This window comes from Ursidibacter maritimus (assembly GCF_009761395.1).
Taxonomy (GTDB): Bacteria; Pseudomonadota; Gammaproteobacteria; order Enterobacterales; family Pasteurellaceae; genus Ursidibacter; species Ursidibacter maritimus.
The window spans coordinates 173,015-403,700 of record NZ_LEKN01000013.1 but is presented as its reverse complement, the minus strand read 5'-3'; the positions used below and the strand labels follow the sequence as shown (position 1 = coordinate 403,700).

Here is a 230,686-nt window from a genome sequence, read left to right as displayed (position 1 = left end):
CTGCGATTTTAGCTGCAATTGAAGATGAAGCTCAAAAACCAAAGAGTTCGCCAGAAAAAGCACGCAAAGAGGCTGAAAAGATTCTTGATGAAATTGCGGCAAATGTTCGCCACGAAAGTTTAAGAACTGCAGATCGTTTATTAAGTTGGCTTTGGAATAAGCTCTATCAAGGCATCAATGTGCAATACGCAGAGCGTGTGCGTAAATTGGCATTGGAAGGACACGAATTAGTTTATGTGCCTTGCCACCGTAGCCATATGGATTATTTATTACTCTCCTATATCCTTTATCATCAAGGTTTAGTTCCGCCACATATTGCTGCTGGGATCAACCTTAACTTCTGGCCAGCAGGCCCAATTTTTCGTAGCTGGGGCGCATTCTTTATCCGCCGAACCTTCAAAGGAAATCGTCTCTATTCCACGATTTTTAGAGAATATCTAGCGGAATTATTTTATCGGGGCTATTCAGTCGAATACTTTATCGAAGGCGGGCGTTCTCGTACAGGGCGTTTACTTGACCCGAAAACAGGAATGATGTCGATGACTTTACAAGCCTTGCAGCGTGGACTTTCACGTCCAATTAGCATTGTGCCTGTTTATATCGGTTATGAACACGTTTTAGAAGTGGATACCTATGCCAAAGAGCTACGAGGTGCAGAAAAAGAGAAAGAAAATGCAGGTCTAGTGCTGCGAGTTATCAAAAAATTACGTAACCTTGGGCAAGGTTTTGTGAACTTTGGTGAACCTATCCAATTGAATAATTACTTGAATTTGCATTTTCCAGAGTGGAAAGCACCGCTTGAGGAAGACGCTCGTCCGAAATGGTTGAATAATGCTGTTGAGTCAGTGTCAAAACAAGTGATGGTGAACATCAATAATGCGGCAGCGGTAAATGCGAAAAACTTGATCGGTTCAATTTTGTTAGGCTCACGCCAGCGTTCTTTAACCAAAGAACAGCTTATTGAACAAGTTGAAAGCTGTGTCCTGTTGTTTAAAAATGTGCCGTATAACAAAGATATTACTATTCCAACGGAAACGGCTAATGAAATGCTAGAACACGTGCTCACACTACCACGTTCGGGTGTGATTGTAGAGAAAGATAACTTTGGTGAAATTATTCGTTTAGATCGTCAATCAGCAATTCTGATGACTTATTACCGTAATAATATCCAACATCTATTTGTTTTACCTTCTTTAGTGGCAAGCATTGTATTGCATCACGAAGCGGTATCGAAAGATCTGATTATGCAAAGCGTTCAGCGTATTTATCCGTTCTTACAAGCTGAACTCTTTTTACACTTTGCGGAAGATCAAGTTCGAGCTCATATTGAAGATATTTTAGCAGAATTTAGTCACCAAAATATTATTAAGAGCGAAAGCGAAATGTTTATGATCAACCGCCATCGTATTCGCTCGTTACAGTTACACGCAGCGACAATTCGTGAATTATTACAGCGCTATTACATCAGCTTGAGTATTTTAATTGAGCAACCTGACATTAGCCGCAATGAATTAGAGAAAGAGAGTTGTTCTATTGCACAGCGTTTATCTGTCTTACATGGCATCAATGCACCAGAATTTTTCGATAAATCCTTATTCTCAACCTTTAGTGGAACACTGAAAGAGCAAGGATATTTTGATGACGAAGGAAATACTGTAGTGAATAAAGTGAGGGATATCGAAACTTTATTGCGAGGCTTAATTTCTTTAGAAATTCAGCAAACTATTCAAGGTGCTATGGTTAAAATGGAAGAAATTCACTCCACTGATGAAAGCAAGATTGAAGACAGTAAAGTAACCAAAGAACTAGAAGAAACAGTACAATAAACAGTTTTGTTGAAATAATAGGCTTATGTTTTATATAAGCGGTAACAAAAGCGGGATTTTTTGCAAATTCCGCTTTTTTATTGGGCAAAGAAAAGGGTAGAATTTCGCTTATGTTTTGGAGTTGGGAATGTTCAATGACTTTCTTGATAAACTGCAATATACTTACACAGAATGACTTTAAAAATGATCTGAGGAAATACTATGCAACCTAAAGCCAAATTTAGAAAAGATTATCGCCAACCAGATTTTACTATCACCGATATTTATCTTGATTTTCAACTTGACCCTGAAGAAACATTGGTGACATCACGTTTAAGCGTACAACGTAAAAATCCAGAAGCAACGAGTTTACGTTTAGATGGGCATAGTTTTGAGTTGGTTTCCGTTAAACTCAATGGCGAAACCTTTTCAAACTACCAACAAGATAATGAATCTTTAACCCTAGCTTTAGAAAATTTCCCATCAGATCAATTTGAATTAGAAATTAAAACATTATTACAACCGTCTAAAAATACTTCTTTACAAGGGCTGTATCAATCAGGCGATGGTATTTGTACTCAGTGTGAAGCAGAAGGTTTCCGTCAAATCACCTATATGTTAGATCGCCCAGATGTCCTTGCAAAATATCGCACGAAACTCACCGCTTGCAAGAGCAAATATCCATATTTGCTTTCAAATGGTAACCGCATTGCACAAGGTGATTTAGATGATGGTCGTCATTGGGTAGAATGGGAAGATCCATTCTTAAAACCAAGCTATTTATTTGCGGTGGTTGCAGGTGATTTTGACCTGTTACAAGATAAATTTACCACAATGAGCGGACGTGAAGTTGATTTAGAAATTTACGTTGATCGTGGCAATTTAGATCGTGCAAGTTGGGCAATGGCAAGTTTAAAACGTTCGATGAAATGGGACGAAGAACGTTTTGGCTTAGAGTACGATTTAGATATTTATATGATCGTAGCAGTAGACTTCTTCAATATGGGGGCGATGGAAAACAAAGGTTTAAACATTTTTAACTCGAAATTTGTTTTAGCTAACCCACAAACAGCAACCGATGAAGATTATATGAATGTGGAGAGCGTGATTGCTCACGAATATTTCCACAACTGGACGGGTAACCGCATTACTTGTCGTGATTGGTTCCAACTAAGCTTAAAAGAAGGTTTAACCGTATTCCGCGATCAAGAATTTACATCAGACTTATGGTCTCGTTCTGCAAAACGAATTGAAGATGTCCGTTTCTTGCGTGCTTTCCAGTTTGCTGAAGATGCAAGTCCGATGGCTCACCCAATTCGCCCTGAAAAAGTGATTGAAATGAATAACTTCTATACAGTAACCGTTTATGAAAAAGGGGCGGAAGTCATTCGTATGATTCACACTTTACTAGGCGAAGAGAAATTCCAAAAAGGAATGAAACTTTATGTGGCAGAAAATGATGGTAAAGCCGCAACCTGTGAAGATTTTGTTTCAGCGATGGAGCGTGCATCTGGCATTGATTTACAGCAGTTCCGCCGTTGGTATAGCCAATCAGGTACGCCAGAGCTGACAGTCGCAGACGAATATGATGAGAAACGCCAAACCTATCGTTTACACGTTGCACAAATGACGCCTGCAACGGCAGATCAAGTAGAAAAAGTGAATTTGCATATTCCATTGAAAATTGCACTCTACGGACAAAATGGCGAAAAACTGAAATTACAGCACGAGCTATTAACGGTAAGTGATGTGTTAGATGTGATTCACGATAATCAGACTTTTGAGTTCCATAATGTACCGCAACGCCCAGTGCCTGCGCTACTTTGTGATTTCTCTGCTCCTGTACGTATTGATTATAATTACACCACAGAGCAACTTAACACACTGTTGAAATATGCTGAGAATGACTTTGTTCGTTGGGACGCAGCTCAAACACTGTTTATCAACGAATTAAAAGCCAACTTAACTCGTCATCAACAAGGCGAAACGATGACCTTCTCGCCTGAATTATTAGATGGTTTAACCTTAGTGCTCGAAAATGCAAATCAAGATCCTGAATTGGCGGCACTTACGCTAACATTGCCAAAAGAAACTGAATTTGCAGAATCTTTTAAAGTGATTGACCCTGCAGGCATTGCCGTTGTACGTGATTTTATGCAGCATCAAATTGCAGAAGCATTAAAAGATCGTTTCTTAGTGACTTATAATCAAAATAAACTAACAGGTTATCGCGTCGAAGCGGAAGATATGGCAAAACGAGCATTACGCAATGTGTGCTTATCCTATCTAGCGTTTACAGATGTAGGAAATACCTTAGTTCACAAACATTATCATCAAGCCGATAATATGACAGATACGCTAGCAGCACTCTCTGCAGCAACAAAAGCACAGCTTCCTTGTCGTGATCAATTATTAACAGATTTTGAAGAAAAATGGCACCACGATGGTTTAGTAATGGATAAATGGTTTGCTTTACAAGCTACTCGCCCTGATGACAATGTATTAGAGCTAGTGCAAGGCTTATTAAGCCACCGTAGCTTTAACTTGAAAAACCCTAACCGCCTACGTGCTTTAATTGGTAGCTTTGCATCGCAAAACTCAAGAGCTTTCCACGCTATTGATGGTTCTGGATATCGCTTCTTAGTAGATATGTTGATCAAACTAAATGAAACCAACCCACAAGTTGCTGCTCGCTTAATTGAACCGTTGATCAAGCTCTCACGTTATGATGCACAACGTCAAACCTTAATGCGTCGTGGTTTAGAACGCTTGAAAGGGTTAGATAATTTGGCTCGTGATCTGTTTGAGAAAATTGAAAAGGCATTGCAGTAATGCCTTGGTACACTGCGTTATTTTCATTCCAAGGTCGTCTTAACCGTCAAGGGTTTTGGATCGGCTTTGGAATTAACTTCGCATTTTTGTTTATATTTGCAAATTTTATCTTAAATCCGACCGCTTTTAGTTGGATTAGCATACTGCCATTGCTGTTATCAGCATATAGCTTGGCGGCTGTCATCACAAAACGCTTACACGACAGAAATCGTTCTGGAAAAGCGTTATTGATGGTTCTCGTCCCTATCTTATGCTACTTATGTTCATCGGGAACAGATGGAACAATGGCGTGGTTACTCGGTATTTTTATGCCCGTATTCATTGGCACAATGTTGTTATTAGAATGGGGCGTATTTGCGGGTAACCCTGAAGCAAACCAGTATGGCAGCAACGGGAAACCTGTTCGGTTTAGATAAATTAACCGAAATTATTTCGACATTGCACAAAGCCAATTTGTGTAGCAGCTGTATCTCTAAAAAATTTGGTTTAATGGGCAAAAAATGTGAAAAAAGTTTCTGCAATCTAATCCCCATCTTTAGCAAAGAGGGGCTAGGGGAGATTTGGCAGGCGTGAATTACAAAACGAAAGATAAATAAGCGGTAAGATTTCTAACGGTTTTTGCAAATTTTTTCGCTTGTATAGATTAGAATAGCACTCGTGTGAACACGAGTGCTATTGGGAATGTGCATACTAATTTACGTAACCTGCTCGAATATGATCGAAGACGATCTAAACCCCCAACCTAAAACGTTAGGGCACGAAGTGCCCAGAATTTTATGGTTTAATATAAGAAACAATGAGTGGACGGAACATCAACACCCTAAATTACTTATTATCCAGTACAAATTATTTACTAAATAGCTTTTACTAGATAGCTAAATCAATAAGCACGAGCTTTTAGGATACAATAAAAATGAAAGATAGAATAGAAAAAATTATAACTATTTCTAAAAATAATGGAAAATTTAGAAAGGTTTTTGTTCCCACCCCCTCATATGCTGAGCAACTGAATAAAAACCTTAAATACCTTAATGAGATTCTTTTAGAGCGAGATAAGTGTAAAGTTAATCATGCGTTTTTAACTGGGAGAAATAGTGTTACAAATGCAATGCAACACATAGGTTATCGTTATTGCTTACAACTAGATATTGAAGATTTTTTTGATAGTATTACTAGTGAAAGTGTAAAAGGACTCATTAATGATGAAGTTATCAATCTTGTTTTTATTGATGGCTTTCTCAAACAAGGTTTGCCAACAAGCCCTATGATTTCTAATATTGCATTTATTCCAGTTGATCAAGCTATTCTAAACTTTGTTAAAAATTTAGATGAAAATATTGTTTATACCCGATATGCTGATGATCTTACCTTTAGTTTTAATGATATAAGATGTAAAGGAGTTATTCATAAAAGAATTATAAAAATTTTAGATGAGTTTGGGTTTAAAATAAACAATAAGAAAACAAAATTTCAAAAAGCAGTTAATGGGAATTTTATTATAACTGGTATATCTGTTAATGAAAAAGGTGTTTTTTCAACAAGAAAAACCAAAAAGAAACTAAGAGCTTTAGAGCATCAATATCAAAAAAACATTAAATTTATAATTAATATTATAGAAGACATCTCCTTTATGGAAAAAGATATTCTAAAGTTAGTTAATGTTCTTAAATTATTAAACACTTACTATAAAAACAAAGATAATATATTAAATTGGAATCTAAAATTTCTTGATGGGTTTTTAAATGAAGCTTGTAATATTTTTGTTTCTTTTTCAGGAAATATATATATTTCTGACGTCAAGGAAATAGGAAGATATCATAAGTATTTAAAATATAATTCTGAATATAATCATATAATAAATAATCATACTGATTTTAAATGGATTAAGTATAGAAAATATAAAATAAAACTAGAAGATATTATAAAAAAATGTGATGAATGTAGGTATAATTTTCATTCAGTAATAGGTTTTAGAGGTTGGGCAAGTTGTGCTCTTCCTAAAAAAGAGAAAAAGGACGCCAAAGTTAATCAAAGTTCATCAAATATATTTTTTGATGATGATAATATTCCCTTTTAAATTGTATAACTAAGAGAAAATCAATGACCAAACAAATCCAAATGGCAGACCGTTTCGACGCTTCTGCAGTAGAACAAGCACTTTATAAACACTGGGAAGAACAGGGCTATTTTAAGCCGACTGAAAACCCGAACTTTCCAAGTTACTGTATAGCAATTCCACCGCCGAATGTGACGGGCTCATTGCATATGGGACACGCTTTCCAACAAACCTTAATGGATACGTTAATCCGTTTCAACCGTATGGAAAGGCATAACACCTTATGGCAAGCGGGTACAGACCACGCAGGGATCGCCACGCAAATGGTGGTAGAGCGTAAAATCGCAGCGGAAGAGGGCAAAACTCGCCACGACTACGGGCGTGAGGCTTTCATCAACAAAATTTGGGACTGGAAAGCCTATTCAGGCGGTACAATCAGCCAACAAATGCGCCGTTTAGGCAACTCAATCGACTGGGATCGCGAGCGTTTTACAATGGACGAAGGCTTATCCAATGCGGTAAAAGAAGTGTTCGTTCGTTTACACGAAGAGGGCTTGATTTATCGTGGTAAACGCTTAGTAAACTGGGATCCGAAACTTCACACCGCTATTTCCGATTTAGAAGTGGAAAACAAAGATAGCAAAGGCTCGCTGTGGCATTTCCGCTATCCATTGGCAAACGGTGCAAAAACCGCAGACGGTAAAGATTATTTAGTGGTAGCGACCACTCGTCCTGAAACGATGTTAGGCGATACAGCGGTGGCGGTTCACCCAGAAGATGAACGCTATCAATCCTTGATTGGTAAAACGGTTATCCTACCGCTTGCTAATCGTGAAATCCCAATTATTGCCGATGATTATGTCGATCGTGAATTTGGAACAGGAGTGGTAAAAATTACCCCTGCTCACGATTTTAACGACTACGAAGTCGGTAAACGCCATAGTTTGCCAATGGTAAACGTTCTGACCTTAAATGCGGATATTCGTGCGGAAGCGGAAATTATCGGTACAGACGGCAAACCGCTAACAACTTACGAAGCGAAAATCCCTGCTGATTATCAAGGTTTAGAGCGTTTTGTGGCGCGTAAAAAAATCGTAGCGGATTTTGAAGCACTCGGCTTGTTAGATGAAATTAAACCACACGATTTGAAAGTGCCTTACGGCGACCGCGGTGGCGTGCCAATCGAACCAATGCTGACAGACCAATGGTATGTGTCGGTAAAACCACTTGCAGAAGTAGCGACTAAAGCAGTGGAAGACGGCGAAATCCAATTCGTACCAAAACAGTATGAAAACCTCTATTTCTCTTGGATGCGTGATATTCAAGATTGGTGTATTTCTCGCCAGCTATGGTGGGGACACCGTATTCCTGCGTGGTATGACGAGCAAGGCAATGTGTATGTTGCTCGTGATGAAGCAGAAGTGCGGTCAAAATATCAGTTAAATTCTGATGTTGTACTACGCCAAGATGAAGATGTGTTGGACACGTGGTTCTCATCAGGTTTATGGACGTTCTCCACTTTAGGTTGGCCAGAGCAAACCAAAGAATTGAAAATGTTCCATCCAACCGATGTGTTAATTACAGGGTTCGACATCATCTTCTTCTGGGTGGCGCGTATGATAATGTTTACGATGCACTTTATCAAAGATGAAAATGGCAAACCGCAAGTACCGTTTAAAACGGTGTATGTAACAGGCTTAATTCGTGATGAACAAGGGCAGAAAATGTCGAAATCGAAAGGGAACGTATTAGACCCAATTGATATGATTGACGGCATTTCCCTTGAAGATCTTCTCGAAAAACGAACAGGCAATATGATGCAGCCACAGCTTGCAGAAAAAATTGCCAAAGCAACGCGTAAAGAGTTTGAGAATGGTATTTCTGCTCACGGTACGGACGCATTGCGTTTCACCCTTGCTGCATTAGCAAGTAATGGTCGTGATATTAACTGGGATATGAAACGCCTTGAAGGCTACCGCAATTTCTGTAACAAATTATGGAATGCTAGCCGTTTTGTACTCACAAACGACAAACTGGATTTAAGCAGTGGCGAAGTGGAATACAGTTTAGCGGATCGTTGGATTGAATCGACTTTCAACCGCACTGTTGAAGAATTCCGTTCAGCATTAGCACAATACCGTTTTGACTTAGCCGCAAATACCATTTACGAATTTACTTGGAACCAATTCTGCGACTGGTATTTAGAACTAACTAAACCTATTTTTGCTAACGGTACGGACGCTCAAAAACGTGGTGCAAGCCAAACGTTAGTGAAAGTGTTGGAAAAATTATTGCGTTTAGCTCACCCGATTATTCCATTTATTACCGAAGAAATTTGGCAAAAAGTGAAAGGATTTGCAGGTGTTGAAGGCGATACCATTATGTTACAGTCATTCCCACAAGTAGATGCCGAAGCAATCGACAACCAAGCAGAACAACAAATTGCGTGGTTAAAAGAGGTGATTATTGCCGTGCGTAATATTCGTGCGGAATCGAACATCGCCCCAAGCAAAGGACTTGACCTATTGCTACGCAATATCAGCGAAACAGATTGCAAAATTCTTGCTGAAAACGACCGCTTGTTAAAAGCCATTGCGAAGTTAGACGATGTTAAAGTCCTTAACGCTAGTGAAGAAGCACCGCTTTCAGTGACCAAACTGATCGGCAATGCGGAGTTATTCGTGCCAATGGCAGGCTTTATTAATAAAGAGGCAGAACTAGCACGTTTGAATAAAGAGATCGAAAAACTGAATAACGAAGTCGCTCGTATCGAAAACAAACTCAGCAACGAAGCCTTTGTTGCCAAAGCCCCAGAGCAAGTGATCGCCAAAGAGCGTGAAAAAATGGCAGAATACGCTGAGGGTTTAGAAAAACTCAAACAGCAGTATAAAGCGATTGAAACTTTGTAATTGGTGAAGTTGAATGAAAAGTGCGGTCAATTTTGACCGCATTTTAATAGAGGATGAACATAATGTGGAAAAAACTACCTGAAGCTAACAAACTGAAATACAAAACACTAATTTCTAATTTTGCTAGTTTAAGTGAAGCTTTTTCTCAAAAATCAGAAAGTGTAGAGGAAACAGAAGGAAAATACATCGTCGCTCCTATTGTGAATTCTAAATTCCAGGAAACAGTCTTTCAAAAATCCTTTAACGCAACAAGTGAAGATATTGCTAATACATCCTATGATGCTTCTATAAAACTAGATACTGGAGAAAAATATCTAGTTGGAATAAAAGCATTCGGGATTGATGCCAAAGATCAAAAAATAGCTCAATTCAAATCAGCTAGTTCTGATTGGGTTAATATTATTGGGAAAATAAGAGAGAACGCAGAAAGTTGTTCATGCAAAGAAGAAATTAATAAAATTAATGAGCCACTATATCGAGCATTAGCTCTAAAAATAGCCGAGTTACGCAATAAAAGGCTTAATTCATCTAAAGCTCAAATAAAAGGATTTCAAGGAGATGAATCTGAAATTCAAGCTGTTTATCATGTCCTGATGACAACTAAAAAGAATGAGTTACCTAAGATTTTTGTGGGGGAAATACCTTATGAACCTGTGGATATTGATAATATAGTCATTGAGGGGACAACAGGTAAAGTTGAAAACTTCAAGTTTAATGATGGAAAACATATTTATAAATACACTACTGCAGATAGTCAGTTATTTATGAATTTTGATAATAAGAATATTATTCTTGAAGAGTGGGATGTTAATTATATTCAGAATCCATTTGATTTTTTTGAAAATTTATCCAAGGATTTCCCAAAAAATGAAAGTAAAGAAATACTAGAATCAGTTTCTTGGATGATCGAAATTGAAGAAGCTTCGGGGTTTAATGCTTTTAATGGCGGTAGTAAACTTTCTCATAAAAGTAGAAAATCTGCATTAAATAAATTTATTAATAAGCATACTAAATATCATAACAGTAATGATTTTAATAAAGTCATTACTGAATTATCTAAATTATTATTAGAGAAAATAGCAAATAATAAGAATGCTTTATCTAAAAGAAGAAAGGATAGAGAAAGTTTATTGTCTTTTATTAAAGAGAAGTATCCCTATACGGATTTATATGAAGATATTGAGAAGTTAGTATGTCGTTCTGCAACGGAGGTTTATATCCCAATTCCTAATTCATTTAAATTTCACAGGAATAACCCTCATTTTTTTGGAGAAAATTTTGGAACATTTAAAGAGGGAACTAATCAATTAGTACTTAATCCTGAAGATCGAGTTTTTAATCTCGAATTTATTCCTTCAGGAAATATAATACAAGCATATATAAACCAAGATAATGGCAAAGCTATCCAATCTAAAGATAGTCAAGATATCTTAGGGGGATGGTTATTATACAATGTATTTCAGCTTAAATATCGAGAGCTATTAACATATAGAAAATTAAACGACTTAGGTATAAATGGTATTAGGCTTGTTAAATTTGCTGATAGTAATAGGGGTATTGGATTAGAGTTTATTTGGATAGATCCAGAAAACCCTCCAAAAGATTTTATAGGAACTTAATTAGGAATTATAACAAATGAGATGTGCTTCATTTTTTGCGGGTGTTGGTGGTATTGATCTAGGCTTCCAGCAAGCTGGATTTGATATTATTTATGCAAATGAAATAGATAAAAATGCTGTAGAAACTTTTATATCTAACCATAATATTTTTATGGATCACCGTAGTATTGTCGATGTTAAAGCACATGAAATACCTGATTTTGATGTTATGTTAGCAGGATTTCCATGTCAGGCATTTTCTATTGCAGGTTATAGAAAAGGATTTGAAGATAAAGGAAGAGGTGATTTATTTTTTGAACTAGAAAGAATTTTTATTGCAAAGCAACCATCAATAATTTTTCTTGAAAATGTTAAAAATTTAGTCACTCATGATCATGGTAGGACATTTGCGATTATACAAGATTCTCTAAAAAGGAATGGCTATTTTATTAAATATAAAATATTAAATGCTTGCGAGTACGGAAATATACCACAAAACAGGGAGAGAATTTACATAGTTTGTTTCAAAAATAAGAAATTTGCAGAAAAATTTGAGTTTCCTATAAAAATAGAATTAGAAAAAACAATAAAAGACATGTTAGAAAATGAATTAGATATTGATAAAAAGTTTTTTTATACAAATAAAACTCCATTCTTTAACGAGTTAGTTAAAAATGTCACAGGATATGAAACTTTATATCAATGGAGAAGGAAATATGTCAGAGAAAATAAAAATAATCTATGTCCAACACTTACTGCAAATATGGGTACTGGTGGGCATAATGTTCCTTTATTGAATGTTCAAGGACTACCTGAAACTATTAGAAAATTAACCCCTAGAGAATGTTTTAATTTCCAAGGGTATCCTAAAGATTTTAAATTGCCAAATTTGACTAATTCTCACTTATATAAACAAGCAGGAAATAGTGTAGTTGTTCCAGTAATTAAACGTATTGCAGAGAATATACGCCAAGTAATATCAAATTAATTGAAATATAGTAAATTTCTACATTTACTATATTTCTCTACTAAACTCGGTTAATTTTCAGGTTATTTTAACAAGGCTACTTTTTGTGTAGTCTATCTTCTTTGAAAATAGTCGTTATGATTTCAAATTTTTCTTTCATGATGATGTAAAAAAGTACGCTTAGCTCATAATCTGAACATGATGTAGAAGATCAGACTTACTTTGACAAATCATTATAAAAATGAGAGCTTCTCTATCAAACTAACTAAGTTAAAACGAGTATAAAATGTCTATTGCTGTTGAATTACAAAGTATCAATATTCACGATGCCAAAACGCATTTATCACGCATTGTGGAAGAAGTTAAGCGTCAACAAACACCAGTGATCATTGCAAAAGCAGGCAAACCACAAGTAAAAATCGTACCAATTGATAATGATTTACCTACTACAAGATTTGGCTTTATGCAGAAGCAAATTGTACCTGATAATTTTGATCGTTTATACGAAGAGGAAATTCTAATAATGTTTAATGGAGAAGCAAAATGAAAGTATTGCTAGATACTCATATTTTGCTTTGCCTTTGATCGAACATTACTAGCTCAATCTGAATATAAGGCATATAGGACAAAATATTTAAAATCACACCAATTACATCAAAAAAACGAGGGAAAGAAATCCCTCTTTACTATTTGCAAATTAATCATCAAAAGCAACCGCTTGAACAGCCCATCTTCTTTGAAAATAGTCGTTATGACTTTGAATTTTTCTTTCATAACGATGTAAAAAATGTGCGGTTAATGCACAAGTTAAATAGTGTAAATGACGCTTTTCGGTTTAATTCTCAGCGAAAATTATTGATAGGTTCATTGGATACAGGAAATGATGTTGGTTGGTTTCATTTGCCTTTAAGCTATGAGTTAGCTGATGGATCAACGCATACTTTTGATTTTGCTTTTGAGGTTCTACCAAGCAAAATGGATTTACATTCCGACTTACCTCAAATGTATGCCGATATTGACGAACATTACCCGCTATGGCGGTTTAATTTGATTGAAAAAGCGGAGCAATCTGTTCAAGATAGTCGCAAGCGAGTGGATTTTTCATTGCTCTGGTTTGCTCAATTTCAACGTTTACAAGCTGATTTTGCAGCAGCCTTAAAGGTGATAGCTAATAGTCCACATAACCGACTACAAGCGGTAGAAAAATATCAAAGAGCGGATAAAATCAAAGGGAAATTGCCAGAACGTGCAGCAATAAAAATCCGCAATGATATACAAAATGGTTTATGGCATAAGCGTTATGCAATTACGGAGAAAACATTATCCGTAGATACACCAGAAAACCGTTTTGTCAAAATGGCAGTAGCCCATTCTTTCAAAATCTTGACAAATTTCAACCGCACTTTAACCAAAGAAAATGCTAAAACTAACCGATTATCTAAGGCTTTTTTTCAGCGATTAGAGGAATGGCAAAAGCCTTTACGCTTATTTCAACATCAACCCTTTTTACAACAAGTTGGTGATTTTCAGGGGCTAAGTAAAGAAAGTTTAGTGTTACAACAGCGTTCAGGCTATCAGCGAGTTTCCCAAATTTGGCAAGAATTAAAGCATTATCTTGATATTTTTGAGCAAAATAATGCTGAAATTTCGCAAAAATCTGTGGCAGAGCTTTATGAAGTATGGTGCTTTTTAGCATTACGCCGTTGCTTGCTTAAACTCGGTTTCAATGAAAAACATCGGAAAAAGGAGTTGTTAGCTCAAGCTGATGATTTTAGTTTAATGATGAAAGATGGCATTCGAGGTGCATTTCATTTTGAGAAAGATGGTGTAAAAATTCGGTTAGCCCACGAACCTAAATTTGGTAAAAATAATCAAACAATCAAATCCTTTGTAACACCACAAAAGCCAGATATTTTCTTAGAAGTGATCTTTCCAAATAAGCTACGTTATATTTGGCTGTTTGATGCGAAATACCGTATAAAAACAGAGCAAGCTAAAGACGAAAATGATGATATTGAGCGTATTGATTATGTACCAGATGATGCGATTAACCAAATGCATCGCTATCGTGATGCGTTGATTTTATTGGATAATTCTCAGCTTACACCCAAATCTCGCCCTGTGTTTGGTGCTTTTGCTTTGTATCCCGGTTTTTTCGATCAAAAAGCGGTGGAAAATCCCTATCAAAATGCAATTGATGAAGTGGGTATCGGTGCATTTGCTTTATTGCCAACAGAAAATGGTGATTATTGGCTTACTGAATTTTTGAAATCTAAATTACAGCTTCAACAGGCTCACGACAATTTGTGGCTACAGCATGAGGCGCGTATTGCTGATCATGGTATGCAGCAGACCTATTACAATAATTTAGTCTTTATTATTGGAGTCGGGAAAGATCGTTCTGCGTACTATTATACTCAATTGGAACAAGGAAAATTAGCTTGGTACCACACGCCAGTGACCACTTTTGAGCTGAAATATCCTGATTATCTGGCGAGTGAAATCCGCTTTTTAGCCTTGGCATATCAAGGTGAAGTTCATCGAATTTATCCTGTAAAATCAGTACAAAAATTACCACGTTCACACATTACTGTTGAACAAGCTGGAGCAGAAAGTGAAAGTTCAGCGGAGTACTATTTATTTGAATTGGCAATGCCTTTGCGATTAGAACAACCAATTATTGAAGTCCCACTACTAAATGAACAAGGGAAGGGGTTTAGACATACGATGAAACTAACTACATTGGAAAAATTGGGTAATGTGAAGTCTTTCACTGAGTTGGATGGATTAGCAATTTATTCATAATATATTGATGTAGAAGATCAGACTTACTTTGGCAAATCATTATAAAAATCAGAGTTTCTCTATCACTCCAATTTCTCACTAATAACATTAGTTATAACAAAAACCGCTTAGCTAATCAGTTAAACTGGCTAACCAAGCGGTTATTTTATTGTGGTTTTTTGCAAATATTAAAGCACTTAAGCTTTAATTTGTGAGCGTAAGAAATCTAATAATTGCTCTTTATTAATCATCTGTTTTTCACCTGTACGGCGATTTTTATATTCAATTTCACCGTTTTCTAGGTTTTTCTCACCAATAACCACCATATGCGGTACGCCAATCAATTCCATATCCGCAAACATCACCCCTGGGCGTTCTTTACGATCATCAAAAATAACATCAACACCTTGTGTGCGTAGTGTTTTATAAAGATCTTCCGCAAAAGCTTGGACTTTTTCTGATTTATGCATATTCATCGGAACAACCGCTACGGTGAAAGGGGCAATTGCATCTGTTGGCCAAATAATACCGCGTTCATCGTGATGTTGTTCAATAGCAGCCGCCACAACACGAGTTACCCCAATACCATAGCAACCCATAATCATCGTTTGTGGGCGTCCATCCTCGCCTTGTACAGTGGCTTTCATCGCTTCTGAATATTTTGTGCCAAGTTGGAAGATATGTCCGACTTCAATACCACGTTTGATGAGCAAGGTTCCTTTGCCATCTGGACTTGGATCACCTTCTACAACATTGCGTAAATCGGCTACTTTTGGTAAAGCAACATCACGTTCCCAATTGATGTTGAAATAGTGTTTTCCGTCAATATTCGCCCCAGCACTAAAATCATTCATAATGGCAACGCTTCTATCAATAATCACTGGAATAGTAAGATTGACAGGGCCTAATGAGCCAACGCCAGCACCGATTTTCGCTTTGATGTCTGCTTCGTCAGCAAACTCAAATGGCTCTGCAACTTCTGCTAATTTTTCTGCTTTAATTTCATTCAAATCGTGATCGCCACGAATGACTAATGCAACTAATGGATTTTCTTCACTTGCCCCTTTTACAATCAGGGTTTTCACTGTTTTTTCGATAGGTAAATTAAACTGTTCCACTAATTCATTGATCGTTTTTGCATTTGGTGTATCAACCAATTGTAGTTCAGCAGTTGGAGCTTGACGTTCACCAACTGCAATCGCTTCTGCCAGTTCAATGTTAGCTGCATAATCAGATTCTGTTGAGAATACTACATCATCTTCACCGCTTGCCGCTAAGACTTGGAATTCGTGAGATGCCGATCCACCGATTGAACCTGTATCCGCCGCAACAGGACGGAAATCTAAGCCTAAACGCGTAAAAATGTTGCTATATGTTTGGTGCATTACATCATAGGTTTCTTGTAATGATTCTTTGGTTGTGTGGAAAGAATAAGCATCTTTCATCAAAAATTCACGTCCACGCATTACACCAAAACGAGGGCGAACTTCATCACGGAATTTGGTTTGGATTTGATATAAATTGAGTGGTAACTGTTTATAAGAACTCACTTCACGGCGAACTAAATCGGTAATAACTTCTTCATGTGTTGGACCTAATACAAACGGGCGATCGCCACGATCTTTAAAACGTAGTAATTCAGGGCCATAATCTTCCCAACGTTCTGATTCGATCCACAAATCTGCAGGTTGCACAACAGGCATTTCCACTTCTAATGCCCCACTTTTATTCATCTCTTCACGAATAATATTTTCAACTTTCTTTAATACACGCAAACCCGTTGGAAGCCAGTTATATAAACCTGATGCAAGCGGTCGGATCATTCCTGCTCGAAGCATTAGCTGATGGCTAACGACTTGAGCATCATTTGGAGTTTCTTTGAGTGTAGAAAATAAATATTGACTGGTACGCATTGTTTTATCCTATCTTTATAATTTTTAAATGTGAAAATTTTGCTATTGTAGAGATCAACAGTCATTCAGGAAAGCATAAGCGGTAAGATTTTGCAAAAATTTGCAAAATTTCTTAAAAATTCGACCGCTTGTTTGATGAAATTCAATCTCAGGCTAAAATCGGCTATGGATAAACCCTATTCATAATGTTAAAATCCGTCTCGCTTTTTGCTTTATAAAAGCAAAACAATCGGTTCAAGTGTATAAGAAAACTCAAGGCTGGTTTGACTTCTCATAAAAAGGTTGAATTTATGCAAATTTTCTTTACACTATATAACTCTCGCACTTAAGCGAATTCACAAATAGGAAACACAAAATGAGCATTGAAGAACGCGTAAAAAAAATCATCGTTGATCAACTTGGCGCAAAAGCAGAAGATGTTAAACCTGAAGCTTCTTTCATCGAAGATTTAGGCGCAGACTCTCTTGATACAGTAGAGTTAGTGATGGCTTTAGAAGAAGAATTCGATATCGAAATTCCTGATGAAGAAGCAGAAAAAATCACAACTGTACAATCTGCGATTGATTACGTTCAAAACAATCAATAAGATTTGTTCTTGAGAGGCGACATTTAGTCGCCTTTTTATTTAGTTAGCTGACTATCACGCCCTTCTCTCCGTTATATCCTATCTAGCTTTAACTTAACCTTTGTAATTTTACATAAATCATTGAACCTGAATAAGTTTTGCCTTATTCATAAATTTAATTATAAACAACATAAAAACAAGGCAAATGCCTTCCTAAAAAATATAAGAGAAAATATAGAAAATGAAACAAGATCCAAATTATCAACAAGAATTAGAAAAATATGAAAACCCTGTGCCAAGCAGGGAGTTTATTTTACAAACAATCCGAAATTATGATGCACCAATGAGTAAAGAAGAGCTACTTGCCACCTTTAACATTGATGATGAAGACCGCCAAGAAGCCATTCGCCGTCGATTACGAGCAATGGAGAATGATGGGCAGTTAGTCTTTACCAAACGTCGCCGTTATGCCTTACCTGAAAAGATGGATTTATTAAAAGGGACAGTTATCGGGCATCGTGATGGTTATGGCTTTTTACAAGTTGAAGATGATGACGATTGGTTTATCCCGAATAACCAAATGGTGCGTGTGTTACACGGGGATTTCGTCCTAGCTCAACCTAATGGAACAGATCGCCGTGGTCGCAAAGAAATCCGTATTGTACGCGTATTGGAAGCTCGCAAAAAACAAATTGTCGGACGATTTTTCACTGAGTCAGGAATCAATTATGTTGTCCCTGATGATAGTCGTATTCAGCACGATATTCTTATTCCTGAAGATCAGCGTCTTGGAGCAAGAATGGGGCAAGTAGTAGTTGTTGAATTACAACCACGCAAAGCAGATTTTAAACGCCCTGTTGGTTTTATTACTGAAATTTTGGGCGACAACCTTGCGCCCGGTATGGAAATTGAGATTGCTTTACGCAATCACGAAATTCCACATATTTGGAGCGAGGGTGTTGAAAAACAGATCCGCCAATTTAGTGAAGAAGTACCCGAAGAAGCCAAACAAGGCAGAGTGGATTTACGCCATCTCCCCCTTGTCACGATTGATGGTGAAAGCGCTAGAGATTTTGACGATGCTGTTTTCTGCCAACGAGAAGAAAATGGTTGGCGTTTGTGGGTAGCGATTGCTGATGTCAGTTACTATGTTCGCCCAAAAACAGCGCTTGATTTAGACGCTCAACAACGGGGGAACTCTGTTTATTTTCCAAATAGAGTGATCCCAATGTTACCTGAAGTATTATCGAATGGGTTGTGTTCACTTAATCCACAGGTGGATCGTTTATGCTTGGTGGCAGAAATGCAAGTGTCCGAGGCAGGACAATTAGGTAATTTCCAATTTTATGAAGCGGTGATGAATTCTCACGCTCGCCTAACTTATACGAAAGTATGGCATATTTTAGAAGGAAATGAGACATTAAGAGAACGTTATTCTGCTCTTGTTCCCCATTTGGAAGAGTTACATAAAATGTACCAAGTGCTTGTTGATGCTCGCCAAAAACGTGGTGCAATTGAATTTGAAACCATTGAAAATCAGTTTATTTTCAATCCACAAGGGCGTATTGAACGCATTGAGCCTGTGATTCGTAATGATGCTCATAAAATTATTGAAGAGTGTATGATCCTTGCCAATATTGCAGCAGCTCGTTTTGTCGAGAAAGCCGATGAGCCTTCGCTCTATCGTATTCACGCTCAACCAAGTGAAGAAAAATTGACAAGTTTCCGTACATTCTTAAAAGAATGTGGGCTATTTTTAGATGGTGGGTTAAATCCAACGCCAAAAGACTACGCTAAATTACTGGATACAGTTAAAGAGCGTCCAGATAAAGAGCTGATCCAAACAATGCTATTACGTTCATTAAAACAGGCAATTTATTCCCCTGATAACGAAGGGCATTTTGGCTTAGCTTTAACGGAATATGCTCACTTTACTTCACCAATTCGCCGTTATCCTGATTTATTGCTACATCGTGCGATTAAGTATTTAATCGAAAAACAGCAGGGCAATACTCGCCATTACACCAATGGCGGTGGATATCACTATAAGCTGGACGATATGGATCAATTCGGGGAAAAATGCTCTGCCACTGAGCGTAGAGCAGATGATGCAACCCGAGAAGTTGCAGATTGGCTGAAATGTGAATATATGCAAGATCATATTGGCGAAGAGTTTATGGGCGTTATTTCAAGCGTAACGGGCTTTGGCTTATTTGTTAAGCTCAATGAATTGCTGATTGATGGTCTGGTACATATTTCAAGCCTAGATAATGGGTACTATCACTTTGATAGCGACCGCCAACGTCTTGTAGGTGCTAATGGCGTAATGTATCGTTTAGGCGATCCTGTAAAAGTAAGAGTGATCGGCGTGAACTTAGATGACAAAAAAATAGATTTTGCTTTGACGACCAGTTTACGCAAACCCAAAGCAGCAGGTAAAACTGCAAAACAAAAAGCGAAAACAGGAGAGCCTATCTTTAAAGAGATCGCTACGATAAAAAAGGTTTCTAAAAAGAAAGCGGATAAAAAGAAAACGTCTAGAAAGAAAAAAGCCCCAACCAGTAAAGCGAAAAGAAGATAATAAGCCGGTTGCTTTTCACACAAAATTTACAAAAGTGAATCCTTTACTTGTTTTTTTGAAAATGAGCCAGTACACTGGCTCTGTTTTTACACTCATATAGGAGCATTTTATGAAAAAATTCGTTTTAGCAACTCTTGCTAGCTTAGTATCAGTATCTGCATTTGCAGCGCCTGTAGGTCAGACTTTTACAGGTTTTGGCGCAGGTGTTGATTTAACTTCAACTAAATATAAAGGTGCTAAACGCGCAACTGGCGTAGGTATCATTGCAGATTATGGTATTGATTATGGCAATAATTTGGTTGGTGTGATTGAAGGCAAAGTAAAATTAAATAGTTCTAAATTAGTTGACGTTACAGAAACTGACGGTTCATACACGAAAGTTGACGAGAAATGGCGAGCAAGCGTAAGCTATTTACAAGGTTACCGTGTCTCTGCTGATTTATTACCTTACGTAAAAGTAGGTTATGTAGCTGCTAAATTTGAAGCTAAAGATCGTGAAGTATATGGTAATAACGTTGAATATACATCGGTAGCAAAAACTAAAGGTGGTATTGGATTTGGTGTGGGTGCTAAATACGCCGTATCTTCAAACTTTGAAGTTGGAGCAGAATATTTAAGAACTAACATCAAATTCGATGGCGAGAGCTTAAAAGGCAACACTTTGGGTGCTAACGCAACTTATCGTTTCTAATTTTTAGTTAAAATATTATTAGATTTAAGGCATAATAGACGGGTTCTATTATGCCTTTTTATTATAAAAATGAAAATTAACACAAATCTACTCTCAGGGCTCACTTTAGTTGCTTTCTTAACAGCCCTTTCCTTCTATATTTCACACGCTACAATTGCCATAAATTTACAACTTAGTGCACTAACCATTGCAATTCTAATCGGGCTGTTATTAGGCAATACATTTTATGTTTATATCGAAAAAGAAACCGCACAAGGTATTCAATTTGCTAAAACTATCCTATTAAGAACAGGTATTGTGCTATATGGTTTTAGGATTACTTTACAAGATATTCATTCTGTGGGTGCGAACGCGGTAATCAGCGATGCTATTTTATTGGTAACCACATTTTTTCTGACTTGTTGGATTGGTATTCGGCTGCTGAAAATAGATAAACAGATTGTGCAACTTACTGCGGCAGGTTGTAGCATTTGTGGTGCAGCTGCCATTATGGCAACAACATCTATTGTTAAAGCAGAATCGCATAAAGTGTCGGTAGCGGTTGCTCTTATTGTGATTTTTGGCACGCTTTGTATGTTCTTATACCCAATGTTCTATCCTTACTTGAGTAATGTGTTAACAGAACATCAGTTTGGAATTTATATCGGCTCAACGGTTCACGAAGTCGCTCAAGTGTATGCAGCTGGTGGGAATATCAGTAGTACGGTTGCTGATACTGCAGTAATTACCAAAATGATTCGGGTAATGATGCTCGCTCCCTTTTTAATTTGCTTAGCTTACTATTTGCAGCAGGGAGATAACCAACAGCAGAAAATTACGATTCCTTGGTTCGCCGTACTGTTTATTGCCGTTGCGGTATTTAATTCGTTCAATTTAATACCCGAAAAAGTGGTGAATACACTGATCCAAATTGATACATTCTTGCTAATGATGGCAATGTCAGCATTGGGCCTAACCACTCGCATTAGCTCTATTAAACAAGCGGGTATAAAACCTTTGTTATTAGGGGGTATTATCTGCTTATGGCTTATTGTGGGAGGATTTTTTATTCACCTAATAATGCAATCTCTGTTTAGATAATAGATGACATGTTAATTGATTATAGTATGTAAAATATTTATTTACCTTCGGAAAGAATCTCGGGTTAAATATAGAAAAAATGAAAAATAGGCTAGAAGGATTATTTCGTGAGCTGAAACGAAAATTAAATAATCATAATGGATCAAGTAAAAAGCGTAAGATATTGTTTATACAGGATTTTTTAGATAAAAATAGTTCCTAAAAATATTATTAGCAACTATTTTTTTCATTACACTGAATTACTAAATAAAAAGCGGTAGGATTTGCAAAATCATTTACAAATCCTACCGCTATTATTTTATCTTAGTCGTTTAAGTGGGCGACTAATTAGTGCGTGCTAGTGCTTGTCGTTGTACGGCTTGCACGTTTACGTTCTACCTCTGTTAGTAATTTTTTACGAATACGCACCGAAGTTGGCGTTACTTCCACTAATTCGTCATCATCAATAAACTCAAGTGCTTGCTCAAGCGTGAATTTTACTGGCGTAGTTAAAGTAAGTGCATCATCTTTTCCTGAAGCACGCATATTGGTCAGTTTTTTACCTTCCAGTGGATTTACAGTTAAGTCATTTGAGCGGCTATGGATACCGATAACTTGGCCTTCATAAATTTCAACACCGTGATCGATCATCAATTTACCACGATCTTGTAAAGCATAAAGCGAATAAGCTAGGGCTTTACCTGTACCGTTTGAAATTAATACACCGTTAATACGCTGACCGATTTCACCTGGTTTCACATCATCGTAATGGCTGAAACTTGAGTAAAGTAAACCTGTACCTGAAGTCATTGTCATAAATTCATTACGGAAACCAATTAGACCGCGGCTTGGAATGATATATTCTAAACGGGTACGACCTTTACCATCTGGCACCATATCACGTACTTCACCTTTACGAATACCTAATGCTTCCATTACTGAACCTTGGTGCTGTTCTTCAATATCAATCGTTACTTGCTCAAACGGCTCCTGTTTACGACCATCAATTTCTTTGAAAATAACTTTTGGACGAGATACCGCTAACTCATAGCCTTCTCGACGCATATTTTCAATAAGTACAGATAAATGTAACTCACCACGACCAGATACGCTGAAAATATCAGAATCATCAGTTTCTTCTACACGTAATGCCACGTTATGCACTAACTCTTTTTTCAAACGCTCTAAAATCTGACGAGAAGTAACGAATTTACCTTCTTGTCCACAGAATGGTGAAGTATTTACACAGAAGAACATAGTTACAGTTGGTTCATCAACTGATAACGCAGGTAACGCTTCTACATTGTTAATATCGCATAATGTATCTGAAATATTTAACTCACCTAAACCTGTGATGGCAATAATATCACCAGCATAGGCTTCTGTTGCTTCATAACGCTGTAAGCCTAAATGCCCTAATACTTGACCAACACGACCATTACGCGTTTTTCCTTCAGCATCGATCACAGTGATAGGTTGGTTTGGTTTTACTGTACCACGCTTAATGCGTCCAATACCGATAACACCTAAGTATTTACTATAATCTAACTGAGAAATTTGCATTTGGAATGGTGCATCTAATTGCACATCTGGTGGTGAAACGTGCTTAATAATCGCTTCAAATAATGGATCCATATTCGGAGCAAGATCTTCGTGTTCTAAACCAGCCACACCATTTAGTGCTGATGCGTAAATAATAGGGAAATCTAACTGCTCATCCGTTGCCCCTAAGTTCACAAACAAGTCAAACACCTGATCCACAACCCAATCAGGACGAGCACCAGGACGGTCCACTTTATTGATAACTACAATCGGTTTTAAACCGTGAGCAAAGGCTTTTTGTGTCACGAAACGAGTTTGCGGCATAGGGCCATCAAAAGCATCAACAACCAATAACACCGAATCAACCATTGAAAGTACACGCTCAACTTCACCACCAAAATCGGCGTGCCCTGGGGTATCTACGATATTGATACGATAATCGTTCCAGTTAATCGCTGTATTTTTCGCTAAAATTGTAATGCCACGCTCTTTTTCAAGATCGTTTGAGTCCATAACACGCTCATCAGTATCACCACGAGAAGTATCTAATGTGCCTGAAAGTTTAAGAAGTTTATCAACTAAAGTGGTTTTGCCGTGGTCAACGTGGGCAATAATTGCGATATTACGCAGTTTGTTTGTATCTAAATGTTGCATTGAAATTACTTTATTTAAAGGTGGAGTGATCCACGCATCTAACTTAACTAAGCGAGTAATAAAACATTACTCACTGACGAATTCTTGGAAATGTGATCTACCTCACAATTTGCAAAGGGGAGCGATTATACCTTTTTTTAATGAAATCGGCTAGGAAACAAGCGGTAAGATTGCAGTAAAATTTTGCAAATTTGATGTGCTGATCAACACGCACAAAAAAACCGAGCATTTATCTGCTCGGCTTTCTCGATCTGAAATTAGCGACGTAAACCTAAACGTGCGATAGTTTCTGAATATTTAGCAAGATCAGTACGTTTTAAGTAGTCTAATAATTTACGACGACGTGAAACCATACGTAATAAACCACGACGACCATGGTGATCTTTTTTATGCTCAGCAAAGTGGCCTTGTAAGTGGTTGATTTGTGCAGTTAAAAGTGCGATTTGCACTTCTGAAGAACCAGTATCTTTTGCATCACGACCAAATTCAGCAACGATTTTTGCTTTTGCTTCTACGCTTAGAGACATTTTTTACTCCTAAAAAGTAGTTAAGTTTATATTCATCAATAGCCGATCTCTAATTCAGCTACGACACGAGGTTGCAAATTCTAAAGGGAATTTGCTTGAAAAGCAATCTTCCCTCATAAAAATTTAGTGATGTGTATTCTGATTGCTTGGTTGTAAGTACTCTTCTTTATTTGGATCAACCGCCTTTGATTTACGAATCATCGGCTCAACAGTTGAACCCTGAACCAAAATCGAGAACATCACCACCGAATAAGTCATTACCAAAATAATATCTTTCACATCAATGCCATCGCCGACAAAAGCAGTTTTAGCCGGAATAGATAACGCCATCGCCAAAGCTAAACCACCACGTAATCCCCCCCACGTCATAATTTTTAACGTATAAGGGTTGTAAGTACGGAATTTTTTAAGCACTTGCAATGGCAACCATAGACTCGCATAACGAGCAGCTAAACAAACAGGTACTGCAACAATCATCAAAATAATACCATAAATGCTGAAGTCGATAAGCAACAACGCAAAGCCTATTAGGAAGAATAACAATGCATTTAGGAAATGGTCAATCATCTCCCAGAAGTGATCTAAATAACGTTGGCTCTGTTCCGAAAAGCCTGAATGGCGAGTCCAGTTACCAATCATAATTCCAGACACTACCATCGCCAAGGCTCCTGAAACATGCAAGAAATTATTCGCAAACATAAAGCCTGCAGTTGGAATAGTTAAAGTAAGAAGGATTTCCAAGCTACCATCATCAGTAGATGAAATTAAAATATGAGCAATAAATCCGAGCACAAAGCCAAATAAGATTCCGCCAATAGCCTCGTGTAAAAATAGCCCCATAATACCACTAAAAGTCGCTTCTTGTCCGCCAAATGCAACAGCGAAAACGGTAACGAAAATCACTAAGCCAACACCATCATTGAATAAAGATTCCCCTTCAACTTGGATAGCAATACGCTTTGGTGCACGCAGGTTCTTAATAATTGCAATAACCGCTATTGGGTCATTTGGAGAAATCAACGCACCAAATAACAAGCAGTAAATAAAATCCATCGGTAAACCAATAAGATTACTGATGAAATAAATAAAACCGCCGACAATGAAGGTAGATGCGACCGTTGAGAAAAGCGCAAAAATTGCAATTTCCCATTTTTGATCTTTTAACAGTGGCAATTTAATCCCTAATGAACCTGCAAATAACAGGAATCCCAATATCCCATTAAGTAAGAAACTCTTAAAATCAATTTGCTCCATTACTTCAATGGCTATGTGATCCAGATTAAACCAACCTAAAAAACCGAGTAATAAAAGTAACAATGACCCTACCATCGCTGCAGCGGTAATTGCAATGGTAGATTGTACTTGAGCACTAATTTTACTCGTAATAAAACCGAGTAAAATAGACAAGGCGGAAAGAAAACAAATATATGCGTAAATACCCATACGCTATCCTTAGATAAGAGTGATGAAAAATGAAACTAAAATGAGATGCGAATTAAAGCAAATTTTGCTTTCAAATGCAAAAAATCCTAATAAAACAGATCGACAAGCGGTCTTATTTGAACAACTTTTTGCAAAAATTCGAATTTGAGAATTAGTTGCTTTACAGTATAATCAGCCAAATTTTTATTTATAGGAATTTCATAATGATTGAAAAAATGCACGATAAGACAAATAGTCTGACGTTTAAAATCATCTTTGCCGCCATATCAATTTCCTTTGTTCTAGGTGGTATCGGTACTGTTGGTTTATTCCAAAACGACACATCAGCGGTAAAAGTAAACGGACAAGAAATTTCTCAACAGCTATTTAGCCACCAAAAAAGCCAAAGAGAAAACGCACTCTATACCCAATTAGGTGGACAAGCTGGAGATTTACTTGATAATCCTGAGTATGCAAAACAGTTCCGTCAAACGATTTTAGATGGATTGGTAAATGAAGAACTTATTCGCCAATATATCCAAGAATTAAAGCTAGGTATTACTGCAGACCAAATTAAATCAGAGATTGTTAATAGCGGTGCTTTTAACACCAATGGTAAATTCGACAACGCCCTTTACCAACAATCCTTACAACATAGCCGCATTACCCCAGATCAATATGCCGCAACAGTGCGTGATGGAATGTTAATATCTCAGTTGAATGAAGGCATTATCAATAGTGATTTCAGTGTACCTGCAGAAAAAGAGCTATTAGCTAAATTATTATTACAAAAACGTGTTGTGCGTTTATCCACAATGCCTATTGCGAAAGAAATGGCAAATCAAACCGCTTCTGAAGATGAGCTAAAAAGCTATTATGATGCTCATCAAAAAGAATTTGTTAATCCGGAGCAAGTAGCCGTTGAATACCTAATCGCTACCCCGAAAGATTTTGAAAACAAGGTTCAAATCACTCCTGAACAAATTGAAACTTATTATCAAACCAACAAATCTCAATTTGGAAATATAGAGAAACAAGCTGCACATATTCAGGTGGCTGATGAAGCAAAAGCAAATACGATTTATGAACAGCTTAAAAATGGTTCTGAATTTGCAACGTTAGCAAAAGAACACTCAACTGACAGTATTACAGCGAAAAATGGTGGTGATTTAGGTTGGGTAAAAAATGGCTCTTTCCCTACCGCTTTTGAAAACACTTTAAATAGTCTAAAAGTGGGTGAATTTAGTAAGCCTGTGAAAATTGATGGTGCTTACCACATCGTAAAAGCAGTTGCTCAGCGTGGTAGTGAAAAACCACTTTCTGAAGTGAAAGATAGTATTGCAAGTATTATCAAAAGTGAATTGGTTGCACCAGAATACTCAAATGCAATCAATGAGTTAAAAAATAAAGCCTTTGAAAATAGTAGCTCATTACAGGCTGCTGCTGATGCAGTTGGTCTCACATTAAAGAAAGCTGAAAGCTTTACTCATCAACAAATTCCAGCTGAATTAAACAATGAGAAAGTCGTCAAAGCAATCTTCAATAGTGAGCTGAAACAAAGCAAACAAAACTCTGAAGCTATTGATATTACTAATGGTGATCAAGCTGCAACGCTTTTCTTGCGAGTGACTGATTATCAAGCTGAAAGCACTCAAACCTTTGAGCAAGCTAAAGCTAAGATCGAACAATTAGTTAAGCAAGAAAAAGCAGAGAAAGCGTTACTCGCTAAAGCAGAGCAAGAAGTTAAATCACTCAATGCCGGCAATAGTGCAACAGTAGAGTTTGGTAAAGCGGAAGAGCTTGTATTTATCCAAGCACAAGCAACACACCCAGTGTTATCAAAAACATTATTCTCAATGGCAAAACCAAGTGATAAACCTAACTATCAAGTTGCTAAAGATAAAAATGGTGATGTGTTAATTATTGCTTTGGATAAAGTGATTGATGGTAGTAGCGAACAAGAAGGTTTTGCAATGTTATCGAATGCTATTGCACAACAAGATCAAGTTTCACTTTATTTAACATTATTAAATGATTTGCGTGAAAAAGCTAAAATTGAAATAAATCAAGATTTTATGGACGAGCTTGAGGCTCAATCACAAAAATAATTGATCACAATATCAAATAAACTAAGGGCGTATTTAATACGCCCTTTTTATTGGTCATTATGATGGGATTATTTGTATTGGCACTACTGGCTACAAACAGGTACCCTAGTAATGTTTGGTGTATTCACTACCGAAAATATTGAACAAGCTATTGAACGAGCTGGCACTAAAGCGGGCAATAAAGGTGCAGAATGTGCTTTAGGTGCAATCGAAATGGCAAATCTATTAAAACAGATTTAATTTCACTTACCTTTAATATATCGGGAATTATTGCTATGCCGTCAGTAATTCCCGTTTTTCTTGATGAACACCTAATTTTATTCCCCTTCCAAAACCAACAAATCAGGTAAAGTAGCGAAACTTTCTGCCTTAACAGTGTTATGGAAATCAATGATATAAGCCATTTCAGCATCCGATTCACGAATTGCACCGTATAAATTACTATAGAGCCCTTTCTGAGTAATTTTACGAGCCACCACATAGCCACGCTCTAAATAAGGTTTTACTGCCCAATAAGGCAAAGCCGCAACGCCCCGTTTACTCGCCACAAGCTGAATAATCGCAATGGTAAGCTCACTGGTGCGTCTTGTTGGGTTAATTCCTTTTGGATGTAATACCTTACGCAAAAGGTCTAACATATCGTCAGGAACAGGGTAAGTAATTAAGGTTTCAGTAGCAAAATCTTCGGCGTCCCAAATTTCTTTACTCGCCAAATGATGATCTTTAGAGCAAATTGCCACCATCTCATAAGAAAATAGCGGCATATAACTCACCCCAGTCACATCTTCCATCTCCGATACCACCGCCCAGTCAGCACGATGAGAAAGCAGTAGCCCGACAGTATCTGTATGGAAGCCAGACACAATATCCAACTCAACTAATGACCAACTCTGACGAAATCTGTCCATTGCAGGCATCAGCCAATCAAAACAGGTATGACATTCCACTGCAATGCGTAATTCACCAACTTCCCCTTGCTTTACACGTGCAAGATCTAATTCAGCCTCAACCACTTGTGGCAAAATTTTATAAGCCAATTGAATTAAGCGTTCGCCTGCAGGCGTGAAATGAATAGGTTGAGTTTTTCGTTCAAATAAAGTTAATTCATATTGATCTTCTAATAATTTGATTTGGTGCGACAACGCAGATTGAGTGAGATGAATGCGTTTAGCGGCTAAAGAGACACTACCACTTTCTTTTAAGGCAAGTAGCGTTTTTAAGTGACGAAGCTCAAGGAAGATCGGTTTCATTATTAAAATTTCTATTCATAAAACAATTTTGGATGAAAATTATAACAATATCAAAGCAACAAAAGAACAGATGAGCTTGATATTTACATAAGCGGAGCATTTTGCAAAACATATTTCAAATCTCTCCGCTTGATGATTTAGCGAATAGGCTGATATTCTGCTTGTAAGCCTTTTTGCACTGCTGGGCGATTATAAATAGCATTTGCCCAGCGTAGTAAGTTCGGATAACTTTCTACCGCTAGAAACTCCTTGGCATCATAAACTAAGCCAAGAGCAAGCTGCCCATACCAGCTCCAAATGGCAATATCGGCAATCGTATATTCTCCACCGCAAATATATTCCTGTTTGGCTAAATGTTTATCCAGCAAATCTAATTGACGCTTGGTTTCCATTGTAAAACGGTTGATTGGGTACTCAAATTTCTCTGGTGCATATTTATAAAAATGCCCAAATCCGCCCCCAACATAAGGGGCACTTGCCATTTGCCAAAATAGCCAAGAAAGGCACTCTGTACGTTTTGAAAAATCACTTGGGATAAAAGCCTGAAATTTTTCAGACAAATAGAGCAAAATAGCCCCAGATTCAAAGACTTTTTGTGGTTGTTCAGCAGTTAAATCAAGTAACGCAGGTATTTTGGAATTAGGGTTAATTTCAACAAAGCCACTGCCAAATTGATCTCCCTCGCGAATATCTATTTTGAATAGATCATAATCAGCTTGAGTGATACCTTTAGCCAATAATTCTTCTAGCATTATGGTAATTTTTACCCCGTTTGGCGTTCCCAATGAGTAAAGCTGTAAGCCTTTATTTCCTTGTGGGAGTGTTAAATCAAAGGTTGCCCCTGATGTAGGGCGGTTGATTGCCGCAAAAGCTCCGCCATTTTGCTCTTCCCAACGCCATACTTTCGGTGGAATATAATTTGTCATTGTTGCTCCTTAGTTTAGATAAACCATTGAATGTGAATAGAGGCGGTAAGATGTGTAAGATTTTTTGCAAATCATACCGCTTTGTGTAAATTTTTCTTGATATTTCGTGAAATATCCCCAAACTATCCGACACTTTTACTTCATTATGATTAAAGGAAATCAGTATGTCGAATCCTCTTTTAAATGCAACAGGTTTACCACAATTTTCAGCAATTAAACCTGAGCATATTCAACCTGCTATTGAGCAGCTCATTCAACAGTGTCGAGAAACCATTGAGCAAGTTTCTCAAATAGCACAGCCGACTTGGGAAAATTTCTATATGCCACAAGCGATGACGGGGGATAAATTATCTCGTGCTTGGTCGCCTGTAGGGCATTTAAACTCAGTCAAAAACAGCCCAGAATTGCGTGATGCTTATCAAGCTTGTTTACCATTATTATCAGAATACAGCACTTGGGTTGGGCAACATCAAGGGTTATATCAAGGCTATGTAAAATTAAAAAATGGCGCTGAGTTTGCAAATTACTCTTTAGCACAGAAAAAAGCGATCGAAAATAGCTTGCGTGATTTTGAACTATCAGGCATTTCATTACCTGCGGAACAACAAAAACGCTACGGTGAGATCTCAATGCGTTTATCCGAACTTAGCTCAAAATTTAGCAATAACGTATTAGATGCCACAATGGGTTGGGAAGTTTTAATCGAAAGTGAGGCTGAATTAACAGGCTTACCTGAATCTGCCCTTGAAGCCGCTAAATTAGATGCTGAAAGTAAAGGTAAAAAAGGTTATCGCTTTACCCTTGAATTCCCAAGCTATCTACCAGTAATGACCTACTGTGAAAATCGTGAGTTACGCCAAAAAATGTATGAAGCCTTTAATACGAGAGCGTCGGATCAAGGCCCGAATGCAGGTAAATGGGACAACAGCGCAATTATTGATGAAACACTCAAATTACGTTTAGAGTTGGCGAATTTGTTAGGTTTTGAAACCTATGCAGATTATTCATTAGCCACCAAAATGGCGGAAAATCCAAAACAAGTGGTGGATTTTTTAGAAGGGTTAGCCAACCGCTCAAAAGCACAGGGGCAAAAAGAGTTAGCAGAACTAAAAGCCTTTGCAAAACAAGAATATGGAATGGACGATCTTCAACCTTGGGATTTTGCTTTTTATAGTGAAAAACAAAAACAAGCACTTTATGCGATTAACGATGAAGAACTTCGCCCATATTTCCCAGAAGAACGTGTACTTTCAGGATTATTTGAATTGGTAAAACGCATCTTCGGAATGAAAGTCGTTGAGCAAAAAGAGTTTGATAGCTATCACGAAAGCGTACGTTTTTTCAATATTTTTGATGAAACTGACCGCTTGCGTGGTTCATTCTACCTTGATCTGTATGCAAGAGAACATAAACGTGGTGGTGCGTGGATGGATGATTGTATCAACCAAAAACGTTTAGCAGACGGTTCATTACAAAAACCAGTGGCGTATTTGACTTGTAACTTTAATAAGCCGATTGGTAATAAACCTGCACTCTTCACTCACGATGAAGTCACCACACTCTTCCACGAATTTGGTCACGGTATTCACCATATGCTGACTGAAATTGATGTCGGTGATGTTGCGGGAATCAACGGTGTGCCTTGGGACGCAGTAGAATTACCAAGCCAATTCTTAGAAAACTGGTGTTGGGAAGAAGAGGCGTTGGCATTTATTTCAGGGCATTATGAAACGGGAGAACCATTGCCGAAAGATAAACTAACGCAGCTACTTAAAGCGAAAAACTTCCAAGCAGCGATGTTTGTTTTACGTCAGCTAGAATTTGGCATCTTTGATTTCCGTTTACATTTAGCTAAACCGAGGGAGAATTTATTATTAGATACGTTAAGAGAAGTAAAAGCACAGGTTGCAGTGGTAGAAATTCCAACTTTCGTGCGTACTCCGCACAGTTTCGGACATATCTTCGCAGGTGGATATGCAGCAGGTTATTACAGCTATTTATGGGCAGAAGTGCTTTCGGCTGATGCTTTTTCTCGCTTTGAAGAAGAAGGGATTTTTAGCCGAGAAGTCGGGGAATCTTTCTTACAAAATATCTTAACGCGTGGTGGTTCAGAAGAGCCAATGGTGCTGTTTGAACGTTTCCGTGGACGCAAACCAACCTTAGATGCGTTATTGCGTCATAAAGGAATTGCTTAAATAATAAAACCGCCACTGCACTTATAAAAGGCAGTGGCGGTTTTCTATGCGGTAATAGAAAGGAAATTACACATTAAAACGGAAGTGCATTACATCGCCGTCTTGAACGATATAATCTTTACCTTCTAAACGCCATTTTCCAGCGTCTTTTGCTCCATTTTCACCTTTATACTGAACGAAATCATCATAGGCAATCACTTCTGCACGAATAAAGCCCTTCTCAAAATCAGTATGAATAACCGCTGCCGCTTTTGGTGCAGTTGCCCCAACTGAAACAGTCCAAGCTCTCACTTCTTTTACACCTGCGGTGAAGTAAGTTTGTAAGTTTAATAATGCGTAGCCTGCACGAATAACACGATTTAACCCAGGTTCTTCAATACCAAGATCTTGTAAAAACTCTGTTTTTTCTTCATCTTCTAGTTCTGCAATTTCTGCTTCAATAGCAGCACAGACAGGCACAACCACAGAACCTTCTTTTGCAGCAAATTCTCTTACTTTTTCAAGATAAGGGTTGTTTTCAAAGCCGTCTTCATTCACATTGGCGATATACATTGTTGGTTTTAAGGTTAAGAAGTTATACCCTTTGATCGCGTGTAGTTCGTCTTTATCTAAATCAACAGAGCGGATCATTCCTGCATTTTCAAGGACAGGTAAGATTTTCTCCATAATCGAAAGCTCAAACTTAGCCTCTTTATCGCCACCTTTAGCACGCTTTTGTAAACGCTGAATAGCACGTTCACAACTATCTAAATCAGCAAGGGCTAACTCTGTATTGATCGTTTCGATATCATCAAGTGGATCAATTTTCCCTGCAACGTGAACAATATCATCATTTTCAAAACAACGAACAACGTGTCCGATAGCATCTGTTTCACGAATATTAGCTAAGAACTTATTGCCTAAGCCTTCGCCTTTACTTGCACCTGCCACTAAACCCGCAATATCAACAAATTCCATTGTGGTTGGTAATACACGTTCTGGTTTAACAATTTCTGCCAATGCGTCAAGACGTGGATCAGGCATTGGTACAACACCAGTATTCGGTTCAATCGTACAGAACGGATAATTTGCTGCTTCAATTCCTGCTTTAGTTAAAGCGTTAAAAAGTGTTGATTTACCGACATTTGGTAAACCGACAATACCACATTTAAATCCCATAATTTTTCCTATTTTTTCATTACTGATGGGCTACCTAAGCGGTAGTTTTTACTCATCTTTTTACAAATTCTTATGCTTTAAAAGCATTTAAACGGTTGGTTGCTTTCACAATGCCATCTTTAAATAATAAATCCACACAACGACTTGCTTCATCAATCGCTGCATCAATCAACGGTTTATCCGTTGGTGATGGTTTACCTAAAACATAACTTGCGACTAAATCTTTATGGCCTGGGTGCCCAATGCCAATTCGAACACGATAAAAGTTATTGTTATTGCCTAAACTTGCCACGATATCTTTTAAACCGTTGTGTCCACCATGTCCGCCACCTTGTTTAATTTTAGCAATGCCTGGTGGTAAATCTAGCTCATCGTGAGCCACTAAAATTTCTTCAGGTTTAATACGATAGAAGTTAGCCAATGCCCCTACTGCTTTACCACTTAAATTCATAAAGGTAGTAGGAACAAGTAAACGAACTTCCCCTTGAGCTGTATTGATTTTAGCCACTTTGCCAAAGTATTTAGCTTCTTCTTTTAAGCTTACATTATGCATTCGGGCAATTTCGTTAATTAACCATTCCCCTGCATTATGACGAGTTTCTTCATACTTCGCCCCAGGGTTAGCGAGCCCTACAATTAACTTAATTTGCGACATTGCAATCAATTTCCTATTTGTACAGAGTTAGACAATACTTATTTTTACTAATCTTAGGGAGTTTTAATAATCCGACACCGCCTGATAAGCGGTGTCTCTTTAGTTAAAATTTACGAATTACTCTTCACCCAACAACTTCAACTCACGTTGTCTAACTTGGTTTTTGAGTAGCTCAGTAAATTCTGCGATAGTAAATGTGCCTAAATCTGCACCTTTACGTGTACGCACTGCAACTTTACCTGCTTCGATTTCTTTATCGCCACATACGAGCATATAAGGAACACGACGTAGAGTATGTTCGCGAATTTTAAAGCCCACTTTTTCATTACGCAGATCCGCTTTTACACGAATACCCGCATCTGATAAAGCGTTCACGACTTGTTGAACGTAATCTGCTTGACTGTCTGTAATGTTCATTACCACTGCTTGAGTTGGGGCTAACCAAGATGGGAAGAATCCTGCATATTCTTCAGTAATAATCCCGATAAAACGCTCAAGAGATCCCAAAATAGCACGGTGGATCATCACAGGTGTTCTGCGATCATTATCTTCTGCAACATAAGTCGCATTTAAACGCTCAGGTAAGAAGAAATCTAACTGGATCGTACCGCATTGCCACGCACGATCTAAGCAATCGTGTAGTGTAAATTCAATTTTCGGCCCATAGAATGCCCCTTCGCCTTCTTGAATTTCATATTCAAGCCCGTTTGTAACGAGTGCCGCGGCTAAATCTGCTTCCGCTTTCGCCCACATTTCATCAGTTCCGATACTATTTTCTGGGCGTGTTGAAAGTTTCACTTTAATATTTTGGAAACCGAAAGTGCTATAAATGTCATAAACCATTTTAATACACGAAGTTACTTCACTTTCAACTTGTTCTGGCATACAGAAGATATGTGCATCATCTTGGGTAAAGCCACGCACACGCATAATACCGTGTAGTGAACCTGATGGCTCATTACGATGGCAAGAGCCAAACTCAGCCATACGCAATGGTAAATCACGATAAGATTTCAAACCTTGATTGAAAATTTGAATGTGTCCTGGGCAGTTCATTGGCTTAATTGCATATTCACGATTTTCAGATGACGTTGTGAACATTAAATCACCATAGTTTTGCCAGTGACCTGTTTTCTCCCACAAGACTCTGTCCATCATAAATGGACCTTTTACTTCCTGATAATCGTATTGTTTAAGTTTAGTACGCACAAAAGTTTCTAACTCGCGGAAAATCGTCCAACCGTCATTATGCCAGAACACCATACCCGGTGCTTCTTCTTGCATATGGAATAAATCTAACGCTTTACCAATTTTACGGTGATCACGTTTAGCCGCTTCTTCTAAGCGATGCAAGTAATCGGCAAGCTGTTTTTTATCCGCCCAAGCTGTACCATAAACACGTTGTAGCATTTTATTTTTGCTATCACCACGCCAGTAAGCTCCAGCAACTTTCATCAATTTAAAGTGGTGGCAGAAACGCATATTTGGCACGTGTGGGCCACGACACATATCAATATATTCTTCGTGATGATATAACGCTGGTGTATCTGTTTTTGCAATATTTTCATCTAAAATTGCCATTTTATATGGCTCGCCACGACGCTCAAAAGTATCTCGTGCTTCTTGCCAACTTACTGGCTTTTTCACTACATCGTAGTTTGTTTTCGCTAACTCAAGCATACGTTTTTCTAACGCATCAATATCTTCTTGCGTTAAAGAGCGATCTAAATCAATGTCATAATAAAAACCGTTGTCGATCGTTGGACCAATCGCCATTTTAACATTTGGGAAAAGCTGTTTAATCGCGTGACCAAGCAAGTGAGCTGTTGAGTGACGAATAATTTCTAAACCATCTTCATCTTTTGCGGTAATAATTTCTAGCGTTGCATCTTCGTGGATAATGTCTGATGCATCACGACGTTCACCGTTTACACGCCCTGCGATAGTTGCTTTCGCAAGACCTGCACCGATACTTTGGGCAACGTCCATTACAGAAACGGGGTGATCAAATTGGCGTTGAGAGCCATCTGGTAAAGTAATAATTGGCATTTTAAATCCTTATACAGTGGTAACCCATACGAAAGGTTACTTGTTGAGATTGAACATTTTGCAAAAATGGAAAACAAAAAACCGCTTGCAAGCGGTTAGATTCCGATAATTTTTTGCGATTTCTTAATTGATTATTGTATATAAAAATGAGCTTTACTCGCCCTCACAAATGGGCGGACGAAAAAGCGGTTAGATTTTAGCAAATTTTTGCAAATCTTGCTACCTATCCACCCGCTTATAGTTACGTTCTTGTTGGTTAATAATTTGTTGATGATATTTTTCATTATACTAAAATCCAGTTATTCCATATCACTGTAAAATCCCCTTAAAATCGAAACGTTTAAAGGGGATTATATACAGTGACAAAAGATTATCTGTATTCCTATTCCATTAAGGTTTTGAAATCAGCATATCCTAAACCTAGAGAACTTCTCGCATAACCAGCCTGTCTACAAGGATAATTGGAAGTTATGCTTTCTCTTTCTTCCGCTTTGATAGCATATGATTTGCTCTCATCATTATCAATATTTTGAATTGACGCCACGCATTGATTATAGTCTTTTTTCAGTAACTCATAGTTCTTAACATAATTATCAACTATGTTTTTCTCGCTTACTCTAAAACTTTCTCTCCACGTTGCACAAAGGAAGTAATTTGATGAATTGTAATCACAATAATTCTTTTCTTGTTGGCTCAATGCGGAAAAGTCCTTTTTATCAAACTCTTGTTTTGCCACTGACAATGTTGCCTTTTGCCAAATATCACAAGCAGATAAAACTCTTCTATCTTTAGTGCAATATGTTTTCTGTTCAGATAATAATTGCTCTAAACTTAATTTACTCAACTCCATTTTTCCTTGTTCTTCTTTCTCATTATAAAGTTTACCCAAAACTTCACATTGCTCCCAACTCGAACTAGATCTAGCATTGTTACAGTCGTGATTGACATATTCAGCTGCCATTTCTTGCCAACTCAAATTACCATATTGCTTATCCAAGTCTTTACGAATTTTTTCTAATAATTCCTTACGAGCATTCTCTTTTTCGAGACGTTGCTTTTCTAATTCCTGTTTCCGATGCTCTTTTAACGCAGAATCAGCCGCATTACATTCTTTATTTGCTGCCAGTTCCACTAGTTTTTCTTTATTTTTTTCCTTTAAAAGCTTTTGGACTTCAGCTTTACATTCTTTAACTTTTTCTTGTGCTTTATCTACATTTTCCAAGTAGTATTGATGATCTTTCTCACCGCAACCAACCAGTAATAATGCCCCAATTGATAATAAACCAAGCTGTTTTTTCATATTTTCTCCCAAATATAGTAAATGAAATATTGTTTCTATTTTGAACTATTCTTATAGCCAAATCAAATTTTTAGCAGTTTCTTGACGCAGACTCTTTGACGTCCCTTGAAGAATTGCTAAAATTCGGCACGCTTTTTTAGTAAAAAAGACGTTCGGATGAAGATAGCTGGAGAGTGGGGGAGCCCCACACCGACGAGGTAAACTCTTTCAGGTGCGACAGCGAGGACAGCTATTGGACGAACCCTTGGAGAGATCCAGTCCGTAAAGAAATAGAAACGGAAAATGGACGCCGAAGGCGCAAGTGGCACAAGCCGTGAAACGCTCAGGCAAAAGGACAGGGGAGAAAAGTAACCTATCAGATACCTAACGTGATAATATCGCGTATAGTGATATATCAATAAGCGGTACGATTTTGCAAATTTTTTGCGAAATGTTACCGCTTGTTGCTTTCATTGCTTTTCTTTCCTTGTAAATCGTTTTACGAGGAACTTTCAATGTCAATCGACCAAATTCTTAATACAATCAATAGCTTCGTTTGGGGTATTCCCTTACTTTTACTGATTTCTGGGGTGGGAATTTACTTCACTCTGAAACTCAGATTTTTACAATTTATTCATCTACCTAAAGCCTTTGCCTATATGTTCACTCGAGAAAAAGGGAACAATCAGTCAGGGGATATTTCTGCTTTTGCAGCACTCTCAACTGCCCTTGCTGCAACCATCGGCACAGGTAACATTGTGGGCGTTGCGACTGCCATTCAAACTGGTGGACCTGGGGCAATTTTTTGGATGTGGCTAATCGCCTTATTTGGAATGGCGACAAAATATGCGGAATGTTTGTTAGCGGTAAAATTCCGAACCAAAGATAAAGATGGATTTATCGCTGGGGGCCCAATGTATTACATTGAGCTAGGAATGGGCAAGCAGTGGAAATGGTTAGCAAAAACCTTCGCATTTTTTGGGGTAATGGTGGCACTCTTTGGTATTGGAACATTCCCACAAGTAAACGGTATTACAACGGCTTTGCACGATACTTTTGATTTTCCGATTTTGCTCACAACTGTTGTTTTGACACTTATTGTGGCAGCAATTACGTTGGGCGGTGTACAACGCATCTCTAAAATCGCAAGTGTGATTGTGCCTTTTATGGCAATTGCTTATGTGGCGGCATCAATACTTGTTCTCTCCATCAATGCGGATAAAATTCCTGACACACTGATTTTTATTGTTCATTCGGCTTTCAACCCTGAATCCGCTATCGGTGGCGTAGTCGGTTTTAGCGTAATGCAAGCTATTCAAGCAGGTGTTGCTCGTGGCATCTTCTCCAATGAAGCAGGGCTTGGCAGCGCCCCCATTGCCGCTGCTGCTGCACAAACCAAAGAGCCAGTACGACAAGGGCTTATCTCTATGACGGGTACATTCTTAGATACCATCATCGTCTGTACAATGACAGGCCTCGTTATCGTGCTAACAGGAGCGTGGAAAGGGGCAGCTCAAGGTGCTGAATTAACTAATCTAGCATTTTCCCAAGGGCTATTTAGTTCTGTCGGTGCGATTATTGTAACTATTGGTTTGATTTTCTTTGCTTTTACCACCATTTTGGGATGGTGCTATTATGGCGAACGTTGTTTTGTCTATCTTGTTGGAGGACGAACCAAAGGGATTAAATTCTATCGGATTGCTTTTATCGCATTGATAGCCGTTGCACCTTTTATTCACCTGAATACGATTTGGACAATTGCTGATATTGTAAATGGTCTAATGGCATTTCCGAATTTGATTGCGTTAATTAGCTTACGCCATATCGTTATCGCAGAAACTCGAAACTATTTTGAGAGAATGAAGGTTGAACTCAACTTAGCCTAAAATAGTGAAAATAAGCGGTAGGATTTGCAAATTTTTTTGCATTTCCTACCGCTTTTCTTGAGTAATTTGTTAGCTCTTATAGAATATGACTCTGATACCACTGTGCGAGAAGAATCCCCGTATTTACCGCAACATTTAACCCACTGTTTAACGGGTTCGCAAATGAGAGTTGCACATTAGTATCTTCTGGATACTCCATATCATTTGCCACAACTTCACTCAGCACAAATACAATTTTTTCATTCAAAACTGTTTTAGATAACGATTGAGCTTGTTTTTGACGAGTTAAATGGACAATTTGATAACCTGCATTGCGTAATTGTGCTAAAGCAATTTGCCTATGTTTAGTTTCTAATGGGTGGACAAACTCTAATCCGCCTTCTGCAACTCGTGCTGCATTACTTGAATTAAGAATATCATTTTGTTCCACAATAATGCCTTTTACGCCATAAAATGCACAGGTTCGCATAATGCCACCCACATTTTGTGCATTATTCACCCCGTCTAATAAGACTAAGCAATCACGCTGACGAGCGATTTGTAGGTAACCTTCCAACGAAAATGGCGTAGATTTTTTTGCCAGTAAACAAATGCCGCCGTGATGTTCAGTCCCTGTTACACGTTCCATTTCTTCACTATCAACAACGTGATAAGCCTTTTTCTGTTCCGCTAAGTAACTCAGTAGTTCTCCAGCTTTCTTTGCACCTTCAACAGTCGCCCATAAACGAACAATTGCATCTGGACGTTGTTGAAATAAAGTGTGGCACGCATTTTCGCCATAAACTTTCATTTCTGTGGCTCGATTATTACGAATTTTCTCAGGGGCTCTAGGTGAAAGTGGGCCTGTTTTTTTCTCCGTAGAACGACTTCCTCCTTTTACGCTGATTTTTACTGAACCTTCCCCGCTGGCTCTTTTACCTTCTGTTGGGTAAATGTCGTAATTGGGAGTAACACTACGTTCAAACTTAGGCTTTCTGTCATCGCCACGTTCATTCCTGCGAAACTCCTCATTACGTCTTTCTCTTTTTTCTTGAGTGTTACGAGTATCTCGATGAGTATTTTTATCTGTTCTTGTCGATTTGAAAGTCGGTTCGCGACGCTCTTCAATACTTTTGAAACGCGGTGATTTAGTTTGAAATTTGTTATTCATAAAACTGTTCCGTATAGGCAATAAAATTAAACTCAGTATAACAGATTAGCGACTTGTCATTATAGGCTTTTTTATTTGCCCAATTGTTTAACTTTCACTATAATTCAACTCTTTTTATATATGTTCTTTAAAATCTGGTGGAATTATGAATCCAATGTTAAATATCGCTATTCGTGCAGCACGAAAAGCAGGCAATATTATTGCTAAAGGCTATGAGTTAGCCCCTCAAGATACTCAAGTTTCTAATAAAGGCACAAATGATTATGTGACTTCTGTGGATAAAGCCGCAGAAGAAGCCATTATTGAAGTTATCCGAAAATCTTACCCTGAACACGCTATTGTGGGCGAAGAATCAGGCGTTATTGCTGGCGAAAATAACGATATTCAATGGGTGATTGATCCATTAGATGGCACAACCAATTTTGTTAAACGTTTCCCACATTTCTCCGTTTCAATTGCTATTCGTGTGAATGGTCGTACCGAAGTGGGTGTTGTTTACGATCCTATCCGCAATGAATTATTTACAGCTGTGCGTGGTGAAGGTGCAAAATTAAATGAATTCCGTTTACGCATTGATAATGAGCGTCGTGATCTAAACGGTAGCGTATTAGCCACAGGTTTCCCATTTAAAGTTGCAAAACATCGTAATGCTCATTTGAATATGATTGAAGCATTAATGAATAACGGTGTAGCGGATTTCCGCCGTACAGGTTCAGCTGCGTTAGACCTTGCCTATGTTGCATCAGGTAGAATTGATGGTTATTTTGAAATTGGTTTGAAACCTTGGGACTCTGCCGCTGGAGACTTAATTGCTCGTGAAGCGGGTGCTTTAGTCACAAACTTTGTTGGTGGTACAGATTACTTGAAATCAGGCAATATCGTTGCAGGAAACGGACGTGTTGTAAAAGAGATTTTAAACAGCATTCAGCCAACCCTAACTGATGAGCTAAAAGCCTAAATTTATACCTATTATTGATGATTATTTTGATAGCATAACCATCAGACTAACTATAAAGATAAATTATGCAGAAAAACTATCCTTTACTTACGCAAATTAACTCACCTGAAGATTTGCGTTTATTACCCAAAGAAAAACTTCACGCACTATGCGATGAACTCAGAGCTTATTTACTTGAATCTGTCAGTCAAACAAGTGGTCATTTAGCGTCTGGTTTAGGTGTTGTTGAATTGACAGTGGCTCTGCATTATGTTTATCAGACCCCATTTGACCAACTGATTTGGGACGTTGGTCATCAAGCCTACCCACATAAAATTTTAACTGGTCGCCGAGATCAAATGCACACTATTCGCCAAAAAGACGGCTTACACCCATTCCCTTGGCGTGAAGAAAGTCTTTATGACGTATTAAGTGTTGGCCATTCATCAACATCTATCAGTGCAGGCTTAGGGATTGCCGTTGCTGCTGAAAAAGAAAATGCAGGGCGTAAAACCGTTTGTGTTATCGGAGATGGTGCGATTACTGCTGGAATGGCATTTGAAGCAATTAACCACGCAGGCTCATTACATACCGATATGTTGGTTATTCTCAACGATAACGAAATGTCTATTTCTGAGAATGTTGGGGCGTTAAATAACCATCTTGCTCGCTTATTTACTGGTTCGCTCTATGGGACTTTACGTGAAGGTGGTAAAAAATTATTATCAGGCTTACCACCAATCAAAGAATTTGTGCGCAAAACCGAAGAACATATGAAAGGCTTTGTTTCGCCTGTCGGTACGATGTTTGAAACCTTAGGTTTTAACTATATCGGCCCTATTGACGGACACGATATTGATGAGCTAATCAGTACGCTAAAAAATATGCGTAATATGTCTGGTCCACAATTCCTACATATTAAAACCAAAAAAGGAAAAGGCTATACGCCTGCAGAACAAGATCCTATTGGCTTTCACGGTGTGCCTAAATTTGACCACACAAGCGGTAAGTTACCTCAAGTAAAATCCGCACCAACCTATTCGAACATTTTCGGAAATTGGTTATGTGAAATGGCAGAACAAGATCCAAAACTGATTGGCATTACCCCTGCAATGCGTGAAGGTTCTGGAATGGTGGAATTTTCTAAGCGTTTTCCTGAACAATATTTTGATGTCGCTATTGCAGAACAACACGCCGTTACGTTTGCAGCTGGTTTAGCGATTGCAGGTTATAAACCTGTTGTAGCAATCTATTCGAGTTTCCTACAACGTGCTTACGATCAACTTATTCACGATGTTTCGATCCAAAATCTTCCTGTTATTTTTGCGATTGACCGAGCTGGTATTGTCGGTGCAGATGGTCAAACCCATCAAGGTGCATTTGATTTAAGTTTTATGCGTTGTATTCCAAATATGACCATTATGACGCCAAGTGATGAAAATGAGATGCGTCAGATGCTCTATACTGCTTATAAAATGAATACGCCAAGTGCCATTCGCTATCCTCGTGGTAATGCTCAAGGCGTGGAATTACAACCACTACAGTCCTTGGAAATTGGTAAAGCTAACCTATTAAGACAAGGGGAAAAAGTGGCTATCCTGAATTTTGGCACACTACTCAACGAAGCCAAACAAGTCGCAGAACAGCAGAATTATACGCTTGTCGATATGCGTTTCGTTAAGCCATTCGATGAAAAGATAATTGCAGAACTTGCCGATAGCCACCAGTTACTTGTTACGCTTGAAGAAAATGCAATTCAAGGCGGTGCTGGTAGTGCAGTTAATGAATATTTGCAAAAAATTGGTAAAATCAAACCGCTTATGATGTTAGGTATTCCGGATTTCTTTATCCCACAAGCCACCCAAGCTGAAGCCTATGCAGAGTTAGGTTTAACGGCGGAAGAAATTGCAAGTAAGATTCAAAATTCACTGAATCAATAATAAAAAGAGCTTAAAACAGATCCACTGGGTTCCGTATTAGATTTGGAGAGAAAGCCTTTCTCAGATAAGTATTGATGTTGAAATATTTTCGTCATTTGCCAGCAAACCGCCAACAAGCAATTTTGGCATTAATGCACGAATTTCATAAATAGATAAATCACTAGCATTAAATCAATGAAAACAGCATAATTCCAAGATTGATTTAGTGAGATTAAAATATGGAACTCAAACTCCCTCCGCCATTAGTTGCATTTATTTGTGCAGTGATTATCTATTTTTTACCAAACTATGCAGAGCCTAATTCTGTGTATCTCTGTTTGGCGGTGATCTGCTTTAGTTTTGGGGTTGTGGTTGATCTCTGTGCTTTGTGGGCTTTTTGGAAAAATAAAACCACAATTAACCCGCTTGATCCCAACAAAACATCAACTTTAACAAGAGAAGGCATTTATCGCTTTACCCGAAATCCGATGTATTTAGGGTTAGTCTGTTTATTATTGGCTTGGACATTTTGGTTGGAAAATGTGCTTGCATTGCTTGTCGTATGGGGATTTATCACCTACATCACTCGTTTTCAGATTAAGCCAGAAGAGCGAATTTTGGCACAGAAATTTGGGAAAATTTATCAAGAATATAGCCAAAAAGTTCCACGTTGGCTGTGGTAATCAATACAAGCGGTTAGATGTGCAGAAAACTTTGCAAATTTTGCAAAAAAGTTGGAAAATTCTACCGCTTACAACATCGATATAAGGAAACATTATGCTAACCAACTACGAAGAAACTATTTTCAGTAAAATTATCCGTAAAGAAATTCCAGCTGCCATTGTTTATCAAGATGAATTAGTGACTGCATTTCGTGATATTGCTCCGCAAGCACCAACGCATATTTTGATTGTGCCAAATAAATTTATCCCAACAGTGAATCATTTAACGACCGATGATGAAATTACAATGGGGCGTTTATTTACTGTTGCGGCTAAAATCGCTAAGGAAGAAGGGATTGCGGAAAACGGCTATCGCTTGATTATGAATTGTAACCAACATGGTGGGCAAGAAGTATTCCATATCCATTTACACCTTGTTGGTGGTGAACCGTTAGGCAAAATGTTGGCAAAATAAGATGAAAAAATTGAGATCGTTTTGGCTACCTTGTCTATTTGCATTGGTTTTAACGGCTTGTGCAAATAATCCGCCGAGTTATCTTCCAAAGGGTACAACGCCCATTGTGAATGTAGAAGCTCAAATTGCACAACATATTCGTGTTGAGGCTAAACCGAAGTTGCTCACTGTAACCAATCAAACACCAAATAATATAAACGTATGGTACAAATTATTTTGGTATGACAAAGATGGCGTAACGCAAACGTTTGATGCTAATGATAAAACACAATGGCTCAACTTTTGGTTAGCACCGCAAGCTAAAACCGAGTGGCATCTAACACCACCAACGGTTGAAAGTGTTAATTATCGGGTTTACTTGCGTGGAAATCGCTAATTCATTAGCTTGGCTCACAAGAAATCGACAACAAGCGGTGAGATCCTTACAATCTTTAGCAGGACTTACCGCTTGTAGCCAAATGATAACCCTTGAAAATAATGAACGCTATGTACTTCGTACCCAAAGCCAGCGTGCAACGAATTATGGCGTTAATTATCAGCAAGAATCCGATTTGCTAAACTGGATCGCACCACTAAATCTCTCCCCTAAACCCCTTTATTGTGATGAACACGCATTGATTTTAGAATGGATTGATGGCTCAACCCCACCGCAATTTTCGAGCAATGTGTTAAATAAATTGGCGCAGCAGCTCGCAAAACTACACCAGTTTGACTTACAAGCGGTCAGATATTATCCAAAATCTGCAAGATTATCGTTATCTGAACGTTGTCAATTTTTGTGGGAGCAACTATCGACCACCGAACAAAAACAGCTTTCTTTTAAACCGCCTTTTCCAAATATTGAACCGCTAGCGTTGGCAATTTGCCACCACGATATTCACTTGGCAAACCTGATTGAGCAAGAAGATCAGCTCTGGTTAATTGATTGGGAATACAGTGCAATATCTGATCCTGCATTGGAATTAGCGTTATTTTTAAATGCCAATCCGCTTTCAGAACAGCAACAAGCGGTCTTTTTTAACGCTTATTTTGCAAACTCTGAGCTTGATCCAACCGCTTGTATGGCAAAGATTAATCAATATTTACCTGAAGTCGTGAAATTAAACCAACTTTGGTTTATAATCCACCTCAATGATAAGAATAATTCTCACTTGTAAAGATTTGTAAAGATGATTGCTTAGTTTTTTGAGAATCATTATCATTTAATCACTTCAAAAATAATAGGTAATCACTCCAACTCTTACGCCGTATTCCCCCACAAAGTACGGCGTTTTTTTTCGCCTTTTCTCTATGATTTTCTTCGCTTGTCGCTATAATACAAAGATTTGATACTAGATTTATAAGGAAAGATAATGACTCAATCTATCGAAAACATTGTTGCCGAACTAAAACGTGGTGTAGAAGATATTTATTCAGAAGCGGATTTAATTGAAAAACTAAAAGAAAACCGTCCACTACGCATTAAATTAGGGGCAGACCCAACTGCACCTGATATTCACTTAGGCCATACCGTTGTATTAAATAAATTACGTCAATTCCAACTACTTGGACACGAAGTCATCTTTTTAATCGGTGATTTCACCGGAATGGTAGGCGATCCATCTGGCAAAAACAGCACACGTCCACCACTTACTCGTGAAGACGTATTGCGTAATGCAGAAACCTATAAACAACAGATTTTTAAAATTTTAGATCCACAAAAAACGCGTATTGTATTTAACTCTGAGTGGCTAGGGCAGTTAGGTACGGAAGGAATGATCCGCCTTGCGTCAAATTATACCGTTGCACGAATGTTAGAGCGTGATGATTTCAAAAAACGTTTTGGTAATAATCAGCCGATTGCTATTCACGAGTTTATTTATCCTCTATTGCAAGGGCACGACTCCGTCGCATTACAAGCAGATGTGGAGTTAGGGGGAACGGACCAAACCTTTAACCTACTTATCGGACGTGAGTTACAAAAATCAGCAGGACAAAAACCACAAGTCGCAATGACATTACCCCTATTAGTTGGGTTAGACGGCGAGAAAAAAATGTCTAAATCACTTGGTAACTATATTGGCGTAACGGAAGCTGCAAATGAGATGTTTGGTAAAGTAATGTCTATTTCAGATGAATTGATGTGGGATTGGTATAATTTACTCTCTTTCCGTCCGTTAGATGAAATCGCACAGCTTAAAGCTGATGTTGCACAAGGTAAAAACCCAAGAGATGTGAAAATTCTGCTTGCTAAAGAAATCATCGCACGTTTCCATTCAGAAGCGGATGCCGATGCAGCTGAGCAAGAGTTTATTAACCGTTTCCAAAAAGGTGCAATGCCAGATGAAATGCCAGAATTTACCTTTGAAGGCGAAATTGGTTTAGCTACGTTATTAAAAGAAGCTGGCCTAGTTTCTTCTACCTCAGAAGCCATTCGTTCTGCTCAACAAGGTGGTGTAAAAATTGATGGTGAAAAAGTTGAAGATGTCCGCCAAAATGCTCAACAAGGCACTTTTGTGTACCAAGTCGGTAAACGCAAATTTGCTCGTGTAACGGTAAAATAATTTTCTAAATGTTTTATTAGTCAGAAAAAATAGTTGGTAGTGTTTCATCACTTTACCAACTATTTTTCTATGCTCTTCTCGTTATGTCTTACTTTTTAGCTTAATCTATTCTTCAATCACTTCTGGTAATTGCCAATCTATGGCTGTTAATCCTTGTTGGCGTAAATAGTGATTGGTTTGAGAGAAATGTTTACAACCTAAAAAACCACGATGAGCCGATAATGGCGATGGATGTGGTGCAGCTAGGACACAATGGCGAGTGCGATCGATAAATTGCCCTTTCTTCTGTGCGTGGCTTCCCCAAAGTAAGAATACAAGATGTTCTCTATGTCGGTTTAATTGTGCAATAACTTTATCGGTAAAGCGTTCCCAGCCGATATTTGCGTGGGAATGTGCTTTTCCTTGTTCTACGGTTAATACAGTGTTTAACAATAACACACCTTGTTTTGCCCAATCGACTAAATACCCGTGTTTAGGAATCTGAAAAGCAACATCTTGTGCTAATTCTTTATATATATTTACTAATGAGGGTGGAGGAATAATACCAGGCTTAACCGAGAAAGAAAGACCATGAGCTTGATTGACATTGTGGTAAGGGTCTTGTCCCAGAATAACGACTTTAACATCTGAAAATTCAGTCAAGGCAAAAGCACTAAACACTTCATTTTGAGGAGGATAAATTACCTTCCCTGACACTCGTTCTTGATAGACGTACTGTAAAATATGCTGAAAGTAATCTTGTTTTTTTTCTTCGCCAAGGGCTTCTTTCCACGTTTTCATCGTTATTCCTTGTTAATGAATAGTTAATAATCAATTTTAGTTGTTAAAACATGCTTGTTATTTGAGCTTTAAATTCGATTTTATCAAAAAATAGACAAAAAATTCTCGCTTTTTGTTGAATAGTAGTTAGAATATTCAAAATTTTTTGAAATGTTCAATTTTTTTTATAATTTCATTGTTCAACATTATTTAATTTAGATTAGGAGTCTCAAATGATCAAAGGTGTACAAATTACCGAATCTGCAAATAGCAACTTATTAAACTCTTTCTGGTTATTAGACGAAGAAAAAAATGAAGCTCGTTGCTTAGTTGCTAAAGGTGATTTCAAAGAAGACCAAATCGTTGCAATCAGCGAATTAGGTCAAATCGCATATCGTGAAGTGCCAGTAAATGTTGCACCAACTATCAAAGTAGAAGGTGGTCAGCACTTAAACGTGAACGTATTACGTCGTGAAACATTAGAAGATGCGGTTAAAAACCCTGAAAAATACCCACAATTAACTATTCGTGTTTCAGGTTATGCTGTTCGTTTCAATTCATTAACGCCTGAACAACAACGTGATGTAATCACTCGTACTTTCACAGAAAGCCTATAATTTATATTTGAATGATAAAAGCACTCGCAAGGGTGCTTTTATTTTTTACGAGCCACTCCCTTTTCTTTTTCAGCCTTATCTACCGTTTTTATGACTGCTCGGGATTTTTCATCCATTGAAACTTCAATTTTATGATCAACAATAACATTCATATTGATAGTAATCCCTTCTGCTGGTGTTTCTAGCTGAACTTTTGGGGTACAAGCGGTGAGATAATAGCAAGATATTACAAAAAATAAGGTTCGTATCATTTTCTTTCCATTAGCGTTTATCTAATTGTTGATAAATTGAGTGCTCAATATTTTGTTCGACTTGTGAACCATAATTGATTAGTTTCCAGAGATCAAACAGATTTTCTTGATGCTGATAATTTAGGTTTATTTTCGCCTTTTGATGTTCTGCCAAGTGCATTTTTAATGCGGTTTTTAAGTGCATATGACCTTCGCTAGAGAGATTGATTTTAGCGTGCAGTTCGTCAATATGGCTATCATTGACCAAGTAAGTTAGGATTTGTTCGGTATAACCGCTTTGTTTCATTGCATCTAAAAGTTCTGGAGTCAATTTTAAGTGAGAAGTTGCAACTTGTGTGAAACTTCCATCGCAAATGTAGCAAGGTTTTCCACTCAGCCAAAAAGGTAATACGGCATTGACTTTGCCTTGTAAATCAAGCTGATGATATTGGGCAAGGGATAATACTTCAGCAAAATCAATGCCTGTTAATTTTACATAAGCGACCTTGCTTTGAGGCAGTGCAAAACGCTCAATATGTAAATTTCCGCCCAAGAGATTAAATGAAAGTTCGCGTAAGAAAAGCGGACGTTTTTTAGTGTACGGGTAATGTCCTTTTACTTTCATTTTTGCATTAGTAAGCGGAATACCGATATTGATTTCTGCAATACTGACATCTAATGCTCGTTTTACACCGATATTCACTTGATTGTTTTGATATTGATAAGGAAGAGAAAATTCAATCCCTTTTAATTCACCATCAGGCAATGACACTGCACCATTACGAATCGCAAAATGCCCACCTGCAATAAGCCCTTTATCCGCAGTTGCACTAAAAGCAGTTTCACCACGAACCGTGCCGTTGGTAATTACCCAGTTAGAACGAAATGGCAACAGCGTTTGGAATACATTAGCAGGTTGTTCTGACCAATATAATCGACCAATCAATTCACTTGATTTTTCGGTTAATTGGCGACGAGCAAAAAGACGAATAGGTCCAAGTTTACCCGCACTGACTTCGCCTTTTAAACGTAAATTTTCTACTTCGCCATCGACACTTAATATCGCACTCAGTTTTTCTAATTCCCCCCCGTAGCTAAATTGTGCTTTAGGTGCAATCAATTTTACGCCTCCATTTAAATGAGATTGCTCATAGGCAAATTTGATGGGCTCAGTTAAATTGAGCGCTAAATCGGGAATGAAAACGCCATTTTGCTGAATTTTACCGAGCGTGCTATTAAATTCGGATAATTCCACTAAATTGCGATGCCAGTTTCCACGACCTACAATGTTTAACGGTGTTTGAAATACATTGAGCTGTGATGTTCCCCACAATTTCCATTGCCAGCGATCAATGATTGCATCAGGCTCGCTCGGATCTTGGAAAAACTGTAAAGCTCCCATTTTAAAATTGCGAGCGAAACCATCTAAATGGAGTTCGATATTGTTAAAATCAGGACTTTCTCCACGAAAAATAGCATGTAATCGCCCTGTTAAACCGTATTTATTGAGTTGTAGTCCTGCCAATGGAAAACGCAAATCTCGGATAGTAAGAAAGCGTTCTGTTCCTGTTAAACGCAATAGTGCCGATGGTAAAAAACGCAACGTTAAATCTGAATATTCGCCGTTAATTTCCAGTGGCACCGCACTATATAAAATGAAATTGCCTTGCTTAACATTTCCTGTGATTTGAAGCGGTAGTTTGAGGCTATTTTTTTGCCATTCGCCTTCAGGGCTACTGATCACCACATTGCCTTTTCCTTTAGCATTTTCTGACAATAAGCTAATTCTTATGGCAGTTTTGATCGGGAAAAGGTTTTCTATATTCAGCTCATTTGGGCTAATTCGGGTGGTAAGAAAACCACGCAAGGGAAAATCTTCACTCATTGCCCAATCAAAACGCCCTTGCTCAATCCCAAGGCTACCGTTTTCTATTCGAAATGGAAAAGCGAGTTTATTTTCAGAGAAATTGGTTGATTGCAACTTGAATAAACCAAGCAACTGGCTGTTTTCTTTCTGCCATTCCAACTGGCTAGAACCCTGTTGCAAGGCTTTATCTGTAATCACATTATCAGGGAATTGCCATTGATAATTCAGTGATAAACGAGATGGCAGCTCTGCTAAATCTTGAATTTGTGTCGAGAAATTGAGTTGGTGTTGTTCCTCGTTACTGGGAGAATAATGAAGATCGCCTGTTAATTCGCCTTTTGCAAATTGTGCCGATAATCTTACCGCTTGATTATGAATAGAAGCGGTGAGTTGCTGCTCATTTTTTGTAAATTGTACTGCTGTAGGTTGGATCAACAACGTATTGACTCGATGTGGCAGATCCTCAGGCAAATTTTTCCAAATTAACTGTTGAATATCTGCTGTGCCATTCGGTAGTAAAGCGAGCAGTTCAGTTGGTGGAAATTCATCTGATGTAGGATTTTCTTCTTTGGGTAAAAGCGATAAACAGTGATAGTCGATTATCGCTTTCTCAAATTGAATACGTTGTTGCTCAGCCCATTGAAGTTTAAATCCGTTAGTCGTCAGAATTGGACATTGCTGATAAGAAAGGGAAAAATCGGCGAGTGATGTACTCTGCCAATCGGTACTCAATCCTTGTGGAATTTCAACTTTCCAATCTGCTGGCAATACCCAATTTATCGTTTGTGCTAAACGACTACCACTCATTAAAGCGGCACCGCTTGCGAGCAGAATCGCAAAAAGTGTCGCTAAAATCAGTAGGGTTCGGCGGATCATTGGTAAATGATATTCGTAAAGGGATATAAAATCGCTAAAAAGGTGGCAACTGTCCAAGCGGTCGGATTTTTAATGTTTTTTGCAAGCAACAACCAAGCTAACATTGCAAAAATCACAAATTGCACCCCAAAGAAAATAAAATAAGGGTAGATAACCATTTCAGGAATAGCGGCTAACAGTTGGTAAAGGACAAACGCGGTCCAAACATAGTTTAGTACTAAGACGATCAAGGCAGCTAACACTAACAGTTTCAAAAAACCTTCTAAACGACTTTTGGCTAACACTAAATACCAGCCCGCTAATAAAATACCGAGTAGCAGTTGGGCAAAATTGTTCGCGCGAATACCATTAAATAAGGACGGAATTTCATACCAATAGATTGCGAGGTATTGCACAATACCAATGCCAGCAATCGCAAAACCACAGAACAGGATTGTGTTATACAATTTCTCATCATCGGGTAATTTCCAGTAAATAAAAGGTAAAAATAGAGATGCTGCGATTGGAATTAACGTCGGTGAATGTTGAGGTGTAAAGAAGAAAGTGTATAAAAAATTCCCTAACGAAAAAACGAATAAAAAGGGTAAAACAAAGGTTAAACGCCCTTTCTGCCCAGGGCAGATTTGTCCTTTCCAGAGTACAACAAAACTGATGATGACACACGCAAAAAAAGCTAACAAATAAGGGGACACAAAAAGAGCATTTTGGGGCGTAAAGAAATGGTTAAGGTACATTTCAATAAAGACCATTAACAGTACAGGCAATAAGGCATAAGTTGCTGTTTCAAATTTGGCGGTGTTGTGATCGTGCGACATAATATCTTTAAGAAATAGATTGATGAAAAATGATTTTAGTTGGAGATTATGCCATAATAGTCGCCCTTTTTTCTATTTTTACGAGATGTTATATGCGAATTTTACATACAATGTTACGCGTGGGGAATTTAGAACGTTCAATTAAGTTCTATACTGAGGTGCTTGGAATGCGTTTACTTCGCACAAGCGAGAATGAACAATATAAATATACCTTAGCTTTTTTAGGTTATGCCGATGAAAGTGAAAGTGCGGTAATTGAATTAACGTATAACTGGGGTGTAGAAAGCTACGAATTAGGCACAGCTTATGGGCATATTGCTTTAGGTGTTGATGATATTTATGCAACGGTTGAAGCCGTTCGCCAAGCAGGTGGAAAAATCACTCGCGAAGCAGGTGCTGTTTTAGGCGGAAAAACCATCATCGCCTTTGTTGAAGATCCCGATGGCTATAAAATCGAATTTATTGAAAATAAAAATGCTCAAAAAGCGTTAGGTTAATTATATTTCCATTTAATTTAGGTGGGAAAGCCCACCTTATCTATTTTTACCACAATGACAACACAAACTGATAACCAAGCACAAGATTATCGATTATTAAAAAACCGCTTTCGTGGTTATTTACCAGTCGTAATTGATGTTGAAACCGCAGGGCTAAATGCACAAACAGATGCCTTACTTGAAATTGCTGCCATTACCTTAAAGATGGACGAACAAGGCTATCTACAACTTGATGAAAAATTTCATTGTCATATTCAGCCTTTTGAAGGGGCAAACATTAACCCTGAGTCATTGAAAGTAAATGGCATTGATATTGATAACCCAGAACGTGGTGCGATTCCCGAGGTTATTGCTATTCCTGAAATGTTTAAAATGATTAGAAAAGCCGTAAAGGACAATGGCTGTCAGCGAGCAGTTATCGTGGCACATAATGCAACTTTTGACCAAGCATTTTTACAAGCAGCAGTGAAACGGATCAATGCAAAACGCGATCCATTTCACCCTTTTGCAATGTTTGATACCGCAACCCTTGCAGGTTTTATGTATGGGCAAACGGTTTTAGTAAAAGCCTGCCAAATGGCACAAATTCCTTTTGACGGTAAACAGGCTCATTCCGCTTTATATGATACGGAACGCACTGCCGAGCTTTTCTGTACAATGGTTAATAAACTAAAAGATTTAGGTGGATTTCCACCAGTAGATAATAGTTAGCTTCAAGTTGAATAAGCGGTAAGTTTTGCAAAATTTTTTGCTGTTCATACCGCTTTGCTGACGCAGATGCTAACAGACAATTTCCGTAAAATCGCAATTTTTACTTTCATTCCCTCCTTATTCGCTATATCATTAAAGACTATTTTTAGGGCGTTATGGCGACGCTATTCACGCTGAATTTTTATTCAGATTTTTGCATTTTCTCAACAATACCCTAGGGGGAAAACAAAAATAAATGGAAAAGTTAGATCAAAAACCAATTATTGAGCTTCGTTCTATAACGAAACGTTATGGTGATAAAACAATTATTGATAACTTAAATCTTACCATTAACGATGGTGAATTCTTAACAATTTTAGGTCCATCTGGTTGTGGTAAAACCACTGCATTACGTCTGATTGCGGGTTTTGAAGAATTAACGGAAGGTTCAATTATTTTGGATGGACAAGATGTGTCTAACATTCCTGCTGAACAGCGCCCTGTCAATACAGTATTCCAAAGTTATGCTCTTTTCCCACATATGACAATTTTTGAAAATGTGGCATTTGGGTTAAGAATGCAGAAAGTACCTGAAAGTGAAATTACGCCACGTGTAATGGATGCTTTACGAATGGTGCGTCTTGAAGAAATGGCAGGACGTAAACCTTCTCAACTTTCTGGTGGTCAGCAACAACGTATTGCGATTGCACGCGCGGTAGTGAATAAGCCAAAAGTACTTCTATTAGATGAATCGCTTTCTGCACTTGACTACAAATTGCGTAAAGAGATGCAAAATGAGCTAAAAGCTTTACAACGTCAATTAGGTATTACTTTTATTTTCGTTACTCACGATCAAGAAGAAGCATTAACGATGTCAGATCGTATCATCGTAATGAATAAAGGAAACATTGAACAAGACGGTTCACCACGTGAAATTTATGAAGATCCGAGCAATTTATTCGTTGCACGCTTTATCGGTGAAATTAACGTCTTCGATGCAACAGTGATTGAACGGGTGAGCGAAAAAACCGTAAAAGCAAATGTGGAAGGACGTATTTGTGAAATTTATACAGATATGGCAGTTCATCCAAATCAAAAACTTAAAGTATTACTTCGCCCAGAAGATATCGTGATTGAAGAACTTGATGAAAATGAGAGCTCAAAAGCGATTATTGGGCATATCAGCGACCGTACTTACAAAGGTATGACGTTAGAATCTAACGTTATTCTTGATCATAATCAGATGAAGGTATTGGTTAGCGAATTCTTTAATGAAGACGATCCACATATGGATCACTCAGTAGGTCAGAAAGTGGCACTAACATGGCACGAAGGCTGGGAGGTTGTACTCAACGATGAAGGTCGCTAGTAATAAATTCCAAAATGTTACTGTTGGGGTTATTTTCGGTTGGTTGATTTTTTTCGTCTTAATTCCAAATTTACTGGTGCTATTTACCAGTTTTATGACGAAAGACAGTAGCAACCTAATTGAATTTACGTTTTCAGTAGATAGCTATACCCGTTTAATTGATCCGCTATATTCACAAGTGTTGTGGAACTCACTTTATATGGCTGGGATCTCAACGATTATTTGTTTAATTATTGGTTATCCTTTTGCCTTTATGATTGCAAAATTGCCAGCGAAATATCGCCCATTTTTGCTCTTTCTTGTGGTATTACCATTCTGGACAAACTCGTTGATCCGAATTTATGGAATGAAAATTTTCCTCGGGGTAAAGGGGATTTTAAACGAAACATTACTCAGTTTAGGGATTATTGATACGCCAATCCGTATTTTAAATACGGAAATTGCTGTGATTATTGGTTTAGTTTATATCCTGTTGCCGTTTATGATTTTACCACTTTACTCTTCCATCGAGAAAATCGATGGTCGTTTACTTGAAGCGGCAAAAGATTTAGGGGCAAATGCATTCCAGCGCTTTATTCGAGTGATTATTCCACTGACGATGCCAGGTATTGTAGCAGGCTGCTTATTAGTATTACTTCCTGCGATGGGAATGTTCTATGTGGCAGATTTATTAGGCGGTGCGAAAGTATTATTAGTTGGTAACATCATTAAGAGTGAGTTCTTAGTAACACGTAACTGGCCGTTTGGTTCAGCAATCAGTATTGCCTTAACTATCTTAATGGCATTGATGCTTTATGTGTACTACCGAGCAAACAAACTAATGAATAAGAAAGTGGAGTTAGAATAATGAGACGCGTATTTAATAGCCTCTTTATGTTTGTGGTGTACGCGTATTTGTACATTCCAATTATTATTTTAATCGTAAACTCTTTTAATGCTGACCGATACGGATTAACGTGGAAAGGTTTTAGTTGGAACTGGTATGAGCGTTTATTTAATAACGATACCTTAATCCAAGCAGCAATGAACTCTATTACTGTTGCTTTTGTTTCTGCAACCTTTGCAACCTTAATCGGCGCATTAACTTCTATCGCACTTTACCGCTACAAATTCCGTGGTAAACAAGCGGTAGGTGGAATGCTTTTCGTGGTAATGATGTCACCTGATATTGTAATGGCTGTATCTTTACTGGCTTTATTTATGTTGGTTGGCGTATCACTAGGGTTTTGGTCACTGTTGTTTGCACATATCACATTCTGTTTACCGTATGTGGTAATCACGGTATCTTCACGCTTAAAAGATTTTGATGGAAAAATGCTTGAAGCAGCGAAAGATTTAGGTGCAAGTGAAATGGTAATTTTGCGTAAGATCTTACTTCCGCTACTATTACCAGCAATTGTGTCAGGTTGGTTATTAAGCTTTACGATTTCACTAGATGATGTGGTAGTTTCATCTTTCGTAACCAGTGCGAGCTACGAAGTATTACCATTGAAGATCTTTTCATTAGTAAAAACAGGGGTAACGCCAGAAGTAAATGCTCTTGCGACTATAATGATTATCTTCTCACTCGCGTTAGTGATTTTAAGCCAAATTATCGGACGTAAAAAAGATTAGCCTCATTTCTAAATAACCCGCATAAGCGGGTTATTTTTTGCAAAAATTTGCAACAATCTCACCGCTTGATCTGTTATTTTATCCAGTTTTCCGCTATGCTAACGGCTTTTAAATTCAATAGCAAAGACAATGATCGGCAGACTTTACGGCAAAATTCTCGAAAAATCCCCACCTGAAATGGTGCTTGATGTACAAGGCGTAGGTTATGAAATCTTGCTACCAATGACGAGTTTTTATAATCTTGGTCAAGTAGGCGAAGATGCCACTATTTTTACTCACCTCGTTGTGCGAGAAGACGCTCACTTACTTTTTGGTTTTGCTCAAAAGCAAGATCGTACGCTCTTTCGGGAGCTAATTAAAACCAATGGCGTTGGTCCTAAACTTGCTCTTGCTATTCTCTCAGCAATGTCTGTATCACAATTTGCTACAGCCGTAGAACAAGAAGAACTAGCAAAATTAACCAAAATCCCTGGTATTGGGCGTAAAACTGCAGAACGTTTATTGGTTGAGCTGAAAGGCAAATTTAAAGGTATGGAACAGAGCGACTTCTTTGCTGAACAGCCAACTCATCAAATTATCGCAAGTGATAAAGCCGACCCTGCCGATGAGGCTCGTGATGCGTTAATTGCATTAGGCTACAAACCGCAAGATGCAGAGAAAATGATTAAGAAAGTCAATAAAGCTGATGCCTCAAGTGAACAGCTTATTCGAGAAGCCTTGAAAAATTCATTATGATAGAAGCCGATAGAATTATTAGTGCCACGCCAAAGCGTGAAGATGAAGCCATTGATCGTGCTATTCGACCGAAAATGCTGACAGATTATGTCGGGCAGCCTTCAGTGCGTGAGCAAATGGAAATTTTTATTAAAGCGGCTAAATTGCGTAATGATGCGTTAGATCATCTATTAATTTTCGGCCCACCGGGGTTAGGTAAAACGACACTAGCTAACATTGTCGCTAATGAAATGGGCGTAAACATTCGTACGACATCAGGTCCTGTACTTGAAAAAGCAGGTGATCTCGCCGCAATGCTAACCAATTTAGAGCCTTATGATGTGCTATTTATTGACGAAATTCACCGCTTATCACCTGCGATAGAAGAAGTTTTATATCCCGCAATGGAAGATTACCAACTGGATATTATGATTGGCGAAGGCCCTGCTGCACGCTCAATTAAATTAGATCTTCCGCCTTTTACCCTTGTTGGAGCAACTACTCGAGCAGGATCTCTCACTTCGCCATTACGAGATCGCTTTGGGATCGTACAACGTTTAGAATTTTATTCGGTTGAAGATCTGACGTCTATTGTTAGCCGTAGTGCAAACTGTTTAAACCTTAATTTATCGCAAGATGGAGCTTTTGAGATAGCTAGACGTTCTCGTGGTACACCAAGGATAGCAAACCGTTTACTTCGCCGAGTCCGAGATTTTGCGGATGTTCGGAATAACGGTATTATTTCATCCGAAATTGCGAAACAAGCCTTAACGATGTTAGATGTTGATCCGGAAGGGTTTGATTTTATGGATAGAAAATTATTATCCGCCGTATTGGAACGCTTTGATGGTGGGCCTGTCGGGCTAGATAATCTCGCAGCTGCCATTGGCGAAGAACGGGATACTATCGAAGATGTGTTGGAGCCTTACCTTATTCAACAAGGATTTTTACAACGCACACCAAGGGGAAGAATAGCAACATCACGCACTTATGCTCACTTTGGAATGACCAAATTTGAGTAGCGATAAGCGGTCTGTTTAACAAAATCTTTTGCAAGATTTTTAGAAAAAAGACCGCTTGTTTTTTACACTTGTGTGATTAAATTTCGTGATGTAATTCGCATAACCCCAAATTACTTAACTTTAAGATCAACAAAAACTTTACAAAAGTCATTTTTTAAGATACTAATTATAGGAATTAGTTAAATTAATCTAATCAGGAGAATTTTTATGCAAACAACATTCGCTCGTTCTTTACTTGCTTCAGCCGTTGCGTTGGGGATTTCAGTTTCTGCCTTTGCTGCAAAAATACCAGAGGGTACACAACTTGCAGAAAAACAAGAAATTGTGATTAACAATGGTTCTGAACCACAAAGTTTTGACCCACATAAAACAGAAGGTGTTCCTGAATCTCAAGTCCTTTATCAATTACTTGAAGCTTTAGTAACAAAAGATAGCGAAGGTAACCTTATTCCTGGTGTTGCTGTTTCTTGGGAAAATACCCCGGATTTTAAAATGTGGACATTTAAACTTCGTCCAGAAGCAAAATGGTCAAATGGCGAACCTGTTACTGCACACGATTTTGTGTTCTCTTGGCAACGTCTTGCTAACCCGAATACCGGTTCACCTTATGCAAGTTACTTAAACTACTTACAAGTTGAAAATGCACAAGATGTCATTGAAGGTAAGAAAAAACCTGAAGAGCTAGGTTTAAAAGCTGTTGATGATTATACTTTCCAAGTGACATTAAGTAATCCGGTTCCGTATTTTGTTGGAATGACGACTCACCAATCAATGTTACCTGTACCACAAAAAGTGGTTGAAAAATTAGGTGATGAGTGGGTGAAAAAAGAGAACTATGTAGGTAACGGCGCGTATAAACTGGCTGAACACGTTATCAATGAAAAAATCGTGTTCGAACGTAACCCTACTTATTGGAACGATAAAGAAACTGTTATCAATAAAGCCACTTTCTTAGCGGTTGTGAGCTCAAATACCGATGTTCAACGTTATCGTGCGGGCGAAATTGATATTACAAACTATGGTTTACCACCGGAGCAATTCCCGAAATTGAAAGCTGAGTTGCCTAATGAGGTGTTTGTTACAAAAACGCTTTCTACTTATATGTATGAAATCAACAATAAAAAAGCACCTTTTGATAACGTAAAAATTCGTGAAGCATTGAACCTTGCTTTAGATCGTAACGTGATTACTGATAAAGTATTAGGACAAGGTCAAGAAGCGACTTATGTGTTTACTCCAACTTATGTTTCTGAAGGTGGGAAAATTCAACAACCTGAATATTCTAAACAGCCAATGAATGAACGTAATGAAAAGGCGATTAAATTATTAGAAGAAGCAGGCTATAGTAAATCAAATCCACTTAAATTTACTGTTCTCTATAACACAAATGAAAACCACAAGAAAATCGCAATTGCTGCAGCTTCTATTTGGAAATCAAATACGAAGGGTTTAATTGATGTGAAATTAGAGAACCAAGAATGGAAAAGCTATTTAGATAGCCGCCGTCAAGGTAAATACGATATTGCTCGTGCAGGTTGGAGTGCGGACTATGACCAAGCAACTACATTCATAAACTACTTCTTATCAACATCAAGTAACAATACTGGTTTCTATAAGAATGAAGACTATGATAATGCGGTAGCAGACTCTTATAAAGCGACAGATGCAGCGGGTCGTGAAGCGGCTTATGCTAAAGCAGAAGCGATCTTAGCTAAAGATGCAGCAGTTATTCCTGTTTATAACTATGTTAATACACGTTTAGTGAAACCTTATGTGAAAGGTTATTCAGGTAAAGATGCACAAGATCATATCTATTTAAGAAACCTCTATCTCATTAAGCAATAATTGATGTAAAGCGGTAGGATTACTTTTAAAATTTGTAATTTTTTAAGTAATCTTACCGCTTATTTTATTTTTCCGAACGGATTGGAGTATTTACCAATGTTGAAATTTATCTTGAAAAGGATTATGGAAGCGATTCCAACGCTTTTTCTCCTTATTACCCTTTCTTTCTTTTTAATGCGATTAGCACCAGGCAGTCCATTTACTTCTGAGCGTGCTTATCCACCTGAAGTGATGGCAAATATTGAAGCCAAATATCATCTAAATGAGCCATTATATAAACAGTATTTCATTTACTTAAAAGATCTGTCTCAAGGTGATTTTGGGCCTTCATTCAAATATAAAGATCAAACGGTGAATGATCTGATTGCATCGGCTTTCCCTGTATCATTTAAATTAGGTATCGTTGCATTCTGTTTTGCGGTAACCATTGGGTTATTAGCAGGTACAGTGGCAGCTTTAAAACAAAATAGCAGGTGGGATTACATCATAATGTCCTTTGCGATGACAGGGGTTATTATGCCAAGCTTTGTATTCGCTCCATTACTTGTGCTTTTCTTTGCCATTTATTTAAAATGGCTACCAGCAGGTGGTTGGAATGGCGGACAGCTTTATTATATGGTATTGCCAGTTCTCTCTTTAACAATCGGTTATGTGGCAGGTATTGCGCGTATTACTCGTGGCTCAATGATTGAAGTTCTTCACTCAAACTTTATTCGTACCGCAATCGCTAAAGGTTTGCCGATGAATAAAATCATTTTCAAACACGCATTACGCCCAGCACTATTACCTGTTATTACTTATTTAGGCCCAGCCTTTGTGGGAATTATTACAGGCTCAATGGTAATTGAAAGCGTGTTCGGTTTACCGGGTATTGGGCAACTTTTCGTAAACGGTGCATTAAACCGTGACTACTCACTAGTATTAAGTTTAACCATTATGGTTGGCTCATTAACTATCTTATTTAATGCTATTGTCGATATTCTCTATGCAGTTATCGATCCGAAGATTCGCTATTCATAAGGAGTGTGAGATGTTAGCAAATAAAAAGAATCAAGAACTTGCAGATACATTAGTTCAACAATCTACTGAAGCGGTTATTGAAGGTCGTAGCTTATGGCAAGATGCTCGTCGCCGTTTCTTCCGCAATAAAGCAGCGGTAGCCAGTCTTATTATTTTATTTTTCATTGTGCTATTTATTACTTTTGCGCCAATGCTAATGCCGTTCTCTTTTGATGAAACAGACTGGAATATGATGAGTGCACCGCCAAGTATTGAATCTCAGCACTATTTAGGGACTGATGCATCAGGGCGTGATTTACTCGTTCGTATTGCAATGGGTGGACGAATTTCCTTAATGGTTGGAATTGCAGGTGCATTTATTGCCGTTATTATCGGTACCATTTATGGTGCAATTTCTGGCTATGTAGGCGGCAAAGTCGATATGGTAATGATGCGTTTACTTGAAATCTTAGGCTCTTTCCCATTTATGTTCTTCGTTATTTTGTTGGTTACGTTCTTCGGTCAAAATATTTTGTTAATTTTCGTGGCTATCGGAATGATTGCGTGGCTTAGCCTTGCTCGTATTGTTCGTGGGCAAACGCTCAGTTTAAAAAATAAAGAGTTTATCGAAGCAGCTATTGTTTGTGGCGTACCAAAACGTCAAATTATTTGGAAACATATTATTCCAAACGTATTAGGTATTGTTGTGGTTTATGCCTCTCTAGAAGTGCCATCATTGATTTTATTTGAGTCATTTTTGAGTTTCTTAGGGTTGGGAACACAAGAGCCAATGAGTAGTTGGGGAGCATTGTTGAGTGATGGTGCAGCTCAAATGGAAACATCCCCTTGGTTATTAGCTTTCCCTGCATTTTTCCTTTGCTTAACGCTGTTCTGCTTTAACTTTATTGGTGATGGCTTGCGTGATGCATTCGATCCGAAAGACAAATAGGATGTAACGAAATGAAATTATTAGAAGTAAAAAATTTAGACGTATATCTTAAAACCGATGAAGAATTAGTTCACGCGGTTCGTAATATTTCTTTTGGTATCGAAAAAGGGCAAACACTCGCTATCGTGGGCGAGTCAGGTTCAGGTAAATCGGTAACATCAATGTCGATTATGCAGTTGTTACCAAAAAATATCGTTACCTATGGTGACAATTCATCAATCGTTTTTGAAGATCAAGAAATTCTACGTCTCTCTGAAAAAGAGATGAGGACATTGCGTGGTGATCGTATTGGTATGATCTTCCAAGAACCAATGACTTCTCTAAACCCTTATTTACCTATTGGTGAACAAGTTGCTGAAGCAATGAGTACCCACCATCAAGGAATGAGTAAAGATGAAGCACATAAACACGCATTAGAAATGCTTGAAAAAGTAAAAATTCCTGATGCAGCGAAAAAAATGAAATGCTACCCGCACGAATTTTCAGGCGGGCAATTGCAACGTATTATGATTGCAATGGCAATTATCAATAAGCCAGATTTATTGATTGCTGACGAGCCAACTACTGCACTAGATGTTACTACCCAAGCTGAAATTCTTGATTTGATGCACGATCTACAAGCAGATATGGGAATGGCGATTATTCTGATCTCGCACGATCTACGTCTAGTCCAAAGATACAGTGATTATGTGTGTGTAATGCAGAATGGTGAAATTATTGAGCGTGGAGATACGCAACAAGTGTTCAATAATCCACAGCATCCTTATACTGTTGAATTATTAACGCCAATCCCAGCAAATCTCAAACAGCCACTTGATGAAAATACTAAAGTGTTGATCAACGCTGAAAATGTTTTTGTTGATTACATTTTAAAACGTTCTCTATTTGGTCAACCGAAAAAAGTTTTTACTGCTGTTAAAGATATTTCGCTTAACCTAAAAGTCGGTGAAACATTAGGGATTGTTGGTGAATCGGGGTCAGGTAAATCAACACTTGGGCGAGCGATTATGCAAATTTTAGGATATCGTGGCAAAATCGCTTTTGCAGACCAAGATATTGCAGCGCTATCAGCGGAAGAACGTAAAGCATTAAAGAAAGATATGCAAATGGTATTCCAAGACCCGTTTAACTCGCTTTCCCCACGTTTAACCGTTGGTGAAATTGTTGGCGAAGGTTTGTCGGTGCATTATCCACAAATGACCAAAGAGCAACGTCGTGAAAAAGTAATGAAAACCCTTGAAGAAGTAAACTTATCTCCTTCAATGATTAACCGTTACCCACACGAATTTTCAGGTGGACAACGCCAGCGTATTGCCATTGCTCGTGCTATTATTTTAGAGCCAAAGTTTGTATTGTTAGATGAACCAACGTCAGCTCTTGACCGTTCAACACAAATTACGGTGGTGGAGCTTCTCAACAATTTACAGAAGAAATACGGTTTAAGTTATATCTTCATTAGCCACGATTTATCAGTGGTAAGAGCATTAAGCGATCGTGTGATTGTAATGAGCAAAGGTAACGTGGTAGAAGCGGGTGATTCAAAACAAATTTTTGAACAACCACAAGACGCTTATACTAAACGTTTAATTGAAGCATCTAATTTATAAACTCAATAAATAAAAAGAGTTGGTATGATTATTTTAATTCTACCAACTCTTTATTTTATCTTGAGCAGTTAATTGTCAGAGATCTTCTTAGCTAACATTGTCGCAAATTGAAGTTGTATGCGATTGCCGTTAGCATCTGTTTTATGAAGATGACCAAGATCTTCGTTATATTTAACTAACTCCCAACCTTGATAGTAATTTTTCAATTCTCCCTCTTTAAAGGTAAATGAGAAAGGCATAGAACAAGGGTGATTTTCTGTATCCATTGCACAAACAATCAGGTTATATCCGCCAATTTTAGTATTTCGTTGCATATTCTCAATAATTACAGGAATACGTTCACGATTTAGAAACATCATTACCACAGTAGAAATAATAAGATCATATTCACCTTGAATATCAGCTTGGTTAATATCGTAAACACCTGTTTGGATCTGAGTTGCCCCTTCTTTCTCGATCATATAATTTAGGAAATCAATACTTTCTTGATTGTGATCGACAGCAGTAACATTGAAACCTAATAAATTCAAGTAAAGAGCATTTCTACCACGCCCACAGCCTAAATCTAAGGCTTTACCTTGTTGAATATAGTTAATGGCATTTAATACTTCGGAATGGGTTGTGGTTAAATTATATTTTTTTGCAAAATAATCTTCAGGCTTACAATAAAAGGCGAGTTGGCATTCTAAGTCATCGGTTAGTGCCTCAACTTTGTGCCATACTTGTGGTTCGACAAAAGGACGTTGATGATTAACATCAAAAACTTCTTCGCTGACTATTGCACCTTGTTCGGTTAATTCATAATACTTGATAGCCCCTTTTAAAATGGTTAGTTTTGCCCAAGTTCCTACTTTAGTATTGTGCTTTTCTTGGAACATTTGCGGTAGGCTTTCTTTTGTCCAAACAGGCATTTGTTTGTAGCAGATGAGTTCTTGCATAGTATTCTCCGTTTGATGAATAATCGAATGAGAATATCTTATACCTTTGTTTTTTTTCAGCAATAAAAAACCGACTATTTCAGTCGGTCTTTTCAGTGTTATTGATTTCTATCAATGAAGCCTAGAGCTCAACAGTTTTAAATTGTCTAGCAAAATAGACAAGGCTATGGTTGGGCTGGCATTCAATTTCAGCTAAACGCACAATAAAAATAGAGTGGGTTCCTACAGTATGAGTTTCGATAATTTCACCTTGCAGTGCAGAAATGGCATCACGCAGAACAGGCTGATTCTGCCAGCCATTATCCCAAATGTCCCATTCAAAGCGCTCTTCCATTGTACTTTCTAGCATGCAGGCAAAATGTTTAGCGAGATCTTGTTGTTGATGATTAAGCACATTGATGCAGACTTTTCCGTTTTGTTTAATTACATCGTGTAATGCACTGCTTTGATTTACACAAAATAACACTGTTGCAGGATTATCGCTCACTGAGCTAACGGAAGAAACGGTTATACCCACTTTTCCAGCTTCACCATTACTGGTTACCACGTGAACCGCAGCGGATAAATGAGCCATTGCATCTCGGAATTTTTGTGAAAATGCATTGATTGGGGAATTTGCCATTATTTGCTCCTATTCTTTCCAAATGACGTGGTATTCACGATTTTCGGCTTCGTGAGAAATTAAGAAACGAGCGAATACATCGTCCATTTCATCTTGTTCATTGATTAAGCCAACCCAGACTTCCGCAAAGGCATCGGGGTCGATCAATGTACCAATTTCTTCTGCCCAGTTATCGCTTGTTTCGACCATTTCAACGGCACCACGTTCTTCAAACTGTAAATTGAAAAGTAGAATATCGGCAGGATCAAGATTTTCGCCTGCCATTTCTAAGAAAATATCGTAAGCAATGTCTATTGCTTCATCGGGTGTTAGCTTTGTGGTCATTTTATATTCTCATTAAAATTTAAGATTTTATCCGCTTCTATCATCCAATCTGCCAATTCAACTAAAGTAGCAATTTCTAAGCGTTCAGCTAATTGGTAATTTAGTAATACCAAACAGTAATGTACTGTACTGATAATAAAGAGCAACTTTTGCATAAATTGCTCCTCATTGGATGACTTTTAAGCGGTTAGATTGTTGAAAAATATTGCAAGTTAATGCATTAACCTACCCAAACAAATTTCGCAATAAAGAGTAAAGAAACCACTGCAACAGGAGCATTTATCTCTTTTAGTCTGCCAGTGCAGATTTTCATTACACAATAGCTAATAAAACCAAATGCAATACCTTCTGTAATCGAGTAGGTAAATGGCATCATTGCTGTGGTAATAAATGCGGGGGTGGCTTCAGTGAGATCGTCCCATTTAACTTCAATTAGGCTAGATGCCATTAAGATCCCTACAAAGACTAATGCACCAGCCGTAGCATAAGCAGGCACAAGGCTTGCTAAAGGTGAAAAGAAAATAGTGAGTAAGAATAAAACACCCACAACCACAGCGGTTAAACCTGTGCGTCCTCCCACTGAAACACCTGAGCCACTTTCAATATAAGTACTGATTGCAGATGTTCCCATATATGAACCAGCCATCGCACTGACACTATCAACATAAAGTGCTTGTTTCATTTTCGGGAAACGACCTTGTGCATCCGCAAAGCCCGCTTTGTTGGTTACCGCAATCAACGTACCTGATGAGTCAAATAGGTTCACTAACATAAATGAGAAAATAATACCAAGTAATGCGGTATCTAACGCACCTGCAACATCAACTTGTCCAACAACCGCTTCAAGACTTGGTGGGAATGAGATAACACCATTGAATGTAACCGCTGGGTCAAAAATCAGTGCTAATCCTGTAATTACCGCAATCGACACTAACACCCCAGAATAAACACCACGGGCGGCTAGAATCACGATAATGAAGAAACCTAAAATTCCCATTAGCACTTTGGGATCATGTAATTCCCCTAAGGCCACTAGAGTTGCTGGATTTGCCACGACTAAGCCCATATTTTTAAAGCCGATAAGTGCAATAAATAGCCCGATACCTGCACCAATACCGACACGTAATCCAAGCGGAATTGCAGACATAAACCAGTAGCGAACTTGCAGTACAGTTAAAAGGAATAAACCAACAGATCCCCAGAAGATTGCTCCCATACCTGTTTGCCAAGAGAAACCTAATTTCTGTACCACCACAAAGGCAAAGAAGGCATTTAGCCCCATTGCAGGTGCAAGAGCAATCGGTAGATTACTAAACAAGCCCATTGCGATAGTGCCGAAAGCTGCAATCAGACAGGTAGTCACGAATACGACTTGGGTATCCATTCCTGCTACACCCAGAATAGATGGGTTTACAAAAACAATATAAACCATTGTGAAAAAAGTAGTGATCCCTGCAATGATCTCTGTTTTTACAGAGCTACCTTTTTGCTTAATTTGGAAAAGTTTTTCAAACATAATAATCCCAGAAAAGTGAAATAAAAACGGTGCATTTTAAAGAACTGAAGGAGAAAAAACAAACAATAGTCCCTTCATTATCTTTGTATAGTCAGGTTATGTGTAATCCAAAACACCTTTAAGTAATTCGACACTTAAAAATGCTAGGCTAAAACGTTGTTCATCAGCCACGCTCCAAAATTGTAAACTATGCTCATTTTTCGAGAGTAACTGACTGATTTGCAAAATGTTTTCTTCGTTTTCATCGCTTTTCTCACCATTTTTAACAGGGGTAATAACATTTTCTTGATTGAAATTTACCCAAGATTGTTGTTGCCATTCTTGACTAAGTTCATCGGCATTTAATGGATAGTTAGACTGAATGCTCACCATTTGCGAAATACCGTAAAAGACAGGTACTTGAACAGAATGGAAAGTAACAGAAGCGGTGAGATTCGGTAATACTTTTGCAAGTTGCAATTCAAAAGCTCTTGAAAAAGGTAATTTGCTCTCATCACCTTGTACATTTGCTGGCACAGCGTCAAAAGCAACTCTTGGTTTTTCATCATCAAGAGGAATGCCATTCAGTAATTGTGCGGTTTGTCCGGCTAATTCTCGTACTTTCTCATCGCCAAAGTAGGCAGACGGTAGTAATGAACTCACAAAAATATGCTGGATAGGTTGCTGTAACAACGGCTTGATTGCAAGTGCTAACTGTGTGATTTGCGGATTTGCCAAAGCAACAATATTCCGTTCACGCACATTCGGTATCATCTCATCATTTACGCTTGGCACAATAACCGGCACATTACCAATTAACGCGGTAATACCGTATAAATCCAGTACAGTACAACCTGCTTGTACAGCTTGAGCTAATAGCTCTGCTTGTGCCATTTTACCGGCAAATAAAACGTGGCTGAATTGTGACCAATCAACTTCTTCTAATGCGATCTGCTCAACAGCTTTACTGCCTAAGCGTAATGAATGTTCTTCGCCGAAACTTTCTAGTTCAACTGCACTAATACGCTCAATAGCAAGCTCACTCTGTTCTAAAATCTCTAATAATTTTTCCGCCAATAAAAAATCTGCTGCAATTGCTAACTGAATATTTGCCATTCTAGCTATCTCCCTTCAAAATAAAGGCTAATTCTACCTTGATTTCGCCTTTTTGCGAACGGAAAACAAAACATTCAGGAATAAGAAAATGACGCCAGCAATCAATTTACTCAAAAAACAAAAAATCCCTTTTACGCTTCACCCTTACGAACACGACCCAAATAACACGAATTTTGGACAAGAAGTCGTGGAAAAATTAGGACTTAACCCCGATCAAGTCTTTAAAACCTTATTGGTGGCAGAAAATGGAGATCAGAAAAAACTCGCCGTAATGGTTGTGCCAGTATCAAAAATGCTCAATCTCAAGCGTGCAGCTCAAGCACTTGGTGTGAAAAAAGTGGAAATGGCAGATAAAGATATTGCCCAGAAAACAACAGGATATTTACTGGGCGGCATTAGTCCATTAGGGCAGAAAAAACGTTTAGCAACGGTGATTGACGAGTCTGCGAATAATTATCCAACCATTTTTGTGTCAGGTGGCAAACGAGGCTTAGATGTAGAGCTTGCTCCGCAAGATCTTGCTTTGTTACTCTCTGCAAATTTTGCAGACATTAAAGAATAGCAAGCGGGTAGATTATTGGAAAATTTTGCAAAATAGTTTGTAAAGATTGTGAATCTTTCAGCAAATTTCAGCCCAGCATTTCAAACTTTTTGAGATTATGGTATATTTCTCATTTTAGTAATTAGCGTATCATTCTCATCTACAAATGAGAATAAACCGCCCAGAAGTGTAAGATGGCAAAGCAAGATTCAGATTGTATTACGCTTGATCTGTTCGATTCACTACCAAAAGTTGGGCGACCACGCTCAAATCCATTAAGTCGAGAGCAACAGTTACGCGTTAACAAACGCAATCAATTAAAACGAGATCGCTCTTCAGGGTTAAGGCGAATTGAGTTGAAACTTCATTCTGACTTAATTCAATCTTTAGAAGAACAAGCTCTGCTAAGGGGCATTTCTCGTGGGCAGTTAATTGAACAGATTTTAAGTGAACATATCAATGGATAATCCATTCATTAAATATAGGTAAATTAAATGGCAGTTGTTGGTTTATTTTACGGTTCAGATACCGGAAACACAGAAAATATTTCAAAAATGATCCAAAAACAAATTGGAGCAGAGCTGATTGATATTCGTGATATTGCAAAAAGCACGAAAGAAGATATAGAAGCCTATGACTTCTTATTGATTGGTATTCCGACTTGGTATTATGGCGAATCTCAAGCAGATTGGGACGATTTTATGCCAACCTTAAAAGAAATTGATTTTACAGGTAAAGTTGTGGGTATTTTCGGCTGTGGCGACCAAGAAGATTATGCGGAATATTTCTGTGATGCAATGGGAACTGTCCGTGATGTGATTGAACCAAATGGTGGTGTCATTGTTGGACATTGGCCAACAGAAGGATATAGTTTTGAAGCATCACAAGCCTTAGTGGATGAAAATACATTTGTAGGTTTATGTATTGATGAAGATCGCCAACCTGAATTAACGGAAGATCGTGTGAATCGTTGGTGCAAACAAATTTTTGATGAAATGTATTTAGCGGAATTAGCTTAATTCTCGTAAAGGGAGCATAAAATGTCTGAAGAAAACGTACAATTACTCAAGAAAGTTGGATTAAAAGTGACTGAGCCACGCCTAACTATTCTTGAATTGATGCAAAATACGCGTGAGCAAATGCAACATTTCTCAGCGGAAGATATTTATAAATTGTTGTTAGAAAAGCAATCAGAGATTGGTTTAGCGACCGTTTACCGTGTTTTAAATCAATTTGAAGAAGTTGGGATTTTAACTCGTCATAATTTTGATGCGAATAAAGCAGTATATGAGCTTAACTTTAATCACGAGCACGATCATATTATCTGTATGGATTGTGGCAAAGTTTTCGAGTTTAAAGATCCGGATATGGAACGCCGTCAGCGTGAGATTAGCCAACAACACGGTATGGAGCTTGCAAATCATAGTCTTTACCTTTATGGCAAATGTAGCAATATCCAAACATGTGATGAAAAAGATAAAAGCTAAGCTAACACCTTTGATTTTTGTTAATTAACACCAAGCGGTGAGATTTTGTAAAATTATTGCAAGATCGCACCGCTTACGCATATTTGAATAACGTAGAATTTATGTCTAACAATCTTACAGAAGCTATTCCTGCTAAAGTTCGTCAGCCACGCAAAATCTCACCATTTTGGCTGTTGCCTTTAGTTGCCTTTATTATTGGCTCGCTACTTTTTTTCCAAATTTTAAAAGAACGTGGTGAGCATATTACTATTCGTTTCCACGATGGTGCGGGAATTACCGCAGGTAAAACGACAATTCGTTATCAAGGTTTACAAATTGGTTTAGTGAAGAGAGTGAGTTTTACTGATGACTTAAAAGAGGTTGAAGTTACCGCAGAAATTAACCCAGAGGCAAAATCTGTACTACGTTCCGATACTAAATTCTGGCTTGTCAGACCAACAGCATCGTTAGCGGGTATTTCTGGATTAGATACGCTAGTGTCAGGTAACTACATTACGTTACTTCCTGGTGAAGGCAGTAGCGAAGATGAGTTTATTGCTGAAAATGAGCCGCCATTAGTTCCGTTGAATGAAGGTGATTTAATGGTCAAATTACTCGCTGATGACCTTGGTTCTATTACTGTGGGATCAAGTGTTTACTTCCGTAAAGTACCTGTTGGAACCGTAGCAGATTACCGCTTTACCAAAGATCAGAAGAATGTGGAGATTGAGTTAATTATTGATAAAAAATACGCCAATTTAGTTAAACAAGATAGCCATTTCTGGAATATTAGCGGTATAAAAGCCGATCTTAATATGGCAACGGGGTTGTCTGTTCAAATTGATAGCTTGTTGTCGGTGGTACAAGGTGCGGTAGCATTCGACTCTCCTGAACATTCAGAGCAAGCGCAGCAAGGACGAGAATATACGTTATATAGTGATCTGAAAGCGGCGAAACGTGGTATTGAAGTTGATGTTACTTTACCTGCAATGACGACTGTTCAAGCGAATGAAACGGGTGTGTTTTATCAAGGGATTCAAGTTGGAATTTTATCTCAATTAGATTCACCTTTGGACGTAAAAGAAAAGCATAATGATAGTGCAAGTCTCAAAGGGAAATTATTGATTGACCCTAATTATCAAGAGCTACTGCGTGCTAATTCAGCCATTGTATTGAAACAACCTAAATTTTCGTTTAATAAAGAGCAATTAACTAAAATTGGCGAAGTTTTTCGTGGCAATTATTTTGAGCTAATCTCTGGCGATGGCGAACCGAGCAAACAGTTTGTGGTACAACGTAATGATGATTTTTTATTAAATCGTGCTGATACGACTACGTTTACACTCACAGCACCGCAATCTTATGGTGTCGATCAAGGGCAAGGAATTTATTATCACGATGTTCAAATTGGTGAATTATTAAAACGTGATGTTACCGTTGAGAATGTAAAATTCACGGCGATTATTTTCCCTGAATACCGCCATTTAATTGGCCAGCAAAGTAAATTTGTGGCGATTTCTAATTTGGATGTCTCTATTGGCTTAGATGGAATGCGTGTTCAAGCAGGCTCACCAACTTCTTGGCTACAAGGCGGTATTCGTTTGTTAGATGGAAAACCAAGCGGTAAGATCCAAACGCAATACCCGTTATATAAAGATATTGAAAGTGCCGAGAGCGGTTTAATTGGCAGTGAGAAGAACGCAACACTGAGCTTGAGCGCAATGGAATTATCAGGGATTGATAAAGGCTCGGTGATTCTTTATCGTAAATTTCCGATTGGAGAAGTGTTAGCCATTCGCCCACAAAAGAGCCGTTTTGATGTGGATCTCTTTATTGAGCCGAAATATCGTCATTTAATTAGTGAGCATAGCCGTTTTTGGATTGAACCTGCAGTTAAAGTAGATTTATCTGCAAATGGTTTAAGCCTACAAGCCGATCCGCTACTTCGTACTTTAAAAGGGGCGATTAGTTTTGATAATAACGGTGCTAAAAATAATCGTATATTGTATGCTAGCTTTGATAAAGCCCGTTCAGGTAATACTTATGTGACCTTGGTCGCTAAAGATGCTTCTAAATTGAGTGAAGGCATGCCAATAAAATATATGGGATTAACCATTGGTAAAGTGGAAACGCTCAAACTAGAAAATGCAAAAAAACAAGTAAAAGTCACCGCTTTCATTGACGGGCAATATTTTAATACGGTCGCTAAATCAGGTAGCCAATTTAAAGCGATTTCCCCAGAAATTAGCACAACTGGATTTAAAAATTTAGATGCGGCATTGCAAAATTATATCGCTGTTGAAGTTGGCTCAGGGACGAAAAAGACAGAATTTACTTTGGCAGAGACAGATACATTAGCAACACAATATAGTAATGCTTTCCCAATTATTGTTGAAACGACAGATGCAAATGGTATTACGCCTGATGCACCAGTGTTGTATCGTGGGATGCAAGTTGGTGTTGTAAAACGCTTGAGTTTAAGTGAATTAGGCGATAGAGTGCTTATTCATTTACAAATTAGTTCACAATATAGCCATTTGGTGCGTAAAAACTCGCAGTTTTGGACGGCATCAGGTTACACAATGGATATTAGCTTGAGTGGAGCGAGTATTAACTCAGGTACAATGTCACAATTACTTAACGGTGGCATTGCTTTTTCAACACCATCGGGTAAAGTAGTGCAACCGCAAGCTGAAGCTAATCGCCGTTTCCGCTTACAACGCAAAACGCCAGAAGATGCACTAAGTTGGGATCAAGGCGTTGCAGAATAACAATCAAGAGAATTAAATTAGGAGTAAAAAATGCCATTATTAGATAGTTTCAAAGTTGATCACACGCGAATGAATGCACCAGCAGTGCGTGTTGCCAAAACAATGACAACACCAAAAGGGGATACTATTACGGTTTTCGATTTACGTTTTGTTCGTCCAAACATTGATATTTTAACTGCACACGGTATTCACACGATGGAACATTTATTCGCAGGTTTTATGCGTGATCACCTTAATAGTGACACTGTCGAAATCATTGATATTTCACCAATGGGTTGTCGAACAGGGTTCTATATGTCACTGATTGGGCAGCCAACAGCTGAAGAAGTGGCTAAAGCGTGGACAAATTCAATGCACGATGTCCTAAATAAAGTGCCAGATGAGTCAAAAATTCCTGAATTGAATGAATTTCAATGTGGTTCTTATAAAGAGCATTCACTTGCACAAGCACACGAGATTGCACGCAACGTGTTAAAGCAACCTATTGCTATTAACTGCAATGAAGATTTAGCATTAGATGATGAATTGCTAAATCCATAATTACTTCATTTTGAAAGCGGTCGGTTTTGAGGAGTTTTTTGCAAATTATTCTTCAAAATTGACCGCTTACTTTTTTATTTTAAGGAAAATCAATGTTTGATAAATTATTTACTTGGTTTGAGAGCCGAGTAGATCCTTACCCTGATCAGCAACCTAAAACACCAAAAGGGAAGTTATTGCCTTTTATTCTGGGCACAACTAAAGGGTTTCGCTTATATTTACTGATCGCAATCTTTTTTAGCATCATTTGTGGTGTGATTGATGCACTTCTTTTCCAGTTTGTCGGCGAAATTGTGGATTGGATTGGTAAATATTCCCCAGCAGAATTATTCGCAAAAGAATGGCATTCAATGCTCTTTATGCTGTTCATTTTCTTCATTGGTATGATTGCGACTTTCTTATACTCAAGCGTTCGTTTCCAAACAATGCAAGGTGTTATGCCAATGCGGTTACGTTGGAATTTCCATCGTTCAATGCTTGGGCAAAGTATGGCGTTCTACCAGAATGAATTTGCAGGCAGAGTTTCAGCAAAAGTAATGCAAACGGCATTGGCGGTTCGTGATGTGATAATGACTTTTGTTGAAATGATTACCTATGTGGTCGTTTATTTAATTACTTCAAGCGTTATTTTATTGCAGTTTGATGCATTATTGTTACTGCCATTTACGTTATGGATTGTCATTATGAGTGGTAGTATCTACTACTTCGTTCCTCGTTTAAGTAAGGCTTCGCAAGAACAATCTGACGCTCGTAGCTTAATGACGGGGAGAATCACTGATGCGTATTCCAACATTGCTACCGTTAAGCTCTTTTCTCACGGACAACGTGAGTCTGGCTATGTTAAGGAGTCAATGGAAGAATTTATGGTAACAGTGCATAAACAGATGCGTTTAGTAACCCTCATTGATACTTTAACCTACATCAATTCGATTGCTCTTGTGATTTTTTCGTCTGCAATCGGTATTTGGCTATGGGCGGACAGTATTGTGACCGCAGGGGCAATTGCGACATCATTGGCTTTGGCACTCCGTCTTAAAGGGTTTTCGCAATGGATAATGTGGGAATTTGCTCGCTTATTTGAACATATTGGCACAGTACAAGATGGAATGGAAACGTTATCAAAGCCGCATTCTATTGTGGATGACAAAGATGCTAAACCATTAAAGGTAGAAAGTGGCGACATTCACTTTAAACAAGTTGATTTCGCATATAGTGAAACTAAACCATTACTCAAAGGTTTTGATTTACATATTAAAGCAGGAGAGAAAGTGGGGTTAGTTGGGCGAAGTGGTGCGGGTAAATCAACCTTAACAAATTTGTTATTACGTTTTTATGATGTACAAAATGGCTCGATTGAAATTGATGGCCAAAATGTTCGTCACGTGACACAAGAGAGCTTACGCTCGCAAATTGGGTTAGTTACCCAAGATACTTCACTTTTACATCGTTCTATTCGAGAAAATTTACTTTATGGTCGCCCAACAGCAACGGAAGAAGAGATGATTGATGCCGTTGCTCGTGCATCGGCAACAGATTTTATTCCGCATCTTTCGGATTCTAAAGGACGAACAGGCTATGATGCTCACGTTGGTGAACGTGGTGTGAAATTATCTGGCGGACAGCGTCAGCGTATTGCGATTGCACGAGTAATGCTAAAAGATGCTCCAATTTTATTACTTGATGAAGCAACCAGTGCGTTAGATTCTGAAGTAGAAGTAGCAATTCAAGAAAATCTAACTGATCTAATGGAAGGAAAAACCGTCGTTGCGATTGCTCACCGTCTATCGACTATCATGGAAATGGATAGGCTCATTGTGTTAGACAAAGGGGAAATTGTTGAGCAAGGCACCCATGAAGATTTACTAAAACTGAATGGGGTTTATGCAAAATTATGGGCTCATCAAAGCGGGGGATTTTTGCCTGAATAGGGTCTTTATTTAAGTTAGGTTTCTATTACAAGCGGTAAGATTTGAGCGTTATTTTGCAAAAAATACGGAAAATCTTACCGCTTATTTGTTAAAAATTTGTGAGCTTATTCACAGTTTCATCATTTGCTTGTGTTAATCTTTGACAGTTTTGTTATATTGCCGAGATATTTATTCTGATGTTGTGGGTGATTTATGTCTTCAAACCAAGTTCTAAATGATACGAAAACCTTCAGAAATGGGGTTATTCTTCTCGTTGATATTATCTTATTTTTCGCACTTATTGCTTTTTTACCTTTTGAGCCAATGGCAAATAAAGGTTTAGCTTTATTGGCCTTTGTTGCCGTGTTGTGGCTTACAGAAGCGCTACACGTTACTATCACTGCGTTACTTGTGCCTATTCTATCTATTGGATTAGGGTTGGTCAGTTCTAAAGAAGCCTTAGCAACTTTTGCAGATCCAACAATTTTCTTATTCTTTGGTGGTTTTGCCTTAGCAACGGCATTGCATATTCAGCAATTAGATCGAATGATTGCGAATAAAATTATGGCAATGGCAAGAGGTAAACTTTCATTAGCAGTTATTTATCTCTTTGCAGCTACTGCATTGCTTTCAATGTGGATTAGTAATACTGCAACAGCAGCGATGATGTTACCACTCGCAATGGGAGTATTAAGCAAATTAGATAAAAATGCACATCACAATACTTATGTATTCGTGTTATTAGGAATTGCATATAGTGCAAGTATTGGTGGAATGGGAACATTAGTTGGTAGCCCACCAAATGCGATTGTGGCGTCAAACTTAAATTTAACCTTTGCGGATTGGTTAGGTTATGGCTTACCGATTATGATTATTTTGATGCCATTGATGTTAGCAATTTTATATGTCGTATTTAAACCGAATCTAAATCAAAAATTTGAATTTAATTTTGAAAAAATTGAATTAAATCGTAGTCGTATTACTACGCTTGTTATCTTTGTTACTATTGCACTTTGTTGGGTATTTAGTAGCACGCTAAACCCTCTCATTTCAAGTGTTTTAGGCGTGAAAAGTATCGGTAGTTTTGACAGTATCGTTGCGTTATTCGCAGCAGTATTACTTTGTGTAACTCGTGTCGTAAATTGGGATCAAATCCAAGAAAATACAGAGTGGGGCGTGTTGATGCTTTTTGGTGGAGGTTTAACTTTAAGTGCTGTTTTAGGTAAAACAGGCGCAAGTAAGGTAATGGCAGATGGTATCGTCTTTATGATTGAAGGTGGCCATTTCTACTTGATCGGCTTAATTGTTGCTGCATTTATTATTTTCTTAACCGAATTTACTTCAAATACAGCAAGTGCAGCTTTACTTGTACCAATCTTCATCTCTATTGCTCAAGCACTAAATATGCCACCGGTTGGATTAGCTTTAATTATCGGTTTAGGTGCGTCTTGTGCCTTTATGCTACCAGTGGCAACACCGCCAAATGCGATTGTGTTTGGTACGGGTGAAGTGAAACAAAGTGAAATGGTTAAGGCAGGTTTCTGGCTTAACTTAATCTGTATTTTTGTTATTGCAACTTATGGATATCTATTCTGGCTATAATGGCTAGGTTTTGTTACAAAACGGTCGAATTATCGACCGTTTTTTGTTTTATGAAGTATATTTTATCAGTGCCCGCTTAATACTTTAGCAGGTTCTAATTTTGATGCACGAATAGCGGGGTATAAACTTGCAAGCAAACTCAAGATAATAGTTGCTAGTAGTACCCACACAATATCTAACCAATGGATTTCACTCGGTAGAAAATCAATAAAATAGATGCCGTCAGAGAGCAGTTTTGATCCTATAAGACTCTCGATTCCCTTGATGATAGCGGTGAGATTTAAAGCAACAGATACACCCAACATCACCCCAAATAATGCGCCTTTCATTCCTGAAATTAAGCCATACCAAAGAAATATCTGCTGAATAAAACGGTTATTCGCCCCTAGTGTGCGTTGAATAGCAATATCCCCTTGTTTATCTTTAACCGCCATCACTAAGGTGGAAATGATATTAAAACAAGCGACACCAATCACGAGAACCATTGCAATGTACATCACTGTGCGGATGAGCTGAATATCGTTATACATATAACCAAATTTGTCTATCCAAGTATGTAGATAAAGTGGCTGAGGATAGTTAGTAAGTTCAGGAAAAGTCAAATTTCTGACTTCGAAAGGATGCTTCACTGCCATCTCAATACCAGAGAATTGATCTGTCTCGAGTTCAAGTAATTCTTGTGCTTTGCTTAATGGTAGTAAAGCGTAACTGTGATCTAATTGTCCGTCTAGACGTAAGATCCCTGTAACATCAAGGCTGAAACGTAGCGGTTGCGATAACTTTCCATCTTCGGTTGGCTGAGGTAAGAGTAAGGTTACTTCATCACCGACTTCAACACCAAGATCACGAGCGATACCAGCACCAATAACTAGCCCACCTTGTTGATGAAACTGCTGCCATTGTTCGTTAGGAATAAATTGCCCTAAGGCACTCACTTGATCTTGTTTAACAGGATCGACCCCACGCACTTGAGCAATTTTTAGCTGTGAGCCATTTTCAATTAAGCCCGTAAAACTTACAAAAGGCGATGTAGCGGTAACATTTGGGTTATCTTTTACAATTTTTTCTAGTGTAAAACCATTCTTTAACAAGTTAGTTCCATCATTCGTAACGGTTTTCAGTTCTGCGTGCGGTACAACCGAGAGTACTCGTTGGTTAAGCTCTCGTTCAAAGCCATTCATAGCACTTAACCCAATAATTAAAACGGCAACGCCGAGAGCAATGCCAATACTTGAAAATAGGGAAATTAGCGATACTAAACGGTTTTTTTGTTTGCCACGTTGATAACGCCAGCTGATAAAAAATGGAGTACTCATTATTCCGCCTCTCGTAATACGCCATCTTGCATAATCAAACGGCGGTTAAGTTTATTCGCGAGGTTTAGATCGTGGGTAACTAATAAAAATGCGATTTGTTGTTCTTGGTTAAGACGTTTAATTAACTCAAAAATGCTTTCAGTGGTTTTTTGGTCTAAATTACCTGTTGGCTCATCGGCAAGAACTAATGAAGGGTTATTAACTAACGCACGAGCAATTGCAACACGTTGGCGTTCACCACCTGATAAAGCAGACGGACGATGTGTAATTCGATGAGATAATCCTACCGCTTGTAGCATTTTTTCCGCACGATCTTTGGCTTCATTTTTATTTTGCTGACCAATTAGCATCGGCATCATTACATTTTCTAGTGCAGTAAAATCCGCCATTAAATGATGAAATTGGTAAACGAAACCTAGATGCTGATTGCGTAATTTGGCAAGTGCATTGCTACTCAGTTGTTGTAAGGATTGTCCATTTATAAAAACCTCCCCTTCGCTAGGCTGATCTAAGCCACCTAGCGTGTGGAGAAGGGTACTTTTGCCGGAACCAGAACTGCCAACAATCGCTACAAGCTCACCTCTATCCATTGAAAAGGAGACGTTTTTTAACACTTGAGTTGCATTATCGCCTTCTTGGTAAAATTTATTGATATTGATACATTTTAATAATGATGACTCATTCATAGTACTGTTTTTCTCTTTAAAGTGAATATGTCTATTTTGCCCTAAAATTACCTATTCGGATCAAATTACTTTTACTTTTTGTGCAGTATGGCATTTTTTCGCAAGACAAAATAGCAAAATCCCATTACTATATACAAGTTTTCCATATTAACTCTTAACTATTAACTCTTACATTGAGGATATTAACAATGGCAAAAATCGTTAAAGTAATCGGTCGTGAAATCATCGACTCTCGTGGTAACCCAACTGTTGAAGCTGAAGTTCATCTTGAAGGTGGTTTTGTAGGTCTTGCTGCTGCGCCATCTGGTGCATCAACAGGTTCTCGTGAAGCATTAGAGTTGCGTGATGGCGACAAAGCTCGTTTCTTAGGTAAAGGTGTATTAAAGGCTGTTTCAGCAGTAAACAACGAAATTGCACAAGCAATCTTAGGTAAAGATGCTTCTAACCAAGCTGAAATTGACCAAATTATGATTGACTTAGATGGTACAGAAAATAAATCTAAATTTGGTGCAAACGCAATCTTAGCGGTTTCATTAGCAAACGCAAAAGCAGCGGCAGCATCAAAAGGTTTACCGCTTTATGCGCATATCGCTGAATTAAACGGTACTCCAGGCGTTTACTCTATGCCATTACCAATGATGAACATTATCAATGGTGGTGAGCACGCAGATAACAACGTTGATATCCAAGAATTTATGATTCAACCAGTTGGTGCGAAAACATTGAAAGAAGCACTTCGTATTGGTGCTGAAGTATTCCACAACCTTGCGAAAGTATTAAAAGCAAAAGGCTTAAATACAGCGGTAGGTGATGAAGGTGGTTTTGCTCCAAACTTAGCTTCAAATGCTGACGCTTTAGCGTGTATCAAAGAAGCGGTGGAAAAAGCAGGTTATGTGTTAGGTAAAGATGTTACTTTAGCAATGGACTGTGCATCGTCTGAATTCTACAACAAAGACAACGGCCTATATGAAATGAAAGGTGAAGGTAAATCATTCACTTCTCAAGAATTTACTCATTACTTAGAAGGTTTATGTAAAGAGTACCCAATCGTGTCTATCGAAGATGGTCAAGATGAATCAGACTGGGAAGGTTTCGCATACCAAACTAAAGTATTAGGCGACAAAGTTCAATTAGTGGGTGATGATTTATTCGTAACAAATACTAAGATTTTAAGCCGCGGTATCGAGAACGGTATTGCAAACTCAATCTTAATCAAATTCAACCAAATCGGTTCATTAACTGAAACTTTAGCAGCAATCAAAATGGCTAAAGATGCAGGTTATACAGCGGTTATTTCTCACCGTTCAGGCGAAACTGAAGATGCAACAATCGCAGATTTAGCAGTTGGTACAGCGGCAGGTCAAATCAAAACTGGTTCTATGAGCCGTTCAGATCGCGTTGCAAAATATAACCAATTAATCCGTATTGAAGAAGCATTGGGTGAAAAAGCACCATTTAACGGTTTAAAAGAAGTTAAAGGTCAAGCGTAATTAAAGCTTTAGTTACTTTACTATAAAAAAACCGCTTACTGATAAAGTGAGCGGTTTTTCTTATCTATAAAGTATTCAATTATAAATCCACTTCTAACTTATCATAAGCTCGGCGTGCTTTTTCTAACGCCTTTTCCACACTTTCATCACGAGCAAGAATTACGCCTAAACGGCGGTGTCCATTCACTTCTCCTTTACCGAATAAGCGAATATTCGTATGTGGTTCTGCGAGGACATTCGCTAAATTACCAAAAGTAACCTGTGTTGATTTTCCTTCAACCACAACAGCTTTAGATGCTGATGGGCTAATCAACGAAATTTCAGGAATTGGTAAGCCTAAAATAGCACGAGCGTGAAGGGCAAATTCTGATAATTCTTGTGAAATGAGCGTAACCATTCCAGTATCGTGTGGACGTGGCGAAACTTCATTAAAGATCACCTCATCGCCACAAATAAAGAGTTCCACACCAAAAATACCGCGTCCGCCTAATGCGGTGGTAATTTTTTCTGCCACTTCTTGTGCTCTTTTCAACGCAATCTCTGACATCGCTTGTGGCTGCCAAGACTCACGATAGTCACCATCAATTTGGATATGACCGATTGGTGCAAGGAATGATGTTCCGTGAATATGGCGCACAGTGAGTAAAGAGATTTCATAATCAAATTTAATGAATCCTTCCACAATAACACGTCCACCGCCTGCACGGCCGCCTTGCTGTGCATAATTCCAAGCCTTTTGAATATCAGCGTCTGATTTGATGACACTTTGTCCATGCCCTGATGACGACATAATAGGCTTAACCACACAAGGAATACCAATTTCTGCCACCGCTTGTTTAAACTGTTCAAGGTTATCGACAAAACGATATGGAGAAGTTTTTAGACCTAATTCTTCTGAAGCTAAACGGCGGATGCCTTCTCGGTTCATTGTGAGCTTAGTCGCTTTCGCAGTTGGGATAACGTTATAACCTTCTTGTTCTAATTCCACTAATGTATCCGTTGCAATCGCTTCCACTTCGGGCACGATAAAATCGGGTTTTTCTTTCTCGATCAGGTCACGCAAAGCTTTTCCGTCCAGCATTGAAATGGTGTAAGCTCGATGAGCAACTTGTTGAGCAGGGGCATTTTCATAGCGATCAACCGCAATGACTTCAACGCCTAAACGTTGTAATTCAATCACAACTTCTTTGCCCAGTTCACCAGAACCGAGCATCATTACTTTAGTTGCTTTGGGAGTAAGGGGAGTGCCGATTGTTGTCATATTGTGTTCCTCTGTTAGAAAAATTTGAGCCTATTATAGCAAAGCAAACGTTTGCCTTAAATTAAAATAAAAATGGCGAACTATTTTATTTAGTTCGCCATTAGTTTATCTCACTATTTTTAGCGGTTATTTTTTCCAACCTTTCAACGCATCGGCAAAGGCATTATTTCCAAAAGATTGACTCTCTTTCTGAGCATTAAAGCGGTCTGATTTGTCAAATTTTTTGCGAATCTGACCGCTTGTTTGGTCGGTTTTATCCATCGGTTTATCGTCTAAACGCATTGTTAAGGCGATGCGTTTGCGTGGAGCATCAACTTCTAGCACTTTTACCTTCACGACATCGCCTGTTTTAACTACTTTGTGAGGGTCTTCCACAAAACTGTCAGACAGCATTGAAATATGCACTAAGCCATCTTGATGTACCCCAATATCGACAAATGCCCCGAAGTTAGTGACGTTAGTTACCGTTCCTTCTAAAATCATTCCTACTTTCAAATCGCTGATTTCTTCTACACCGTCCATAAAAGTGGCGGTTTTAAATTCCCCTCGAGGATCTCGCCCTGGTTTTTCAAGTTCTTTGAAAATATCATTGACCGTCGGTAAACCAAATTTTTCATCAACAAAATTTTGGGCATTTAGGCTATGAATTTTAGTTGAATTACCCATCAATTCACTCAGGGTTGATGATGTCGCTTGTAAAATTTTCTCAACCACTGGGTAAGCTTCAGGGTGAACGCTTGAGGCATCAAGCGGGTTCTTTCCACCTAAAATTCGCATAAAGCCTGCACATTGCTCAAAGGCTTTTGGCCCTAAACGAGCTACTTTTTTCAGGTCAGAACGGCTTTCAAAACGTCCATTTTCATCACGATATGCCACAATATTTTGAGCAAGGGTTTTGCTCATTCCTGCCACACGAGCAAGTAGTGGTGCAGAGGCGGTATTCAAATCAACCCCTACCGCATTTACGCAATCTTCAACCACCGCATCTAATTTACGAGCAAGTTGTGATTGATTTACATCGTGTTGATATTGCCCCACCCCAATAGCTTTAGGTTCAATTTTTACTAGCTCAGCCAAAGGGTCTTGCAAGCGGCGAGCAATGGATACCGCCCCACGCAAAGAGACATCTAAATCAGGAAATTCATTTGCTGCCAGCTCAGAAGCAGAATAAACCGATGCCCCCGCTTCACTCACCACAACGGTTTGCGGTTTCCAATCTACTGCTTGCTTAATAATATCTTTGGCAAAACGTTCTGTTTCACGAGAGGCTGTACCATTTCCGATCGCAATTAAATCGACATTATATTTTTTGCCTAAGGCGTAGAGCGTTTGCCCTGCTCTTACAGGATCGGCTGTATGCGGATAAATGGTAGAGGTGTTTAGCAGTTTTCCTGTGTTATCGACAACAGCAACTTTTACCCCTGTACGCAAACCGGGGTCTAACCCCATTGTATTTCTTGCACCTGCTGGAGCCGCCATCAACAAAGCAGAAAGATTACGAGCAAAAACATCAATTGCTTCTTCTTCCGCTTTTTCACGCAATGTAGCCATTAGCTCTGTTTCCAGGTGAAGTAAGGCTTTGATTTTCCAAGTCCAGCTGATCACTTGAGCTCGCCAGTTATCCGCAGGCTGTTGGTGAAGCTGTACCCCGAAATGTTCACGAATAATTTCTTCGCAATAACTTGAGCGAACACCTTCTTCTTGTTCAGGATCGGCATTTAAACTCAGTGATAAAATGCCTTCATTACGCCCACGGAACATTGCTAATGCACGATGTGATGGCACATTTTTAAATGGTTCGCTGTGGGCAAAATAATCACGAAATTTTTCCCCTTCAGTTTCTTTTCCTTCAATCACTTTAGCTTCTAAAGTCGCATTAGCGGTGAGATATTGACGAAGTTTTGCAAGTAGCTCCGCATCTTCCGAGAAACGTTCCATTAAAATATATCTCGCACCATCAAGGGCAGATTTCACATCGGCAACGCCTTTTTCAGCATCAACATATTGTTCTGCAAGGTTTTCAGGTGTTTGTGACGGATCATTCCAAAGGCCATCGGCTAATGGTTCTAACCCAGCTTCAATCGCAATTTGTCCACGAGTACGGCGTTTAGGTTTATAAGGTAAATAGAGATCTTCTAATTCGGTTTTACTTTCTGTTTGTTCAATTTTTTGACGTAACTCATCGGTCAGTTTGCCCTGTTCTTCAATAGATTTGAGAATGGTTTGGCGACGATCATTGAGTTCTCGCAGATAAATTAAACGGGTTTCAAAATGACGAAGTTGGGTGTCGTCTAATCCGCCTGTTACTTCTTTACGATAGCGGGCAATAAAAGGAATGGTATTGCCTTCATCAAGCAATGTGATAGCTGCAAAAATTTGCTCCGAACGCACCGCTAATTCTGTAGCAATAACTTGGCTGATGTGGTGATTGAGTAAATCAGTCATTGAATTTCCTTACTGTATAATGAATTTGAATTATTCTTAAATAGCCCCAACGCCATTCGTGCCTCAATAGCAAACACATAGAGAAAATTTATCACAAGGGGATTTTTCAACATAATCAGTATAGAATAGCGAGAGATGGGCTATTTTAGCGATAACAATATGAATTTGAAAGAAAAAGGGTAAAAATGAAGCAGTATGATGTGATAATTATTGGAGCTGGGGCAGCAGGGCTATTTTGTGCTGCACAACTTGGGCAAAATGGGCTGTCAGTATTACTGCTTGATAACGGCAAGAAAATCGGGCGAAAAATTTTGATGTCGGGCGGGGGATATTGTAATTTCACTAATTTAGACGTATCGCCTAACCATTATCTTTGCCAAAACCGTCATTTTGTCAAATCGGCTCTTTCTCGTTATACCAACTGGGATTTTATCGCCCTTGTAGCAAGCTATGGCATTGCGTATCACGAAAAGGAACTCGGGCAACTTTTCTGCGATGAAAGTTCGCAACAGATTGTTGATCTGTTACAGGCAGAATGTGAGAAAGGCAAGGTGGATATTCAACTTCGACAAGCGGTGCTTTCCATTGAAAAATTTACCAATGATAAATCTGCAAATTTCTTTCAGGTTCAGACCGCTTGTGATAGTTTCCAAACGGAAAATCTAGTCATCGCAACGGGTGGGCTATCAATGCCAGGACTAGGTGCATCACCTTTGGGCTATAAAATTGCCGAACAGTTTGATATTCCCATTGTGCCTATTCGTGCTAGCCTTGTGCCATTTACTTGGAAAGAGTTTGATAAACCTTTTGCAGCTTTATCGGGAATTTCATTGCCTGTGAGTGTGACTAATCGAGAGAAAACCTTTGTTAATCAAATGCTTTTTACTCATCGTGGATTATCTGGCCCTGCCATTTTACAAATTTCAAACTATTGGGATATGGGGGAAACCGTTGAAATTGATTTGTTACCGAGTGAATCTATTTATGACATTCTACAAGAATTGCGTCAATCTTCGCCGAAATTACAGTTAAAAACGGTGTTATCTCGCCATTTTCCTAAAAAATTAGTAGAGCTTTGGTTTGAACAAAAACAGCTCGAAGATAAAGCTATCGCCCAACTTAGCAAGGCAAATATGGATTTTCTTGTCAATTTTATCCACCATTGGCAATTTCTACCTAACGGAACAGAAGGCTACCGCACCGCAGAAGTGACAATGGGTGGCGTTGATACAAATTATATTTCTTCAAAAACAATGGAAGTTAAAAATACTCAAGGGCTTTATTTTATCGGTGAAGTGCTGGATGTAACAGGCTGGCTTGGAGGTTATAACTTCCAATGGGCGTGGTCTTCGGCTTATGCTTGTGCAATGGGAATTGCGGAGCGTAAGCGGTAGGATTAAGAAAATAAATTGTAAAAAGAGTAATCGCAAATGATCTAAAATCAAGGTAGAATTTGCCGCCTTGATAAGTAGAGAGTGTGTAATAAATTGACTGTTTTGTAATAATTTTGAATACTTAGCTTGTCAGGTTATCGGAAATGTCGAAAGACACCATTTTTAAGAAAGGGGTAATTCCCTTTTTAATTTTCTTTAAGCAACCTAAAATGGTTAAGGATTTTTTAATGAAAAATAATAGAATGTTTTCAACAGTTATGAAAACTGCAATGACAGCTGGAATCATGGGTTTAGTTTCAATTGGAAATGTTGCTCAAGCATCTAGCTCAAACATAACTCCACTATATGTTTCTTATGCTTGTCAAAATAAAGTGAAATTGGAAGTTTCTTATGTATTCGTCGGTGGAAAACCGATGACTGCGACAGTAAAATTAAATCGCAAACCTGCTGGTGTTTTGGAATTTAATTCAAAACAGTCAAATGAAGATACTCGTGTTTTATCTTACAAAAAGACCAATCTTTTATTAGACTCAGGTTTTACTCTTGAAAACAGCAAAGAAAATGTTTCAGTGATGCTGACTAAAGATACGAAAAAAACAACTAACATTTTAGCGAAAAACTGCGAAATCAAAGAATATCGTTAATTTGCAAGCGGTAAGATTCCCGAAAAGTTTTACAAATCTATTTACTGTTTAAATAAACAGTTGTACTATATATCCATACAGTTTTCTTGTATGGATATTCTTATGCTAACACAGCTTACTATCAATAATTTTGCGATTGTTCGTCACTTAACCCTAGAATTAAATGAAGGGATGTCTGTTATCACTGGTGAAACAGGGGCAGGGAAATCAATTGGTATTGATGCCCTTGGGCTTTGTTTAGGCTATCGCTCTGAAAGTAGTATGATCCGCAACGGAGCAGATAAAGCAGATATCACGGCCACCTTTTCAATGCAATCCAATAGCCCTGCTTATCTTTGGTTGAAAGAACATGAGTTATTAGATGAAGATACACCAAATGAGTGTATTTTACGTCGTATGATTAACCTTGAAGGACGTTCTAAAGCCTTTGTAAATAATCGCCCGATTCCCGTTTCACAATTACGAGAATTGGGGCAATATCTTATCCATTTGAATGGACAACACGCCCCGCAATTACTACTCAAAAATGAATATCAACTGGAATTAGTCGATAACTATGCAGGAACACATTCGCTATTAACGCAAATGGCGGAGCAATATCAGACTTGGCGGAAATTGCATAAACAAGTGAAAAATTTTCATCAACAGTGCCAAGAAAACGAGGCTCGCAAACAGTTATTGCAATATCAAGTTGATGAACTTGATGAGTTTGCAATTAAAGAAGGCGAATTTGAACAGCTTGAAGAAGAACAAGCCCGTTTAGCAAATTCCGAGCAACTAACCGAATTATCCCAATCTGTTCTCAATCATTTAAGTGAAAGCGAAGTAAATATCGACAGTATGTTATATCGAGCTATTCGTGATTTAGAAGAGTTAGCTGATATTGACGCTCAATATCAATCGGCATTAGAAATGTTGAATGAAGCACTGATTCAAGTGCAAGAAGCGAGTTCAGAAATTAGTCATTTAGCGAATAATATTGAACAAGATCCTGAATTGTTAAGCGAATTAGATAGCCGTATTGGTAAAACAATGCAACTTGCCCGTAAACACCAAGTCGCAAGCCAAGAGTTGTGGAAACATCATCAACATTTACAGCAAGAATTACAACATCTACTGGATTTTGAAGAGAACGAAGAACAGCTAATTATAGACGAACAACAAGCATATCAACAATGTGTTGAATTGGCTGAAAAAATTTATCAAAAACGTGTTGAAGCAGGTCAAAAATTATCTGCACAGGTTACTCAACAAATTAAGCAATTAGCAATGGAAAATGGCGAATTTTTCATTGATATTCAGCATAATTTAGATAAGTTATCACCAAATGGGGCTGATAGTGTTGAATTTAATCTACGCAGTAATTTAGGACAGAACGCTCAGCCATTGGCAAAAATTGCATCAGGTGGTGAGCTATCACGAATTTCTTTAGCAGTGCAAGTGCTAACTGCGAATAAACTTTCTACTCCAACCATTATTTTTGATGAAGTTGATGTAGGAATTAGTGGACCAACCGCAACAGTTGTTGGGCGATTATTGCGTCAATTAGGTAAAAAATGCCAAGTATTATGTGTAACCCATTTACCACAGGTTGCAAGCCACGGAAATCACCATTTCAATGTACAAAAATATGTTGAAAATAACCAAACCGAAACGCAGATGAGCTTATTAACTGCAAAAGAACGAGTAAACGCACTTGCAAGGTTATTAGGCGGTAGCAAAATCACTGATGCAGTGTTAGCGAATGCTCAAGAAATGTTAGATTTGGCGGAAAGTGATTAGTCGCTTAAAATAAGCGGTCTGTTTTCTCTTATTTTTGCAAAGGCACAACGAATGCAGCTCGCAACATTTTCTACCACGGAACAGGAATTATTACAGAAAGCCCAATGGATTGCAGGTTTTACATTAGGTGAGATCGCTCAACAACTTAATATGCCCGTACCAGCGGATCTAACTCGTGATAAAGGCTGGGTAGGCATTTTAATTGAAACTGCATTAGGTGCTAAAGCAGGGAGTAAACCTGAGCAAGATTTTGCTCATTTAGGCATTGAGCTAAAGACAATTCCAGTGAATGCAAAAGGAATGCCATTAGAAACCACTTTTGTTAGCCTTGCTCCCTTGACTCAAAATAGTGGCATTACTTGGCAAACATCCCATGTTAAACATAAATTACAACGTGTTTTATGGGTTCCAGTAGAAGGTGAACGTGCTATTCCACTTGCTCAACGACATATCGGTATGCCGATATTGTGGTCGCCAAGCCCAACGCAAGATCAGCAATTACAGCGAGATTGGGAAGAATTAATGGAACTTATCGTTTTAGGACGCTTAAATGAAATCAATGCGACTTTAGGCGAAGTTTTGCAACTGCGACCTAAAGGAAAAAATCGCCAAGCTTTAACTAATGCGATCAATCAAAAGGGTGAGCCTATTCAATCGCTTCCTTTAGGATTTTATTTACGCAAAAATTTTACTTCAGAAATTTTACAAAACTTTTTGTATTCGACTCTTTAATTTTTAGATTGCTCTCTATATGATGTACAGTTTCAACGATATTGATTAGTTGATAATTGATATTTACTTCCACTTAATTGAAAGGATCTTGTATGTTTGATTGGGTTACAAACCCTGAAGCGTGGGTTGCTTTATTTACCTTGAGTGCATTAGAAATTGTATTAGGTATTGATAACATCATTTTTATTAGTATCTTAGTTTCTCGTTTACCTGAAAAACAACGTCAATCCGCCCGAATTATCGGGTTAGGATTAGCGATGGCGACGCGAATTTTATTATTACTGTCACTCTCTTGGATGATGAGATTGGTTGATCCACTTTTCTCTATTATGGATAAAGCGATTACGGGGCGTGATTTAATTTTAATTCTAGGGGGGTTATTCCTAATAGTAAAAAGTGCAATGGAATTAAAAGAGGCAATTAGTGGTGAAGCTCATGATGAGAACGGGAACAGCGTTAAGAAAGCCAGCTATTTTATGATCTTAGTACAGATTGCGATTTTAGATATTGTGTTCTCATTAGATTCAGTGATTACCGCAGTAGGTATGGCAGATGATGTTCCTGTAATGGTTATTGCAATTATGATTGCAGTTGGGGTAATGATGTTTGCGGCTAAACCTATCGGCAATTTTGTTGATAACAATCCGACTATCAAAAACCTTGCACTTGCATTCTTAATTCTGATTGGAGTGGCGTTGGTTGGTGAAGGCTTTAATGTACATATTCCAAAATCAGCAATTTATACCGCAATGGGCTTTTCTGTGGTGGTTGAGTTACTCAACATTAAAATGCGCAGTAATCAACGTAAACATGAGCAAAATCACATCGAATAATTGAAAAATCAGGATAAAATGCCCTTCTTCGTAAGGGCATTTTCATTGAGAGAAAGAGAGAGAATTTTATGTTGTTAATGGATTTGGTTGGGCAAACACTAACTGTCGAAGAACAAGAAATGCTAGAGCATCCACTTGTTTCAGGGCTTATTTTATTTACTCGTAACTTTCATGATAGAGAGCAAATTCAAGAGCTCATCAAGTCTATTCGCCAAAGGGTGAAAAAGCCATTACTGATCACTGTCGATCAAGAAGGGGGACGAGTACAGCGTTTCCGTCAAGGCTTTACGCAGTTACCTGCAATGCAATCTTTCCAACAATTATTACCAAATCTTGCAGAGCAAACTTATTTAGCCAAAGAGGCTGGCTGGCTAATGTCAGCAGAAATGTTTGCATTGGATATTGATTTGAGTTTTGCACCGGTTTTAGATTTGGGACATTGTTGTAAAGCCATTGGTGATCGCTCATTTGGGCGTGATGCAAATGCTATTTTACCTGTGGCAGAGGCTTTTATTGACGGAATGCGAGAAACAGGAATGGCAGCCACTGGCAAACATTTTCCAGGTCACGGACATGTTTTAGCGGATTCTCACTTAGAAACGCCTTTTGATGACCGCCCGCAAGAACGTATTTTTTCTCACGATATTCAACCGTTCAAACAACTGATTAGTAAACAAAAATTATCGGCAATTATGCCTGCGCACGTTATTTATACCGAGTGCGATAACCAACCAGCTAGTGGCTCAAGTTATTGGCTTAAAAATGTATTACGCCAACAACTTGGTTTCAGTGGTGTGATTTTTTCCGATGATTTAGGAATGAAAGGTGCTGGATTTATGGGTGACTATGTTGAGCGAAGTGAGAAAGCCTTAAACGCAGGTTGCGACTTATTATTACTCTGTAATGAACCTGATGGTGTGGTGCAAGTCTTAGATAACTTGAAGTATCAACCCACACAAGCACAGAAAGAACGCCACCTAAGTTTAATGAAACGTAAGCATATTGAGTGGCGAGAGTTAGAAAAAAGCCCACGTTGGCAACAATCTCATCAAGCATTAAGTACGCTACAAGAACAATGGTTGGAATGGAAAGCAAATAATGGCTAATCTGTTGAACTGTCAGCATTTTTCTCAAAGGAATTGTACTTCGTGTCAATGGCTTGAGAAAGGCTACCCACAACAGCTTGCAGAAAAATCGGACGAGCTTAAGCGGTTACTTTCGCCTTTTATTTTGCAACAAACAGAGTGGTTGCCAGAAGTTCAATCTTCCCTTTCTGCTTTTCGGAATAAAGCAAAAATGGTGGTTTCAGGCAGTGTTGAGCGTCCTATTTTAGGTATTGTAAATGATGAGCAGGGCGTTGATTTAACCGACTGCTCACTTTATCCTACAAGGTTTCATTCACTTTTCCCTATTCTCAAACAGTTTATTGGACGAGCTGGGCTTGTTCCTTATAACATTGCTAAAAAGAAAGGGGAGCTAAAGTATATTTTGCTGACAGAAAGCCAACATAACCACGCTGTAATGGTGCGTTTTGTGTTACGAAGTGAAACAAAATTAGCCCTTATTCAACGAGAATTTCCTGCTTTCTTAGCACAGTTGCCACCAGAATCTGTAGTCACCTTAAACATTCAACCACAACATTCTGCAGTATTGGAAGGTGAGAAAGAAATTTTTCTGACAGAACAACAAGTGCTAACCGAATATTTTAATGGTGTTCCGCTTTTTATTCGTCCGCAAGGTTTCTTCCAAACAAATCCAAATGTGGCGAGCCAGCTTTATGCAACGGCACAACGCTGGAGTGCGGAGTTACCTATTCAGCATCTTTGGGATCTTTTCTGTGGTGTTGGTGGGTTTGGGTTACATTGTGCCTCAGCATTGCAAGCGAAAAATTCAAAGGTTTCTTTAACAGGGATTGAAATTTCGCCCTCTGCGATTGCCAGTGCAACAAAATCAGCTCATCAGCTTGGTTTAGAAAATGTCAAGTTCGCGTCTTTAGATTCTGCTCACTTTGCCTTAAATGAACAAGGTTCTGTACCTGATTTAGTCATTGTTAATCCGCCACGACGTGGTATTGGCAAGGCATTAGCGGAGTTTCTTAACGAATTAGGCTCACCTTATTTAATTTATTCAAGCTGTAATGCTCACTCAATGGCAAAAGATTTTACCAACTTATCTAATTATACTCTCGAAAAAGTCCAACTTTTCGATATGTTCCCCCATACTTCACACTACGAAGTGCTGACTTTTTTAAAACGAATCGCTTAAGTAATCGTTCCCCTGATGTTGCGTGAATTTTACTCATATCAACATCATTACCAGATTTACCAAATGTATCGCAAATTAACGCTTCTATTTAGCTTGATTCTGAGAAGCTACCGTTTTTTCTCCTATTCGTATTTTAGTTTTGATATACTCAATTAAAATCATTTAATATTGACAGCCTTTGGGAGTATTTATGGCAATTTTTAGTTTTTTGAATAAAATTTTGGGAAGTCTAAAATATGCAGTTGCACAACACCCTATCGAGATTTTACTTACCACTATTTTTGCAGTACCACTTTTGTTTATTGATATACTATATCTGCAACACAGAGCTTATTGGATATTTACACCAGTTTTTTTAATTGTAGTGTATTTATTTCGCCAAACTAAATGGTATAACTTTTCGTGGTTAGTACCAGCACTGAGTTGTGTGGCATTGTGGTATTTTAACGATAATGCAGAAATTTATCTTACTAGCCCGAAATTTTGGGGGTTAAATTGTATTATGATAATTATTCTGTTCAGTATGCCATTTCAACGAGAAAATCAGTCTTATATATCCGATGCACTCAGTACAGTATTTAATGTTTTGTTCGCTTCCCTAACAGGTTGGCTGATTAGTGGTATTATCTTTGCTGTGATGGGAAGTATTGAAATACTATTTGGCTCAACTATTGACTGGGAACTACAGAGCCGAATTGTAATTTTCAGTTGTTATTTCTTTATACCACTGTTCTTTTTAACCTACCAACAACGCCAATCAAATAAATTAACTTTAGAGCGCTGGTTAGATATTTTGTTGAGCTTTGTGGCAGCTCCCACATTAATGCTATTTACAGTAATTCTGTATGTTTATGTGGCGAAAATTATTATGGATGGCGAGTTACCACAAGGTATGGTAGCTAATATTGTCTTACCTTATGTCACAATAGGACTTGCGATATATTGTTTACGAACTATCAGTGAAAAGCCACGCTGGAATACTTTTTTCCATTGGTATCCTTATTTAGCCATTGTACCCTTCGTATTGTTGTGGTTTGCAATAAAAAGCCGTATTTCTGCTTATGCTTGGACAGAAGATCGCATTTATTTAGTGGCTTTAGCAAGTGCACTTTCAATTTGCTATATCATTGTGATGTTACCTAAATTACGCCAGTATCGTAATTTAGCACTGATTATAATCGTTGCAATTTTCACTATGACTTTTGTGTTAAATCCAAAACAAATTGCTTATGATTCACAAGTCACTCGTTTTGAGAAAGCCTTGGAAAGACTAGATGTACTTCAGAATGGCAAAATTCGCTCCGATTTTAATGTGAAAAAGGATTTGAGTAAGATCCCTGAATCACAAGTCAAAGATTGGCAAATGATTAGAGAACTTGCTGGATATTTATTTTACAATTTAGAGCGTCCATTAGAAATGGATCAAAATTGGAGTGCAGAAACTATTTTTGTAAATAAATATGGACCACAATTCAGCGAATTAAGAAGAATTTATATTTATAGTGATGGACGTATCACACTAGATGACGAAATGATTAGTAATGAAACAGTTTCTAGCATGGTTTATAAACGAGAAACAAACCTAGATATCAATATAAATGGCTTTAAACGCCTTGTGTACTGGGAGGAATTTATTAACCGAAATGAGAATTTCTGGGATCAATCTAGCCCCTATAAATCTCTTCCATTCTGTTTAGTCACTGATGAAGAAAGTTGCTGGGATTTAGATGAGATGATTAGAGAGGCATTCAGCAAACATAAACTTGATCCAATGGTTCGACATTCGCGTGATATCTTAGAACCATTGAATGCTGACTTACTGAATTTTACCGACAAAAATGGCAATAAACTACTTTTGGGTGATATCAGAATTGTATTTCTTGAAGAGCAAGGATATGTATTAAGTAATATGAGCAGAGTAATGGTGTTGATGAAATAATGCTTAATGGCACAAGTATCCTCTTGTGCCATTACATTAACTACTTAAAGTATGAGCCACTCGGTTGAGATAAGAACCATATTTGGAATGGTAAAGTCACAACATCAAATGCTAAAGTGAGTGGCGTTAATGCTACGGCACCAAGCGTAGAACCAACACCATTTACTTGATATTTTTCTTTCTCCAATGTTACAGGAATAACTTTTCTTAACTTATCTGACTCCGTGATTTTAATATCTGCTTTTTGATAGATTTGTCCTTGTAATTGATATGAACGAATGTATTGATTGTATGTTTTGTCGCACTCAGGGCAACGAGAGACAAAGCCTAATTGTTTTAACTTGGTAATTTCAGATTGAGTATCTGCACTAATATATGAAATGGCATAATCGAAAGTTTTCCAGTTCTTTGTATCTTTATCTAATACTACTCTTACCATATTGGTATTAAAGGTTTCAGGAAGTTTAGCATCAATTAACGATTTAATTTGTCGAGAGCTTTCTGTATCTGCAACAAACCAATATTTTTCGCCTATCATTACAAGCTGTTGTGTTGATTTCAGCATACCAAATGCGGTAAGTTTATCATTATCTACTTCTACTAATTCATTACCCGCAGAAACAGTATCAATCTCAGCCCAATTAAGAGCGGTAAAGCAAGCTGATAACAAGATTGAGCTTAAACTTAAAAATAAAACTTTAACTAATTTCATATTCACTTCCTTAATTGGTAAATTTACCTAGATTATATTACCAAATTTGCAAAGAATCGAACAAAACTCACCGCTTACCGAAAAAACAAAGCACCAGTTTGTATACTGGTGCTATCGTAGGTTATTCTTTGGGTAAGTCATTGAAGAAAGCTAGTTTGATAACCTTTTTGCTTCAAGTACGTCATCGAGTTGTACAATTCGAGCTAACAGTTTACTTAACATTTGAATGTTATTTAACTCTACTTCGATATCAATGGTCGCAATGCTTCGTTTGGTATCTGTACGGCTTGACACGCCTAATACATTTACTTTTTCGTTTGCCATAATACCGCTAACATCTCGTAATAAGCCATTTCGATCATTCGCAATCACTCGAATAATTAAGCTAAAACCAGATGAGTAAGTTTCGCCCCATTCAGCATCGACCACACGCTCTGGACTGCTACTTTCTAATTCATACAGTTGATCACAATCAATTCGATGGATAGAAATTCCTCTCCCTTGTGTGATGTAGCCGACAATCTCATCGCCAGGGATAGGTTGGCAGCAGCGTGCGATGTGGTGCATTAAGTTGCCGACACCTTCCACCACAACAAACCCATTTTTACTTTGCTTTGGTTGGCTATTTTGAGATTTCTGAGCCACTTGTTTTAAGACTGCTTCATCGGCTTGTTCCGCAGTTGTTTTTACCAACTTACTCTGCAAATAGTGCATTAACGTATTTAAGCGGATATCTCCGCCACCAATGCCGGCGTAGAGATCGTCAATCTGCTTTAAGTTATAGCGTGGTAGAGCATATTCTTCGATCTGTTTTTGGGTAAAGCCGAATTTTGCCATTTCTGCTTCTAAAGCATCTTTACCTAGCGGTATATTTTTTTCTCGATCCAGTTTTTTAAACCACGCAATAATTTTCGATCTTGCGCGTGGCGTGTTCACAAAGCCTTGGTTTGGATTGAGCCAATCTCGGCTTGGGTTTGGATTTTTCTGTGTGATGATCTCAACTTGATCGCCCATTTGTAATAAGTAGGTAAATGGTACGATTCGCCCTGCAACTTTAGCTCCAATACAACGATGGCCGATTTCACTATGGATTGAATAGGCAAAATCAAGAGGCGTTGCTCCTTTCGGTAAATCAACCACTTCCCCTTTTGGCGTAAAGACATACACACGATCATCAAAGACTTGAGAACGCATTTCATCAACCACATCACCCGCATCGGCAATATCTTTCTGCCAGTCTAATAGTTTACGCAACCAGACAATTTTCTCTTCATAGCCTGCTCGACTTGCACCGGCTCCTTCTTTATATTTCCAGTGAGCAGCAACGCCTAGTTCTGCATCATCGTGCATTTTTTGTGTACGAATTTGGACTTCAATCGCTTTATCGCCAGCGCCTAGCACCACAGTATGCAACGATTGGTAGCCATTAGGTTTAGGATTTGAAATATAATCATCAAAATGCTCAGGCAAGTGTTTGTACTGTGTATGAACAATACCTAAGGCTGTGTAGCAATCTTCAAGGGTCGGAACAATAATCCGCACCGCTCGAATATCGAATAACTGATTGAATTTTAAGTTTTTTTTCTGCATCTTCTTCCAGATGCTATAAATGTGTTTAGGACGCCCGTAAACCTGAACATCGGTTAATTCTTCGCGTAATGAAGCGGTGAGATCAGCGACAAATTTTGCAATATATTGTTCTCGATCTAAACGGCGCTCAGCGAGATCATATTTGGCAATTTGACGATAAGTTTGTGGGTGCAAAGCTCGGAAACAATAATCTTCTAGTTCCCATTTCAACTGCCCAATTCCTAAACGATTGGCAAGTGGAGCATAAATATGCGAGCACTCTTTTGCAGCTAAAACTAAATCTTCTTCGCTACGGCGATCAACATCACGCAAGAATACAATACGTTCAGCAAGTTTTATGACGACACAGCGGAAATCGTCCACCATTGCCAATAACATTCTGCGAATATTGTCAATTTGGAGATCAGAGGCGTGGCTGGCATTGAGTTGGCGAATGTTATCCATTTCCAACACGCCTTTCACCAGATTTTTGACATCGTTGCCAAAGTCCTCTTTGACTTGAGCAAGATCGATCAGGTTATTTTTCACTAACGGGAAAAGCAGCGCGGCAACAAGACTATCATCGTCCATATTTAAGCTATATAAAATTTCTACCATCTCAATTCCATACCACATCAAATGGAATTGTTCGGTATCTAATTTCTCTTGAGCATATCGCCACGCAATCAATAATTCTTCAAAGGTAATCGGCGACATTTGCAATCCAGCACTCCAGCTAGCTAACTCAAAATTATTTGGATCAAGTAGATGAGAATGACGAATCACAACCATAGAAACGCTCCTGAAAACTCCGAATAGAAATTATGGAGCATTATAGCCCTAATTCGCTCCAAAGTTTTGCTTATTTTCGCTTTTTGTAAAATTTTCAGCTGATCGGACCGCTTGTTTAACCATTTGAGTAGGGGACATTTGTTATAAATCAAACCTATCAAGACAATTATTTGCACCAATATAGCCGATTGATTAGAATATCTACCTTTACATTTAAGCAACAACACTTTTACTTTTTATTTTCCTGTGGGTAGCGATGACAATTTTAGCACTAGGCATCAATCATAAAACGGCATCTGTCGGCTTGCGTGAAAAAGTCGCATTTGTCGAGCCTAAACGCCAGCTTGCTTTTGAGCAAATTCAGGCTCGGAATCTTGCTGAAAGTGTTGTTATCCTTTCTACTTGTAACCGTACAGAACTTTATTTCCATCAGCCAGACATTCCCCCACAAGAAGATCATCCTGAAAATTTAGCGTGGCGAGAGCAATGTTTTGAGTGGTTTGCGGATATTCATCAACTGAATCATTCGGAATTACAACAATGTATCTATTTTAAGCAAAATATGGACGCAGCTTGCCATTTGATGAGTGTGGCTTGTGGGTTGGATTCATTGATTTTAGGCGAACCACAAATTCTCGGGCAAGTGAAACAAGCATTTCAGGAAAGTGAAGCTTTCTACCAAAAGCAAGGTAAAACGGTTTCAACCAATCTCTCTCGTTTATTCCAAAAAACCTTTGCAACGGCTAAACGTGTTCGTTCTGAAACGGAAATTGGTGCAAGTGCCGTATCGGTGGCTTATGCGGCTTGTGGTTTAGCTCGTCAAATCTTTGATAGTTTTAGTCAGCTACGCTTTTTATTAGTCGGTGCAGGCGAAACGATTGAGCTGGTTGCACGTTATTTGGTTCAACACGGGGCGAAAAATATGATGGTGGCAAATCGAACCCATATTCGAGCTGAAATGTTGGCTGAAAAACTGAATGCACCGATGCAAATTCTTTCACTCAGTGCTTTACAACTCGGTTTAAACCAAGCAGATGTGGTAATTAGTTCAACGGGTAGCCCTGATGTACTCATTACACAAGCAATGGTCGAAAAAGCCCAAAAAGCCCGTCATTTTGACCCAATGTTGTTGATTGATATTGCCGTACCGCGTGATATTGATGAAACTGCAGGGGAGCTTGAGGGCGTTTATGCTTATAGTGTAGATGATCTGCAAAATATTATTCAGCAAAACCTTGCTCAACGCCAACAAGCCGCTGAACAGGCTAGAGAGATCGTTCGTGAAGAGGCGAGAGATTTCTTTGCGTGGTTAAAACAGCAACAATCGAGTAATTTAATTAAACATTACCGCCAGAGTGCTGAAAGTATCCGTTTGGAGTTGTTAGAAAAAGCGCTTAATGCTTTACAACAAGGGCAAGAGACAGAGAAAGTGTTAAATGAATTAAGTTATAAATTAACAAATCAGCTCATACACGTTCCAACCCAAGCATTACAGTCAATGGCAAAAAATGGTAATGCAAAAGCCTTACAGAGTTTTTCTCAAGCACTAAAACTAGAGAGTTAGTGGTTGCAAAAAATCGTCAGAAACTGACCGCTTATTTAGCTATTTCTATTCGTTGTCATCCTTTGGAAGTTTTTCATTTCCAATTCGCCCTTATCCCTGATTTACGTTATAATGCCTGAATTTTTGCAAATTGTTGCAAACCGAATTTTTATTGAGGTTTTTTTATGACTCCTGTTGTTGCCCTTGTTGGCAGACCGAATGTAGGTAAATCTACATTATTCAACCGCTTAACTCGTACTCGTGATGCGTTAGTGGCGGATTTTCCTGGTTTAACTCGTGACCGCAAATATGGACAAGCAAATATCGCTGGCCACGACTTTATCGTTATTGATACTGGCGGTATTGATGGTACGGAAGAAGGTGTAGAAGAGAAAATGGCAGAGCAGTCGCTATTAGCGATTGAAGAAGCTGATGTGGTGCTCTTTTTAGTGGATGCTCGTGCAGGTTTAGTTCCTGCGGATATTGGGATTGCACAATACTTACGCCAACGTGATAAAACTACGGTGGTCGTTGCCAATAAAACCGACGGCATTGATGCTGATTCACACATTGCTGAATTTTATCAATTAGGATTAGGCGAAGTTGAAGCGATTGCTGCGGCACAAGGGCGTGGTGTTACACAACTTATTGAGCAAGTGCTTGCCCCTTTAGCTGTTCAGATGGAAGAACAAGCGGTTGGTTCGGAAGAAAATTCTGCAAATCAAGAAACAGATGAATGGGATCATGATTTTGATTTTGATAATGAAGAAGATACCGCTTTACTTGACGAAGCGCTAGAAGAAGAGAGCGAAGATGTTGATGATAAAAATATCAAAATTGCGATTGTTGGTCGTCCAAATGTAGGGAAATCAACCCTAACAAACCGTATTTTAGGCGAAGAACGTGTCGTTGTTTACGATATGCCGGGAACAACTCGCGATTCCATTTACATTCCAATGGAACGTGATGGACAGCATTACACGATTATTGATACAGCTGGTGTTCGTAAGCGTGGCAAAGTACATCTTGCCGTTGAGAAGTTCTCGGTTATTAAAACGTTGCAAGCCATTCAAGATGCTAATGTCGTGTTACTCACTATTGATGCTCGAGATAGCGTTTCTGATCAAGATTTATCGCTACTCGGTTTTATTTTAAATGCAGGTAAATCGTTAGTGATTGTGGTGAATAAATGGGACGGTTTATCGCAAGATATTAAAGATAATGTGAAATCTGAGCTTGATCGCCGACTAGATTTTATTGATTTTGCACGAGTGCATTTTATTTCTGCATTACATGGTAGTGGCGTAGGTAATTTATTTGAGTCTATTCAAGAAGCCTACCAATGTGCCACGAAGAAAATGACGACATCAATGCTTACCCGTATTTTACAAATGGCGACAGATGAACATCAGCCGCCATTGGTAAATGGTCGCCGAGTGAAGTTAAAATATGCTCATCCAGGTGGTTATAACCCACCAATTATTGTCATTCACGGTAACCAAATCGAGCGATTACCCGACTCTTATAAACGTTATTTATCTAACTATTTCCGTAAGAGCCTACGCATTATCGGTTCGCCAATTCGAGTGCTATTCCAAGAAGGGAATAATCCGTTTGCAGGTAAACGTAATAAATTAACACCGAGCCAGTTGCGTAAACGTAAGCGTTTAATGAAATTTATTAAAAAGAATAGAAAATAGTCTGTGCAGTGGGTGGAATTCCGCCCGCTTAATTTCGGTAAACTATTTGTGTGGATAAACTATGATGATGCAATATTCCTCTCAATTTAATCAGGCTAAAGTATTGGTGCTTGGCGATGTAATGTTAGATCGTTACTGGTTTGGGGCAACAAATCGTATTTCTCCAGAAGCGCCAGTACCTGTGGTAAAAGTACAACAGAATGAAGATCGTGCCGGCGGTGCGGCAAACGTAGCAATGAATATTGCGAGTTTGAATGTGCCTGTTACGTTGCACGGCTTAATCGGGCAAGATGATGCAGGGCAAGCTTTAGATAAGTTACTGAACGCCCATCAAATTAAAAATCAATGTGTTGCATTAGATAGCCACCCGACTATTACCAAATTGCGTATTTTGTCACGTCATCAGCAACTATTACGTTTGGACTTTGAAGAAAATTTTCATAATGTCGATAGCCAATCTCTACTTGCAAAATTAGCAGAAGAAGTAGCCGCTTATGGTGCATTAATTTTATCTGATTATGGCAAAGGTACATTAGATGCTGTTCAACAGATGATTCAAATTGCGCGTAAAGCGAATGTCCCAGTTTTAATTGATCCAAAAGGCACAGATTTTGAACGTTATCGTGGTGCGACATTGCTTACGCCAAATATGGCGGAATTTGAAGCTGTCGTTGGGCATTGTGCCACTGATGATGAAATTGTCACGAAAGGCTTAAAAATGATTGCCGAATATGAACTCTCGGCATTACTTGTTACTCGCTCAGAAAAGGGAATGACCTTACTTCGACCAAACCACGACGTTTTTCATTTACCGACCCAAGCTAAAGAAGTTTATGATGTGACAGGTGCAGGCGATACGGTAATTAGCGTGCTTGCAACGGCGATTGCGGATGGGCGTTCTTTAGAAGAAGCTTGCTATTTAGCAAATGCTGCAGCGGGTATTGTGGTTGGAAAATTAGGAACTTCTACAGTTACACCAAGCGAACTAGAGCAGGCTATCCACCAACGAAATGAAACGGGCTTTGGTGTTGTTAGCGAAGCGACATTAAAAAGTATTATTGAGCAAGCTAAACAGCGTGGTGAGAAGATTGTAATGACAAATGGGTGTTTTGATATTCTTCACCCAGGACACGTTTCTTATTTAGAAAATGCTCGTAAATTAGGTGATCGTCTGATCGTTGCAGTAAACACCGATGAGTCAGTGAAACGTTTGAAAGGAGAATCGCGTCCTATCAACTCACTAGATGCTCGAATGGCAGTATTAGCAGGGCTTGCTTCAGTGGATTGGGTTGTACCTTTCAGTGAAGATACACCACAACGTCTAATTGGCGAAATTTTACCAGATTTATTGGTTAAAGGTGGCGATTATAAACCTGAAGATATTGCTGGTAGTAAAGAAGTCTGGGCTAATGGTGGCGAGGTGAGAGTGTTAAATTTTGAAAATGGTTGCTCAACCACTAATGTCATTAAAAAAATTCAAGGCTCGCTATAATGGATAAGATCATCATTGATACAGCACAATTTCAACGGACGATCTCTCGCATTTCACATCAGATTATCGAAAAACACGCCAGTTTCGATGATGTTGTGCTCGTTGGCATTAAAAGACGTGGTGCAGAAATTGCAGAAATGTTGCAAAAGAGGATCTTTGAGTTAGCCAACATTAACTTGCCGTTAATGGCGTTGGATATAACTTTTTATCGTGATGATCTGAATCAAGCTAACGCCGATCCGATTTATGCAGGGGTAGATAATCCTATCCCTATTGAAAATAAAAAAGTGATTTTAATTGATGATGTATTATTTACAGGTCGAACCATTCGAGCTGCACTTGATGCCTTGCTTGATCGTGGTAGAGCCTCTAAAATTGAGTTAGTTATTTTTATTGATCGGGGACATCGTGAACTGCCTATTCGGGCGGATTATGTGGGAAAAAATATTCCGACATCACGTTCTGAAACAATCCAAGTCAGAACAGAACATTATGATGGTATCAATCAAGTAGCGCTTTTACAATAAACTCATATTTTGATTGAACCTTTAACCAAAAGCTAATTCTAATTAGCATTAACTATTTTCACTCATTCTTTGATAGGACATAAAAATGAAATTAATTTCGGTGAAATCTCTTTTAATGGCGGCAGTTACCTTTTTTGCAGCCAGTCAAGTGACTAAAGCGGAAGAACGTGTTGTAGCAACCGTTGATGGCTCTCCAATTATGCAGAGCCAAGTTAACAAAGCGCTAGGTAAAAAAGCCAATACTGAATCCAATCGAAAAGCTGCATTAGATAAAATCATTGATGATCTACTTGTGCAACGAGCAATTAAAGAGTCTGGCGTAAAAGTCAATTATGCTTATGTTGATCAAATGATTGAACAGATCGCAGCTCAAAATGGGTTAACATACGGGCAGTTTTTAGATGCTTTAGACTATCAAGGAATGAGCCTAAATCAATATCGCCAACAACTCGCTCAACAAATAATGATGGAGCAAGTTCGTAACCAAACAATTGGTCAAAGTATCCAAGTTGCACCACAAGAAGTGCAAGCGTTAGGTAAAAAATTATATGAAGAGGCGAAAGCACAAGGAAAGTTAAAAGCGGCCACAGCTTCTGAATATCGTATTAGCCATATTTTACTGAAAACTAACCCGATTTTAACTGATGTAAAGGCAAAAGCTAAATTAGTTGAAATTAGCAATGAAATTAAATCAGGAAAAACGACTTTTGAAGCTGCGGCAAAAGCAAATTCTGTTGATTATGTTTCAGGAGCTGATGGCGGTGATTTAGGCTGGAATTTCTTAGATGCTTATGATCAAACTTTTGCTAAAACTGCACAAGCAAGTAAAACAGGCGTCATTTCCGCACCATTTAAATCTCAATTTGGTTGGCATATCTTAAAAGTGGTTGAAACTCGTCAAGGTGATCGTACCAAAGATGCTTATATTCAAAAAGCTTATGAACAGCTTGTCGATAAGCAAGCAGAAGCGGCATCGAAAGATTGGGTAAAAGCCTTAAAAGATCGTGCTGAAATTAAGTATATTAACTAACCTTAAATTCTAAAATTTAGAACCTCGCTTTGCGGGGTTCTTTGCTTTATTAAATTTGCAAAAAATAGCGGTAATCCTACCGCTTAAATTAGGAAATCTATGAGTTCAAATTCAAAAAAACATTTAGGGCATACCGCTCGTAAACGCTTTGGGCAAAACTTTTTGCACGATCAAAATGTAATTCATAATATTGTTGCCGCAATCAATCCACAAAATGGACAGTATCTCTTAGAGATTGGTCCAGGCTTGGGGGCGCTAACTGAACCTGTTGCAGAGTTAGTGGATAAACTAACTGTGGTCGAATTAGACCGAGATTTAGCAGAGCGTTTACGTCATCACCCATTTTTAAATCATAAACTGACGATTATTGAGCAAGATGCGTTACGTTTTAATTTTAGAGAATATTTTGAAGAGCTAGATTTAACAGATAGTCAAGGTGTACGAGTCTTCGGAAATTTACCCTACAATATTTCTACCCCATTGATGTTCCACTTGTTTAAATTCCACGATCTTGTACAAGATATGCACTTTATGTTGCAAAAGGAAGTCGTAAAACGCTTGTGTGCTGCACCTAACAGTAAAGCTTATGGGCGTTTAACCATTATGGCACAATATTACTGCCAAGTAATGCCAGTGTTAGAAGTGCCACCATCAGCATTTAAACCAGCACCTAAAGTGGATTCTGCCGTAGTAAGACTTGTGCCTTATAAGCAACTACCACACCCAGTAAAAGATATTTATTGGTTAAATCGAGTGACGACACAAGCCTTTAACCAACGCCGTAAAACTTTGCGTAATGCTCTTTCCACACTATTTAGTGCAGAACAGCTGGAATCATTAGGAATTGATTTAAATGCTCGAGCAGAAAATCTTGCTTTAGCTGATTATGCTCGTTTAGCGAATTGGTTATACGACAGCCCACCAGAAGTGGAAAAAGTAGAAATTGACGATCTTGAGGACGCTTAGTCCTCAAGAATTGCTTAGTATATTTCGTGTTTTAAACGATTAACTATATTAGCATTAGCTGGGGGAAATTGACCTTCTTCCAGCTCTGATTGATGGATCCAGAAACCTTCTTGCCCTTCTCGCCCAAAAGGTTCTCCAATCCACTCTTCAACTAAATAGAAAAAGAATTCGATAGTCTTCGTCGGGTATTCAAAATGAAAATGATCGTATGGTAAAGCACTTAAGGTAACAATACCGATCTCTTCTTCTAATTCCCTTTTTAATGCTTGCTCTGGTGTTTCATCGGTCTCAATTTTTCCACCTGGGAACTCTAACGATTGTGCAAAATCTTGTCCTTCCAAACGCTGAGTGAGATAAATCTGCCCAAATTCATTACGAATAATACCTGCGGCAACTTGTATCTGCTTTTTTGTCATTTCCTTTCCTAATCGTGAAAATCAACATAGAGTGATTAAAATGAAGCGGTCATTTCTTGCAAATTTTTTACAATATCTGACCGCTTACTTTAGCTATTAAGTATATTTGGCTTTATTGCCATGGCAATGCTTATACTTTTTGCCTGAACCACAAGGGCAAGGCTCATTACGTCCGATATTCAGATTTGATAAATCTTGTTCTTCTGCCAGTGCATTTTCTTGTTCACTGTTTTCTTCGTGATAATGAGCAGATTCTTGTTCTGCCAATGCCTGACGTTCACGTTCGGCTTGCTCTACTTCTTCTTGGCTACGTACTTGGATACGGCTTAGAATGCTAATGACATTAGATTTTAAGTTATCCAGCATATTGGTAAACATAGCAAAAGATTCTTTCTTGTACTCTTGTTTTGGATCTTTTTGAGCATAACCGCGCAAATGAATTCCTTTACGCAGATAGTCCATTGCAGAGAGATGCTCTTTCCAAAGTTCATCAAGATTCTGTAACATTACGCCTTTTTCGAAGTTACGCATTATTTCTGCTCCAACCATTGCTTCTTTTTCGGCATATTGCGTTTTTGCTAAGGATATAATACGTTCACGCAGTGTATCTTCGTGAAGATCTTTTTCATCATTGAGCCATTGTTCAATAGGTAGATCCATTGCAAATTCTTGTTTTAAGCGGTTTTCTAACGCAGGAATATCCCACATTTCTTCAATAGATTGCGGTGGAATATATTGATCGATAACAGCATTGAATACGTCATTGCGAATAGTGTCGATCATCGCTGAAATATCATCACTTTCTAACAAGTAATTACGTTGTTCATAAATTGCTTTACGTTGTTCGTTTGCAACATCATCATATTGTAATAATTGCTTACGTCCATCAAAGTTATGTGCTTCTACTTTTGCTTGAGCAGAAGCAATCACTTTAGTTAATAATTTAGACTCCATCGCTTCGCCTTCTTCGCTAAAGGCTTTACGCATCATATTTAATTTACCCTCATTAAGGTAAATACGCATTAATGCATCATCTAAAGAGAGATAGAAACGTGAAGAACCAGGGTCACCTTGACGCCCTGAACGTCCACGTAACTGGTTGTCGATACGGCGAGATTCGTGACGTTCTGTGCCAATAATGTGTAAACCGCCCGCTTTCATGACGATTTCGTGACGCTCTTTCCATGCAGACTTAATTGCTTCAATTTGCTCTGGTGTTGGGTTCTCTAATTTAGCAATTTCAGCTTTCCAGTTGCCGCCTAATACAATATCTGTACCACGTCCTGCCATATTGGTTGCGATGGTTACTGCTCCTGGATAACCTGCATCAGCAACAATTTCTGCTTCTTGAGCGTGGAATTTTGCATTTAACACTTTATGAGAAATACCTGCTTGTTTTAATGCTTCAGAAAGCGTTTCTGATTTTTCGATTGAAATTGTGCCTACGAGTACAGGCTGATTACGCGCCATACACTCTTGAATATCTTTAATAACAGCCTGGAATTTTTCAGGCTCGCTCTTAAACATTAAATCGGTTTTATCATCACGAATCATTGGGCGATTAGTTGGAATAACTACCGTATCTAAGCCATAAATTTGTTGGAATTCAAAGGCTTCCGTATCTGCCGTACCAGTCATTCCCGCTAGTTTTTCGTATAGGCGGAAATAGTTTTGATAAGTAATGGATGCAACGGTTTGGTTTTCACCTTGGATATTGACTTTCTCTTTAGCTTCAATCGCTTGATGTAAACCGTCAGACCAACGGCGGCCAGCCATTGTACGACCTGTATGTTCATCAATAATGACCACTTCACCATCTTTTACAATGTAATCCACATTTAATTCAAATAATTTGTGAGCTCGCAATGCTGCATAAACGTGATGTAATAAGCTGATACGAGCTGGGTGATATAAGCTTTCACCTTCGTGCATTAACCCCATCTGCATCAGTAGCTCTTCAACTTTCACTTGCCCACGTTCTGTTAAGTGAGCCTGTTTACTTTTGAGATCTAAGGTGAAATCGCCCTCACCGGTATATTCTTCCGTATCTTCTTTATCTTGTGCGATTAAGTGTGGAATGATGGTATCAATCGCTTGGTAAATTTGCGTAGCATCTTCCGCTGGACCTGAAATAATCAATGGGGTACGCGCTTCATCAATTAAGATTGAGTCCACTTCATCGACTAACGCATAATGTAATGGGCGTTGGAAACGTTCTTCTTTTGAATGTGCTAAGTTATCACGCAAATAATCAAAACCTAATTCACTGTTCGTTGCATAGGTAATATCTGCTTGATAAGCCGAACGTTTTTCATCAGAGGCCAACCCAGGAATATTGACTGCAACGCTCATTCCTAGAAATTCAAATAATGGGCGGTTGGTTTCAGCATCTCGGCGAGCTAAGTAATCATTGACGGTGACAACGTGAACGCCTTTACCCGTTAAGGCATTTAAGTAGCAAGGTAGCGTTGCGGTTAATGTTTTACCTTCACCTGTTCGCATTTCTGCGATGTTACGTTCAGTCAGCACCATACCACCGATGAGCTGCACATCAAAATGACGCATTCCTAATACACGTTTGCTAGCTTCACGTACTGTCGCAAATGCTTCGTGTAGTAAGCTATCTAATGTTGCCCCTTCGGCAAGACGTTGTTTAAATTCTGCGGTTTTAGCTTTTAATTCATCATCAGTTAATTTTTCAAACTCAGGTTCTAATTTGTTTATTTGCACCACGCGTTTGTTTAAACGGCGTAAAGTGCGATCATTGCTACTGCCAAAAATTGAAGTCATTAATTTTGTAAACATAAAATTCTTTCCTAATAGAAATAGTATTAAAAATGGGAAATGAGTGGCATCAATAGATACCAAACTGTAATAAAGCAAGTTGGAAAAAATTAGGCGTAAGGTCCAGCTCGAATTGGTGGGGTAGCAATATCATCAAAGCGGTATGATTTTGCAAAAAATTCACAAAAAACAACCGCTTGTTTTTCGATAAGAGTTAAGGGAAATTGTGGTTCAATGAAAAAATAAACTTGTTCTTTTTCATTGTATTGAGTCTGTGATAAATCACTGAGTGTTAGAGTTTGCTGATTTGCAATGGTGCTTTGTTCGGTTTCATTTAAGGCTGACTGTGCATTAGGTACGGTCAGAATCGCAATCATTCCTAAGAACAACTGTCCTAAAAATAGTTGCGACCAAAATGCAGGTTTATGAAACTGTCGAAAAAGACCCATAATAAAATTAACTCGAAAAAACTATGCCTATTATACGATACTTTTGTAGAATAGGGCAGATTATTGTGGCGAAGTTAAGAAAAACAAGGGTAATAATTGTAAATAAAGATGAAAATTCAACCACTTAAAAATATTACGGACATTTTAGAGAACTCAAGCCTGACTAAGCTTGTCCAACGTAGCAATGAAATCAATGTATTAAATTTTAAAATCCAACAGATTCTTCCAGTGCAATATCGGAATGTTTACCGAATTATCAATTTATACGATAATCTATTGGTTATTGAGGTTCAAAATGCCACGATACGACAAGGCTTTTTATTACAACAATCAATGTTATTAGATTTAATTCAAACAGATTTCCCGCATATTACACAGTTGGAATTAAAGCTAAATCCTAATTTTAAATCTGTTTAATTGAATATTTAAAAATTAAAGAGGAAAATCAAAATGAAAAAAATAGCCCTAATCACTTTTACTACAATGTTAGGTGCTTGTTCACTGCTGCCACAAAAGAGCGTATCTGGTACTTATAAAGGTTCTTTACCTTGTGCAGATTGTGAAAAAATTGACGCTGAACTTGTGCTCAATTCAGATAAAACTTATCAATACAACACAGTTTATTTCAAAAATAAAGAACAGCATCCTTATATAGAAAAAGGAAACTATATTTGGGATACTAATAAACCAAATGTTCTTCGCCTAACGAATTCAGGTAATTTGACTTTATTAGTTACGGATAATTATGTTGAAGTTTGTGATGAAAATGGCAACCCTGTTAAAACGAAAAGTAACTATAAGTTGCAAAGAGTAAAATAAGTATGAATGGCTAGGCAATTAAATATTGCCTTTTTTATTGATTGTCTGGTTAACATAAAAAAATCCCCAAACAGGGAATGTTTGGGGAAAATAAAAAATTTAACAAGGAATTATCTATGAAATTACTATTGAATGGCGGTGAGAGGGGGATTCGAACCCCCGATACAGTCTCCCATATACACGCTTTCCAGGCGTGCTCCTTCAACCACTCGGACATCTCACCAAATCAATAAAAAATGTGCATATAAATGCACATTTCTAAACTGATGAGAACTATACAAAAATTTAATTGACTAATCAAGGAGTTTTTCCGTTTTGTATAGTGTTTGTAAATTTAGTGACCATGTCCTACACAGTTTGTCGATTTGGGTGCTACTTCGTCTTGTTCAAGCCATTCTTGTTGGGTATAGGTATGTAGCGCTAGTGCGTGTACGCCATTCGCTAATTCATCTGCTAGGCATTGATATACATTGCGATGACGAGCAAGTGTACGCATTTGTTCGAATTCAGCTGAAACAATAGTGACTTTAAAATGGGATTCAGCACCACGTCCAGAGCTATGGCGGTGGCTTTCATTTTCAACTTGTAGCATACTCGGTGTGAATTGTTCAGTTAATTTTTGAATAATTGTTTGTTGTACAGACATTGTTTCTCCTGAATGATTGGAAATTTAGTAAGATAATACTATACTTTAGCCATAATTTACTCAATATAAGGAAGGTTTTATGAAACTCACTCAAAAAGCAATGCTCATCGTTTCTTTATTTGGTACAGCAGTATTAGCAGGTTGCCAAAATCAATCAAATACGTTGACATTTAATGTGCCTGCGCCGACTGCAGTGTTTAATACAAATAATCAAACAGCGCTAGTAAATGTGATGACTCAAGATTTACGTCCATCAGCAGAAATAGCAAATTATACAGATAGCGGTAATGTTATTCGTTTAAATGCTGTACCACAGGTTTCTCATTTATTTCAGCAGGCAATGCAACAGAATCTAAATAGTAAAGGGTTTACTGTGGTACAAGGTGCTGGAAATGCAAATGTAACTGTGAAAGTCAAACGTTTCTTTGCTGATGTTGAACAGGGTAATTTACGTTATAAAGTCAATGCTAATGTTGATGTTGAAATTGCAGTGCAAGGGGCAAGAGGTCATTTTAATAAAAACTTCAGTACTTCTCGTTCTTATGAAGGCGCTTTCGGAGCAAGTAATAAAGAGATCCATAACGTTTTAAATCAGGCATATACTGACGCTATCCAATCTATTTATAATGATAATGAAGTTGGTAATGCTATTCATCAATTTAAGTAGTCATTCAGTAAATTGACTGATTAATATTGAGCCCCTTAGGATGTTAATTACACTTAAGGGGCTAATTATTTTGTCGCATATTATGTATTGCAAGATCTTGTTAGTTTAGAGTAGGTGTGTGGCAGATTTCTTATTGCTTATTTTACCTGGTTAGAATGATTTTGGACTGTATTAGACTAACATAACTGTGAATCTAATACAGCCCCTAAAATATAGTTACCAAAATAAGTATTTAATATCAGGATAGGTAATTTACTCTTTTATTTACTTGTAAATTGGAGCTTGATAGACTGTAATTATACAGATAACCATACATACAAAGGAGATAGTTTATGACGACTGAGTTTATAGATAATCAACGCCAAGAAGTACGAAGAATTGAAGCGAGTATTATTGAGCTGCGAGAATACTGTTCTATAGAAGATGCATTTACTGAGGTTGGGAAAAGTATTCAAACTAATTCTATTATGAATCTTTTTAAGAAATCAGGGTTAAAATTCCAACGAGTTAAAAGTAATCTTTTGCCATTTTGGTTAGTTGAGGCAACGCATACTCTTGATTATGAATATCAAACACTACTCAATATCCCCATTAACGAGGAAAATACTAAGCAACTAACTATTAATGGGAATATATATGAAGTGAAAAATCCAAGCCATCAAAGAAGTATTGAGGTGCCAGCAGTAGGGATTGCACATTATAAAAAGTGTATTAGCCGTATCTTTGATGCGAATGGTTTATTAATTTCAAATGATAGCGTATATCGTAGTTATATTGAATATCATGAAAATGATCAAGATTCTTCAGATGAGATTACAAGTCAGTCATTAAATGATTTAGATTTAACTGATAAAATTCCTCCAGCAAAACAAAATATTGAACGTAAAATTACCAGTGAGTTTTATAAATTAACTGAATCTACCACTGACAATACACAATATTTTAAAGATCTGGTTCAGTTCACTAAGTTCAATTTATATTACCATCCTATTTTTATTTTCGAATATATCAACACTGAGACGAATGAGGTTAAAGAAATTGAAGTTGATGGTGTTACAGGAAAAGTTGTTAAAGATAATGTTTTAACTTCAATTAAAAATATTCTTCATAATAATCGTGAAGGAATTACAGAAGTTGCAGCAGAAATTGCGGGAAATGCAATACCAGGAACAGGCTATTTAGTCAGAGAAATTGGGAAAAGAATAAAATAGTAGATTCTAAGTTCATAGTACTATACTTAGTAGCTATATCTAGCAAGAGTAAGGTGGATTAACCACCTTACTTATTTAGAGGTTGAACGCTAGAATAACTTTCTTGATGTTTCAAATAATTCTTCTTTAAACTGACGACGCATATTGGTGATTGCATCAATAATGTCGTGGTGAACCAGTTTTTCGTTTTGAATACCGACACAACGTCCAGCGTGACCTTGGAGTAATAGCTCAACGGCATATACGCCCATACGAGAAGCTAAGATACGGTCGAAGGCACAAGGCGCGCCACCACGTTGAACGTGACCTAATACAGTTGCACGCGTTTCGTGGCCAAATTTTTCTTCAATTTCTTTTGCAAGTTCATGAACATTCGTCATCATTTCAGTAATCGCAATAATGGCATGGCGTTTTCCTTTTTCAAAACCTTGACCAATGTTACGCATTAGTGATTCTTTATCTAACCCTTTTTCTGGTACGATAATGTATTCACAACCACCTGCTAAAGCAGCATTGATGGTTAAATCACCACAGTGGCGTCCCATAATTTCAACAATTGAGATACGTTGGTGAGATGTTGATGTATCACGCAAGCGGTCAATAGCTTCTAGTGCAGTTTCTAATGCGGTTTGGAAACCGATTGTATAGTCTGTTCCTACAATATCATTATCAATTGTACCTGGTAAGCCGATACAGGCGATACCGTATTCTTCTGTGAGTAATTTTGCCCCCATATATGAACCGTCACCACCGATTACAACCAACGCATCAATCTCATATTTCTTTAATGTTTCCACCGCTTTTTTACGGACTTCAGGATCTCTAAATTGCGGGAAACGTGCAGAACCTAAGAATGTTCCACCACGATTGATCACTTCAGATACAGAACGGCGTTCTAGTTTAGTCACTTTATCGTGATATAAACCATAATAACCATCTTGAATACCATATACTTCTAAGCCTTCGCTTAATGCAGCACGCACTACACCACGAATAGCGGCGTTCATACCAGGTGCATCACCACCACTTGTTAAAACTGCAATTTTTTTAACCATAAAAATCACCTTATCAATAAAATAATTAAACTTATAAAATAAATAAAAACTGTTGCAAAGATTACCTTATTCCGCTTTTTCGTTCTAGCAGAAATTTATAAAATCTATAATTTTTTGATCTGATTAGCCTTAATCTTGCAAAATTGCTAACGTAGTATCTAGGGCATTAAAAAATTGGTTAAGATCATCGGATATATTGTAATGAGCAAGGGATAAGCGTAACGTTCCTGTTTTCGATAAATAGCGTAAATAAGGTTTGGCACAATGCTCCCCACTGCGCAATGCTATTTTTTGCTCGGCTAAAATTGTTGCTAGATCTGCGTGGTGCTGGTTACTAAAAGTAAAACTCATCGTTGGACTAATTGCATTGCCTAGAATTTGTATATTAGGGTAGCTCTCTAACCGTTTACGCATTTGAGTAGCTAGATGATATAAACCTTGGTTAAGCTGTTGAAAATCCCATGTTTCTAGCCATTCAAGCACTTTGCCAAAGCCGATAATACCTGCAATATTTGGTGTTCCCGCTTCTAATCTATAAGGTAATTCGGCTAAGGTGAGCTGTTGCTCTGTCACATTTTGGAGCATTTTTCCCCCAAAAATAAGCGGTTTGATTTGTGCTAAACTTTGCGATTTTCCCATCAGTACACCTACGCCAGTCGGGCCATACATTTTATGAGCGGAAAAGGCGTAAAAATCAGCATCTAATTTTTGTACATCAACCTGTTCAGAACAGACCGCTTGGGCTATATCAAGAATAACTTTAGCTTCGGTATATTGGCGGATAATCGGAATGAGAGCCTCAACAGGTTGGCGAACACCCGTTACATTTGACACTAAATTGAGGGCGACAATTTTAGTTCGTTCGGAAAGGGCATTTTGTAAAGCGGTCGGTTCTAACTGATAATTTTCATTTAGTGGTAATACCACTAATTTTGCGTGTTTGCGTTCTGCTAATTGTTGCCAAGGTACAAAATTGGCGTGATGTTCTGCAACGGTAATAATGATTTCATCATCGGTTTGAATTTGTTCATCAAGTCCGTTAGCAATAATGTTAATGGCGTGAGTTGTACCGCTTGTCCAAATCACAGCTTCTCGGGTAACGACATTAAAACGTTTAGCGACTAAATCTCTAGCCTTTTCATAGGCTTGAGTTTGAGATAAATCATATTGGCTACGATGAACAGACCCAGCTGATTGATAAAACTGACAAGTTTCATCAATCAATATCTGTGGTTTTAAAGTTGTGGCAGCAGAATCTAAATAAGTCCAGTTGCCATTTTGTTTGAAATAGGGGAATTGTTGGCGAAATTGTGTATTTATCATCGTTGTTGTGCCTTACGATAAAGTCGATTACAAGGGATACCATCTTTATTTCCGTCACGTTCCTTCCAGTTGCATTGTTGGTAATGTTGTTGAACCTGAGCGTAGCTAAAACCACGCCTTTCCATTTCTTTGCAACTTAATTGTTTACTGCAATCAACTATCCCAAGCGGTGAGTTATAAGGGATTTTTTGCAAATTTTGTGTGGTATCTGACCGCTTACTTGATCGCCAATCTGCTGGATTGATAGGGTTAGGATCTCGCCATAAACCGATTTTATTTGTTTGAGCCTGCAGTTGAGCTTGTTGGTAAATAGGTTGCGTTTGACGGTATGCCCAAGCCATTCCCATTTCGATTAAGGTGAGATTGATATTCCGATCACCATCATAAATTACACCTAATATGCGTTGGTATTTATCATAACTTGAAATATGGATAGTCACATTCTTCTTAAACGTTAAATGAGACAAAGCTTGTTTTGCTCGGTTGCCGAATGCTTGGGTAGATTCTGGAGCATCAATATGTTGTAGGCGAATTTTAAGTGGCGTTCGTTCAAGTAGGCAGGTCAAGGTATCGCCATCGCTAATTCCTACAACTTTACACTGAATTTGGCGTTCAGCAGAAAAAGCAATAGGCGTGAAAATGAGTAAACTAAATAGTGCGAGTAGGTATTTTTTCATTCATTTATGCGAGATAAAAATCAGCAGAGTGGGGTAACCCACCCTGCAAATTTTATGTTACTTTTAGGTGAATTATCGCCACGCTTTAAATTGGTTAATTAAGCCATTGGTAGAACTATCATGGCTAGTAATCTCTTCACTATTTTCTAGCTCTGGGAGAATACGGTTCGCAAGTTGCTTACCTAACTCAACACCCCATTGGTCGAAACTATAAATATTGAAAATAACGCCTTGTACAAAGATTTTATGTTCGTACATTGCAATCAATGCGCCTAAAGTAAATGGTGTGATTTTTTGCACTAAAATTGAGTTGGTCGGTTTATTCCCTGTGAAAACTTTAAATGGTACGATTTCTGCAACTTCCTCTAGCGATTTACCCGCTTGTAAAAACTCTTGTTCCACCACGTCTTTTGATTTACCAAAAGCGAGCGCTTCTGTTTGAGCAAAGAAGTTTGACAATAATTTTGTATGATGATCTGCTAATGGATTATGGCTTTGAGCAGGGGCAATAAAATCGCAAGGAATCAATTTAGTACCTTGGTGAATAAGTTGATAAAATGCGTGTTGTCCATTAGTACCAGGCTCACCCCAAATAATAGGACCTGTTTGATGGGTTACTGCTTTACCATCTCGTCCTACAAATTTACCGTTAGATTCCATGTTACCTTGTTGGAAATAGGCTGCAAAACGATGCATATATTGGTCATAAGGTAAAATAGCTTCTGATTCTGCCCCTAAGAAATTGCTATTCCAAATACCAACTAATGCTAAAGTTGTCGGAATATTTTGTTCAATAGGGCTATTTAGAAAATGTTTATCCATTGCATGAGCACCTGCTAACAGTTGCTCAAAATGTTCGAAGCCAAGAGAAAGGGCGATTGATAAGCCGATCGCAGACCAAAGTGAGTAACGTCCGCCTACCCAATCCCAAAATTCAAACATATTGGCTGTATCAATCCCAAATTTAGCAACTTCTTTAGCATTCGTTGAAAGTGCAACAAAGTGTTTTGCAACAGCAGATTCATCTTTAGCTGAGGCTAATAACCAATCACGAGCTGAAAGAGCATTTGTCATCGTTTCTTGGGTGGTAAAGGTTTTTGATGCGACTAAAATTAGAGTCGTTTCAGGATTAACTTTGCGTAAAGTTTCAGCGATATGTGTACCATCAACATTGGATACAAAGTGCATATTAAGATGGTTTTTATAAGGACGTAGTGCTTCTGTCACCATATAAGGACCTAAATCCGAACCACCGATACCAATATTGATTACATCAGTAATCGCCTTACCAGTGTAACCTTTCCATTCGCCTGAAATCACTCGATGGCAAAAATCTTTCATTTTAGCCAATACCGCATTGACTTCGGGCATTACATCTTTTCCATCAACTTCAACGGGTGTGTTTGAACGATTGCGAAGTGCAGTATGAAGAACTGCACGATTTTCAGTGCGATTGATTTTTTCGCCATTAAACATTGCATAAGTGGCTGATTTCAAACCACATTCATCAGCAAGTTGACGCAATAATGAGAGGGTTTGTTGGTTAATGGCATTTTTAGAAAAATCGACTAAAATTTGATCTTCAAAACACAATGAATAGTGTTTAAAACGCTCTGGATCTTCGGCAAAAAGCTGTGTAATTGTTAGATTTTCATTTTTATGTTGCTCTAACGCATTCCACGCAAAAGTTTGAGTTGGGTTAATTTTTTGCATATTAATGTCCTTTAAGCTAAGTTTAAAATTAGTTTTGAGAGGTTGATTTTTGCTCGTTAAGTGCATCTAAGCGTTTTTCTAATTCATTTAATTTTTCACGAGTACGGAGTAGCACTTGGGACTGCACATCAAATTCTTCACGAGTCACAACATCTAATTTGGCAAGTTGAGCTTGTAAGATTTGCTTGAATTTTTCTTCTAAATCGTTACCTACATTTTTTAGCCCTTGTGGTAATACATTGTGTAATTGCTGAGCGATTGATTCTAAATTTTTTGGATTAAGCATATTGTGTATCTCTTGAATAAAACAGATCTTAATTTTAAATAATTTTAGCGGATAACTAAAGCAGATAATCGGAAAATTATGTTATAAAGTGAGATAAATCAAGGATAAAAAGAATGGCTGGAGTACTAGGATTCGAACCTAGGAATGCTGGGATCAAAACCCAGTGCCTTACCGCTTGGCGATACTCCAAAATAAAAAAACTAACCTAAGTTAGTTATTTGAATTGTTTTAAATAAGATGGCTGGAGTACTAGGATTCGAACCTAGGAATGCTGGGATCAAAACCCAGTGCCTTACCGCTTGGCGATACTCCAGTCGTTTTATTTTGCAAGCCATAATGGTGCGGGACGAGGGACTTGAACCCACACACCTCTCGGCGCCAGAACCTAAATCTGGTGCGTCTACCAATTTCGCCAGTCCCGCAAATGGTGGCTACAGCGAGATTCGAACTTGCGACCCCAACATTATGAGTGTTGTGCTCTAACCAGCTGAGCTATGTAGCCATTTTGCGTGCCATATCGGCTTTGCGGGGCGTATTATGCTGATTTAGTCTTTACTCGTCAAATACTTTTTTAGAAAAATTATTCTTTTCGCTTTATTTGCGTAGAGATTCGGCAGATTGATAAAAAAAACAACAAAAATAGTTGTTTTATAATGGGTTAGCTACACTATTTATTCATTTCTTGTTTCAATCTTTCCAAAACAGGTTCTACATTAGGTAATATATCTTCCCAAAGTTGAAAGGCATAACTTGCTTGTCCAACTAACATTCCAAGACCATCTTGCACTGATTTCGCCCCTTGAGATCGAGCATATTGCAGAAATGGTGTATTCATATTTACTGCATATTGCATATCATAAATATTGGCTTGTATCATCAACTGGCGAGGTAATTCAACATATTTACCTTGTAATCCTAATGAGGTTGCATTGATAATTAAATCAAAAGTTTCATCTGCAATCTCATCTAAATAAGCGGTTTGAATTTTTCCAAATTTTGCAAATTTTTCAGCCAAACTAACCGCTTTTTCAGGTGTTCGGTTATACAGCGTGATTTGCTGTTTGGCTTGTAATAGAGGGTATAGCACCCCTTTTGTTGCTCCACCTGCACCTAAGATCAAAATATGCTGATTTGGGTTTAGCCAACCTAGACGTTTAAGATCACTAACTAGGCCTAAGCCATCAGTATTGTCGGCATAGAGACGGCCATCTTCTAAATGCTTTAGTGTGTTGCAAGCCTCAGCTTGTAAACAAGCTTCACTATGTACATCAGCAAGATCAAAAGTCCTTTCTTTAAATGGCGCCGTAATATTCGCTCCCTTTGCACCATCGGCAAAAAATTGCTTGAGTTGAGTCTCAAAATCTTGTTCATCACCTAATTTTGCTGAATAGTTCAGGCTTTTTTGCGTTTGTTCTGCAAATAGTTGATGAATACGTGGAGATTTACTTTGGGCGATTGGATTGCCCCATACTGCATATTGGTTCATAGTTAGCCCTGTCTAAAAATATGTTGAGTAAAAATATCACGAATTTCGGATGGATTTGAATTACCTGCTGTTTGCCAATCTAATACAGGAAAATCATTACCGAATTGTAAACGAACTTCCTCCGCTGTTTTACAAGGCGGTAAACTGGTTAAATTGGCACTTGTAGAAGTTAAGGCAAAACCAACATTGTTACACAGTTCAACTACGGCAGGCACTTGGCATAAACGTAAGGCAATTGTGTCAAATGCTCCTGTTAAGTACTTTGGAACGGAAGATTTAGCGGGCATAATCCACGTAATCGCTTTCTCTGTTTTTTGCTCAAAGCGTTGCCAATCAATAGCGGATAATTTGCTTTCATCAATGTAAGGTAAGAAAAAATCTTTATGTGGAGCGATTAAAATTAACCCCTTTTCTTCGGGGCGTTGTTTTAATGCCAATAATTTTCTGACTGCAATTTCACTTTGTGGGTTGCAACCTAATCCGAATACTGCTTCGGTTGGGTAAGCCACCACTTGATCTTGTTTTAATTGCTCAACGATTGAATTGAATGAATACATTATAGCTCTTCTTGGTTACTCTCTTGTTCGTATAAATGTTGGCAGGTTCGGTTAGCACATTGCCACATAAATTTTCCCCGTATTTTTTTCTGAATAGCTAAGGGATAATGACAGTTTGGGCAAGTCATTTCAGTTGGTTTACTGGCTAATGTAAATTTACAATGCGGATAATTGGAACAGCCGTAAAAATGTTTTCCTGAACGCCCAACACGTTCAACGAGTTGGTGCGTTTTACATTCAGGGCATAAGATATTGGCTTGAGTTTCTGGCTCATCGTGAACAGTAAAATGACATTCAGGATATTCGCTACACCCAATAAACATTCCAAAATTCCCCTGCTTTAGTTGTAATAAAGCACCACATTCAGGGCAAATTTCATTCAGTTCCTTAATGACGTGATTATGTTGTTGTAACGGTTTTAAATAATCACATTCAGGGTAGGCACTGCAACCTAAAAACAGCCCTTGCTTTCCCCGCTTAATTTTTAACGCAGATTGGCATTGTGGGCAATATTCTGTGTGTTTAGTGGATTTAAATAGGCTCATCAATCAATTCAAATTCAATAACAAAAAAATGATCTTCACTTGGGTAGATGCTACGAATTACATCTTTTAACTCATCTAATGACATATTTTCTTGTTTAGCGTGTAAATCATTAAGATCTTCAAAAGTAATTGGTGTTACTGATTTTACAGAGATTTTTGCAAATAAGCGGTCAGTTTCAAGGGTAAAAACATCAAGCTGTTGATTCGGTAAGAAATATGATTCACTTTTATCCCGTATAGTAATTGTTTTTCTGCCTGCAACAATATCGGCTTCAAAACGGCTAAAGAATGTAATTTTATTCGTCATAATCTAATTCCATTAAATGACTAAAATGGTAATTATTAAATCCACGGCTTAACATATATCGCCAGATTTTCTGCTTTCCTTTGATATCCCAATTTATTGGACGTTTCTTATTAAAAAGTATTTCAGCTTGTTCAAACCAATCGATTTCACAATTTTCAAGTTCTTGGCTAATTAGCCAATCTTTAATTCCTTTTTGTTTTAGCTCAAATTTCAGTCGGTTAGGCCCATAACCTTGTTGTGAACGATAGCGAATAAAATGAGAGCAAAAACGTTCATCACTTTGCCAATTTCTTTCTTGTACTTGGTTGATTGCATCATCTATTTCCTCTGTTTCAAACTCTTTTGATATGAGTTTTTGACGAAGTTCTACTTCGCTATAATCTCGTTTTGAAAGTAAGTAAATGAGATATTGGAGAGCCGTAGATTTTATTTTTGCCATAGATTCGATTTAATTCGCCTAGCTAATAAAAATGCGGTTTAAATAAACCGCATTAGTGTGATTTAAAGTTCTTCTTCAAATTGATCTTCCGAGCTATCATCACTCTCTGCTAGTGGTGCAAGCGTTTTATCAGGATTAGCAATGAGCAATTCACGAATGGTTTGTTCGATTTTATCCGCTTGTTCAGTATTGTCTTTTAGCCATTTGATCGCATTATTCTTACCTTGACCAATTTTTTCACCCTCATAAGAGAACCAAGCACCAGATTTCTTAATAAGATCGTGGGCAACTGCAAGATTGAGAATTTCACCTACTTTTGAAATACCTTCACCGTACATAATATCAAATTCAGCAACTCGGAATGGCGGAGAAACTTTGTTCTTCACTACTTTTACTTTTGTTTCGCTACCTAAAATTTCTTCTCCATCTTTTACAACACCTGAACGGCGAATGTCTAGGCGAACAGATGCATAGAATTTTAAAGCATTACCACCCGTTGTTGTTTCTGGGTTACCAAACATTACCCCAATCTTCATACGGATTTGGTTAATAAACACAACTAAGCAGTTGGTTGTTTTAATGTTGGCAGTTAATTTTCTCAATGCTTGAGACATCAAGCGAGCCTGTAAACCCATATGAGAATCACCCATTTCACCTTCAATTTCTGCTTTAGGTGTTAAAGCAGCAACAGAATCCACGATAATAACATCAACAGCACCAGAGCGTACTAAAGCATCACAAATTTCAAGGGCCTGTTCACCATTATCTGGCTGAGAAATGAGTAGTTTATCTGTTTCTACACCTAATTTTCTTGCGTAAACAGGATCGAGTGCATGTTCTGCGTCAATAAAAGCACAGGTTTTTCCTGTTTTTTGTGCTTGTGCAATCAAAGATAGGGTAAGTGTTGTTTTACCCGAAGATTCAGGCCCGAAAATTTCAACAATACGTCCCATAGGTAAACCACCAATCCCTAAGGCAAGATCAAGTCCGATTGACCCAGTTGAAACAGATTCAATGTCGAGTTGTTGTGTATCACCTAATTTCATAATTGAACCTTTACCAAATTGCTTTTCAATTTGAGCAAGGGCGGCAGCTAGTGCTTTTTCTTTACTTTCTGGTTCTGTGTGCTTTACGACTGTTGGTGTTGATTTTTTCTCTGCCATAGATGGATTCCTTTATCATTCAAAATGGGTATAACGGCTATCTGCCAAAATTTGCGTGCATTATACTGTTTGAATATACAGTTTCAAGTCTTTTTTAGAAATTTTTCGATCTCGATCGTAAAACTACTTTAAGATGGTTGATGAATTGATGGTAATTGCCCTTTCTAAATCAAAGGGATTTAAGGCATTAACCATCATTATTTTTTCATAAGCCCAAATATCATCTGCGGTGATTTTAGTTAGGCTTACTTCGCCTAGATCTAATAAATAGTTTAATTGCGTTCCTTTTAATAAATAATGATGTGAGCTATACCATTTATCATTTTTTAAAAAGAGTAAATTACCAATAGTGCAATCACTAACCAATCCATTATTAATAATAATGATTTCATCATTTTGCTTATTTTTGAGTAAATCTAACCGCTTGCGATCACTATATTTAAATTGATAGTCTAAATTTTGTGTATAAACCAGTTTAAATTGCGTAATTTTCTTTGGTGTATAAGGGTAAAAATTTATCTTATAATTTTCTTGGTTATAATCTATTCGGCAACGTGAAAATCCTTGTTTAAACTCATCAGGAATATCTATATTTGCTAAATCTAAGCGACATTCAGATTGAAAATAATGCAAAAAAGCATTATTAACACGTTGCTGATGATAATATAAATGATTAAACTCTCCGTTAATAACCGCTAAGGTTTCAAAGAGTGGATATTGGTACATACACTTTCTCTAAAATTTCATTATATTCTTCATTTAATTGACTTAGTGCAGTAATACCGCCACCACTACGGAAAATAAGTTTATTTCCTTGCTGTTCAATATAACGAATGGCAACTGCACTATCTAGGTTTTCGCCGTCAAAATAGCCGAATATTCCTGTGTAGTAGCCACGTTCTTGTTGCTCTGCTTGTTGAATAATTTCAACAGTTTTTAATTTGGGAGCACCACTAATTGAGCCTGCTGGTAATAAGGTTGATAATATTGTTCCTACATTATTTTGCCAATTTTCATCTAATTCACCACAAATTTCAGAGCTAGTTTGGTATATTGAACCACGATGAGTTTCTACTTTATCGATATATCGATATTTTGTTACTTGGATATATTTAGCAACTAAAGCCAGATCATTTCTAATTAAATCAACAATAGTATTGTGTTCAGTAAACTCTTTTGGTGAGTTTATTAATTTCTCTTTAGCATTATTTTCATTTGCATTGATAGTGCCTTTCATTGGATAAGAATAAATTTTATTTTGTTGAATGCGAATAAAACACTCAGGAGAAAAACAGACGAATTGATCTTTTAAACGTGATTTATATTTTGCTTGGCTACTTAAATAGATTTCATCTAACTGATAATTTGTGTTGATTTCTGTTGGCACAGTCAAATTCAATAAATAACTATTACCCGCTTGAATTTCTTTCTGAACTAATTCAAAAGCGGATTGATATTGTTGAAAATTGATCGGCAAAGTAGCCAATTCAAACGTTTTAGAAGTGGTTGGTAAGGCTGGTTTATTCACTATTTTTCCAAAATCGAACCAAACACCTTCAGAAATAGCTTGATCAAGCGGGTAGATAAGCGGTTTTTTTTGCTCAAAATCGATCAAAAAGAAAAATGGTATTCTGTTTTTACCAAAATGATTAGCGGTTTGGATAAAATGTTGCATAGGAATAAATAATCTTGTAAATACAGTCTTGTTAATTCATAAGTTCGACTTAAATAATTTATGTAATTTGCTTTTACACTGAAAATGGATATTGAATACTTGGATGGTATTCATAACCTTCGACTTCAAAATCGTTGAGTGTTACCCAAGTTTCTAAATCTTCAAGAGTCTTAATATCAGGGTTGATTTTTAATTTAGGCGATGCAAAAGGTGTACGCGTTAATTGTACATTCTTCATTAAATCAAGTTGATCTTCGTAGATATGTGCATTCACAATTTTATGAAAAGCTTGACCTGCTTGATGTCCTGTAATTTGAGCCATCAATGCGAGAAAGGTGTAACATTGAATCATATTCCAGTTTAACCCTAAAGGCACATCTGCAGAGCGTTGAGTACTGTTTAAGTAAAGTACGCCATCAAGTAAAGAAAAATGATGGCTGTGTAAACAAGGTCTTAGGCATCCCATATGGAAAGCACCAGGGTGATAGAATGTATAAATTTCACCACGATTATCAATACCACGTTGTAAGTCATCAACAATTTGACGAAGTAAATCAACAGAACCTGTTCCGTCTGCTTTGGGGAAATTACGCCCAACAGCACCATAAACTAAGCCCATATCGTCTTCGCCTTTTCGGTAAGGATTTGCTAACCAAACAGTATTTTCATTAGCATTTGCGTCCCACGATTTTGTGCCTAACTGACGGAAATCAGCTGCATTGTCATAGCCTCTTATGTAGCCTAATAATTCAGCAATAGCGGATTTCCAAAAACTTTTCCGAGTAGTTACGAGAGGAAAGGCTCCATTAGCTACATCATAGGTCAAATCAGCATTGATAACGGTTAAGCATCTTTTGCCTGTGCGTTCATTTTCAACCCATTTGCCTTGTTCAACAATTCGTTGGCATAAATCTAAATACTGTTTCATATAGTAATCCCATCTGTTATTCGGTAGAATGAAGCTAGCCTTTATAAAATGACTAAGGAGTATATATGAAATCTTTATTAAAGTCTTTTTTCGTTATTTCAACTATTTTCGTGTTAGTCGCTTGCGGTGCAAGTAAAACAAGTGGTTGGAAACGTCTTTCAGAATCGGAAGTTGATCGAAAATCTTATGCTATTGCTTATGGTGCAACAGCTCAAACTTATTTAGATCGTGTAAACCAAAGTTATGATATTGATTCTTTTATGCACGGTGTAGATGACTGGTATAACAAAAAGGTAACTTTACCTATTGAACAAATTCGAGCGAGTTTATTGAATAGAATGTTAGATCACAATGTTTATGCTTATTATAGTGGTGTGTTATATGCCTCTGAATTGCAAGCAAATTCAAACCGTTTAAGCCCTAAATGCTGGTCTTTTGTTGAACCGAAAAGTATTACACAAGGTATTCACGATGCGATGTTAGACTTACAAAAAGGTAAAGTACGTGATGATGAATATATCAAAAAAGGTGCGGAACAAATTCTCCACCTATGTGTAGAGCAAATCGAAGCGGATCAGCAGAAAAAAAGTAAAACAAAATCGTCTAAAAAATAGTTTAAATATCAGGGCAGATTTAATCTGCCCTAAATTTTCTCGCTAAAATATTTATTCCAAAAACTTTTGCAAAAAATCACGAAAAAGTGTCCGTCTACGCTTTCTTATTTTTAGCCAATCTACTAGAATGTTCTTAATTACCTAAGATTGAATAAGAATAATGAAACTGAATATCCCAACTTATTTAACTATTTTTAGAGTTGTACTCATTCCACTCTTTATTTTATCTTTTTATCTTCCTATTCCTTATTCAGCGGAAATCACTACCTTTATCTTTTTTATTGCCTCTGTAACCGATTGGTTTGATGGCTATTTAGCTCGTAAGTGGAATCAAACGACACGTTTAGGGGCATTTTTAGATCCTGTGGCGGATAAGGTATTGGTTGCTTCAGCCTTAGTTTGTGTTGTTGAACATTACCATACTTGGTGGATTACTATTCCAGCCATTGTAATGATTTCTCGTGAGATTATTATTTCTGCGTTGCGTGAGTGGATGGCTGAAATTGGTGAACGAGCCAGTGTGGCGGTTTCTATTTGGGGTAAAGTCAAAACAACAGCACAAATGTTTGCTTTAGGCGGGTTATTGTGGCGTCAGAGTTTTACGATGGAAGTCCTTGCATTTATTCTGCTTTATATTGCTACGGTACTCACTATTTGGTCAATGCTACAATATTTGAAAGCTTCTAAAGGTAGTTTGTTGAAATCATAGAAATGATTGCTAACAAGCGGTTCGATTTTCACTAATTTTTGCAAATGACCACATTTGATTCAAAACAGTTTTTAGCTAACGTTCCTCATCAGCCTGGCGTTTATCGTATGTATGACGATAAAGGCACTATTATTTACGTCGGCAAAGCCAAAGATCTGAAAAAACGTTTAGCCAGTTATTTCCGAACTCAACTTTCTAGTCGAAAGACTGAATCACTAGTTTCAAATATCGCTCATATTGAAACAACCCTAACCCATTCTGAAACCGAAGCACTTTTACTCGAACATAATTATATTAAAGAAAATCAGCCTAAATATAATGTCTTACTGCGGGACGATAAATCCTACCCCTATATCTTACTGACCAAACATCAACATCCACGCATAGCTAGCTTTCGTGGTAGCAAAAAAATTGCAGGGGAATATTTTGGACCTTATCCAAATGCAGGTGCTGTGCGAGAAACGCTAAATTTACTGCAAAAGCTATTTCCCATTCGACAGTGCGAAGACTCCTACTATAAAAACCGCTCTCGTCCTTGTTTACAATATCAAATAGGGCGTTGCCTTGCCCCTTGTGTAGAAGGCATTTATTCCCAAGAAGAATATGATCAACAAGTTCAATTTGTACGACTATTCTTGCAGGGAAAAGATCAGCAAGTGATCGAACACTTGATTGCTAAAATGGAAAAAGCAGCGGAAGATCTTGATTTTGAAATGGCTGCTCGTTTTCGAGATCAAATTCAGCAAGTACGTTCTGTAACTGAAAAGCAGTTTGTGAGCAATGAACGCCTAGATGATCTTGATATTATCGCTATTGCCTATCAGCACGGTATCGCTTGCGTACATATTTTGTTTGTCCGTCAAGGAAAAGTGCTGGGTAATCGTAGCTATTTTCCTAAAGTACCAAATCATACTGAGATTGCTGAATTAAGTGATACATTTATCGGGCAATTTTACTTGCAGATGAATCAACATCGGACAATTCCGCATCAGATTATTATTGATCAGCCTGTGACTGAATCGGTGGCATTACAGACACTATTAAGCGAACAAGCAGGGCATAAAGTGACTATTCAAGATAAAGTTAGGGGAGAAAAAAGCCGCTATCTTGCTCTAGCAAAAACGAATGCAATGGCCGCTTTAACCTTACAACTTAAACAAGATTCACGAATTCAAGCTCGCTACCAAGCGTTACAAACCCTATTACAGCTACCTGAAATCAAACGAATGGAATGTTTTGATATTAGTCATACAATGGGGGACCAAACAGTCGCATCTTGTGTGGTTTTTGATGAAAATGGACCATTAAAATCCGATTATCGCCGCTTTAACATTGAAGGCATTACCGCAGGTGATGATTATGCGGCAATGGAGCAAGCCTTATTAAAACGTTATGATAAAACACTTTCCCCCGAAAAAATTCCTGACATTATTTTTATTGATGGCGGCAAAGGACAACTTAATCGAGCCTTACAAACTTTTGCTGGGCTTAATGTTGAATGGGATAAAAATAAGCCTTTATTGATTGGTGTTTCTAAAGGCGTTGAACGTAAAGCAGGCTTAGAGACTTTGCTTATTAGCCATTGGGATAAAGAAATACATCTTCCCCCAGATAGCCTCGCATTACATTTAATTCAGCATATTCGTGATGAATCCCACAACCACGCCATTACAGGGCATCGTAAAAAACGCCAAAAAGCCTTTACCGAAAGCGGATTAGAATCTATCGCAGGTGTAGGTGCAAAACGCCGTCAAGCCCTACTCAAATATCTAGGCGGAATGCAAGGCGTGAAAGCCGCTACTCTTGAAGAAATTCAATCCGTTCCAGGTATTTCAAACGCCCTTGCTGAAGTTATTTTCGATACGTTGCAGAATGGATAAAATGCAAATTTATTGACTAATAAATATTTGATATCCTAATTTTCGTAGAAAAAAAAGTAGAAGAAAAAATAGTTTCCATTTCCTTATACTCATATACTTGAATTTGTATTTTTTGCCCTACTTTTAATTCAGGTTCTCCATTACCTAGAAGCATATAATTAAATTTGTTTAAGTGTTGCTCTTTATTTAAGGCAAATTCCATTTCTTTTATGGATTTACCATGAAATTTCTTGAAAAAATAGTCTCCTATTTCATTTATGGCAGATATGTAATCTTCACATTGATGACCTAGATTATGTAGTCTAGCGGTTGGATAATAAGCTATCTTAAATGGTTTATCTGGAATATGTCGATCTAGCAAATAGCTAGCACGTACGATTTCTACATCTGTTTTACATACATATTTAATCTCAGGAAGCGATATGCAAGAACATAACAGGAAAGTGAACAAAAATATCATATTTTTCATAATTTCATATCCTAACTTTTATATCCTCTCTTATCAGATAATTTTCAATGTCTTATTTCTCCAGTGTAATCTGATTCGAATAATAGTACATTTTGAATACTAGTTTGAACTGAGCTAAATCATATCCGTTATCTCTCAATGTTTGATCTTGTTTCAGCATTCATTCATAAGTTTTTATTTTCCAAGCATAGCCATATCTGAAAGACTATCTAGCGTATTATTATTCAAATAGACTATCCAATTCGTTAATCAATATTTCACTCGGCTTATCAAAAAACACGCCATTTTGAGTTTCTTCATTCATTGCTCTAAGAAAGAGATAAGCCACGCCGCCAAAATCTCGCTGATAGTCGTAGTTTTTGCCTAGACGAGAGCGTAAATAACGGTGGAAAGCTAGGGTGTAAAGTAAATACTGTAAATCATAACGGAATTGTACCATTGTTTTTGCAAGGCGGTCTTGGGTGTAATCTTGTTCAAATATACCTAAGAAGTTCGATTTGTAATCCAGTAGATAGTACTTTCCTTGATGCTCCACAATACAGTCAATAAAGCCACGCACAAAGCCTTCTAATTGGGGGAGTTGCAAGTCGGGTAAATGCTCAAAAGGACTGTGCTGTTTAAGCAATGTATTTAACTTAGGTAACGCAGTTTTATTCCGCAAGCGTAAGTAGAATTGCCATTCATTCAAGCGTTGTTGTGTTGGAATATCCGATAACTTGAATGGTTGATCGCCAAATGGCGTATTTAGAACTTGTGTTAGCCATTGCTGTGTTGGCTCAATCCATTCAGCTGATAAATTTAGTTGTTCGCATAGTGTTTGAATGCTTTCAATATCAATAGGTTGAGTAAAATCTAGCAATTCAAAATAGCGGTGTAACAAATTACCCACTTTGGTGCTATGAGGGAATTGATACGGGCTGAAGGTTTGCTCTGTTGCTTGTTCTACACCTGTTTCATCAAATGATATATCAGGCACAGTCGCACTATCGTAGTCTAGTGCGTCATCAGATAGTCTCACAAGCGGTAGCTTTTGCTCTCTATTTTGCAAACGTTCATTTTGAGCTTGAAGAGCGGTGAAACTGGTAATTAAGCCACTTTCGTTAATTTTGGTCTTGAATACTCGTGCTTGTGGTGTGGTAGATTGTGTTTCTGCTGTTTTAGTCCACTTCGTTACTTCGCTCAATTCATTTAACTTGATGATATTTTTCAGAATACCTTTGCGGGCTAAACATTCTTCGGTTTTAGTGTCTTTGCTGATATTTCCATCAGTCAGCACATAGTGCATTGCACTCCAACTTGCCGTCCATTCTTCAGGCAACATTAGATGAAGTTGATATTTGGCACGCGTTAATGCGACATAAAGTAAGCGAAGCTCTTCCGCATATTCTTCGTTATTGCGTAAATTTTTGATGTCGTCATCTTGCTCACCGAGCAACCAAACTTGCTGTTTGTCTTGATTACGATAAATCGCTAAGGAAGGGGTATCCGCACCTTTATTAGTTTTGCCTAAAAATGGTAGCCAAACCACTGGGTATTCCAACCCTTTGGATTTATGAATTGTGATGATTTTTACTAAATCTTCTTCACTTTCTAAGCGGAGAATTTGTTCATCATTCACATCAGGTTCTTCAATCTGTTGAGCAAACCAACGTAACAAGCTAGATTCATTTTCGGCAGTTTCCATTCGCTCTTGTAATAATTCAGCTAAATGGAGCATATTGGTAATACGGCGATCCGCATTTACACTCATTCTAACTCGTTCAAGCAGTTGTTGAATATAAAGCTGATGTAACATCGGCAGAATACCCTGTTGTTGCCAAATTTGCTGATAGTGAATGAAGGATTCTACGCAATAATCCCAACTCTCTTCAGAATGTTTCAGTTGATAAATTTCATTTGAATCTAGACCCCACAAGCCACAACCGATGGCAGCAAGCACTGATTTTTGATGCAACGGATTTAAACAAGCGGTGAGAATTAACAATAAATCTGCAGCTTCTTGGGTTTGATATACGGAAGATCTTTCCGATAAAAACACCGACTGAATGTTACGTTTTGCCAGTGCTTGTTGTATTTGGGCTGCATCGGAATGAGAGCGGACTAGAATCGCAATATCTTTCGGTTGTAAAGTGCGAGAAATAAGTTGTTTTTGTTGATTACCTTGTTCATCTTCACTGATTTTCTGCTCAGCAACAAATAATTCCCCTCGCTGTGCGGCAATCAGTTGTGTCGCAATTTGTTCTGCACATTGCTCGGCAACTTCGCTCTTTTTCGGGTGAAGATAAAAATTGATGGCGTGTTGCCCTTCACATAAATGACTTTTTGTTTCTTCGCTTTCTACGGGTAAAAATGTAATTTCAGGATAAATAAACGGAGAACCGTATTCCGTTGATTTAAAAAGAAATAGTTGATTTACAAAATCCACCACTTCAGGCAAAGAACGCCAGTTTTTCGGTAGCGTAAATTTTTCGCTAACTTCTTCTGATGCGTCTAAATAAGAAAAAATATCTGCCCCACGAAATTTATAGATCGACTGCTTTGGATCACCAATCATAATAAAGCCACTTGGTTTTTCCGACATCATAAAAATCTGTTTAAAGATCTGATATTGGATTTGATCGGTATCTTGTGATTCATCAATCATCGCAAAAGTGTATTGCTGGCGAATTTTTTCGGCAAGCTGTTTGCCATTTTTTCCATACAAAGCGTGATAAAAATAGTGCAACATATCAGAAAAGTTTTTCTGCGAATGGCTGTTTTTAAATGCCTGCAATTTTTGATTTAAGTGATTGAAATAGCGGTAGAGCAGTTTTGTTTTGATCTCGTTTTGCGTGTTCGCAAAGGTCTGCTGATAAGTCGAAATCATCTCATCAATTGCACTAAAATGCGTATTTTCAGGGGTGTCCGCTCCTTTACTGGTTTTTTCTGCCAAATGAGATTGTGAAAAATATTTTAATTCGGTCGGGAAATCTAAACTTTCGCTATTCGCCCACTGCTCAAGGGTTGGCAGCCATTTATTTAATAAGCTATCTTCTTTGTAACTTCGCCCATCAAGTACTTTAATTTGCCCCTGTTGCTGTAAGGCTAAAATCTGCTGAATAGGGGAAATAATCTCATTATGGTTTTCTTGCCAATAGCTTTTACAATTTGCAATAAATTTGGCTAAAGCTGCCGCTTGTGCAACATAATCGGAGCTTAAAAATGCTTGTTGTTCTGGGGTAAGCTCAGGTAGCAAACCTGATAAAAGATGTTTTACATTTCTTAATGCTGAATTTGGGCTAATTAGCAGTTCTGCGACCAATTTGGTTTCTTGCAGATCACTGGTATAAAAAAGCTCTCGCCACGTTTCTTCACTTAAACGTCTTAATAATTCTGATTCATCGGTTTGTAAATCAATATCAAAACGTACGCCCGAATCAAACGCAAACTGAAAGAGCATCTTTTGGCAAAAGCTATCAATGGTAAAAATACTGGCAAGATCGATATCTTGTTCTGCGACTTTTAAACGTAGTAGGGCTTCTTGCTCATTGTGTTGAACTTGTTCATAAAGTTGAGCAAAAAAAGGCTCATCTATAAAGGTCTGACGGTTTTTGGGGGACGTTGGATTACGCACTATTTCAGCAAATTTTCCTAAATTTTTACGAATACGATCTCGTAATTCTTGCGTTGCCGCTTTGGTAAAAGTTACCACCAAAATTTGCTCCACCATTAGTGGCTCACACCCTACTCCAAGTAGCAAACGCAAATATAGGTTTGCCATTGTGTAGGTTTTTCCTGTACCTGCGGAGGCTTCAATTAAACAAGAACGATCAAGGGGTAATGAAATAGGATCAAGTGTTTGCATAGCGTCTAAAAAACAAAGTGAACAATGTGCTAAATTTTACCACTCAAATTGCAAGCGGTCAGTTTTATTCGACAATTTACAAAAAATCACTACAATCTCACCGCTTATAATAGTTAAAAAGAAAGGGTAATAAGATGAAACTAAATGCTCAACAACAACAAGCGGTAGAATATACTACTGGGGCTTGCCTTGTATTAGCAGGGGCTGGCTCGGGCAAAACAAGGGTTATCATCAATAAAATTGCACATCTTATTGCCCATTGCGGTTATTCACCAAAGCAGATTGCAGCAGTTACCTTTACCAATAAAGCTGCTCGTGAAATGCGAGAACGTGTGGCACATTCTATCGGTAAAGACAAGAGCAAAGGGCTAACCATTTCTACGTTCCATACACTTGGGTTTGAAATTCTCAAACGTGAGCATAAGTTACTTGGCTATAAATCAGGAATGACGTTGTTTGATGAACACGACCAAATCGCATTGCTCAAACACCTTCTGCCAGAAACGGTAACAGAAGATAAAGATCTACTGAAACAGCTAGTAAATACCATCTCAAACTGGAAAAATGATCTGCTTTCGCCTGAGCAAGTTGTTGGGGTTGCCAGTAGTGATCGTGAGCGTGTATTTTCCCATTTTTATCAACAATACCAAAATCAGCTCAAGGCTTATAATGCGTTAGATTTCGATGATTTAATTATGCTCCCCACGTTATTATTTCGTCAGTTTCCTGAAGCGAAAGAGCGTTGGCAACAGAAAATTCGTTATTTGTTGGTGGATGAATATCAAGATACCAATACAAGCCAATATGAGTTAATAAAATTGATTGTGGGTGAGCAAGGGAATTTTACGGTGGTTGGCGATGATGATCAGTCCATCTATTCTTGGCGGGGGGCAAGGCCTGAAAATATCGGGCGACTTCGCCACGATTTCCCGCAATTACGAGTGATTAAGCTAGAACAAAACTATCGTTCTAGCCAACGTATTTTGCACTGTGCCAACATTTTAATTGATAACAACGCTCACCTTTTTGAAAAACGGCTCTTTTCACAGCTGGGAGAAGGCGAGAAATTAAATGTGATTGAAGCCAAAAATGAAGAGTTTGAGGCAGAGCGTATTGTAGGTGAGCTGATTGCTCATCGTTATTCTCGTAAAACCAAATATAAAGATTATGCAATTTTATATCGAGGCAATCATCAATCACGGTTATTAGAAAAATTGCTGATTCAAAACCGTATCCCCTACAAAATTTCTGGGGGAACATCGTTTTTTGCTAAAACAGAAATTAAAGATATGTTGGCGTATTTACGCTTGCTAGTGAATCAAGATGATGATGCGGCGTTTTTACGCATTGTGAATACGCCTAAGCGAGAAATTGGAGCGGCTACCCTAGAAAAATTAGGACAGTTGGCAAATCAAAAACAGGTTAGTCTATTTGAAGCAATTTTTGATTTTGAACTTATTCAACGCTTAACGCCCAAGCCTTATCAAGCCTTGCAGAATTTTGCTCGTTGGGTGGTTGAGCTTTCGGATCAAGCGGTAAGATCGGAGCCACAATCTGCAATTAAAGAGATGTTGGCACATATTCAGTATGAAACCTATCTCTATGAAACAGCAACCACTCCGAAGGCTGCTGAAATGCAAAGCCGTAACGTACAAACACTGTTTGAGTGGGTGCAAAAAATGCTAGAGGGTGATGAAATCAATGAACCGATGAGCTTGAACCAAGCGGTTACTAATCTCACTTTACGCGATATGATGGAGCGTTCGGAAGATGACGATGAGAGCGATCAAGTTCAGCTAATGACTTTACATGCCTCAAAGGGTTTAGAATTTCCCCATGTTTTTTTAATTGGAATGGAAGAAGGCATTTTGCCTCACCAAACCAGTATTGATGAAGATAACGTGGAAGAAGAGCGCCGTTTAGCCTATGTTGGTATTACTCGGGCTCAACAAACTTTAACTTTCTCTTTGTGTAAAGAACGCAGTCACTATGGTGAGATTATAAAGCCTGAAGTCAGCCGTTTTCTGCTTGAACTTCCCCAAGATGATTTGCAATGGGAACGTAATAAACCACCGCTTAGTGAGCAACAAAAAAAGCAAAAAATAGAAAGTAATATCGCTAATTTACGTGCAATGTTGATGGCGAATAAGAAATAGTTATCCATAATAGAAAGGGCTAGAATTTATTATTCTAGCCCTCGCGTTTTATACTTCAATCCCAAACTTTTCTTTTACAAGTGCTTGGAAATCGGTACAACCACCAACGTGTTGATTATCTAAGAAAATTTGTGGTACGGTGGCAACGTGTTTACCAACGCGTGGTTCTAAATCTTCTTTTGAAATATTTTTAGCAATCATATCAATAAATTCAAAATCAAAATCGACTAATTCGGCTTTCATTTTTTCTGCTAAAGCGTTTGCACGAGTGCAATATGGGCAAGTCAAACGACCGTAAATTTCTACGAACATAGTATCCTCTTAATATATTAAATAAGTAAGCGGTCCGATTTTAGCAGAGTTTTGCAAAAAATCCTGTAAAAGCGACCGCTTATCTGAATGGGTAAAGTAGCTAGACTATGGGTTAGTCATCCTTTGGTTCAGGTGCTTTTGGTAAAACTAGGTTTAAAAGAATAGCTACAATCGCACAAAGGCTGATGCCTTTTAGTGAAAACTCGCCAACATTGACTAACATTCCACCGATACCAAATGTCATTACCACTGAAACAATACATAAATTGCGTGCTTCGCCCATATCTACTTTGGCGCGAATTAAAGTACTCATACCCACAGCAGCGATTGAGCCAAACACTAACATCATAATACCGCCCATTACAACGCCAGGGATAGTTTGTAAGAATGCCCCGACTTTTCCGCAGAAAGAGATACCGATAGCCCAACAAGCCGCCCATGTCATTACTCGTGGGTTGAAGTTTTTCGTTAGCATTACTGCGCCAGTTACTTCCGCATAGGTTGTATTTGGTGGACCACCTAACATTGCTGCTGCAGATGTCGCGACACCATCACCTAATAAGGTACGATGTAAACCTGGTTTATGTAAGAAATTTTTACCTGTTACAGAACTAATTGCCATAATGCCACCAACGTGTTCAACGGCTGGAGCAAGTGCAATAGGTAGTAAATATAAAATTGCTTCAAGTTTGAATTCAGGTGTGGTGAGGTGTGGTAAGCTAAACCACGCCGCATCAAGCACTGGTTGGAAATTTACTAATCCCATAAAGATAGACAGGATATAACCAACCACAATCGCAAACATAATTGGCACAAGTTTCATTAAGCCTTTAGCAAATACTGCCACGATTAAGGTTGTAACTAAGGTTACCATGGAAACGATAATAGCTTGCTCATAAGGCACATTGCTTGTTTTGCCTAATGCCATATCTACGGCAACGGGTGCTAGACCTAAACCGATGATAATGATAACAGGACCAACAACAACAGGTGGGAAAAGTTTATCTAAAATCGTCACTCCCTTTAGTTTCACTAAAGCGGAAAGTGCAAAATAGATTAATCCTGTAAAAATCAATCCACCCATTGTGACTGGAATGCCCCATTGCTGTACACCATATTGAATAGGTGCGATGAAAGCAAAGGAAGATGCAAGGAAAATTGGCACTTGCCCTTTAGTACAAAGTTGGAAAAGTAGTGTGCCGACACCTGCTGTTAAAAGTGCAGTATTAGGATCAAGACCCGTAATTAACGGAACAAGAACTAAAGCTCCAAATGCGACAAATAGCATTTGTAAGCCAACAAACGCCTGTTTTGGCGTGCTGATATTTTCTGTTGTCATTTTAGTTTCAACTCTCAGTTTGAATTAACTTCATTATTAAAGTAGTAAAAGGTTATCTTACAGGATAACTCGGGCGCGGATTATAGCGGAAAAAGGGATAAATATCTTTGGATATCGATCAAATTTTTACAGTTCTTGTGATTGTGAACGTTAAATCATAAAATGCGTGCTTAATTATTGATATTAGGTTTTATCTATGCAAATTAGCCCTTTACTCGAAAATCTTATTGAATCACTACGTGCTTTACCAGGCGTCGGGCCTAAATCTGCACAGCGAATGGCATATCATTTATTACAACGTAATCGCAATGGTGGTTTACATCTTTCTAAAGCATTACACGAAGCAATGACTCACATTGGACATTGCCGTTCTTGCCGTACTTTTACTGAAGAAGATGAATGTAACATTTGTCAGAATTATCGCCGTCAAATGAGCGGGCAACTTTGTGTGGTTGAAATGCCTTCGGATATTCCTGCTATCGAGCAAACTGGGCAGTTTTCGGGACGATATTTTGTATTGATGGGACGTTTATCTCCTCTTGATGGGATTGGACCACGAGAAATCGGTTTAGACTTATTGCAACAAAGATTAGAAAATGAATCTTTCCACGAAGTCATTGTAGCGACAAATCCAACGATTGAAGGTGAAGCAACAGCGAATTACATAGCTGAAATTTGTGCGATGTATAATGTTAAAGTAACTCGAATTGCTCACGGTATTCCTATTGGTAGCGATTTAGAAATGGTCGATGGAACAACACTCTCGCATTCATTTTCTGGTCGTAGAGAGATTAAATTATAAATAGCGTTTATTTAGAAAAGATTTATCTATTTAACCAAAATTCCATTATTTTTAAACAACTGAGTTAATTTAAGGAGATGTATGAAAAAATTTCTGATTCCGTTTGTCATTGGCGGCATTGTTGCACTTGCTGTAGAGTATTTTCAGAGCAATAGTGTGGAAAAAACAGTAAAACCAACAGTTGAAACTAGTGTTAAGCCTACTGAAAGTAAAGAGCCTGCTTTGCCTGGAAATAAATAGCTTTGATGTTCTAAACTTTTGATTGAACAGTGCCGAGCAAGGCAATGTGCATTGATTTTGGTTAGCCACGATCCATACCTGATTGAGAAAAGTTGTGATAAAGTAATCAACCTTGAAGATTATTGCTAAATTGACTGATGTTTAACGAAAAGCCTATCATTTCAAATCAACACGGTGCATTAGTAATGGCTTTTGTACCGTTTTTATATGGTATTTTTGAAAGCCACTTTATTGTCCAACATATTTCCTTTGGACTTTCGTGGCTGTTTCTTTATTTTTTTTCTTATCCATTTTTAGCGATTTTTAATCGTAAAAATAATGCGAAATATAAAAAATGGGCAATTATTTATGCGGTAATTAGCTTATTATTCGCTATTCCAGTATTCTTTTATAAAATAGCTATTTTGCAGTTTTCTCTTTTTATCTTACCGCTTGGGCTTATTCAGATTTATTATGCTAAAAAGAAAGATGAACGTAATTTAATTAACGATATTGCGGGAATTTTGACCTTCGGCATTATTGGTATGGCAAGCTACTATTTAGTGACAGAACAGTATCAATGGTGGATATTACTTCATCCGACACTCTTTTTTATAACTACTACGTTATATGTAAAAAGCGTTGCAAGAGAGAGAAAAAATCCGTTATATCTCAAATTAAGTCTTTTTTCTCATTTATTATGTGTTGGGCTTTATTTGCTATTTAATCAATATGCGATTGCTTTCGCTTATTTTATCGCTTTACTGCGAGCGATTATTGTCCCGAAAAAACAATTAAATATAAAACAGGTCGGAATGTTGGAATTTGGGGTTGTTTTTATATTTTTGTTAGCATTACTGAGTTGTTAAAGATTAGAGCATATTATTCTCAAACCAACTTTCTAAAATAAGACAAGCAGAGATAGAATCGACTTTATCTTTTTTTAACGCTTTATAGCCACCACGAGCAAAAATTTCAGAACGGGCTTCAACCGTGGTAAGTCGTTCGTCTTGTAAGGCGATTGGTAGGTTAAATCGTCCATTTAGGCGGTTGGCAAATTTTCTAGCTCGTTGTGTAAGTGGCTGTTCTGTACCATCCATATTTAAAGGTAAACCAATCACTAGCAGATCAGGGTTCCATTCGCTAATTACTTTGCCTATTTGCTCCCAGTTAGGAATACCATCTTGGGCTTTAAAAGCCGGTAGCCCTTGGGCTGTGCCTGTAATACTTTGCCCAACGGCACAGCCGATACTATTTGTTCCAAAATCAAAGGCGAGAATGGTTTTTCCCATTAAGCTCTCCCTGCTTTCGCTAGAAAGCCTTCAATACCAAGCATTTCATAGGCCTCTGACCAGCGATCTAAATAGCCTGCGTGAAATAAAATATGTTCGCTACTTGGTGAAACTAACCAGTAATTACGTGCAATTTCTTGCTCAAGTTGATCGGCTTTCCAAGTACAGCAACCTAAACAGACAACAAAGTGTTCAGGGGAGTTATATCGTCCAAAAGTATCTAGAATATCGCCTGATGTCGTGAGTGTAATATTATTTGCTGTTTCGTAGCTATGTAATAGTGGTGCGTCGGTACTGGTATGTAAGATAAAGCCACGATCTTGGCTTACTGGACCACCATTTAAGACAAGCTGATCTTTGCTATAAGTACGTTCATTTGCCATTAAAAAGTCCATTTTTGCCAGTAATTCCATTACCGACAGGTCTGTCGGCGAATTAATCATTAATCCCATCGCACCTTGATCATTATGCTCACAAATATAAATAACAGAACGATCAAAATAGTCGTCATTCATATCTGGAGTAGCAATCAATAATTGACCTTGTAAATTCATTAACTTAAGTCTCCATAAAGTATTTGTAGTGCTGTTATTGTGGCGAGCGATGCGGTTTCTGTACGAAGAATACGTTTTCCTAGTAAAACTTCAGTAAAACCTTGTTGCTCGGTCATAGCAATCTCCTCTGGAGAAAGTCCGCCTTCAGAACCGATCAATAGTCGAACTCCTGCAGATGGGACATTAGGGAGTGATTTAATGGTGTATTTTGCTCTTGGGTGCAAATTCAATTTGAGCATATCGTCTTGTTCTTTGCACCAATCGGTTAGTTTCATAATTGGGCGAATTTCAGGAATGACATTTCGTCCACATTGTTCACAGGCAGAAATCGCAATTTTTTGCCATTGTTGCAATTTTTTATCTTGGCGTTCACCTTCTAACTTAACGCCACAACGTTCAGACCATAATGGTGTAATAGTGGTTACACCTAGTTCTACTGATTTTTGAATGGTAAATTCCATTCGATCGCCACGCGAGATTACCTGACCTAAGTGGATCGGTAAATTTGATTCTCTGTCGTCAAGTTGCTGAGATAAAATTTCTACTTCAATCTGTTTTTTACTGATTTGGCTAATTCGAGCAGAAAAAGTATGGTTTGAACCATCAAAGAGTACTAAGTCCGCACCTTCATTCATTCTCAGCACTCGCCCAACGTGGTTAGCCGCATCTTCTGATAAAAAACAACGTGTTTTTCCTGCTAATAATTCGGGATGGTAAATTCTAGGTATTCGCATTAGGATTCAGGGGGTTAAAAAGTGATTAGTGTAATCAAATGAATTAGCTCGTCAAGCTAAACAAGCGGTTAGATTGGCATAAAAATCTGCACTTTAATAAATATAGCTTAAGGCTAGTTTAGTAAAGTGCAGTTAAGTAAGGTTATGTTATTTCAGATGACTACTGAATGATCACAAAGAAGTTTGAACCATCTCGTAAGATATTTAAGGCAATCGCTGATGGTTTTGAGTCTAACACTTTGCGAAGTTCACCAATGTTTTCCACAGCTCTGCGGTTTACTCCCACAATAATATCGCCTTTTCTAAAACCACGTTGTTCCGCAATCGTGCCTTTTTCTACTTTAGTAATTTCAACACCTTTAACGCCTTTTTCGTTGTAGTTACTAAATTCAGCCCCTTTTAGTGCAGGAAGAAGTGTGTTCGCACTGGTTTTGGTTTGCTCATCTGATTGTAATGTGACTTTTGCTTTCTCTTCTTTACCATCTCGTAAATAAGTCAGTTCAATCTCTTTGCCTGCACCAGTCGTTGCCACTTTAGCTCTTAATTCGGCAAAGCTACGAATTTTTTGTCCATTTAAGCCGGTAATCACATCGCCAGCTTTTAATCCTGCTTTAGCGGCTGCGGAGTCGCTTAAAACTTCACTGATAAATGCACCTTGTTGGGCATTCACATTAAATTCTTTGGCAAGATCAGCATTTAACTCTCCACCTTTAATACCCAATAAGCCGCGTTTTACTTCACCAAATTCTAAAATTTGCTGCACAAGATTATTTGCCATATTACTTGGAATAGCAAAAGCAATACCCGCATTTCCACCACTTGGCGAAATAATTGCTGTATTGATACCAATAAGCTCGCCTTGTAAGTTAATCAATGGCCCACCTGAATTACCACGATTTACTGCGGCATCAGTTTGAATGTAGCTTTCGTAGCCTTCATCACTATTACCCGTTGAGCGACCTAATGCAGAAACAATCCCCGATGTAACTGTTTGTCCTAAACCAAATGGGTTACCGATGGCAACGGTAAAATCGCCCACTCGTAATTTATCAGAGTCCGCAATTTTAATTTCAGTTAGGTTTTGTGGTTTTTCAATTTGTAGAAGTGCCACATCAGAAAGTGGATCAGCACCAATCAATTTGGCTTTAAATTCACGTCCGTCCTCTAATTTAACGTTGATTTTATCGGCTTTATCAATAACGTGATTATTCGTCACCACATAGCCTTTTGCAGCATTGATAATAACCCCCGAGCCTTCACCTCTAAATTGGCGTTCCCCACCACGCTCACCGAACATATCGGGACCGAAGAAAAATTCAAACTCTTCGGGCATATTAGGACGAGAACGTTTATTTTCAGTTTTTCCTTCAACAGCAATACTTACAACCGCAGGGCGTACTTTTTCTAACATTGGTGCTAGGCTAGGTAGCGTTTGACCATCTACTGCCGTTGGTAACGTTGCATTTGATACTGTAGGAAGAGATAACATTCCTATACCGAGTAATAAAGAAGCCAATAATGTTTTTTGCATTGATTTTTTCATTGATGTATTTCCTTTTTATTATTTTTTCACTAAAAGCAGTAAAGATTTGAATGTAGCGTAAGACATAAAAATTGTTAGAAGGTTCTAATTTACGCATAGATGAGCTGGTTTTTTATACAATCTATATTCTTTACATTTATTATTTTATGAGTAAGTGACTGAATGAGTATTAAAAACGTGATCCTTATCACATTTTGAGATGAGAAATCACATTTCTGTAATATCCTAATTTACTTTATTTACGCTACTCTCTACAATGCGTCGCCTTTTAGGCTAAATTCATTATTTATCAACATTTATTCAGGACATCTACTATGTTGTGGTTCTTATTCTGTGTTGCTGTATTAGTACTTGGTTACTTTGTATATGGCAAGATTATCGAAAAGATCTTCGTGATCAACCCGAAAAAACAAACACCTGCATATACTATGCAAGATGGTGTTGATTATATGCCAATGTCAAAAACTCGTATTTGGCTAATTCAATTATTAAACATTGCTGGAACAGGCCCGATTTTTGGTCCTATCCTTGGTGCGTTATACGGGCCAGTTGCAATGCTCTGGATCGTACTTGGTTGTATTTTTGCAGGTGCGGTACACGACTATTTCTGCGGAATGTTAAGTGTGCGTAATGGCGGTGCTTCAATGCCAAACCTTGCGGGTAAATACTTAGGTCGCCCTGTTAAAGCGTTCATCAACATTCTAGCGGTAATTTTATTATTATTGGTTGGTGTAGTATTCGTTGCAAGCCCTGCTCAATTATTAAGTACCATTACAATGGACGCATTTGGCTCAGCAGGCGGTACTTTATCGTTAAATAATGCGGAAGAAATTGCAGCATCAGCGTCTGCCGCAGTAAGTGATTTAACGGTTTGGGGAATGGATAAACCAACTGTTATTGCAGTGTGGACAACGATCATTTTCTGTTACTACATTTTAGCAACCTTACTTCCAATTGATAAAATCATCGGTAAAATTTATCCATTCTTTGGTGCATTATTACTGTTTATGTCAGTGGGTATGGTATATGGTTTAGTATCAAGCCATTTCAGTGCAACTGATCCAATCGAATTCTTCCGTACAGTAAATCAAGACGGTGCGGGCTTAACTTGGGATAAATTCTTCCAAAACTTCCAAGTGAAAGGTGATGTTCCAATTTGGCCATTACTATTCTTAACGATTTCTTGTGGTGCATTATCTGGTTTCCACGCAACACAAACTCCACTAATGGCTCGTTGTGCAGAAAATGAAAAAGAAGGTCGTTTCATTTTCTACGGTGCAATGATTGCAGAAGGTGTAATTGCGTTAATCTGGTGTATGGTTGGTTTAGCATTCTATGAAAACCCACAAGCATTACAAGATGCAATTACCGCAGGTTCACCATCTAAAGTGGTGTACGATTCATCATTATACTTCTTAGGATTTGTGGGCGGTATTTTTGCAGTATTAGGCGTGGTGGTGTTACCAATCACTTCAGGTGATACAGCATTCCGCGCAGCACGTTTAATTATTGCTGAGTTCTTCCATCTAGAACAACGCACATTAGCGAAACGTTTATTGATTGCAATCCCACTCTTTGCAGTTGGTTTCATTGTGTCTAAAATTGACTTTAGTGTATTATGGCGTTACTTCACTTGGGCAAACCAAACAACTGCAATGGTAATGTTATGGACTGCAGCTGCTTATTTATATCGCTATAACAAATTCCACTGGGTATGTACTATCCCTGCGGTATTTATCAGTGCGGTGTGCTTTACCTACCTTGCATACAATAAGATCGGTTTTGGTTTAGACTATCAATTATCGGTATATATCGGTTTAGGTTTAACAGCATTCTGTTTAGTATTGTTCTTCACAATGTTAAAACCAATGGGAGCAACAGACCCAGATGCTTATGTCGATGATTCAGCAAAAGCCTAATCAACCTTAAATAGAGTAAGAGCGAGAAGTTTCTCGCTCTTCTTTTTAGAGATAGAAAATGAAATTTTTTGATACTCACACCCATTTGGATTACCTTGCACAAGATCTCAATTTAAGTGTTAGTCAATTAGTAGAGAATGCGAAAAAAGCCCAAGTCGAACGCATATTAGTTGTTGCGGTGTTTGTAAAAAATTTTGCAGAAGTTACCGCTTGTAGTCGAGCTGATCCACAACATATTGTTTACGGATTAGGTTTACACCCACTTTATATTGAGCAACATCAACAAAATGACTTAGATCTGCTAGAACAACATTTACAAACACAAGATCCGAATTGTACTGCGATTGCAGAAATCGGGTTAGAGCGTGCAGTGGCAGAAGTTGGTACTCCTGAGTTATGGCAAAAACAGTGTGAGTTTTTGGATGCCCAATTACAGCTTGCTAAGCGGTATGATTTACCGGTAAATTTACATTCTCGCAAAAGCCACGAACAACTTTATACATTCTTAAAACAAGCCAAGTTAAATAAAACGGGCGTTGTACACGGTTTTTCAGGCAGTTATGAACAAGCGAAGCGTTTTGTCGATCTTGGTTATAAAATCGGTGTTGGTGGTACTATCACTTACCAACGAGCCAATAAAACTCGTGATACTATCGCTAAATTGCCTTTAGATGCTCTACTCCTTGAAACAGATTCTCCTGATATGCCTGTTTTTGGGTTTCAAGGTCAGCCAAACCGCCCTGATCGTTTACGCGTTACTTTTGAAAGCCTTTGTTCGTTGCGCCAAGAAGAACCTGAACTAATAGCAGAAACAATTTGGCAAAATAGCGAACGATTATTTGGTTTAGGCTCTCGCTAACGTCCAAACTTGAATTTCTTTTACTCCTTGTTTGCGTAATTCAAGGCAAATACTATTCAAGGTTGAACCAGTGGTTACCACATCATCAACGAGAGCAACTCGCTGATAGTTTTTTAACGGTTTGAAAAGGAAAGCATTTTTAAGATTTTTACGTCTTTCGATTGCGGTGAGTTCTCGTTGTGAACGTGTAGATTTGACTCGCTGTAAACAATCTAAATCAAGAGGTAAATTTAATTTCTTAGCCACATAACGAGCCAATAATTCTGCTTGATTGTAATTTCTTTGCCAATGACGTTGCCAAAAGAGTGGTACGGGAATAATCACGTCAGGCAATACTAGTTGATGTTCTCGTTGAGCTTGTTTGATTGCCAATAACAATAAACGTCCCAAAGCGTTATCTAAATAATGTTGTTGCTGGAATTTGAAACGATGAATCCACTCTGAAAGCGGTGCTTTATACGCAGAAATTTGCACAATACGATGCCATTTCGGCTCATTACGTAAGCAATTTCCACAACTTAGTTGGTTTTCCAATAAATTACTGCCACAATGTCCGCAGTACGCTGATAAAGAGAGTAGAGCATAGCATTTTGAGCAAAAACCATGTGAGCTAATAGCGAGTGGACGATGGCAATGAAAACAACGAAACCCCCAATCAAACATCATTTTCTTTTTCTAATTTGTCTTTTGTTAAATTCTATCAAACTTTATTTGAGAAATTGTGCGAATTTTTGTGATATAGATCGAAAAAGAGTAAACTTCACATTCTCTTTCTCGTGAGCATTTAAAGGAGAAATTATGCAACCACTTGAAAACCCAATTAAAATAGCCTTTTTTGATATTGATGAAACTCTGTACTACAAAAAAGAACAGCTTATTCCCCAATCTATTGCTGAACAAGTTTTACCTCAATTAAGAGCTAAAGGAATTATTCCTGCTATCGCGACAGGTAGAACTTTTGGCGCTTTTCCTGATGCGATTAAACCGTTAATGAATGACAAAGGATTTGAATTATTTGTTACAACAAACGGGCAATATAATTTGTACAAAGGCGAAGTGATTAGTGAGTATATTTTGACGACGGAGCGTATTGAGCGAGTGTTGGCAAAATTAACCGCTCTCAATATTGAATATGCTTTTGTAACGGCTGATGAAATTGCAGTATCTAAAAATACGCCTGAAGTAGAAACATCATTACGCCCGATTAAAGCTGATTATATCGTTGATCCGAATTACTATTTAACTCACAAAGTCATTCAATTACTTGCCTTTTTCCCTGCTGAGCGTCATCAAGAGATCATGGATGCAAATGTACTCGAAGATGATTTAAAAGAAGTTCGTTGGCATCAATATTCTGTCGATTTACTCAATAAACATCACTCCAAAGCTCGTGGCATTCAAGATGTGTTGAACTATTTCGGTTTGGATATGAAAAATGCAATCGCATTTGGCGATGGTTTGAATGATTTGGAAATGCTCTCTACTGTTGGTTATGGAGTCGCGATGGGGAACGCAGAAGATGAGCTAAAAGCCCTTGCAGATTATGTAACAGATCCGATTGAGCAAGATGGAATTTTAAAAGCCTTACAGAAATTACAGGTTATTTAACTTGAAGAGATTTGTATATAAATGTAAACTGTTCTCATCTAGATAAATTGGTTATCGGGAGATAGCTATTCTTTTAATGGAAAAAATATGTCGAATAAGCTCATTATTTCTGCTCTTACTCTTGCCCTCTCTACTTCTTTATTTGCTAATCAAGATCAGCAAAAGATTTCAGATCGTTTAAATGATCAACGTATTCAAGCGGAAAGTACTATTCTTGCTCCGGAAACCAAGCCAGTTATAAAACCGCAGGTAGAAGAACATAAGCAAGGTAACTCCGTTTCTATTACTAAAGAAGAATTAGCTAAACACCCCGATTTAGTCGTAAGAGCTTTACTCCCTGCTGTAATGCAAGGGAATATGGATAATGTAGAATTACTTTTCCCGATTTATCAGCAAATTCCTGCTCAATTTAAAGATGATATTTTGACCCAATGGGCAGAAGCCATTTTGGCGAAGAAAAAACAGAATTACGCTGATTCGGTTCGCTTATATCGCCAAGTATTAGCTGCACAATCAGATATTTTGCCTGCTCGTTTACAGCTTGCAGCTACTTTATTTGAAAATAGTGAGTTAGAAGCAGCAGAAGATCAATTCCAAAAACTTCGTTCAGAACCACTTCCCGATGAAATTCAAAGCATTATTAGCCAATATTTAACTGCGATTAACCAACGAGATCGCTGGACTTTTAGTGGAGGATTGACCTATTTGAACGATCCTAATATCAATAACGCTCCAAAAGCTGGTACGACCTACGGTAATTGGTCTGCTCCAAAAGCAGAATCAGCACAGGGTGTTGGTTTTAATTTTGAGATTGGCAAAAAATGGTCGTGGGGAAATGGCTTTTTCAACCAGCTAGGTTTGAATACTAACGGCAAATACTATTGGAATAATAAAAAATATAATGAAATTAGTTTTCGTGGTGATTTTGGTATAGGTTATCAAAATGCCAAAGCAACTATTTCCGTTTCTCCTTTTATTGAGCAAACACTTTATGCGAGTGGCTCTGATAAAAGCGATACTTTAAAACGCTTTTCTAAATCATCGGGTGGGGCATTACAGCTTAACTATTGGCTTTCTCCAAAATGGCAATGGAATAGCAATTACGAATATGGCGAACAGCGGTATATTTCACGCAAACATTTGAATGGTAACTATCATTTTGTTTCAACAGGATTAGTTTATCTTGCTAATGCTAAACAGTATTGGACGATTAATTTGAACTATAACCGAACATCAACGCGCGATCGTGATGATAGTTTCCTACGTCGCGGAGTAAGTTTAGGTTGGGGACAAGAATGGGGACAAGGGCTTTCAACTCGTCTATCTGTCAGTTTTGCACAAAAACATTACAAAGGTCCAATGCCGATTTTTAACATTACACAACGAAATAAAGAATATGGCGTGCAAGCATCTATCTGGCATCGTGCAGTGCATTATTTAGGCATAACACCACGCTTAACTTATAGTTTCACTAAAACAAGAAGTAACCATCCATTCTATACTTACGATAAACATCGTGTATTTGTTGATTTCAGCAAACAATTCTAATCAACAAACGGTAAGATTTTTGGTAAAAAATTCAAAATATCTTACCGCTTAATTCTATATGTTGCACAAGTAGATTTATGTTTAACTCCTAGCAAAATCGCAATTTTTACTGTAAACTACGCTCCCGTCCTAATGGTATTACCATTCACAAATTTTCGATTTCAATTCAAACAATCAAATAAAGGCAAAATACAATGGCAACGAATTATATTTTCGTCACAGGCGGTGTTGTTTCTTCTTTGGGTAAAGGGATTGCAGCAGCGTCTCTCGCATCTATTTTGGAAGCTCGTGGCTTAAAAGTCACTATGATGAAACTTGATCCTTATATCAATGTTGATCCAGGCACAATGAGCCCAACACAACACGGTGAAGTATTCGTAACTGAAGATGGGGCGGAAACCGATTTAGACTTAGGGCATTATGAGCGTTTTATTCGCACCAAAATGACTAAAGCAAACAACTTTACAAGCGGTAAGATCTACTCAGAAGTTTTACGCAAAGAACGTCGTGGTGATTATTTAGGTGCAACCATTCAAGTTATTCCACATATCACCAACGAAATTAAAGCAAGAGTGATTGAGGGCGGTAAAGGGCAAGATGTTGTTATCGTGGAAGTGGGTGGAACTGTTGGTGATATTGAATCTTTACCATTTTTAGAAGCATTACGTCAGCTTGCAGTAGATGTTGGTCGTGAAAAAACCTTATTTATGCACTTAACCCTTGTGCCATATATTCCAACAGCAGGCGAAGTCAAAACAAAACCAACGCAACATTCTGTTAAAGAGCTACTTTCTATCGGTATTCAGCCAGATGTATTGGTGTGTCGTTCAGATCGTGCTATTCCTGCGAATGAGCGTGCGAAAATTGCATTATTCTGTAATGTACCAGAGCGTGCGGTTATCTCATTAAAAGATGTTGGTTCAATTTATCAAATTCCAGCATTACTTAAATCACAAGGATTAGATGACTTTATTTGCGATCGTTTCCGTTTAAGCTGCAAAGAAGCGGATTTATCTGAATGGGAAAATGTGCTTTACCAACAAGCAAACCCAACGGGCGAAGTGACTATCGGTATGGTTGGTAAATATGTTGAGCTACCAGATGCTTATAAATCTGTAAACGAAGCATTAAAACACGCAGGACTAAAAAATCGCTTAACCGTTCATATTAAGTATATTGACTCACAAGATGTAGAAACCAAAGGCGTTGAAGCACTGAAAGGTGTTGATGCAATTTTAGTACCTGGTGGATTCGGCTATCGTGGTGTAGAAGGTAAAATTTTAACGGCACAATATGCTCGTGAAAATCAGATTCCATATTTAGGGATTTGTTTAGGAATGCAAATTGCCTTAATTGAGTATGCTCGTAATGTGGCGGGCTTAAAAGGGGCAAATTCAACGGAATTTGATAAAGATTCAGCATATCCTGTTGTGGGGTTAATTACCGAATGGCAAGATGCAGAAGGTAATGTGGAAGTTCGTTCGGATTCATCAGATCTTGGCGGTACAATGCGTTTAGGTTCACAGGCTTGCCACTTAATTGAAGGTAGTTTAGCGCGTGAATTATATGGAAATGAAACGATCTACGAACGTCATCGCCACCGTTATGAAGTCAATAACACCTTATTACCACAAATTGAAGCTGCAGGCTTAAAAGTAACTGGGCTTTCTGCTGATCGTAAATTAGTGGAAATTATTGAAGTACCAAATCACCCTTGGTTTGTTGCTGCTCAATTCCACCCAGAATTTACATCAACACCAAGAGATGGACACCCATTATTTGAAGGTTTTGTAAGAGCAGCTAAAGAGTATCAAGCAAAAGTATCTAATTCATAACGAATTGGTATAACAACGAAAGCGGTTAGTTTGTGAAGAAAATTTGCAAAAAATTTTCATAAACTGACCGCTTATTTTTATCTTTACCCATAAAATCATAGCGATATGATTAAACTTTCCCCATTTTAGTCTCTCTATACTTATCAATTATTAAAAATTTTCATATTAACGTGAAAATTATACATTTGCATAATGTAATAAATTTTATCATTATGTATCCCATCTAGACGGCTAAACGTCTAAACTTGGTTTTAAACTAATTAGGAGATTCACAATGACAACATTTCACGTTTTAGGTTTTCCGCGTGTTGGTGCAAAACGCGAATTAAAATTTGCTCAAGAACGTTACTGGCGTAAAGAATTAGCAGAACAAGATTTATTAGAGTTAGCCAAAGCATTGCGTGAGAAAAATTGGAAACATCAAGCGGCTGCCAATGCAGACTATGTTGCAGTAGGCGATTTCACTTTCTACGATCACATTTTAGATCTTCAAGTGGCAACAGGGGCTATTCCTGCTCGTTTCGGTTTCAACAGCCAAAATCTCACCTTAGATCAATACTTCCAGCTTGCTCGTGGTAACAAAGATCAATTTGCTATCGAAATGACCAAATGGTTTGATACCAACTACCACTATTTAGTACCAGAATTTCATAAAAATACAGAATTTAAAGTAAATCCTGCTCACTATGTTAATCAAATTCGCGAAGCAAAAGCATTAGGCTTAAACTTCAAACCAGTGATTGTCGGCCCATTAACATTCTTATATTTAGGTAAAGAGAAAGGTGAAACATTTAACCGTTTTGATTTACTCAATAAATTAGTACCTGTTTATGTTGAAATCTTAAACGCACTGGTTGCAGAAGGTACAGAGTGGATCCAAATTGATGAGCCAGCTCTTGCGTTAGATTTACCAGCAGAGTGGGTTGAAGCATACAAAGCGGTATATGCAGAGTTAAGCAAAGTGAATGCGAAAATCTTACTGGCGACTTACTTTGGTTCAGTGGCAGAACACGCAAAACTCTTAAAAGGCTTGCCTGTTGATGGATTACATTTAGATTTAGTTCGTGCACCCGAGCAACTTGCTGCCTTTGAAGATTACAGCAAAGTGCTTTCAGCGGGGGTTATTGAAGGTCGTAATATTTGGCGTGCAAATCTAAACAAGGTGTTAGATGTATTAGAACCATTAAAAGCAAAATTAGGCGAACGCTTATGGATTGCACCAAGCTGCTCATTACTTCACACACCATATGATTTAGAAGTTGAAACGCAATTAAAAGAGAAAAATTCAGACTTATACTCTTGGTTATCTTTCACTTTACAAAAAGTAGAAGAATTAAACGTATTAAAACAAGCGTTAAACAACGGACGTGCTGCTGTTCAAGTGCAATTAGATGCAAGTCAAGCTGCAGCAGATGCTCGTGCAAACAGTAAAGAAATTCATCGTCCTGAAGTCGCAGAACGTTTAGCAAACCTACCAGCAAACGCAGATCAACGTAAATCACCATTTGCAGAGCGTATTAAATTGCAAAATGCGTGGTTAAACTTACCGCTTCTTCCGACCACCAATATCGGTTCTTTCCCACAAACAACGGAAATCCGTCAAGCTCGTGCGAGCTTCAAAAAAGGTGATTTAAGCCTTGAAGATTACGAAGCAGCAATGAAGAAAGAGATCGAATATGTGGTTCGCCGTCAAGAAGAATTAGATTTAGATGTGTTAGTTCACGGTGAAGCAGAACGTAATGATATGGTGGAATACTTCGGTGAATTATTAGACGGTTTCGCCTTCACGAAATTCGGTTGGGTACAAAGCTATGGTTCACGTTGTGTAAAACCACCTGTAATTTATGGTGATGTTGTTCGCCCAGAGCCAATGACTGTACGTTGGTCACAATATGCTCAAAGCCTCACTAACAAGGTAATGAAAGGAATGCTGACAGGCCCTGTCACTATTTTACAATGGTCATTCGTGCGTAACGATATTCCACGTTCAACCGTATGTAAACAAATCGGTGTAGCATTATCTGATGAAGTATTAGACTTAGAAAAAGCAGGAATCAAAGTGATTCAAATTGATGAGCCAGCAATTCGTGAAGGTTTACCACTTAAACGTGCAGATTGGGACGCTTATTTACAATGGGCTGGCGAAGCATTCCGTTTAAGCTCAATGGGTGTGGCTGATGATACACAAATTCATACGCACATGTGTTACTCAGAGTTTAATGACATCTTACCTGCTATCGCTGGTTTAGATGCAGATGTAATCACGATTGAAACTTCTCGTTCAGATATGGAATTATTAACCGCATTTGGTGATTTCAAATATCCAAATGATATTGGACCAGGTGTTTACGATATTCACAGCCCACGAGTACCAACAGCGGAAGAAATTGAACGCTTATTGCGTAAAGCGTTAAACGTCGTACCAAAAGAGCGTTTATGGGTAAATCCAGACTGTGGTTTAAAAACACGTGGTTGGACTGAAACCGTTGCTCAATTAGAAGTGATGATGGAAGTGACCAAAAAATTACGTAAAGAGTTAGCGTAATAATACACAGCCTTAATACTCAAAGCGGATTTCAAAATCCGCTTTTTTTATTGTGTTTCATTCTATTTCCCGACAAAATGCAGATTATCGTAAATAACTAAAAGGAAAAATATGGATTCGGTTACTCAGTTTGTGCTTGGTGCAGCAGTGCAAGGCGTTGGAATGGGGAAATATCAGGGTAGGAAAGCATTATTGTATGGTGGTTTACTCGGTACATTGCCTGATCTCGATGTATTTATTCCCTATGCTGACCCTATCTCGTCAATGACTTATCACCGTGGTTTTAGTCACTCGATTTTTGTGCTAACTGCATTGGCATTTGTGATGACTTGGCTTATATTCAAATTAAAATCAGAACGCCCTTTTTCATTTTTAAGGTTATTTTTGACAATAACACTGGCATTGGTTACGCACCCCATTATTGATGCAATGACCGTTTATGGCACACAGCTTTTTTGGCCTATTTCTACAGCTCCAGAAGTATGGTCAACAGTATTTATCATTGATCCGATTTATACTTTTCCACTTGTTTTTGCTTGCCTTTGGGCGTTATTAAAGAAAATGAATGCAAAATCAATTAAGGTGTTAAATATTGCTCTCATTTTGGGTTTTGTTTATTTCGGAACAGGTTTTATAGGGCGTTTTTATCACGAACAGCGATTTAGCAATGCTTTAAGCGAACAAGGTGTAGAAGTAGAGAAAGTTTTAGCGACACCAACCCCATTTAATACGATTCTTTGGCGTGTTATCGCAGTGGATAAACAGGGAAATTTGTATGATGGTGTGAGTGGTTGGTTTGATAAAAAAGCGGAAATGGAATGGATTAAGATGCCTTTAAATTTACCATTAGCACCAAAGATTTTATCTATTTCACCCGAAACTCAACGTTTAAAATGGTTTACTGACGATTGGCTTCATTACGAGCAAATTGGCGATAATCTTGTGGTAAGCGATATAAGAATGGGTATGGCTGGTCAGTTCAATTTCCGTTTCATAGTTGCAAAACAAGAAAATGGGGAATGGATGGCAATTCAACCAAAAACTTATCCTATGACGAGAGTACATTTAAGACAGGAATTACTCGGTTTGTTGTGGCAGAGAATGTGGTCAGATAAATTACCGCTCCCTTTGGAACGATGGGTAAAATTGGGGTTATAACGAGTATTCGATAGTAAAAACCTCTAGGAATATCTAGAGGTTTGCTCTTCTACAATTAACCATATTTTTTTAGGATGGTATAAAGCTCATCTTTAATGTGTAGCTTTTCTTTCTTAAGAACTTCAATTTCTGTATGAGTTGCTAACTCAATGTTAGCTTCCATATTTTTAATTTTCTGATCTAATTCATTATGTTTATCAAAAAGGCGAGCAAAGTGAGCGTCTTCGGTTTTTAGTTTGGTGATTAAATCACGGAATTCGGGGAACATAATAGACTCCTTTATGAATGAATGTGTATTCAGGATAGTAGCACTTTTCTATTTTTATGCGTTAATTTAATCTAAAAAATTTGAAGTTGATCACAAAATATTCTTATGCTTTTTCTATATATTTAACGTTATAATATGCAAAATTTTTATGGTTAAAAGAAAGACAATCAAATGCGTAGTATCAAATTTTTTGTGAGTTTTTGTGTGTTACTTTCCGCTACCGCATCAGCACAATGGATTAAAATTAAAGATGCTGATTATGTATGGGGCCCCTTTAAAATCTATAATATTTCACTTTTTTCAGAAACTGGGAAATATGAGTTGGATACTCGTCCGGTGATGTTGAGCTTAAAATATCAAAAACCTGTCGATGGACGGGATTTTGCTATTTCGCTAGCTCGTTCTTGGTCTAATTTAGGGATTACCTTACCTAATCAAGATGATGTGGTTGATCGCTTACGAAAAATACTTCCTGACATCAAAGTGGGTGATACATTAAGTTATGTTGCTCTGGAGAATAAGGGATATTTTGTCTTAAATGATACGGTTATTGCAGAAGAATTTAACCAAGATTTTAATAATGCTGTTGTGGCAGTGTGGTTAGATCCGCGAGTCGAAATTGGTAGAAAGTTATTGTCACAGAATATAAAACAAGATGGTAATACAAATGATGTTATTAACCCTGTATCGCCTATTCCTGAAGCGTTATTAGAGCAAGAACAGAAAAGTCAACACGCTACTGTTGAGACTAGTGATGTATCCGAAGTAATTAAAGGGAATGTTATTGATAAGACTCAACCTTCTGGTAATCCAGTAGAAAATACTGTAACAACTCCCCAAAAAGTAAGTGAACAAAAAGTGACTTCTGAACAAAAACAAGTTGATGCTGAAGTTACCGCAGTAGAAACTAAAACGGAAGAAACTGTAGTGCAAAGTAAAACAGATCAAGAGCAAACAACAACAGAAACTTCAAAAGTAGAGCAGCCATCTAAAGTAGAAACAAAACTTGAACAGAATAAGCCAGTACCAGAGAAAAAGCCGGAACCTGAATCACAGAAAAAAGATGATGATGAAATTCAAATATCACCCCCAGTAGATCCTGTTTTGATTCCGAAACCACCGCTTAGTTAAGTGTCATCTCTTTTATTCATAATAATGGGCGAGTGGTTCGCCCATTTCGTTAGAGCAAAATAGTGATACTTTCGTAAACCAAGCTTATCCCAAATAGTATAAAGACTACTCCCGCAATATTGTCCAAATAGTGATTGTATTTAGCGTACAAGTTTCGAATTTTCTGATGCGAAAAAAGAATGCTAACAATAAAAAAGTAAACTACACTACTCCCAACCAAAATAAGCAAGACTAAAAGAATTTCGCTGAGTTGAGCCAAATTTGACACATAGCCAGCGAGTACGCTACTAAAAAAGACAACAATTTTGGGATTTGCGAGATTGATCATCAAACCACCTAAAATTTCTTTCCAAGCGGAACTCTTACTATGGCTAGTTTTGTCGTTGGCTAATTTTGCATTTTTGGTAATTTGTACCATTTTGATACCGTTATAAGCCAAATAGCTCCCACCAAAGAGCATTAAAATATATTGAAATGAGGGTAAGGTTTTGTTCAAGAAAGCTAGCCCAAAAAGGACTAATAGAGACCAAAAAGCAACACCGATACTGATTCCAATGGATGCGAGTAGTGCATTTTTACGAGTATCACTCATAGCTTTTCGGCTAACATAGAAGAAATCCGGCCCAGGGCTGATTAAGCCAACTAATTGTACGATGAAAATTGTCCACATATTAGAAAATCCAATAAATGAGATAGAGTGAAATTAAGCTATAAATTGCCGCTAAAATATCGTCAAACATAATACCTATACCGCCTTTTAATTGTTGATCAAAATAGCGGATAGGGTAAGGTTTGATAATATCAAATAGACGGAATAATAAAAACGTTAAAATATAGTAGAACCAACTATATTCGGGTAAACAGATAAACAAGCAGAAAATCGCAACAATCTCGTCCCACACAATACGCCCATCATCGTGTACACCAAGATCTTGGCTTGTTTTTTCACAAAGATAGCAACCTAGGATAAAGGATATGCTTGATAATACGATAAAAAATAAAGGGGAAGCGGTGAGATACCATAAAAAAATCGCAAGTAGTAGCCCAACGAGCGAGCCCCAAGTGCCTGGTGCAGGTTTAATTAGTCCAGAGCCGAAACCAACGGCAAGAAAATGAATAGGATTTTTTAAGTTGATGTTCATAACTAACGAAAATGGTCAAAGCCTATCTGTTTAGGTAAAGGAATTGTCTTACCTTGATGGAGTAAACGAATATTCTCTGCTGATTGAGAAGTTATTTTGCCGATACAGTAACAATTTAACTGTTTTGCTTTTAGCATATTCTCAAAATCTGTTTGTCTATTCTCAGGAATAGTAAAACAGAGTTCATAATCTTCCCCGCCTGTTAAAGCAAAATTGAGTGCTTTAGAATGTGAATATTCCGTTTGTATTGCTTGTGATAGCGGTAGTTTATCCACTTCAATTTCCGTACTACATTGACTACGGTTTAAGATATGTGAGAGATCGGCAAGTAGGCCATCAGAAATATCAATCGCACATTGGCTGTAATCTAACAATAATTTACCCAACGCAATACGAGGTGTCGGTTTTAAATGACGTTGGAGTAAATAGTGTTGTGCTGAATTGCATTCAGATGATTTCGGATTTAGCAATAGATCCAAACCTGCGGCACTATCGCCCAAATAACCCGAAACATAGATTAAATCATTTACCTTGGCTTGATGGCGAAATAAGCCTTGCTGTTGTGGGATAAAACCTTGTGCGGTAATGGTTAGTGATAGATGCCCTTTAGTGGTATCGCCACCGATTAGCTCTACATCATATTCATCAAGAATTTGGAATAGCCCTTGGCTAAAAAGAGACAGCCAGTGGTGATCGCATTTAGGGAGCGTTAAGGCAAGAGAAACCCAGCGTGGTGTTGCACCCATTGCGGCTAAGTCACTTAAATTCACTGCAATCGCTTTATAAGCCAAATCAGCAGGGCAAATATCAGCCAGAAAATGCGTGTCGCAGACGAGAGTATCTGTAGTTATCGCAAGACGATGATGGGTAGGAACTTGTGTCACTGCACAATCATCGCCGATAGCAAGTAAAATATCCGAACGATCTAACCGCTTATTACGGGTAAAATACTGCTTAATCAGATCAAACTCGCCCATTTTATCACTCTATTTACGACCCAATGCAGGAGCTAATTTATCTAAAATACCATTAACATATTTATGACTATCGTCAGAGCCAAATACTTTAGCGACTTCAATCCCTTCATTGATCACAACTTTGTAAGGAACATCTAATTCAAATTGCAATTCATAGCCGGATAAACGTAAGATAGTCCGTTCGATCGGATCAACTTCATTTTCCGCACGATCTAAATAAGGACGGAGTGAGTGATCAATTGCATCAATATTTTCTACCGTTCCACGCAATAATTTACGGAAATATGGCATATCCACGCCATTCATATCTTGATCAGTAACAAAAGCTAATTCAACTTGTTCAACACTATTCTGTGAAATATACCAAGAGTAAAGGGCTTGAACAGCACATTCTCTTGCTCTACGGCGTGGGGAAACTTTCATAAAACCTCAGGAATATAATGTGTAAAATAGCTTGAATAACGTACCGCTTGTTAGGGTATGTCACCCAGTAGGTTTGCCATTCAAAATAGCCGATCATTCTAGCATATTTCCTATTATTTTTGTTTAGATTTCTTATTATCTAACTGAATTGGTGGTGATTTTATAATGTGTGGTGTCACAAAAATAACCAATTCTCGTTTAGAAATTTTATCTCTACTTTGGCTAAAGAGATGTTTAAGAACAGGAATACTGCCTAATACGGGGACTTTATCTTCGCCTTTGGTAATTAAGTGTTGGAAAACTCCACCAAGTACAATGGTTTCACCATCTTTAGCAAAGACTTGTGTTTTTAATTCTTGTTTATCAATCGTGGTTAAAGCACTGAAACCATTTTGAGTATTAGGTGCATTTTGGGTAACAACCATATCTAACAAGACTTGATTATGCTCAGAAAGATGAGGTGTAACTTCAAGCCCTAATACCGCTTCTTTAAATTCTACGTCAGTCGTTTCTGACTTTTTGTCATAAATCGCATAAGGGATTTCAGTACCTTGTTTAATACTTGCCCCTTTCTTATTTGTGGTCAGTAAGCGTGGGCTTGCAATGATTTCAATACTATTTTCTCGTTCTAACGCAGTTAATTCGAGATCTAACATTCGGCTATTGATCGTTGCAACTTGGAGCACAGCTGATGCCGCATTACTAACAGGAAAATTCACATTTAAGTTGTTGGTGGTTAAATTATTTCCTTCTAATGAGCCTGCAAATTTATGATGGTTGTCGGTTGGAGAAAACATGCCCCATCTAACGCCCAATTCTTTAAGGTTTTCACTACTGATGGTCACAATTCGTGCTTCAATTGCCACTTGTTCAATAGGAGCATCGAGCTGTTTGATTAGTTGGCTTATATTTTTGATAGATGAGAGTGTGTCCTTAATAATAATACTATTACTGCGATCATCGAAATGTAGATAACCATTTTCAGATAATAGATTACCAGAACCTTTGGTAATAGCTTCTATCACTTCAGAGGCTTTTGCGTAATATAACTTAATGCTTTTTGTAGCTAATTTAGGCAAGGAAGCTTGATGTTGTCCAATATCTACCTTATGTGATGAAGATACAATAGTATTTTCTGACTTCTTAGACATAAAATAAATGCTATCTTCTTTTTTTATTGTTGATTGAGTAATTTTACTGATGCTATTTAATATTTTATCGAAGCTACTATTTTCGATAAGCAAATTTACATTCGATTTTATATTTTCTTCAATCACAATATTTTGTGAAAATTCATTAGCTAAAAATGTTAGTGTTTCTTTTGTTGGCGCATCTTTTAGTCTAATTGAGATGTTTTCAGCCATAATTGGTAATGAAATAAATAAAGTAAACCAAAATAATTTCATTGTTCCTCCTAAATAGATATGGTTATTCGGATTGGATTATCACAATCACTACTATTTTTCCAGTCAATATAGTCAATCTTTTTTAGATCGATTTTTTCGAACTGAATATCTTCATTAATTAAAATCTGTTTTTCTTTAATCGCGGTAATGTGATTTTGTTTATCAATAAATAATGCGGTAAATATCTCTTGATTTTTTATTATGCCGATTAAACGCAACTCAGAAAAAGGAGTGGGCAGTGAGAGTTTGTTAAGTTGTGTATCAGCTAAACAAGCGGATATTTCTTGCTGTTTTTTTTCATTTGATTGACCTTCAGCTAAAGCGATATTTTCTCTGCTGTTCTTATGATCATTCTCAGCATAGAAAGGATCCGCATAAGCTAAAAAAGGTATGCTGTATAAAATAAATCCAATTTTCCACATAAGTACTCCTAGTTATTAATTTGTAATGTTGCATTTAATAGCACTAAGTTTTGATGATAGAGTTTAGATAAACTTATTTCTTGATAAGTAATATTGGGTATTTCCTGTAATTTGGGAATAATCGTAATGAGGTTTTTTGATTCATTTTTGGCATTAATCACAATTTGCCTTTCTTCAATATGCCACTCTAATTGTTCAATCTGAATGTTATAAGTATTGAATATCTGCTTAATAGCCTGATTGACTTGTGAAATTTTATCTGTGATTTTATGCTGATTCGACTTCTGAATTAAGGTGTCTAATAATTTAGTCTGCTGCTCTATTTCTTGAGTTAGGCTCTCTTGATAAATTTTATGGGCGAGCTTATCCGAATATGTATTGAAATATAACAAAGCGGGTAATAGTGTAAAAGTTATGATTATAGCAACTAGAAAGTAAATCATTTTTTGGTTGATAATATAGAAAATATAGTGTGTGTTAGTTTGTGGTTCAGTGTAGGTTTTTATAAGCCAATTTTTCATTTTTTTCTATCCTTTTAAATCGATGTGAATTTGAAACTCAATGAGATTTTCCTTATTATTGTGTAGGTGTGTAATGTTATAATCTATATTCAGGTTTTTAAGTTGCTGCTCAATTAAAATAAATTCTTCTTGTGTTCTGGTTTTACCAAAAATTTTAACCATTTCATTATGGTCAATAGAGAGTTGTATCATTTCAAGCCTTCCTTTTGCTTTAAAGTTTTTCAGATAGTCCACGAAAAAATGAATACTCTTCTGAGAAAGCGATTGGTTAGGGGAAATTATTTGCTGTTTTAATTTTTCTATTTTTTCTCGTATCTGTGAAAGGTGATGAGTTTGCTGAGCTGTTTGATCTTTTATGATGTCGATTTGTTGGTGTAAGGATAATTGTTCAAAAATAATTACTATGCCAATCAATAAGGAAACAATTAAAGTAACCATTATCTTAACTAAATTACGAATATTTTCAGTAGCCCACTTTTCTTGGTTATAGCCACTTAAATTGATACCTTGCCATTCCATAAACTTGCTCCTAATGCAATCAAATAGAGTTTTTTATCTAGAATATTTTCAGGAAAACTGAGTTGTTCAATGTCTTTGTTTTGTAGTTCAGATAAGTGTTCTTGATCTGTTTCATTCAAGGCTGCAATACCTCGGACATAGCAAAATAATTCATTGTCTAAAATCACATTAGATTTTCCTAAAAAAGGTTCACCGTAGGATTTTTTTAATACATAAATAGTTGTTTTTATTCGATTACTCTTGGTATCTAGACTGGATTGAATATCAAAATACACTTCAGTGAGCGGAATGGGGAGCTCTTGTTTGAGTATTTGAATTGCCTGTTTATATTGCTGTTGTGGGTTGAGATAACTCGGGAAATAAAGGATTTTTTGCCAAATATAATCGGCAGGAATAGGATAAACAATGGTAAATTTTTCATCTGAACTCACCGCTTGCTTGATTATGTCATCAATTCTTACTAACGCATCATCGGTCAAGGAAAGTTTTTGCCAGATGGTCTGTATTTTCTGGCTTTCTCTGATACAGCAACAAATGAGCAGGTCGCTGTAACTCACCCCAATTTGTTGGTGAGTTAAGTGTTTTGACGATATTAGGTCTTTAAATTTTTTTATTTTCATAGTTCCAATTATAATAATTGTGGATTAAAACAGTTTTTTGCCGATTTTTCGCTTATAATTGCGAACTGTTTCGACGAGTTTGCATTATATTTAACTGTAAATTCAGGTTTAGTCATTTAGGAAAAGAGAATTTTTCGATGAAGATCGCAAAAATCATATTTGGTACTTTATTAACACTTACTATCTTAGGCTGTGTTGCAGTAGGGGTTATCTATTTTTATTTCAAGTCAGATTTACCGAATGTTAATTCGCTAAAAAATGTGGAATTACAACAACCTATGCAGATTTTTACTGCCGATGGTAAGTTGATCGGCGAAGTGGGTGAAGAGCGTCGGGTTCCAGTAAAACTTGCTGATATTCCACAACCTTTAATTGATGCTATCTTAGCAACAGAAGATAGTCGCTTTTATGAGCATAAAGGTGTTGATCCCAAAGGTATTATTCGTGCTCTTTGGCGTTCATCACAAGGTGATACTCAAGGGGCGAGTACTATTACACAACAATTAGCCCGCAATTTCTTTTTATCTCCAGAACGAAAAATTGAACGTAAGATTAAAGAAGCTATTTTGGCTTTAGAAATTGAGCAGAATTTAACAAAAGATGAAATTTTAGAGCTCTATTTAAATAAAATTTATTTGGGCTATCGTTCTTATGGAGTTGCTGCGGCAGCTAAGACTTACTTTGGTAAAAAACTCAATGAATTAACATTGTCTGAAGTCGCAATTATTGCTGGTTTGCCCAAAGCCCCATCAACGATGAACCCTTTATATTCGGTTACTCGAGCAGAAAAACGTAGAAATGTAGTATTGGGGCGAATGTTAGAGGTTGGAAAAATCACACAGCAACAATATGAACAAGCCAAAGCAGAACCGGTGGTGGCTAAATTTTATGGTGCAGCGTTAGAGTTTCGTGCGGATTATGTTACTGAAATGATTCGACAAGAGATGGTCAAACGTTATGGTGAAGAAGTTGCTTATACTCGAGGTTTTCAAGTTTATGCTACAGTTTTATCAGATGATCAGCGAGAAGCTCAAAACTCATTGCGCAATAATCTGATTGATTATGATCGTCGTCATGGTTGGAGAGGTGCAGAAAAATTATGGAAAGCAACGGATAGTGCTTGGGACGAAGAGAAAATCATTGAGCATCTAAGTAAATTACCACATTCAGAGCCTTTTATTGGTGCTGCGGTTCTAAAAGTTAACAAAGATAGTGCTGATATTATCTTGGCTAATGGAGATAAAGTGGTATTGAAATTAGCTGGAATGCGTTGGGCTAAGAAGTTTATCAATGATTCCGCTCAAGGCAGACAGCCTAATAGCGTAAAAGAAGTCATCAATGTTGGAGAGCAAATTTGGGTTCGCCAAGACAGCAAAGGAAGCTGGGAGTTAGGGCAAATTCCTGATGTAAACTCCGCATTAGTTTCATTAAATAGTGATAATGGTGCTATTGAAGCGATTGTTGGTGGTTTTAGTTTTGAACAAAGTCGCTTTAATCGTGCGACGCAATCATTGGTTCAAGTAGGTTCGTCAATCAAGCCATTTATTTATGCAGCAGCTTTAAATAAAGGTTTGAGTTTATCGACTATTTTAAGTGATGATCCAATTACTATTACTAAGAGGGGACAAAAGCCTTGGAGTCCGAAAAACTCCCCGAATATTTATGAAGGTCCATTACGATTACGCGTGGGGTTAGGGAAATCCAAGAATGTAATGATGGTTAGAACGGTGCAGATGGCGGGGGTTGATTATATTGCTGATTATTTACAGCGTTTTGGTTTTGAACGTGAACAATATCAAGCGACTGAAGCTCTTGCATTAGGGGCCGCATCCTTTACTCCTTTAGAAATGGCTCGTGGTTATGCTGTTTTTGATAATGGTGGGTATCTTATCGAACCTTATATTATTGAGCGTATTTTAGATAGTAATGGTAATGAGTTATTTAAGGCTAATCCTGCGGTGGCCTGTTTAAGTTGTAACGAGATCCCTGTCAGTTATCCAGAACCAGAATATTTTGATTTTGTAAAAATTGCTAAGGAATCAGAAGCTCAAATAGCAAATAGTAAAGGAACTGTGGTAGAAGAAAAAAGCAGTGAGTCTGAAGAACTGCCTGAATTAGAAATCAAAACAGTGAAGAAAGAAAATGCACCTAGTTTGATGGCCGATGCAGAAGCCACTTCTCAAGGGTTACATTACGCACCAAGAGTGATTAGCGGTGAGATTGCGTTTTTAATGCGTAGCGCTCTAAATACAGCAATTGTTGGAGAGCCGAGTCAAGGATGGAAAGGTACTAGCCATCGTATTGCAAATAGCATTAAACGCAAAGATATTGGCGGTAAAACGGGTACAACAAATAATGCGAAAGTGACTTGGTATGCGGGTTTTGGTGCAAATATTGTCACCACTGTTTATGTTGGATTTGATGACAATAAACGTGATTTGGGTAGAGGTGAAGCCGGTGCGCAAACAGCGTTACCTGCTTGGATCAATTATATGAAGGTGGCTCTTAAGGATAAAGCAGAGAGAAAAGAGCAGTTACCACCAAATATTATTGAGGCTAAGATCGATGCTAAATCTGGCTTTTTAGGCGATAGTTTTGTTGAGTATTTTATTAAAGGTACTGAACCGACTAAGAAATATATTATTGAAAAGGCTTATACTGAGCCGAATAAAACACTGGCAGAAGAGCAGCGTTTAGGATTACCTCCACCAGGAGTGCTTGATAGCCTAAAAGGAAAAGAATTATTCTAAATTACGGGATAATTAGTTTGTTTAGGTTGAAAAGAGAGTCGATTTATTGAGATAATACCGCCAATCTTTATTTTTGGGCGATTTGTGGTTTAATTATTCTATAAGTGTATTATTTGTAATCACTTTCTTGTAAATTTTAACGTGTAACAGACCGCTTGTGTTTACAAGCGGTCTGTTTTTTCCCCAATTTTTACCACAAATCAAATCGTTAAATTATTTAAAATTAGAAAAGAGAAATGGCAGAAAAACGTAATATCTTTTTAATTGGGCCAATGGGAGCGGGTAAAAGCACGATTGGACGCCAATTAGCACAAATGCTAAATATGGATTTTTTAGATTCTGATTCTGTAATCGAAGAACGTTCTGGAGCGGATATCGATTGGATTTTTGATATTGAAGGAGAAGCCGGGTTTCGTAAGCGTGAAGAACGCATTATTAACGAATTAACGCAATCTCAAGGGTTGGTACTTTCAACAGGCGGAGGATCGGTACTATCAAAGGATAATCGTAACGCACTTTCGGCTCGTGGGATTGTTGTGTACCTTGAAACATCAATTGATAAGCAATTTGAACGTACCCAGCGTGATAAAAAACGCCCATTATTACAAACAGAAGACCCGTATCAAGTGTTGCAAGAATTAGCTAAAATTCGTAATCCATTGTATGAAGAGATTGCGGATATTACTTTACAAACCGATGAGCAAGCAGCCAAAGTTGTCGCGACACAAATCATCGAAATGATGGATAATTTACAGTAAATCAAGGTAGAAAATATGTTGCAAGTAAATGTTGAGTTAAAAGAGCGTTCGTATCCAATTTCTATTGGTGCAGGATTATTAGCCGAACCGGTGAGTTATCATCCGTTAAAGCAAGGTGATAAAGTAATGATCGTTTCTAACCCAACCATTGCTGAACATTATCTTGCGACAGTAACAAGCACATTAGAAACTTTAGGTTGTGTTGTTGATTTTGTCCTTATTCCTGATGGTGAAAAGTATAAAACCTTATCATCATTAGATCTCATTTTTACTGCATTACTTGAAAAAAATCACAATCGTGATAGTACAATCATTGCGCTGGGGGGCGGAGTGATCGGTGATGTTGCTGGTTATGCAGCAGCTTCTTATCAACGAGGTATCCGATTTATTCAGATTCCAACCACATTATTAGCACAAGTTGACTCTTCTGTTGGTGGAAAAACAGCGGTTAATCACCCGTTGGGTAAAAATATGATTGGCGCTTTTTATCAACCAATTTCGGTGATTATTGATACAGAAACCTTGAAGACCTTACCTAAACGTGAAGTCAGTGCTGGTTTAGCTGAAGTCATTAAATATGGGGCAATTTTTGATTTAGCCTTTTTTGAATGGCTAGAGCAACATATTAGCGAGTTAGTTCAACTGGATCAATCAGCCCTTGAATACTGTATTCAACGTTGTTGTCAGCTTAAAGCAGATGTTGTTGCTCGTGATGAAACTGAAAAAGGTGATAGAGCCTTACTCAATTTAGGGCATACATTTGGACACGCGATTGAAACTCACTTAGGTTATGGAAACTGGTTACATGGAGAAGCGGTTGCGGTAGGAATGTTAGAAGCGGCCGCTTTATCTCATATTTTAGGTGATCTTTCAGAACAAGATGTTTTTCGTATAGAAAAACTGATTGCTCAAGCGACATTACCAACCATTTCGCCTGATGGAATGCAACCTGAAGAGTATTTACCTTATATGTGGCGTGATAAAAAAGTATTAAGCGGTCAGTTGCGCTTAATTTTATTAAAATCGCTAGGTTCTGCTTACGTCACATCACAAGTAACTGAACAGCAAGTGATTGACGCGATTCGCCGTTTCACTCAACAATAGAATGAATACTAAACAACGAGCCTTTTTAAAATGGGCTGGCGGTAAATATCGCCTAATTGATGAAATTTCTCGCCATTTTCCTAAAAAGGCTTGTTTAGTTGAGCCATTTGTTGGTGCTGGTTCAGTATTCCTAAATACAGACTTTGAGCGTTATCTGCTAGCTGATATAAATCCTGATTTAATCAATCTCTTTAATGTTGTCAAACAAGATGTCGAAACTTATATCGACGCAACACAGCAACTGTTTTTCCATCATCAAGCAAATACGGCAATGTTTTATTATGAACGCAGACAAGAATTTAACTGCGTACAAGACCCCTTTCAACGATCTATTTTATTTCTCTATCTAAACCGTTTTGGGTTTAATGGGTTATGCCGTTATAACCAAAAACTGCAGTACAATGTTCCTTTTGGTGCTTACCAAAAACATTACTTCCCAGAGAAAGAATTACGTTTTTTTGCGGAGAAAGCAAAAAGAGCCACTTTTATTTGTGCTGATTTTCATCAGTTATTCCATTATTTATGGGAAAACCCTGATGATTATCTTGTCTATTGTGATCCTCCTTATGCCCCTTTGGCTCAAGAAAGTAATTTCACACAGTATGCTGGTGGTGGCTTTAGTCTCGAACAACAACAAACGCTTGCTGAGTACGCCTTACAATCACAAGCGGTTGGTATTCCTGTCTTGATTTCAAATCACGATACACATTTTACTCGTGATATTTATCGTAATGCACAAATCAAAATGTTACAAGTTCAGAGAAATATCGGGCAAACGCCGAGTTCTCGTAATAAAGTGAATGAACTGTTAGCTATCTTTAACTAATTTTTTATTTTGATTATTTGGAGTAAAAATGACAACTCAAACTGAACGCCAGTCGTGGTCGAGCCGATTGGCATATATTCTGACTGTTGCTGGTGCAACGGTTGGTTTTGGAGCAACTTGGCGTTTCCCTTATCTAGTTGGTGAAAATGGTGGAGGAGCCTACGTTTTCTTATTCTGCATTGCAATGATTGTGATCGGTATTCCAATGATTTTAGTTGAGAATGTTATCGGACGTAGAATGAGAGTAAACGCTATTGATGCTTTTAGTGGTACTGCGAATGGCAAAAAGATCCATTCGGGTTGGAAAATACTAGGGTATATGGGGCTACTCGGCTCTTTTGGTATTCTTGCTTACTATATGGTATTAGGTGGTTGGGTATTAAATTATATTGGTGGCTTTATTTCGGGGGGGTTAGATATTAGTTCTCCTGTTACAGTAGAAACAACATCAAGCTATTTCCAAAAGAGTATTTTCAATAGCCCAGTCAACATTATGATTTATACAGGTTTATTTGTTGCGGTAAACTATTTCATTTTAGCCAAAGGAATCGTTGATGGTATTGAACGCTCCGTTAAGTATTTAATGCCTCTCTTATTTATCTTCCTAATGATTATGGTAGTAAGAAATATTACCTTACCAGGTGCAATGGAAGGGATTAAGTTCTATTTAATGCCTGATTTTTCTAAAATTACACCAAAACTTTTCGTATTTGTACTTGGACAGGTATTCTTTGCTTTAAGTTTAGGTTTTGGGGTATTGATCACATTATCTAGCTACTTAGATAAAAAAGAAAACTTAGTCAAAACTGCAACGATTACAGGGGTACTGAATACAGTGATTGCGCTACTCGCTGGTTTTATGATTTTCCCATCACTCTTTAGTTTTGGTATAGCGCCAAATTCAGGACCAACGCTTGTTTTCCAAAGTTTACCTATTGTTTTTTCAAATATGTGGGGTGGAACTGCTTTTGCCATTATTTTCTTTAGTTTATTGATTGTGGCGGCATTAACGACCTCATTAACGATCTGCGAAGTTATTATTACCGCATTACAAGAAAAAACTAAAATAAGTAGAAAAGCTGCCATTTTAATCACTTTAGTTGCTATCTTTGTATTCGGTAATATTCCATCTATTCTTGGAGATAGTGAGTGGAAAGATATTCGTATTATGGGAAGAAGTATTTTTGATGCGTTTGATTACATTAGTGGCAATATTCTGTTTATTTTAACTGCATTAGGTAGTGCCATTTTTGTGGGTTTTATTCTCAAAGATGAAGCAAAAGAAGAGTTAAATACTCATAAAGGATTGACAGCTATCTGGTTTAATTACGTTAAATATGTGATTCCTGTCATTATTTTAGTGATTTTTTATAGCTCTTTATAGTTCTTATATAAAGCCTGTAAGGTGGGGTTTAACCCACCTTACGCCAAATGCCTTTGTTGATTGCCCTTATTATTTAATAATCACTTTTTTGGTAGCACAGTTATATTGAACCACTTCTTTTTCTGACATAAAAGCATAACGACATTGCGATTTTAAGTAAGTGATTTCTGTATCACTTAATACACGCTGATAACCAACCCTTTTTTCTTCAGCGGACAGCCCCGAATCTTGTTCAGCTATCTTATCAGCCTTTGTTTTAGCTTTATAAGATTTTGCTTTTTGTAATGACGTATTAGATAAAGTACCTGAACTAGACATTTTGCTTTGGATATTTGTTTCAGCTTTTTGTGAGTCTTGCTTGCTAGTAATAGATGCTTGAGAATCTAACTTTTCTTCCTTTTCTAGATTTTTATTGCTTGAGACATCTTCTGTGATAGAAACCTTTTTAGTATTTTCGGTTTCTTCTGATGTTGTGGCAGTAACGGCATTTTCCGATTTTGCCTTATCTTCTGATTTAGCTTTATCCGTTGATGCGTTATTTTCATCAGTCTGATCCGTCATAGTTGTTTTTTCATCTTTAGCAGAAGCCATTTCTGTTGTTTGATTTTTTTCTACCACATTTTCGACCGATGTAGCTACTTTTCCGGTCGAGCTTACTGTTTGTTCAGACTTTTCTGCTAGAGTAGTAGATGCTATTTCTTTTTTCGGCTCATCAAAACAGCCGCTTAAAATAAAGCTAAGGGATACAATAGATAATATTTTCTTCATTAGGTAAGTTCCTTATAATAAATAAAAAGTGGGTAGGGAAGTCCTACCCACTCTGATGTAGTTATATTGTTATTAACGCATTGTAACAAATTCTTCAGAACCTGTTGGGTGAATTGCGACGGTGTTATCAAAATCAGCTTTCGTTGCGCCCATTTTGATTGCAACTGCAAAACCTTGAATCATTTCATCAACACCAAAGCCAATACCGTGTAATCCTACAACTTTTTCTTCTTTACCCGCACAAACTAATTTCATGCGGCAAGGTTGGCGATGTTGTGTAATTGCACTGTACATTGGCGTGAAAGACGATTTATATACCTTGATGTTCTCTGCACCATATTGCTCAACTGCTTGCGGCTCAGTTAAGCCAATAGTACCAATAGGTGGGTGACTAAATACTACTGTCGGCACAAGGTTGTAATCTAAATGTTCGTTTGGTTTATTGTTAAATAAACGTTCAGATAAACGGCGACCAGCTGCAACAGCAACAGGGGTTAACTCAATTCCACCTTGAATAATATCGCCCACTGCATAAATGCCAGAAACATTCGTATTTTGGAATTTATCCACAGGAATAAAACCACGTTCATTCGCCACTACCCCAGCTGCCGCTAAATTGATTTTATCTGTTGCAGGCTGACGTCCGATTGCCCAAACTAAACAATCGACTTCTTGGCTACGACCATCGGCTAATTTTAACGTCAGTGAACCATCACTATTTTTCACGACTTCTTGTGGGATAGCGTGAGTATGCAAGTTAATACCATCTTGAGCCATCACCTCTAGCAATGTTTCAACAATTAACGGGTCAAAATTGCGTAATGGTGCGTGTTGGCGTACAAATAAATGTGTTTCAACGCCAAAACTATTAAATACGCCAGCAAGTTCTACAGCAATATAGCCTGCTCCAACCACAGCAACACGCTTCGGTAATGTAGTGAGTTCAAATACACCATCAGAGTCAATGCCATATTCGGCACCTGTAATGTCTGGACGAGCAGGGCGTCCACCTGTGGCAATTAAAATATGATCTGCGGTAATTTGTTCTGTTTCACCATTTTCTAAACGGACTTCCACCGTATTTTTATTCACAAATTGAGCAAAACCGCGAATCACATCAACCTGATTTTTACCCAATACATTGTTATAAGATTGATGAATACGGCTAATATAAGCTTGGCGATTCTCGACTAATTTCGCATAGTTGAATTGATTAACTTGCACATCAAAGCCGTAATCTGGAGCATAAGAATGGATAGCTTCTGCTACTTGAGCACCATACCACATTACTTTCTTCGGTACACAACCTACGTTTACGCAAGTTCCGCCTAAATATTTTGCCTCAATAATTGCACATTTTTTGCCATAGCTTGCAGCTCGGTTAATAGAGGCAATTCCTCCACTACCTCCACCGATAGCTAAATAATCATAATGCTTTGCCATTTTTATTCCTTACTTAATAAATTAAAAGCGGTGAGATTTTACCAATTTTTTGCAAAAAAACGAACGAATCTTACCGCTTGTTATCATTTATTATCGTGCTATTCCTCCGAATATACTTAATTATGCTAAGAAATAGTTGTGAGTAAGGACGATATTATTCGCCCTGTTATTGAAATAAATCCAATCATCTGCCATTCTATTCGATAGATTTAAAGATAAAAGTAATGGTAAAAATGAAAAAAGTCACAATTATTGGGCTTGGTTGGCTTGGAATGCCTTTAGGCGAGACACTTATCCAACAAGGTTGGATCGTTAAAGGAAGTAAAAGAGAAGTGACAGAAAACAGCGAAGGTAACTTGATGCAATATCCCTTATTACTAACCGCTAATTTTCCGATTACATCAGAAGTTGAGCAATTGCTGAACAGTGATGCCTTAGTCATCAATATTCCACCCAGCAAGATAAATGAGATAGACTATATTGATGGTATTAAGCGGTTAGTTTCTCACGCTATTTTACAAAAAGTTAAACATATTGTTTTTGTTAGTTCAACGTCAGTATTTCCACAAAAAAATGGACACTTTGATGAAAATGCCATTCCTTTTGCTGAAGATAAATCTGCTCAAACCTTGTTGGCGGTTGAAAATTGGCTTTTATCTCAACAAATTGATGTAGATATTGTTCGCCTAGCTGGATTAGTCGGGAAAAAACGACATCCAGTCTATTATTTAGCAGGAAAAACAGAGCTAAAAAATGCACTGCAACCTGTTAATTTAGTACATTTAGATGATTGTATTCGAGCAATAATTTGTTTGCTAAATGCACCAAATGGTAAGCGAATTTACCATTTAGTTGCTCCCATTCATCCAACTCGAGAAGAATACTATCGTTTTGTTGCTAAGCAGTGTCAGCTTGCTGATTTACATTTTTTAGAGGATAAGCAACCGCTTATTCGGGTTATTCACGGGGAAAAAATCTGCCGAGACTTTGGCTTTAGTTATCAATATGACGCCCCTATTAAGATGATTCCAAATTAGCTTGCCCAAGCCATTTCAGTCAGTTTTCCACCGAAATGGCTTTCAATCAATCGGACTGTAATAGGGTGTTGCGGATTAAGTAATACTTCTTTAGTTTTCCCGTATTCAACAACTTCACCGTTATCCATTACGATCAATTTATCAGCAATATGCTTAATCAATCCTAAATTTTGCCCTACATAAATATAAGATAAGCCCAAGCGTTCTTGTAATATCATCATTAAATTAGTCAGTTGGCTTTTTACGGAAAAGTCTAACGCACTTAACGTATCATCAAAAATAATAATTTCAGGATTAAGAATAAGTGCTCGTGCCAAGGCAATACGTTGTTTTTGGCTACTTGAGGTTTCTTTGATGTGAATTAACGCGTGTTCAGGGTACATTCCAACCAGTTTTAATGTGCGGAAAATCCGTTCATTACGCTGTTCTTGCGATAAATTGGTGGCTAATCTTAAAGGGGAATCTAATATTTGACCAATGTTATAGTTAGGGTCGAAAGCATCATTAGGATCTTGGAAAATCATTCTAATTTTCTTTGCTCTAAATGCGTTATCGCCAAATTTTAACTCCCGTCCTTTAAATAGCATAAAGCCAGAAGTAGGTTCTGTAATGCCTACCAGCATTTTGGCTAATGTTGATTTACCCGCACCATTTGCACCAATGATAGCAAGGGTTTCTTGATGCTCAAGCGAAAATGTAACATCTTTAACCGCATAGAACTCTTGTTTACGAAAAAGGCCAATGCGGTCGGTAAAACGTTTACTAATTTGCTGAACTTCAAGTAAATTCATAATAATTCCAAATAAGAAGAAAGTGGCTTATTTTAGCGGTAACAGCCCAGAATGCCAAATTGAAAGATAAATTACCGATTAGAATATATAAAGCGTATAATATGCCAGATTTCAGCCTATCATTCAGGAAAAAGTTATGAATTACCTAACCTATGCTAATGAAACCTTATCACTTTATTTCCTTGCAATTAACCGTTTAAATCAAAATTTATCTGAGAGTTTTAATCAAGCAGTGGAGATGATTTTAGCTTGTGAAGGGCGTGTTGTTGTTGCAGGTATTGGTAAATCAGGGCTAGTAGGTAAAAAAATGGTTGCGACGTTTGCTTCAACAGGGACACCGAGTTTTTTTCTTCACCCAACAGAAGCCTTTCACGGTGATTTGGGAATGTTAAAACCGATTGATGTAGTTATTTTGATTTCTTACAGCGGTGAAACTGATGATGTGAATAAGCTCATTCCAAGTTTAAAAAACTTTGGTAATTCCATAATTGCGATGACGGGTAATCCACATTCTACCTTAGGCCGTCATGCAGATCTTGTGTTAGATATTAGTATCGAACGAGAGGCTTGCCCAAATAATCTTGCTCCAACTACGTCAAGTTTAGTCACCATGGCGTTAGGCGATACCTTGGCGATTGCACTGATTAAAGCACGTGATTTTAAAGCGGAAGATTTTGCTCGTTTCCACCCAGGCGGTAGTTTAGGGCGTAAATTGCTTTGCAGAGTTAAAGACGTAATGCAACGTAAATTGCCAATCATTTCTCCTAATGCTCAATTTAGCGACTGTTTAAACGTAATGAACGAAGGCAGAATGGGCGTTGCCATTGTGATGGAAAATAATCAGTTACGTGGCATTATTACCGATGGCGATATTCGCCGTACATTAGCAAAATTTGGTGCGGATAGCCTAAATAAAACAGCCGCTGAAATTATGACTCGACAACCAAAAACCATTTTAGATACAACTTTCCTAGCTCACGCTGAAGAGTTAATGAAAGAAAAACATATTCACTCACTTATTGCGGTAGATGAGCAAGGTAATGTTTCGGGTATAGTGGAGTTTGCAAGCTAATGGCAAAATCAGATTACATCACTCGTTCTGGTTGGCAAACGCTCGATCAAGAACTCAAATTTTTGTGGAAAGAAGAACGTCCGAAAGTAACACAAGCTGTATCGGAAGCGGCTGCTTTAGGTGATCGAAGTGAAAATGCCGAATATATTTATGGAAAACGTCGATTGCGAGAAATTGACCGCCGAGTGCGTTTTCTGAGTAAACGATTAGAAGTCTTAAAAATTGTGGATTATCATCCAAGCCAAGAGGGGAAAGTCTTTTTTGGGGCTTGGGTTGAGTTAGAAAACGAAGATGGAGAAATCAAGCAATATCGAATTGTCGGTTGCGATGAGTTTGACCCAGCGAAACAATGGATTTCGGTTGATTCTCCAGTGGCTAGAGCGTTAATCGGGAAGCAAATTGATGATGAAATCCAAGTGGAAACACCATCAGGAAGAGTAACGCTCTATATCAATAATATTTGGTACGATAAAAATACCCTTTAATTTTCAGTATAGTCGGACATTAAATCATCGTCTGAACCTGCGATAACTTTCTTCTCATCCGCCCATTCACCTAAGTCAATTAGCTGACAACGTTTGCTACAAAATGGGCGGTATGGGCTTTGTGCAGACCAAATAACTTCTTTTTCACAAGTTGGGCAATTTACGATTGTCATTATACTTCCTTATTTTATATTGATGTTAAATACTATTTAGTTTGAGCTAAGGTTAAATAGCGTTGATGTAATTCATTGACTTGCTTGGTTAAGCTCGCCAAGTTTTCAGCTAAAGGCAGATTATTTTCAATAATATCATCTGCATAGCTTAAACGTGTCGCTCGATCGACTTGGGCTGCCATAATATTCTTGATGATTTCATGTTGGCTGTTATCTCGCTTTGTTGCACGTTCAAGTTGAATATCGGGCGATACATCAACAACTAAAACTCGATCACACTCTTTAGTCAGTCTATTTTCAATGAGTAACGGAACAACCCAAAGGACATAAGGAGCTTGATGTTCTGTTAATTGGCGTTGCATTTCAACCCTAATAGCAGGGTGGAGCAGATTATTTAACCAATTCTTCTCGGATTCCGATTGAAATACCAACTTGCGTAATGCTGAACGATTTAATTCTCCGTTTTCTGTCAATATTTGCGATCCAAAATGTTTCGCAATTTGATTCAATAATGGCGAGCCTTTTGCAACTACTTGGCGAGCCACTATGTCCGCATCAATAATCGGTACATTATGTTGTGCAAATAATTCAGCAATCGTACTTTTTCCACTGCCAATACCGCCTGTTAGTCCAACAATATAGGTCATTTTATTTCCTTTTAGGGATTGCAAAAAATTTAAAAAAACTACCGCTTGTTTTAAGCTGTTGATTTTTTATCTCTGTGTTAGAATTGTAAAATTTTTGAATACAGATTAAAAGGAACTTCTATGGCTAGACAGAACCTTATTAACGCTCAAGGTGAGCGAGTTGCCATTGTATCAGGGTTAAGAACCCCTTTTGTGCAACGTGATACAGGGTTTAAATCGTCCTACGCAACGGATTTAGGCACAATGGTAACCAATGAGTTATTAAGCCGAATGGAATTAGATCGCCGACAAATTGAGCAGTTGGTTTTTGGGCAAGTGATTCAACAGCCCGATATTCCTAATCCATCTCGTGAAATCGCACTAGCACTGAATATGCCTTATCTACAGGCCTATACCATTAGTAGTTCCTGTTTATCTGGCTTGCAAGCGTTAGTGAATGTGGCAGGCAGTATTTTAAGCGGATCGATTTCGGCAGGTATTGCAGGTGGTACAGATTCTATTTCCAATGCGCCATTCAGCATAAGCCCTCGTGTTATCCGCAAATTACAAGCTATTTTTAAAGCGCCTACTTTAGATAAAAAATTTGAATTATTTCGCCAGTTTTCGTGGCGAGATTTAAAACCGCATGGGGTCAATTTAAAAGATTATATGACGCAACTCTCGGTAGCGGAAATTTCAGAGCAAATGGCACAGCAGTATCATATTAGCCGCCAAGAGCAAGATGAATTTGCTCGTTACTCAAATGAAAAAGCAGCAGATGCGTGGCGATTAGGTTTATTAAAAGCTGAAGTCATGCCTTCTTTTCCAAGACCTTATCAAGATTTTGTCGTGTCGGACACCTTAGTTTCCGCAGCTCGAAAAGAGCGTTATTACCAACGATTTTCACCCATAATGGATAAAAATTACGCAACGGTTACCGAAGCGAATATGCCAAAAGCTGTTGATGGTGCTGCGGTAGTATTGCTTATGCGTGAACAGCGAGCGAAGGAGCTAGGTTTAAGCCCATTAGGTTATATTCGCAGCTATGCGATTACAGGCAATGATATTTGGCAGAATATGTTTATGGGAGCGACTATTGCCAGCAGTTTAGCGCTAGAACGTGCCAACGTGAATTTACAAGATATGGATTTAATTGATATCCACGAAACTTCCGCTAGTCAAATGTTAGTGAATTTACGTTTATTTGAATCGGCTGAATTTGCAAAAAATCATCTTAATCGCACCGCTTGTTTGGGTAAAATTGATGAAGAAAAACTCAATCATCTTGGTGGTTCTATTGCCTTCGGTAATCCAAGAGCAGCAACGAGTTTGCGTATTTTAATTCAATCACTCAATGCCTTGAAACGCAAAGGCGGAGGCTTATCTTTAGTCGCATCAAGTGGATTGGGCGGTTTGGGTGCAGCAATGGTGCTTGAGAGTGAATAGACAGCAGGAAAGAGATAAGGAACAGGATATGACAGAACAACTTCAAACAATTTCGCCTTTTTCTGTTGAGATTGATGATAACCGCATAGCGATTGTGCGTATCAACGTGGCGGACCAAACGAGCAACTGGCTACCCGAGAATTTTATTTCCGATTTACGTGATGTGATTGGTGCTATTATTTATCAGCAAGCTCAAGGTGTCATTTTTACTTCAAGTAAGCCGAAATGTTTTATTAAAGGTTATAAATTAAGTACCTTACGCACAAAAACAGATGCACAGCTTAAAGCGCTTTCTCAAGATGCCCAAGCGGTTATGCGGGAAATCAATGTATTAAAAATGCCTGTTGTTGCCGCCATTGATGGTGATTGTTTTGGTATGGGGCTAGAATTAGCGTTAGCTTGTGATTATCGTATGGCAAGTGAAGAAATTCATACCAAATTTTCTATCCCGCAAGTTCGCTCTGGGATTTTGCCTTTTGCAGGTGGAACTCAGCGTTTACCACGTTTGATTGGACTGCCAAATGCGATCAAAATGATCCTTTCAGGACAGAAAATTAGTGCAGAAAAGGCATTAAGATGGGGATTGGTTGACCGTTTAGTGCCAGCCAGTAATCTACTTGAAACGGCATACCACTTACTCTTGACCCAACAGGTGCAAAAAATTGATCATAAACAACCGCTTACTCGTTTTAAACAGTGGCGAAAACAGCTTGAAGGCTATCCATTATTCCGCCAACGTTATTTAGACTATATTGAAAACCGAGTATGGAATAAAGCCTTTGGTAATTATCCAGCTGTTGCCAAAATTTTAAGTGTGCTAAAAGAGCCTCGTTTTAAAGCAGGTTTATTACTTGAACAAGATGCTTTTGTTGAACTATTCCGAACAGAGCAATCACAGGTGTTAATTAGCCTAAAACAGACCGAAAGAGCAATGAAAGAACATTATGAAGATCGTGCTAGTATGCGTGATATTGCTCAAGTTAGCGTTTTAGGGAGTGGCTATATGGGAGCAGGTATTGCTTACTTAACAGCGAATAATGCTAAAGTACCTGTGCGGATTAAAGATATTCATCCATCTGAAATTCAAAAAGCGTTAAAAGCCTGTTACGAACTAATGAACAAAGCGGTTGATAAAAAACTGATTTCACATGGTGAGATGATTCAACGAATGAATTTGATTACAGGTGGTGATCGTTTAGTTGCGGCGAAACAGACGGACTTTATCATTGAAGCGGTTTATGAAAACCTTGAGTTAAAGCAGAAAATGGTACGAGAAAGTGAGCAGTATTATAGTGCCAATGCGATTTTTGCGACGAATACTTCAACATTTTCTATTCGTGAAATTGCATCGGTGGCACAACGCCCTGAAAATGTCATTGGTTTCCACTATTTTAGCCCAGTGACTAAACGTAAGATGGTGGAGATTATACCCCATGAAAATACTAGTGAGCATACCATCGCAACGGCGATCCATTTTGCGATTCAACAAGGTAAAGTACCTTTGTTGGTTGCCGATAAAGAAGGCTTTTTTATCAACCGTATTTTAACCCCGTTTTTACTTGAAGCGATTCAATGCTTAGTTGAAGGAGAAGGGATTGAGTTTATCGATCGTTCTTTACAAGAATTTGGTTTTAAAACAGGCCCATTAGCAATGATTGATGATATAGGCTTGGATATGATCGTCAAATCAAATAAAGCAATGGTCGAGCAGTTAGGTAGTCGTTTTCAATTACCAGAGAGCGTTCAGCTTTTGGCAATGAATGAACGTAAAGGACGAAAAAATAAACGTGGTTTTTATCTTTATGATTCTAAAGGCGAAAGAACCCAAGAAGATAAGAGTATTTATCACGTAATGGAAACCATTATGCGTAATGACTTGGAATCTCAAGATATTGCTCGCCGTTGTATTTTACGAATGATTAACGAGGCTTGTTGGTGTTTACAAGATAACGTTATTCAATCGACTGATGAAGGCAATGTGGCATCGGTTTTAGGGTTTGATTTCCCTGACTTCCGAGGGGGAATTTATGCCTACATAGATAAAATCGGAGCGAAAGAGATTGTTCATCAATTACGCAAACACGCACAGTTGTACGGGGAACGTTTTGTCCCTTGCGAATGGCTATTACAACGTGCTGAACAAACAATTTAATCAACAAAAAAAGGAAACATTATGAAATTATCTACAATCGCCATTTCAGTGGCAGTCGTTATTGGTGCTGTGGCGACTGGCGGAAGTTGGTACACTGGAAAACAAGTTGAAGAAAAGTATAGCGAACTTGTTACACTAGGGAACAATACTTTAAAACAGTTTGAACTTTACGGTGTGAAAGCAGAAATCAAAGATGTTAAAGTTGAACGCCATTTTTTCAGCTCAGATATTAGCTACAATCTAGAAGCTGAAACGGGTGGCGAAACTTATGTGCTTAAGGGGAGTGATAAACTTTATCACGGTCCTTTACCAATTAACCGCTTGATGAAAGGAAACCTTGTTCCAGCAATGGTGAGTAGTGAAGGGAAAATTATTACACCAGAACAGTTAAAAAGTTATTTCACGAAACCTGAAGTCTTTACGCATCAAACAACGATGAGCTATTCTGGTGATACAAGCGGTCAGTTTTCAACATCAGGGTTTAAACTTGACGATGCAATATGGAATATCTCTGATACATCAGGGGAGTTTACACTGGCAAAATCAGGCGATTATCAATTAGCAATAGATGTTCCAATGCTTTCGCTTCTAGATCCTATTACAAAGATGGAATATAACGGGCTTCGCTATGAGGTAAAAGGCAAAAAAACATCCGATACTTACCGCTATTTAACCATTGGCGATTATACAATGAGTGCTGATAGCTTTAGCATTTCATCAGCAGATGCTAACAAGCCTAGTTTAACGTTGAATAAAATTACTTCAAAAGGTGATGCGAAACTGGTAAACGAAGACTACGATCTTTCAGGAGATTTTTCATCTCAAGTTGTCGTAAAAAATCAAAGCGAAGAGCTTGATTTAGGTCAGTTAAAAGCCGATATATCAATGAAATTAGATGCCAAATCGTCTGATGAGTTGATAGTTTATAGTTTACAAATGCAAGCTGGTTCAGAATTGACTGATGAACAAAATGCAAAAGTAGAAGAAATTAGTAAAACGTTATTGAGTAAAGAGCCACAGCTACATATTAAAGATATCTCTTTAACTAACAGCAAAGGTAAAAATCAGCTCGCACTATTACTCAACTTAAAAGCAACTGATTTTAACAATATGGGTAGTACAGCGGATGTGCTAAATATCTTTAAGCAATCTATTCTTGATACCACATTAAATATCAGTGCATTGGAAGAGCTTGCTAAACAAATCGCCTCTGTCGATCCTGAACAAAGATCAACAGCAGAGCAAGCCGCAAAAGCACAAGTTGAGCAATTAGTGCTTCAAGCAAAAAATAGTGGTTTAGCGGTTGTTGATTCAGAAAATATTAAACTGAAACTAGAAATTGATGAAGGTAAAGTAAAACTTAACGGTAATGATGTGCCAGAAAATCAAGTTGAGAATGCTCTGTTCTTTATTATGCTAGGGTTAGCAGGGCTTTCACAATAAGCCCATTATAAAACTGCTCCTAAATAATTGGCTTATTATCCAACTATTTAGGAGCAAGTAGATAAAAGTAATTTAGCGTTTTAGCTTATTTTGCACAGCCACAAGTTTTTACTTTATCTTCAAAGCGGCGTGCAGCTTCGTCCCAGTTTACGACATTCCAGAATGCTTTGATATAATCTGGACGACGATTTTGGTAGTTTAAGTAGTAAGCATGTTCCCAAACATCTAAGCCTAAAATTGGGTAGCCAGAAACGCCCGCAACCTCTTTACCCATTAATGGTGAATCTTGGTTAGCTGTTGAAACAACGGCTAATTTGCCATCTTCCAATACTAACCACGCCCAACCAGAGCCAAAACGAGTTGTTGCTGCTTTCTCAAATTCAGCTTGGAAGTTTTCAACAGTACCGAAATCCTGTTCAATCGCTTCTTTTAATGAACCTGTTAAAGTTGTACCTGTTTTTAAACCTTTCCAGAATAATGTGTGATTAACGTGTCCCCCCACGTTATTACGCACTGCTGCTCGTTTTTCCGCAGGTACTTGAGATAAATCTTGGATTAACGAACCTGGGCATTTAGCTAATAATTCAGAATGAGATTCTAATGCTGCATTTGCGTTATTGATATACGCTTGGTGATGCTTAGAATGGTGAATTTCCATTGTTTTGGCATCAAAATGTGGCTCTAACGCATCATAATCGTAGCCTAATTCAGGTAATCTGTATGTCATTTTTAAATCCTTCAAAAAAATAATAAGTAAAAATTGAGTCGAAACTCACCGCTTATCCTATCAAAAAATGAGAGGGAATACAGAGTTTTTTGATCTAAAACAAAAAAAGTGATTTTTTGTAAAAATATATTGACAAAGCAATCGTTTTCGCCCATTCTTCTAGCCGTTTTTACTCTGAGTTAGAGAGATTAAGATGAACCGTTTAACAACTATTACCACAACAATTATGACCATTATGTGCCAACATAGTGCGGGTGTTCGTGGTTAGAAAACGGAACGAATAAAACGAGAGAACCCGCTAAATAAGCGGGTTTTTTTTATACCTTTTTTGCAAACATTTAACTTTTATTCAATCAGGAGAAACTATGCGAGTTTTAAAATTTGGAGGCACTTCTTTAGCCAATGCTGAACGCTTTATGCAAGCTGCCGATATTATCGAAAAAGCCCATTTAAGCGACCAAGCAGCAGGTGTTCTTTCCGCTCCAGCCAAAATTACTAACCATCTCGTAGCCATCGTTGATAAAGCCCAAGCAGGCGAATCCTACCAATCCCACCTTACTGAAGCCAATGAAATTTTTGATAACATTATCAATGGATTATATGCAGCTAATAACAAGTTTGATCGTGAAGGATTGGCTCAATTTATTCAAGCAGAATTAGCCGATATTTGCAGCATTGCGGATCAAGCGGCTAAAAATAAATTCTGCCCAGATAACGTGAGTGCAACGGTACATAGTCGTGGGGAAAAATTGTCGATTGCGATGATGAAAGGCTGGTTTGAAGCAAAAGGTTATGAGGTGACCCGCATTGATCCTGTTGAGAAATTATTAGCTAATGGTAGCTATTTAGAGTCATCAGTGGATATTGCAGAATCGACTAAACGTGTTGATGCTGGCTCAATTCCGAAGAAAAATGTAGTGTTAATGGCTGGTTTTACCGCAGGGAATGATAAAGGAGAGTTGGTTTTACTCGGTCGTAATGGCTCTGATTATTCCGCTGCTTGTTTAGCAGCTTGTTTAAAAGCGGATATTTGTGAAATTTGGACGGACGTTGATGGGGTTTATACTTGTGATCCACGTTTAGTACCTGATGCAATCTGTTTAGAATCAATGAGTTATCAAGAGGCTATGGAGCTTTCTTACTTCGGTGCAAAAGTTATTCACCCTCGCACGATTGGTCCATTAGTGCCACTACAAATTCCTTGTTTAATTAAAAATACGGGTAATCCTGAAGGCAAAGGCACTATCATTGATGGCAATGTGGCAAATGATGGTTTAAAAGTAAAAGGGATTACGAATTTAGATAATGTCGCCATGTTTAATGTATCGGGTTCGGGTATGCAAGGAATGGTGGGAATGGCGGCTCGTGTCTTCTCTGCAATGTCAGAAGCGGGTATTTCCGTCATTTTAATTACACAATCTTCATCAGAATATAGTATTAGTTTCTGTGTACCTGTTAAATCTGCCGATAAAGCACTTTCAGCATTAAACCAAACCTTTGCTAATGAATTAAAAGAAGGGTTATTAGATCCTGTTGAAGTGATTAAAGATCTTTCGGTTGTTTCTGTGGTAGGCGATGGTATGCGTACGGCGAAAGGTATTGCAGCTCGTTTCTTCTCTGCATTGGCTCAAGCGAATATCAGTATTGTTGCGATTGCACAAGGTTCTTCAGAGCGTTCAATTTCAGCGGTTGTTCCGTTAAATAAAGCGATTGAAGCAGTTAAAGCCACTCACCAAGCACTTTTTAATAATAAAAAAGTGGTTGATATTTTTCTAGTTGGTGTCGGTGGTGTGGGTGGAGAACTAATCGAACAAATTAAACAACAAAAGGAATATTTAGCAAAGAAGGATATTGAAATTCGTGTCTGTGCATTAGCTAACTCCAATAAAATGCTGCTGAATGAAAATGGCTTAAATTTAGATAACTGGAAAAGTGATCTAGAGTCTGCAACTCAGCCTTCAGATTTTGATGTGTTACTTTCGTTTATCAAGTTACATCACGTTGTAAACCCTGTATTTGTAGATTGTACAACTGCTCATTCGGTGGCGAATTTATATGCTCGTGCTTTAAAAGAAGGTTTCCACGTCGTTACACCAAACAAAAAAGCAAACACTTCAAGTTATGCTTACTATCAAGAAATGCGTGAAAATGCACGCCAAAGTCAGCATAAATTCTTATATGAAACTAACGTGGGTGCAGGCTTACCTGTTATTGAAAACCTACAAAACTTACTTGCCGCAGGCGATGAAGTAGAGAAGTTTGAAGGTATTCTTTCAGGTTCACTTTCATTTATTTTCGGTAAATTGGAAGAAGGTTTAACACTTTCACAAGCGACGTTGATTGCGAAAGAGAAAGGTTTTACCGAGCCTGATCCGCGTGATGATCTGTCTGGTCAAGATGTGGCTCGTAAATTACTTATTTTGGCTCGTGAAACGGGCTTATCATTAGAGCTTGATGATATTGAAGTGGAAGGTGTGTTACCACAAGGTTTTACAGAAGGGAAAACCACCGAAGAATTTTTAGCAGAATTACCAAATTTAGATACTGAATTTGCAAAACGTGTTGAGAAAGCAACCGCTTCGGGTAATGTTTTACGTTATGTGGGTGTGATTGAAAATGCTAAATGCAAAGTCGCTATCAAAGAAGTTGATGGAAATGATCCACTTTATAAAGTGAAAAATGGTGAAAATGCCCTTGCATTCTACACACGTTATTACAACCCAATTCCACTCTTGTTACGTGGTTATGGTGCAGGGAATAGTGTAACCGCAGCAGGGATTTTTGCGGACATTCTGCGTACATTACATGGGGGTGCAAACTAATGGCATTGCGTATTTATGCACCAGCATCAAGTGCAAATTTAAGCGTAGGTTTTGACTCTTTAGGCACAGCCATTTCACCGATTGATGGCTCATTATTGGGCGATGTGGTGCAAATTGAAGAATCGGATCAGCCATTTGAATTAGAAAGTGTTGGCTATTTTGTGCGTAAATTGCCAAAAGAGCCACAAAAAAACATTGTTTACCAAGCCTATGTACTTTTTAGTGAACGTTTAAAATTGCGTGGTGGAGAAGTCAAAAAACTTCGCTTAACCCTGGAAAAGAATATGCCAATTGGTTCAGGTTTAGGCTCAAGTGCTTGTTCTATTGTGGCGGCACTGGTGGCATTAAATCAGTTCCACGCAGAACCGTTCTCTAAAATGGAATTATTGGAAATGATGGGAGAACTTGAAGGGCGTATTTCAGGTTCTATTCACTATGATAATGTTGCCCCTTGCTACTTAGGCGGTTTGCAGTTAATGACACAATCACTGGGCAATATTTGCCAACCATTACCCTTCTTTGATGAGTGGTATTGGGTATTAGCTTACCCTGGGATTGAAGTTTCTACCGCAGAAGCAAGAGCAATTTTGCCGAAAACTTACACTCGTCAAGATGTTATTTCCCAAGCTCGCTATTTGGGGAGTTTTGTTCACGCTTGCCACTCTAGACAAGCACAGCTTGCGGCGTTGATGATGAAAGATTTAGTCGCAGAACCATATCGCGAGGCTTTATTACCAAACTTTCCAGAAGTTCGCCAAGGTTGTAAAGACTTAGGTGCATTAGCGGTTGGAATCTCAGGATCTGGCCCGACAATGTTTGCCATTGCCCCTGATCTTGCTCACGCTCAAAAACTATATAGTTATCTTGAAAGTAATTATCTACAAAATAATGAAGGATTTATTCATATTTGTAAGGTAGATAATCAAGGTGCGAGAGCGATTGGTTAAATTGAGTTGTTAAAATCAGAAATAAGGCAGAGTTGAGATTACTCTGCTTTTTTTATGAGTTAGATAACGACTTGAAAGTAATGAAGCGTTTGGCAGAAAACCTGAAATAGTGGTAGGATATGCCTATTTTCATCATAAAAAATCACAATCTAATGAAAGATATTTTACGAATTGCAACCCGTCAAAGCCCACTAGCCTTATGGCAGGCAAACTTTGTGAAACAAGCCTTAGAACAACGTTTTCCTGAAGTATCAGTAGAGCTTGTAACAATGGTGACTAAAGGTGATATCATTCTTGATACTCCTTTAGCAAAAATTGGTGGCAAAGGTTTATTTGTTAAAGAATTAGAACTCGCTTTGTTAGAAAATCGAGCTGATTTAGCTGTTCATTCAATGAAAGATGTTCCAATGGCTTTCCCTGAAGGACTAGGGCTTGCTGTGATTTGTGAACGAGAAGATCCGCGAGATGCCTTTGTATCAAATCATTACGCTAGTTTAGATGAGTTACCGTCAGGGGCGATTGTGGGGACATCAAGCCTACGTCGTCAATGTCAGATAATGGCATCTTATCCACATTTACAGGTAAAATCCTTGCGTGGCAATGTTGGAACTCGTTTGAGTAAATTGGATAATGGAGAGTATGATGCGATTATTTTAGCATCAGCGGGATTAATTCGTTTAGGAGTACCTGAGCGTATTCGTAGCTTTATTTCTACAGAACAGTCGTTACCAGCAGTTGGGCAAGGTGCGGTTGGCATTGAAACACGTTTAAATGATGAACGCGTTCTATCCTATATCAGCGTTCTTAACCATTCTCAAACAGCTTATTGTGTTAAAGCAGAACGTGCAATGAATAATCGCTTACAAGGTGGCTGCCAAGTGCCAATTGGTGGTTTTGCTGAATTACAAGGTGACACTCTCACTTTACGGGCATTAGTCGGTAGCCTAGATGGTTCAAGCATTATTCGAGCATCGGCATCTGCACCAGTTCAAGATGCCGAGAAGTTAGGGGTGGAAGTTGCTGAAAAATTATTGGCACAAGGTGCAGATAAAATTTTACAAGAAATCTATCAAGATTAATTCCAATGAATGTATTAGTAACACGCCCTGATTTACGCGGGGAAAAATTAACAGAATTACTCGTAGAACAAGGTCTATTTGCAATTCATCAACCGTTATTTATGGTTGAGAATGGCAGAGAACTTCCGCTTTTACCTTCTGCATTAGGGAGATTAAATTCGGGTGATTATGTTTTTGCTGTGTCTAAGAATGCGGTAGATTTTGCCACACAAACATTAAGTGAAACAGGTTTTGCTTGGCGAACGGATCTAATCTATTTTGCGGTAGGGCAAGGTTCGGCGAATTATTTTTCAGCAAAGAGTGAACAAGCGGTGCGTTATCCGTTACAATCTGAAAATAGCGAAGGCTTATTAGCATTACCTGAAATGCAACAGTTGCAAGACAAAAATATCTTAATTTTAAGAGCAAATACGGGGCGTGAATTTTTTACAGAGCAGGCTATCCTTCGTGGCGCAAAGGTTCAAGTACTAGAATGCTACCAACGAATTGAATCCGCAGAGAATTTATCGGAAAAAATTAGCCTTGCCAAACGAGTTGGGGTGGATACCATTATTGCTACTAGTGCAGAAATTTTATCGCTATTAGCAGAAAAAACATTAGAAATGGAACAAAAATGGCTTTTTAGCTGTCGGATTCTTGTTGTAGGTGAGCGATTAGCCAAAATTGCCAATCGTTTAGGGTGGCAGCAAGAAAGTATTATAGTGTCTAAAAAAGCGGATAATATGAGTTTATTGGAAACACTTTTAACATATCATCAATCTTAAATTAAAAGGTGGGACTTATGTCTAAACAGAATAAAAAGCATAAAGTGGTTGATTCGCAGCAGATTGATTTAGCAAAAGTTGACGAGAAGGTTGAAGTTGAACCTAATCTGGAAACACCACAAATGGAACAACAAATAGAGCAACAAGCGGTAACATCAGAAAGCAATTTTGCAAAAGAAACTGAGAATGTCACCGCTTCTGAGGAATTAGAGGAAAAAGTAGAAGAGGATTCTAAAGTGGAAGAAGAAGTTAAACCTAGCCAAGAAAAGAAAGAAAAGCAAAAATCAGGTGGTAAAGCTATTGCGATTTTAGCACTATTGATTGCATTAGGTATTGGTGGCGCTGGACATTTCTTTGCAAATAAGAAATTTTCTGAAGTTGAAGCTCAAATTGAAGCGTTAAAACAACAAGTTGCAAATGTGAGTGTTACATCGAGCAGTAGTACGCAAACAGCAGTAGAGTTACCAAATTTTGAGGCAGAAAAAGCACAACTTGCTCAATTAACTAATGATTATCAGAAATCATTAGAGAAAATTGCTCAGTTAGAGCATGAACAATCTAATTATGCGCAGCAAATCAATGGATTACAGTTACAACTTAAAAAAATAGGTTCAACGCCTAAGGCGGATACGAGTGCCTGGTTATTATCTGATGCAGATTTCTTATTGAATAATGCCTTACGAAAAATGGTATTAGACAATGATATTGATACAGCTAAAAATCTACTTGTTGAAGCTGATAATGCACTAAGTCAGGTTACTAGCGGTAATGTTCAAGCTGTTCGTGATGCGATTAAAGCTGATCTTAAACAGATCGCGAGTGTGAATAAGGTTGATCAAAATAACTTAATGCAGCGTTTGGCTAACTTAGCAAATAAAGTGGATGACATGCCGATGTTAGATAATGATTCCTTCTCTTCCCAAGACAATGGCGAGGTAAGTGATTCGTTAGCGGATTGGCAGAAAAATATTGAGAAGAGTGCAGACTCTTTCTTGAGCCACTTTATTCGTGTAAGTGATAAAAATAAAGCAAATGAAAAAGCCTTTATCGCACCAAATCAAGAAATATATTTGAGAGAAAACATTCGCTTACGCTTACAAATTGCAATTTTAGCCGTACCTCGTCAGCAAAATGAATTGTATAAGCAATCTTTAGAAGCGGTGGGAACTTGGGTAAGAAGTTATTTTGATGTACAAAATAACAATGTGAAGCAGTTCTTAAAAGAAATTGATGATTTAATTGAGCAGTCTATTTATATTGATGCACCAAATGGTTTACAAAGCCTAAGCTTGTTAGAACAAGCATTGAATAAAACGCCTGAGCCAGTACAAAAAATTCAACTTGATGCTGATAAAACATTAGAACAACTGAAAGTCGAAGATGCGAAAGTAGAAAAAACAGCGGAAGAAAAAACGGCTGAGCAAGCTACAGAGCAACCAGCGAATAACGCTGAACAACCTGCGAATGCACAATAGGAGGTGATGATGTTTCGTGTTCTCTTTTTAATGCTATTAGTGCTAGCTGGATTGATTTTAGCGCCTTATATGGCGGGTAGCCAAGGTTATGTCCGTATCGAAACGGGTAGTAAGATTTTTGAAATGAGCTTAGTTATGCTTATTGTATTCTTCGCTATTTCTATGGCTACGGTCTATTTATTAGAATGGGTGGTTACTCGATTTTTCCGTTTAAGTCGAGGTTCTTATCAATGGTTTGGTAATCGTAAACGTAAGTTAGCACAAAAACAAACTTTAGAAGGTTTGATGAAAATGACAGAAGGCGATTATTCAAAAGCAGAGAAGTTGATCAGTAAAAATGCAATGCACTCTGATGAGCCTGTTTTAAACTTTATTAAAGCCGCTGAGGCTGCTCAACAACGTGGCGATGATTTAGCTGCGAATAAGCATCTTTTAGAAGCATCAAAAATTGCAGGTCCAAATAGTATTGCAGTTGAAATTGCAAGAACTCGCATTTTATTGCAACAAGGTAAATTACCAGCGGCTCGTAGCTCCGTTGATAGCTTATTAGTGCTTGCACCAAATAACATTGATGCTTTACGTTTAGCGATTGAAATTTACCAAAAATCGAAAGCGTATAAAGCGTTAGATAACGTATTAGATGTCATTGGTAAACGCAGTTTCTTATCAGCGGAAGAGTATGAATCTTTAGAACATCAAGTGGAAGATGGATTACTTGATGAGATAATGAATGATGATGGTCAGGAAGGGTTACTGACTTGGTGGGATAACCAACCAAGTAATCGCCGTCGTTCAGTCTATTTAAGAACAGCATTGATTAAGCGTTTATTAGATACTAATGATCATCAATCAGCAGCAGAAATTGCTCTAGAAACAGTTAAGAAAGCAGATGATGAACAGTTACAACCTCTCTTTAAGGAACTAACACGTTTACAAGTCGATGAACACAGTAAGTTGTTGAAAGTCTTGGCAAAACGTTACAACAAAGCCGCTGAACATTACCAAGATGATTATGCTCGTGCATTAGGTTATATTTATGCAAGAGAAGGGTTATTTGCTCAAGCTAAAGGTTATTTTGTTCAAGTATTAGAACATAAGGAATGTACCGCAAATGACCGTATTATGGCTCTTTATGTTGCTGAACAGACTAATGATACTGAACTAGTGGCTCGTATTCGACAAGATAATTTGAAAGAAGTGAATGTGTCTGTAAATGAAGAACCTGTTCTTTCATTACCAGAGGACGTAGAGTCTAAAGCATAAGTCTTTTTTAATAAATAAGCGGGCAGATTGGTAAAAATTTTTACGAATCTGCCCGCTTTCTCGTCTCTATTTGATAGATAAGAAAGTATTGCTAAGGTATTCTCCAAGAGTGTGATGCTGAAATTCAAACCCTTCATCCATTAACCTCTGTGGTATAAGCGGTTGATTATCTAATAATAATTGCGAACGCTCACCAAGCCCTAGTTTTAAGAGAAAACTAGGGACGTTAAAAAATGCAGGACGTTTTAATGCTTTGGCGAGTTGCTGATTAAAATCAGCATTACTGATACTGTTAGGTGCAACTAGGTTATAAGCTCCTTGGCTTTGCTTATTATTCAGTAAAAATAGTATTGTACGAATATGATCATTTCGTGAAATCCACGCCCAATGTTGTTTACCGTTACCCAGTTTACCACCTAGCCCGAATTTATAGAGCGGTAGCATTTTTTGTAACGCACCACCTGTTGGGCCTAAAACTATCCCTGTCCGTACTAAGCAAACTCGTGTTTGTGAGCTTTCCGCTTGGAGTGCGGTTTCTTCCCATTGTTGGCAAAGTAAAGCAGGGAATTTTGTGCCACAAGCGGTTTGTTCATCGTATTTTTTTGTAAAACCTAAATCTCCATAAAATCCAGTAGCAGAGCCTGAGATAAAGGTATGAGGCGGTTGTTCACTTTTATGGAACAGTTCGACAAGTTGTTCTGTGATGTTCAATCGGCTTGAAAGCAGTTTCTGCTTTTGTTGATCTGTCCAAGGTTTATCAAAAATTGGCTCTCCTGCTAAGTTGATAACAGCATCAAATTGATTTAAATCTTGGAAATCTGCAAGATTTTGGCAGTAACTTACCGCTTCTTGAGCTGTCAGTGATTGACGGGTTAAAACAGTAAGATAGTGACCTTGGTTAATTAATTCTTGGCAAAGAGCAGTTCCGATAAAACCTGTTCCACCTGTGATTAGAATATACATTAGAGCGATGTTTCAAATAAGTCAGTAATGTTATGGATAAGTGTTTTTATACTTGTTTCACGAGTTGGGGTGATAAAGATTGTATCATCGCCAGCGATAGTACCTAAAATACCTTCTGCTTTTCCCATTGAATCAAGTAATCGTGCAATCAGCTGTGCAGCTCCAGGGCTAGTGCGTACAACTACTAACACATCATTATGATCAATATCAATAACCAAATTTTTTAATGGGCTTGAGGTTGTTGGTACACTCAATTCAGCAGGAAGTTGGTAAACCATTTCCATTTTTGTATTGCGTGTCCTTACCGCACCAAATTTAGTAAGCATTCTAGATATCTTGGATTGATTGACGTGGGTGAAACCTAGCTCTTGTAGTGCTGTAACTATTTCACTCTGTGAACCAAATTTTTCTTCTTTTAAAAGGGATTTAAATGCTTCCGAAAGTGAATCTGTTTTTTCCACTTTGATTTCCTTATTATCCAATTAAGATTTAAAATTATGCTGGATTTTTGTGTATTTATGCAAAAAAATCAATCCGAATAGACTTTTTTTCTAAAAAATTTGCGCTAGGTCGCAAAATTTTATTTTGATATTTGAATATTCGATTGATTTTACATACACTTTGGTCATCTGATTTTTATACTCAAGTAAGGAGAACCCTATGAAAGTAGCAGTTTTAGGTGCAGCAGGCGGTATTGGACAAGCATTAGCACTATTACTTAAATTACAGTTACCAGCAGGTACTACATTGGCGCTTTATGATATTGCCCCTGTTACTCCAGGTGTGGCGGTAGATGTGAGTCATATTCCAACAGCAGTAAAAGCAACGGGATATAGTGGCGAAGACCCAACTCCAGCACTAGAAAATGCAGATTTAGTTTTGATTTCAGCAGGTGTTGCGCGTAAGCCAGGAATGGATCGCTCTGATTTATTTAATATCAATGCGGGTATCGTACGTAATTTAATCGAAAAAGTAGCGGTGGTTTGCCCTAAAGCTTGTGTTGGTATTATCACTAACCCTGTAAATACGACAGTTGCAATTGCTGCAGAAGTGCTGAAAAAAGCAGGTGTTTATGATCCGCGTAAATTATTTGGGGTTACTTCACTTGATGTGTTACGTTCAGAAACCTTTGTTGCCGAGTTAAAAGGTAAAGATGTAAATCGTATCAAAGTACCAGTGATTGGTGGACACTCAGGTGTGACGATTTTACCATTACTTTCTCAGGCTTATGAAGCTGATAGAATTCATTTTACGCCAGAAGAAGTTGAAGCATTAACTAAACGTATTCAAAATGCGGGTACTGAAGTTGTTGAGGCGAAAGCTGGTGGTGGATCTGCAACACTTTCAATGGCACAAGCCGCTGCGCGTTTTGCTCGTTCTGTATTAAAAGGATTAACTGGCGAAGAAGTCACAGAATATGCTTATGTTGAAGGCGATGGCAAGTACGCTCGTTTCTTTGCACAACCTGTTCGTTTGGGACGTAATGGTGTTGAAGAATTACTACCAATTGGTGAATTAAGTGCTTACGAACAAGCAGCAGTTGATGCAATGATCCCGACGTTGAAAGCAGATATTGAATTAGGTGAAAAATTCATTAACGGATAAGACTTGAATTTAGTCGAAAATGTCGTCATTATGTAAGCCGAAAACATTGTTTTCGGCTTTTATTTTACAGAGAATTGGAGTTAATGATGAAAAAAATTGTATTATGGAGTGCGCTTATCGTGGCTATATCAGCCTGCTCAACAAATAAACCAGTAGAAGTGGTCAAAGCAAAAGATCAATCTGCAACGGTGATTTCGCAACAAGCAATTCAGCAATCTCAGATTCCATTAAATGTTCCAGCCAATGCCACTGCGCTCTGTCGTGATGGTACTTATTCTACCGCTAAGGAAAATACTTGTTCGGGTAATGGCGGTACAATGATGATTATTGACCGTTATCGTGCGGAGTAGAACTCATAAAAAGTAGCTACTATAAGCCACTTATTTTTAGGTTATTATGAATTATTTAATCAATGTAGATGACACAAATTTCAGTGAAGTGATAAATGCTGCGACAGAAATCCCTGTCGTTTTTCATTTTATATCAGCAAGGGAGCCAGCTTCTATTGAGATGGAAGCACTTTTTCGTCGTTTGTCTGATGAATTTCCCAAACAATTTCTTTTAGCGATTGTCAATTGTGATGAGCAACCAATGGTTGCTTCTCAATTTAGAGTACAAGCGGTTCCAACAAGCTATTTTTTTGCAAATGGGCAGCCTGTTGATGCCATTCAAGGTATTGTGTCTGAGCAGGAATTGCGTATTCGTCTAGGAAATATTTTACCGAAGGAAGAAGATTTAAAATTTGCTCAAGCAATCGAATTTTTGGAAGCTGAGCAATATGATCTCGCGCTACCTCTTTTAAAAAATGCGTGGGAATTAACGAATAAAAAAAATAGTGATTTTGGTTTGCTGTATGCAGAAACTTATATTGCTTTAAAAGATATTGACCCCGCCAAAGCAATTTTATCGCAAATTCCTATTCAGGATCGTGACAGCCGTTGGCAAGGGTTGCAAGATCAGATTTTATTATTGGAACAAGCGGCAGATTCTCCAGAAATTCAGCAATTACAAGCCGACTATGGTAAAAATCGCTCTCCAGAAATTGCGATAAAATTAGCAAATCAACTACATCAAGTAAGAAGACATCAAGAAGCATTGGATTTACTTTTTGATTGGTTAAAGCAAGATCTGAATATTAGCAATGGTGAAGTTAAGCAGCAGTTTTTAGCCATACTTTCAGCAATGGGTAATGCAGATCCAATGGTTGCAAAATACCGCAGACAACTTTATTCCTTATTATATTGATCAACAAGCGGTTAGATATTACAAAAAATTCGCAATATCTAACCGCTTATATGGAGAACAGAATGGCAACAAAACACGTAAAATTACTCATTTTAGGTTCAGGGCCAGCGGGCTATACTGCCGCAGTATATGCAGCTCGTGCAAATTTAAACCCTGTTTTAGTAACAGGTATGCAACAAGGTGGGCAGCTTACCACTACATCTGAAATTGAAAATTGGCCTGGTGAATTTGAAGAAGTCACGGGGACTGACTTAATGAATAAGATGCAAAAACACGCTGAGAAATTTAATACCGAAATTATTTTCGATCATATTCATAGCGTAGATTTATCAAAACGCCCATTCACATTGACAGGGGATTTCAACACTTTTACTTGTGATGCATTAATTATTGCCACAGGCGCATCGGCTAAATATTTAGGTTTATCATCAGAAGAGGCTTATAAAGGGCGTGGTGTTTCTGCTTGTGCAACTTGTGATGGTTTTTTCTATCGTAATAAACCAGTTGCAGTCATTGGTGGGGGGAATACTGCCGTAGAAGAAGCTCTCTATTTATCTAACGTTGCCTCGCAAGTTCATTTAATTCATCGTCGTGATACTTTCCGTAGTGAGAAAATCTTAATTGAGCGTTTAATGAAGAAAGTAGAAGAAGGTAAAATTGTTTTACATCTTAATAGTGTTTTAGAAGAAGTCGTTGGCGATGAAATGGGTGTCACAGGAGTGAAGATTGCAAGTGTTCAAGGAAATAGTGTGGAACATTTAACTTTAGATGGTGTCTTTATTGCTATCGGTCACTCACCAAATACTGAAATTTTTAAAGACCAACTTGAATTAAATAATGGATATATTGTAGTTAATTCAGGCTTAAATGGTAACGCAACAGCAACGAGTGTTGCAGGGGTTTTTGCTGCAGGTGACGTAATGGATCATCATTATCGTCAAGCAATTACATCAGCAGGAACTGGCTGTATGGCTGCGTTAGATGCAGAGCGTTTTTTAGATGCGCAAGGAAACTAATTGGCAAATACTATTTTCTAGTTATTTGATAGTTGCAAAATTTATGAGAAATCTACCCGCTTGCGTGTAGTTTCTCTATTTTTAATATGGATAATGGAATAAAATAGCCAAAATATTTTTATCTTTCGTTATATGGAACAATTTATGACTGAACAACTTGATTTAGAGCAAAATCAAAAAACAACCTTAACAACTAAAGAAGTTGTTGCGTATTTAGCTGAAAAATTCCCTTTATGTTTTTCAACAGAAGGAGAAGCAAAACCATTAAAAATTGGTTTGTTTCAAGAGTTAGCAGAGGCTTTATCTGAAGAAGGTAAAGTAAGTAAAACCTTATTACGTCAGGCATTGCGTAACTATACAGCAAACTGGCGTTATCTTCATTCTTGTAAAGAAGGTGCTGTTCGTGTTGGGTTAAATGGTGAGGAATGTGGTGTTGTTGATGCAACACAAGCAGAACACGCAGCAAAATCACTTGAGCAAGCAAAGGCAGCTTACGCAGAAAGAAAAGCACAGCAAATTAAAGAACAAAAAGAAAAACGTAAGGCGTTTTTTAAGCAAAAGGCGAAAGAAGAAAATGCACAAAAACGTGCAGAAATGAAAAAACGCAACGAACCAAGCAAAGCTTCTATTGAAAGTTTGGCTGCCTTAGAAAATAAATTTAGTAAAAATAGACACTAAATAGATTGAGATAAAATAGTTATGATAAATAACAAATTTAAATATCTTGTTGGTTTTTGTAGTAGCTTAATTACGATCAGTACTTTTGCTGTTGAGCCTACAATCAAAGCTAGTGAATTAGTTATTCCTCAACCAACAGAACAACATATACTTTCTACTAAACGTGTTACGGCACGTTTAACGCAATCTCATTATCATAAATTTACCTTAGATGATGCTTTTGCTGATAAAATTTTTAATCGTTATATTGATTGGCTTGATGCATCACATAACACTTTTTTGCAATCTGATATTGATGAAATGCGTGCTAAATATGCTAAACAATTAGATGAAGAATTGTACGAGGGAAAATTAGCAAGTGCTTTCGAAATCTATGATTTGCTAATGAAACGCCGTTATGAGCGTTATCAATATGCTTTGTCATTATTAGATAAAGAACCTGACCTAAAAGGTGATGATCAAATTGAAAATGATCGTGAAAAGGCGCCTTTCCCGAAAACAAAAGAAGAAGCAGATAAATTGTGGGAACAACGTGTTAAAAACGATATTATCAATTTATATTTGAAAGATAAAAAATGGGCTGAAATTAAAAAAACATTAGTTAAACGTTATAACTTGGCAATTCGCCGTTTAACACAAAATAAAGCTGATGATATTTTACAAAGCTATTTGAATGCATTCTCTAGGGAAATTGATCCGCATACGAGTTATCTTTCACCAAGAGCAGCAAAAAGTTTCCAAGAGAGTATGAACCTTTCCTTAGAAGGTATTGGCGCAACACTTGAAATGGAAGATGATGTAACAAAAATCAAATCACTTGTGCCAGGAGCACCAGCCGCTCGTAGCAAAAAATTAGTAGCTGGCGATAAAATTGTTGGTGTTGGTCAAGCACAAGATAAAATTGAAGATGTGGTTGGTTGGCGTTTAGATGATGTTGTCGATAAAATTAAAGGTAAGAAAGGTACGAAAGTTTTCCTTGAAATTGAGCCAGCAAAAGGTGGAAAAAATAAAGTTGTTACCCTTGTTCGCGATAAAATTCGCTTAGAAGATAGTGCTGCAAAATTGACTTTCGATAAAGTAGAAGGAAAAAATATTGCAGTTATTAAAATTCCTACTTTCTACATTGGTTTGACCGCAGATGTTCGTAAACTCTTAAAAGAGATGAAAGCTAAAAAAGCAGATGGTTTGATCATAGATTTGCGTGAAAATGGTGGTGGTTCATTACCTGAAGTGGTTGAGTTAACGGGACTCTTTATTAAAGATGGCCCCGTTGTTCAAGTGCGTGATGCGTTCAATCGAATTAGAGTTCACGAAGACCCAGATAGTAGTGTCGAATATACGGGCGATATTATGGTAATGATAAACCGTTATAGTGCATCAGCCTCTGAAATTTTTGCTGCTGCGATGCAAGACTATAATCGAGCTATTATTGTTGGGCAACAAACCTTCGGAAAAGGAACAGTACAGCAAAGTCGTTCATTGAATTTTGTTTACGATTTGGATCAAAGTCCATTAGGTTTTATTCAATATACTATCCAGAAATTCTATCGTATCAATGGTGGCAGTACTCAGCTGAAAGGGGTTGAGGCGGATATTCGCTTCCCTGAAATCATCAATGCGGAGAAAGTAGGTGAAAGTTTTGAAGATAATGCACTGCCTTGGGATAAAATTCCTGCAGCCACCTATGCGGAAGTGGGAAATGCTCGTAAAAATGTAGCAGAGCTAACTCGTAAACATTCTGAACGTATTGCAAAAGAACCTGAATTTATTACGTTAAATGAAGATATCGCAATCCGTAAGCAGAAAGATGAACGTAAATTTACATCGTTAAATCTTGCCGAACGCTTGAAAGAGAATAAGACTGATGAAACTAAACGATTAAATGATCTCAATGCTCGTTTTAAACGTGAAGGTAAGAAACCATTGAAAAATCTTGATGCGTTACCAAAAGATTATGAAGCTCCAGATTTCTTCTTAAAAGAAACGGAAAAAATGATGATAGATTGGTTACAGATGGATAAAAAATAAAAAAATCGCTTATAATGTGATACTATCCTAGACCGCTTATTTTTAAAGCGGTCTCTTTTATTAGAAAATTTACAAATTCGGATATTGATTTCAATGAGAAAACTTAACTACTTGCCTATTTTGATGTTATCAACTACCGCATTAGCTGAATCTCCTGCTCCCGTAGTTGATGTAGCAGCGTCAGGTACTCAGGCTGTAACCGCTGTTGCAACAGATAGTGTTGTTACACAAGATAACGTATTACCACAATTAAGTTTTGCAGCACAACAAGCAAGAGCGGAAGCATTAGCAAAACAAGCAGAAAATATTATTCAACGAGAAGAAGAAAAACGAATTGCAGCAGAGAAATTAGCACAAGCAGAAGCTCGTCTTCAGCAAGAAATTGGGACTTATCAATTGTTGCTTTCTTCAACAGTAGCACAAGTTTATTTAGAAAATGATTTTCAACCACTTTGGTCGGACAAAAATGCTGAGAAAATTTTCTTGAAAGAGTATGCGGCATTTGCTATCAGTGGAGTATCCACGAAATCAGCCAAAGCACTCCAACAAATTATCAATATGCCAGAAGGTTTAGCTAAAGATATTTTATTGACAGATAGCTTTTTAGATTATTTGTATTACAACAAAAATGTTGTCAAGTTTGCAAATCAGTGGCTTTACAATTTGGGAAGTTATAGTACCTCTGCCCCAGCGGAAAACCATATTAGTGCTTGGGTTCAAGCTACAAAAAGTGGTTCTATGGCTCAATATATTGCAAATTTAGTCCCGCGTAATCATATTTATCAAGAAACTATTCAGAAGCTATTTGCTACGTCTTCTAATGGAAGTATTGGGAATAGTGCAAAGAAAAAATCTAAAAAGGTAAATAATGAGCAAAATGTTGAAGTAGGATTATCGACTTCGTTCTATAAATTAGCATTAAATGCACAACGATTACGTTTAATTCCTAGTTTCAATAATGGAATTTTTGTGAATATTCCAAGCTACCAGTTACATTATTTCCGTGATGGTAAAGCAGTTTTGCAATCTAAAGTTATTGTTGGTCGTGATGAACGTCGAACACCAGTAATGTACAGTAAATTGAGTAATGTTGTAGTTAATCCACCTTGGAATGTACCTGCAAGCATTAAAAATAAAGATTTAGTACCAAAAATGCGTCAAGATCCTAGCTATGTGGAACGTAAAGGATATGAAATTATTGACAGTAAAGGTAGCATAGTTAATCCTTACAGTATTAACTGGGCTGCTTACGATAACCCGACAAAAAATTTCCCATATCATATTCGCCAGAAAGCTGGCGATGATAGCGCATTAGGACGTTATAAGTTTAATATGCCAAGTTCTGATGCGATTTATTTGCATGATACGCCAAATCATGGTTTGTTTGGAAAGAGTGATCGGGCATTAAGTTCAGGTTGTGTACGAGTGGCAAAATCAGACGAGCTTGCAACGTTACTATTAAAAGAGGCAGGTTGGTCAGAAGAACGTAAAAGAAATGTGCTTGCGAGCAATAAAACTACTTCAGCACCAATTCGATCGGATAATCCTGTTTACTTATACTATGTAACATCTTGGGTTGAAGGTGGCAAAGTTTATACTTTACCTGATATTTATAAATATGATGTGAAAATTCCGAAAACATCGTTAGATTGGGCAAAAGTTAAAAATCTGATTTAAAAAATTATAAATTTTCCGAGAAGAATTTTTATTTTTCTCGGAACTTTCTTTTAAGAATACATTCAAAATACATTTATTGGTTTCTTAAATAAATTGATTTGGGATCTAATAGTGACATTATCATGAAAATAATGAGGTAAAGAATGGAAAAAACAAATTTACAACGCCGTAGATGGTTATCTCTTGGCGGTATTATGCTTGGAGCTAGTTTTTTGCCAAATTATGTAAGTGCAATTGTTTCAACACCTAAACCACTTTCTTTGCGTTTACGTAATGTAAATACAGGGGAAACATTAAATGCATCTTATAGTGCGAATGGTTTTTCTCGTAATGATCTTAGTAAGTTAAATTATATTATGCGGGATCGACATACCAACCAAGTACGAGCTATCGATCCAAATTTATTCTTAAAATTGACGCGTATTCAAGCTAAATTGGGAATGCGTAATTCTGAAATTTTAATATTAAGTGGCTATCGTTCTGCACAGACGAATGCAAGAATGAGACGTCGTTCTCGAGGTGTAGCAAGTAATAGTTATCATATTCTAGGTAAAGCTGTTGATTTTTATATTCCAGGAGTGCCGTTAGCTAAAGTAAAATTGGCGGCAGAAAGTTTACATAGCGGTGGTGTAGGTTATTACCCAGGAAGCAATTTCGTACATGTTGATACTGGCCCTGTTCGTACTTGGCGTGGATAATAAGCGGTTCGTTTAGATGTTTAATTTACAAATTATTCCAGTTACGGCATTTCAGCAAAATTGTTCAATTATTTGGGATGATGATAAAAATGCTGCGGTTATTGATGCGGGTGGAGATGCTGAAAGAATTATTCAGTTTATTGAAAGTCAAAATCTGCATGTTCAAAAACTTTTAATTACCCACGGACACCTTGATCATATTATGGCAGTTGAACCGTTAAAGAAATACTTTAATGCTGAAGTTTTGGGTTCTCAGCAAGAAGATAAAATTTTATTTGAGCAGTTACCACAAATCTGTCGTGAATATGGTTTTCCTGAAGTTCCTGCTTTTCTACCTGACCGTTGGTTACAAGAAGATGACATCGTTGACGTTGGTAAGCTATCTTTTAAAATTCGTCATTTACCAGGACATTCCCCCGGGCATATTGGTTTCTTTGATTTTGAGAATAAAATAACCTTTAGTGGTGATGTTCTATTTAAGAATAGTATTGGAAGAACAGATCTCTACGGAGGTGATTTTGATCAGTTAATTCAAACGATTCGGCATAAAATGTTTGATTTAGATGATGATTTCATTGTGATTTCTGGACATGGTTCTCATACAACCATTGGTTGTGAGAAGAAAACAAACCCCTTTTTAAAATAATATATAAGGTTTAATATGGCAAAATTAAAGCAATTAATTTATATGATTCCTGTCTTGATATTGACTGCATGTTCATCATCCATTGATCAAGAAACGGGACAACGTAAAGACCCTCTAGAAGGATTTAATCGTGCAATGTGGAAAGTCAATTACGAGTATTTAGATCCTTATGTTCTTGAGCCTGTTGCTAAAGGTTGGCGAGATTATGTGCCAAGTCCGGTAAAAACAGGATTGGTAAATGTGGCAAATAACCTTGATGAGCCTGCTAGTTTTGTGAATAGGTTACTTGAAGGTGAAGGCAAAAAAGCGATGGTGCATTTTACTCGCTTTTGGTTTAACACTATTTTTGGTTTAGGTGGGCTGATTGACTTTGCAAGTATGACGAATGACTTGAAATTAGACAATGGTCGCCGTACCTTTGGAGATACACTAGGTAGTTATGATGTACCTACTGGGCCTTATGTAATGCTTCCTGCCTATGGACCTGCGACTCCTCGTCAAGATCTAGGGGGAATTGTTGATACGACTTATCCTGTCTTATCTTTACTTGCAACACCTTGGTCCATTGCAAAATTTACCGTTCAAGGCGTTAACAAACGTGCAGAATTGTTAGGACAAGATGCACTATTGAAGCAATCACAAGATCCTTATGCAACATTTAGAGAAGCTTATTTCCAAAATTTGGAATTTAAAGTTAAAGATGGTAAAACCTCTAATAGTACAAAAGAAACACTGTCACAGGAAGAACTTAAGAATATTGATTAGTTTTTTGAGGGTGTAATGGGTAAATCAATCATTCTTTTGTCCATTACACCTACATCTATAGTCTTTAAAGTTAGATAAAGCACTTCTTAATAGTTTACTCCTTATTGGAAAATAATTATTCTAGTAATTCTTCTCAAAGAATAAATTTAATTGATGTTTATGGAATGAGAAAAATTCAGGGATATTTGAATTAATTTTCTGATAGCGGTAATTTAATTTAGGTATTATTCCCCATAAATTCCATTCTTTTTTCCATATGGTTGCTGAAAAATTCCATTCAGTATCTTTGCGTTTTTTAGCAACAAAGAGATCATTACCCTTGAAGTAGCGTTTGGCTACCTGTAATGTTATTTGGGTAGAAAATAGATTTTTTATCTGATGCGAAGCACCCAGCCGTAATGAATATCTATTTGAGTTATTTCTTTTTTGATGTGTATTTTCAAATAGTATATCAGAACCTAGATATAGAGCGGTTTTAGGAGACAAAATATGTACTAATGTTCCAGAATATAATTGTTTTTTTCGTTTTTGGCTACTGTGCTTATATCTTGTTTGAGCAAATTCAGAACTAGTAGAAAATTGCCATTGATTAGATAATCTTTTATCTAATTCTAGACGGATACCATTTTCATTACTATATTGCTTTTGAGAATACCATCTTTTCTCATAATAAGGAAGAAAAGCAAATCGATTATTTGCATTTTGATATTGATATCCCAAATAAAATCTGTTGTTGATATCATTATATTCTTTATTATTCCAATAGTACTTTCCTTCCAATTCATTCTCAATGTATATATTATGGTTGTCTTTTATATTATGAATTTTATTTATGTTTAATTGATATTGTATTCCTTCTGCTTTTTGTGGTAGTGATTCTTCTGTTTTCTTAAATTTAGTTGAGCCTATATAGATATAAGGTTCTGATGATGCATTATTGATGTTGTTATCTTTAATATAACTAAACTTGATATTGAAATTGATCTCTTGCTTTTCTTTAATAGCTTCTTGGTATAAAGCAATTTGCTTGTTTATAAAGTTTGGTAGCGTAGCATTTTTTAATTGATTAAATTGTTCTTCTGCATTACTTAATTGAGTGTCCTCAAATAACCATTGAGCAAGTTTAAACCTTACTTTATCTAAATAAGGGTGTGTTTTTAATAGATTAGAATATAATTTTATTGCTTTTTTATAGTCTTGAATTGAGTGAAAATAAGCGCCTTGAGCATAATCAACTAGAATGAGATCTCGTTGTGGATATTTTCTATACATCTCTATAAGTTTAGGAATTAACATTTCCTGCTTTTGATCGACAGCTAAATTCAGAAAATGCGAAATTAAATTAGGGTTATCTGCCAACTGTTCATCATTGATTTCCGTTGAATAATCTTCTTTATTCTCCGAAATAGTTGCAGATAAGTCTGTGAGTTTAGGTATAGCTACTTTTAATTCCCTATCAATAGCGGTATTCGTGTGCTGAGCTACAATAGAGGTTGGGAATAAATAAATTAAAGGTAAATAATATTTAATGTTCATTTTTGTGTAATAAAAAATCCCTTTATTCTTTATTCAGAATAAAGGGAATATATTTAGAATCTAATTTCACCACCAATAATATAGGTGCGACCACGAGCATAATTCGTATAGGTATAAGCCTCTCCACCTTTACCATCACCTACAAATTGTGAGCGTGTTGCATTTTGACTATTTAGTGGGTCAATATAAAGTGAATTAAATAGATTTTGAATACTTGCTCTTAAACTGAAATTTTTATTGATTTCATAGTTAGCATAAATATCCACAATCATTGGATTTTGCGGTATCGTTTGAGTTTCTATTTTATCATTCGTACCTGCGTTAATACCCTTCGGACTAATTCTTTTCACTTTTTGAGTGTATTTAATAATACTACCCAGTGTTAATTTTTTATCTAACAGTCTAGCACCAAGGTCCAAAGTGGCATAATGTTTTGGTAATTCATAAATATCTCCAAAACCAAAACCATCGTTAGAGCTTTGTACACCAATTGGTTGTGATGTTTTTTCATAGCTATAAGATAATCGTCCAAAGTATTTTCCAGTATCGTAATTTAATTCCAGTTCCACACCGCTTGTTTTAACAGGTGTAAGGGAATTAATAGAGACTTGAGAATGGAAACTACCGCTACCAACGTCATTTATATCTTGTGTAAATTGCCCAGAATTAGAAATATAAAATGATTCAGAGGTAACAAAGTCTTTAATTTTGCTACGATAGTAAAGTAGTTTGATGCCTAATTTATCTGTATCTGTAAGCCAATTATGTTTAAAGGTGTTAAAACCAATCTGATAAGTTTGTGCTTTTTCTGGGCGCAAGAACGGGTTCATTGAGCCACCACTCTCATTATTGAAAAAGACTTCTTGGATATTTGGCATTCGGGTACTACGGCTATAACTAATAAATGGATTAAACCATTCACTAATATCAGCAGATAACATCAAGGATGGATCAACATAGTAATTGACCATACTGATGTTATAAGCACCTTGAGGGAAACAAGGAATAGTATATTCGCCAACAGTGCCACAGGCAGGTTTAAAGCCTCTAAAATTAGAGTAAGTGTAGGTTAGCCCACCATCTAAAGTATAAATAGATTTTTTCCACTGAGTATTAAGATAGACGCTTGCAATTCGCTGTTTACCTGTTGGGGCAAAAGGTGTGTAATCAAAATTATCTTGATTTTTACCTTTCGCTTTTCGGGTATACTTATTATTAAAGTAGCTTGTGCCCAAAGTTGCTGTCAGTTCACTGTTCCAAAAATTAAAGTTGCTCGTATTTTTTAAATCGATATAGTCAGATTTATTGATTGTAGAGGCATCCGTCAATTCCCATAAAGCAGATTCCTGATCATATTTCTGGGTGTTTTTCGTACTTGAAGCGAGTAGTTCTAGATCGATTAAATCAGAATCTGGCGTGTAGTGGTAATTTAGGCTGTAATTTTTATTTTGAATATCTCGCCCACCAATATTGCTATGGTAATCCCTTGCAGAAAGTAAAATTCGATGCTGATCGGTCGGTAATAATTCAATTTTAGCTAACCAAGAAGCGGGGCGTTGATCCATTCTTTTGGCGTAAGCATTTTCTTTAGCATATTTACCATCACCACGTTTATAATTTGAACCTATTTTGCGTTGGCTATAAGCAAATAATCCGCCGACACTTCCTGTGGAGCTAAATGCATTCGTTTTACCTGCAAGGGCTAACATTCCATTATAGCCTAAAGCATTGGTACCATAACTGAACTTAGATCTAATACCGATTTTATTTCCTTTGAAAATGACATCATCGACATCAAGAGTTTTAAATGAGGCGCTTCCTGCCAGAGCATTTACTCCTTGAGAGCCAGTCGAAAAGCCCTTATTGATGCTCACTTCGGTTAAAAAATTAGGATCAATCATTGTTCCGTGTTGGCTACTTGGTGGTAATCCACCATCTTCATCGTGGAAACGGCGATCACCATTAGCGGATGTGCCGAAAAAGGTTTGGGGGACGCCATCAACTACAGTATTGACTCGACCAAGCCCTGCCATTCCACGAATATTAACAGTGACAGTGCCTTGTACAGGGTCAATATTCGTATAAGTACCAGGCAAAGCTCGTACCACACTATCTAAAGATTGAAGTTGCTTTTCTTCACCACGAATTGCAATTCCCCCAGCTTTGGTAAAGGCTTTATCTGCTTTTTGATTGCCTACTTGACCTGATACCTTAATTTCATCAATTAATATGGGAGATGTGTCTGCCATTGCTGGGGTAATCCCCAGCAATGAATAGCTAATAAGTAATGAAAGTCTATTTAGTTTCATTATTTTTGTACCTCAGTTGCACCAAAGCTAATGAAGTTTTGTCCTGCTTTAATTTCTCCGACAATTTCTTCAGCATTAGGGCCAGCGAAGATACCAGCATAACTACCAGTTTTAACTTTATCCTTATTAAATGCCTCGAATTCTAAAGCTCCATCATTGTTTTCAAAACTTACTACACCATTGGCAATTTTGATATCGGCTGGCAGTAATTTAACCTGTAATGAACGATGTTTTGCATAAAGTTCTTCCATTTTCTCTGGATTAATGAGATCGGTAGTTCCAGGCTCAGCAGCTTCTGGATCGGTGGTATAACCTTTATAACCAGCACCTTTAAATTTAGCTCTAACTCGTAGTAGTTCATCATTACGTTTGGTAATTTCACCACTAATTTGCATTTTTTCAAAATCTGCATCGATTTGAATATCCCCCAATGTAAATTGATTATTATCACGGTTTTGGTTTCCAATAGTGTGGCCTTTATAGGTGGCTTTTACTTTACGATCTAAAATAGCTTTGTCCGCTTTCGTTGGTACTGCAATATAGGCTGAAGGAGCATCAAGAGCTTTCACTGTTTTACCTTCATCATCTAAAGATGTAAGGGGAACTTCTGCTTTGAAACTGAGATACGATGAGTAAGTTTGATTTACAAAATGAGTATTTACTACGGTTTTTCCCGTTTTATCTGTGATTACTGAGTGTTGTAATTTATCTGGATTGATTTCAGCGTTTGTCAAGAATGAAGGGTCATAATCAAGCTTATCTAGGTTTTTACGTAAATCTCCGCCGGAATAGCGTAGATCACCATTAACATGTGCTGCTGCACCTAATGGTGCCATTTTTCCATTGTTTTTTAGTGGGTTTGCGGAGTCTGTTTCACTAGAATCCAAAAATGCAGTAAGCTGACGCCATTTAACTTTTTTTGTTGGGTCTAAGAGATATTCGATATTATCACGGTCGTTAGAATTGGTAATATCTTTTGAATCTGTGGGATTATTAGTAGATTGTGAATTACTATTTTGTGTACTGCTATTCCCAGTCTGTGAACCTGTATTTTCTGATTGTTTACTGCCATTCTGAGTCTGTGAACTTGCATGTTCTGATTGTTTACTGCCATTATGAGTCTGTGAACTTGCATTTTCTGATTGCTTACTTCCATTCCCAGTCTGTGAATTTACATTTTCTGATTGTGTATTTGCATTATTCTTTTGGATTGGTGCAACATTCACCTTAGGACTTTCAGCCGCTGGTGTTGATTTATTACTCCCACCAGAACAAGCTGTTAATGAAGCTGCAAGAATAATTAGTGCAATTGGGTTTTTGGTAAATTTCATATAGCCTCCTAGAGCTTTTATTGTCGATAATTATCGTAATCAAAATTAATCGGAATATTGATTGATATTTTGTTGTTTTGCAGTAAATCAGCAGGTGGCTGTGGTAAAGGCGAGGAGCGTTTAGCATTATCAATTGCTTCACGATCAAAACTTTCTTTACCACTGCTGCTGATTACCGTAGAACCCAGTACATTTCCTTTACTATCTAATATAATTTGAATAACAGGTTTTCCTTTCCAACGCTTACGTAGCGCCTGTTCAGGGTAACGTAAGCGTTTTTCTAAATGACTTTTTACTAAAGCTTTCCAATTAATTTCTAAATTTGTTCCTCGTCCACTGCTATTAAAGTTCGAAGCTATCTTATTGCTATCTCCCGAAGGTGGGGCGGTTGCAACGTTATTTCCTGCAGGTGATTCCTTCTCCGCAACAGGCAAGTTTTTCTTCTCTTTAGGCTGTTTTTTAGCTTCCCTATTTTTATTAGGTTTAGGCTCTTTTTTTACTTTCTCAATAGATTTAGGTTTATCTTTTTCTGGTTTTACTGTTTTGTTTGTTTCTTTTTGCTGTTTTACTACAATTTCAGGCTCTACTTCTGGTGGAGTAGGTTCTTCAATAACAAGTTCTTCTTCTATTTCAGGCTCTACTTTAGATTCTGCTGGCTCTTCTATTGTGGTTTCTGTAGAAATTTGTTGTGGTGGACCAACTGGCAACTCGCTACTAATCACAATAGATTGTGGCGGATCCGAAAAATCAACAATGACAGCCGAGGCAACAAGTTCATTAATCGTGATTTCTTTTTTATAAAAATAGTAGTAACCGAATAGCAAATGAAACAATATAGATAACAGAAAAGCACTGCTCCATTTAATAATTGGTTTCTGATAAAATGAAAACATAAAACTCTGATTTTTAATTTGTTTCGTTTATTCCCATTAAACCTACTTTTAAATATCCTGATAGGCGTAATTGGCTCATCAATTGCATTACCAAATCATATTTAACTTCTTTATCAATGCGGAAAAATATGACTGTTTCTTTATTACCATGCGTTGCAATTTCCAATTTTTCATTGATGTTTTCAAAACTAATTAACTCATTCGATAAATAAAGCTGATTATCCGAGTTCAAACTTAAAATAATCGGTGTTCCTTCATTTTTTTGTTCATTAGCAGAACTAGCAGGCAAATTAATCGGAATATTGACTGTTGCTAAAGGAATTGTCGCCATAAAAATAATAAGAAGTACCAACATTACATCAATAAAAGGCGTAACATTAATTTCACTCATCTCTTGCTGTACATCATCACTATTATTCAAATTCATCGCCATTTTATTTTCCTTTTATCGATTGAGAAATTTCACGACGAATAACGAGCTGTAATGTAGCACTTGAATAAGCTAACTGATCGTTATAATGTTGAATATATCGAATGAATGAGTTGTAAATAATGACTGCAGGAATAGCAGCAACAAGACCTAATGCCGTAGCAAATAGTGCTTCCGCAATACCTGGTGCAACCGCATAAAGATCTGTGGTATGTGTTTGAGCAATACCAATAAAGCTATTCATAATTCCCCATACGGTACCGAATAAGCCTATGAATGGAGCAACTGAACTAATAGTAGCAAGAGGGCTAATACCATAACGCATTATTTTCCCCATCTGTTTTATTTTATGGGTAAGACGATATTCAATTCGTCCAATCAGATCACTGTCATAGCTGTTATATGATGAACTTATTTCTTGCTCAATTTCAACTATTAGCTTGTTTAATGCGCTCTCTTTTATTAAACTCTCTTTTATTTCTATGAAAGATTGATTTGGATTAATCTGTTTAATTGCTCTCTTCAATTTAGAGAGTGAAGAAATAAGTTGGGAGCTTTTAAAAATAAAAATTGTCCAAGTAATAATAGAACAAATAATTAAAATCCAAATAACTGCTTTTACTACGATATGAGCATTTTCATATAATGTTTGTGGGGAAAGATCTAACGGTAATGTTGCCGTTGGCACTGTATTTGCTACACTGTTTAAACTAAATAATAAACTAATTATAAAAAATAATGACTTAAATTTCATTTAATTACCCTTATTCAGAAAGTATCCAAACATAATCGCTATCTGCTTGTGTATAATTATGATTTTTATCTGCTAATAAAACAGTAATAAATTTTTGATTATGTGATAAATCAGCTAAATGTTTTGGAACGCCATATTGGCGATTAATATGATGATTGCCTGCAATCAATATATTAGGTGTATGGCTTTTTAATAGTTTTTCAGCCATTCGACGATCCCTGAATTGCTGAACTTCTACCATTTTTTGAATATGTGGATCGCTCGCATTGCATTCGCATTGATGACTATGAATAATAATGTCGGCGAGCTGTTGCTTTACTTTTTTCTCTGTAGATATATAACCTTTAAGTGGTTCAGCCCCCTGTAAAATCTGCGTAACTTCACCTTGAGTTAAGTTGGTCGCAACCAAAGCATAGTGATGCTCCAATGGGTGTTGCACAATATCTCGGTAAAAATCCCATTTCCAACTCGATTGCCAATTCAACTTAGCGGTAAGATCGGAACGATTTTTTGCAAAATTATTTGCAACCAAATCGACTAAAGGCTGTTGATCTACCCTTAACATTTCAAGCAGCAGTGCTCCTTGTTTACGCTTTTGATGGAGTTGTTCAATTAACCAGTAATGTGCTTGGTGATGGGAAAAATTATCGTGCTTTTCACCAATAAGTATGTGCTGTTGTGAAACAACATTATCTACCCACTGACCAGGAGTGAAAGTTTGCCCTGTTCTTAAATCAACGATTTTTCCTAAATTGTCAACCTTAGTTTCTTTGACGGATTGCTGACATCCCATAACAAGCAAGCAACAGCTAAACAAAAAGTATAATTTTTTTACCCACATATAAATTTAGAAATGATAATAGTTAGCATTAATTATATTGTTTTTGCTAATATCTGCAAGTTATTATTATTTTTAATTGTGGGATTGTTTACTTTTAACGCTTAAATGCCACTTGTGGCGTGTTAGTTTCATAGTGGGGGTGAATAGCGATGTCAGCTTTGTACCACTGTTTAATGTTTGCTTCAGTGATAATCTCTTTTGGACTACCTTGTGCTTGTAGCTGCTGTTCTGCAAGTAGCACAATGTGATCGCCATATAATGAAGCTAAATTGAGATCGTGAAGAATACAACAAACCGTTAGCCCTTTCTTATCACAAAGTTCTCGCATTAGACGTAAACATTGTTGTTGGTGATGTAAATCGAAAGCCGAGGTTGGCTCATCTAAAAAGAGTAGTTTGCCTGACATATCTTCTTGCCATAGTTGTAATAATGCTCGAGCAAGTTGTGTGCGTTGTTGTTCACCACCAGAAAGTTGACTGTAGCCTTTGTTTAGTAAAGGCTGGCAGTCGGTTTTTTCAATGACTTCGGGAAGATAGTGTTCCACTTCTTTGGCGCGGCGATGATATCCTCCCATTCTAATTACTTCTTCAACGGAAAAGGGAAAATTGAGCTGGCTATGTTGGCGCATTACCGCTCGTTGTTGTGCTAATTCGATGGAAGCATATTCATTTAGGACTTTTTGCTGAAACATTATTTGCCCTGTGCTTGGTGTTAAATATCCCGAAAGCAAACGCATTAAGGTGGATTTTCCTGCTCCATTTGGGCCAATCAACATTGTGATTTCGCCCGGTTTAAGCACTAAATTAATGTTCTGTAATAAGGCTTTACCTTGAATTTCAAAACTGATATTTTCCGCAAAGAGCAAGCGGTCAGATGTCGAAGAAAATTTACCACTCATTTTGTTCCCTCACGATAGCGAATAACAAGCCAAAGAAAATAAGGTGCACCAATAAAGCTAGTTAGCATTCCAACAGGTAATTCAGCAGGAGAAACCATTGTTCTCGCTAAAGTGTCGGCGACAAGCAGTAGAATAGCGCCACAAAGTGCCGATGCAGGTAAAACCCAACGATGATCTGCACCAAATTTAAAGCGAACTAAATGAGGAATAACTAACCCGATAAAGCCAATAGCACCACTTACTGCTACTGACGCTCCGACCAATAATGCACCGAGCAAAATAAGCTGTTTTTTCAAACGGATTACATTGACACCAAGATAATGCGCCTCTTCATCACCAAGTTGCAGTAAGTTTAGTTTATTTGCGAGCGTGAGGGCATAACAAGCGGTCAGTAAAATAACACAACTTGCAATAATAACTGGCTCCCACTGTGCTTGCCCAAGGCTACCCATTGACCATAGACTAAATTGGCGTAATTGTTGATCATTACTAATATAGGTTAGGATACCAACGATTGAGAAGCAGAGTGCATTTACGGCAATTCCTGCGAGGAGCAATTTAGTAACTGAGGCTTGGGAACGATAGCTAAGAAAGTAAATTAAACTTGAAACAATGACACTCCCGATAAATGCTGCAATCATTGTGCTATATAAACCTAAGTTACTAGGCAGTAAGCTTGGTAGCATAATAGAAATGCCCACCGCTAACGCAGCACCACTATTCACACCGATTAACGCGGGATCTGCCATCGGGTTATGAAATAATCCCTGGAAGATCGTTCCCGAAACGGCTAATGCTAAACCTACAACCACTGCCAATAGAATGCGTGGTACGCGAATATTTAGCCAAATTTGCCACTGGCTATCATCAATATTAGTGTGCCATAAATCGTGCCAAGTGAGCGATAATGCCCCGATATTTGAAGCAATCAACATTGTTAGCAATAGAAGTATTGCTAATGTAATAAGCCAATGGGTTTTATCCATTATTGACTAGCCTTTTCAACTGCTTGACGCATTTTGTGTAATTCTTGCGGAATCGTTAAACCAAAGGCTAAAAAAGCAATATCATCAACGATAACAACTTGTTTTTTCTTACCTGCAGTTGTGTGCGCAACACCTGGTAATTGCCAAAGTTTATCAAGCGAACCAAGATTCTTAACACCTAATGATGTCAGTACGATTAAATCAGGATTAGCCGCAATCACGCCTTCTTGTGAAATCGGGACAAAGCGAGCAGCATTACTCATTGCATTTTTTGCTCCAACCAGTTTAATTGCACTATCAGGAACGGTATCTGTTCCTGCAACCATTTGACTATTCCCTGAGCGAGTCATGACAAAGAGTACTTTAACATCTCGAGGGGAATTCTCTACAGTTTTCATCTCATTGGTAAACTTTTCGCTTAAAGCAACCGCTTCTGATTTCCTATTGAGTAGTTCGCCGATGCGAGTAATTTTTTCTATCACACCTTCTGCGGTGTTTTTAAACGGAACTTGCTCCACTGTGACGCCTGCAGCTTTTAGTTGCTCAAGCACAACTGAAGGCTGTGCTATTTCGGTTGCAATAATTTTATTTGGTTTTAGTGCTAAAATCCCTTCGGTATTGAGCTGACGCATATAACCCACATCGGGCAAACTTTTAGCTCTTTCAGGAATAATACTGGTACTATCTCGTCCAATCAGTTGTTGTTCAGCATTGAGTGCATAAATAATTTCAGTGACATCGCCCCCAATGCTGACAATACGTTCTTGAGCGGCTAAGTTTGTGCTGAATAGCGTGATGGAAGCGGTAAGATAAGTGAATAATTTTACAAGTTTCATTGAAAATTCCTAATCAAAGTAAAATAAGGCTCATATTTTACACATATGATAACAATTCTCAATAAAATTATAGTGAGATTATTTTCTGCAATGGATTGTCGAGAGAGTAGGAAATCGTTAGAATTCCGCACAGTTTTTTATGAGGAAATGACTATGTCAAAATCAAACAAATATCGTTATTTAGCGATACTGGGTGCTATTTTAGCGGTTGGTCTAATGGCTTCAGCTTTTATTTTGGGGCATCAATTTAAAAATTTACAACAAACAGGGGTTATTACTGTTAAGGGATTAGCAGAAGCCGAACATAAAGCCACTTTAGGTACTTGGTCTATCAATGTTAGGGCTTGGGGACGTGATTATGCTGAAGCAATGAGAAATAACCAACAAAACCTGAATATCGCAGTAAAATTCTTAAAAGAGCAAGGATTTACTGAACAAGATAGAGCGATTACCGATCTTTCCGTTAATGCTCACACTGAATATTATACCGATGAGTTTGGTAAAGAACGCTCTCGCCATAATGGATTTGTAGCATCACGTTCTATTACTATTTCAACCAAGGAATTGGCAAAATTACAACAGGCTTTAGCACAAATTCAGAATTTACGTGCTGAAAATCAGAATATTGATTTTTCTAGCCCAAACTATTATTTGGAAAATTTAGAAACGATTAAGCGTGATTTAATTGCCAAAGCAACACAAGATGCTTATGTGCGTGCAGAAGAATTTGCCAAAACCAGTAATGTGAAAGTCGGTTTATTAAAATCAGCATCACAAGGATCATTTGATATTCAATCAACTTCACCAACGAGTGAAGATACAAGCGATTATGGTGGCGGTTATGATACAAGTACAATAGATAAAAAAGTACGCCTTGTGGTTACGATTCAATACGCTATCAATTAACATTTTAGAAGTGGCGGTTTTTGCTAAAAATTTTGCAAATCTCACCGCTTGTTATGAAAATCATAGAAGGAAATATAATGTCGTTAGATCTGTCTGAAATTCGTCAGCAAATTACCCAAATCGATCGTGATTTACTCAAATTATTATCAGAGCGTCATCGCCTTGCCTTTGATGTGGTAAGAAGTAAAGAGATCACGCAGAAACCATTGCGTGATGTTGAGCGTGAGAAACAATTATTACAAGAGTTGGTGAATTTTGCTCAAGCAGAAAATTATCAGCTAGATCCGCAATATGTTACTCAGATTTTCCAACGAATTATCGAAGATTCTGTATTAACTCAGCAGAATTATTTGCAAAATAAACTCAATGAAATCAAAGAGAGTAGTATTTCAGTCGCATTTTTAGGAATGCGAGGTTCTTATTCACATTTAGCCTCTCGTCAATTTTTAAAGCAGGTTTCTGAATCTTTAATTGAATTAAGTTGTGAATCATTTAATCAAGTCTTTCAAAAAGTGGAAAAAGGTGAGGCAGATTACGGTATTTTACCCTTAGAAAATACCACATCAGGATCGATTAACGAGGTTTATGATCTATTACAGCATACAGATCTGACATTAGTTGGAGAATTAGCCTATCCGATCAAACACTGTGTGTTAGGTAACGGTAAGATCGATCTCGCTCAAATTGATACGATCTACACACATCCGCAACCTGCTCAGCAATGTAGCCAGTTTTTACAAGGGCTTGATAAAGTACATATCAAATATTGTGAAAGTAGCTCACACGCAATGCAGTTAGTGGCTCGTTTAAATAAACGTAACATTGCGGCATTAGGTAATGAAGATGGTGGAAAATTATATGGTTTAAATGTAGTTGAAACTGAAATTGCCAACCAAAAGAATAACATTACTCGTTTTATTGTCGTTGCTAAAGAACCTGTCAAGGTTTCGCCACAAGTCCAAACTAAAACGTTATTACTAATGACTACTGGTCAAGAAGCGGGGGCATTAGTTGATGCCTTAACGGTTTTCAAAAAACACGATATTCGAATGACAAAACTGGAGTCTCGCCCAATTTATGGCAAGCCTTGGGAAGAGATGTTTTATGTCGAATTAGAAGCGAATATCCATTCAGCACAAACGCAACAGGCTTTAAATGAGCTAGAAACTGTAACTAGTTATTTAAAAGTATTAGGCTGCTATCCAAGCGAAATTATTGAGCCAGTAAAAATTTAGTATTTGAGTAAGGCGGATTGATTTCCGCCTTATTATTGAATGCTAAGCGGTTAGATTTTTCTAAAAATTTACATTATTTTCTATACTTCTATGTTTAAACCCCGTTCAAATTCTTTGACTCGCTACGTTCGTCCAAATAGATTACAGGCAAAAAGTAATCGTCGCCCTACTCCTTCATTAGCAGATACGGTGTTGATATTATTTAATAAACCTTATGATGTACTCACACAATTTACTGATGAACAACAACGGCAAACCCTCAAAGATTTTATTCATATTCCAGATGTTTACCCTGTAGGACGATTGGATCGAGATAGTGAGGGGCTATTGTTACTGACAAATAATGGTGAAATTCAGCATCGTCTTGCTCACCCTAAATTTGATAAAGAGAAAACCTATTGGGTACAAGTAGAAGGGATTCCACAAGAAAATGATCTGCTTAAATTACGCCAAGGTGTTGAGCTGAAAGATGGTAAAACTAAACCTGCTAAAGTTAAAATTATCAATGATCCCGAACTAAATTGGGTAACCGCCCCTAAAATTCGTGAGCGTAAAACGATCCCTACAAGTTGGTTGGAATTAACCATTAGTGAGGGAAGAAATCGCCAAGTTCGCCGTATGACCGCACATATTGGTTTTCCAACATTACGCTTAATTCGAGTAGCAATTGGGCAATTACAGCTTGGGGATCTATCTGCTGGGGAGATGCGAAGGCTAAGTGAAGATGAACGTAATAAACTTATTCGTCAGATGGGTTTAAATCTTAAATAAGCGGGCTTTTTTGGCAAAAATTTTGCAAATAACAAAGCATTTTTGACTTAAACAGAGTAAACTAATGTCAATTTTTAGTAATGAGGATATGTCTATGGCAATTTTAGTAACAGGTGGGGCAGGTTATATTGGCTCGCATACCGTTGTAGAATTATTAAATCAAGGAAAAGAGATTGTTGTTTTAGATAATCTATCAAATTCTTCTCCAATTTCTTTAGAACGAGTGAAGCAGATTACGGGCAAATCGGTCTCATTCTATCAAGGCGACATTTTAGATCGTGACATTTTACGTAAAATTTTTGCAGAACATCAGATTGATTCAGTGATCCACTTCGCAGGCTTAAAAGCTGTGGGTGAAAGTGTACAGAAACCATTGCATTATTATCAAAATAACGTTACAGGTTCGATTGTATTAGTTGAAGAAATGTTGAAAGCAAATGTAAATACCATTGTATTTAGCTCATCAGCAACGGTATATGGCGACCCTGAAATTATTCCTATTACTGAATCTTGTGCGGTAGGTGGCACAACAAACCCTTACGGCACATCGAAATATATGGTTGAACGTATTTTAGAAGATACGGTAAAAGCCTACCCTCAATTAAGTGCAGTTGTACTACGCTATTTTAACCCTGTGGGGGCTCATTCAAGCGGTTTGATTGGCGAAGATCCAAATGGTATCCCAAACAATTTATTACCTTATATTAGCCAAGTTGCAGTGGGGAAATTGCCACAGCTTTCGGTATTTGGTAGCGATTATGAAACTCACGATGGAACAGGTGTGCGTGACTATATTCACGTTGTCGATTTGGCTATTGGGCATTTAAAAGCCCTTGAAAAACACCACAATGATGCGGGTTTCCACGTCTATAATTTGGGTACAGGAACGGGCTATTCGGTGTTAGATATGGTTAAAGCTTTCGAGCAAGCGAATAATATCAATGTACCTTATAAACTTGTTGATCGCCGTCCTGGAGATATTGCAGTGTGTTATTCTAATCCAGAAAAAGCATTAAAAGAGTTAGGTTGGAAAACGCAATATGACTTAACCCAAATGATGAAAGACACTTGGAATTGGCAAAAGAATAACCCAAATGGGTATAAGGGGGCATAAATGTCTAATATCGCAAAACAGTCAATTTGGCGGCAGATTTTCAGTTATAAAATGCTACTCTGTGTGTTTACAGGGTTTACATCAGGACTACCACTTTATTTCTTATATCAACTTATTCCTGCGTGGCTACGTTCAGAACAAGTTGATTTAAAAACCATCGGATTTTTTGCGCTTGTCGGTTTGCCATATACTTGGAAGTTTCTGGTTGCTCCTTTGTTTGACAGATATTACCCAAACTTTTTAGGTCGTCGCCGTAGCTGGATGTTCTTTACACAGATTATTTTATTCGGCTTGATTGCTTGCTTTGGTTTGTTTAACCCAACCCAAGACATTAAAGCGGTAATAGTATTATCTGTTGCAGTTGCTATCACTTCAGCTGTTCAAGATATTGTGGTTGATGCTTATCGCCGAGAAATTTTGAGTGATGAAGAGTTGGGGCTGGGGAATTCAATTCATATCAATGGTTATCGTATCGCAGGATTAATCCCTGGTGGATTGGCGTTGATCATTTCTGATCATTATGCGTGGGAAACGGTGTTTATGTTTACCGCTTTATTTATGATCCCGGGAATGATCTTAAGCTTGTTCTTAAGCAAAGAGCCTAAAATTTTACAAGATAATCGCCATTTACCATTCCACGAAGCCTTTATCATTCCATTTAAAGAATTTTTCCAACGTAAAGGTATTTGGGCTGCAATTGGTACGCTAACTTTTATGCTGTTATATAATTTGGGTGATTCTTTTGCTGCTACTTTACAGAGTGCCTTTATTTTAGATATGGGATTTAGTCGGACAGATTTAGGTACAGCGGTGAAAATCAATGGCTTATGGGCATCTATTGTCGCTGGTATGATTGGTGGAGTAATGATGCTGCGTATTGGCGTAAACCGCTCACTTTGGATCTTCGGTGTGTTCCAAATGTTAATGTTGCTTGGCTTTGCTTGGTTAGCAAGTCACGGTAAATTTGAAACGATTGGAACTTATGAGCGTTTTGCTCTTTCTGCAGTGATTATCGGTGAATATATTGGTATCGGATTAGGGACAGCGTGCTTTGTAGCATATATTTCACGCGAAACAAATCCACTTTATACCGCAACGCAATTTGCTATTTTTACAAGTTTAACCGCTATTCCAAGTAAATTGATTGGGGCAACATCAGGTGCATTAGCCGAAAGTGTTGGATTTTACCAGTTCTATTGGATCTGTTTCTTTATGGCGATTCCAGGAATGCTCTGTTTATTCTGGGTTGCTCCTTGGAATGCAAAGGATAAATCGGCTTAATAAGCGGTTAGATTCTAGAAAAGTTTTACAAAATTTATTTTCTTTTATGTTTAATGTTAATTTGAGGTTCTTATGAAAATTATTTTATTGGGTGCACCAGGTGCAGGTAAAGGAACACAAGCACAATTTATGATGAATAAATTTGGCATTCCACAAATTTCAACGGGGGATATGTTTCGTGCTGCAATTAAAGAAGGCACAGAATTAGGTAAACAAGCGAAAGCGTTAATGGACGAAGGAAAGTTAGTGCCTGATGAATTAACCGTTGCATTAGTAAAAGATCGTATTGCTCAACCAGACTGTGCGAAGGGTTTCTTATTAGATGGTTTCCCACGCACTATCCCACAAGCAGATGCGTTAAAAGAAGCAGGTGTAAAAATTGACTTCGTTTTAGAATTTGATGTGGCTGATGAAGTGATTGTTGAACGTATGAGTGGTCGTCGTGTACACCAACCATCAGGTCGCACATATCACATTATTTACAATCCACCAAAAGTGGAGGGTAAAGATGATGTAACAGGTGAAGATTTAATTATCCGCCAAGATGATAAACCTGAAACGGTATTAGATCGCTTAGCGATTTACCACAAACAAACTAAACCACTTATTGCTTATTACACTGCAGAAGCTGAAGCTGGAAATACGCAATACCACCGTTTAGATGGCACACAACCAGTAGAAACCGTCAGTGCAGAATTGAATAAACTGTTAGGTTAAGTGTGATAACTAATCCGTAAATTTACTGAGGCAATTCGTTAAGAATTGCCTTTTGTTTTTAATGACATACATAAAATAGCGGTTGGATTTCAATTATTTTTTTACAAATGTAAAAAAGTGTTTGCAATTTGATTTTTGCTAGTATATATTCCACCTCAATTCAAATTAGGAGTCGTTATGAACATCACATTAAGAAACCATCATCACCGCCATTTACCTGAATAATCTTTCGGGCATTTAGCGTGTTCGGAAGAATCTTCCGAGCGAGAAATGTGATTACGAATCTTAAAACCATTTTCCACCCCTCGGAAGGCAACTTTCGAGGGGTTTTTTGTTAGTAAATTTCTTAACTTTATTTTTAAACTTTAACTTTAACTTTAACTTTAACTTTAACTTTAACTTTAACTTTAACTTAGAGGACAAAACTATGTTGTTATCAAACGAAGTGGTCATCTCAATTATTGTGTTACTCGCATTAAGTTTAATGCGAATTAATGTGGTAATTGCGTTGATTATTGCCGCATTAACTTGCGGTCTTATTGGCAATACCGCTGATGGTATTGGATTCAGCGAAGCGCTAACCACTACGGTAAAAACCTTCACTGGTGGGTTAGGTGGCGGAGCAGAAACCGCAATGAACTATGCTGTATTAGGAGCATTTGCCGTAGCATTATCTAAATCAGGTGTGACGGATTTGTTGGCGTATAAAGTAATCCAATCTTTTGGTAAACGCCCATCAGGTCGCTCAGTATTCTGGTTTAAATATACAGTGCTGTTTACGTTAGTGGCTTTCTCAATGTCATCACAAAACTTAATCCCGGTGCACATTGCCTTTATCCCAATTGTTGTTCCACCACTATTAAGTGTAATGAATCAGTTAAAAATTGACCGTCGTGCTGTCGCTTGTGCCTTAACCTTTGGTTTAACTGCCACTTATATGTTAATTCCTGCTGGTTTTGGTCAAATCTTTATTGAAAATATTTTGGTTAAAAATATCAATCAAGCAGGAGAAACTTTCGGTTTAGTTGCATCAGTGGCTAGTGTTACCAAAGCAATGGCAATTCCTGTTGCGGGTATGATTTTTGGGTTATTGCTCGCTATTTTCGTCACTTACCGTAAACCACGTATTTATGTTGAAACTGCTCAGGCAAAATTAGACGATATTGAAACACGCGTTGCACAAGTAAAATCTTTCCACATTTGGATCAGTTTAATTGCGATTGTAACAACTTGTATCGTGCAACTTGTTACCAACTCAACGGTATTAGGCGGATTAATTGGTTTAGTTATCTTCGCATTAGGCGGTGTATTTAAACTCAAACAGAGCAATGACATTTTCCAAGACGGTTTACGTTTAATGGCGATGATCGGCTTTGTAATGATTGCGGCATCAGGTTATGCAAATGTCGTGAATTCAACAGGCGGTGTATCAGAGTTAGTACAAAGCTTAAAAGGCACTATTGAAACCAAAGAAATGGCAGCATTCTTAATGCTATTAGTTGGCTTATTTATCACAATGGGGATTGGTTCATCTTTCTCAACAGTGCCGATTATTGCCTCAATTTATGTGCCGCTTTGTGTTTCTTTTGGTTTCTCGCCATTAGCGACTATCTCAATTGTTGGCGTTGCCGCAGCATTAGGTGATGCTGGTTCACCAGCCTCAGATTCAACTTTAGGGCCAACATCAGGATTAAATGCGGACGGTAAACACGATCACATTTGGGATTCCGTTGTGCCAACCTTTATCCACTATAACATTCCGTTATTAGTCTTCGGTTGGATTGCAGCAATGGTACTTTAGTTATCAAATATTATCTCAAGCGGTAGGATTAAGAAGAAAATTTGCAAAAATTGAATATTATCTAGCCGCTTGGTAATAAAAAGGATAAAAAAAACTATTGCTTTCAATAAAAAAAATTGTATATTCAATTTTTATCTAATTTATGTAACATTTTTATAACAACCACACTTGGAGTGAAACAATGAAAAAATTGACACAACTATCACTTATTGCATTAGCGGTAGCTTCTGGCTCAGCAATGGCTGCACCTAAAACTTTCGTTTATTGTATCGAGGCATCGCCTTCATATTTGAGTCCTGTTTTAGGTACTGACGGTGCAACATTAGACTCATCAGGTCAACCAATGTTTAACCGTTTAACTGCTTTTGAAAATGGGACAACTAATGTAATTCCATCATTAGCAGAAAAATGGGAAATTTCTGAAGATGGTAAAAGCTATGTTTTCTACTTGCGTAAAGGGGTTAAATTCCAAAGTAATAAAGAATTTACGCCAAGTCGTGATTTTAATGCTGATGATGTAATTTTCTCTTTTAATCGTCAGCTAGATGCAACACACCCATACCACAAAGTATCAGGCGGTAACTACGAATATTTTACTGGAATGGATATGCAAAACATTATTTCTAAAGTAGAAAAAGTAGATGACTACACCGTTAAAATTAGCCTAAATGTGCCAAATTCACCATTTTTAGCGAATTTAGCGATGGATTTCGCATCGATCTATTCAGCAGAATATGCGGATAAATTACTGAAAGCAGGCACACCAGAGAAAATTGATAGCAACCCAATTGGAACAGGCCCTTTTGAATTTGTTTCTTACCAAAAAGATTCTGCGGTGCGTTATAAAGCCTTTGAAAACTACTGGGGTGGCAAAGCTAAGATTGACCGTTTAGTTTTCTCTATTACACCAGATGCTTCAGTACGTTATGCTAAATTAGCGAAAGGCGAGTGTCACGCAATGCCATATCCAAACCCTGCGGATATTGAAAAATTGAAATCTGATTCTGAGATTACATTGTTAACCAAACCAGGTTTAAACATTGGTTATCTCAATTTCAACCTCAAGAAAGCACCTTTTGATAATGTGAAAGTTCGCCAAGCATTAAATTATGCGGTAAATAAAAAAGCTATCGTAGAAGCGGTGTATCAAAACGCAGGTCAGGTTGCGAAAAACCCGATTCCACCGACAATGTGGTCTTACAATGATGATGTTAAAGATTACGAGTATGATCCAGAAAAAGCGAAAGCGTTATTAAAAGAAGCGGGTTTTGAAAAAGGCTTTGAAACTGATCTTTGGGCAATGCCAGTTTCTCGCCCATATAACCCAAATGCGCGCCGTATGGCAGAGCTTGTACAGGCAGATTGGGAAAAAGTAGGGGTGAAAACAACTATTGTTAGCTACGAATGGGGGGAATACCTTAAACGTATGCGTGCAGGCGATCACCAAACAGGGATGATGGGCTGGACAGGCGATAATGGTGACCCAGATAACTTCTTAAATACGTTATTAAGCTGTGCGGCAGTAGAATCAGGTTCTAACTATGCGAACTTCTGCTATAAGCCATTTAATGATTTAGTGACCCAAGCTGCTCAAGAAATAGATGTAGCAAAACGTACTGATATGTATAAACAAGCTCAAGTTATTTTTAAAGAGCAAGCACCTTGGATTACTGTAGCTCATTCAACAACCTATTTCCCAGTGCGTAAAGATGTGAAAGGCTATGTGGTTAGCCCATTTGGTTTACACAACTTTTATTCTGTGGATTTAGAAAAATAAGCAAATAAGCGGTCGGATATTTATATAAATTTATTGTTCTTCTCTGGCGGAATAACAAGGTGTTATTACCGCCTGTAAAATCAATGAAACAGAATGTTCTAATATAGAATAAATAGCCATAACAATATGAGATGTAGCGTTTATACTATTCAGTCTGACTAGGTATTCTCTTTATATAACTTTACGACATAATGCCAAAAAATTGGCAAAATTAAGGTAGAATGCGACCGCTTGATTTCTTTTACTTTCTCGTGATAGCAAAAGAACATTTTTATTTTTAAACGAAGAGATGTTGAATGATTCAATTTATTCTTAAACGTGTATTGATGGTTATCCCTACTTTTTTTGCGATAACCTTAATCACTTTTGCCTTAGTGCATTTAATTCCGGGGGATCCGATTGAAATTCGGATGGGGGAGCGTGGATTATCACCTGAAGTACATCTACAAATGATGAAACAGCTCGGCTTAGATCTACCACTATATGAACAGTATTTTAATTATATCAAGGGCGTTTTTCAGGGAGATTTAGGCAATTCCTTCCGTAATAACGAACCTGTATTGAAAGAATTTTTTACTCTGTTTCCAGCAACAATCGAACTGGCTTTTTTTGCGTTACTTTGGTCGTTAATCTTAGGCATCATACTGGGCGTAGTGGCCGCAGTAAAAAAGGAGTCTTGGATTTCTCATACTGTAACGTCAATGTCATTAACAGGCTATTCAATGCCGATTTTCTGGTGGGGGCTTATTTTAATTCTCTACGTCTCAACACCACTAGGATTGCCAGCATCAGGGCGTTTACCCGCAGAGTTTTGGATTGAAGCTGACACCGGTTTTATGTTGATTGATACGTGGAATTCAGATGAACCTGGAGCGTTTATCGCTGCTTTAAAATCTCTTGTTCTGCCTGCCATTGTGCTTGGGACAATTCCACTTGCGATCATCACTCGAATGACTCGCTCATCAATGTTAGAAGTGTTGGGCGAAGATTATATCCGAACTGCAAAAGCCAAAGGGTTAAATACAACCCGTATTGTGATTGTTCACGCTTTGCGTAATGCGTTAATCCCTGTGGTAACAGTAGTAGGCTTGATTGTGGGGCAACTATTATCAGGGGCAGTATTAACTGAAAATATTTTCTCGTGGCCAGGGATTGGTAAATGGATTATTGATGCAATCAATTCTCGTGATTACCCTGTATTGCAAGGCTCAGTGCTGATTATTGCAACTATTATTATTTTAGTGAATCTGACCGTAGATTTACTTTATGGCGTGGTAAACCCACGAATTCGCCATACTTAATTGATTTTGGAGTGATTGATGTCTAGTGTTGAAGTAACTTCACCTGCTCCCTTAACGCCTTTTCAAGAATTTTGGTACTATTTTCGCCAAAATAAAGGGGCAGTTATCGGGCTGACTTTTATCGCAATCGTTTCGTTTGCGTGTCTCTTTGCCGATTTTGTTGCTCCGTTTGATCCAATCGAGCAAAACCGTAGTGCATTGCTACTTCCCCCAGTGTGGTTTGATGGCGGGAATAGCCAATATTTACTCGGAACTGACGATATCGGGCGTGATATTCTTTCTCGTATTATTTATGGTGCAAGATTATCTATTTTTATCGGCTTATTGATTGTGTTAATGTCTTGCGTGCTGGGTGTAATTCTCGGTTTATTAGCAGGCTACTATGGCGGTACCATTGATATTGTGATTATGCGTTTTGTCGATATTATGTTGGCAATTCCAAGCCTACTTTTAACTATCGGTGTTGTTACCATTCTTGGTCCTTCGCTTATCAATGCAGCAATTGCGATAGCGGTAGTTTCTATACCAAGTTATGTTCGTTTAACGCGTGCTTCTGTATTAAGTGAAAAAAATCGAGATTATGTTACCGCTTCTCGTGTTGCAGGAGCTGGTGTATGGCGTTTAATGTTCATTGTTATCTTACCTAACTGTCTAGCTCCTTTAATTGTACAAATGACAATGGGGATCTCTAACGCAATTTTAGAACTTGCTGCGTTGGGATTCTTAGGGATCGGTGCTCAGCCACCAACACCAGAACTCGGTACAATGTTGGCGGAATCTCGTGGCTTTATGCAATCGGCAAACTGGTTGGTCACGATTCCGGGATTAGCTATCTTATCGCTCGTGCTTGCTTTCAACCTAATGGGTGATGGTTTGCGTGATGCACTTGATCCAAAATTAAAACAGTAAGGGCAGAAAATGGCATTATTAGAAGTAAAAGAGCTTTCCGTCCACTTTGGTGATCAAAAAACACCATTTAAAGCTGTGGATCGTGTTAGTTATACCATCAATGAAGGCGAAGTATTAGGTATTGTTGGGGAATCGGGATCGGGAAAATCGGTCAGCTCACTAGCTATTATGGGGTTGATTGATTACCCAGGACGTGTAATGGCGAACGCCTTACATTTTGACGGCAACGACCTTCTCTCATTAAAACCGAAAGAGAAACAGAAAATCGTTGGTGCAGATGTATCAATGATTTTCCAAGATGCAATGACAAGCCTTAACCCAAGTTATACCGTTGGCTATCAAATTATGGAAGCCTTGAAGGTTCACCAAGGTGGTTCAAAAGCAAGTCGTAGAGCAAGAGCAGTTGAATTACTTACAATGGTTGGTATTCCTGATCCTGTTTCTCGTTTAGAAGTTTACCCACATCAACTTTCAGGGGGAATGAGTCAACGGGTAATGATTGCAATGGCGATTGCTTGCAATCCTAAATTATTGATTGCTGACGAACCAACTACTGCATTGGATGTAACCATTCAAGCACAAATTATTGATTTGCTGCTTGAATTGCAACGTAAAGAAAATATGGCGTTGATCTTAATTACCCATGACTTAGCACTCGTGGCGGAATCAGCGCATCGCATTATCGTAATGTATGCAGGGCAAGTGGTTGAAGAGGGCAAAGCAGAGCAAATTTTCAAATCACCATTGCATCCTTATACACAAGCATTATTAAAAGCCTTACCTGAATTTGCGGAAGGTAAATCACGCTTACAATCACTTCCTGGTGTTGTACCGGGTAAATATGACCGACCACAAGGCTGTTTATTAAACCCACGTTGTCCTTATGCAACGGATCGTTGTCGTCAAGAAGAGCCAGCATTAAGAACACTAAATGGACGACAAGTAAAATGTCATACGCCACTTGGTCTTGACGGATTGCCAAATAAGCAAGCCTTTCTTTAAGCAGTGAAACCTATTGAGTTGGAATGATAATATGCAAAATATCAATAAAACCCCACCGCTTTTAGATGCGGTGGACTTAAAAAAATATTACCCTGTTAAAAAGGGAATGTTTGCTAAACCGAAAATGGTAAAAGCCGTTGACGGCGTTTCTTTTATCTTAGAACGTGGGAAAACATTAGCCATTGTGGGTGAGTCTGGTTGTGGAAAATCAACATTAGGGCGAATGCTCACCATGATTGAACGCCCAACAGAAGGCGAATTATTTTATAAAGGGCAGAATTTTCTAGTTAGCGATAACGAAACAGAAAAATTACGCCGTAAAAAAATTCAGATTGTATTTCAAAACCCCTATGCGTCACTTAATCCGCGTAAAAAAGTCGGTGCAATTTTAGAAGAACCATTATTGATCAACACCGATCTTTCAGCACAACAACGTAAAGAGCAAGTGCTAGAAATGATGGCAAAAGTAGGGTTAAAGCCTGAATTTTATGACCGCTACCCACATATGTTCTCAGGCGGGCAGCGTCAACGTATCGCCATTGCACGTGGGTTAATGCTTCGACCTGATATTGTTGTTGCAGACGAACCTGTATCAGCACTTGATGTGTCGGTGCGTGCTCAGGTACTTAACTTGATGATGGATCTCCAAGAGGAAATGGGCTTATCCTATGTGTTCATCTCTCACGATCTGTCTGTGGTAGAACATATTGCTGATGAAGTAATGGTAATGTACCTAGGACGTGTGGTTGAGCAAGGTGAAACAAATGCGATTTTCAGTAACCCACGCCACCCTTATACTCAAGCGCTTCTCTCGGCAACACCTCGTTTAGAGCCAGAACACAGACGTGAACGGATTAAGCTCACAGGCGAACTCCCAAGCCCACTTAATCCACCGAAAGGTTGTGCGTTTCATGCTCGTTGTCGTCTCGCAACCGAACGTTGTAAACAAGAACGGCCAGAGCTAAAAACTTACCCAGATGGAACAAAAATCTCTTGTTTTGTGGTTGAGTAAGTTATAGGAGAGATTAAGAATAATGAGTTGGTAAGCTATAAATGGATATCTTACCAACTTATGCAACAAATAATCCCGCCATTGCTAAGGCTTTGCGCTCTATCTCTTGCCATTCTGTTTCAGGATCAGAAGCTTCGACAATCCCAGCGCCTGCATAGAGCGTAATTTGATTTTGCTGAATTTTAGCGGAGCGGAGATTAACGCAAAACTCCGCAGATTGTGGGCTGATGTAGCCAAAGGTTCCAGCATACCAACCTCGTTCAAATCCTTCTTGTTTAGCAATAAACTGTGTAGCAGGCAAGCGTGGTAAGCCTGCAACGGCGGCTGTTGGTTGAATACGCGTTAGGCAATCCGCATCAGAAACCTGATCTTTTAACGTTGCTTGGATTTTACGGCGTAAATGTTGCACGTTATGTAACCGCTTTATTTCAGCACTATTCACATTGATTTGTGTTACACAATCTTCCAGATGTTCACAAATATCATCAACCACCAACTGATTTTCATAAATATTTTTTTGATCGCTTAATAGCCAAAGACGATTTCTGTCGGTTTGTTCTACATCACTTGTAACGGTCGCAGTTCCAGCAAGTGCTTCAGTTCTCAGCTGCAAAGCTTCTCTTTTATATAAACGTTCAGGGCTTGAGCCAATAAAGGCTTGAGATGGTTGTTCCGACCATAAAAAATGGTAGCAACCCAAGTTTTTACGCTGGCTAATCGCCAATAAATCATAAGCGGATAACGGCTGATTGAAAATAAAAGTGGTCGCATTAGCGAGTACTACTTTACGAAATTCTTGCTGCTTAATTTTATCAATGGCTTGTTGAATATTATTTTGCCAAACGTCAAAATCATTGACAGCATTGGTTGTAATAATTTGTGGTTTTGCAGTTGTTTCATCAGCCACTTTATCTATATTAGCCAGTAAAGCTAAACAAGTCTGAATTTCTTCAGCAAGATTTTGCTTGTTTAGGTATAAACAAGCGGTCAGTTTCTGCAAATTTTTTTCAATACAAAGACGAGGCAATATAAATTGACATTCGCCTTCAAATTTCAGCCCACCGACTAATTTTATGCCAAGCTGCTGAGAAAACTGTTCTGCACATTCCAAGTGTGAAAAGGTTTTCACCGCACCAATAGCCGCTAATAAGAGGTTATTAGAACGGTTTTGCCAGAAAAAATGTGGAAAAGTAGGTTGCTGCTTTAACCAATGCAACCAAAGGCTATCTTGCACAGATTCTAACTGCTCAACAATAATTTCAATTTTTATCCAATCTAAATGGTCGGATAAACAATTAAATTGACGAACATTAGGCTGTGAAAGTAGAGTAATAAACCTTTGTTTTAATTCGGTAAAAATAGACATTGGCAAATTTGTAGTGAAATCTCACCGCTTGTTTGAAAAAAGAAAGACATTTTAGCGTATTTCCCCTTTTTTTTCCTAGCAAATCGGAGTAGAGTTAAGCGTTTTTCATACATTTATTTTAATCTTAGGGTAATCTCAATGGAACGTTTTCCAAAAACCGATAAATTAACTCACGTTCGTTATGATATTCGTGGGCCTGTACATAAAGAAGCGCTTCGCTTGGAAGAAGAAGGGCATAAAATTTTAAAATTAAACATCGGCAATCCAGCTCCTTTTGGGTTTGATGCACCTGCAGAAATTTTAGTCGATGTAATTCGTAACTTACCAACCGCACAAGGCTATTGTGATTCCAAAGGGCTTTATTCTGCCCGCAAAGCGATTGTGCAATACTACCAATTAAAAGGTTTATTGGATATTGATGTCAATGATGTTTACATCGGTAATGGTGTATCAGAGTTGATTACAATGTCAATGCAAGCATTATTAAATGATGGCGATGAAATTCTGATTCCAATGCCAGACTATCCACTTTGGACTGCGGCAGCGACTCTTGCTGGTGGGAAAGCGGTACATTACCTGTGTGATGAAGAAAATGAGTGGTTCCCTGATATTGAAGATATTAAGGCTAAAATTACTCCAAACACCAAAGCGATTTTAGTCATTAATCCAAATAACCCAACGGGTGCAGTATATAGTCGCCAAATTTTATTAGACATCGTGGAATTAGCTCGTCAGCATAATTTAATTATTTTTGCTGATGAGATTTACGAAAAAATTCTCTATGATGGTGCTGTACATCATCACATTGCCTCACTTGCACCTGATCTTTTAACGGTAACCTATAATGGTTTATCAAAAGCGTATCGTGTTGCTGGTTTCCGCCAAGGTTGGATGGTATTAAATGGGCCAAAACAGCAAGCTAAAGGCTTTATTGAAGGCTTAGATATGTTAGCGTCAATGCGTTTATGTGCAAATACACCGATGCAACACGCTATTCAAACCGCATTGGGTGGTTATCAAAGTATCAATGAATTTATTTTACCGGGTGGGCGTTTACTAGAGCAACGTAATAAAGCTCACGAGCTATTAACACAAATTCCAGGAATTAGCTGTGTGAAACCAAAAGGGGCAATGTATATGTTCCCGAAAATTGATACTGAAATGTATTCGATTAAAGACGACCAAAAATTTGTCTTTGATCTCTTACAACAAGAACGTGTATTACTCGTGCAAGGCTCAGGATTTAACTGGCATAAACCAGACCACTTCCGCGTTGTAACCTTACCTTATGTTCATCAGCTAGAAGAAGCTATTACACGTTTAGGCAAATTTTTACAAAAATACCGTCAAGATTAATCTCTGCCTCTGTCAAAAAATTCCCCTCTTTAAAAAAGAGGGGTTAGACGCGATTTGAAATAAGCAATATTACAATAACAATATAACTAACAAGGCTCAAAATGATCAAAGGTATTTTCTGTTCTTTATTGGCATCTATCTTATTTGGTGGGCTGTATTATCTCGCCACATTTTTGCGTCCATTAGCAGGTGAAGATGTATTCGGGTTTAGAATGTTAGTTACACTCCCGTTTTTATTTCTTGCAGTTATTTTATTAAAGCAACAAAAAGCCTTTATTGACTTTCTAAAACAGATCAAACAAAACCCTAAATTGATTTTTATTCTCTGTCTATCATCAGCACTTGTTGGTATTCAGATGTGGCTCTTTTTATGGGCACCGAATAGCGGCAAAGCCATTGATGTATCAATAGGCTACCTACTAATGCCGATAGCAATGGTCGCAGTAGGCAAACTGCTATATAAAGAGCATCTCTCATTTTGCAAATGGTTGGCGATTTTCTTTGCTTTTATTGGCGTGCTTAGCAACATTCTTTTAGCTGGTAAATTGTCGTGGGCAAGCGCTTTAGTTGCCACAGGATATCCTGCTTATTTTATGGTGCGTAAGAAATTCAACATTAGCCATATCTACAGTTTTGTGATTGAAATTGCTTTACTACTCCCGATAGCACTTTATTTTATCAGCCAAGTTGATATGCCAGTGATTCAACAGCAGAACCCGAATATCTATTTTTACCTACTTTTACTTGGTTTAATGAGTGGTGTCGCCCTCATTTCTTATACCTTAGCCAGCACCCTAATTCCTTTTAATGTATTAGGTTTACTTGGTTATATCGAACCTTGTGCGATGTTGTTTATCTCATTTGTTATCGGTGAAACATTAAACCCAGATGCTTATTTACTCTTAATCTGTTTAGGCATTGCTATTTTGTGTTTAATGTTGGACGGTATATTGGTGTTACGCAAACGTAAACGCATAAAAAGCGCTAAATATAACGCAATCGAATAGGGGGATGGATGCTAAAAGGGATTGTATTTGCCTTAACGGGCAATATTTTATTTGGAGTAGGCTACTATTTTGCCATTTTATTACGCCCATTAAGTGATATGGCTATGTTCGGATTTCGCATTGTGGTGCTTATTCCGTTTATTCTTCTTGCCATTTTCTTATTTAAGCAACAACACTTATTCTACGATCTCTTGCAAAAAATCCGTAAAAAGCCACCGCTTGTCTTAGTAGTGTTCCTTCTTGCGTTTAACACAGGCGTACAGTTATGGCTGTTTCTTTGGGCACCGAATAATGGACAAGCCCTACAAGTATCCATTGGTTATCTGCTCCTTCCGCTTGTAACCGTAGTATTAGGAAAAATCGTATTTAAAGAACAATTCACCCGATTAAAATGGGCATCTTTTCTCTTTGCTTTAGTGGGGGTGGTGGCCAATATCGGTTTTTCTGCGGAAATTTCGTGGGCAACTTTTGTTGCAGGATTTGGTTACCCACTCTATATTATGCTACGCCGCTATTTTCATATTAACACTCTTGCTACTTTTTTGGTGGAACTATTACTCTGCTTGCCTGTTGCTCTCTATTACATCAGTCAAATCAATATGGATGCGATTCTTAGCCAAAATGCATCACTTTATTATTACCTAGCATTATTCGGTTTAGTAAATGGAGCGGCTTTCATTCTCTTTTTAGGTTCAAGTAATTTATTGCCAATGAATGTACTTGGTTTAATTGGCTACGCTGAACCCTTTATTATGCTACTGATTTCTCTTGCGATTGGCGAAGTGCTAAGTTCACAATCTTATTTCTTAATGTTTTGCCTTGCGTGTTCTATTTTCTGCTTAACCTTTGATAGTTTCCGAAAAAGTACCTAATTTATGAAATTAATTCGAGTTGCTTTGCCTGTGCCGTTGGCTCGTTATTTTGATTATCTTTTGCCTGAAGAGTGCTTGGTGGTTAAAGGGGCAAGAGTTATTGTACCATTTGGTAATCAACGTAAATTAGGCATAGTAGTTGATTTCCCAACAGAAACTGAAGTTCCTACTCACAAACTCAAGCCTGTTATTGAAGTATTAGATACTCAATCACTCTTTGATAATGAAATTTGGTCGTTATTGACTTGGGCGGCTAATTACTATCACGCTCCATTGGGCGAGGTTCTACAAAGTGCATTGCCGATTAAGTTACGGCAAGGGGATAGCACCGAGCGCACCACTTGCGATTATTTTTCAGTGACGGAACAAGGGCATAATGCGTTAGCCAATGGGGTGCTAATTCGTGCAAAGAAACAGCAAGCCTTATTAGCGGAGTTGGTACAGCTTGCAAAAGTTTTTGAGAAACCGACAGCTTGTAGCCCAACAGCTTGGAAAGCGTTAATGGATAAAGGGCTACTCGAAAAGGTTGATGTACCATTTATCGCTCAATCGTGGCAACAACGATTAGCGGATAAACCTATTTGTAATCAACAAAATCGTTTGGTACTCAATAAACAGCAATCATTGATTGTAAGCCGTTTGCATTTTCATCAAGGATATGGTGCGTTTTTGCTCAATGGTGTAACAGGTTCTGGCAAAACGGAAGTCTATCTGCAAGTGATCGATGAAGTACTAAAAAGGGGGGAACAGGTACTCGTGTTAGTTCCAGAAATCGGTTTAACTCCGCAGACGATACAACGTTTTCAGGCAAGATTTAATGTTGAAATTGATGTGCTACATTCTAATTTGAACGATAGCCAACGTTTAAATGCTTGGTTACGAGCAAAAAATGGTGAAAGTGCGATTGTGATCGGCACCCGTTCTGCTTTATTTACGCAGTTTGATCGGCTTGGTTTAATTATTATTGATGAAGAACACGATAGTTCTTTTAAACAGCAAGATGGTTGGCGTTATCACGCCCGAGATCTTGCAATATGGCGCGCAAAGCATAAAGGAATCCCAATTATTTTAGGGACAGCAACGCCAAGTTTAGAAAGTTTGCAAAATGGTAAAAATGGCAAATTTATCGAATTACAACTTAATGCCCGGGCAGGTAATGCACAATTTTCTCGCCAACAGGTTATCGATCTAAAAACACAACGGATTTATGCTGGACTATCAGAGCGTTTACTTGCAATGATGAAAAGCCATCTTGAGAAAGGCAACCAAGTAATGCTTTTTCTCAATCGGCGTGGTTTTGCCCCAGTGTTATTATGCCACGAGTGTGGTTGGATCTGCCAATGTGAAGCGTGCGAGAAACCCTATACTTATCATCAAAAAAGTCGAGTATTGCGTTGTCATCATTGTGCCTCTCAGCACATTATTCCCCGTCAATGTGGCCATTGTGGCTCAACGCATTTAATTACTACGGGTATTGGGACAGAACAGCTAGAGCAGACTTTAAGCCAACATTTTCCACAATTTAATATCACTCGAATTGATGGCGACAGCACTGCTCGTAAAGGTTCGTTAGAGCAACATCTTGCTGAAATTCAATCGGGTAAAAGCCAAATTTTAATCGGCACACAAATGTTAGCCAAAGGGCATCATTTCCCTAATGTTACCCTTGTGGCGATTGTGAATGTGGACAGTAGCCTATTTTCAACTGATTTTCGTGCAGAAGAACGTTTAGCCCAGCTTTATATTCAAGTCGCAGGGCGAGCAGGAAGAGCAGAAAAACAGGGCGAAGTTGTGTTACAAACTCATTATCCTGATCACCCATTACTCAAAAGTTTATTAACGGAAGGTTATTTAAGTTTTGCAGAACAAGCACTATCAATGCGAAAACTAATGGGATTACCGCCATTTTCGGCACAGGTACTTTTCCGAGCCACAGGGCGAGATAATGAGAAAGTGGTAAATTTTTTGCAAGAACTCACCGCTTGTTTACAGCAAATTATCACCACACCCCAATGGCAAGGCTTTCAGCTATTAGGCCCAATAAATGCTCCAATGGCAAAAAAAGCAGGGCATTTTCGTTGGCAACTGATTATTCAGCACGCAGAAAGAGGATTGATCCAACAGCTATTAAACCAATTCGATATAGTTAGAGAACAATTCCTACGCAATGATATTCGCTTAAGCGTAGATATTGATCCGCAGGATTTGGGGTAAGTAAATAAACTTATCCCCCACCTTTTCTACAACAAAAATCATAAAGTGGTGTAGGTAAAATACGTCTAAGCCACCAAAATAGTTTTGTTGGAAAGGTTACTTGATAGCGAGCTTTAGGTTTTTTAGCTGAAAGTGCTCGATAACAAGCGATAGCACAGGCAGTTGAAGGCAAGGTAAATGGGTTGGCGTTGCCTTTGGTGTTTAGTCTAGCTAATTGTTGCTGATAGGCTTGGCGATGAAAAGAGTTTTCCATATCAATATATTGATGTAATTTAATCACCGCATTAGGTCTAAATTTGCTTTGGATTGGGCCTGGTTCAATCAGGCTCACATAAATGTTTGAACCGTGTAGTTCGTGGCGGAGCGTATCTGCCATTCCTTCTAAAGCAAACTTTGTGCTGTTATAAGCACCACGAAAGTGCATTCCAGCAAAACCCAAAATACTACTGTTGATTAAAATCCGCCCGTAATTTTGTTTACGGAAAATTTTCATTGCATAGTTTGTCACTTCCCAGCAACCAAATACGTTGGTTTCAAAAATTTCACGCAGGGCATCACGAGGAATATCTTCTACCGTACCAGGTTGTCCAAACCCAGCATTGCAAAAAACGGCATCTAACCCACCGCTTGTTTGAATATATTCAAAGGCTTGTTGGATTTGCTGAGAATTTGTTACATCAAGCTGTAAGCATTCAAAGCCTTCAAATTGTAAACGTTGCACATCTTCTGCTTGTCGGCAGCTTGCAATCACTCGCCAGCCTTTTTCTTTTAAATAGTGGGCGGTAGCATAGCCAATTCCAGATGAACAGCCTGTGATAAGAATAGTTTGCATTGTGTATCCTAATTCAAAATGATCATAGCTGATTTAACCAGTGTAAAAAGTCTGTGGCAGACATAAACCCTGTTACCCTTGATTGTGTCAGCTCATTGCCCTGCTCATCAAAAAAGAGAATAGTTGGTAGCCCTAATATATTGAAATGTTTCATCAATTCATCATTAGCCGGTGAATTTTTTGTCATATCAATTTGTAGCACTAACATTTGATTTAATTTCTGTTGAACATTGGCATCAGTAAATGTGTATTTTTCAAATTCTTTACAAGCTACGCACCAATCAGCATAGAGATCTAACATCACTTTTTTACCTTGATGAGCGTTAATTTGTTGCTGTAACTCACTCAACGAGCTAATTCGGGTAAAGTGGAGCTGTGTTGTTTGTGTGTGTGTCGGTTGTTGCCAAAGAAAATCCACCCAAGGTTTTGCACTGATAACTAATGCGGCGAGTACGACTAGGCGAAGTGCTTTTTTCCACCATTTCTGTACGTTAAATTGTTCATTAAGCCAAATAAAAAATGCAATGGCTAATGCAGACCACATCAAGGGTTCAAATTCCGTCGGGAGTACTCGTGAGAGTAAAAAAACGGGTAAGGCTAACATCACAAAACCAAAAATAGTTTTGACTTTTAATAGCCAATCGCCCGATTTCGGTAGAATTTTATTGCCAAATAGTGTGATAAGTACCAGTGGAATGCCCATTCCTAAAGCAAGTAAATAGAGAGCTAGCCCACCAGTAAGAAGATCACCGCTTTGAGCCACATAGAGTAATGCTCCAGAAAGAGGAGCAGATGTACAAGGTGAGGCGACTAACCCTGCGATCATTCCCATTACAAACACGCTAGGGTAAGAACCGCCCTGTTGCTGTTGGCTTAATTGATTGAGTTTTTGCTGCCAGCTATGCGGTAGTTCTAAGCTAAATAAGCCGAACATTGAACAAGCCAATATCACAAACAGAATTGAGAGCGTAATTAGAACAGGTGGGCTTTGTAATGCTACTTGAAACGGTAAACCAATGGCGGCAACGGCTAAACCGAGTAAGGTGTAAGTTAGAGCCATTCCTTGCACATAGGTCAAACTCAAGCTAAATGCAACCCAGCCATTAGGGCGTTGTTGTCGCCCAATCACAATCGCGGATAATAGTGGCAACATTGGCAACACGCAGGGGGTGAAGGCAAGCCCTAAACCTAAAACAAAGAACCAAAAAATTGAAAAGCGATT

At 37.7% G+C, this 230,686-nt stretch carries 205 protein-coding genes, 5 tRNA genes, 1 pseudogene, 1 riboswitch and 1 other annotated feature (2 of these 213 cut by a window edge); of the genes and pseudogenes, 121 read left to right on the top strand and 90 right to left on the bottom strand.

The window, feature by feature from the left end; all coding sequences use genetic code 11:
• The 9 genes from plsB to A1D26_RS04880 all read left to right on the top strand — a co-directional run.
• Positions 1-1,826 carry the 3' portion of a glycerol-3-phosphate 1-O-acyltransferase PlsB gene (gene plsB / locus A1D26_RS04920; RefSeq protein ID WP_157402959.1) on the top strand. Its footprint begins 664 nt before the window's first position, so 1,826 of the gene's 2,490 nt are visible here — the last part of the coding sequence; its start codon lies beyond the left edge, outside the window; the stop codon is at positions 1,824-1,826.
• Between the two features lie 201 nt (positions 1,827-2,027).
• Positions 2,028-4,637: an aminopeptidase N gene (gene pepN / locus A1D26_RS04915; RefSeq protein ID WP_157402958.1), complete on the top strand. Its 2,610-nt coding sequence runs from the start codon at positions 2,028-2,030 to the stop codon at positions 4,635-4,637.
• Positions 4,637-5,053 (top strand): DUF805 domain-containing protein, encoded by a 417-nt coding sequence (locus A1D26_RS04910; protein ID WP_157402957.1) that lies wholly within the window; start codon positions 4,637-4,639, stop codon positions 5,051-5,053. Before pepN ends, A1D26_RS04910 begins: the two co-directional genes overlap by 1 nt.
• Before the next feature lie 497 nt (positions 5,054-5,550).
• Positions 5,551-6,714: a reverse transcriptase family protein gene (locus tag A1D26_RS04905; protein WP_157402956.1), complete on the top strand. Its 1,164-nt coding sequence runs from the start codon at positions 5,551-5,553 to the stop codon at positions 6,712-6,714.
• Positions 6,715-6,737: 23 nt separating this feature from the next.
• Entirely contained in the window at positions 6,738-9,602 is a 2,865-nt protein-coding gene (locus tag A1D26_RS04900) for a valine--tRNA ligase (RefSeq protein WP_157402955.1), read from the top strand.
• A gap of 62 nt (positions 9,603-9,664) precedes the next feature.
• Complete coding sequence (locus A1D26_RS04895; RefSeq protein WP_157402954.1) at positions 9,665-11,221, top strand: hypothetical protein; 1,557 nt, start codon at positions 9,665-9,667, stop codon at positions 11,219-11,221.
• Between the two features lie 16 nt (positions 11,222-11,237).
• Complete coding sequence (gene dcm, locus A1D26_RS04890) at positions 11,238-12,188, top strand: DNA cytosine methyltransferase (protein ID WP_157402953.1); 951 nt, start codon at positions 11,238-11,240, stop codon at positions 12,186-12,188.
• Between the two features lie 265 nt (positions 12,189-12,453).
• Entirely contained in the window at positions 12,454-12,714 is a 261-nt protein-coding gene (locus A1D26_RS04885) for a type II toxin-antitoxin system Phd/YefM family antitoxin (protein WP_157394972.1), read from the top strand.
• A 143-nt stretch (positions 12,715-12,857) separates the two neighbouring features.
• Positions 12,858-14,972: a DUF2357 domain-containing protein gene (locus A1D26_RS04880; RefSeq protein ID WP_157402952.1), complete on the top strand. Its 2,115-nt coding sequence runs from the start codon at positions 12,858-12,860 to the stop codon at positions 14,970-14,972.
• 176 nt (positions 14,973-15,148) lie between these two features.
• Here the strand turns inward: A1D26_RS04880 and proS are convergent, their stop codons facing one another.
• Complete coding sequence (proS, locus tag A1D26_RS04875) at positions 15,149-16,864, bottom strand: proline--tRNA ligase (RefSeq protein WP_157402951.1); 1,716 nt, start codon at positions 16,862-16,864, stop codon at positions 15,149-15,151.
• A gap of 355 nt (positions 16,865-17,219) precedes the next feature.
• Here proS and acpP point away from each other — a divergent pair, with 355 nt between their 5' ends.
• The 4 genes from acpP to A1D26_RS04855 all read left to right on the top strand — a co-directional run bounded on the left by acpP (position 17,220) and on the right by A1D26_RS04855 (position 21,781).
• Positions 17,220-17,450 carry an acyl carrier protein gene (gene acpP, locus A1D26_RS04870; protein WP_006249478.1) on the top strand — a complete coding sequence of 77 codons (231 nt, stop codon included), beginning with the start codon at positions 17,220-17,222 and terminating at the stop codon, positions 17,448-17,450.
• A gap of 220 nt (positions 17,451-17,670) precedes the next feature.
• On the top strand, positions 17,671-20,010 hold the full coding sequence (rnr, locus tag A1D26_RS04865; protein WP_157402950.1) for a ribonuclease R: 2,340 nt from the start codon (positions 17,671-17,673) through the stop codon (positions 20,008-20,010).
• Between the two features lie 109 nt (positions 20,011-20,119).
• Positions 20,120-20,701 (top strand): porin family protein, encoded by a 582-nt coding sequence (locus tag A1D26_RS04860; RefSeq protein WP_157402949.1) that lies wholly within the window; start codon positions 20,120-20,122, stop codon positions 20,699-20,701.
• Positions 20,702-20,770: 69 nt separating this feature from the next.
• Positions 20,771-21,781 carry a YeiH family protein gene (locus A1D26_RS04855; protein WP_157402948.1) on the top strand — a complete coding sequence of 337 codons (1,011 nt, stop codon included), beginning with the start codon at positions 20,771-20,773 and terminating at the stop codon, positions 21,779-21,781.
• A gap of 327 nt (positions 21,782-22,108) precedes the next feature.
• Here A1D26_RS04855 and typA read toward each other — a convergent pair whose 3' ends face one another.
• The 3 genes from typA to A1D26_RS04840 form a co-directional block, all read right to left on the bottom strand.
• Entirely contained in the window at positions 22,109-23,956 is a 1,848-nt protein-coding gene (gene typA / locus A1D26_RS04850) for a translational GTPase TypA (protein ID WP_157402947.1), read from the bottom strand.
• 257 nt (positions 23,957-24,213) lie between these two features.
• Positions 24,214-24,483: a 30S ribosomal protein S15 gene (rpsO, locus tag A1D26_RS04845; RefSeq protein ID WP_157395296.1), complete on the bottom strand. Its 270-nt coding sequence runs from the start codon at positions 24,481-24,483 to the stop codon at positions 24,214-24,216.
• A 123-nt stretch (positions 24,484-24,606) separates the two neighbouring features.
• On the bottom strand, positions 24,607-25,926 hold the full coding sequence (locus tag A1D26_RS04840; protein ID WP_157402946.1) for a cation:proton antiporter: 1,320 nt from the start codon (positions 25,924-25,926) through the stop codon (positions 24,607-24,609).
• 203 nt (positions 25,927-26,129) lie between these two features.
• On the opposite strand from A1D26_RS04840, the gene A1D26_RS04835 reads away from it, so the two are divergent.
• Positions 26,130-28,013: a SurA N-terminal domain-containing protein gene (locus tag A1D26_RS04835; protein WP_157402945.1), complete on the top strand. Its 1,884-nt coding sequence runs from the start codon at positions 26,130-26,132 to the stop codon at positions 28,011-28,013.
• 90 nt (positions 28,014-28,103) lie between these two features.
• Positions 28,104-28,253, top strand: a pseudogene (locus A1D26_RS04830) (6,7-dimethyl-8-ribityllumazine synthase); the annotation flags it as partial.
• 77 nt (positions 28,254-28,330) lie between these two features.
• Here the strand turns inward: A1D26_RS04830 and A1D26_RS04825 are convergent.
• Positions 28,331-29,263, bottom strand: coding sequence for a LysR family transcriptional regulator (locus A1D26_RS04825; protein ID WP_157402944.1), 933 nt, complete (start codon positions 29,261-29,263; stop codon positions 28,331-28,333).
• A gap of 137 nt (positions 29,264-29,400) precedes the next feature.
• Positions 29,401-30,189: a glutathione-dependent disulfide-bond oxidoreductase gene (gene yghU / locus A1D26_RS04820; protein WP_157402943.1), complete on the bottom strand. Its 789-nt coding sequence runs from the start codon at positions 30,187-30,189 to the stop codon at positions 29,401-29,403.
• A gap of 164 nt (positions 30,190-30,353) precedes the next feature.
• Between yghU and prlC the strand changes: the two genes are divergently transcribed.
• Positions 30,354-32,384 (top strand): oligopeptidase A, encoded by a 2,031-nt coding sequence (prlC, locus tag A1D26_RS04815; RefSeq protein WP_157402942.1) that lies wholly within the window; start codon positions 30,354-30,356, stop codon positions 32,382-32,384.
• 66 nt (positions 32,385-32,450) lie between these two features.
• Here the strand turns inward: prlC and ychF are convergent, their stop codons facing one another.
• The 4 genes from ychF to A1D26_RS04795 form a co-directional block, all read right to left on the bottom strand.
• Complete coding sequence (gene ychF / locus A1D26_RS04810) at positions 32,451-33,542, bottom strand: redox-regulated ATPase YchF (RefSeq protein ID WP_157395270.1); 1,092 nt, start codon at positions 33,540-33,542, stop codon at positions 32,451-32,453.
• Positions 33,543-33,612: 70 nt separating this feature from the next.
• Positions 33,613-34,197: an aminoacyl-tRNA hydrolase gene (gene pth / locus A1D26_RS04805; RefSeq protein WP_157402941.1), complete on the bottom strand. Its 585-nt coding sequence runs from the start codon at positions 34,195-34,197 to the stop codon at positions 33,613-33,615.
• A gap of 117 nt (positions 34,198-34,314) precedes the next feature.
• Positions 34,315-36,246: a threonine--tRNA ligase gene (gene thrS, locus A1D26_RS04800; protein WP_157402940.1), complete on the bottom strand. Its 1,932-nt coding sequence runs from the start codon at positions 36,244-36,246 to the stop codon at positions 34,315-34,317.
• A 382-nt stretch (positions 36,247-36,628) separates the two neighbouring features.
• A complete protein-coding gene (locus A1D26_RS04795; RefSeq protein WP_157402939.1) occupies positions 36,629-37,546 on the bottom strand; it encodes a hypothetical protein in 918 nt (305 codons plus the stop codon).
• Positions 37,547-37,780: 234 nt separating this feature from the next.
• Positions 37,781-37,894: riboswitch (glycine riboswitch) on the top strand.
• Between the two features lie 146 nt (positions 37,895-38,040).
• Between A1D26_RS04795 and A1D26_RS04790 the strand changes: the two genes are divergently transcribed.
• Positions 38,041-39,411 carry an alanine/glycine:cation symporter family protein gene (locus tag A1D26_RS04790; protein ID WP_157402938.1) on the top strand — a complete coding sequence of 457 codons (1,371 nt, stop codon included), beginning with the start codon at positions 38,041-38,043 and terminating at the stop codon, positions 39,409-39,411.
• Positions 39,412-39,487: 76 nt separating this feature from the next.
• On the opposite strand, the gene A1D26_RS04785 is transcribed toward A1D26_RS04790, so the two are convergent.
• Complete coding sequence (locus A1D26_RS04785) at positions 39,488-40,561, bottom strand: tRNA/rRNA methyltransferase (RefSeq protein ID WP_157402937.1); 1,074 nt, start codon at positions 40,559-40,561, stop codon at positions 39,488-39,490.
• 145 nt (positions 40,562-40,706) lie between these two features.
• On the opposite strand from A1D26_RS04785, the gene suhB reads away from it, so the two are divergent.
• The 7 genes from suhB to tyrS all read left to right on the top strand — a co-directional run bounded on the left by suhB (position 40,707) and on the right by tyrS (position 47,097).
• Positions 40,707-41,519, top strand: coding sequence for an inositol-1-monophosphatase (gene suhB / locus A1D26_RS04780; protein WP_157402936.1), 813 nt, complete (start codon positions 40,707-40,709; stop codon positions 41,517-41,519).
• Positions 41,520-41,584: 65 nt separating this feature from the next.
• Complete coding sequence (gene dxs, locus A1D26_RS04775) at positions 41,585-43,438, top strand: 1-deoxy-D-xylulose-5-phosphate synthase (RefSeq protein ID WP_157402935.1); 1,854 nt, start codon at positions 41,585-41,587, stop codon at positions 43,436-43,438.
• Positions 43,439-43,656: 218 nt separating this feature from the next.
• Positions 43,657-44,100: a methyltransferase family protein gene (locus tag A1D26_RS04770; RefSeq protein ID WP_157402934.1), complete on the top strand. Its 444-nt coding sequence runs from the start codon at positions 43,657-43,659 to the stop codon at positions 44,098-44,100.
• Between the two features lie 94 nt (positions 44,101-44,194).
• Entirely contained in the window at positions 44,195-44,554 is a 360-nt protein-coding gene (gene hinT, locus A1D26_RS04765; protein WP_157402933.1) for a purine nucleoside phosphoramidase, read from the top strand.
• A gap of 1 nt (position 44,555) precedes the next feature.
• Positions 44,556-44,930, top strand: a complete 375-nt coding sequence (locus A1D26_RS04760) for a YcfL family protein (RefSeq protein WP_157402932.1) — start codon at positions 44,556-44,558, stop codon at positions 44,928-44,930.
• Positions 44,917-45,711 carry a phosphotransferase gene (locus tag A1D26_RS04755; RefSeq protein WP_232516798.1) on the top strand — a complete coding sequence of 265 codons (795 nt, stop codon included), beginning with the start codon at positions 44,917-44,919 and terminating at the stop codon, positions 45,709-45,711. Before A1D26_RS04760 ends, A1D26_RS04755 begins: the two co-directional genes overlap by 14 nt.
• 195 nt (positions 45,712-45,906) lie before the next feature.
• On the top strand, positions 45,907-47,097 hold the full coding sequence (tyrS, locus tag A1D26_RS04750; protein ID WP_157402931.1) for a tyrosine--tRNA ligase: 1,191 nt from the start codon (positions 45,907-45,909) through the stop codon (positions 47,095-47,097).
• Positions 47,098-47,202: 105 nt separating this feature from the next.
• Here the strand turns inward: tyrS and ung are convergent, their stop codons facing one another.
• Positions 47,203-47,877, bottom strand: coding sequence for a uracil-DNA glycosylase (gene ung / locus A1D26_RS04745; protein WP_157402930.1), 675 nt, complete (start codon positions 47,875-47,877; stop codon positions 47,203-47,205).
• A 212-nt stretch (positions 47,878-48,089) separates the two neighbouring features.
• Here ung and grcA point away from each other — a divergent pair, with 212 nt between their 5' ends.
• Positions 48,090-48,473 carry an autonomous glycyl radical cofactor GrcA gene (gene grcA / locus A1D26_RS04740; protein ID WP_157395329.1) on the top strand — a complete coding sequence of 128 codons (384 nt, stop codon included), beginning with the start codon at positions 48,090-48,092 and terminating at the stop codon, positions 48,471-48,473.
• Positions 48,474-48,511: 38 nt separating this feature from the next.
• On the opposite strand, the gene A1D26_RS04735 is transcribed toward grcA, so the two are convergent.
• From A1D26_RS04735 to A1D26_RS04725, 3 genes are read right to left on the bottom strand one after another with little or no spacing between them, the layout of a single operon-like run.
• Positions 48,512-48,724: a YnbE family lipoprotein gene (locus A1D26_RS04735; RefSeq protein ID WP_157402929.1), complete on the bottom strand. Its 213-nt coding sequence runs from the start codon at positions 48,722-48,724 to the stop codon at positions 48,512-48,514.
• Positions 48,725-48,734: 10 nt separating this feature from the next.
• Complete coding sequence (locus tag A1D26_RS04730; protein WP_157402928.1) at positions 48,735-51,446, bottom strand: YdbH family protein; 2,712 nt, start codon at positions 51,444-51,446, stop codon at positions 48,735-48,737.
• Positions 51,443-52,261 (bottom strand): hypothetical protein, encoded by an 819-nt coding sequence (locus A1D26_RS04725; RefSeq protein WP_157402927.1) that lies wholly within the window; start codon positions 52,259-52,261, stop codon positions 51,443-51,445. Before A1D26_RS04725 ends, A1D26_RS04730 begins: the two co-directional genes overlap by 4 nt.
• 92 nt (positions 52,262-52,353) lie before the next feature.
• Here A1D26_RS04725 and gloA point away from each other — a divergent pair, with 92 nt between their 5' ends.
• The 11 genes from gloA (at position 52,354) to A1D26_RS04670 (ending at position 63,567) form a co-directional block, all read left to right on the top strand.
• Positions 52,354-52,758, top strand: coding sequence for a lactoylglutathione lyase (gloA, locus tag A1D26_RS04720; protein WP_157402926.1), 405 nt, complete (start codon positions 52,354-52,356; stop codon positions 52,756-52,758).
• A gap of 54 nt (positions 52,759-52,812) precedes the next feature.
• Positions 52,813-53,469, top strand: a complete 657-nt coding sequence (rnt, locus tag A1D26_RS04715; RefSeq protein WP_157402925.1) for a ribonuclease T — start codon at positions 52,813-52,815, stop codon at positions 53,467-53,469.
• A 235-nt stretch (positions 53,470-53,704) separates the two neighbouring features.
• Positions 53,705-54,817, top strand: coding sequence for a spermidine/putrescine ABC transporter ATP-binding protein PotA (potA, locus tag A1D26_RS04710; RefSeq protein ID WP_157402924.1), 1,113 nt, complete (start codon positions 53,705-53,707; stop codon positions 54,815-54,817).
• Positions 54,804-55,664 (top strand): spermidine/putrescine ABC transporter permease PotB, encoded by an 861-nt coding sequence (potB, locus tag A1D26_RS04705; protein WP_157402923.1) that lies wholly within the window; start codon positions 54,804-54,806, stop codon positions 55,662-55,664. The genes potA and potB overlap by 14 nt, the downstream gene beginning before the upstream one ends.
• On the top strand, positions 55,664-56,431 hold the full coding sequence (gene potC, locus A1D26_RS04700) for a spermidine/putrescine ABC transporter permease PotC (protein WP_157402922.1): 768 nt from the start codon (positions 55,664-55,666) through the stop codon (positions 56,429-56,431). The genes potB and potC overlap by 1 nt, the downstream gene beginning before the upstream one ends.
• A gap of 129 nt (positions 56,432-56,560) precedes the next feature.
• Positions 56,561-57,166: a Holliday junction branch migration protein RuvA gene (ruvA, locus tag A1D26_RS04695; RefSeq protein WP_157402921.1), complete on the top strand. Its 606-nt coding sequence runs from the start codon at positions 56,561-56,563 to the stop codon at positions 57,164-57,166.
• On the top strand, positions 57,163-58,167 hold the full coding sequence (ruvB, locus tag A1D26_RS04690; RefSeq protein WP_157402920.1) for a Holliday junction branch migration DNA helicase RuvB: 1,005 nt from the start codon (positions 57,163-57,165) through the stop codon (positions 58,165-58,167). Before ruvA ends, ruvB begins: the two co-directional genes overlap by 4 nt.
• A 207-nt stretch (positions 58,168-58,374) precedes the next feature.
• The gene (locus A1D26_RS04685) at positions 58,375-60,012 is read left to right on the top strand and encodes an ABC transporter substrate-binding protein (protein ID WP_157402919.1); all 1,638 of its coding nucleotides are present in this window, start codon (positions 58,375-58,377) and stop codon (positions 60,010-60,012) included.
• Positions 60,013-60,108: 96 nt separating this feature from the next.
• Positions 60,109-61,032 carry an oligopeptide ABC transporter permease OppB gene (oppB, locus tag A1D26_RS04680; protein WP_157402918.1) on the top strand — a complete coding sequence of 308 codons (924 nt, stop codon included), beginning with the start codon at positions 60,109-60,111 and terminating at the stop codon, positions 61,030-61,032.
• A 10-nt stretch (positions 61,033-61,042) separates the two neighbouring features.
• Positions 61,043-61,960 carry an oligopeptide ABC transporter permease OppC gene (gene oppC / locus A1D26_RS04675; RefSeq protein ID WP_157402917.1) on the top strand — a complete coding sequence of 306 codons (918 nt, stop codon included), beginning with the start codon at positions 61,043-61,045 and terminating at the stop codon, positions 61,958-61,960.
• An 11-nt stretch (positions 61,961-61,971) separates the two neighbouring features.
• Entirely contained in the window at positions 61,972-63,567 is a 1,596-nt protein-coding gene (locus tag A1D26_RS04670) for an ABC transporter ATP-binding protein (RefSeq protein ID WP_157402916.1), read from the top strand.
• 68 nt (positions 63,568-63,635) lie between these two features.
• Here the strand turns inward: A1D26_RS04670 and tehB are convergent, their stop codons facing one another.
• The 6 genes from tehB to A1D26_RS04640 form a co-directional block, all read right to left on the bottom strand.
• A complete protein-coding gene (gene tehB, locus A1D26_RS04665) occupies positions 63,636-64,505 on the bottom strand; it encodes an SAM-dependent methyltransferase TehB (protein WP_157402915.1) in 870 nt (289 codons plus the stop codon).
• 121 nt (positions 64,506-64,626) lie between these two features.
• The gene (hpaC, locus tag A1D26_RS04660) at positions 64,627-65,127 is read right to left on the bottom strand and encodes a 4-hydroxyphenylacetate 3-monooxygenase, reductase component (protein WP_157402914.1); all 501 of its coding nucleotides are present in this window, start codon (positions 65,125-65,127) and stop codon (positions 64,627-64,629) included.
• 9 nt (positions 65,128-65,136) lie between these two features.
• On the bottom strand, positions 65,137-65,451 hold the full coding sequence (locus tag A1D26_RS04655) for an HI1450 family dsDNA-mimic protein (RefSeq protein WP_157402913.1): 315 nt from the start codon (positions 65,449-65,451) through the stop codon (positions 65,137-65,139).
• Complete coding sequence (locus A1D26_RS04650) at positions 65,448-65,606, bottom strand: hypothetical protein (protein ID WP_157402912.1); 159 nt, start codon at positions 65,604-65,606, stop codon at positions 65,448-65,450. Before A1D26_RS04650 ends, A1D26_RS04655 begins: the two co-directional genes overlap by 4 nt.
• A 65-nt stretch (positions 65,607-65,671) precedes the next feature.
• On the bottom strand, positions 65,672-66,967 hold the full coding sequence (locus tag A1D26_RS04645; RefSeq protein WP_157402911.1) for an NCS2 family permease: 1,296 nt from the start codon (positions 66,965-66,967) through the stop codon (positions 65,672-65,674).
• Between the two features lie 96 nt (positions 66,968-67,063).
• Positions 67,064-68,062, bottom strand: coding sequence for an oxidoreductase (locus A1D26_RS04640; RefSeq protein ID WP_157402910.1), 999 nt, complete (start codon positions 68,060-68,062; stop codon positions 67,064-67,066).
• Between the two features lie 88 nt (positions 68,063-68,150).
• Here A1D26_RS04640 and ybaK point away from each other — a divergent pair, with 88 nt between their 5' ends.
• From ybaK to A1D26_RS04600, 8 genes are all read left to right on the top strand, one after another.
• Complete coding sequence (gene ybaK, locus A1D26_RS04635; protein ID WP_157402909.1) at positions 68,151-68,624, top strand: Cys-tRNA(Pro)/Cys-tRNA(Cys) deacylase YbaK; 474 nt, start codon at positions 68,151-68,153, stop codon at positions 68,622-68,624.
• A gap of 173 nt (positions 68,625-68,797) precedes the next feature.
• Positions 68,798-69,070 carry a LexA regulated protein gene (gene ybfE / locus A1D26_RS04630; RefSeq protein ID WP_157402908.1) on the top strand — a complete coding sequence of 91 codons (273 nt, stop codon included), beginning with the start codon at positions 68,798-68,800 and terminating at the stop codon, positions 69,068-69,070.
• A 27-nt stretch (positions 69,071-69,097) separates the two neighbouring features.
• Positions 69,098-69,622, top strand: coding sequence for a flavodoxin FldA (gene fldA, locus A1D26_RS04625; RefSeq protein WP_157394533.1), 525 nt, complete (start codon positions 69,098-69,100; stop codon positions 69,620-69,622).
• A gap of 21 nt (positions 69,623-69,643) precedes the next feature.
• Positions 69,644-70,090, top strand: a complete 447-nt coding sequence (fur, locus tag A1D26_RS04620; RefSeq protein WP_157402907.1) for a ferric iron uptake transcriptional regulator — start codon at positions 69,644-69,646, stop codon at positions 70,088-70,090.
• A 101-nt stretch (positions 70,091-70,191) separates the two neighbouring features.
• Positions 70,192-72,840 carry an MlaD family protein gene (locus A1D26_RS04615; protein ID WP_157402906.1) on the top strand — a complete coding sequence of 883 codons (2,649 nt, stop codon included), beginning with the start codon at positions 70,192-70,194 and terminating at the stop codon, positions 72,838-72,840.
• Between the two features lie 30 nt (positions 72,841-72,870).
• On the top strand, positions 72,871-73,380 hold the full coding sequence (luxS, locus tag A1D26_RS04610; protein ID WP_157402905.1) for an S-ribosylhomocysteine lyase: 510 nt from the start codon (positions 72,871-72,873) through the stop codon (positions 73,378-73,380).
• Between the two features lie 92 nt (positions 73,381-73,472).
• Positions 73,473-75,308 (top strand): ABC transporter ATP-binding protein, encoded by a 1,836-nt coding sequence (locus A1D26_RS04605; RefSeq protein WP_157402904.1) that lies wholly within the window; start codon positions 73,473-73,475, stop codon positions 75,306-75,308.
• Between the two features lie 192 nt (positions 75,309-75,500).
• Positions 75,501-76,889, top strand: coding sequence for a DASS family sodium-coupled anion symporter (locus A1D26_RS04600; RefSeq protein WP_157402903.1), 1,389 nt, complete (start codon positions 75,501-75,503; stop codon positions 76,887-76,889).
• A 65-nt stretch (positions 76,890-76,954) separates the two neighbouring features.
• Here A1D26_RS04600 and lolE read toward each other — a convergent pair whose 3' ends face one another.
• Both lolE and lolD read right to left on the bottom strand, forming a co-directional pair.
• A complete protein-coding gene (gene lolE, locus A1D26_RS04595) occupies positions 76,955-78,205 on the bottom strand; it encodes a lipoprotein-releasing ABC transporter permease subunit LolE (RefSeq protein ID WP_157402902.1) in 1,251 nt (416 codons plus the stop codon).
• A complete protein-coding gene (lolD, locus tag A1D26_RS04590; RefSeq protein ID WP_157402901.1) occupies positions 78,205-78,891 on the bottom strand; it encodes a lipoprotein-releasing ABC transporter ATP-binding protein LolD in 687 nt (228 codons plus the stop codon). The genes lolE and lolD overlap by 1 nt, the downstream gene beginning before the upstream one ends.
• Before the next feature lie 188 nt (positions 78,892-79,079).
• Between lolD and eno the strand changes: the two genes are divergently transcribed.
• On the top strand, positions 79,080-80,381 hold the full coding sequence (gene eno / locus A1D26_RS04585; protein ID WP_157402900.1) for a phosphopyruvate hydratase: 1,302 nt from the start codon (positions 79,080-79,082) through the stop codon (positions 80,379-80,381).
• Between the two features lie 79 nt (positions 80,382-80,460).
• On the opposite strand, the gene purT is transcribed toward eno, so the two are convergent.
• Both purT and A1D26_RS04575 read right to left on the bottom strand, forming a co-directional pair.
• Positions 80,461-81,642 carry a formate-dependent phosphoribosylglycinamide formyltransferase gene (gene purT / locus A1D26_RS04580; RefSeq protein WP_157402899.1) on the bottom strand — a complete coding sequence of 394 codons (1,182 nt, stop codon included), beginning with the start codon at positions 81,640-81,642 and terminating at the stop codon, positions 80,461-80,463.
• Positions 81,643-81,768: 126 nt separating this feature from the next.
• Entirely contained in the window at positions 81,769-84,087 is a 2,319-nt protein-coding gene (locus A1D26_RS04575) for a Tex family protein (RefSeq protein ID WP_157402898.1), read from the bottom strand.
• A 185-nt stretch (positions 84,088-84,272) separates the two neighbouring features.
• Here A1D26_RS04575 and A1D26_RS04570 point away from each other — a divergent pair, with 185 nt between their 5' ends.
• The 8 genes from A1D26_RS04570 (at position 84,273) to A1D26_RS04535 (ending at position 93,676) form a co-directional block, all read left to right on the top strand.
• A complete protein-coding gene (locus tag A1D26_RS04570) occupies positions 84,273-85,481 on the top strand; it encodes a BaiN/RdsA family NAD(P)/FAD-dependent oxidoreductase (RefSeq protein WP_157402897.1) in 1,209 nt (402 codons plus the stop codon).
• A 143-nt stretch (positions 85,482-85,624) separates the two neighbouring features.
• The gene (locus A1D26_RS04565) at positions 85,625-86,125 is read left to right on the top strand and encodes an ACP-like domain-containing protein (RefSeq protein WP_157402896.1); all 501 of its coding nucleotides are present in this window, start codon (positions 85,625-85,627) and stop codon (positions 86,123-86,125) included.
• 102 nt (positions 86,126-86,227) lie between these two features.
• Positions 86,228-87,907, top strand: coding sequence for a DNA repair protein RecN (gene recN, locus A1D26_RS04560; RefSeq protein ID WP_157402895.1), 1,680 nt, complete (start codon positions 86,228-86,230; stop codon positions 87,905-87,907).
• Between the two features lie 51 nt (positions 87,908-87,958).
• Complete coding sequence (gene mutH, locus A1D26_RS04555; RefSeq protein WP_157402894.1) at positions 87,959-88,639, top strand: DNA mismatch repair endonuclease MutH; 681 nt, start codon at positions 87,959-87,961, stop codon at positions 88,637-88,639.
• 92 nt (positions 88,640-88,731) lie between these two features.
• A complete protein-coding gene (locus tag A1D26_RS04550; RefSeq protein WP_157402893.1) occupies positions 88,732-89,472 on the top strand; it encodes a TerC family protein in 741 nt (246 codons plus the stop codon).
• Positions 89,473-89,540: 68 nt separating this feature from the next.
• Entirely contained in the window at positions 89,541-90,578 is a 1,038-nt protein-coding gene (gene nagZ / locus A1D26_RS04545) for a beta-N-acetylhexosaminidase (protein WP_157402892.1), read from the top strand.
• A complete protein-coding gene (gene rlmC / locus A1D26_RS04540) occupies positions 90,571-91,737 on the top strand; it encodes a 23S rRNA (uracil(747)-C(5))-methyltransferase RlmC (RefSeq protein ID WP_157402891.1) in 1,167 nt (388 codons plus the stop codon). Before nagZ ends, rlmC begins: the two co-directional genes overlap by 8 nt.
• A 190-nt stretch (positions 91,738-91,927) precedes the next feature.
• Complete coding sequence (locus tag A1D26_RS04535; protein ID WP_157402890.1) at positions 91,928-93,676, top strand: DUF4153 domain-containing protein; 1,749 nt, start codon at positions 91,928-91,930, stop codon at positions 93,674-93,676.
• Positions 93,677-93,716: 40 nt separating this feature from the next.
• Here the strand turns inward: A1D26_RS04535 and A1D26_RS04530 are convergent, their stop codons facing one another.
• Both A1D26_RS04530 and relA read right to left on the bottom strand, forming a co-directional pair.
• Positions 93,717-94,388, bottom strand: coding sequence for a YidX family protein (locus A1D26_RS04530; RefSeq protein WP_157402889.1), 672 nt, complete (start codon positions 94,386-94,388; stop codon positions 93,717-93,719).
• A gap of 150 nt (positions 94,389-94,538) precedes the next feature.
• On the bottom strand, positions 94,539-96,749 hold the full coding sequence (gene relA / locus A1D26_RS04525; RefSeq protein ID WP_157402888.1) for a GTP diphosphokinase: 2,211 nt from the start codon (positions 96,747-96,749) through the stop codon (positions 94,539-94,541).
• A gap of 256 nt (positions 96,750-97,005) precedes the next feature.
• Here relA and hemA point away from each other — a divergent pair, with 256 nt between their 5' ends.
• The 6 genes from hemA to rsmA all read left to right on the top strand — a co-directional run bounded on the left by hemA (position 97,006) and on the right by rsmA (position 104,007).
• Positions 97,006-98,313 (top strand): glutamyl-tRNA reductase, encoded by a 1,308-nt coding sequence (gene hemA / locus A1D26_RS04520; RefSeq protein WP_157402887.1) that lies wholly within the window; start codon positions 97,006-97,008, stop codon positions 98,311-98,313.
• Positions 98,314-98,477: 164 nt separating this feature from the next.
• Positions 98,478-99,992, top strand: a complete 1,515-nt coding sequence (gene der / locus A1D26_RS04515) for a ribosome biogenesis GTPase Der (protein ID WP_157402886.1) — start codon at positions 98,478-98,480, stop codon at positions 99,990-99,992.
• Between the two features lie 61 nt (positions 99,993-100,053).
• Positions 100,054-101,484 (top strand): bifunctional D-glycero-beta-D-manno-heptose-7-phosphate kinase/D-glycero-beta-D-manno-heptose 1-phosphate adenylyltransferase HldE, encoded by a 1,431-nt coding sequence (hldE, locus tag A1D26_RS04510; protein WP_157402885.1) that lies wholly within the window; start codon positions 100,054-100,056, stop codon positions 101,482-101,484.
• Positions 101,484-102,011 carry a bifunctional pyr operon transcriptional regulator/uracil phosphoribosyltransferase PyrR gene (gene pyrR / locus A1D26_RS04505; RefSeq protein WP_157402884.1) on the top strand — a complete coding sequence of 176 codons (528 nt, stop codon included), beginning with the start codon at positions 101,484-101,486 and terminating at the stop codon, positions 102,009-102,011. The genes hldE and pyrR overlap by 1 nt, the downstream gene beginning before the upstream one ends.
• Before the next feature lie 85 nt (positions 102,012-102,096).
• Positions 102,097-103,041, top strand: coding sequence for a peptidylprolyl isomerase (locus A1D26_RS04500; RefSeq protein WP_157402883.1), 945 nt, complete (start codon positions 102,097-102,099; stop codon positions 103,039-103,041).
• Between the two features lie 99 nt (positions 103,042-103,140).
• Complete coding sequence (rsmA, locus tag A1D26_RS04495; RefSeq protein WP_157402882.1) at positions 103,141-104,007, top strand: 16S rRNA (adenine(1518)-N(6)/adenine(1519)-N(6))-dimethyltransferase RsmA; 867 nt, start codon at positions 103,141-103,143, stop codon at positions 104,005-104,007.
• A gap of 14 nt (positions 104,008-104,021) precedes the next feature.
• On the opposite strand, the gene mutT is transcribed toward rsmA, so the two are convergent.
• The 3 genes from mutT to secM all read right to left on the bottom strand — a co-directional run bounded on the left by mutT (position 104,022) and on the right by secM (position 107,656).
• Positions 104,022-104,423 (bottom strand): 8-oxo-dGTP diphosphatase MutT, encoded by a 402-nt coding sequence (mutT, locus tag A1D26_RS04490; RefSeq protein WP_157402881.1) that lies wholly within the window; start codon positions 104,421-104,423, stop codon positions 104,022-104,024.
• Positions 104,424-104,519: 96 nt separating this feature from the next.
• Positions 104,520-107,228, bottom strand: a complete 2,709-nt coding sequence (secA, locus tag A1D26_RS04485; protein ID WP_157402880.1) for a preprotein translocase subunit SecA — start codon at positions 107,226-107,228, stop codon at positions 104,520-104,522.
• Between the two features lie 89 nt (positions 107,229-107,317).
• Positions 107,318-107,656: a secA translation cis-regulator SecM gene (gene secM, locus A1D26_RS04480; RefSeq protein ID WP_157402879.1), complete on the bottom strand. Its 339-nt coding sequence runs from the start codon at positions 107,654-107,656 to the stop codon at positions 107,318-107,320.
• 108 nt (positions 107,657-107,764) lie between these two features.
• Between secM and A1D26_RS04475 the strand changes: the two genes are divergently transcribed.
• Together A1D26_RS04475 and A1D26_RS04470 are read left to right on the top strand one after the other, a co-directional pair.
• Positions 107,765-108,073 carry a DciA family protein gene (locus tag A1D26_RS04475; RefSeq protein WP_157402878.1) on the top strand — a complete coding sequence of 103 codons (309 nt, stop codon included), beginning with the start codon at positions 107,765-107,767 and terminating at the stop codon, positions 108,071-108,073.
• Positions 108,074-108,106: 33 nt separating this feature from the next.
• Positions 108,107-108,475 (top strand): copper resistance protein NlpE, encoded by a 369-nt coding sequence (locus tag A1D26_RS04470; RefSeq protein WP_157402877.1) that lies wholly within the window; start codon positions 108,107-108,109, stop codon positions 108,473-108,475.
• Between the two features lie 133 nt (positions 108,476-108,608).
• On the opposite strand, the gene A1D26_RS04465 is transcribed toward A1D26_RS04470, so the two are convergent.
• Together A1D26_RS04465 and A1D26_RS04460 are read right to left on the bottom strand one after the other, a co-directional pair.
• Positions 108,609-108,698: transfer RNA gene (locus tag A1D26_RS04465), tRNA-Ser, on the bottom strand.
• Positions 108,699-108,809: 111 nt separating this feature from the next.
• Positions 108,810-109,121, bottom strand: a complete 312-nt coding sequence (locus A1D26_RS04460; protein WP_157402876.1) for a BolA family protein — start codon at positions 109,119-109,121, stop codon at positions 108,810-108,812.
• Between the two features lie 79 nt (positions 109,122-109,200).
• On the opposite strand from A1D26_RS04460, the gene A1D26_RS04455 reads away from it, so the two are divergent.
• Together A1D26_RS04455 and A1D26_RS04450 are read left to right on the top strand one after the other, a co-directional pair.
• Positions 109,201-109,788, top strand: a complete 588-nt coding sequence (locus tag A1D26_RS04455) for a YajG family lipoprotein (protein WP_157402875.1) — start codon at positions 109,201-109,203, stop codon at positions 109,786-109,788.
• A 332-nt stretch (positions 109,789-110,120) separates the two neighbouring features.
• Entirely contained in the window at positions 110,121-110,999 is an 879-nt protein-coding gene (locus A1D26_RS04450) for a hypothetical protein (protein WP_157402874.1), read from the top strand.
• Positions 111,000-111,088: 89 nt separating this feature from the next.
• Here the strand turns inward: A1D26_RS04450 and pfkA are convergent, their stop codons facing one another.
• From pfkA to A1D26_RS04360, 18 genes are all read right to left on the bottom strand, one after another.
• On the bottom strand, positions 111,089-112,054 hold the full coding sequence (gene pfkA / locus A1D26_RS04445; RefSeq protein ID WP_218958674.1) for a 6-phosphofructokinase: 966 nt from the start codon (positions 112,052-112,054) through the stop codon (positions 111,089-111,091).
• Positions 112,055-112,183: 129 nt separating this feature from the next.
• Positions 112,184-113,377, bottom strand: a complete 1,194-nt coding sequence (locus tag A1D26_RS04440) for an aminotransferase class V-fold PLP-dependent enzyme (protein WP_157402872.1) — start codon at positions 113,375-113,377, stop codon at positions 112,184-112,186.
• Entirely contained in the window at positions 113,374-114,054 is a 681-nt protein-coding gene (locus A1D26_RS04435) for a thermonuclease family protein (RefSeq protein ID WP_157402871.1), read from the bottom strand. Before A1D26_RS04435 ends, A1D26_RS04440 begins: the two co-directional genes overlap by 4 nt.
• 72 nt (positions 114,055-114,126) lie before the next feature.
• Positions 114,127-115,767 (bottom strand): glucose-6-phosphate isomerase, encoded by a 1,641-nt coding sequence (gene pgi, locus A1D26_RS04430; protein ID WP_157402870.1) that lies wholly within the window; start codon positions 115,765-115,767, stop codon positions 114,127-114,129.
• Between the two features lie 28 nt (positions 115,768-115,795).
• Entirely contained in the window at positions 115,796-116,053 is a 258-nt protein-coding gene (gene ubiK, locus A1D26_RS04425; protein ID WP_157402869.1) for a ubiquinone biosynthesis accessory factor UbiK, read from the bottom strand.
• Positions 116,054-116,167: 114 nt separating this feature from the next.
• Positions 116,168-116,242 (bottom strand) — tRNA-Gln (locus A1D26_RS04420).
• 49 nt (positions 116,243-116,291) lie between these two features.
• Positions 116,292-116,366, bottom strand: a tRNA-Gln gene (locus A1D26_RS04415).
• Between the two features lie 24 nt (positions 116,367-116,390).
• Positions 116,391-116,475 (bottom strand) — tRNA-Leu (locus tag A1D26_RS04410).
• Between the two features lie 3 nt (positions 116,476-116,478).
• Positions 116,479-116,555 (bottom strand) — tRNA-Met (locus tag A1D26_RS04405).
• Positions 116,556-116,720: 165 nt separating this feature from the next.
• Positions 116,721-117,539 carry a shikimate dehydrogenase gene (aroE, locus tag A1D26_RS04400; RefSeq protein ID WP_157402868.1) on the bottom strand — a complete coding sequence of 273 codons (819 nt, stop codon included), beginning with the start codon at positions 117,537-117,539 and terminating at the stop codon, positions 116,721-116,723.
• Between the two features lie 2 nt (positions 117,540-117,541).
• Positions 117,542-118,096: a Sua5/YciO/YrdC/YwlC family protein gene (locus A1D26_RS04395; RefSeq protein WP_157402867.1), complete on the bottom strand. Its 555-nt coding sequence runs from the start codon at positions 118,094-118,096 to the stop codon at positions 117,542-117,544.
• Positions 118,096-118,641 (bottom strand): DNA topoisomerase family protein, encoded by a 546-nt coding sequence (locus A1D26_RS04390; RefSeq protein ID WP_157402866.1) that lies wholly within the window; start codon positions 118,639-118,641, stop codon positions 118,096-118,098. The genes A1D26_RS04395 and A1D26_RS04390 overlap by 1 nt, the downstream gene beginning before the upstream one ends.
• A complete protein-coding gene (yqfB, locus tag A1D26_RS04385; RefSeq protein ID WP_157402865.1) occupies positions 118,628-118,948 on the bottom strand; it encodes a N(4)-acetylcytidine aminohydrolase in 321 nt (106 codons plus the stop codon). Before yqfB ends, A1D26_RS04390 begins: the two co-directional genes overlap by 14 nt.
• Positions 118,938-119,387, bottom strand: coding sequence for a recombination regulator RecX (recX, locus tag A1D26_RS04380; protein ID WP_157402864.1), 450 nt, complete (start codon positions 119,385-119,387; stop codon positions 118,938-118,940). The genes yqfB and recX overlap by 11 nt, the downstream gene beginning before the upstream one ends.
• Positions 119,388-119,449: 62 nt before the next feature.
• Positions 119,450-120,550: a recombinase RecA gene (gene recA, locus A1D26_RS04375; RefSeq protein ID WP_157402863.1), complete on the bottom strand. Its 1,101-nt coding sequence runs from the start codon at positions 120,548-120,550 to the stop codon at positions 119,450-119,452.
• A 123-nt stretch (positions 120,551-120,673) separates the two neighbouring features.
• Positions 120,674-121,276, bottom strand: a complete 603-nt coding sequence (locus A1D26_RS04370) for an aminotransferase class IV family protein (protein WP_157402862.1) — start codon at positions 121,274-121,276, stop codon at positions 120,674-120,676.
• Positions 121,254-122,225, bottom strand: a complete 972-nt coding sequence (locus A1D26_RS04365; protein ID WP_157402861.1) for an aminodeoxychorismate synthase component I — start codon at positions 122,223-122,225, stop codon at positions 121,254-121,256. Before A1D26_RS04365 ends, A1D26_RS04370 begins: the two co-directional genes overlap by 23 nt.
• Before the next feature lie 73 nt (positions 122,226-122,298).
• Positions 122,299-123,153, bottom strand: coding sequence for a thymidylate synthase (locus A1D26_RS04360; RefSeq protein ID WP_157402860.1), 855 nt, complete (start codon positions 123,151-123,153; stop codon positions 122,299-122,301).
• Between the two features lie 65 nt (positions 123,154-123,218).
• Here A1D26_RS04360 and A1D26_RS04355 point away from each other — a divergent pair, with 65 nt between their 5' ends.
• The 3 genes from A1D26_RS04355 (at position 123,219) to uvrC (ending at position 126,356) form a co-directional block, all read left to right on the top strand.
• Positions 123,219-123,767 (top strand): hypothetical protein, encoded by a 549-nt coding sequence (locus A1D26_RS04355; protein WP_157402859.1) that lies wholly within the window; start codon positions 123,219-123,221, stop codon positions 123,765-123,767.
• 160 nt (positions 123,768-123,927) lie between these two features.
• Positions 123,928-124,476 (top strand): CDP-diacylglycerol--glycerol-3-phosphate 3-phosphatidyltransferase, encoded by a 549-nt coding sequence (gene pgsA, locus A1D26_RS04350; RefSeq protein ID WP_157402858.1) that lies wholly within the window; start codon positions 123,928-123,930, stop codon positions 124,474-124,476.
• Between the two features lie 44 nt (positions 124,477-124,520).
• Positions 124,521-126,356, top strand: coding sequence for an excinuclease ABC subunit UvrC (uvrC, locus tag A1D26_RS04345; RefSeq protein ID WP_157402857.1), 1,836 nt, complete (start codon positions 124,521-124,523; stop codon positions 126,354-126,356).
• Between the two features lie 16 nt (positions 126,357-126,372).
• On the opposite strand, the gene A1D26_RS04340 is transcribed toward uvrC, so the two are convergent.
• Both A1D26_RS04340 and recB read right to left on the bottom strand, forming a co-directional pair.
• A complete protein-coding gene (locus A1D26_RS04340; RefSeq protein WP_157402856.1) occupies positions 126,373-126,825 on the bottom strand; it encodes a hypothetical protein in 453 nt (150 codons plus the stop codon).
• Positions 126,826-127,045: 220 nt separating this feature from the next.
• Entirely contained in the window at positions 127,046-130,669 is a 3,624-nt protein-coding gene (gene recB, locus A1D26_RS04335; protein ID WP_157402855.1) for an exodeoxyribonuclease V subunit beta, read from the bottom strand.
• A gap of 134 nt (positions 130,670-130,803) precedes the next feature.
• Between recB and rep the strand changes: the two genes are divergently transcribed.
• Positions 130,804-132,825 (top strand): DNA helicase Rep, encoded by a 2,022-nt coding sequence (gene rep / locus A1D26_RS04330; protein WP_157402854.1) that lies wholly within the window; start codon positions 130,804-130,806, stop codon positions 132,823-132,825.
• A 48-nt stretch (positions 132,826-132,873) separates the two neighbouring features.
• Here rep and A1D26_RS04325 read toward each other — a convergent pair whose 3' ends face one another.
• A complete protein-coding gene (locus A1D26_RS04325; protein ID WP_157402853.1) occupies positions 132,874-133,137 on the bottom strand; it encodes a GrxA family glutaredoxin in 264 nt (87 codons plus the stop codon).
• 112 nt (positions 133,138-133,249) lie between these two features.
• On the bottom strand, positions 133,250-134,476 hold the full coding sequence (locus A1D26_RS04320) for a uracil-xanthine permease family protein (protein WP_157402852.1): 1,227 nt from the start codon (positions 134,474-134,476) through the stop codon (positions 133,250-133,252).
• Positions 134,477-134,672: 196 nt separating this feature from the next.
• Between A1D26_RS04320 and recR the strand changes: the two genes are divergently transcribed.
• The 3 genes from recR (at position 134,673) to A1D26_RS04305 (ending at position 136,366) form a co-directional block, all read left to right on the top strand.
• Entirely contained in the window at positions 134,673-135,278 is a 606-nt protein-coding gene (gene recR, locus A1D26_RS04315) for a recombination mediator RecR (RefSeq protein ID WP_157402851.1), read from the top strand.
• Between the two features lie 81 nt (positions 135,279-135,359).
• On the top strand, positions 135,360-135,518 hold the full coding sequence (locus A1D26_RS04310) for a hypothetical protein (protein ID WP_157402850.1): 159 nt from the start codon (positions 135,360-135,362) through the stop codon (positions 135,516-135,518).
• A gap of 137 nt (positions 135,519-135,655) precedes the next feature.
• Complete coding sequence (locus A1D26_RS04305) at positions 135,656-136,366, top strand: YwiC-like family protein (protein ID WP_157402849.1); 711 nt, start codon at positions 135,656-135,658, stop codon at positions 136,364-136,366.
• Between the two features lie 3 nt (positions 136,367-136,369).
• Here A1D26_RS04305 and ruvX read toward each other — a convergent pair whose 3' ends face one another.
• The 4 genes from ruvX to A1D26_RS04285 form a co-directional block, all read right to left on the bottom strand.
• Positions 136,370-136,789 (bottom strand): Holliday junction resolvase RuvX, encoded by a 420-nt coding sequence (gene ruvX, locus A1D26_RS04300; protein ID WP_157402848.1) that lies wholly within the window; start codon positions 136,787-136,789, stop codon positions 136,370-136,372.
• The gene (locus A1D26_RS04295) at positions 136,789-137,343 is read right to left on the bottom strand and encodes a YqgE/AlgH family protein (RefSeq protein WP_157402847.1); all 555 of its coding nucleotides are present in this window, start codon (positions 137,341-137,343) and stop codon (positions 136,789-136,791) included. Before A1D26_RS04295 ends, ruvX begins: the two co-directional genes overlap by 1 nt.
• The gene (rsmE, locus tag A1D26_RS04290; protein WP_157402846.1) at positions 137,343-138,077 is read right to left on the bottom strand and encodes a 16S rRNA (uracil(1498)-N(3))-methyltransferase; all 735 of its coding nucleotides are present in this window, start codon (positions 138,075-138,077) and stop codon (positions 137,343-137,345) included. Before rsmE ends, A1D26_RS04295 begins: the two co-directional genes overlap by 1 nt.
• 160 nt (positions 138,078-138,237) lie before the next feature.
• Positions 138,238-139,620 carry a Do family serine endopeptidase gene (locus A1D26_RS04285; RefSeq protein WP_157402845.1) on the bottom strand — a complete coding sequence of 461 codons (1,383 nt, stop codon included), beginning with the start codon at positions 139,618-139,620 and terminating at the stop codon, positions 138,238-138,240.
• Positions 139,621-139,934: 314 nt separating this feature from the next.
• Here A1D26_RS04285 and A1D26_RS04280 point away from each other — a divergent pair, with 314 nt between their 5' ends.
• Both A1D26_RS04280 and A1D26_RS04275 read left to right on the top strand, forming a co-directional pair.
• Positions 139,935-141,539: a carbon starvation CstA family protein gene (locus tag A1D26_RS04280; protein WP_157402844.1), complete on the top strand. Its 1,605-nt coding sequence runs from the start codon at positions 139,935-139,937 to the stop codon at positions 141,537-141,539.
• 58 nt (positions 141,540-141,597) lie between these two features.
• On the top strand, positions 141,598-142,398 hold the full coding sequence (locus A1D26_RS04275; protein WP_157402843.1) for a TatD family hydrolase: 801 nt from the start codon (positions 141,598-141,600) through the stop codon (positions 142,396-142,398).
• Here the strand turns inward: A1D26_RS04275 and A1D26_RS04270 are convergent.
• Complete coding sequence (locus tag A1D26_RS04270) at positions 142,384-143,061, bottom strand: phosphoribosyltransferase family protein (protein WP_157403039.1); 678 nt, start codon at positions 143,059-143,061, stop codon at positions 142,384-142,386. The two genes, A1D26_RS04275 and A1D26_RS04270, sit on opposite strands and share 15 nt — an antisense overlap.
• Positions 143,062-143,196: 135 nt before the next feature.
• On the opposite strand from A1D26_RS04270, the gene A1D26_RS04265 reads away from it, so the two are divergent.
• The 5 genes from A1D26_RS04265 (at position 143,197) to A1D26_RS04245 (ending at position 151,092) form a co-directional block, all read left to right on the top strand.
• Positions 143,197-144,006 (top strand): Cof-type HAD-IIB family hydrolase, encoded by an 810-nt coding sequence (locus A1D26_RS04265; RefSeq protein WP_157402842.1) that lies wholly within the window; start codon positions 143,197-143,199, stop codon positions 144,004-144,006.
• An 87-nt stretch (positions 144,007-144,093) separates the two neighbouring features.
• Entirely contained in the window at positions 144,094-145,554 is a 1,461-nt protein-coding gene (locus A1D26_RS04260) for a surface lipoprotein assembly modifier (RefSeq protein ID WP_157402841.1), read from the top strand.
• A gap of 194 nt (positions 145,555-145,748) precedes the next feature.
• Positions 145,749-147,389, top strand: coding sequence for a glutamine hydrolyzing CTP synthase (pyrG, locus tag A1D26_RS04255; RefSeq protein WP_157402840.1), 1,641 nt, complete (start codon positions 145,749-145,751; stop codon positions 147,387-147,389).
• A 274-nt stretch (positions 147,390-147,663) separates the two neighbouring features.
• Entirely contained in the window at positions 147,664-149,934 is a 2,271-nt protein-coding gene (gene metE, locus A1D26_RS04250; protein ID WP_157402839.1) for a 5-methyltetrahydropteroyltriglutamate--homocysteine S-methyltransferase, read from the top strand.
• A 111-nt stretch (positions 149,935-150,045) separates the two neighbouring features.
• The gene (locus A1D26_RS04245) at positions 150,046-151,092 is read left to right on the top strand and encodes a metal-dependent hydrolase (RefSeq protein ID WP_157402838.1); all 1,047 of its coding nucleotides are present in this window, start codon (positions 150,046-150,048) and stop codon (positions 151,090-151,092) included.
• A 55-nt stretch (positions 151,093-151,147) separates the two neighbouring features.
• On the opposite strand, the gene A1D26_RS04240 is transcribed toward A1D26_RS04245, so the two are convergent.
• A complete protein-coding gene (locus tag A1D26_RS04240) occupies positions 151,148-151,360 on the bottom strand; it encodes a YdcH family protein (RefSeq protein ID WP_157402837.1) in 213 nt (70 codons plus the stop codon).
• Positions 151,361-151,531: 171 nt separating this feature from the next.
• On the opposite strand from A1D26_RS04240, the gene A1D26_RS09555 reads away from it, so the two are divergent.
• A complete protein-coding gene (locus A1D26_RS09555; RefSeq protein WP_198303084.1) occupies positions 151,532-152,491 on the top strand; it encodes a pyruvate formate lyase-activating protein in 960 nt (319 codons plus the stop codon).
• A gap of 49 nt (positions 152,492-152,540) precedes the next feature.
• Here the strand turns inward: A1D26_RS09555 and A1D26_RS04230 are convergent, their stop codons facing one another.
• The 9 genes from A1D26_RS04230 to A1D26_RS04190 all read right to left on the bottom strand — a co-directional run bounded on the left by A1D26_RS04230 (position 152,541) and on the right by A1D26_RS04190 (position 158,521).
• Entirely contained in the window at positions 152,541-153,161 is a 621-nt protein-coding gene (locus A1D26_RS04230; RefSeq protein ID WP_157402836.1) for a LysE family transporter, read from the bottom strand.
• Between the two features lies 1 nt (position 153,162).
• Complete coding sequence (locus A1D26_RS04225; protein ID WP_157402835.1) at positions 153,163-153,633, bottom strand: phosphatidylglycerophosphatase A family protein; 471 nt, start codon at positions 153,631-153,633, stop codon at positions 153,163-153,165.
• A 2-nt stretch (positions 153,634-153,635) separates the two neighbouring features.
• Positions 153,636-154,610 (bottom strand): thiamine-phosphate kinase, encoded by a 975-nt coding sequence (gene thiL, locus A1D26_RS04220; protein ID WP_157402834.1) that lies wholly within the window; start codon positions 154,608-154,610, stop codon positions 153,636-153,638.
• Positions 154,611-154,619: 9 nt separating this feature from the next.
• Positions 154,620-155,033: a transcription antitermination factor NusB gene (nusB, locus tag A1D26_RS04215; RefSeq protein WP_157402833.1), complete on the bottom strand. Its 414-nt coding sequence runs from the start codon at positions 155,031-155,033 to the stop codon at positions 154,620-154,622.
• Positions 155,034-155,146: 113 nt separating this feature from the next.
• Entirely contained in the window at positions 155,147-156,439 is a 1,293-nt protein-coding gene (pilQ, locus tag A1D26_RS04210) for a type IV pilus secretin PilQ (protein ID WP_198303082.1), read from the bottom strand.
• An 8-nt stretch (positions 156,440-156,447) separates the two neighbouring features.
• Positions 156,448-156,861, bottom strand: coding sequence for a hypothetical protein (locus tag A1D26_RS04205; protein ID WP_157402832.1), 414 nt, complete (start codon positions 156,859-156,861; stop codon positions 156,448-156,450).
• Positions 156,862-156,869: 8 nt separating this feature from the next.
• Positions 156,870-157,382, bottom strand: a complete 513-nt coding sequence (locus A1D26_RS04200; protein WP_157402831.1) for a hypothetical protein — start codon at positions 157,380-157,382, stop codon at positions 156,870-156,872.
• Between the two features lie 6 nt (positions 157,383-157,388).
• Positions 157,389-157,901: a hypothetical protein gene (locus A1D26_RS04195; RefSeq protein WP_157402830.1), complete on the bottom strand. Its 513-nt coding sequence runs from the start codon at positions 157,899-157,901 to the stop codon at positions 157,389-157,391.
• The gene (locus tag A1D26_RS04190) at positions 157,877-158,521 is read right to left on the bottom strand and encodes a hypothetical protein (RefSeq protein WP_157402829.1); all 645 of its coding nucleotides are present in this window, start codon (positions 158,519-158,521) and stop codon (positions 157,877-157,879) included. Before A1D26_RS04190 ends, A1D26_RS04195 begins: the two co-directional genes overlap by 25 nt.
• Before the next feature lie 137 nt (positions 158,522-158,658).
• On the opposite strand from A1D26_RS04190, the gene A1D26_RS04185 reads away from it, so the two are divergent.
• The 5 genes from A1D26_RS04185 (at position 158,659) to A1D26_RS04165 (ending at position 165,343) form a co-directional block, all read left to right on the top strand.
• Positions 158,659-161,271 (top strand): penicillin-binding protein 1A, encoded by a 2,613-nt coding sequence (locus A1D26_RS04185; RefSeq protein WP_157402828.1) that lies wholly within the window; start codon positions 158,659-158,661, stop codon positions 161,269-161,271.
• Between the two features lie 236 nt (positions 161,272-161,507).
• On the top strand, positions 161,508-162,029 hold the full coding sequence (aroK, locus tag A1D26_RS04180; protein ID WP_157402827.1) for a shikimate kinase AroK: 522 nt from the start codon (positions 161,508-161,510) through the stop codon (positions 162,027-162,029).
• A 15-nt stretch (positions 162,030-162,044) separates the two neighbouring features.
• A complete protein-coding gene (aroB, locus tag A1D26_RS04175; RefSeq protein WP_157402826.1) occupies positions 162,045-163,133 on the top strand; it encodes a 3-dehydroquinate synthase in 1,089 nt (362 codons plus the stop codon).
• Position 163,134: 1 nt separating this feature from the next.
• Positions 163,135-163,959 carry a Dam family site-specific DNA-(adenine-N6)-methyltransferase gene (locus A1D26_RS04170; protein WP_157402825.1) on the top strand — a complete coding sequence of 275 codons (825 nt, stop codon included), beginning with the start codon at positions 163,135-163,137 and terminating at the stop codon, positions 163,957-163,959.
• Between the two features lie 28 nt (positions 163,960-163,987).
• Positions 163,988-165,343, top strand: a complete 1,356-nt coding sequence (locus tag A1D26_RS04165; RefSeq protein WP_157402824.1) for a sodium-dependent transporter — start codon at positions 163,988-163,990, stop codon at positions 165,341-165,343.
• A 69-nt stretch (positions 165,344-165,412) separates the two neighbouring features.
• Here the strand turns inward: A1D26_RS04165 and A1D26_RS04160 are convergent, their stop codons facing one another.
• Positions 165,413-166,111 carry a hypothetical protein gene (locus A1D26_RS04160; protein ID WP_157402823.1) on the bottom strand — a complete coding sequence of 233 codons (699 nt, stop codon included), beginning with the start codon at positions 166,109-166,111 and terminating at the stop codon, positions 165,413-165,415.
• A 72-nt stretch (positions 166,112-166,183) separates the two neighbouring features.
• A complete protein-coding gene (gene gorA / locus A1D26_RS04155; RefSeq protein WP_157402822.1) occupies positions 166,184-167,554 on the bottom strand; it encodes a glutathione-disulfide reductase in 1,371 nt (456 codons plus the stop codon).
• Between the two features lie 233 nt (positions 167,555-167,787).
• On the opposite strand from gorA, the gene A1D26_RS04150 reads away from it, so the two are divergent.
• Complete coding sequence (locus tag A1D26_RS04150) at positions 167,788-168,591, top strand: Rossmann-fold NAD(P)-binding domain-containing protein (protein ID WP_157402821.1); 804 nt, start codon at positions 167,788-167,790, stop codon at positions 168,589-168,591.
• On the opposite strand, the gene A1D26_RS04145 is transcribed toward A1D26_RS04150, so the two are convergent.
• Complete coding sequence (locus A1D26_RS04145) at positions 168,588-169,382, bottom strand: peptide ABC transporter ATP-binding protein (RefSeq protein ID WP_157402820.1); 795 nt, start codon at positions 169,380-169,382, stop codon at positions 168,588-168,590. The genes A1D26_RS04150 and A1D26_RS04145 overlap by 4 nt on opposite strands.
• 136 nt (positions 169,383-169,518) lie before the next feature.
• On the opposite strand from A1D26_RS04145, the gene A1D26_RS04140 reads away from it, so the two are divergent.
• Entirely contained in the window at positions 169,519-170,454 is a 936-nt protein-coding gene (locus A1D26_RS04140) for a KpsF/GutQ family sugar isomerase (protein ID WP_157402819.1), read from the top strand.
• Complete coding sequence (greB, locus tag A1D26_RS04135; RefSeq protein WP_157402818.1) at positions 170,454-170,939, top strand: transcription elongation factor GreB; 486 nt, start codon at positions 170,454-170,456, stop codon at positions 170,937-170,939. The genes A1D26_RS04140 and greB overlap by 1 nt, the downstream gene beginning before the upstream one ends.
• On the opposite strand, the gene yacG is transcribed toward greB, so the two are convergent.
• Positions 170,936-171,112 carry a DNA gyrase inhibitor YacG gene (gene yacG, locus A1D26_RS04130; protein WP_157393969.1) on the bottom strand — a complete coding sequence of 59 codons (177 nt, stop codon included), beginning with the start codon at positions 171,110-171,112 and terminating at the stop codon, positions 170,936-170,938. The two genes, greB and yacG, sit on opposite strands and share 4 nt — an antisense overlap.
• Before the next feature lie 32 nt (positions 171,113-171,144).
• On the bottom strand, positions 171,145-171,759 hold the full coding sequence (gene coaE / locus A1D26_RS04125; protein ID WP_157402817.1) for a dephospho-CoA kinase: 615 nt from the start codon (positions 171,757-171,759) through the stop codon (positions 171,145-171,147).
• Positions 171,760-171,879: 120 nt separating this feature from the next.
• Between coaE and A1D26_RS04120 the strand changes: the two genes are divergently transcribed.
• Genes A1D26_RS04120 through A1D26_RS04110 form a run of 3 tightly spaced genes read left to right on the top strand, consistent with a single transcriptional unit; the run spans position 171,880 to position 176,779 of the window.
• Positions 171,880-173,184, top strand: a complete 1,305-nt coding sequence (locus A1D26_RS04120; RefSeq protein WP_157402816.1) for an acetyl-CoA C-acyltransferase — start codon at positions 171,880-171,882, stop codon at positions 173,182-173,184.
• 28 nt (positions 173,185-173,212) lie between these two features.
• A complete protein-coding gene (locus A1D26_RS04115) occupies positions 173,213-175,336 on the top strand; it encodes a 3-hydroxyacyl-CoA dehydrogenase NAD-binding domain-containing protein (RefSeq protein ID WP_157402815.1) in 2,124 nt (707 codons plus the stop codon).
• A gap of 21 nt (positions 175,337-175,357) precedes the next feature.
• Positions 175,358-176,779, top strand: a complete 1,422-nt coding sequence (locus tag A1D26_RS04110; protein ID WP_157402814.1) for a YdgA family protein — start codon at positions 175,358-175,360, stop codon at positions 176,777-176,779.
• Positions 176,780-176,864: 85 nt separating this feature from the next.
• On the opposite strand, the gene sodA is transcribed toward A1D26_RS04110, so the two are convergent.
• Positions 176,865-177,506, bottom strand: a complete 642-nt coding sequence (gene sodA, locus A1D26_RS04105; RefSeq protein ID WP_157402813.1) for a superoxide dismutase [Mn] — start codon at positions 177,504-177,506, stop codon at positions 176,865-176,867.
• Positions 177,507-177,871: 365 nt separating this feature from the next.
• Here sodA and thrA point away from each other — a divergent pair, with 365 nt between their 5' ends.
• The 6 genes from thrA to A1D26_RS04075 all read left to right on the top strand — a co-directional run bounded on the left by thrA (position 177,872) and on the right by A1D26_RS04075 (position 185,856).
• Positions 177,872-180,328 (top strand): bifunctional aspartate kinase/homoserine dehydrogenase I, encoded by a 2,457-nt coding sequence (thrA, locus tag A1D26_RS04100; protein ID WP_157402812.1) that lies wholly within the window; start codon positions 177,872-177,874, stop codon positions 180,326-180,328.
• The gene (gene thrB, locus A1D26_RS04095; protein WP_157402811.1) at positions 180,328-181,275 is read left to right on the top strand and encodes a homoserine kinase; all 948 of its coding nucleotides are present in this window, start codon (positions 180,328-180,330) and stop codon (positions 181,273-181,275) included. Before thrA ends, thrB begins: the two co-directional genes overlap by 1 nt.
• Before the next feature lie 152 nt (positions 181,276-181,427).
• On the top strand, positions 181,428-182,354 hold the full coding sequence (gene hemC / locus A1D26_RS04090; protein ID WP_157402810.1) for a hydroxymethylbilane synthase: 927 nt from the start codon (positions 181,428-181,430) through the stop codon (positions 182,352-182,354).
• 5 nt (positions 182,355-182,359) lie between these two features.
• Positions 182,360-183,118 (top strand): uroporphyrinogen-III synthase, encoded by a 759-nt coding sequence (locus A1D26_RS04085; RefSeq protein WP_157402809.1) that lies wholly within the window; start codon positions 182,360-182,362, stop codon positions 183,116-183,118.
• A gap of 17 nt (positions 183,119-183,135) precedes the next feature.
• Positions 183,136-184,593, top strand: coding sequence for a uroporphyrinogen-III C-methyltransferase (locus tag A1D26_RS04080; protein ID WP_157402808.1), 1,458 nt, complete (start codon positions 183,136-183,138; stop codon positions 184,591-184,593).
• Between the two features lie 9 nt (positions 184,594-184,602).
• Positions 184,603-185,856, top strand: a complete 1,254-nt coding sequence (locus A1D26_RS04075) for a heme biosynthesis protein HemY (protein ID WP_157403037.1) — start codon at positions 184,603-184,605, stop codon at positions 185,854-185,856.
• 66 nt (positions 185,857-185,922) lie between these two features.
• Here A1D26_RS04075 and A1D26_RS04070 read toward each other — a convergent pair whose 3' ends face one another.
• A complete protein-coding gene (locus A1D26_RS04070) occupies positions 185,923-186,819 on the bottom strand; it encodes a TIGR01777 family oxidoreductase (RefSeq protein ID WP_157402807.1) in 897 nt (298 codons plus the stop codon).
• Positions 186,819-187,280 carry a transcriptional regulator ArgR gene (gene argR, locus A1D26_RS04065; RefSeq protein ID WP_157402806.1) on the bottom strand — a complete coding sequence of 154 codons (462 nt, stop codon included), beginning with the start codon at positions 187,278-187,280 and terminating at the stop codon, positions 186,819-186,821. Before argR ends, A1D26_RS04070 begins: the two co-directional genes overlap by 1 nt.
• Before the next feature lie 199 nt (positions 187,281-187,479).
• Between argR and mdh the strand changes: the two genes are divergently transcribed.
• The 10 genes from mdh to A1D26_RS04015 all read left to right on the top strand — a co-directional run bounded on the left by mdh (position 187,480) and on the right by A1D26_RS04015 (position 197,177).
• Positions 187,480-188,424: a malate dehydrogenase gene (gene mdh / locus A1D26_RS04060; RefSeq protein ID WP_157402805.1), complete on the top strand. Its 945-nt coding sequence runs from the start codon at positions 187,480-187,482 to the stop codon at positions 188,422-188,424.
• 83 nt (positions 188,425-188,507) lie between these two features.
• Positions 188,508-188,774: a DUF3761 domain-containing protein gene (locus A1D26_RS04055; protein ID WP_157402804.1), complete on the top strand. Its 267-nt coding sequence runs from the start codon at positions 188,508-188,510 to the stop codon at positions 188,772-188,774.
• Positions 188,775-188,820: 46 nt separating this feature from the next.
• Complete coding sequence (locus A1D26_RS04050) at positions 188,821-189,669, top strand: co-chaperone YbbN (protein ID WP_157402803.1); 849 nt, start codon at positions 188,821-188,823, stop codon at positions 189,667-189,669.
• A gap of 62 nt (positions 189,670-189,731) precedes the next feature.
• A complete protein-coding gene (trxB, locus tag A1D26_RS04045; protein WP_157402802.1) occupies positions 189,732-190,685 on the top strand; it encodes a thioredoxin-disulfide reductase in 954 nt (317 codons plus the stop codon).
• Between the two features lie 144 nt (positions 190,686-190,829).
• Positions 190,830-191,363: an RNA chaperone ProQ gene (proQ, locus tag A1D26_RS04040; protein ID WP_157402801.1), complete on the top strand. Its 534-nt coding sequence runs from the start codon at positions 190,830-190,832 to the stop codon at positions 191,361-191,363.
• A gap of 21 nt (positions 191,364-191,384) precedes the next feature.
• On the top strand, positions 191,385-193,391 hold the full coding sequence (gene prc / locus A1D26_RS04035; protein ID WP_157402800.1) for a carboxy terminal-processing peptidase: 2,007 nt from the start codon (positions 191,385-191,387) through the stop codon (positions 193,389-193,391).
• A 93-nt stretch (positions 193,392-193,484) separates the two neighbouring features.
• Entirely contained in the window at positions 193,485-195,068 is a 1,584-nt protein-coding gene (locus A1D26_RS04030; protein ID WP_157402799.1) for a L,D-transpeptidase family protein, read from the top strand.
• 143 nt (positions 195,069-195,211) lie between these two features.
• Positions 195,212-195,766, top strand: coding sequence for a YcbK family protein (locus tag A1D26_RS04025; RefSeq protein ID WP_157402798.1), 555 nt, complete (start codon positions 195,212-195,214; stop codon positions 195,764-195,766).
• Positions 195,767-195,782: 16 nt separating this feature from the next.
• Positions 195,783-196,412, top strand: coding sequence for an MBL fold metallo-hydrolase (locus A1D26_RS04020; protein WP_157402797.1), 630 nt, complete (start codon positions 195,783-195,785; stop codon positions 196,410-196,412).
• A gap of 15 nt (positions 196,413-196,427) precedes the next feature.
• Entirely contained in the window at positions 196,428-197,177 is a 750-nt protein-coding gene (locus A1D26_RS04015) for an MlaA family lipoprotein (protein WP_157402796.1), read from the top strand.
• A 120-nt stretch (positions 197,178-197,297) separates the two neighbouring features.
• Here A1D26_RS04015 and A1D26_RS04010 read toward each other — a convergent pair whose 3' ends face one another.
• The 10 genes from A1D26_RS04010 to A1D26_RS03965 all read right to left on the bottom strand — a co-directional run bounded on the left by A1D26_RS04010 (position 197,298) and on the right by A1D26_RS03965 (position 207,991).
• Positions 197,298-198,713, bottom strand: coding sequence for a surface lipoprotein assembly modifier (locus tag A1D26_RS04010; RefSeq protein WP_157402795.1), 1,416 nt, complete (start codon positions 198,711-198,713; stop codon positions 197,298-197,300).
• A gap of 53 nt (positions 198,714-198,766) precedes the next feature.
• Complete coding sequence (locus tag A1D26_RS04005; protein ID WP_157402794.1) at positions 198,767-201,022, bottom strand: TonB-dependent receptor domain-containing protein; 2,256 nt, start codon at positions 201,020-201,022, stop codon at positions 198,767-198,769.
• A complete protein-coding gene (locus A1D26_RS04000; RefSeq protein WP_157402793.1) occupies positions 201,022-202,353 on the bottom strand; it encodes a transferrin-binding protein-like solute binding protein in 1,332 nt (443 codons plus the stop codon). Before A1D26_RS04000 ends, A1D26_RS04005 begins: the two co-directional genes overlap by 1 nt.
• Before the next feature lie 17 nt (positions 202,354-202,370).
• Positions 202,371-203,246 (bottom strand): cell envelope integrity protein TolA, encoded by an 876-nt coding sequence (locus A1D26_RS03995; RefSeq protein ID WP_157402792.1) that lies wholly within the window; start codon positions 203,244-203,246, stop codon positions 202,371-202,373.
• Between the two features lie 13 nt (positions 203,247-203,259).
• On the bottom strand, positions 203,260-203,679 hold the full coding sequence (locus tag A1D26_RS03990) for a biopolymer transporter ExbD (RefSeq protein ID WP_157402791.1): 420 nt from the start codon (positions 203,677-203,679) through the stop codon (positions 203,260-203,262).
• 1 nt (position 203,680) lies between these two features.
• The gene (gene exbB, locus A1D26_RS03985; RefSeq protein WP_157402790.1) at positions 203,681-204,430 is read right to left on the bottom strand and encodes a tonB-system energizer ExbB; all 750 of its coding nucleotides are present in this window, start codon (positions 204,428-204,430) and stop codon (positions 203,681-203,683) included.
• Between the two features lie 10 nt (positions 204,431-204,440).
• Entirely contained in the window at positions 204,441-205,223 is a 783-nt protein-coding gene (locus A1D26_RS03980; RefSeq protein ID WP_232516796.1) for a ChaN family lipoprotein, read from the bottom strand.
• Between the two features lie 142 nt (positions 205,224-205,365).
• A complete protein-coding gene (locus A1D26_RS03975) occupies positions 205,366-206,169 on the bottom strand; it encodes a heme ABC transporter ATP-binding protein (RefSeq protein WP_157402788.1) in 804 nt (267 codons plus the stop codon).
• Positions 206,166-207,155 (bottom strand): FecCD family ABC transporter permease, encoded by a 990-nt coding sequence (locus A1D26_RS03970; RefSeq protein ID WP_157402787.1) that lies wholly within the window; start codon positions 207,153-207,155, stop codon positions 206,166-206,168. Before A1D26_RS03970 ends, A1D26_RS03975 begins: the two co-directional genes overlap by 4 nt.
• Entirely contained in the window at positions 207,155-207,991 is an 837-nt protein-coding gene (locus A1D26_RS03965; protein ID WP_157402786.1) for a heme/hemin ABC transporter substrate-binding protein, read from the bottom strand. Before A1D26_RS03965 ends, A1D26_RS03970 begins: the two co-directional genes overlap by 1 nt.
• A gap of 153 nt (positions 207,992-208,144) precedes the next feature.
• Between A1D26_RS03965 and A1D26_RS03960 the strand changes: the two genes are divergently transcribed.
• The 12 genes from A1D26_RS03960 to A1D26_RS03905 all read left to right on the top strand — a co-directional run bounded on the left by A1D26_RS03960 (position 208,145) and on the right by A1D26_RS03905 (position 221,817).
• Entirely contained in the window at positions 208,145-208,897 is a 753-nt protein-coding gene (locus tag A1D26_RS03960) for an SIMPL domain-containing protein (RefSeq protein WP_198303079.1), read from the top strand.
• 77 nt (positions 208,898-208,974) lie between these two features.
• A complete protein-coding gene (locus tag A1D26_RS03955; protein ID WP_157402784.1) occupies positions 208,975-210,132 on the top strand; it encodes a chorismate mutase in 1,158 nt (385 codons plus the stop codon).
• A gap of 90 nt (positions 210,133-210,222) precedes the next feature.
• Positions 210,223-210,903 (top strand): pseudouridine synthase, encoded by a 681-nt coding sequence (locus A1D26_RS03950; RefSeq protein ID WP_157402783.1) that lies wholly within the window; start codon positions 210,223-210,225, stop codon positions 210,901-210,903.
• 94 nt (positions 210,904-210,997) lie between these two features.
• A complete protein-coding gene (gene galE, locus A1D26_RS03945; RefSeq protein ID WP_157402782.1) occupies positions 210,998-212,017 on the top strand; it encodes a UDP-glucose 4-epimerase GalE in 1,020 nt (339 codons plus the stop codon).
• Positions 212,018-213,298: an AmpG family muropeptide MFS transporter gene (locus A1D26_RS03940; protein ID WP_157402781.1), complete on the top strand. Its 1,281-nt coding sequence runs from the start codon at positions 212,018-212,020 to the stop codon at positions 213,296-213,298.
• 72 nt (positions 213,299-213,370) lie between these two features.
• Positions 213,371-214,015 carry an adenylate kinase gene (gene adk, locus A1D26_RS03935; protein WP_157402780.1) on the top strand — a complete coding sequence of 215 codons (645 nt, stop codon included), beginning with the start codon at positions 213,371-213,373 and terminating at the stop codon, positions 214,013-214,015.
• A 200-nt stretch (positions 214,016-214,215) separates the two neighbouring features.
• Positions 214,216-214,350: a sequence feature (His leader region), on the top strand.
• Between the two features lie 95 nt (positions 214,351-214,445).
• Positions 214,446-215,816, top strand: a complete 1,371-nt coding sequence (locus tag A1D26_RS03930) for a Na+/H+ antiporter family protein (protein ID WP_157403036.1) — start codon at positions 214,446-214,448, stop codon at positions 215,814-215,816.
• 181 nt (positions 215,817-215,997) lie between these two features.
• Positions 215,998-217,593: an ABC transporter substrate-binding protein gene (locus A1D26_RS03925; protein WP_157402779.1), complete on the top strand. Its 1,596-nt coding sequence runs from the start codon at positions 215,998-216,000 to the stop codon at positions 217,591-217,593.
• A gap of 296 nt (positions 217,594-217,889) precedes the next feature.
• Positions 217,890-218,894: an ABC transporter permease subunit gene (locus tag A1D26_RS03920; RefSeq protein WP_157402778.1), complete on the top strand. Its 1,005-nt coding sequence runs from the start codon at positions 217,890-217,892 to the stop codon at positions 218,892-218,894.
• A gap of 18 nt (positions 218,895-218,912) precedes the next feature.
• The gene (locus A1D26_RS03915) at positions 218,913-219,803 is read left to right on the top strand and encodes an ABC transporter permease subunit (protein ID WP_157402777.1); all 891 of its coding nucleotides are present in this window, start codon (positions 218,913-218,915) and stop codon (positions 219,801-219,803) included.
• Positions 219,804-219,812: 9 nt separating this feature from the next.
• Positions 219,813-220,805: a dipeptide ABC transporter ATP-binding protein gene (gene dppD / locus A1D26_RS03910; RefSeq protein WP_157402776.1), complete on the top strand. Its 993-nt coding sequence runs from the start codon at positions 219,813-219,815 to the stop codon at positions 220,803-220,805.
• Between the two features lie 31 nt (positions 220,806-220,836).
• Positions 220,837-221,817 carry a peptide ABC transporter ATP-binding protein gene (locus A1D26_RS03905; RefSeq protein ID WP_157402775.1) on the top strand — a complete coding sequence of 327 codons (981 nt, stop codon included), beginning with the start codon at positions 220,837-220,839 and terminating at the stop codon, positions 221,815-221,817.
• A 58-nt stretch (positions 221,818-221,875) separates the two neighbouring features.
• Here the strand turns inward: A1D26_RS03905 and A1D26_RS03900 are convergent, their stop codons facing one another.
• Entirely contained in the window at positions 221,876-223,183 is a 1,308-nt protein-coding gene (locus A1D26_RS03900; RefSeq protein ID WP_157402774.1) for an isochorismate synthase, read from the bottom strand.
• A 138-nt stretch (positions 223,184-223,321) separates the two neighbouring features.
• Here A1D26_RS03900 and A1D26_RS03895 point away from each other — a divergent pair, with 138 nt between their 5' ends.
• The 4 genes from A1D26_RS03895 to priA all read left to right on the top strand — a co-directional run bounded on the left by A1D26_RS03895 (position 223,322) and on the right by priA (position 228,632).
• Positions 223,322-224,539: a pyridoxal phosphate-dependent aminotransferase gene (locus tag A1D26_RS03895; RefSeq protein ID WP_157402773.1), complete on the top strand. Its 1,218-nt coding sequence runs from the start codon at positions 223,322-223,324 to the stop codon at positions 224,537-224,539.
• A gap of 101 nt (positions 224,540-224,640) precedes the next feature.
• Positions 224,641-225,546 carry an EamA family transporter RarD gene (gene rarD / locus A1D26_RS03890; RefSeq protein WP_157402772.1) on the top strand — a complete coding sequence of 302 codons (906 nt, stop codon included), beginning with the start codon at positions 224,641-224,643 and terminating at the stop codon, positions 225,544-225,546.
• A gap of 8 nt (positions 225,547-225,554) precedes the next feature.
• Positions 225,555-226,418, top strand: a complete 864-nt coding sequence (gene rarD, locus A1D26_RS03885; protein ID WP_157402771.1) for an EamA family transporter RarD — start codon at positions 225,555-225,557, stop codon at positions 226,416-226,418.
• A 3-nt stretch (positions 226,419-226,421) separates the two neighbouring features.
• On the top strand, positions 226,422-228,632 hold the full coding sequence (priA, locus tag A1D26_RS03880; protein WP_157402770.1) for a primosomal protein N': 2,211 nt from the start codon (positions 226,422-226,424) through the stop codon (positions 228,630-228,632).
• Positions 228,633-228,642: 10 nt separating this feature from the next.
• On the opposite strand, the gene A1D26_RS03875 is transcribed toward priA, so the two are convergent.
• Together A1D26_RS03875 and A1D26_RS03870 are read right to left on the bottom strand one after the other, a co-directional pair.
• Entirely contained in the window at positions 228,643-229,464 is an 822-nt protein-coding gene (locus A1D26_RS03875) for an SDR family NAD(P)-dependent oxidoreductase (protein ID WP_157402769.1), read from the bottom strand.
• Positions 229,465-229,486: 22 nt separating this feature from the next.
• Positions 229,487-230,686: the 3' portion of a protein-disulfide reductase DsbD gene (locus A1D26_RS03870; RefSeq protein ID WP_157402768.1), read on the bottom strand. It continues 543 nt past the right edge of the window; the window shows 1,200 of its 1,743 coding nt (coding positions 544-1,743); its start codon lies off the right edge, out of view; the stop codon is at positions 229,487-229,489.

What these genes read in the sequence shown, in the direction of transcription:
- pepN (WP_157402958.1), top strand. Translation starts at nt 2,028, where the DNA reads ATGCAACCTAAAGCCAAATTTAGAAAAGATTATCGCCAACCAGATTTT.
- A1D26_RS04910 (WP_157402957.1), top strand. Translation starts at nt 4,637, where the DNA reads ATGCCTTGGTACACTGCGTTATTTTCATTCCAAGGTCGTCTTAACCGT.
- A1D26_RS04905 (WP_157402956.1), top strand. Translation starts at nt 5,551, where the DNA reads ATGAAAGATAGAATAGAAAAAATTATAACTATTTCTAAAAATAATGGA.
- A1D26_RS04900 (WP_157402955.1), top strand. Translation starts at nt 6,738, where the DNA reads ATGACCAAACAAATCCAAATGGCAGACCGTTTCGACGCTTCTGCAGTA.
- A1D26_RS04895 (WP_157402954.1), top strand. Translation starts at nt 9,665, where the DNA reads ATGTGGAAAAAACTACCTGAAGCTAACAAACTGAAATACAAAACACTA.
- dcm (WP_157402953.1), top strand. Translation starts at nt 11,238, where the DNA reads ATGAGATGTGCTTCATTTTTTGCGGGTGTTGGTGGTATTGATCTAGGC.
- A1D26_RS04885 (WP_157394972.1), top strand. Translation starts at nt 12,454, where the DNA reads ATGTCTATTGCTGTTGAATTACAAAGTATCAATATTCACGATGCCAAA.
- proS (WP_157402951.1), bottom strand. Translation starts at nt 16,864, where the DNA reads ATGCGTACCAGTCAATATTTATTTTCTACACTCAAAGAAACTCCAAAT.
- acpP (WP_006249478.1), top strand. Translation starts at nt 17,220, where the DNA reads ATGAGCATTGAAGAACGCGTAAAAAAAATCATCGTTGATCAACTTGGC.
- rnr (WP_157402950.1), top strand. Translation starts at nt 17,671, where the DNA reads ATGAAACAAGATCCAAATTATCAACAAGAATTAGAAAAATATGAAAAC.
- A1D26_RS04860 (WP_157402949.1), top strand. Translation starts at nt 20,120, where the DNA reads ATGAAAAAATTCGTTTTAGCAACTCTTGCTAGCTTAGTATCAGTATCT.
- A1D26_RS04855 (WP_157402948.1), top strand. Translation starts at nt 20,771, where the DNA reads ATGAAAATTAACACAAATCTACTCTCAGGGCTCACTTTAGTTGCTTTC.
- typA (WP_157402947.1), bottom strand. Translation starts at nt 23,956, where the DNA reads ATGCAACATTTAGATACAAACAAACTGCGTAATATCGCAATTATTGCC.
- rpsO (WP_157395296.1), bottom strand. Translation starts at nt 24,483, where the DNA reads ATGTCTCTAAGCGTAGAAGCAAAAGCAAAAATCGTTGCTGAATTTGGT.
- A1D26_RS04840 (WP_157402946.1), bottom strand. Translation starts at nt 25,926, where the DNA reads ATGGGTATTTACGCATATATTTGTTTTCTTTCCGCCTTGTCTATTTTA.
- A1D26_RS04835 (WP_157402945.1), top strand. Translation starts at nt 26,130, where the DNA reads ATGATTGAAAAAATGCACGATAAGACAAATAGTCTGACGTTTAAAATC.
- A1D26_RS04825 (WP_157402944.1), bottom strand. Translation starts at nt 29,263, where the DNA reads ATGAAACCGATCTTCCTTGAGCTTCGTCACTTAAAAACGCTACTTGCC.
- yghU (WP_157402943.1), bottom strand. Translation starts at nt 30,189, where the DNA reads ATGACAAATTATATTCCACCGAAAGTATGGCGTTGGGAAGAGCAAAAT.
- prlC (WP_157402942.1), top strand. Translation starts at nt 30,354, where the DNA reads ATGTCGAATCCTCTTTTAAATGCAACAGGTTTACCACAATTTTCAGCA.
- ychF (WP_157395270.1), bottom strand. Translation starts at nt 33,542, where the DNA reads ATGGGATTTAAATGTGGTATTGTCGGTTTACCAAATGTCGGTAAATCA.
- pth (WP_157402941.1), bottom strand. Translation starts at nt 34,197, where the DNA reads ATGTCGCAAATTAAGTTAATTGTAGGGCTCGCTAACCCTGGGGCGAAG.
- thrS (WP_157402940.1), bottom strand. Translation starts at nt 36,246, where the DNA reads ATGCCAATTATTACTTTACCAGATGGCTCTCAACGCCAATTTGATCAC.
- A1D26_RS04795 (WP_157402939.1), bottom strand. Translation starts at nt 37,546, where the DNA reads ATGAAAAAACAGCTTGGTTTATTATCAATTGGGGCATTATTACTGGTT.
- A1D26_RS04790 (WP_157402938.1), top strand. Translation starts at nt 38,041, where the DNA reads ATGTCAATCGACCAAATTCTTAATACAATCAATAGCTTCGTTTGGGGT.
- A1D26_RS04785 (WP_157402937.1), bottom strand. Translation starts at nt 40,561, where the DNA reads ATGAATAACAAATTTCAAACTAAATCACCGCGTTTCAAAAGTATTGAA.
- suhB (WP_157402936.1), top strand. Translation starts at nt 40,707, where the DNA reads ATGAATCCAATGTTAAATATCGCTATTCGTGCAGCACGAAAAGCAGGC.
- dxs (WP_157402935.1), top strand. Translation starts at nt 41,585, where the DNA reads ATGCAGAAAAACTATCCTTTACTTACGCAAATTAACTCACCTGAAGAT.
- A1D26_RS04770 (WP_157402934.1), top strand. Translation starts at nt 43,657, where the DNA reads ATGGAACTCAAACTCCCTCCGCCATTAGTTGCATTTATTTGTGCAGTG.
- hinT (WP_157402933.1), top strand. Translation starts at nt 44,195, where the DNA reads ATGCTAACCAACTACGAAGAAACTATTTTCAGTAAAATTATCCGTAAA.
- A1D26_RS04760 (WP_157402932.1), top strand. Translation starts at nt 44,556, where the DNA reads ATGAAAAAATTGAGATCGTTTTGGCTACCTTGTCTATTTGCATTGGTT.
- tyrS (WP_157402931.1), top strand. Translation starts at nt 45,907, where the DNA reads ATGACTCAATCTATCGAAAACATTGTTGCCGAACTAAAACGTGGTGTA.
- ung (WP_157402930.1), bottom strand. Translation starts at nt 47,877, where the DNA reads ATGAAAACGTGGAAAGAAGCCCTTGGCGAAGAAAAAAAACAAGATTAC.
- grcA (WP_157395329.1), top strand. Translation starts at nt 48,090, where the DNA reads ATGATCAAAGGTGTACAAATTACCGAATCTGCAAATAGCAACTTATTA.
- A1D26_RS04735 (WP_157402929.1), bottom strand. Translation starts at nt 48,724, where the DNA reads ATGATACGAACCTTATTTTTTGTAATATCTTGCTATTATCTCACCGCT.
- A1D26_RS04730 (WP_157402928.1), bottom strand. Translation starts at nt 51,446, where the DNA reads ATGATCCGCCGAACCCTACTGATTTTAGCGACACTTTTTGCGATTCTG.
- A1D26_RS04725 (WP_157402927.1), bottom strand. Translation starts at nt 52,261, where the DNA reads ATGTCGCACGATCACAACACCGCCAAATTTGAAACAGCAACTTATGCC.
- gloA (WP_157402926.1), top strand. Translation starts at nt 52,354, where the DNA reads ATGCGAATTTTACATACAATGTTACGCGTGGGGAATTTAGAACGTTCA.
- rnt (WP_157402925.1), top strand. Translation starts at nt 52,813, where the DNA reads ATGACAACACAAACTGATAACCAAGCACAAGATTATCGATTATTAAAA.
- potA (WP_157402924.1), top strand. Translation starts at nt 53,705, where the DNA reads ATGGAAAAGTTAGATCAAAAACCAATTATTGAGCTTCGTTCTATAACG.
- potB (WP_157402923.1), top strand. Translation starts at nt 54,804, where the DNA reads ATGAAGGTCGCTAGTAATAAATTCCAAAATGTTACTGTTGGGGTTATT.
- potC (WP_157402922.1), top strand. Translation starts at nt 55,664, where the DNA reads ATGAGACGCGTATTTAATAGCCTCTTTATGTTTGTGGTGTACGCGTAT.
- ruvA (WP_157402921.1), top strand. Translation starts at nt 56,561, where the DNA reads ATGATCGGCAGACTTTACGGCAAAATTCTCGAAAAATCCCCACCTGAA.
- ruvB (WP_157402920.1), top strand. Translation starts at nt 57,163, where the DNA reads ATGATAGAAGCCGATAGAATTATTAGTGCCACGCCAAAGCGTGAAGAT.
- A1D26_RS04685 (WP_157402919.1), top strand. Translation starts at nt 58,375, where the DNA reads ATGCAAACAACATTCGCTCGTTCTTTACTTGCTTCAGCCGTTGCGTTG.
- oppB (WP_157402918.1), top strand. Translation starts at nt 60,109, where the DNA reads ATGTTGAAATTTATCTTGAAAAGGATTATGGAAGCGATTCCAACGCTT.
- oppC (WP_157402917.1), top strand. Translation starts at nt 61,043, where the DNA reads ATGTTAGCAAATAAAAAGAATCAAGAACTTGCAGATACATTAGTTCAA.
- A1D26_RS04670 (WP_157402916.1), top strand. Translation starts at nt 61,972, where the DNA reads ATGAAATTATTAGAAGTAAAAAATTTAGACGTATATCTTAAAACCGAT.
- tehB (WP_157402915.1), bottom strand. Translation starts at nt 64,505, where the DNA reads ATGCAAGAACTCATCTGCTACAAACAAATGCCTGTTTGGACAAAAGAA.
- hpaC (WP_157402914.1), bottom strand. Translation starts at nt 65,127, where the DNA reads ATGGCAAATTCCCCAATCAATGCATTTTCACAAAAATTCCGAGATGCA.
- A1D26_RS04655 (WP_157402913.1), bottom strand. Translation starts at nt 65,451, where the DNA reads ATGACCACAAAGCTAACACCCGATGAAGCAATAGACATTGCTTACGAT.
- A1D26_RS04650 (WP_157402912.1), bottom strand. Translation starts at nt 65,606, where the DNA reads ATGCAAAAGTTGCTCTTTATTATCAGTACAGTACATTACTGTTTGGTA.
- A1D26_RS04645 (WP_157402911.1), bottom strand. Translation starts at nt 66,967, where the DNA reads ATGTTTGAAAAACTTTTCCAAATTAAGCAAAAAGGTAGCTCTGTAAAA.
- A1D26_RS04640 (WP_157402910.1), bottom strand. Translation starts at nt 68,062, where the DNA reads ATGGCAAATATTCAGTTAGCAATTGCAGCAGATTTTTTATTGGCGGAA.
- ybaK (WP_157402909.1), top strand. Translation starts at nt 68,151, where the DNA reads ATGACGCCAGCAATCAATTTACTCAAAAAACAAAAAATCCCTTTTACG.
- ybfE (WP_157402908.1), top strand. Translation starts at nt 68,798, where the DNA reads ATGGCAAAGCAAGATTCAGATTGTATTACGCTTGATCTGTTCGATTCA.
- fldA (WP_157394533.1), top strand. Translation starts at nt 69,098, where the DNA reads ATGGCAGTTGTTGGTTTATTTTACGGTTCAGATACCGGAAACACAGAA.
- fur (WP_157402907.1), top strand. Translation starts at nt 69,644, where the DNA reads ATGTCTGAAGAAAACGTACAATTACTCAAGAAAGTTGGATTAAAAGTG.
- A1D26_RS04615 (WP_157402906.1), top strand. Translation starts at nt 70,192, where the DNA reads ATGTCTAACAATCTTACAGAAGCTATTCCTGCTAAAGTTCGTCAGCCA.
- luxS (WP_157402905.1), top strand. Translation starts at nt 72,871, where the DNA reads ATGCCATTATTAGATAGTTTCAAAGTTGATCACACGCGAATGAATGCA.
- A1D26_RS04605 (WP_157402904.1), top strand. Translation starts at nt 73,473, where the DNA reads ATGTTTGATAAATTATTTACTTGGTTTGAGAGCCGAGTAGATCCTTAC.
- A1D26_RS04600 (WP_157402903.1), top strand. Translation starts at nt 75,501, where the DNA reads ATGTCTTCAAACCAAGTTCTAAATGATACGAAAACCTTCAGAAATGGG.
- lolE (WP_157402902.1), bottom strand. Translation starts at nt 78,205, where the DNA reads ATGAGTACTCCATTTTTTATCAGCTGGCGTTATCAACGTGGCAAACAA.
- lolD (WP_157402901.1), bottom strand. Translation starts at nt 78,891, where the DNA reads ATGAATGAGTCATCATTATTAAAATGTATCAATATCAATAAATTTTAC.
- eno (WP_157402900.1), top strand. Translation starts at nt 79,080, where the DNA reads ATGGCAAAAATCGTTAAAGTAATCGGTCGTGAAATCATCGACTCTCGT.
- purT (WP_157402899.1), bottom strand. Translation starts at nt 81,642, where the DNA reads ATGACAACAATCGGCACTCCCCTTACTCCCAAAGCAACTAAAGTAATG.
- A1D26_RS04575 (WP_157402898.1), bottom strand. Translation starts at nt 84,087, where the DNA reads ATGACTGATTTACTCAATCACCACATCAGCCAAGTTATTGCTACAGAA.
- A1D26_RS04570 (WP_157402897.1), top strand. Translation starts at nt 84,273, where the DNA reads ATGAAGCAGTATGATGTGATAATTATTGGAGCTGGGGCAGCAGGGCTA.
- A1D26_RS04565 (WP_157402896.1), top strand. Translation starts at nt 85,625, where the DNA reads ATGTCGAAAGACACCATTTTTAAGAAAGGGGTAATTCCCTTTTTAATT.
- recN (WP_157402895.1), top strand. Translation starts at nt 86,228, where the DNA reads ATGCTAACACAGCTTACTATCAATAATTTTGCGATTGTTCGTCACTTA.
- mutH (WP_157402894.1), top strand. Translation starts at nt 87,959, where the DNA reads ATGCAGCTCGCAACATTTTCTACCACGGAACAGGAATTATTACAGAAA.
- A1D26_RS04550 (WP_157402893.1), top strand. Translation starts at nt 88,732, where the DNA reads ATGTTTGATTGGGTTACAAACCCTGAAGCGTGGGTTGCTTTATTTACC.
- nagZ (WP_157402892.1), top strand. Translation starts at nt 89,541, where the DNA reads ATGTTGTTAATGGATTTGGTTGGGCAAACACTAACTGTCGAAGAACAA.
- rlmC (WP_157402891.1), top strand. Translation starts at nt 90,571, where the DNA reads ATGGCTAATCTGTTGAACTGTCAGCATTTTTCTCAAAGGAATTGTACT.
- A1D26_RS04535 (WP_157402890.1), top strand. Translation starts at nt 91,928, where the DNA reads ATGGCAATTTTTAGTTTTTTGAATAAAATTTTGGGAAGTCTAAAATAT.
- A1D26_RS04530 (WP_157402889.1), bottom strand. Translation starts at nt 94,388, where the DNA reads ATGAAATTAGTTAAAGTTTTATTTTTAAGTTTAAGCTCAATCTTGTTA.
- relA (WP_157402888.1), bottom strand. Translation starts at nt 96,749, where the DNA reads ATGGTTGTGATTCGTCATTCTCATCTACTTGATCCAAATAATTTTGAG.
- hemA (WP_157402887.1), top strand. Translation starts at nt 97,006, where the DNA reads ATGACAATTTTAGCACTAGGCATCAATCATAAAACGGCATCTGTCGGC.
- der (WP_157402886.1), top strand. Translation starts at nt 98,478, where the DNA reads ATGACTCCTGTTGTTGCCCTTGTTGGCAGACCGAATGTAGGTAAATCT.
- hldE (WP_157402885.1), top strand. Translation starts at nt 100,054, where the DNA reads ATGATGATGCAATATTCCTCTCAATTTAATCAGGCTAAAGTATTGGTG.
- pyrR (WP_157402884.1), top strand. Translation starts at nt 101,484, where the DNA reads ATGGATAAGATCATCATTGATACAGCACAATTTCAACGGACGATCTCT.
- A1D26_RS04500 (WP_157402883.1), top strand. Translation starts at nt 102,097, where the DNA reads ATGAAATTAATTTCGGTGAAATCTCTTTTAATGGCGGCAGTTACCTTT.
- rsmA (WP_157402882.1), top strand. Translation starts at nt 103,141, where the DNA reads ATGAGTTCAAATTCAAAAAAACATTTAGGGCATACCGCTCGTAAACGC.
- mutT (WP_157402881.1), bottom strand. Translation starts at nt 104,423, where the DNA reads ATGACAAAAAAGCAGATACAAGTTGCCGCAGGTATTATTCGTAATGAA.
- secA (WP_157402880.1), bottom strand. Translation starts at nt 107,228, where the DNA reads ATGTTTACAAAATTAATGACTTCAATTTTTGGCAGTAGCAATGATCGC.
- secM (WP_157402879.1), bottom strand. Translation starts at nt 107,656, where the DNA reads ATGGGTCTTTTTCGACAGTTTCATAAACCTGCATTTTGGTCGCAACTA.
- A1D26_RS04475 (WP_157402878.1), top strand. Translation starts at nt 107,765, where the DNA reads ATGAAAATTCAACCACTTAAAAATATTACGGACATTTTAGAGAACTCA.
- A1D26_RS04470 (WP_157402877.1), top strand. Translation starts at nt 108,107, where the DNA reads ATGAAAAAAATAGCCCTAATCACTTTTACTACAATGTTAGGTGCTTGT.
- A1D26_RS04460 (WP_157402876.1), bottom strand. Translation starts at nt 109,121, where the DNA reads ATGTCTGTACAACAAACAATTATTCAAAAATTAACTGAACAATTCACA.
- A1D26_RS04455 (WP_157402875.1), top strand. Translation starts at nt 109,201, where the DNA reads ATGAAACTCACTCAAAAAGCAATGCTCATCGTTTCTTTATTTGGTACA.
- A1D26_RS04450 (WP_157402874.1), top strand. Translation starts at nt 110,121, where the DNA reads ATGACGACTGAGTTTATAGATAATCAACGCCAAGAAGTACGAAGAATT.
- pfkA (WP_218958674.1), bottom strand. Translation starts at nt 112,054, where the DNA reads ATGGTTAAAAAAATTGCAGTTTTAACAAGTGGTGGTGATGCACCTGGT.
- A1D26_RS04440 (WP_157402872.1), bottom strand. Translation starts at nt 113,377, where the DNA reads ATGATAAATACACAATTTCGCCAACAATTCCCCTATTTCAAACAAAAT.
- A1D26_RS04435 (WP_157402871.1), bottom strand. Translation starts at nt 114,054, where the DNA reads ATGAAAAAATACCTACTCGCACTATTTAGTTTACTCATTTTCACGCCT.
- pgi (WP_157402870.1), bottom strand. Translation starts at nt 115,767, where the DNA reads ATGCAAAAAATTAACCCAACTCAAACTTTTGCGTGGAATGCGTTAGAG.
- ubiK (WP_157402869.1), bottom strand. Translation starts at nt 116,053, where the DNA reads ATGCTTAATCCAAAAAATTTAGAATCAATCGCTCAGCAATTACACAAT.
- aroE (WP_157402868.1), bottom strand. Translation starts at nt 117,539, where the DNA reads ATGAACCAATATGCAGTATGGGGCAATCCAATCGCCCAAAGTAAATCT.
- A1D26_RS04395 (WP_157402867.1), bottom strand. Translation starts at nt 118,096, where the DNA reads ATGTATTCATTCAATTCAATCGTTGAGCAATTAAAACAAGATCAAGTG.
- A1D26_RS04390 (WP_157402866.1), bottom strand. Translation starts at nt 118,641, where the DNA reads ATGAGCCTATTTAAATCCACTAAACACACAGAATATTGCCCACAATGC.
- yqfB (WP_157402865.1), bottom strand. Translation starts at nt 118,948, where the DNA reads ATGACGAATAAAATTACATTCTTTAGCCGTTTTGAAGCCGATATTGTT.
- recX (WP_157402864.1), bottom strand. Translation starts at nt 119,387, where the DNA reads ATGGCAAAAATAAAATCTACGGCTCTCCAATATCTCATTTACTTACTT.
- recA (WP_157402863.1), bottom strand. Translation starts at nt 120,550, where the DNA reads ATGGCAGAGAAAAAATCAACACCAACAGTCGTAAAGCACACAGAACCA.
- A1D26_RS04370 (WP_157402862.1), bottom strand. Translation starts at nt 121,276, where the DNA reads ATGTACCAATATCCACTCTTTGAAACCTTAGCGGTTATTAACGGAGAG.
- A1D26_RS04365 (WP_157402861.1), bottom strand. Translation starts at nt 122,225, where the DNA reads ATGCAACATTTTATCCAAACCGCTAATCATTTTGGTAAAAACAGAATA.
- A1D26_RS04360 (WP_157402860.1), bottom strand. Translation starts at nt 123,153, where the DNA reads ATGAAACAGTATTTAGATTTATGCCAACGAATTGTTGAACAAGGCAAA.
- A1D26_RS04355 (WP_157402859.1), top strand. Translation starts at nt 123,219, where the DNA reads ATGAAATCTTTATTAAAGTCTTTTTTCGTTATTTCAACTATTTTCGTG.
- pgsA (WP_157402858.1), top strand. Translation starts at nt 123,928, where the DNA reads ATGAAACTGAATATCCCAACTTATTTAACTATTTTTAGAGTTGTACTC.
- uvrC (WP_157402857.1), top strand. Translation starts at nt 124,521, where the DNA reads ATGACCACATTTGATTCAAAACAGTTTTTAGCTAACGTTCCTCATCAG.
- A1D26_RS04340 (WP_157402856.1), bottom strand. Translation starts at nt 126,825, where the DNA reads ATGAAAAATATGATATTTTTGTTCACTTTCCTGTTATGTTCTTGCATA.
- recB (WP_157402855.1), bottom strand. Translation starts at nt 130,669, where the DNA reads ATGCAAACACTTGATCCTATTTCATTACCCCTTGATCGTTCTTGTTTA.
- rep (WP_157402854.1), top strand. Translation starts at nt 130,804, where the DNA reads ATGAAACTAAATGCTCAACAACAACAAGCGGTAGAATATACTACTGGG.
- A1D26_RS04325 (WP_157402853.1), bottom strand. Translation starts at nt 133,137, where the DNA reads ATGTTCGTAGAAATTTACGGTCGTTTGACTTGCCCATATTGCACTCGT.
- A1D26_RS04320 (WP_157402852.1), bottom strand. Translation starts at nt 134,476, where the DNA reads ATGACAACAGAAAATATCAGCACGCCAAAACAGGCGTTTGTTGGCTTA.
- recR (WP_157402851.1), top strand. Translation starts at nt 134,673, where the DNA reads ATGCAAATTAGCCCTTTACTCGAAAATCTTATTGAATCACTACGTGCT.
- A1D26_RS04310 (WP_157402850.1), top strand. Translation starts at nt 135,360, where the DNA reads ATGAAAAAATTTCTGATTCCGTTTGTCATTGGCGGCATTGTTGCACTT.
- A1D26_RS04305 (WP_157402849.1), top strand. Translation starts at nt 135,656, where the DNA reads ATGTTTAACGAAAAGCCTATCATTTCAAATCAACACGGTGCATTAGTA.
- ruvX (WP_157402848.1), bottom strand. Translation starts at nt 136,789, where the DNA reads ATGGGAAAAACCATTCTCGCCTTTGATTTTGGAACAAATAGTATCGGC.
- A1D26_RS04295 (WP_157402847.1), bottom strand. Translation starts at nt 137,343, where the DNA reads ATGAATTTACAAGGTCAATTATTGATTGCTACTCCAGATATGAATGAC.
- rsmE (WP_157402846.1), bottom strand. Translation starts at nt 138,077, where the DNA reads ATGCGAATACCTAGAATTTACCATCCCGAATTATTAGCAGGAAAAACA.
- A1D26_RS04285 (WP_157402845.1), bottom strand. Translation starts at nt 139,620, where the DNA reads ATGAAAAAATCAATGCAAAAAACATTATTGGCTTCTTTATTACTCGGT.
- A1D26_RS04280 (WP_157402844.1), top strand. Translation starts at nt 139,935, where the DNA reads ATGTTGTGGTTCTTATTCTGTGTTGCTGTATTAGTACTTGGTTACTTT.
- A1D26_RS04275 (WP_157402843.1), top strand. Translation starts at nt 141,598, where the DNA reads ATGAAATTTTTTGATACTCACACCCATTTGGATTACCTTGCACAAGAT.
- A1D26_RS04270 (WP_157403039.1), bottom strand. Translation starts at nt 143,061, where the DNA reads ATGTTTGATTGGGGGTTTCGTTGTTTTCATTGCCATCGTCCACTCGCT.
- A1D26_RS04265 (WP_157402842.1), top strand. Translation starts at nt 143,197, where the DNA reads ATGCAACCACTTGAAAACCCAATTAAAATAGCCTTTTTTGATATTGAT.
- A1D26_RS04260 (WP_157402841.1), top strand. Translation starts at nt 144,094, where the DNA reads ATGTCGAATAAGCTCATTATTTCTGCTCTTACTCTTGCCCTCTCTACT.
- pyrG (WP_157402840.1), top strand. Translation starts at nt 145,749, where the DNA reads ATGGCAACGAATTATATTTTCGTCACAGGCGGTGTTGTTTCTTCTTTG.
- metE (WP_157402839.1), top strand. Translation starts at nt 147,664, where the DNA reads ATGACAACATTTCACGTTTTAGGTTTTCCGCGTGTTGGTGCAAAACGC.
- A1D26_RS04245 (WP_157402838.1), top strand. Translation starts at nt 150,046, where the DNA reads ATGGATTCGGTTACTCAGTTTGTGCTTGGTGCAGCAGTGCAAGGCGTT.
- A1D26_RS04240 (WP_157402837.1), bottom strand. Translation starts at nt 151,360, where the DNA reads ATGTTCCCCGAATTCCGTGATTTAATCACCAAACTAAAAACCGAAGAC.
- A1D26_RS09555 (WP_198303084.1), top strand. Translation starts at nt 151,532, where the DNA reads ATGCGTAGTATCAAATTTTTTGTGAGTTTTTGTGTGTTACTTTCCGCT.
- A1D26_RS04230 (WP_157402836.1), bottom strand. Translation starts at nt 153,161, where the DNA reads ATGTGGACAATTTTCATCGTACAATTAGTTGGCTTAATCAGCCCTGGG.
- A1D26_RS04225 (WP_157402835.1), bottom strand. Translation starts at nt 153,633, where the DNA reads ATGAACATCAACTTAAAAAATCCTATTCATTTTCTTGCCGTTGGTTTC.
- thiL (WP_157402834.1), bottom strand. Translation starts at nt 154,610, where the DNA reads ATGGGCGAGTTTGATCTGATTAAGCAGTATTTTACCCGTAATAAGCGG.
- nusB (WP_157402833.1), bottom strand. Translation starts at nt 155,033, where the DNA reads ATGAAAGTTTCCCCACGCCGTAGAGCAAGAGAATGTGCTGTTCAAGCC.
- pilQ (WP_198303082.1), bottom strand. Translation starts at nt 156,439, where the DNA reads ATGAAATTATTTTGGTTTACTTTATTTATTTCATTACCAATTATGGCT.
- A1D26_RS04205 (WP_157402832.1), bottom strand. Translation starts at nt 156,861, where the DNA reads ATGTGGAAAATTGGATTTATTTTATACAGCATACCTTTTTTAGCTTAT.
- A1D26_RS04200 (WP_157402831.1), bottom strand. Translation starts at nt 157,382, where the DNA reads ATGAAAAATTGGCTTATAAAAACCTACACTGAACCACAAACTAACACA.
- A1D26_RS04195 (WP_157402830.1), bottom strand. Translation starts at nt 157,901, where the DNA reads ATGGAATGGCAAGGTATCAATTTAAGTGGCTATAACCAAGAAAAGTGG.
- A1D26_RS04190 (WP_157402829.1), bottom strand. Translation starts at nt 158,521, where the DNA reads ATGAAAATAAAAAAATTTAAAGACCTAATATCGTCAAAACACTTAACT.
- A1D26_RS04185 (WP_157402828.1), top strand. Translation starts at nt 158,659, where the DNA reads ATGAAGATCGCAAAAATCATATTTGGTACTTTATTAACACTTACTATC.
- aroK (WP_157402827.1), top strand. Translation starts at nt 161,508, where the DNA reads ATGGCAGAAAAACGTAATATCTTTTTAATTGGGCCAATGGGAGCGGGT.
- aroB (WP_157402826.1), top strand. Translation starts at nt 162,045, where the DNA reads ATGTTGCAAGTAAATGTTGAGTTAAAAGAGCGTTCGTATCCAATTTCT.
- A1D26_RS04170 (WP_157402825.1), top strand. Translation starts at nt 163,135, where the DNA reads ATGAATACTAAACAACGAGCCTTTTTAAAATGGGCTGGCGGTAAATAT.
- A1D26_RS04165 (WP_157402824.1), top strand. Translation starts at nt 163,988, where the DNA reads ATGACAACTCAAACTGAACGCCAGTCGTGGTCGAGCCGATTGGCATAT.
- A1D26_RS04160 (WP_157402823.1), bottom strand. Translation starts at nt 166,111, where the DNA reads ATGAAGAAAATATTATCTATTGTATCCCTTAGCTTTATTTTAAGCGGC.
- gorA (WP_157402822.1), bottom strand. Translation starts at nt 167,554, where the DNA reads ATGGCAAAGCATTATGATTATTTAGCTATCGGTGGAGGTAGTGGAGGA.
- A1D26_RS04150 (WP_157402821.1), top strand. Translation starts at nt 167,788, where the DNA reads ATGAAAAAAGTCACAATTATTGGGCTTGGTTGGCTTGGAATGCCTTTA.
- A1D26_RS04145 (WP_157402820.1), bottom strand. Translation starts at nt 169,382, where the DNA reads ATGAATTTACTTGAAGTTCAGCAAATTAGTAAACGTTTTACCGACCGC.
- A1D26_RS04140 (WP_157402819.1), top strand. Translation starts at nt 169,519, where the DNA reads ATGAATTACCTAACCTATGCTAATGAAACCTTATCACTTTATTTCCTT.
- greB (WP_157402818.1), top strand. Translation starts at nt 170,454, where the DNA reads ATGGCAAAATCAGATTACATCACTCGTTCTGGTTGGCAAACGCTCGAT.
- yacG (WP_157393969.1), bottom strand. Translation starts at nt 171,112, where the DNA reads ATGACAATCGTAAATTGCCCAACTTGTGAAAAAGAAGTTATTTGGTCT.
- coaE (WP_157402817.1), bottom strand. Translation starts at nt 171,759, where the DNA reads ATGACCTATATTGTTGGACTAACAGGCGGTATTGGCAGTGGAAAAAGT.
- A1D26_RS04120 (WP_157402816.1), top strand. Translation starts at nt 171,880, where the DNA reads ATGGCTAGACAGAACCTTATTAACGCTCAAGGTGAGCGAGTTGCCATT.
- A1D26_RS04115 (WP_157402815.1), top strand. Translation starts at nt 173,213, where the DNA reads ATGACAGAACAACTTCAAACAATTTCGCCTTTTTCTGTTGAGATTGAT.
- A1D26_RS04110 (WP_157402814.1), top strand. Translation starts at nt 175,358, where the DNA reads ATGAAATTATCTACAATCGCCATTTCAGTGGCAGTCGTTATTGGTGCT.
- sodA (WP_157402813.1), bottom strand. Translation starts at nt 177,506, where the DNA reads ATGACATACAGATTACCTGAATTAGGCTACGATTATGATGCGTTAGAG.
- thrA (WP_157402812.1), top strand. Translation starts at nt 177,872, where the DNA reads ATGCGAGTTTTAAAATTTGGAGGCACTTCTTTAGCCAATGCTGAACGC.
- thrB (WP_157402811.1), top strand. Translation starts at nt 180,328, where the DNA reads ATGGCATTGCGTATTTATGCACCAGCATCAAGTGCAAATTTAAGCGTA.
- hemC (WP_157402810.1), top strand. Translation starts at nt 181,428, where the DNA reads ATGAAAGATATTTTACGAATTGCAACCCGTCAAAGCCCACTAGCCTTA.
- A1D26_RS04085 (WP_157402809.1), top strand. Translation starts at nt 182,360, where the DNA reads ATGAATGTATTAGTAACACGCCCTGATTTACGCGGGGAAAAATTAACA.
- A1D26_RS04080 (WP_157402808.1), top strand. Translation starts at nt 183,136, where the DNA reads ATGTCTAAACAGAATAAAAAGCATAAAGTGGTTGATTCGCAGCAGATT.
- A1D26_RS04075 (WP_157403037.1), top strand. Translation starts at nt 184,603, where the DNA reads ATGTTTCGTGTTCTCTTTTTAATGCTATTAGTGCTAGCTGGATTGATT.
- A1D26_RS04070 (WP_157402807.1), bottom strand. Translation starts at nt 186,819, where the DNA reads ATGTATATTCTAATCACAGGTGGAACAGGTTTTATCGGAACTGCTCTT.
- mdh (WP_157402805.1), top strand. Translation starts at nt 187,480, where the DNA reads ATGAAAGTAGCAGTTTTAGGTGCAGCAGGCGGTATTGGACAAGCATTA.
- A1D26_RS04055 (WP_157402804.1), top strand. Translation starts at nt 188,508, where the DNA reads ATGATGAAAAAAATTGTATTATGGAGTGCGCTTATCGTGGCTATATCA.
- A1D26_RS04050 (WP_157402803.1), top strand. Translation starts at nt 188,821, where the DNA reads ATGAATTATTTAATCAATGTAGATGACACAAATTTCAGTGAAGTGATA.
- trxB (WP_157402802.1), top strand. Translation starts at nt 189,732, where the DNA reads ATGGCAACAAAACACGTAAAATTACTCATTTTAGGTTCAGGGCCAGCG.
- proQ (WP_157402801.1), top strand. Translation starts at nt 190,830, where the DNA reads ATGACTGAACAACTTGATTTAGAGCAAAATCAAAAAACAACCTTAACA.
- prc (WP_157402800.1), top strand. Translation starts at nt 191,385, where the DNA reads ATGATAAATAACAAATTTAAATATCTTGTTGGTTTTTGTAGTAGCTTA.
- A1D26_RS04030 (WP_157402799.1), top strand. Translation starts at nt 193,485, where the DNA reads ATGAGAAAACTTAACTACTTGCCTATTTTGATGTTATCAACTACCGCA.
- A1D26_RS04025 (WP_157402798.1), top strand. Translation starts at nt 195,212, where the DNA reads ATGGAAAAAACAAATTTACAACGCCGTAGATGGTTATCTCTTGGCGGT.
- A1D26_RS04020 (WP_157402797.1), top strand. Translation starts at nt 195,783, where the DNA reads ATGTTTAATTTACAAATTATTCCAGTTACGGCATTTCAGCAAAATTGT.
- A1D26_RS04015 (WP_157402796.1), top strand. Translation starts at nt 196,428, where the DNA reads ATGGCAAAATTAAAGCAATTAATTTATATGATTCCTGTCTTGATATTG.
- A1D26_RS04010 (WP_157402795.1), bottom strand. Translation starts at nt 198,713, where the DNA reads ATGAACATTAAATATTATTTACCTTTAATTTATTTATTCCCAACCTCT.
- A1D26_RS04005 (WP_157402794.1), bottom strand. Translation starts at nt 201,022, where the DNA reads ATGAAACTAAATAGACTTTCATTACTTATTAGCTATTCATTGCTGGGG.
- A1D26_RS04000 (WP_157402793.1), bottom strand. Translation starts at nt 202,353, where the DNA reads ATGAAATTTACCAAAAACCCAATTGCACTAATTATTCTTGCAGCTTCA.
- A1D26_RS03995 (WP_157402792.1), bottom strand. Translation starts at nt 203,246, where the DNA reads ATGTTTTCATTTTATCAGAAACCAATTATTAAATGGAGCAGTGCTTTT.
- A1D26_RS03990 (WP_157402791.1), bottom strand. Translation starts at nt 203,679, where the DNA reads ATGGCGATGAATTTGAATAATAGTGATGATGTACAGCAAGAGATGAGT.
- exbB (WP_157402790.1), bottom strand. Translation starts at nt 204,430, where the DNA reads ATGAAATTTAAGTCATTATTTTTTATAATTAGTTTATTATTTAGTTTA.
- A1D26_RS03980 (WP_232516796.1), bottom strand. Translation starts at nt 205,223, where the DNA reads ATGGGATGTCAGCAATCCGTCAAAGAAACTAAGGTTGACAATTTAGGA.
- A1D26_RS03975 (WP_157402788.1), bottom strand. Translation starts at nt 206,169, where the DNA reads ATGAGTGGTAAATTTTCTTCGACATCTGACCGCTTGCTCTTTGCGGAA.
- A1D26_RS03970 (WP_157402787.1), bottom strand. Translation starts at nt 207,155, where the DNA reads ATGGATAAAACCCATTGGCTTATTACATTAGCAATACTTCTATTGCTA.
- A1D26_RS03965 (WP_157402786.1), bottom strand. Translation starts at nt 207,991, where the DNA reads ATGAAACTTGTAAAATTATTCACTTATCTTACCGCTTCCATCACGCTA.
- A1D26_RS03960 (WP_198303079.1), top strand. Translation starts at nt 208,145, where the DNA reads ATGTCAAAATCAAACAAATATCGTTATTTAGCGATACTGGGTGCTATT.
- A1D26_RS03955 (WP_157402784.1), top strand. Translation starts at nt 208,975, where the DNA reads ATGTCGTTAGATCTGTCTGAAATTCGTCAGCAAATTACCCAAATCGAT.
- A1D26_RS03950 (WP_157402783.1), top strand. Translation starts at nt 210,223, where the DNA reads ATGTTTAAACCCCGTTCAAATTCTTTGACTCGCTACGTTCGTCCAAAT.
- galE (WP_157402782.1), top strand. Translation starts at nt 210,998, where the DNA reads ATGGCAATTTTAGTAACAGGTGGGGCAGGTTATATTGGCTCGCATACC.
- A1D26_RS03940 (WP_157402781.1), top strand. Translation starts at nt 212,018, where the DNA reads ATGTCTAATATCGCAAAACAGTCAATTTGGCGGCAGATTTTCAGTTAT.
- adk (WP_157402780.1), top strand. Translation starts at nt 213,371, where the DNA reads ATGAAAATTATTTTATTGGGTGCACCAGGTGCAGGTAAAGGAACACAA.
- A1D26_RS03925 (WP_157402779.1), top strand. Translation starts at nt 215,998, where the DNA reads ATGAAAAAATTGACACAACTATCACTTATTGCATTAGCGGTAGCTTCT.
- A1D26_RS03920 (WP_157402778.1), top strand. Translation starts at nt 217,890, where the DNA reads ATGATTCAATTTATTCTTAAACGTGTATTGATGGTTATCCCTACTTTT.
- A1D26_RS03915 (WP_157402777.1), top strand. Translation starts at nt 218,913, where the DNA reads ATGTCTAGTGTTGAAGTAACTTCACCTGCTCCCTTAACGCCTTTTCAA.
- dppD (WP_157402776.1), top strand. Translation starts at nt 219,813, where the DNA reads ATGGCATTATTAGAAGTAAAAGAGCTTTCCGTCCACTTTGGTGATCAA.
- A1D26_RS03905 (WP_157402775.1), top strand. Translation starts at nt 220,837, where the DNA reads ATGCAAAATATCAATAAAACCCCACCGCTTTTAGATGCGGTGGACTTA.
- A1D26_RS03900 (WP_157402774.1), bottom strand. Translation starts at nt 223,183, where the DNA reads ATGTCTATTTTTACCGAATTAAAACAAAGGTTTATTACTCTACTTTCA.
- A1D26_RS03895 (WP_157402773.1), top strand. Translation starts at nt 223,322, where the DNA reads ATGGAACGTTTTCCAAAAACCGATAAATTAACTCACGTTCGTTATGAT.
- rarD (WP_157402772.1), top strand. Translation starts at nt 224,641, where the DNA reads ATGATCAAAGGTATTTTCTGTTCTTTATTGGCATCTATCTTATTTGGT.
- rarD (WP_157402771.1), top strand. Translation starts at nt 225,555, where the DNA reads ATGCTAAAAGGGATTGTATTTGCCTTAACGGGCAATATTTTATTTGGA.
- priA (WP_157402770.1), top strand. Translation starts at nt 226,422, where the DNA reads ATGAAATTAATTCGAGTTGCTTTGCCTGTGCCGTTGGCTCGTTATTTT.
- A1D26_RS03875 (WP_157402769.1), bottom strand. Translation starts at nt 229,464, where the DNA reads ATGCAAACTATTCTTATCACAGGCTGTTCATCTGGAATTGGCTATGCT.